This is a genomic window from Abyssibacter profundi, from assembly GCF_003151135.1.
Lineage (GTDB): Bacteria > Pseudomonadota > Gammaproteobacteria > Nevskiales > OUC007 > Abyssibacter > Abyssibacter profundi.
In genome coordinates this window covers 1-172476 of the sequence record NZ_QEQK01000010.1, presented here as the reverse complement: position 1 = coordinate 172476, position 172476 = coordinate 1, and the positions used below count along the sequence as shown (strand labels likewise).

Sequence of the window (172476 nt, the reverse complement as noted above, 5' to 3'; positions counted from 1 at the left end):
GTGTGAGCCAGGTCCGCCTGAACGACGTCGCGTGGCTGCTGAACACCCGGCCAAGAAAACGTTTTGACTTTCAGACCCCGCAGGAGCTTTTCGACCAAGCAACGGCGGATTATCTCAATCATGTTGCACTTGATTCTTGAATCCAAGCAGCATCCTTTGCCGCTGGCATCAGTACGCCATGCGTCGAGCCTTTTCTTCGATGTTTGAACCGCAGCTTCAGAAAAATGCTGCGGGTGACGCAACACGACCGCCTCAAAGGCGTGCTCATCCAGTCCGTTGGCCGCTAAGGCATCAAAGCCTATCGTGGGTCGTTCTCGAGTCACGATCGACTCCACCGCGGCAATGACTCCTCTGCGCTCGATCATTGGCCAGGTTCTGGACGCACGGGTGTTCCGGCCGTTCTTCTCGGTCAGAACACGTTCGTAGGCGTAGACGGCCTGAAGGCATTCCCGTTCCGCCTGCGTCTCGGCGCCATAGCGCTCTGCCTGCAGTTCCAAGGCTCGGTTTCGCGCTTCTTTTGCCAGGTCAGGTCTATCTAACTTGTTCGCGTTGCCCTCAAACCGGAGGCAGTCTTCTGGACTCTTTAGCTTGGCAACGCGCGAATCCATTAATCTCGCCCTGAAGCGATTCCCCAGACTTCCTGTAGGCGCGCCACTGTGTGGCGCCATTTAGGTGTCAGGGGCTTGCAGACGGTGTTTTGATTGCCGAAAAGGCCGACTTCGGCAAATGCTTTTGCGCGGTCGACGGTGTGGAGCCAGCGAACGGGGACGAGGTACTCGGCGGTTTCGTCGTCTGCGTCGGGATTCACGTGCGGAAACCCATGCTCTTGAGCGAGGTCACGAAATGGCCGGGGACCTTGGTCGGTTTGGATCTCATGCTGGTCTGCACGGACGCGCTCGCCGGCGACGATGCCGACGCCGACATAACCCGTACCGGGGATATTGACCCAGACGCGGTCGCCTTCGGTGAGCATAGACAGGGTATTGGAGTACCAGGCACCGCCACCGCCGGCGACGAAGCCGAACTGACGGGCCATCTCCCACGGGCGGTCGTCGCCGAAGGAGACGTAGAACTCGCCGTTCCAGGGCTCCTTCTTTGACTTGGTGACCGCGCGCTCCTGGCTTTCGCCAGGGTCGAACATCCAGGCACGGCTGAGGTACTGGTTGCCGCCGTCTTCGAAGGCCGAGAAGAACAGCGCATTGATGCCGATACTGGCGTGTTCGCTCAGGTATTCGATGATGCGTTCTGTGCTGGCATCGAGTTCGGTGGCGACGACAACCATCTGGTGGCTGTCGTTGACGGTCACTTCGCCGAGCCCGGTCTTGAATCTGGCCTCGAAGGCGGCGTCCAGCGTGGCGTGCTCGCGGCCGTAGCGCCTGGCGAAGTCGAGGTAGATGTCGGCGATCTGGTCGTCACCGAGATCGACCACCCAGGAGGCGTAGTCGAGGGTCTGGGCGACCACATCGCGCGGGGTCTTGTTGCGCTTGAGCTCGACGATAATGATCGAGCCGTTGGCGTCCATCGCCAGCAGGTCGATGAGCTTGTCGTAGCTGGTGCGGACCTGACGGCCGATCAGCAGCCAGTCGCGGTTCAGGATGGCAATGTCTTTCATCACCATCTCTTCGAGCAGGGCCTCGTCGGCCAGCGCGGCGGGCTTCAACTGCTGCGGGTGATCGCCGATTTTCCAGATGCCTTGTTCAATGGCCATAAGTAGCCCGTCCTTAATGCATTGAGCGGGAGAATATTGCGTTGGCCAATTTGCACTCCGAATCAGATGACATTCGGATATCGGATTTGAGGCGGTCGCACATGGCCATCAGCTCATCCACCCGCAGAACGATACGTCCGAGTTCTTCAGGCGGCGGTAGCGGCACAAGCAGGCTCTCTAAGACTTCAAGGTTAATGTTCTTCTGCGCTGTCGAGGGCGCGAATTCAGTCAGCTTTCGTTTCGCTGTCCGCAGAAAATACTCGACATACTCAGTTTTCAACTCGTCATGAAACGGCGTGAAGCCGACGACGCTGTCTGGAAAACAGGCATCGAATCCTAGTATTCCCGTGTCTCCAATGTTTGCCGCAATGGTGATGCATAGCGTGCCCCTGCGCCAAAGCTTGCTTTGCGCAACACCTTTCTCGTTGTATAGCGCCGTATGCGTCGTGATTGCCCTGTTTGCGCGCGCAACGTCGCCTGTTTGGACCATGGGAAATTTGCCGTGTTCGTACAGCGCAGGGTCATTACGCGGGCGATGCTTGGACTTGCCTCTTGCAAGCTCGCCTAACTCCGGGAGCCGGCACCAGGCCCATGATTCGGGAAGATTAAAAGGCACCTCCTCCAAAGCGGCCTCACTTCTAAGTTTCGACTTCTTGATTCGCCCAGCGGCTATAGCTTCATCTCGAAGCCGCCGGAGGTCATGAAGAAACTCTGCAGCCGATTTCCCCAATGAAGTTTGCCGCACCAACCGCCCCATCACCGCCAGCTGAAGGATGGTTTGCTTGAGGCGGTCGATGCTGTGTTCGGTGGTGAAGAGGGTGTCAAAGTGCACTTCTACGCGCGCCCAGTTTTCGGCCAGTTCGGTGGCGTTTTCGGCGCGGGTGAGGGTTTCGAGCAGGGTGTCGACCAGCCGCTCGTGGGCTTCGATCTGATCGCCGGTTTGCTGCTCCAGCCGGTCGCAGAGCGCCATGAGCTCGTCGACTTTCTGGACGATGCGGTGTTGTTCCTCTAGCGGTGGGAGCGGCACGCATACTCGCGCGACAGTAGCCCCCGAAACCTCCTTGAAGGTTGTGCCGCTGGCTTCGCTGTCGATTTGCCGAGCCGAACGCATTAGGAAGTAGTAGAGGTACTCGCTCATGCCGTCGATGAAAGGGACACAAGACTTAAACCCCTGATTCGTCGCCAACTCGGCGCTTGCAATCGCGACGTAACCGATCGGCGCACGACTCGAAAAGAGGACGGTGCCGACTGGGAGCACTACAGCCGATGAGGTATCTAGGCCCTTCTGGCTGATATCACGCCTCCCCGCGGATATGTACTTGCTCTTGTAGCCATACAAGTCGGCCGGCGTAAGCCACTTAACACCCTCATCAGCCCAGCATGACGGATCCTTCGATTTTGGCGTCCCACCTCCAACAATTCGCCCAACATCACTCAATCGGAGCCACGCCCACCCATTCGGCTCCGGGAACTCTTTTTCCGACTCCTCAACTGGCTTCAGTGGCTTCTGATTCTTTCCGCCGCCAGTCTTCATTGCCTGCTTTCTAGCTTCCGCCAATTCGATGCGCAGGTCCTCTCCTGATCGTCTATTAGCGCCCTGCGGAACCAACCGCCCCCGAACAGCCAATTCGAGGATCAACTCTCGAAGTCTCTTGACTCCGGTCAGTTCGAGCTTCCTGCTGCCACCACGACCCGCCGTTCTCGGCGTTATCGAATTCGCCCACACGTCCATGTGCTCGGTAATGAGCTTCTCCACACTCATGCCGATTCCGAATCCCGATTGCCGGCTAGCGCTTCGGCCAGAATGCTCTTGAGCTGATCGCGCAGCTTCTGAATCTCCTTTTGCTGCTCGGCGTACTGCTGCAGCAGCTCATCCGGATCGTGGCTGACTTGCTCGCCCTGGTGCGGGTTCTTGATGTCCAGGTTGTAGCTGCGGGCCTGAATGTCTTCGAGGCTTGCTTTCCAAGCGAATTCGCTCTCCTCGCGGCTGGCAAAGCCATCTGACTCGTTGCCCCACCAGGCAATCTCGGGCTCGAACTCCTCGAACCGCATGGGTTTCGTCTTGCTGTAACTCTTGTAGCCCTCGGGATATGGGTGCTCGTAGAACCAGACCTCTTTGGTGGGCTTGCCCTTGGTGAAGAACAGCAGGTTGGTCTTGATGCTGGTGTAGGGCGCGAACACACCGTTGGGCAGGCGCACGATGGTGTGAAGGTCGCACTCGGTGAGCAGCTTTTCCTTGAGGCGGGTCTTCATGCCCTCGCCAAACAGGAAGCCATCCGGCAGCACGACGGCGGCGCGGCCACCGTCCTTGAGCAAGTGGATGATCAGGGTGAGGAACAGGTCGGCCGTTTCCCGCGTGCGGAAGGCCTGCGGGAAGTTGGTCTCGATGCCGTCTTCTTCCATGCCGCCGAAGGGCGGGTTGGCGACGATCACGTCCACGCGATCCTTTGGCCCCCAACTGATCAGCGGGCGCGCGAGGGTGTTGTCGTGGCGGATCTGATTCGGCACCTCGATGCCGTGCAGGATCATGTTGGTGGTGGCCAGCAGGTGCGGCAGCGGCTTTTTTTCCACGCCGCGGATGCTGCGCTGGAGGATGGTGGCATCCTGCGGGGTCTTGGCGTAGTGCTTGCGCTTGTGCTCGATGGTGCAGGTGAGAAAGCCGCCGGTGCCGCAGGCCGGGTCCATGACGACCTCGTCGAGCTTCGGATCCACGCGATTGACCATGAATTCGGTGACGGCGCGCGGGGTGTAGAACTCGCCCGCGTTACCGGCGCTTTGCAGGTCCTTGAGGATCTGTTCGTAAGCATCGCCTAGCGCGTGGCGCTCCTGCATCTTGTTGAAGTCGATGCCTTCCTGCAGCTTGTTGATGACCTGACGCATCAACTGGCCGGACTTCATGTAGTTGTAGGCATCCTCGAACACGCTGCGAATGACCACGCCCCGGTAATCGTCGCCGTGGGATTCGAGGGCCTGCAGACCGGGGAACAGCTGATTGTCCACGAAGGCTTTGAGCTCGTCGCCGGTGATCCCTTCGGGGTCTGCCGCCCAGTTGCGCCAGCGCAGGGGCTCGGGGATGGGCGAGTGGTAGTCGTCGTCCATCAGTTCCCATTCCAACTCGCGATCGTCATAGATCTTCAGGAACAGCATCCAGACGAGCTGGCCGATGCGCTGGGCGTCGCCGTCCACGCCGGCGTCCTTGCGCATGATGTCCTGGATGGATTTGATGGTGGTGCTGATGGACATGAATCGAATCGCTATTAGGTTCTGTATCGATTAGTTGGCGCTGTGGTACAGCGCGGCTTCCAGGTGGCGAACGGCGTCGGTGTAGCTCTCCTTCCCACCAAAGGCCTGAATCAACTCAATCGGCGAGCCCATGGATCTGAACGGATCGAGACGCAGTACTTTCACATCTTCCACCGGCTCGATGCCGGCATCGGTGTATTTGGTGAGCAGACCATCAAGCACCTGGCGGGCTGGGCCGTCGTACTTGTCGAAGTAGCCGGTTTTGCGCAACTGGTCGGCGCGCTGTTTGCGTGTAAGCGGCGGCTGGTCGAAGACGATGTGGCAGATCACGTCGAAGGGATCCGGGTCGTCACCGAGCTTCTTGCGTACATCGGCAATGAGGTCATCCCAAAAAACACCGGCCTCGGCCAGCTCGTCGATGATGGCCTGCTTGCGGTCGGCGCCTGACCATCGACGCAGAAAGTCGTCCAGTGAGGCGAACTGCTCCCGTACGCGCTTCCGGGTGTAGTCCTTCAGGCTTTCGGTGATGAGGTCGCCTTGCGCATCGAGGTATTGCACGCGTTCCGCCACGACGGAGACTTCGACATTGTCGACGTAAAACTTCGTGATCTTGGCGTCGCCGGCGTCATCATCGGCACCGGTGTCGTCGTTGGTCCAAGTCTCCCCTTCGTCCGCGCCGTACTCGGCCGGGTCTTCCGCGATGCCGACGCCGCCTTCAACGCCTTGCTCATCTTCCGGAACGGGCGACGCCCCCTCTGCGGGGTTGTAGACCTGAACCGGGTCACCGTCGAAGTTGGGGTCCGCAAACAGCTCGGTTGCCTTCTTGAAGTCGAGAATGGTGAACCAATGCTTGTTGTAGTCGTCGTTGATGCGGGTTCCACGCCCGATGATCTGTTTGAACTCGGTCATGGACTGGATTCGTTGATCCAGCACGATGAGCTTGCAGGTTTGGGCATCGACGCCCGTGGTCATGAGCTTGCTGGTTGTGGCGATGACGGGATAGCGCTCTTCCGGATTGATGAAGTTGTCGAGCTCGGCCTTGCCCTCGTTTTCATCCCCCGTGATGCGCATGACGTACTTGTAGTTCTCGGCTATGCGTTTGGGGTTCAGATTGACCAGCGCTTGGCGCATGCGCTCGGCGTGATCGATGTTTTCGCAGAAGACGATGGTCTTTTGATACGGATCGGTGCGCTCCAGAAACTCAGTGATCTTGGCCGCGACGACGGGCGTGCGCTTTTCCAATACCAGGGTTCGATCAAAGTCTTTCTGGTTGTAGATCCGGTCTTCGATCTCGTTGCCGTGCTTATCGACCTGACCCTTGGTTGGGCGCCAGCCTTCGAGATCCCTGTCCAGATCGATACGCACAACTTTGTAGGGCGCGAGAAAGCCATCTTCGATGCCCTGCTTCAATGAGTAGGTGTAGACCGGCTCGCCGAAGTAGTCGGTATTGGAAACGTCATTCGTTTCCTTCGGCGTGGCAGTCAGGCCCAAGTGCGTGGCACCGGAGAAGTACTCCAAAATGGCCCGCCATGATGAATCTGCCGCTGCGCTGCCGCGATGGCATTCGTCGATCACCACCAGGTCAAAGAAGTCCGGCGAGAACTCCTTGTAGATGTTCTTCTCTTCTTCAACGCCTGTGACTGCCTGGTAAAGCGACAAGTAGATCTCGAAGGACTTGTCGATTGACCGGTTGGTGACCTTGGTCATGGCCTGACCAAATGGCTTGAAGTCGTTGTTCTTGGTTTGATCGACGAGGATGTTGCGATCGGCTAGGAAGAGGATTCGCCTTTTGTGCTTCGACTTCCACAGCCGCCAGATGATCTGAAAGGCTGTGAAGGTCTTACCGGTGCCGGTGGCCATCACCAGCAGGATGCGATCTTGACCGCGCGCTACCGCCTCAACAGCACGATTGATGGCCACCGTTTGGTAGTAGCGCGGGACCCGGCCGCTGCCATCGTCGTAGTAGGGCTGCTCAACCGTGGGGCGGGCCGTTTCGTCCAGCCCTTTGTATTGCCGATATCTAGCCCACAGCTCCTCGGGCGATGGGAACTCGTCTAAGCTCAGCTCACGCTCGACCGGGCCGCCAAGACCCGTGCTGTCGTGGAAGAGGAAACCATCACCGTTGCTGCTGATTCGAAACGGTGCATCGAGCGCCTCGCCATAAGCCAGCGCCTGCTGCATGCCGTCGCCCAGGCTGTGGTTGTTGTCCTTGGCCTCGATCACGGCGATCGGGAGGTTCTTCTTGTAGCTCAGCACATAGTCCGCGCGCCGTTTCTTGCCGCGGGCGTGCAGACGGCCACGGACGATGATGCGGCCCGCCGTAAACGTGACCTCTTCACGAATCTGGTCGTGCACGTTCCAACCGGCCTTGACCAATGCCGGCGTGATGAACTTCGTGCAGATGTCGCGTTCGCTGAGCGACTTCTTGTTCATTGGCTGACGCCCCCAATCGCTCCGTCAGAGCTTTCCCGACTCCAACGAGCCTTAACGTCAGCTTGCCACAATATTTTCTCGCTTGGTGTCTGAATTCAAGCTTGATAATCGGAGCGCTTCGATAAAGGAAGCCAACGTAGCGGCAATTTCGCAACTTTTAGCGTCACCCAGTCCCTCGCCAATACAGCCCCCACATTCGGCCAGCGACACGAGTCCCCAGGCCGCCACGACGGTCGCCCACAAGAGCCGGATAAGGAGACCGGCCTGCGGTGGTTTGGGCGCACCGCAGGCCGGTCGGCGTGTTACTCGCTGATGCGGAACTCGCTGAGATTGGGGTCGGCGGCGATTTGATCCGGGGTGAACCGCCACGGAATCCACTGCTTGTCCGAATAGGCCTGCGTCATGTCCTGGAAGTACGGTGACGCCGGGTCGGTGGACTGCGAGTAGGTCACAAAGCCTTCGGCGACCGGATCGCCATTGTCGTCCCAGGTGACGGTCTGGATATAGCTGTTACCGCGGATAACCGGATAGCCGCCGTCGACCAGATTGGCCCGGCCGGCAATGGTGAATGAGCCTTCGAAGCCCTCACCGCCGAAGATCGGGATCGGGTCGTGCACGTTCGAGGTCTGCAGGCTGCCCATGGTCGCATCCAGTGCCACGCCCTGATCGCCCAGCACTTCCACGGCATCAGCCAGCGCCGCAATGACCTCCGGGTTGGCGGTGTTGAGATCCCGTGGCGTGTTGACCGGGTCATCCACGCTGAACGGCGTCAGCCACAGCGGCAGGCTGGTGTCGTCGGCGCGGCGCCAGAACTCCCGCCAGATATGACCGCCCACCGCATCCAGGTTGTTGGAGCGGTCCCAGGTTTCCAGGACGGCGCAGGCGCCGGAAATATCGACAGGCGTGCCGCCACTGCTGATTGCGGTCCCGGTTGGGCAGATATCAGCGAGCACGTCATCCAGTGCAATGCGGGCGGTGTACACGGCGCTCGACAACACGATGTCCTGCAGCTCGGCCAGATCGGCAAAGCCCGTGCCGGGCCGGCCATCGCTGCCGTCCAGGCGTTCCTGCACGTGGCGAATGCAAAGCCGTGTGCGTAGTGAGCGGGCCGATTCCTCGTTGCCGATGATGGCCGCAAAGCCGGTGATCGGCTCTTCCGGATGGGTTAGCCAGTAGCTGTCATTGCAGTTATGCACCCAGTCGTCGCGGACCAGTGTGGGCAGGTTCGACGGCCCGAAGATGCCGGGTGCCGGAGCGTCCTCGTCGGTGTCCCAGTCGCAGCTGGCCTGGTTGCCGGAGAGCACGGGCAGTCCGGGAACCAGCTGGGCAAAGGCGGCTGACACCGTGCTTTGGCAGGCTTGGACCTTGCTGTCCGGCACGTTGGGCACCACGGTCACATCTCCGTAGTACGCCTGCCCACCGGGCCCGGTAGCGATGGTGTTGACCCAGGGTACGCCCAGCACGGAGGCGTGCAGCTCGATGAATTCTTCCAGCGAATCGGCGCGATTCCATTCGAAGAACTGGTTGATCAGCCGCGTGTTCTCGGCATTGGCATCGCGCAGCGTATAGGCCCGGTCCGTGCCCCAGGGCAGTACCGGAACCCCGGAGACCGTGAGCGTCAGCATGGGGCCGAAGCGGCTCTTGTATAGCGTACGGGTCTCTTCGGTGATGGAGCCGTCGGACTCCAGCACCTGCACGGTGTACTCGGTGGGCTCCATAGCCACGGTTTCGCCGTCGAACACGTAACTGGTCGGATCGCCAGGCGCCAGGGTCAGCTCGTAGAACGTGAAGCGGTAGGCCGTTGAAACCGTGTGACTCCAGGCCACGTTTTCGTTAAACCCGATCAGCGCGGCGGGTACGCCGTATAGCGCGGCGCCCATGATGTCGAGTTCACCCGGAATCGTCATATGCGCCTGGTACAGCCGCTCGGTGCCAATCCACGGAAAATGTGGATTGCCGAACAGCATGGATTGGCCCGACTGGGTGGCACCGGCCGATAGTGCATACATGTTGCTGCCGATATCCAGGCCATTGCTGAGCGGGAATTCGGCGCGGTCCACGCTGCTGGTGGTCTGCTGCTGGCCCCCAACCGGCGGTTGGGCCCCGGCAATCTCGCTGACAAACACCGAGCTACTGGCCAGGACCGACAGCCGGAAATAGCGGCGGTATATATCGGTGGCAGTGATCGGCGTGACCCACTCGGCATCGCGGCAACTGGCGTGGCGACCGGGATGCTCGCCCGCTTTCAGCTCGGCGACGTAGCGTGAGTAACCCGCCGCAAAGCCCGCCGTGGCGGCGGCAGCTTCCGGGCTGGCGTCAGCGGCCAGTGCGGCGACGCGCTCGGCGGTGGCGACATGGCGCCAGAAAAAGTCGGATTCGACGTTGTTGGAGGTATTGCCATTGGCCTGGAGCGTATACGTGCCGTCGCGGCCGAAGTAACGCGCGCGCTCACCCTGAATGGTGATCAGGTCCTCGGCCAGTACGCAGAGATTGTCTTCTGCGTGGACATATCCATAGCCGTAGCCGATATCCCCGTAATCATTCCCGGTGATATGGGGGACACCGAACGAGCCCCGCTTGATCTGGGCGTCATAGGTCAGGGTGCCGGTGACCGGATCGTCACCCCCGGCGTTGTCGCCGATCCGTTGGGAACTGCCGCAGCCGCTGGTCAACAGCAGTGCGGCGGCCAGCGTGCTGGCGCCTAGAATCGAGTGTCGCATTGTTGTCTCCTGCACCGCCCGGGCAGGTCTGCGCCGGGGGGATGTTGTAGTCGGCTGGGATCTTTGTCCCAAGCCCTCACATCTTAACGCAGCAGCCGTTGCTTTGAGCCCGGCGTCCAAGTTCGGACACAAAAAAATAGCGGACCGAGCTTTCGCTACAGTCCGCCAACTAGCGGTTGGTACCACCCCACTCGGCTCCCCAGCCGTCAGGATGGTTCCCACCCTGCACAACGCTTTGTCAACGCCGCGTCAAGTTTTGTCGAGGTGGTCTCAGTCGTGCCTTGAACGGCCGCCCTGGACCGACGAACGTGGGTGTCGGTCCTTGGAGTTGCCGGTCGCATGACCTGTCGAGGTGGAATCGACTACCGTATGCAGCCTTCTCACTTGACCGCATCAGTACAGGCAACCTATGGCACAGCAGCCCGAACTCCCCGATTTCAAGCTCGACGACAGCAGTCTTTACCGTGAAGAGGTGTACAGCGACCGCAAGACTGGCGGTATTCGCAAGCTGGTTCCGATTACCGTGGATGGCGAGGATGATGCGTCCCGGCCGGTGCTGTTCGAAGGTCAGGCCAGTGTGTACACGCCGGGTGGCGCCCTGCCGCTGAATTTTGAACTGCCGGGTCCGACGCTGGCCGAGGCAGTGGCGCAGTACGGTGATGCGGCGCGCGCCGCCCTCGAGCAGACCATCGAGGAGATTAATCAGATGCGGCGCGAGCAGCAGTCCTCCATCGTCGTGCCGGGTCAACAGCCCGCCGGTGGTGCGGGTCTGATCGACCCAACCGGTGGACGCGGCGGCCCGATCCGCTAGCGAACGACCGCCCAAAACAAAGCGCCCCATGGCGGATTGCCATGGGGCGCTGTTCATCTTGGCCTGAGCGAATTAGTAGCGGCTGCCACCAAACTGCAAGTCGAGGCCAACGGCGGCCAGGTCGACATCGGTGTCGTCCAGGGCGTAGCGCTCGTAACCGAGGTTGAGCGCAACGACTTCACCCAGCGGCAGGCTCGCGCCCACACCGTAGAAGACGTCTTCGCCGTCCGTGGTCGCGCGACCACCCAGCGGTCCCTCGGCTTCGGCATCCCAGAAGAGCTCACCCAGCTTGCCGTACACCGAAGCCCGCTCGCCCAGCGGGATGTGCAGCACGCCGGCCAGCGTCAGGCCGTCGGCCGTGTAGGTTGCAGCGCCCTCGTCATAGTCGCCAAAGTCGGTGTAACCACCTTCGATGCCGATCACGGGCGTCAGGCGACCGCCGACACGCAGACGATAGCTGGTGCGGTTGTCTTCGACATTGTCGTCATCGTCGGGGAATTCCTCGGATTCGACGCGGAAATAGCCGATGTCTGCACCGACGTAGCCGTAGGGGTCGAAGTCGGCCTGTTGGGCCAGCGCAGCGGGTGCGCAAAGCGTTGCGGCCAAACCTGAGGCGAGTAGTGTCTTGAACGTCATGTTCATGTTGTCACTCCATTGAAATGAAAGCAGGGGCCGCCGCGCCGGGCGCAGCGGCGATTCGTAAAGGGGTGGGCCGGAGACGCCCCGGCCCGACGACAGCGCAGTGGCTGCCAGGCGCTACGCTTAGGACGTGGCGTCTTCCACGGTGAGCTTGTCGATCACATCGTGTACGCCGTCCGTGTTGTAGGCGATTTGCTTGGCCAGCTCGGCCTCGGCATCGGACTCGACACGACCCGTCAAGGTCACGACCGAATCGTTGGTGTCGACATCGATGCTCAAACCACTGGTGGAGTCATTGGCCAGCAGGCGGGTCTTCACCGCAGCCGTCGTGCTGGCATCGTCCATGGTGTCGCCGAAGCCATCGTCCTGCCGGGCTTGGGTGTCCAGCTCGGGCTCAACGGCGATTTCGTCGTCCACGTCGAGTATGGCGTCCATGCCCGAGGCGATTTCGATGGCCAGATCACGCTGGACTTCGGTCTCGACCGTCCCGCCGATGGTGGCCTTTTGCTTGTGGACGTTCACGTCCAGATCGAACGGGTTCAGGCTCTGGTTGACCGTGTAAGCGGTGACCAGGCGACCCTCTAGAAACGCGTCATAGGCGGCGCCGGTGAAACTCCGTTCACTGCCGGATTCGACGTCATCACCGGCTGCGCTGAGCACCGGATGATGGGTGTCGTGATGGCCGATGGGTGCGGCGACCAGCGCCAGCGGGGAGACACTCAGGCCCACTACGACCAGCCCGCGTGTCAGGCGGCGGGCGGGTGTTTGGCTGTCTGTGTGCTTGCTGTTGTTCATCTGCCTCGTCCTTCGATTGGGATGAAAGGCCGATGCCTGTTCGCATCGACGCCACCGTGGGCGCAATCGCGATGCCAGATGATGTAAAACGTTGAATTGTAAGAATTAATTCAGGGATCGGGCGCGCCTCGCCCGATCGAGCGCCCCATGCGGGCTCAGAACTGTTGCCCGACGGCAACGCCGAGGCCGGGAAAGCGCCTAAGTGCTTGTTATAAAAGGAGTGGGTGCTGTCGTTACTCCGCGACAGCACCCTTTTTCTAGCGCTTGTCGAACACCACAACCGATTGGCGGCTGACCGCGGCCAGTTGGCCATCGGGTCTCCACAGGCGGGCATCGGCCTGGGCAAAGCCGTCCCGGGCGCCCTGGGTGTGGACGTCGTAGTACCACCAGTCATCCCCCGCGCCGGCGTCGCCGGGTGGGTTGAGCAGGTCGAAGGACCAGGTCATGGAACTGGCCGGTGCCGGCCGATTGAGCATGGGCAACACGCTGGGCGGCCAGACATCGAGCAGGCCGATGAGAACCGCGTCGCCCTGACCGACCGGGTCCCGGTAGCGGCACCATCCCGCGAAGTCGGGCTGCGGGGTGTTGGAGAACGGCACGCCCCCCTGCGTCCAGACCAGGTCATAGTGTTGGAGGAACACCGGGGTCATGCCCGGGATCTGCGGCAGTTGCAGGCCCTGGTCGGGTGGTGGGGCCTCGGGGCGGGCGGTGCCCGGGATCACGATGTCGGAATCCCGGCCGCCGCCGAAGCTGGCCGTGGCGGTGGCGCAGACCTGGTCATGCTGGATGATCCGGGCTTCCATCTGGGTGACGGACTTGCCCTGCCGCAACACGGTGCTGGTCACGGTGGCGGTCTCCGGTGCGACCGGGCCGACAAATGCCACCGTCATGGCACGCAGGTCGCGCTCGGCGGGTACCTGACCGCGCATGGCCTGGTACAGCACCGCGCCGACAAGCCCACCGTAAATGGCCCGGCCCTGGCTCCAGTCTTCGCTGAATGTCAGCGATTGTTCCGGGGCAGCCGTCATCCCGCCGATCAGGTCGGCAAATTTCGTCGTACTCATGATCGGGCCTAGCGAGCGCGCTTCAGCGCTGACTGGTCGAAATCGCGGTCGTCCAGGCCTTCCTGGAACGCGTAGTTCTCGAATTTCAGCGTGGTCGACTTGCCGGTCTGGTGATTGACCATTTCCATCCGACCCGGGCGCCAGTAGTCATCCAGATACTCCTGGTACTCGTGCAGCGTCAGCGTCTTGAGATGCGAATTCTTCCGGTCGTAAAACTCGATCTTGCGCGGGCGGTACTCGGCCTGGTCCATCCAGACGATTTGCTTGGTGTAGCCCGAGTTTTCGTCGGTGGGATAGCGCTCGATGACAAAGACCTGCTCGCCGTCCAGCGTTTCGTCGCGCAGGTACTTGTATGTGTACTTCTCGATTTCCTGCGAGGACAAATCCTCATAGGCGAACTCGCTGCCCATGAATGGGCCCGATTTGTTGCTGCTGGCGATGCGCTTGACCCGCTTGAGCGCCGGCAGATAAAGCCATTGATCGTCGTCACCCGTCTTATGCGAGTAGGTCAGCAGCGCCGTACCACGCACATCGCGCGGCTGGTCGAAGATGATCATGCTCTTGTCGCCATCGTCGGCCACTTCCAGCGCGCGAGAGCGCATTTCGCGAATCGACTCGTCACCGTTCTTGTTCCGCAGAATCATGGTCAGGTCGACGACCGAATCACCCCAGCCGGTGTCACGGGCATCGGCTTCGGTGGCGATCTCCAGACCGCGGGCCTCGGCATCCTGCGCCTGGGCGCCCAGCGGCAGGGCGGCTGCCAGCAGCAGGCTGATGCCGCCAAACCAAGGTGTTTTAGTGAGAGTAGGCATGGGAATCCTCCAAGGGGGTTTCAGAAGTGGTTTCGCGATCCCGGTCCAACAGCAACAGCAGGGTCGGGAGCAGGAAGAAATCGGCGATCAGCGCGCAGATGATGGCGATGGATGTCAGCTGCGCCATACCGCTATTGGGCAGAAAGGCGCTTTGCGCCAGTACGGCGAATCCGGCGACCAGGATCAGGCTGGTGGTCGTCAGCGCCGTGCCCACCGTGCGGAAGCTATAGACGATGGCTTGCTCCGGTGTTTGGTCCAACTCGCGCCGTGCGCGCAGATATTTGGATAGGAAGTGGATGGTGTCGTCCACGACGATACCCACGGTCATGCCCAGCACGATGGCCATGGTGAAGTTGATCTTGCCGTCGATGATGCCCCACAGGCCGAAGGCCAGTCCCAGCGGGACCAGGTTGGGGATGAGCGACAACAGGCCCATCTTCCAGCTGGCCAACGCGAGAATCAGCAGAAAGCTGATGCCGATCAGCGCCACGGGCATGCCGATGAACATGCTCTTGATGTTGCGATCGGCGATGTACGAGAACATCACGGCCGGGGAGACGCCAATGGTTTCCATGCCGGGCGCGTTCTCGGCGAGCCAGGCATGGGCTTCGTCCACCAACGCGCGTGTCTCGACGGCATCCAGATGCTCAAAGGCCACGAAAAACCGCGTCGCCGACTTGTCGATGTTGATCTGATTGCCCAGATCCAGGCCGAACGGCAGCGAAAACTCGTAGAGCAGCAGATACTGGGCGGCCAGCTCCGGGTTGTCGGGCACGCGGTAGTAGGCCGGATCATCCCCGTGCATGTTCTTGTTCAGGCGCTTGAAGATGTCCGACACGCTGGCGACATGCTTGACGCGTGGGTCGGCCAGCCACCATTGCTTGAAGGCGTCGAGTTGTTTGAGATACGCCGGATCGGTGACGCCGCCTGCGCCTCCGGGGGCCTCCAGGTCGAACTCCATGGTGTACAGCCCGGTGATGTTGTCGGCCACCCAGTCGGTGTCGGTGCGGAACTTCACGCTGGTATCGAAGTAATGCACAAAGGTTTCGTTGGCCTGATTCAGCGGCACCAGAGCGCAGAGCACAGCGGCCACGACGATGCTGACGATCAGCACGGGTCGCTTGCGGTGAACCACGAACTGGCCCAGCGACTCCATGCGCCGCGACAGGCCGCCCGATTGCTGCGGCACCTTGACGGGCAGCAGCATCATCAGCGCCGGCAGCAGGCTAACCGACAGCAGCCAGGCCACGATGACGCCCATCGCCACGATATTGCCGAGATCGCGCAGTGGCGGACTGTCGGCGAAGTTAATCGATAGGAATCCTAGCGCCGTGGTGACCGAGGTCAGGAAGATGGGCATGAAGTTCACGCGTAGCGACTCGATTAGCGCCGAGCGTTTGTCCTGACCCTCGCGCATGTTGGCGAACATCGACACCAGCACATGGATGGAGTCGGCTACGGCCAGCGTCGAGACGATGAGCGGTGCGGAAATCGACGGCGGCGTGAACTGGATGCCGGCGTAGGCCGTCAACCCCACCGAGGCCATCATCGAAGTGAAGATCACCCCCAGCGTGCCGACCGTGCCGGCAATCGAGCGCACCAGCACCCAGGTGATGACAATAATCACCAGGTACATCAGCGGGATGAGCGACGCGACATCCTGCTGGCTGGCCTCTGAAAACGACACCGACATGAAGTTGCTGCCGGTTAGGTAGATATTGTGGTCCGGATACTTGGCCAGCATGTCCTCGCGCAGGGCGCGGACTTCGGCCGCAACCTCCTCGACTTCCGAGTCGTCCAGTGCCGGCAGTTGATGCACGACATTGACGGCGATGGCATGGCCGGATTCCGAGGTCAGCCGACCGATGAGCAGGGGTTCATTGACCGCGATGTCGCGAATCCGCTGGATTTGTGCATCGCTGAGCTCGCGTGCGTCTTCGACCAGCGGGGCGACGAGCAGGTCGTCACCATCTGCCTCCGTATGCTGGTAGTTGGTGACCGAGTCCACGCGCAGCGAATAGATCAGCCCCCAGGCACGGTCGGTGAGTTCTTCGGCCAAGGCCAGCGTGTCGCGGTTGAACGCGGTGTCACTGGCCGTGGGTTCGATGACAATGAGCGAGTTGTCATTCTTGGTGTAGCGGTCCTGGACCTGATCGAAGGCCACCAACTGCGGGTTCCCCGGGCCGAAGTACACCCGGTAGTCCTTGCTCATCCCCAGTTTTGGCCCGGCGGTCCCAGCCACCGTGGCAACCAGCGGATAACTGCAGGCGGCGACCAGGGCCAGCGACAGCAATAGCGTGAGCCACACGTGGTCCACGACCCAGCGGCCGTAGGCGGCGACCAGACCGTCCAGGCGCGAGATCTGCCTTGAAGTGTTCATGGCGGTACTCCCCTCAACAATAGAATTCGGTGGTGTCCGCGCGGCCCGTTAGGCGCGCATGGATTCCAGGTAATGGACCAGGCCGCGATGGCTGGCTTCGAAGTGCTCACGGCATCGCGAGGCCTTGGCCATGGCCCAGATCCCTTCGATGGCGCAGATGATGAAGATGGCGACATCCTCGGGGTCGACATCACGCCGGCCTTCGCCGATCTCCTGCGACTTACGCACGCCGGCCATGATTCCGCGCTTCCATTCGAAAAAGATGGCGAATAACGGCTCGCGAAACACCGGGTCGCTGCCAGCCAGTTCCTGGGTCAGGTTGGCGAAGGGGCAGCCCAGCGCCAGCATGTCCTCGTCCACGGAGCGGGCGTGCTCGGCGACGTAGGCAATCGCGGCTTCCAGCGGCCGGTCGGCCTCCAGCATGGGACGCCACCGCGTCTCCACCCAGGGTCGGACGACCTCTTCGATCACGGCCAGGCCCAGGGCCTGCTTGTTGCGAAAGTGGTGGTACAGCGCGCCTTTGGTGACTTCGGTGGCGCGCAGGATCTGATCCAGGCTGGAGGCATGAAAGCCGTTACGGTGCATCTCCGCAAAGGCGGCCTCCAGCAGGCGCTGGCGCGTGGCGTCGGGCTGGCGGCGCATGTTCATGCCGCGCGCCCCTGCATTGGCCGGGCTGCTGCCGATGGTCGATACTGGGCATGGATCGCCCGCCCATCGAGGCCGGTGGTTTCAACGATCGACATCGCTAGCCGTGGAATCCGATGCATCAGCCGTCCAGAGTGCAAACAAGTGACATACCGACCAGTATGTACGTGGCGGGGGCCAGGTCAAGCCTCCGGCTGTGCTGGCCGGGGGGTGGCCGATGAGCGGTCTGGCCTTGTTGCTGTCGCCGCTGGAGTGGGTGCTTGTCGTTGTGGCTTTCGGTTCAGCCGTGCTGTCAGGCATTGCGGGGGCCGGTGGCGGCACGATCTTGATCGGCGCGATTTACGCCGCTGGGATGCCGCCCGTGGTCGCGGTACCACTGCATGCGGTGGTTCAGATGGCGTCCAACGCCAGCCGCGTTTTTGCCTACCTGCCCCATGTGCGCTGGCGGGCGGCCATCGTGTTCTGCCTGGGTGCGCTACCCGCGCCCTTTGTCGTGGCGCCGCTGGTGGCGCAGGTCAATCCGGACTATGTCCGCCTGGTCATGGCCGGTTTCATCCTCTGGACGCTGCTGCCCCGGGCCTCGCACGCATTGGGTCTGAGCGAACGGGCGGCCATGGGCACAGCCGGCGCGCTGAACGGGGGCGTGGGGGCAGTCGTGGGCGCCACAGGTTTGCTCATCGGCCCGTTTTTCCTCCGGCCGGATTGGGCCAAGGAATCGACCATCGGCACCTTGGCGCTGTGCCAGTCGCTGGGTCATGCCTTTAAGGTCGCGGCGTTTGCGACCGTCGGGTTTGCGATGCTGGATCAGTTACCCCTGCTGCTGGGCATGATTGCCGGCGTGGTGACCGGCACGGCCGTGGGCCGCTGGCTGCATCAGTTTGTGCAGGAAGCTGCTTTTCGTCCCTTGTTCCGCGGGATTCTTGCCGTGTTGGCCATCAAGCTCGTCTGGGACGCCGGTCAGCGGCTCTGGCTGGTCTGAGCAAGCGTTGGCCGGGCCGTGGCTCGTCATGCGTTGACCCGGCTGACGGCACCGCTGAACCGATCGACCCTTGCCAGAGACTGATACACGGCGTTTACTTGGTGCAGTGCCGCATTGGCCGCATGCCCCGGATGCGCGTCGTCGGCCTGCCCATTTCAGCCGCCAGCCCCTGGCCATGGTCTCCATGAAAAACCCCCCGCATCTCCTGCAACGCGATCTCGCCCACGCAACCGACTATGCGACCTGGCGGGAAATCGCACTGGAACTCGATCACCGGGAGGGGCACGACGTCTGGCGGGCCGAAGATGCCTGCGACGGCTACGACCATTGGCTGATCAAGGAGCGCCTGCTGGAGTTGCGGCGGATGCGCCGGGATAACGATGTCCGCCGCCTGGTGTTTCGTCTGCACGAGGGGCTGCACGGCAATCTCGGCAACATGGCCAACCCGGCGCTTTATGCCTATTGCCGGGTGGGGACCAAGCGCCTGATTACCGAGTATGTCGAGGAGGTCTCCAAGGCGCTGATCTGGATTTGCGACACCGAGTTCGACGACTTCGGCTACGAGGAAAAAATCCTCTTCTTCAAGCGTACGGGTGTGTCCTTCGGCCGTTCGGCGCTGATGCTGTCCGGTGGCGCGACCCTGGGCATGTTCCATTTTGGCGTGATCAAGGCCCTGCATGAGCAGGGTTTGCTGCCGCGTGTCATCTCGGGCTCGTCGGCGGGCTCGATCGTGGCGGGCGGGGTCGCGACGCGCACGGACGAGGAGATTGCACGGACCTACGATCTGGAAACCCTCAACCTGGATGCCTGGCAGAAGCTGGATTTCCGTACGGCCGTGAAGGGGCGTGCGCTGATGAATCCCGATGTGCTGGCCCGGTGTCTGGAATCCAATATCGGCGACAACACCTTCGAAGAGGCGTTCGAACACACCGGCCGCATTCTCGATATCACGGTGTCCCCGGCCGAGCGGCATCAGCATGGCCGGTTGCTGAACTATCTGACCTCACCCAACGTGTTGATCTTCAAGGCGTCTCAGGCCAGCTGCTCGGTCCCCGGGCTGTTCCCGCCGGTGACGCTCAAGGCCAGGGAATATGAGGGTGACGTGGTCGACTACATGCCAAGCAAACGCTGGGTCGATGGCTCGCTGTCCAGCGACCTGCCCATGCTGCGGCTGGCCCGCCTGCACAACGTGAACCACTACATCGTCAGCCAGACGAATCCGCATGTCGTGCCGTTTCTGGCCAAGGATACCGCTACCGGCCTGCTGCCCTTTGCGCGTGACTGGGTCATGAGCAGCGGCAAACAGACCATCGACCTGGCCCGCATGCATTTCCGCAACCGGGGATTCGGCCGGGTGGTTCGCCAACTCCACGCCTTGACCAATCAGCGCTACACCGGCGATGTCACGATTCTGCCCCGCTACACCCCAAAGAAAATGATGCGGGCACTGGCCAACCCGACAATGGAAGAGATGAAGCGCTACGTTGAGGACGGCGAGCGTGCCACCTGGCCGACCATCGAACGGGTTCGCATCCAGACCGAAATCAGCCGGACCTTTGAAGAGTGTCTGATCCGTCTGAAAGCGCAGCGATTTGGTCGTCGTCGCGATGATGCACCGATGCGGGTGTCGCGTAGCTAATCGTCAGGCGCAGACCCAGATTCGCGGCCGCATCGGTCGCCGGCTGCGCGCTGGCCAGCATTCATGGTGGACTGCCAGTCTAGACTGATCGGCGGGGTAGCCGCCGTCGGCACCAGCGCTCCATTTGATCCAGCCAGCCGGCCCAGCGGCGTGAAACCTGGGCGATCAGCCCCAGTCCGGCCACAAGCATCAGAATCCCCGGCCCTGGCGTGACGAGCATGATCACCCCCACCGGGATCAGCAGCATCGACAAGGTCATGTACAGCGGCTTGATCCAGCGATGGCGAATACGCTGGGCGCGCCAGTCGTGGTACGCCACGAAGCGGTGGCCGGGCTGCGCCTGGCCGAGCACCTGCAGATGTGCGCGTAGGCTGCCGCGATTCGTGCGCTTGGCCTGGCTCATGTCAGGCGTTTGGATTCACGCGCGACCAGGCGGTCGCGGCCAGAGGGCTGAATGCGCTTCACGTGACCGGGAATCAGCCGGGCCCAGGCCGGGAATCGTCTGAGGAAGTGAAAGACCAGCACCCGGACGATCTGCCGCCAGCCTCGCTGACGCGGCACTTCCTGCCGCTGCACGCGGTGGCAGGCGGTATCCATCAAAGCGACGAGTCGGTCGCGCAACAGTCCTGCGAACTCGGTATCCCGAATGAACAGGTTGGCCTCCAGGTTCAGCGCCAGACTGAAGGGGTCCAGGTTGCTGGACCCGACGGTGGCCCAATCATCGTCGATGATGGCCACCTTGCCGTGCAGCGGTCGGTCGATGTATTCGTGGATTTCGATGCCGGCATTGAGCAGATAGTCGTAAAGCGTGGATGCCGCCTGGCGCACATAAAACTTGTCCGGCTCGCCCTGCAGGATCAGGCAAACACGCACGCCCCGTTCGGCGGCCAAGCGCAGTGCACGCAGGAACCGATATCCGGGGAAGAAGTACGCATTGGCGATGATGATCTCGCGCCGCGCGTTAACAATGCCGTCGTAATACCACTGCTCAATCGCCTGGTCGTGGTCTGCATTGTCGCGCCACACCAAGGCTGCCTGGGCGTGCCGGGCCGGCTTGAGCGGGTTGGGTCGATACCAGCGCAGGCGGCGTAGCCAGCGCCGGCGCTCCGGTGTGTTGATGCGCCCGACCTGCTTGCGGCAGAACTGGTGCATCTCATCGACCACCGGACCGGTGACCCGAACCGCGTAATCCTGTTTCGATTTGGGGCCGTGCTCGCGGACGTGCTCCATCGAATAATTGATGCCGCCGATGTAGCCGACGGTGGCGTCGATGATTGCGAACTTGCGATGCAGGCGGCGGAACAAATTGGTCTGATAACCGAGCACCCGCCCTCTGGGGTCGTAGACGTGCAGGTTGATGCCGGCATCGGACAGTGACTGGACAAAGCTGGCCGGCAGGCTCCCCGAGCCGAACCCGTCGACGGTGATATCGACGCGCACGCCACGTTCGGCCGCCTGGATGACCGCCTTGTGCAGCTGGTAACCAATTTCGTCATCCCACCAGATGAAGGTCTCGATCAGGACCTCTTCGCGGGCCCGTTCGATATCTGCCAAGACCCGGGGGTAGAACATCTCCCCGTTCTCCAGCAGTTCAATGGTGTTATCCCGCGTCCAGCGCCCGTTGATCAAAACGTTAGCTCCACGCTCATCGGTGCGTGGTCAGATAAATGCGACCAGGGTGCGCCGGTATGTGCTTCGGGATGCGTGGCCTGTAGGTTGCGGATGTAGATGCGATCTAGCCGCAGCAGGGGGAGTTGGACCGGGAAGGTCCGTGCCGCCTGTCCGTAGGCCTGGATGAAAATCTCCCGCAGCCCGGCACGTTCCTGCAGCAGGCCATGAGCCTGTTGGCGCCAATCGTTGAAGTCACCGGCGACCACCAGCGGCGCGTCCTCCGGAATATCCCGGGCGACCAGGTCACACAGCAGGTTGAGCTGCTGCATTCGCTGACCGCCCGTCAGCCCGAGATGGGTGCAGATCACATGCAGTTCGCGATCCTGCTCGGGTTGCTGGACCACGCTGTGCAGCAGGCCGCGCCGTTCGTGCTGGCGGGTGGACACATCGTGGTTCTCGTAGCGCAGGATGGGCCACTTGGACAGCAGGGCATTTCCGTGATGCCCTGCGGGATAAACGGCGTTGCGGCCATAAGCGAAGTTCGACCAGATCGTGTCGGCCAGAAATTCGTACTGCGGTCCCTCAGGCCAGGTCTCATAACGCGTGGAGTGCTCCTGGTGGTCGCCCAGGACTTCCTGCAGGCAGACCAGGTCGGCGCCGCTGCCGCGTATCGCCTCACGCAGTTCATGCAGGATGAACTTGCGGTTGAACGACGAGAATCCCTTGTGCATGTTGAGCGTGAGTAGCTTCATGAGCCGTTGGTCTTGGTCAGGGTCGGGGGGGCTGTACAGCCCGGCGAAGCCGGCCCGGGCGGGCTAGCCTGCAAGCCGGTTTGTCCTGCGAGTCCCCGATGAACGTGATTCCTACGATGTATCGCCTGCTGGCCGCCGTGCCTGTTTGTCTGCTGCTGGGCGCCTGCAGCGTCATGCCGCCCGAGCAGTTTCCGCGCATGGACTCCGTCAATGTCGACCGTTATATGGGCGGATGGTTCGTGATTGCGCATATCCCGCCCGGGGTGGTCAGCGATTCGTACAACAACATCGAGCGCTACCAGCGCGGTGACGGCAACCGCATCAACACGGTGTACACGTATCGGGACGGCGGCTTTGACGGTGAAGCCAAACGAATGGAGCCCACGGGGTTTGTGCTGGACGAAGGCGATGGCGCGGTCTGGGCCATGCAGTTCATCTGGCCCATCAAGATGGAGTACACCATCGCGTATGTGGACGCCGCCTACGAGACCACCATCGTCGCTCGATCCAAGCGCGACTGGGTGTGGATCATGGCGCGTCGCCCGCAGATCGACGAGGCCACCTACCAGGGTCTGGTACAGCGCGTGGCAGCCCTGGGGTACGACGTCGGCCAACTGCGTAAGGTCCCCCAGCAGCCTTTGAACCGGCGTCAGGATGTGGATTTCGAACTGACCACCGATTAGCCCGCGGAGGCGAGCTTTCGACGCGCCAGACGTTGGATGAACCACAGTGCGGTCAGGCAAACCAGCGTGACCAGCACCAACAACGCAATGCGGGTCGGGTCGGGGTGCTCGATCAGCGCCCGCAGCTGATGTCCCACGGCCGTCATGGCCAGCACGCTGGGTAGCAGGCCGACGAAGGTGCCGATGCTGTAGACCACAACACCGATGCCGGCGGCTCCGAGCACCGCATTCACCACCGGATACGGTGCGACAGGCACCAGTCGTAGCACCGCCAGTCCGACCACGCCGCTGCGTCGTAGCAGCTCGATGGTTCGCTCCAGGCGGCGAATCTCCAGCTTCTCCAGCGGCTTGCGGCCGAACAGGCGACCTAGAGCGTACCCGGCCAGGCCGGCCGCCATGCTGCCGTACATGGCGTAGACAAACCCCCAGCCGGCGCCCAGCGTCAGAATCATCGTCATGTTGAGCACCAGCGTCGGAAACAGTACGGCATTGCCCAGCAGGTAAATCAGCAGGACCGTCAGCGGTGCCCAGGGGCTATCGACATAGGCCCCGAGCAACTCGGCCACCCGCTCGGGTCGTGCCAGCTCGGATAGCGGGGTGAATCGCCACAGTGCGGCCAACGCGGCAAGCACCACCACCAGCCCGATGGACACGATGGCCGCCTTACGACGCAGGGTTCGACCAGGGGATTGTTGCTGGGGGTCTGACATCAAGACAGGAGATGACGTGGGCGCACTACCCTAACATCGGCCCCGGCCGGCCCTGGGGTTCGGTCGCATCGGTCCAAGCGTTTAGCTAGGCTTGCTGCAGCGAAGGAGAGCACTGCAAGGCAAGGAGCACAGCGTGGAGATGAGCATTCATCCCATCGATATCGGGCTAATCGTCGGCTATTTCGCCATCGTGATTGGAATCGGCGTCTACGTGTCGCGCCAGACCAAAAGCGGTGATGATTTGTTCCTCGCCGGGCGTGCCTTGGGCTTCGGCGTCATCGGTTTTTCGCTGTTCGCGTCCAATATTTCCGCCCAGACGCTCATCGGTCTGGCGGGCGATGCCTATGCCACCGGGATTGCCGTCTCTGCCTACGAGTGGATGGCCGGGCTCATCCTCGTGTTCACGGCCATCTTCGTCTTGCCGTTCTACATCCGCACCCGGATCTCCACGGTTCCGGAGTTTCTGGCCAAACGCTACGACGACCGTGTGCGGCTTTATCTGTCCTGCATCACCATCTTCCTGTCGATTGTGGTCGATATGGCGGGCGGGCTTTACGCCGGGTCGCTGGTGCTCGACAAGCTGTTCTTTCCGGATAGCGGGGGGCAGCACCTGTTCTGGTTTTGCCTGGGACTGGGATTGTTTGCCGGGATCTACACCGCCGCCGGTGGGCTGAAGGCAGTGGTGCTGACGGATGTGCTGCAGGCCGTCATCCTGATTGTCGGATCGGCCGCCATGGGGCTCATTATTTTCGACCGCTTCGACTGGTCCTGGGCCAAGGCCACCGAGGCCGTCCCGCCCGAGCATTTGTCCATCATCCGGCCCGCCGATGACGATGTGCTGCCCTGGCCCGGCCTGTTGCTGGGCGTGCCGCTGATCGGCTTTTACTACTGGACCATGAACCAGTACATCATCCAGCGCGCACTGGGGGCTCGCGACCTGCAGGCTGCGCGCAGCGGCGCCATGCTCGGCGGGGCGCTGAAGCTATTGCCGTTGTTCATCATGATTCTGCCGGCGGCATTTGCGATTTCGCTATTCCCCGACATCGAGAACAAGGATCAGGTGTTTCCGACCATGGTGACCGAGCTGCTGCCGGTGGGGGCGGTGGGGCTGGTGATGGCCGGGTTGATTGCCGCCATCATGTCGTCGGTGGATTCCACGCTGAACTCAGCATCGACATTGGTGACACTGGACTTCATCAAACCCAGGCGACCCCATCTGACACCCGAGCAAACGGCCCGCATCGGACGCATCTGCACCTTCGTCTTCATGGCGATTGCCATTGCCTGGGCGCCGCAGATCAAGGACTTTCCGGGGCTTTGGAACTACATCCAGTCGGCATTTGCGTACATCACGACGCCATTGGTTGCGATCTTCCTGGTCGGCATTTTTTGGAAGGGTGCCCACCCCAAAGCCGGGTTCTGGGCACTGGCACTGGGCCATGGCAGCTCGGCCATCTTGTTCGTGCTAGGCCCGGTCAGCGGTGTTATCGATGTCCATTTCACGATCATGGCCATCGTGCTGACGGCCTGGACCGCGGTGTTGCTGGTGCTGGTGTCCTGGGCGATGGGGCGCGACTTCACGCTGCCACAGCACATCACCTGGCCGCCGGACGAGCGGTCCAAGCAGATGCGTCCGGGCGGGATACTCACGGATTATCGGTTGCAGGCCGGCGTGCTCGTGCTGCTGACGGTGCTGATGGTGCTCGCCTTCTGGTGACACCCGGGCGACGGGGCGACCGTCGGGCTCAATCCAATTAATACGCAATGACATCAAGATCGAGGGAGACAACATGAAGCTGATCGGTACCCCACAAACTGTGAGCACGGCTCGCGTGGATTACTTCCTGGCCGAGAAAGGGTTGGAGCTGGACAAAGAGATCGTCGACCTGCGTGCGGGCGTCCACAAGTCGCCGGAGTATCGCGCACGGGTCCCCAATGGTCGGACGCCAGCGCTGGAACTGGATAATGGCGTGATCATCTGCGAAACCATGGCGATCTGCCGCTATATCGAAGCGATTCACCCGGAGCCGAATTTGTTCGGACTGCGGCCGGAGCAACAAGGTTTGGTCGAGATGTGGAATCGGATGATGGAGTTCGAGGTGATGTTGCCCATGGCGATGTGCTTTCGGCATACACACCCGGGCATGAAGATGGCCGAGGATCAGGTGCCTGAATGGGGCGAAAAGCAGCGCGTTGTGGCAGAGAAGCGCCTGAAGCGGCTGGATAAGACCTTGGCAGATCAGGCTTTTGTTGCCGGTGACGCACTGACGGTGGCCGACATTACGGCGTACTGCGCCCTGCGTTTCTTTCAGCTCAGCGGATTTGCACCGGCCGACGACCAGCCAAATCTGCAGCGATGGTATGACGCCATGGCCAGTCGGCCGGCCGCCAAGGCAGCTTACGGCGACAAGACCCGCTAGGCCGGACCCCGGGTCGTCGGATCAGGCGACGGCCCGGTCTCCTCGCAGCCAGCGCCAGCTATCGAACAGGTCGAAGGCGACGGACGTGCCATTGACCGCGAGCAGCAGGGCGGCGTACACCCGTTCGCCGTCGCTGGCCTCTGTTGCTGTTAGCCGCAGGGCTGCGTAGGCGCAAAGCGGAATCCATACCAGCAGGTGGGGTATCGCCAATGCGCGGCTATATCCCTGCTGGATGAGGACCATCGGGAGGTTGATTGCGATGATCGCGGCCAGCGCCCAGCTGGCCCAGTAGCCCGTGGGCCAGTGCGTGAGCAGCAGCGCGGCTGCATTGACCAAGCCCAGGCCGCCCAGAATCCAGACGCGGACCCACAAGGGCAGTCGCATGAATGACTGGTTCGACGCGATAAAGCGTCGCCACAGCGCGCTCATGGCTCCAGTCGCTCGCGCTGCCAGTCGCCGTGCTCGCCACGCCGGTAGCAGATGCGGTCGTGCAGCCGATTGTTGCGCCCCTGCCAGAACTCAACGACCGCCGGGCGCAGCCAGTAGCCACCCCAGAAATCCGGAATCGGGATGTCCTCGTCCCCGAATTGTTCGGCGACGGCCTCCACACGGGCTTCCAGCGCCTCGCGGGAGTCGACCGGCCGGGACTGTTCGGATGCCCAGGCCCCGATACGGCTGCCCCGCGGTCGGCTCTGGAAATAGTGGTCGGCCTCGGATTGCGGCATGCGCTGCACCGGCCCGGCCAGCCGGACCTGGCGTTGCAGGCGATCCCACCAAAAGCACAGCGCAGCGCGTGGGTTGGCGGCGAGGTCTCGCCCCTTGTTGCTGTCGTGATTGGTGTAGAACGCGACGCCATCGTCGGCGAATTGCTTGACCAGAACAATGCGCGCCGCCGGCATGCCGGAGTCGTCCGCGGTTGCTAGCGTGGCGGCAACCGGTTCGATTTGCCCGGCCTCACGGGCGGCGGCGACCCAGTCCCGTACGCCTTCCAGCGGATTGCTCGGCAGATCGCCTAACTCCAGGCCGGTTTGCTCATGCAGGGTGTACTGGGCCATCAGCATTCGATTCAGCAAAGTGGGCAGGCATGATGCCTGGACTGCCCGGTCGCTGTCTGTTCGTCCAGGCGACTGCCTAGCGCCCGGCTCCGGTGGGCAGGGTGCGTAGTCCCGGGCGCTCGGACTTCTGGCGGTACATGCGTCGGTCTGCCGCGGCGACCAGCTCCTGTTCCGTCAGGCCATCCGCCGGCGCCTGTGCATAGCCGATGGAGCCGCGCACGATGATCGAGGTCCCGTTGAAGCTGACGGGGCGGTCGAACACGGTGCGAAAACGCGCCAGCACCGATTCCACCGACTGCGGTTCGTTGGCGCTCAGGTAGATGGCGAATTCATCACCGCCCCAGCGGGCCGGCAGGTCGGCTTCCCGACTGAGTGTGATCAGCCGATTAGCCACCTCGGCGAGAACGGCGTCGCCGGCGCGGTGGCCCATGCTGTCGTTGATCTGTTTGAAACCATCCAGGTCAACGAAAATCAGGATGAATCCCCGGCGGCCGTGGACTCGCAGCTGGTGCAGGCCCTGACGAATGCGCTCGTCCAGGCGCCGCCGGTTGGCCAAGCCGGTCAGCGTGTCCTCCTGCGACAGGCGGATCAAATCTTCGCGGTGTTGCAGGCCCATATAGAGGCTGAATGCCAGCGACAAGGCCAAAATCACGGCAAAGCCGCGCAGAACCCAGAGCGTGACCACCGTCCGGGGATCGCGCTGGGGTTCCGCGACGTAATTCCAGCCGAAGTCCGATACCAGCAGCGGATGGCCGGGGGCGTCGAAGAGGTCGGCAGCGCCCCACATGACGGCGCCCCCCGGGCCGTCATCACGCACGGCAACCGACAAATCCCGAAACGCCGGGTCGGCAAAGACGTCCAGCAGCAATCCGCGAATATCGATCACGGTGCTGAGCAGCCCCCAGTACTCGCCCTGCCGGAAGATGGGCGCGCGGTAGATCACGCCCTGCCCGCCCTGGGCCAGGTCCAGCAGTGGTGACAAGGTGGGTTGGCCGGAGTTAATGGCTTGTTGCACGGCTTCGTACTGGCGCGGCAGCTTGCGGTAATCCAGCCCCACGGCGGTTGAGTTGCCGGCTTCCGGATACACGTGTGCCAGCACATAGCCGATGGCCAGCCCGAAGTTGCGGACATGTTCGGTGTCGGCGTAGAGCAGCGCGAACAACTCGGTGACTTCACCGGCGTCCAGACGGTCTGCGTTCAAGGTGAAATACGCGCTGAGGCCGCTGCTTAGATACAGCAACGAGCCCAGCTCGCTCTCGACGCGGGCCTGTGCCTGTCCGAGTGCGACGGCCGCATCGGTGTGCGCTTCGGCCTGGGCAGATTGCTCGTAGAGCCGGATACAGGCCTCGCCGATGGCGAGTATGGCGGCGAAAAGCAGGGCCGCACAGACGCGCCAGCGCAGCTCCGGAGAGCACTGCGCCCAGATCATGGATAGTTTGATGCCTGTTGCGGAACTCAAACTCAAATGCCTGCTGGTCTGCCTCGAATCAACGACGGGCGCACGATTAATCTACGTGCTCGCGCGTTTATAGCCGACATGGTGTAAACCGGTGGTCATCACGCCGCTGACGACGCCTGAATTGGCCCACCGTTGTTCTGCTGACGCAATCCGCTAATCGGTTCGCGGGTCGGCGACGCGGCTGAAATTCACGGAGTCTTTACGATCCCTCTGGCCGAGTTGCCAACGGTGGGCGTGAGTTCCGGCGACGCCCCGTTACCATAGGCGCTCATTTGGCCCAGGCATTGCCCCATGGAACAGGGACGCGCTCTCCGCGTACATCGACAGGAACAGGGGACCGAGGCCCGGATCGAGGCCTGGTCGGCGCCGGATCCGGGGCCGGGCGAGTTGCGCATCCGGGCGCAGTGGTCCGGCCTGAACTACAAGGACGCGCTGGCGGTCACCGGCAAGGGCAAGATTCTCCGACAGTTTCCCCTGACCGCCGGGATCGACGTCTCAGGTGTGGTCGAGGCATCACGCGCCGAAGGGTTTTTCGAAGGCGATCCTGTGCTGGTGACGGGCTATGGCCTGTCGGAGACGCGGGATGGCGGTTTGGCCACATCGGTGACCCTGCCCGCTGATCGTGTCGTCCGGTTGCCTGAAGGCTTGTCACTACGGGAGGCCATGGCCTACGGCACCGCCGGCTTCACGGCCGGTCTGGCCATGTCACGGTTGCTCGACAACGGACAGGATCCCGAATTGGGGCCTGTGGCGGTCACCGGCGCGACCGGCGGGGTGGGTTCGTATGCCATCGCGATTCTCAGCCAGCTGGGCTACGACGTGCACGCCGTCTCGCGCAAGGCGTCCGCGGCAGATTATCTCCGTGGCCTGGGCGCCTCCGAGATCATCGCTCCCGATGATCTGGCCATTGGTGATCGACCGCTGGAATCCGGACGCTACGGTGGTGTCATCGACAATGTCGGGGGCGATTTGCTGTCCCGTCTGGTGCGCAGCGTTGTTGAATACGGCAATGTCGCGAGCATCGGTTTGGCCGGAGGCGTCAAGCTGGATTTGACGGTGCTGCCACTGATTCTGCGGGGTGTGTCGATGGTGGGTATCCACTCGGTGGAGTGCCCGATGTCGCGCCGGCTCGATGTCTGGGATCACCTGGCCAGCGACTGGAAGCCGGCAGTGATGAACACCATCGTGACGCGCGAGATCGGGTTGGATGAAGTGCCGGCTGCTTGCGCGGACATGATGGCTGGGTCACAGACCGGTCGCACGGTGGTCCGGTTGGGCGACTAGACCCTGGGGTCACGCCAACAAAAAAGGGGCGACCCGTTTGCACAGGTCGCCCCTCGCGTAGAGCCGCGCACAGCGCGGACTCACGCCTTTGCGGCACCGAATTATTCGGCGGTTTCGTCTTCCATCTCGGCGGAGCTAGACGCAATCGCAGAGAATTCGGCGCGGGTCAGCATGTCGTCATGGTTCTCATCCACTTCGTTAAAGCGTATGGACGCGGTGCTATCCGCTTCGGCCTCGGCCTGGCTGATCATGCCGTCGCCATTGGCGTCCAGCGTCGAGAACTCGGTGTCTGTCTGTCCAGACAGGTCGATGCCCACATCGGCGTTGACGTCAGCGCCCAGCGTGTTGCCGGCGAGTGCAGAGCCTGCGAACAGGGCGGCGGCGGTGGTGATGATGAATCGGGTCATGTCGTGACCTCCTGTCATGCGAATGAATAGCAAGTGATGCGCTATCCATCGCGCAATCGGCGTGCCACAAAAATCACACGATAAATCAGCAGCTTAGTGCCGAGTTCTGTCGCTTGTTAGAGACAGGGGCCTGTTGCGCGGCGGAGCGGTATCCCTCGCAAACCCTGGCGGATTCAGCGGCTTCGCCCCGTCGCGACAACCCGACAGCCCTCAGTGCGTGAACTGCGCGCCGTTCACCGGAATGTTCGCGCCATTGATGTAAGCCGTGGTCGGGCGGCATAGAAAGGCGACGACCTCCGCGATCTCCTCCGGCCGTCCGAAACGACCCGCCGGTATGCCGGCGAGAATGCGCTCGCGCACCGGCTCCGGCACCGCGCGAATCATCGGGGAATCGATATAGCCCGGCGACACGGTATTGACGGTGATGTTGTGTCGGGCCACTTCCTGAGCCAGTGCCATGGTGAAGCCGTGCATCCCGGCCTTGGCCGCAGAGTAATTGGTCTGGCCGAACTGGCCCTTTTGGCCGTTTACAGACGATATGTTCACGATGCGACCATTTTCAGCGGCGATCATGCCGGGAATGACCTGTCGACAGCTGTTGAACACGCTGTTGAGATTGGCATCCATGACCGCCTGCCAAGCCGCGACATCCATGCGTTTTAGCGGTGCGTCCCGCGTGATACCGGCGGCGTTGACCAGCGCCTCAACAGGCCCCATCTCCGCGGCAATGGCTGCCAGTGTGTCGCCGGCGGCCGCAAAGTCGGCCAACTCCGCCAGCCAGGCCTTGACGGGGAAGCCGGCCTGCTGAACCCACTGTTCGATGCGATCGGCTTCGCTGGGGTGTCCGATGGCGGCCACCGTCCAGCCGTCGGCGGCCAGGGCGCGGCAGATCTCCGTTCCGATGGTCCCGGTGCCTCCGGTGACGATGGCGATGCGCTGTTCCATTGTGTGCTCCTCTCGTTGCTAGCGTCCCCGGTATCGAGTCGCCGGGTTGTGATCTTGTGATGGGCCGCACCGGGCCCTGCCGGGTTCGTCGCAGTCTGATTGTGGTTGACAGCGGCCGAAGCGAGCTCTAGCGTACTGAAACCTGAATCACCTGTCAGGTTAGAGCGGCAAGACCCGTATCAAGCGGGCAAGACCGCCGGCATTCAAGCCACCGACAGGGCCCGTGTGCGAGACAAGCCGGCCGGATCACGGCCCGAGGACGAGACATGACGCGCAACGACAAAGTCGTGGCGATCAAGAAGCCTGCAACCAAACGCGGAGAGGCCACGCGCCGCCGTTTGCTGGCTGCGGCCGAAGCCGAGTTCGGCCAGAAGGGCTATCACGCCGCCTCGGTCTCCGGGATTACCAGCGAAGCGGGTGTCGGACAGGGGACTTACTACCTGTACTTCGACAGCAAGGAAGCGGCTTTTCGCGCACTGGTTGCTGACGTGTCCGTCGGCGTGCGGCGGGCCATGGCCGAAGCGGTCTCCGGTGCACCCGATCGCATGACCGCCGAACGCATGGGTCTCGAAGGCTTTGTCCGCTATGTGTTCGAGCATCCCCATCTGTACCGGATCATCCAGGAGTCGCAGTTCGTCGACGAGGCCCTGTTTAAGTGCTACTACCGAGACTTGGCCGCGGGGTACGCAGCCGTGCTGGCACAGGCGACCGACTGCGGGGAGCTCGCGCCCGGTGACGCCGAAACACGGGCCTGGGCCATCATGGGCATTGGCCATTTTCTGGGGCTGAGATTCGCGGTCTGGGACGGGATTGAAACCCCGGCTGCTGTCATGGACGCCGTCATGGACCTGCTGGCCAACGGGATGGCCCCCCGATGACCCACGTGGGCGTCACCGGGCTTGGCAGTTACCTGCCAGAGCGTCGCATGACCGCCGCGGACATCGCGGCCGCCGCGGATCTGCCGGAATGGGTGGTGACCGACAAGTTGGGCATTCGCGAGAAGCGACTCCCCGGGCCGGACGACCACACCAACACCATGGGTGTGAAAGCGGCCGAACGAGCGCTGACGGATGCCGGCGTTGCCGCGGACGAGGTCGACGTGGTCATCTCGATGAACGAGGAGCACAAGGACTACCCGGTCTGGACATCGGGTATCAAGCTGGCCCATGACTTGGGTGCCCACCGCGCTTGGGCCTACGACATCGGCCAGAAATGTGGGACCAGCGTGCTGGCCCTTAAGCAGGCGCGTGACCTGATTGTCGCCGACCCCCGCGTGAACACCGTGCTGATCGCGGGCGGCTATCGCAACTGCGACCTGATTGACTACCGCGACCCCAATGTTCGGTTCCTCTACAACCTGGCGGCCGGCGGCGCGGCGATGGTGGTACAGCGCGGTGAGCGGGGACATCGCATCCTCGACAGCGCCTTTCGTACAGACGGCGCGTTCTCTTTGGATGTCATTGTTCCGGTCGGTGGAACGCGGACGCCGCTTGCGGCCGACAATGTCGGCGACTATCGCCTGACGGTCCCCGACCCGGCCGGTATGAAGGCGCGCCTGGATGCAAAGTCGATGGCGAACTTCGTCGGTGTGGTCGAGGACGCCCTGGCCCGTTCTGGACGAACGCCGGGCGATGTCGATCACGTTGCGATGCTGCACATGAAACGCAGCGCGCACGACCATGTGCTGGACACCCTGGGCATTCCGCGGGAACGCTCCATTTACCTGGCTGATTACGGCCATATGGGGCAGGTCGATCAGGTGTTATCGCTCCAGCTGGCGGCTGCCGATGGGCGTTTGCCGGCAGGCGGCCTGGCCGTCCTGGTCGCCGCGGGCATCGGCTATGTCTGGAACGCGATCTGCCTGGAATGGTCGGGCGAATGAGCATGCACCCCCTCTTATCGGCGCTGCGGTCCGAACGACCTGCACTGCACTGGGCAGGTTGCTGGTACGACTACGCAGAACTGGCCGAGCGCGCGCTGCGCTGCGCCGCAGGATTGCAGGATCGCGGCGTGCAGCCGGGTGACGCCGTCGCCGTGCTCGCGCCCAATCACATCATTCATGTCGACCTGATGCTGGCCTGCATGCAGACGGGTGTCGTCTACGCTCCGCTGAATACGAGACTGGCCGCCCCGGAACAGCACCGCCTGATCCAGCGGATTCGACCGGCGCAGGTTTTCTGCGCCCCGGATTGGGAAGACCGGATCGGACAACCCACCTGCCCGATCGAATCTGTCGATCCAAGTGAGGCTTGGCTGGGCGCGTCGCCGCTTCTGGACCTGCCGCCGGCAGACCGAACAGCGACCGCGATGCTGTTGCAAACCGGCGGTAGCACCGGGTTGCCAAAAGCCGCGTGTATTCCCTTGCGGCAGATCCTCGCCAACGCGCGCAATACGGTGCTGGCTTGGGGCCTTAGCCGCGACGACTGTGTGCTGCAGGCCACGCCCGCGTTTCATGCGGCGGTGAATGTCTTGAGTACGCCCATCTGGTCGACAGGCGGACGGGTGGTGTGGCTTCCGCAGTTTGACCCGGGCGCCTATCTGGCTGACGTGCAGCAGCACCAGGCAACGGTCCTGTTCCTGGTGCCCACCATGTACCAAATGCTGGCCGAGCATCCGGCATTCGAAACCGCTGACCTGAGCAGCGTTCGATTTGCAATTTCGGGTGGAGCGCCTTGCCCGGCCCCGATCAGGGCGCGCTTTGCCGCCAAAGGCGTGCCGTTTCGACAGGGCTACGGCCTCACCGAGGCCGGCGTGAACTGCTTCACCATCGACCAGGCCGCCGCTGATCGCGCGCCCGATGCCGTGGGCTGCCCGATGCCGGACACGCAGGCCGTGTTGCGTGATCCCGATGGCCGGCCCGTTGAGCCTGGGGCCGTCGGGGAGCTGACGTTGGCCGGCGAGCACGTTTTCGACGGCTACCTGGGCCAGCCCGATGAGACCGAAGCCGCGCTACGCAACGGTTGGCTGTGGACGGGCGACCTTGCGCGTGTGGGTGAGGATGGCCTTTGGCGCATTGTCGGCCGGCGCAAGGAGCTGTTCATCTCCGGGGGCGAGAACGTCTACCCCGCAGAGGTGGAGCAGGCGGTCGTGACCCACACACCGGCGACACAATGCGCCGTTCTGCCTGTGCCGGACGCCCGCTGGGGTGAGGCCGGCGTGGCGGCCGTCGCAGGCTGCGACTGGCCCATCGAGCAGCTACGCGAGGCGCTCAAACCCCATCTGGCCGGATACAAAATCCCGCGCCATGTGCTGCATCTCACCGAGCTCCCGACCACGGGTGCCGGAAAAATCGATAAACCGGCGCTTAGACGCCGGGCGATGACCGTGCTGAATCTGGAGGAGACTCATGAACCGGCTGCATCTGGCTAGCCTGGCCCTGCTGCTTGCGTGCTCCGCGCAGGCGCAGGATGTACTTGAACCGGTGCCGCAAATGGGTCGGTACATGCCGTTGTACCCTGGGCAGTACGTCAACCTGGCGTACCTGCGCGACGCCCGGGACAGCAGCTTCGACGCCGATGGGCAGCGAAGGGAATCGGCGGTGCCCACGCTGGAAAACGCCAGCGACATGCCGCGGACGGACGCCGTTGCCACGTTCACCTGGCATTTTCCGCTGTTCGAGGACTACGCCTTTCCGTTTATCTCGTCGCGGACCTGGCTGGCGCGCGTCACCCTGCGCTACGGCGACATGGACACCCGCGGCGCGCTCGCTACCTTCATCAACGATGACAGCGACGATGCCGACACCGATGCGGATGACCTGCGCAACAACGGCGCCGGTGTCGGCGATCTGCTGCTTGAGTTCGGTGGGTTTCTGATCGGCTCGGAGGATTGGCGCAGCGGGGGCCCTCGGCCTTTTGCAGTGCTGCTGACCGGGGGGTTGAACGTGAATCTGGGCCAGTATGACCGCGATGCCCCGACCAGCTCGGGTACGAACACGCCGAGCCTGCGCTTTCATCTCGGTACCCACTGGGCGCCCACGGCATCCACCTTTATCGATGCGGGCGCAGGTCTACGGCTGTTCTACGAAAACCAGGACGCGGCCTTCGGTGCGCTGGCGCCCGACCTGCCGGGGGATGCGCTGGTCTGGGATCTCAGCATCAGCCAACGCCTGGGTCAGCGCGTGTTTGTCTCCGCCTTTGCCACCGGTTATGACGGCGACCCCAATCGCTATGACAACCCGCGCTTTGCCCCGAACCCGCCGGAGCCCGGCACGGGTGGCGACAACTACCCGACCCCGGGTCTTTACTACGATAACGGCGTCCAACGCCGCTCGGCCGGCTTGGGCCTGGAGTGGTTCGCCGGCCAGAACCTGAAGCTGGGCCTACATTGGGATCACCCGCTGTCAGGCGCCAGCGGGCAGTTCGACCTGCCGTATACCGACCGAAATCCGCCCGGTTGCACCCCGGGCTCGGTGGGCTGCACCACCACCGACGGGGAGACGGTCCGCGTCGACGGTTACGGCCACGCCCGGGTGTTCGCTTCCGACCGCTGGATGCTTTCGGCCACCTATCGCTTCGGCGAGGGCGATACGTTCACCTGCGTGGGGTGTGAGCAATGATCCGCGTCATCCTGCTTGCGCTGTGCTGCCTGCCGGGGCTGGCCCGAGCCGGCATCGTGTTCACGCCGCATCTGTCGGAATACGCCATCCAGGCGTCTGCGCCGTACTCGGAATTCACCTTCATCACGACCGAAATCGAGGCCATCTACGACAAGCATGGCAACGAGGTGGAGCTGGGCAGGCCCTTCGTGCCCGCAGGTGACTCAACCGATGCGGTGCTGGCCCTCTATAAATACCTGTGGGTCGGCAACATCTTCCGCGATACCCAGGTGCCGATCCTCAATACCCGCAAACAGTTTTGTCGCGGCATCATCGGATTGGGCTATCAGCAGAACACGGGCGCCATTGCCGAACGCACCCGTCTATTCGGCATCCGCCCCGGCTCCAATGGGCTGTCGGACTTCTACGGGCTTTGCGGGGTTTACGGGCACGAGCACCGCTGGGGACCGATGAAGTGGAATGGGCTGTTTGCCACCACGGTCAAGGCCCCGATCGGTAGCTACGACGAAGACGCGGCGCTCAACATTGGCACCGGATACTGGACGGTGATTCCGCAGCTGGCCTGGCATGCCGAACTGTTCGGCCGGCTCTACATCGATGGCACCTTCGCCTACCAGATCAATGGCGATAACCCGAATCCTTCGTTCGGCGGGCTGACACCAACTCGTCCGGCGGACGTCCGCAACTTCGAAATGAACTTCGCCTGGAAGTTCTCGGAGCACTGGTTTGCCGATATTGGCTACTCGTACCGGGAATCCGTGGGTCCCAATCGGTACGACAAGCTCACCGTTAACTTCAAGGATCAGCCGCTGGCCCCGGATACGGCCTGTGCCAACACCAATGCCGGCACCAGCGTGCTGGGCATGATCGGGATCGATCCGCTGATCACCCCGGAAATCTGCAACAGCCCGGCGCTGGATCAGTTTTATCTGGAACCCCGGCCCGGCCCTTATGAGGATCGCGGTATCCGAGGCCGGCTGGCCACGCTGGGCGTGTACTACATCTATCGCACGTCTTCGGTGTTGCAGGCGCGGGTGGCGATGCCTGTGGGCGGTCGGGGCGGCCAGTTCACCGCGACCTATGACGTCTGCACCCAGCCGGACTGCGGCCCGGGCAATTCGGTCTCCACGGTCGACACCGAACTCTTTGCCGTTCAGGAAGCCGGTGCGGTCTCGGCGTCGCCCTACTTCGAGTTCCGTTTCGTCCACCTGTTCTGGGCGCCATGAGGGGGCGGGTCATGAAGCTTGAACAACGACTGGTCGTGGCGGCGGCCGTGCTGTTACTGGCTGCCTGTGCGCCCCGGGAAGTGCTATTCCCTGCGCTGGGTCTGGACGCGCCGAAGCTGGACCTGTTGCCGGCCGACTTCGAATCGCCCCGTTCCTACGAGACGGAGCAGCCCATGCCGGGGTTCGGCGGTGGCGGCGGTGGGGTGCATCGGGTGCCGGTGATCTGGATTCACGGGAATACGGTGTCCGCCACCTTCTGGCTGCCGGCGCGACAATATTTTCTGGAGCAGGGCTATACCCAGGACGAGACCTGGGCTTTGTCGTACGGCTGGGACAACCCCCGGTATTTCGACTCGACCGACCTGTCGGTGCCCAGCGTGGACCGCATCGTCAACGCGGTGACCAACTATCTGACCCAACTAACCGGCGAGCCGGTGCAGCAGGTCGATGTCATTGGCCATTCGCTGGGGGTGACGCTGGTCCGCCAGTGGATGAAGCAGACCAATAGCTACCATCGCGTCCGCAACTTCATCGGTGTGGCCGGCGCCAACGACGGCGTTTGGACAGCCTGGAACGATACCCGGGGCCAGCAGCGGGGTGTGTCCTGGGAGCTGTTTCCGGATAGCCCCTGGCTCAAGCAGCTGAGTGCCGGGGGCGAAACCCCTGGCCCGACGCGGTACATGATGTTGTATGACGGATCGGGCTGGGGCGACGTGTTGTTCCCCACGCCGTTGGAGGACAGCGGGTCACTGGAGGGCGCGAACAATGTCGCCTTCAACCGTGAGGATGGGATGTATCTGGATCACCTGGAGCTGCCTCGGGCCCCCGAAACCATGGCGGTGATGCTGGACTGGGTGGCCAAGGCGCCCGTCCCGGACGACGGTGCCCGCCGGCCGGTGATGCGTCAGACCGGGCGCCTGTTAACAGCCAGCCAGCCCGGCGCGCTGATTCATTGCACCGACGACGGTTCCCAGCCGGACCGACAGACCCCGGGCACCGAGCGTCTGCTCATGACCGTGGGCCCGGTGTATAGCTGTTATCCACAGCACCCGGAGACGCAGCTGGCCGGGCCCATCGAGCGCTTCGCCTGGGCGGGGGAGCAGGCGCCGGCTCGTGAGGCACCGAGCCTGCAGATCGAACCGGCCGGAGGGGTCTTCGAGCACCCCGTTGAAGTCACGCTGAGCAGTGACGACCCGGATGCCTTCATCGTCTACAACACCAGCGGCACCCCGATCGAGACGGGTTCGCCGCTTTATCGCGAGCCGGTTTACGTGGCGGGCCCGGTCCGGTTCACGGCCATGGCGGTGGGCCCGGATGGGCAACGCTCCGACCCCGTGACCGTGGAGTTCGATATCAGCCTGGAACTGGTCGAGGCCCGGCACACGCTGCAGCGACAGTTCAATCCTGAGACGCCGGTGAACTATGCCGGTGATCGCAAGAAGGGGCGTTAGACACATGTCGGACAACACGCCGCTGGCGCTTGGGTTACTGGTCTCACTGGTGGCAGCGGGTATCAGCATGTGGCTGGGGCTTAGCTTGGTCTTCGCCTGGTCCTACAGCCTGGCCATGTTGCTGGTGATTGCCATGGGCGCCCGGCGCCGGGGGTCCCTGGGCCCGTTCCGGCCCTGGCTGGTGGCCGCGCTGGTGGTTTGGCTGCTGGCCTTCGCGCTGATGCATGCGGCCAGCTCGGCCAGCGCCCAGTTGCTGCTGGGTTTACCTCCGGCCACTGCCGCGGCGGTGTACCTGCTCTGGCCGGCGCCGCTACTGCTGGTCACCCTGCCCTATGCGCTGCATTTTGACCGGCATGTGCTGGACGATGCCGCGTGGGCGTCCATCCGCCCCTACCTCCGGGATCGCTCCGAATGAACGCCACCATCATTATTGTGGCGGCGATCTACTTTGTGGGGATGATCGCCATCGGCCTGTGGGCGGCGGCCCGCACCCGAACCTCGGCGGATTATTTTGTTGCCGGCAAGGGCGTGGGGATGTGGGCCATTGCCCTGGCCACCATGTCATCGGCCATGAGCGGATTCTTGTTCATCGGCGGGCCGGGTATTCATTACCAGTTTGGTTTCGGCACGCTGATGCTGACCTTTCCGGCTGCGGCCTCGTTTGCCATTGCGTGGTATCTGCTGGGCAAGCGGATGCGGCTGCTGGCTGCGGTGCGGCCGATGATGACCGTGCCCGATGCCATCCATGCACGGTACGACTCCAACCTGGCCCGCGGGCTGGCGGCTGTTGCCATCCTGCTGGGCGTGATTGGCTACCTGGCCACCCAGACGCTGGCCATGGGCGTGATCATGGCGCGGATCTTCGATCTGGCGGTCTGGCAGGGCGTGGTGCTGGGTGTGGCCATCGTGGCGGTGTACGCGACGGCGGGCGGCATGATTGCCGGCATCTACACCGACGTGGCCCAGGGCGGGATCATGTTGGTGGCGGCCCTGATCACATTCGTGCTGGCGCTGGAAACCGGCGGTGGCATGGGCAACATGATCCAGACCATCGGCGCCAACGACCCCGACTGGGTATCGCCCTGGGGCAACCTCGGACCGGGCATCGTCATCGGCTGGTACTTCGTCTTCGCGCTGGGCATTCTCGGCCAGCCCCAGGTCGCCCATAAGTTCTACATGATCCGCGAACCCAAGCGGATGAAATGGGGCGCGGTGGTGGCCGCGGCGGCGGCCATGGTGACCAGCCTGGTCTGGCTGTCGGTGGGTACCGTGACCCGTTATTTGTCCGAGACCGGGGAGCTGGTGCTGCCCATGGCCGACGATGCCGCGCCGCAGTTCATGTTGCAGTACGCACCGGCCTTGCTGGCGGGTGTGTTCTTCGCCGGCGTGGCGGCAGCGAGCATGAGCACCGCAGACAGCTTTCTCAATATCGGCGCCGCGGCCATTGTTCGCGATCTCCCGCTGGCCTTTGGTCGCGAGCCGGATGCCGAGGCCCAGCTGCGCTGGGGTCGCATTGTGACCGTCACGCTGGCGGTGGCAGCAGGTGGGGTTGCCATCGGCTCCGGTCAGCTGGTTGCCGTGCTGGGTATCTTCGGCTGGGGCACGTTTGCCGCTGCGCTGGCACCGGCCTTAGGACTGGGGCTGAACTGGTCCCGGGCGACTCCTGCAGCCGCCATCGCCAGCCTGACAGTCGGCGTGTTGCTGCAGGTGCTACTCGAACTCAACGCAGCCCTTGGTTGGGCTCCGGATCTGCTGCCCGGGCATGTGTATCGGGCGGCAGTGAGCTTTGTGCTCAGCTTCATCGTGTTCATCGCGGTGAGCCTGGTCACCAAGCCACGCACGCTGGCGGCGGATATGGAGGCTGTGATGCGGGCTTAAGTAGGTTCGCAGTCGCTCTCTCGTCCCGGTGTGTCCAGACGGGGACGGACACTCTGTCCGATCTCCCGCGACCAACGATCCGGAGGAGACAGAATGAAGACGTTGAAACAGATGGGCCTGCTGCTACTGCTGGCGCTGATGCCCGCCTGGGCACTGGCCTGCGAAGATGCCGTCGTGCTGGTTCACGGCAATGCGGGCTACCCGTCCGACTGGGATAACACGGTCTCGGAACTCTACGCACGGGGCTACAGCAGTTCGGACCTCTATCTGCCCAACTGGGGCTACAAGAGCTGCCCCGCCTGCAACAACCACTCGGGTTGGGAGGAGGATCCGGTCCGCGATGCCATCGAGGATGCGATCGCCGGTTCCTGCACGGGCAAGATCGATGTGATCGGCCATTCCATGGGCGTGACCCTGGCCGCCAAGCAAATCATTGATTTGGGTGCGCAGGCCGATGTCGATGCCTTTGTCGGCGTCGCGGGGGCGTATCGCGGGCTGTGGTCCTGCGGCGCGTATCCCTACAACGTGAACAACAGCACCTGCGGGTATTACGGCTTGTCCGTGTCCAGCCCGTTCCTCGATTGGCTATACGGACAATCCCTGGCCAGTCGGGTGTACTCGATCAAGTCCTACCAGGATCAGGTGGTCTGCTCGACCGGTACCTGCACGGTGGGCGGCGTACATTCCAGCCGGATTGCCGGTGAGGATGCGACCTACACCTATACGTATGGCCACTTCGGACTGCAGGCCTACACCTATGTGCTGCAGGCAAATTTGATCGACTAGCGGCTCCGCGGCGCCCCGGCCGGGCCGGGGCGCTGACCCGCCGGCTAGCGTCGGCGTAGATTACGTTCCAGGGCTAGGTACTCGTGGCGGGACAGCTCCCGGTTGCCATTGCCATCGGCGCGCACGAATAGCTGACTCACCACCCGATGGTCGGCAGCCTCATCCTGGGAAATGACCTGATCATTGTTGTCATCCACCGCAGCAAAGGCGGGTAGCCGGTGGGCCGGTGGTTGTGAGCGCTCGAACCCCGGTTGGTCGACCGTTGGCTTGGGCAGATCAGCTAGCTGGGCGCTGGCCTCGGTTGTCATGACGATTCCAGCGAGCGGGATCAACCTGTGAAGAAAGCGCTGATGAATCAGCCTACGCATGTCTGCTCCCTGGTCTGAAGGATTCAGGAGTTCCGACGGGGCTGTTCGCCAAAGGTTCCCTGTCGGTGTCGGCTTACTCCGGTGTGACACGCTGGCTGATCACGGCCTCGACGATTGGCAGGGCCACCTGTCCACTGACATTGGCGGCATTCCCGTTCCAGTTGGTCCGCGTTTCATTTTCGAACTGGTCGAACTGCCCGTAGACCAGCAGGCCGACCACATCGCCATCCTGCAGGCGTTCGCCGACACCGGCCAGCGGGATCGTCGCTGTGGCATCACCGCTGCGGACATCAGAGCTGCGGAGTGGTGTGACCTGCTGATCCACGAGAAAACGGCTGCCGTCGCGCTCGATACCCACGCCGATGAACACCACGCCTTCTTCCAGCCCGGCATCGGTTACCGTGAACTGTCCGTTGGGCTGACCAGCCAGCACGAGGTTGTCACCCACAATGGGATCGGTCAGGCCAACGAAAATCGCTTCGTCAGCCTCGCTGAAGCTGTTGTTGTGCTGGGTGGCGAGGATCGAAGTTTCAGGTAGCTCGACGGTGTAGGCAGCCTCGCCGCGAGAGATGGTTTCTACCAGCGCACCGCTGGTGTCATCCAGCGAGATGCAGATCTCGGGCAGCTCCAGCGCCGCGCCGCGCAGCTTGTGGTCCAGCCAGGCGTTCATAGCGTCGATGACATCGATGTCACCGCAGGTACCCGGGCCCAATGGGCCCTGAGAACCGGGGCCATTGCGGGTCTGGGTCAGCGAATGGCCGTTCTCATGGGAGATGAACCGCACTTCGCCGCCAGCGGCAGACCAAGCGTCATACAGGGCGATGGCCTGGGTCAGGTCGAAGAGAATGTCGCGGTTGCCCTGCAGCAGCAGGACATCGTGGGCCGGCAGTGGGGTGCCCGCTTCGACATAGGCATTCAGGCCGTGGGTCAGAAAGATCTGCTGGGAGGTCTCGGAGAGGTCCTCCTGCAGTTTACTGGTCTGATTGAACGCGCCTTCCTGGCAGGAGGCTTCGGTTTCCGAAGCCAGCTGCGCGCCGTCGGTCGTGGCCAGCAGGCACAGACCGGTGGCATAGCCCTTCTTGATGACGTTGTTCGGACCCAGGCTCTGGGCCAGGCTGAACCAGGTCGCGGTGGGTACCAGTGCGTCAAGCCGATCATCCACCGCCGCCGTCAGGTTTTGGTAGGCCCCGCCATAGCTGCCGCCGATAGCGCCAACACGCGGATCGCCCGGCCCGTCCATGATGAGCGATAAGTCCTCGTTGGCCGCAGCCCAGTCGATAATGGCCTGCACGTCGACAATCTCGAACATGGGGTCCATGACATGTGCACCGTCGCTGGTGCCGTCGTCGCCGTCATCGCCACGACCAAAGCCGCGCTGATCAAAGCTGATCACCGCGTAGCCGGCATTCCACAACGCCTCGACGTTGCGGTCGATGGCCGTGAAGATGTTCGGGCTATTGGACAGGTCCACGCCGGCAACCGGGTCGTTGGCGTCGACATCGCTTTGCGAGTACCGGTCGCCGCCCCAGCCGTGGCCATGCAGCACCAGCGGGTAGCGGTCGCCTGGCGCGTGCTCAGGGATGTAGAGCGTCGCCGTGACCAAGTTGGTGTCGGTCCCATCGGCGATGTTCGGTGCCGGAGACTCGATCATGACATCCATGCTGGAAGCCTCGACCCGCTCAGCCCCGCCCGAGTCGTTGCTGTCGGAGCAGGCGCCCAGTATCAAGGTGCCCAGAATCGCAAAGCCGGCCAAGGACTTCGTCATGACGGTGTCTCCAGTGTTGTTGCCGTGCGTGGCCCCCAGTGGCTCGCATCGACTTTATGACAGTAGTGTGACGGCTGCCGCCGGGGCGGGCAATGCAAACGCGTGATGGTTGTTCATGGGTTGAGCGACGCCTATCCTCGCGATGGAGACAAGGGCGGTTTCAGGCCACGGCGGAGCTGGAGCCGCTTCGCAGGCGCTACACAAAACAAGGGTCCACCACATGATCGATTCCGACGAGCCCGATACAGGCGATCAGGCGGGGCTGAATCCGCTTGATCGGCTACGCCGTCGATACGGCGTCATGCGGGTTAACGTGGTGACTGCGCTGGTCTGCTTCACGATCTTTGCGTCGGTGGGTGTGTGGCTGACGACGGTTTATCGGCTCGGCCCGCAGGCGCGGGCCATGGCGGCTGACCCGGCAGCGGCCGAGGCGTTCATCAACGGCTTGCTGGTTGCGCGACTGGCCTTGGTACTGGCGCTCGCCGTGTCGGTGTTTCTGGTCTTCTACTTCGGTTTTATTCGTCCGCTGGAGCAACAGCGCAGACGAATGAAGGCCGCATTGGACGAGGCATCCGATACCAACGAACTCGATTTGCTGTCGTACTGGTACGAGCGTCGCTCCAAGCAATTGAAGGTGGCGCTGGAAGACAACGCCAGTCTGCGCAAGGAGGCCGAGGCCCTGCGCGCGAGCGAGGAGACCGATCGACGGCTGCTGGATAGTGGCTTGGGGTTCTCTGCGGATGCGCTGGTGTTGGTCGACCGGGCCGGTGTGGTGCGTGGGGCCACGGCCGCTGCATTGCATCTGCTTGGCTACCACGACTATCAACTCGTTGGTAAATCGTTCCTCGATACGGTGGAACTCTACGACGCCAGCAAGGATCACCCGGAGGAATACCGGGTCCGCGAGTGGCTGGACGTGACACTGCAAAAGGCCTCATCCATCCCCGAGGTTGGCATGTTCAAGCTCAAGGATGGGCATGGGAAGGATCACGACCTGCTCGCAACCTGTTTGTGTGTGACCGACAGCTCGGGGCATGCCGTTGGTGGCTACATCCGGCTGGAACTGGCCGACGCCGGCCGGCGCGAGTTGCCCAAGGCCATGTCGGTGAGCTCTCGTAAGGATCCGATGACCGGCCTGCTCAGCAAGCAGGTGTTTGAAAGTCGTTGCGACGAGCTGGTGGACATCGCCCGCCGTCAGGATGACGAGCACCAGTTCGTGTTCATCGCGATTGATCGACTGCACGACATCACTGCCAAGTTCGGACATTGGGCGGGTGAAGAAACGCTTTGGCATGTTGCCCAGGCCGTCTCTCGCGAGGTCGGTGCGGTGGGCGACGGCTATCGCGTCTCCACGGACCGCTTTGGCGTGCTGGTGGCTTTTTCCAAGGTCGATCAGGTCATGGATATCTGTCATCGGCTGCGACTCGCGGTCGAAGCCCATGAATTCAGTTGGCAGGGCGAGCCCTTCGACACGACGATCTCGATTGCCGTCGTAAGCCTGCGTCCGGATGGCGAGGGCCGGCGTGGACTGCTGACCATTGCCAACGATCTGATCAAGCAGATTCAGGCCGATGGCGGCAACGATTGCCGGGTGTACGCGGCGTCCGAATCACTGTTCGAGCGCCGCCGTAACGATGCCGAGTGGAGCGACTGGCTATTCACACGTCTTGATGGCGGCTTTGGTCATCTGATCTCGCAGGGCATTCGTCCGGTACTGGACGATCACGCTGACTTGCGGCCCTGGGCAGAGGTTCTGCTGCGCGTGGAGGATGACGACGGCGTGTGGATCACGCCCGGTACCTACCTGCCGGCCATCGAACGTCGCGCCGAGACCACGCGCGTCGATCTCTGGGTGCTGGCGCGTGCGTTGGAGCTGGCCAAGACCACCGAAGGGTTTCTGAGCGACCATGCGGGCTTCACGATCAATCTATTCGGCGCATCGCTGGATTCGCCCGACTTCGCCAAGGACGTGAACCGGATCATCTCCGACAGCGGGGTTTCGCCGGAGCATGTCTGCTTCGAGATTGATGAGCGGTTTGCCAGCGCCCATGTTTCGACGGTGCGAGGCTTTGTCGAAGCCACCCGACCCACGGGCGGCAAGATTGCGCTGGATCGATGCAAGGCCTCGGCCGGACTGGGCGCCCTGCGGGCACTGCCCATCGATTACGTCAAGATCAGCGATGCGCTGGTGCGCCGGATGCTGGTCGACCCCATCGACCGTGCCCATCTGGACTGGATCAACGATGCGGCCCATCAGCTGGGCGTCAAGACCGTGGCCACCGGCGTCGAGCAGGAAGACTGGCTGCAGGAACTGCGGCGACTGGGCGTGGACTATGCCCAGGGCGTGCGCGTGAACAAGATCGGCCCGCTTATGGTCTAGGCCTGGGTCGCTGTCAGGCCGCCGCGCCGGGTCGATGCTGCCGGCCTTCGCTCTTGCCCTCGGCCTGCCGCACCAGTCGCTCCGATAAATCGTACTGTTCGGTCTCCAGATACGCTTCTGCCAGATAAAGTAGCCTGGCCACCTCGACCTGGTCGGCCGATCCCGCACGGCTGCGGAGCTTCATGATTCGACGGCGAATGGGCCGCGCGGCCTGATCATCGGCGCCGAGCAGCTTGCGATCGTCGATGGCCGCCTTGCGCGCTCGCCGGGCGATGACGTCGGCGGCCAGCTCGGGCGGTTCCTCATTCGCGGCATCCAGATCGCGTGTGCTGGTCGCGACGCGGGTCGATTCTGTGGGTCCACGAGGCTCCAGCGCATCGTCACGGACCCGCCTGGGGCGCATCAGCAAACCCAGTGCAACCGCTGCACAGAGGCCGTTGATCAATGCGTAGAACAACCAGTCCGGCCAGCTGCGCTGCTCGGCAACTTCGGAGGCCCCGGGGCGGGTTGCCACGGCGGGTTGGGTGGCGGCTGGTGCAGCCACCTCGTCAATCGCGGGTGCGCTGCCCACTACCGGAGGGGCGGCGGTGTCAGGCTCGGCGATTTCCTCTGCTTCGATCGAGGTGGGGGCCGCTTCGGTCAGGGTGGCCCGTGCCAGCTGGCTCAGGTCGATCGTCAGCCGCGTGCCCCGTGTCGCAGCTGGCTGAACTGCGGCCAGGAAGCGTGGATTGAGCTGCTCGCTGAGTTGAAAGCGATTGATATCGATGACCGGCTGCATCGTCGTCGCCATGCCCCTGGGGCTCGGTGCCGGCGCCTGACGCGCGTCGACCTGAGTCGGCGGATTGGCTGGCGGGGCGCTGCGAAAGCCGGCGGGCAGGCTGAGCATCTGACCTGCTCGCAGCTGCGCCGGATCCCCTCGCAAGTCTGGGTTTGCGTCCAACACGGCTTGGATGGCCTGCCGCAGCGGCATGGCGGGGCTGGGTCGTGTGCGCTGGGCGATCATGGAGACCGTGTCACCGGCCGCGACCGGGCCAAACTGGGTTGCGGCCAATGCAACGGGTGCGGCGGGTTCGCGCTCGGCCCGCGGGGGCGGTGACGCAGCCGAGGCGGGGTCGCCGGGCAGCCGCAGATGCAGCGTGGTTTCTCCGGCCCGTTCAACCAGCGGATGTTGCCGGAACAGGCTCGCCTGTGGCTGCACATCGGCCAACACGGCAATTTCCTTGGCGATGCGTTGGCTGCCCGAGCGGACCTCGATTTCGAAGGACAGAATCGGCTCCAGATGGGGCTTGCTGCCTGTCACGGTCAGCCGGAGCCGGTCGCCCGGCAGCGGGTCGACGCGCATGGTCAGTTCGGTCTGGCCGGGTGGGCGTTCCGCCGTGCTGACCGGGCGGACGTAAATGTCTTGCACGTTCGCGCCGGCGCGCTCGATATCCACGGAAAATGACAGCGGTTCGGCCAGATGCGACACGCTGTGGGGCTCACCGATACTGAGCGCACCGGCCGGCAGGCTGGTGCAGAGCAGGGCGGCGGAGCCCCAGGCCATGCCGCGCGGGCGCCAGGAGGGCGGTGACAGTCGGTGGCGGGGTTGCTGCATGCTCTACACCTTGCGGCTCGGGGCCGCTTCCGCAAATGTCGTCAGCATGGGCATCTGCAACTGTCGCCGAGGCGGTGACGGCCGGATGCGGACAGCCCGGGCTGTTCCCTTGCCCACGCATAACGGCCCGAGCGTACCAATGCTGCGGGCAAGCCGAGGTGAAGTTCGGCGCTGGGCGTATACTTGCGCGCCGCCCGATTGCCTGCTGCTGCGCATGTTGCCGAATCAACGGAGCCCCGCGTGACTGCCTACGCCAAGACCATTGCGCGCGGCGCCCTGCAAATGGATTGTCCGCTCGATGATCGCCAGGCGCAGCAGCTGTCTCGCCTGGTCGAGGAGCTGGCCCGCTGGAATCGCGCCTATAACCTGACGGCGGTCCGCGATCCGGCACAGATGGTGGTGACCCATATTCTGGATAGCCTGTCTGTGATGCCGCATCTGCGGGGCCCCGTGGCCGATATTGGCAGCGGCGCGGGCCTGCCGGGCCTGGTGGCCGCGATCCTGCGACCGGATTGGTCGGTGCTGTCGGTGGAATCGGTGGGCAAGAAGGCGCGGTTTCAGCGCCATGTTTGCCGCGAGCTGGGCCTGGAGCGTGTGACAGTGGCCGAGCAGCGCGTGGAGCACTTTCAAAGCGAGACCCGTTTCGCTACCGTCACCTGTCGGGCATTTACCCGTCTGGATCGATTCGTCGATCTGACCCGCCACCTGCTTGCGCCAGGTGGTCGCTGGGTGGCCATGAAGGGCCAGGTGCCCGACGAGGAACTGAAGGCCTTGGATAGTCGTGTGACCGTTGAAACCATCGTACCCCTGACCGTGCCCGGCCTGGCGGCCGAGCGCTGTGCTGTCATTCTTTCCGAGGCTGGCTAATGGCTCGAATACTTGCGATTGCAAATCAGAAAGGCGGCGTCGGCAAGACGACGACGGCCGTGAATCTGGCGGCCTCGCTGGCCGCCACCAAGAAGCGTGTGCTGCTGGTCGACATCGATGCCCAGGGCAATGCCACCATGGGTGTGGGCGTCGACAAGGACGACCTGGAGTTGACCGGCTGCGACGTCCTGCTGGGCGAGGCCACGATGGCCGATGCCATTGTCGCGCCGCGCACCCTGGGCTTTTCCCTGCTGCCGAGCAACACCGACATGACCGCGGCCGAAGTGGGTCTGCGTCAGCAAAAGGGCGGCGAAAAGGCCTTGGCCCAGGCCTTGGCCGGCGTCCAGGATGACTTCGACTACATTGTCATCGACTGCCCCCCTGCCTTGTCCATGCTGACGGTCAATGCGCTGGTTGCGGCCGATGGCGTCATGATTCCCATGCAATGCGAGTACTACGCGCTGGAAGGGCTGTCGGCCCTGCTCGATACGATCCGCAAGGTCCGCGCCGTGCTCAACCCGCGGCTGGAGATCGAAGGCGTGCTGCGCACCATGTTCGATCCACGCAACAATCTTGCAAACGAAGTCTCGGCCCAGCTGCTGGCGCATTTTCCGGATCAGGTCTATCGGACCATCGTGCCGCGCAACGTGCGCTTGGCTGAGGCGCCCAGTCATGGTCTGCCGGCCTTTGACTACGACAGTCAATCCAAGGGGGCGCAGGCCTACCTGGCGCTGGCTGGCGAAGTGCTGCGCGGTTCCGGCAGGAAGGCCGCCTGATGGCGGCGAAAAAGCGGGGCCTGGGCCGCGGGCTGGACGCGCTGCTGGCCGGCGGCGTCGAGGTCTCCCGCGAGCAGGCCGAAGCGGAAGGCAGCCTGGAAGATATCCCGGTCGAGGCGATCCGCCCCGGTCGCTTTCAGCCGCGACGCGAGTTCGACCCCGAGGCGCTGGAGGCCTTGGCCCAGTCGATCCGTGCGCAGGGTGTGATTCAGCCCATCGTGGTCCGACAGGCTGACGAGGGCTACGAACTCATCGCCGGCGAGCGTCGCTGGCGTGCGGTGCAAATCGTCGGCCTGCCAACCATTCCAGCCGTCATCCGGCCGCTGGAAGACCAGGCCGCGCTGGCGGTCGCGCTCATCGAGAATATCCAGCGCGAGTCGCTCAACCCCATTGAAGAGGCGCTGGCACTGCACCGGCTGATCGAAGAGTGTGGTCTCACGCATCAGGCCTGCGCGGAATCGGTGGGGCGTTCGCGGGCGGCTGTCAGCAATCTGCTCCGACTCCTCGAGCTAGACGATGAAATCCGAGCACTCGTGCAGTCGCGCTCGCTGGAAATGGGTCACGCCCGTGCCTTGCTGGGCGCCCCCGAAGCGGTCCGGCTGCGCCTGGCGCATGAAGTCGTGGCTCGCAAACTCAGCGTTCGCCAGACCGAAGCGCTGGTCAGGGATCTTGATGCGCCGGCCAAGCCCAAGCACACACCGGCACCGGTATCGGATCACCTGGTCAGCCTGGGTCGCAAGCTGGGCGGTCGTTTGAACGCCAAGGTGGAGCTGCAGCAAAAAGGGCGCGACAAGGGGCGAATCGTCATCAACTATGGCTCGATGGACGAGCTGGAAGACATCCTGCGCGAGTTGACCTAAGCGCCCGGCTCCGGTCGTAAACCGCCGTCGCCATGTGCTGTCAAAGGTTTGCGCACTTGCCCGGTTGGTGCGGCGCAACATTTCATTGACCTGTCATGGGGGCATGGCTATACTTCGCGCCCCCTCAGGCGGGTGACGCCGGTTTTGAGTGACGAAAACCCAGGGCGCAACAAGGCGTCATCGGGCTTCGCCACGGCACGCAGAATCTGTGCCTGGCAGCTTGCAATCGGTATCGCGGGTTCTTTGCTTTGGGGGCTGCATGGCGGAATGCATGCAGCGGTGGCTGGGTTATCCGGCGGCCTGATCGCAGTAATCAGCACGTTTTATTTCGCGTTGCGCGCGTTTGGCCACGGCCAGGACGCGACGCCTGAGCGGCTCCTCGGCAGCCTGTTGCGTGCCGAAGTGATGAAGTGGGGCGTAACCCTGGCCTTGTTCATGGTTGCGATTGTCCTCTTCCGGGATACATTCCCGCCGGTGATCAGCGTTTACGCGACCTGCCTGCTGGTCTACTGGTTCGCGCTGGGCTGGACAACCACAACATCTGAAACCGACACAGAGAAAGGCAACTGATGGCAAGCGGCGCAGAACAACATGGCGGTGGTGACAGCGCCAGCTATTACGTATCGCACCATCTGACCCATCTTCAGGTGGGTGAGGGTTTCTGGACCTGGAACATCGACACGCTGCTCGTGAGCACCGTGCTGGGCGTGATCATGTGCGCCGTGATGTACATGGGCGCCCGCAAGGCGACGGCCGGTACACCCGGTTTCCTCCAGAACATGGTCGAGTCGCTGGTCGACTTCATCGACGGGCTGGTTAAGGAGTCCTTCCCCGGCACGTCCAAGTTTGTACCGCCCTTCGCGCTGACGATCTTCGTCTGGACATTCCTCTGGAACTGCATGGACCTGATCCCGGTGGACTGGCTGCCAACCGCAGCGTCCATGGCGGGCCTGGAGTACATGCGTGTGGTGCCGTCGGCCGACATGAACGCGACCTTCGCGATCTCGATCTCGGTCTTCTTCCTGATCATCATTTACAGCATTGCCGGCAAGGGTTTTGGTGGCTATGCGAAAGAGTGGCTGTCCCACCCGTTTGGCTGGTACCTGCTGCCCTTCAACATCATCATTAATTTCGTTGAGCTCATGGCTAAGCCGGTGTCGCTGTCACTGCGACTGTTCGGCAACCTCTACGCCGGTGAGCTGATCTTTATCCTGATCGCGCTGCTCCCCTGGGGCGTGCAGTTCATCCCGGGATTCGCCTGGGCGGTGTTCCACATTCTTGTGGTGACCCTGCAGGCGTTCATCATCACCGTGCTTAGCGTTGTGTACCTGAGCATGGCGTATGAGTCGCACGACGATCACTGAGTCTGATCTTTTAAGAGCTACCTTTTCCAACACCTGACGGAAACGACTGGAGAACGACGATGGAAATCATCATTGGGAACACCGCGCTGGCCATTGGCCTGATCTTCGGCCTGGCTGCTCTGGGCACCGGCATCGGCTTCGGCCTGCTGGGCGGCAAGTTCCTGGAAGGCGCTGCTCGCCAGCCGGAAATGGCCGGCATGCTGCAGACCCGCATGTTCATCATCGCCGGCCTGCTGGACGCCGTGGCCATTATCGGTGTCGCCATGGCGCTGCTGCTGATGTTCGGCAACCCGCTTCTGGGTCAGCTGGGCTAACTACCACCTACGACGTTGCGTTCCATCCAACCGTAGGAGATAGCAGTGGGTATTAACGCCACCATCATCGGGCAGACGATCACGTTCGCGTTGTTCGTGCTGTTCACGATGAAGTTCGTCTGGCCGCCGATTAAGCAGGCCATGAACGAGCGTGCCAAGAAGATCGAGGACGGTCTGGCGGCGGCTGAGCGAGGCGAAGCTTCGCTGGCCGAAGCCAGCCGCGCCTCTGACGATGCGCTCAAGGACGCCCGTGCCCAGGCACAGGACATCCTCAATGGCGCTAATCGTCAGGCCAACGACATTGTCGAAAAGGCCAAGTCCGAGGCACGCACCGAAGCCGAGCGCATCATCAAGGCCGCGAACGAGGAAATCGAAGCCTCGATGCAGCGCGCCAAGGCTGAACTGCGTAAGGAAGTGTCTGCCATCGCATTGTCCGGTGCACAGAAAGTGCTGGGCCGCGAGGTTGACGCCTCCGCGCACGATGATCTGCTCAAGCAGCTCGCGACCGAGATCTGATCATGGCCGAGCTGTCCACACTGGCACGACCGTATGCGCGCGCTTTCTTCGAGCTGCAGCACGAAGCCGGCACATTGGCCGCGGGGCAATCCGCGGTTGATGCCATGGCTGCTGTGGTCTCCGAAGAGCAGGTGGCCCGTCTGATCGGCCATCCGGCCGTTAGCAAGGAAGAACTCGTGGCCCTGGTTCAGGGTGCCAGCGGGGACGCCTTATCGGACGACGGGCTCAAGCTGCTGAAGGTGTTGGCTGACAACAAGCGCGTGGCGCTGTTGCCGGCTATTGCCGAGCAGTACGGCCTGCTCAAGGACGAAGCCGAGCGCCGGATCGCTGTCGACATGACTGCCGCCAAGCCGGTGAGTGATGACGCCCAGGCCGCCTTGGTGGCCGCCCTGTCCAAGCGACTGGGTCGGGATGTCGAGTTGAGCGTGACCATTGATGACGCCCTGATCGGCGGTGCGGTGCTCCGCGCTGGCGATCTGGTCATCGACGGTTCGGTCGCCGGCCGTGTGGACCGCATCACTCAGGCGCTGACCGCGTAGACGAGGACAACCAGGAAGCGACGCAACACGCGTCGCGACACCAGGAAACACAACATGCAATTGAATCCGTCTGAAATCAGCGATCTCATCAAGGATCGCATCAAGAATTTCGAGGCCGTGACCGAAGCGCGGAACCAGGGCACAGTCGTGTCGCTGGCCGACGGCATCGTGCGCATCCATGGTCTCGAAGACGCGGTGCTGGGCGAAATGCTCGAGTTCCCGGGTGATGTCTTCGGTCTGGCCCTGAACCTGGAGCGTGACTCTGTCGGCGCCGTGGTCCTGGGTGACTACAGCACGCTGACCGAGGGCGACTGGGTCAAGACCACCGGTCGCATCCTCGAAGTGCCGGTCGGCCCCGCCATGTTGGGCCGCGTGGTTGACGCGCTGGGTCGTCCCATCGACGGCAAGGGCGACATCAACGCCGAAGGCACCTCTCCGATCGAGAAGGTCGCGCCGGGCGTGATCGCGCGTCAGTCGGTGGATCAGCCGGTGCAGACCGGTCTGAAGTCCATTGACGCCATGGTCCCGGTGGGTCGTGGTCAGCGTGAGCTGATCATTGGTGACCGCCAGACGGGTAAAACCGCGGTGGCCATCGACACGATCATTAACCAGAAGGGCACCGGCGTTAAGTGCATCTACGTCGCGATCGGGCAGAAGAACAGCTCCATCGCCAACGTGGTTGCCAAGCTGGAAGAGCACGGCGCAATGGATCACACCATTGTCGTGGCCGCTGCCGCCGCCGAATCGCCGGCCCTGCAGTTCATCGCACCGTATGCCGGTTGCGCCATGGGCGAGTACTTCCGCGATCGCGGTGAAGACGCGCTCATCGTCTACGATGATCTGTCCAAGCAGGCTGTCGCCTACCGCCAGATCTCGCTGCTGCTGAAGCGCCCGCCGGGTCGTGAAGCCTACCCGGGTGACATCTTCTACCTGCATTCACGCCTGCTGGAACGTGCAGCCCGCGTGAACGCCGACTACGTCGAGAAGTTCACCAACGGTGAAGTCAAGGGTCAGACCGGTTCGCTGACGGCACTGCCGATCATCGAAACCCAGGCCGGCGACGTGTCTGCCTTCGTGCCGACCAACGTGATTTCCATCACCGACGGTCAGATCTACCTGGAAACCGACCTGTTCAACAGCGGCATCCGCCCGGCCATCAACGCCGGTCTGTCCGTGTCGCGTGTGGGTGGTTCGGCCCAGACCAAGATCATCAAGAAGCTGGGCGGCGGTGTTCGTCTGGCCCTGGCGCAGTACCGCGAACTCGCGGCCTTCGCCCAGTTCGCATCCGACCTGGACGAAGCGACCCGCAAGCAGCTGGAGCGCGGTCAGCGCGTCACCGAGCTGATGAAGCAGCGTCAGTACTCGCCGCTGTCCGTGGCCGAGATGGCGTTCTCGCTGCTCGCCGCTGATGCCGGCTACCTCGACGATGTCCCGCAGGACAAGGTCGTGGAGTTCGACGAGGCACTGCACCAGTTCCTGAACGGCGAGTTCAAGGACCTGCTGGATCGCATCAACGAATCCGGCAAGTACGACGATGCGATCAAGGCGGACATGACCGCTGCCCTGGACGCGTTCAAGAAGCAGTCGGCCTTTTAAGCGGACTGTTATCGCGCGTCAGGCGTGAATGGCCAGGCCGGACCAAGTGGTCTTGCCCGGCCGGTTCACGAAGCAGTCACGAGGTTTTAAGCATTGAGCGCCCGAGCAACATCCGGGCGCCTCAGTAGGAGTCAAGATGGCCGTCGGCAAGGAAATTAAAGGCAAGATCCGAAGCGTCAAGAACACGCAGAAGATCACCAAGGCCATGGAAATGGTCGCTGCCAGCAAGATGCGCAAGGCGCAGGATCGCCAGGCCGCGGCCACGCCGTATGCCGAGCGAATTCGCCGCACCATCGGGCATCTGGCTGAAGCCAATCCGGACTACAAGCATCCGTTCCTGGTCGAGCGGCCGGTGAAGCGCGTGGGCATTATCGTCGTGTCCACCGACCGCGGCCTCTGTGGTGGCCTGAACATCAACCTGTTCCGGCAGGCGCTGGGCGAGTTCCGTGCGGCCAAGGACGCGGGCGCCGAAGTCGATCTGATGATCGTCGGCTCCAAGGGCATGGGCTTTTTCAAGCGCGTCGGCGGCAACATCGTCTCCGAGGTCACGGGTCTGGGCGACACGCCGCATCTGGACCAGCTCATCGGTCCGGTCAAGGTGCTGCTCGACAAGTACCGCGATGGCGAGCTCGACAAGGTGGTGCTAATCCACAACCGCTTCGTCAACACCATGACGCAGAAGCCGACCGTGGAGCAGTTGCTGCCCGTGCAGCCGGTCAAGGACGAAGGCCTGCTGGACAACTGGGACTACATCTACGAGCCCAGTGCTGAAGATCTGCTCGACGGCATTCTGATGCGTTACGTCGAGGCCCAGGTCTATGGCGCCGTGGCCGAAAACGTCGCCTGTGAAATGGCGGCACGGATGATCGCCATGAAGTCGGCCTCCGACAACGCGGGCCAGATCATCGACGACCTGCAGCTGGAGTACAACAAAGCTCGCCAGGCCGCGATTACGCAAGAACTTGCAGAAATTGTGGGCGGCGCTGCAGCCGTCTGATCGGACACTAGAGATTTGAATTCTGGCCGGAGTCGACGCTCCGGCGAAAAACAGGAAAGAGCTATGAGCGCAGGCAAGATTGTTCAGATTATCGGGGCCGTCGTTGACGTGGAGTTTCCGCGCGACTCGATCCCGAAGGTCTACGATGCTCTCACCGTGACCGACAACAACCTGACCCTGGAAGTCCAGCAGCAGCTCGGCGACGGTGTCGTGCGCTGTATTGCCATGGGTGTGTCGGAAGGTCTGAAGCGTGGCATGGCCACCGAGAGCACCGGCGCCCCGATCTCCGTGCCGGTGGGCAAGGGCACGCTGGGTCGCATCATGGACGTGCTGGGTGATCCGCAGGATGAGGTCGGTCCGGTCGACACCGAAGAGCGCTGGGCGATTCACCGCAAGCCGCCGAGCTACGAAGATCAGGCAGGTTCCACGGAGCTGCTGGAAACGGGCATCAAGGTCATCGACCTGCTCTGCCCCTTCGCCAAGGGCGGTAAGGTCGGCCTGTTCGGCGGCGCCGGCGTGGGCAAGACCGTGAACATGCTCGAGCTGATCAACAACATCGCAACCGAGCACTCGGGTCTGTCCGTGTTCGCCGGTGTCGGTGAGCGTACCCGTGAGGGCAACGACTTCTACTACGAAATGGCAGAAGCCGGGGTCATCAAGCTGGACAACCTGCCCGAGTCCAAGGTGGCGATGGTCTATGGCCAGATGAACGAGCCCCCGGGCAACCGTCTGCGCGTGGCGCTGACCGGCCTGACCATGGCCGAGTACTTCCGTGACGAAGGCCGTGACGTTCTGTTCTTCGTGGATAACATCTACCGCTACACCCTGGCCGGTACCGAAGTGTCGGCCCTGCTGGGTCGTATGCCGTCGGCCGTGGGCTACCAGCCGACGCTGGCCGAGGAAATGGGTGTGCTGCAGGAGCGCATCACCTCCACCAAAACCGGTTCGATCACCTCCATCCAGGCCGTGTACGTGCCTGCTGATGACTTGACCGACCCCTCGCCGGCCACGACCTTTGCTCACTTGGACGCCACCGTCGTGTTGTCGCGTCAGATCGCCGAGCTAGGCATCTACCCGGCTGTGGATCCGCTGGATTCCACGTCGCGTCAGCTGGACCCCAACGTCATCGGTGTTGAGCACTACGAGACGGCCCGCGCCGTACAGGGCGTGCTGCAGCGCTACAAGGAGCTCAAGGACATCATCGCGATTCTGGGCATGGATGAGCTGTCTGAAGAAGACAAGCAGATCGTGTCCCGCGCGCGTAAGATCCAGCGCTTCCTGTCGCAGCCGTTCCACGTGGCTGAAGTCTTCACCGGCTCGCCGGGCATCTACGTGTCGCTCAAGGACACGATTGCCGGGTTCAAGGCGATTGTCGACGGCGAATACGATCACCTGCCCGAGCAGGCGTTCTACATGGTCGGCTCCATCGACCAGGCCGCCGAGAAAGCCCAGAGCATGTAATTGACGGGGCCGCCGGGGTTGTCCGGCGGCCCGTTGTCTACGGAGTACCCAGATGGAATTGAATGTCGACATCGTCAGCGCCGAAGGCGAAATCTACTCCGGTGCCGCCGACATGGTGTTTGCATCGGCCGAGATGGGCGAAGTTGGCATCGCTCCGCGTCACGCCCCGCTGCTGACGCGCCTCAAGCCGGGCGAAGTCCGGGTCAAGAGCACCTCGGGTGAGCAGTCATTCTTCGTCTCCGGCGGTATTCTCGAAGTGCAGCCCTACCAGGTGACGGTCATGGCCGACACGGCCGCGCGTGCCGGCGATCTGGATGAAGCTGCAGCACTGGAAGCCAAGAAGCGCGCCGAAGAGGCCCTGGCAAACCAGAGTGCCGACGTCGACCTCGCCATGGCGCAGGCCGAACTGGCCGAAGCCGCTGCACGTCTGCATCTGCTGCAAAAGCTGAAGTCCAAGCGCTAGGCGTCACGGGCAGCGCATAGGCCGTGGCTTCGTGCGCCCCGGCTGCTTAACGCTCGAGTGATCCGCTATCGTGCCCGCCTCCGGCTTGCCCACCATGCCCGGGCACTGGCAGCCTGATGCGATGAATCATCCCAATCTTCATGTCGTGATCCTCGCCGCCGGGCGTGGCACACGTATGCGCTCTTCCCAGCCCAAGGTGCTGCAGCCACTCGGTGGTCGGCCCATGCTGGCGCATGTGTTGGAGACCGCCCAGGCGCTGTCACCGGCGGCCACCCACGTCGTGGTGGGCCATGGGGCGGATGTCGTGGAGTCCCGCTTCGCGTCGGCAGCAGTGCAGTGGGTTTTGCAGGCCGAGCAACGGGGTACCGGGCATGCGGTTCAACAGGCCATGCCGGCCATTCCCGATGATGCTCGGGTGCTCGTGCTGTACGGGGACGTGCCGCTGATCACGCGTCCCACTTTGGAGCGCTTGGTTGACGTCGACGGGCCGGCCTTGTTGTCCGTCGTTCTGCCCGACCCCAGCGGCTACGGGCGCATCGTGCGCGATGAAGACGGCGCGGTCAGCGCGATTGTCGAGCAGAAGGACGCGAATCCCGAACAGCGGGCGATCGACGAAACCAATACCGGCGTGCTGGCTGCATCCGCCATCCGGCTCAAACAGTGGTTGTCCCGCATTGACAGCAACAACGCACAGGGTGAGCTGTATCTCACGGATGTGGTGGAGCTTGCGGTGGCCGATGGTGTGTCGGTGCAAGCCATTCAGGCGGATAACGCAGATGAAGTCGCCGGAGTTAACGATCGTCGCCAGCTTGCGCAGGCCGAACGTGTGCTGCAGGCGCGCGCGGCAGATGCGCTGCTGCAGGCCGGGGTCACGCTGCTGGACCCCGCCCGCTTTGACCAACGCGGCCATGTCGCGGCGGGCGAAGATGTGGTGATCGACATCAACGTGGTGCTGGAAGGCGATGTCGAATTGGGTGACGGCGTCGAGATCGGCCCCAATTGCGTCATCCGCAACGCGCGCATCGGCGATGGCACCGTCATCCATGCCAATACCGTCATCGAGGATGCCGACATCGGCCCCAGCTGTCAGATCGGACCCTTTGCGCGTCTTCGGCCGGGTACCGTCTTGGTCGGGGACAACCGCATCGGCAACTTTGTCGAGACAAAAAAGGCCCGGCTGGATGCTGGCGCCAAGGCTGGCCATCTGGCCTATCTGGGCGATGCAACCATTGGCAAGCGTGTGAATGTTTCGGCCGGCGTTATTACCTGTAACTACGACGGCGCCAACAAGCACCAGACCATCGTGGGTGACGACGCGTTTCTCGGGACCGACAGTCAGCTGGTGGCGCCCGTGACCGTGGGTGATCGCGCCTACATCGCGGCCGGATCGACGATTACCCGCAATGCACCGGATGACGCCCTGACGATTTGTCGGGCCCGTGGTCAGAAATCCATTGCCGGCTGGCGTAAGCCTGCAAAGAACCCCTAACGCAGGGGTACACTGCCGTCTCCGGTCGGTGACCCGACTGGCCTCGTGCGAAGCAAGGAAATCCCATGTGCGGAATTGTCGGCGCCATTGCCGAACGTGATGTCACCCCGATCCTGATCGAAGGCCTGCGTCGCCTGGAGTACCGGGGTTACGACTCCGCTGGCGTGGCCCTGGTGGGCGATCAAGCCATCGACCGTGTGCGCTGTGTCGGCAAGGTGCAGGCACTGGTTGACCGCATGGGTGAGGCGCCGCCACGCGGCCCGCTGGGCATTGCCCACACGCGCTGGGCCACCCACGGCGTGCCCGCCGAGCACAATGCCCACCCGATGGTTTCGCAAGGGCGGTTGGCATTGGTGCATAACGGCATCATCGAAGACCATGAGGCGCTCAAGGCCGAGTTGGCTGCCGAGGGCTACCGTTTCGATTCAGAAACCGATACGGAAGTGCTCTCCCACGCCATCCATCGCGCGTTGCTCGCCAAGGGCGATCTCTTCGATGCTGTGGAGTCCGTGGTCCATGGGCTCGATGGCGCCTACGCCATTGCCGCCGTGGATCAGGCGCAACGCGACGCCCTAGTTGTGGCCAGGCGTGGCACGCCGCTGGTCATCGGAATCGGTATTGGCGAACATTTCGTAGCCAGTGATGTGGCCGCGCTTCTGGCCGTGACCCGCCGCTTCATCTTCCTCGAAGAGGGAGACGTGGCCCGAGTCACCCGTAGCGGCGTCGAGATCCGGGATCTACATGGTGAACCCGTAACCCGTTCGGTGACGGAATCGGCGCTGGACCCCGACGCCACCTCCAAGGCCGGGTACCGGCACTACATGCAAAAGGAGATCTTCGAGCAGCCCCGCGTGGTGACCGACACCTGGCATGGCCTGGTTTCCGAGTCGCGTGTTCTGACGGCCGCCATGGGGCCCGATGCCGAAGCCATCCTGCCGGGTGTTCGATCCGTCACTATCGTGGCCTGCGGCACCAGCTTTCATGCCGGGCTCGTCGCACGGTACTGGATTGAGGCCATTGCTGGCGTCCCCTGCAACGTGGAACTGGCCAGCGAATATCGCTATCGCAAGCCCGTTGTGGCCGACGACACCCTGTTCGTGACCATTTCTCAGTCGGGAGAAACTCTCGACACGCTGGCCGCCCTGCGGTTTGCCCGTCAGGCGGGCTATCTGGCCACCCTGGGTATCGTCAACGTGCCGGAATCATCCATGGTGCGCGAGACCGACCTGTCGCTCATGACGGCAGCCGGTCCCGAGATCGGTGTCGCTTCTACCAAGGCGTTCACAACCCAGCTTGTGGCCTTGCTGATCTTCACGCTCATGCTGGCCAAATCGCGGGGCCGACTGACTGAAGAGGCGGAATCCACGGCCGTACACCAGCTGCGCAGCCTGGCGGCGGCCATCGAAAACTGCCTGCTCATCGACGACACCCTGCTGGCCATCGCCGAACGCTTCGCCGACAAGCATCATGCCTTGTTCCTCGGTCGCGGGGTGATGTTCCCCATCGCCCTGGAAGGCGCGCTGAAACTCAAGGAAATCAGCTATATCCACGCCGAAGGCTACGCCGCAGGTGAGCTCAAACATGGCCCGCTGGCGCTGGTCGACGAAGACATGCCTGTCATCGCCGTTGCGCCCAATGACGAGCTACTGGGCAAACTCAAATCCAATTTGCAGGAAGTGCGTGCCCGCGGCGGCCAACTCATCGTGTTCGCTGACAAACAGGCCGGGTTTGAATCAGAAGACGGCGTGACCGTCGTCGATATGCCCCACGCCGATGACCTAATCGCGCCCATCGTCTACACCGTGCCATTGCAGCTGCTGTCGTACCACGTCGCGGTGTTGCGGGGCACCGACGTGGACCAGCCGCGTAACTTGGCGAAGTCTGTGACGGTGGAATAGACGCGACTTCGCTGGCCGATGTTTGTTGTTTGTTAATAAAGTCTTTCCAAAACTGGGAGGGATAGGAGCAACCTCGGCTGTGGCGTACCGGTGTCGTCACGCCAGCTCGTCAACCGGGGCGGGCACGCCAGAAGTTCTAGCCGCAGCGTGTCCGCTAGACGGGGGAGGCTACGCGGTGACCGAAGGCCGTGGTCCGTCCTAAGCGGACAGTCGGGAACGGAGTTGGGGAGTCCGCTATCGGCCACTAGCGGTCATCTGTCCGGCAGCCGACCGATGTCTGCATCCAGCCCTAAGCTGCCGGTCAGCTACGCGGCAGTCCAACCCGGTCTCGCCCCTGATCGGTCTTGATCGAGAAGTCGTTCCCAAGGTCATCTTCGGTCGCGTGCTCATGCAAGTACTCAATCGACTTTGCAACCCACGCCGGAGGAATGTGCGCGCTGTCGGGCAACTTGCTGACCGGGTTGATGCCCGATGACTTGATGCTTGCCTGCATGTCTGTGGCCACTGTTCCGGGGCTCAGGCCTAGCGCGCGGATGCCGTGCTGACGGTGCTCCTTGTCAGCGCATCGGGTCAGCATCTGTACGGCCGCTTTGGTCGTGCAGTAGTGGCTCCAGCCCTCCATTGGCGCATTGGCTGCGCCGGAACTGATAGTGATGATCGTGCCGCCACCCAGCGGTTTCATCACGCGGACTGCCTCACGTAGCACATAAAACGCCCCCTTGAGGTTCACATCGACCGCGGATGCCCAGGCTCCGGGGTCAGAATCCTCAATGCGCGCGATGGGGTCAATGGTGCCGGCGTTGTTGACGACCAATTCAACCGGGCCATGTTCGGCGGCGACGTGAAATAGTTGCTCGACCGCGCCAGCGTCGATGACATCGACCTCGACCGGTACGACGCACCTATCGCCGTCAGCCGACGCATCAACGTTTGCGGTGTTCCGCGCTGCTGCAATGACACACCAGCCGCGCTCGGCAAAGTGATGGCTGATTGCTGCGCCGATACCACGACTTGCGCCGGTAACAATGATGACGTTGTTATTTGATTTGGTTGTCATGTGGGTGTCCTAATGGTTAAACAGGGGAAAGTTGTCCCAATACGGCGGCGCTTCGCCAACAACGCCTTCGATAGCCGAAAATGATTTGACCCAGCGCGCCAGCGACGGGCCAAGTTGCTGCCGATACGGAGCCAGCACACGCGTACTGTTGTCACTGGTAGCCACGTCAAATCGGTCGATCGCCCGTTGCACCCATGCAATCGCTAGCAGCAACCAAGAATCGGCAGCTGTGGGGGCGGGCCCATTCGAGAAGGCTTGGTTTTCCAGTCGGCGTTCGAGCTCATCCAACCAACACCCATGTTTGAACGTAGCGGCATGGAACTCGTCGTCGAGAGTGCCATCCGCACCCTTGAGTAGCCGCGGTGCGAACGCGCCCGGTACGGGCCAAATATCCGAATCTAACTTCATCACTCTTGCCAAACAGTTGCTGTTTGAGCTGGCGTAGCCCCATACAGCGGTCGATCAGGGCGCGAGCGATCCAGGTAGGCAAGGATCGCAATGCTCTCTTGAACAACAACGTCGCCGTCAAGCAGTGTGGGGACCCGCCCAGTCGGATTGATGCCCAAATACGCGAGCTGTCGGATCTTGCGCCGGCTTACATCCAGTAGCGCGGAATCGAATTTCACGCGCTTCAGGGTCAAGCCCAGCATCACCTGCCAAGCGGGCGGGCTGCCAGAGATCCAGTACAGCGTCGGCTTCGAAGTGTCTGGCGTCATGACGATTCTCGATGGCTATGCATAGCGCATCACCCACTGGTCGATTTGCGCCTTCGCTGTCGTCGTGTTTGTCGCCACGGTCTGTTCGTCGGCGGTTGTCGCCTGCACTGCGGCAAAATCGATCGAATCTATACCCAGAAACTGCAGCAGGAACTGCATATAGGGCTGCAGAAAGTTGGCCGCCTCAAAGCCTTCGCCCGGCGCGTAGCCGGCGGCGCCGTAGGCACAAACCACGTAGGCCTGCCTAGCCTTGACCAAGCCAGTAAACGCGGTGCCGTTGTAGGAAAACGTATGGTTGATCCGCACAACCTGGTCAATCCATGCCTTGAGCGCGGCCGGGATCGAAAAGTTGTACATCGGCACGGTAAGCAACAAGGTATCGGCTGCTTGTAACTCATCGATCAGTTGATCGGAGAGCGCAGTCGCCTGTCGCATCGCCGACGTCATTTCATCACCGGGCGTGTAAAAGCCGACAATGGTGGTGTCTTGAATCAGCTCGGTGGGCTTCGTGGCAAGGTCGCGGACGGTGATGTCGAGATTCGGTACGGCATCACGCAAGGCTGCACAAAAGTGATCGCCCAAGTCACGCGAGTGCGAGCCGTCTAGTCGGGCGCTGGCATCAATTCTCAGTAGTTTCATCGTCGGTCTCGGGTTGACAATCGGCAGTAGATTGCAGCCCGCGGCTGGAGCAAAAAAACATGCCTTGATGGATAACTCTTGTGCGAATGACGCAAAATTGCTGGCATGGATCAAAAAGCACTCGAAACCTTCGTTGCGGTCGCGCAGGCAAAGAGCTTTTCGGTCGTTGCCCGAGCGCGCAACGTGGCACCGTCATCGATCAGCCGTGCTATCCATGCTTTGGAAGGCGAGCTCGGCGTGCGCTTGCTGCAACGCTCGACAAGGCGCTTGGCATTGACCGAAGCTGGGCAGCGCTATCTGGCGCAAATCGAAGGTGTGTTGGATGCCTTGGCCCAAGCCAATGCAGACGCCCGAGATGCTGCTGAAACTCCGCGCGGCCACCTTCGCTTGACGGCCTCATCTGCATTTACCGAGTCCTGCATCGTGCCGGTGCTAACAGAGTTTCGTAACCGCTATCCGCAGATCACGGTCGAAATCTTGGCGACCGAGGAGCGCATCGATCTGATCGAAAACAACCTGGACCTGGCGATCCGCTTGGGTCCACAAGCTGACTCGGGTTTGATCGCGCGGCGGCTGGCGCGGGTGCACTACCACGTTGTCGCCAGCCCACAGTGGCTGGAACAGCATGGCCGGCCCAGACAACCTGACGACCTATCAAGCGTTGATTGCTGCCGCTATACCTTCGGTGGCTTTCGGGATCATTGGCATTACGAATCTGAGTCCGGGCAGGCGCTACAAGTCAATGTTGCCGGGCAATTCCTGTGCAGCAACCCGCTGGCGCTCAAACGGGCAGCGCTGGAGTCCAACGGGCCAGCCCTGCTTGCTCGATGGCTGGTTCATCGAGAACTCGACAATGGCAGCTTGGTCAGCCTGTTTCCCGAAACAAAATTCTGGGTCAGTGACCGCGATCCTGCTGTGTGGTTGTTGATGCCCTCGCGGAAGTATCTGCCGAGCAAGCTACGCTGTTTCGTGGAATTCCTAAGCCGAAAAGTGGGGCAACCCGATCTGGCTGTATGAACCCTCAAGTGGTTTTGCGAGTTAGCGGCTTAGAGTCGAGAACAATGCGACACACCTCAAATCCTGAGCGTGTGAGCGTCCCCTTCTGCCACAAAGCAGCCTCCCAGCCAACCTGACTCGGACTACCGCCTCGGGTCGGTTGCGGACATAGGTCGGCCTTCAGGGGGAATGTCCGCATTTGCTGCTTTCCTGTCGATCAGCCGACGCCCGCTTGAGGGTCAGCGGCCGCCGATGGGTTGCCTACAAAGGCATTCGGCGGCAAGCGAAACGGTCGCCTTGACCGGGAATCTTACGGATGGACGCTAGTTCAGAAGCTTGAGTTTCTTCTTGAACGGGAGTCGATTTTTCTGTTCTGGAATACCGTCATATACGTGATGTTTCGTGCGGTTCTGGTCGTTCTTGCGGTGGTGCTCCACCGCTCGCTGCAGCCGCACGCGCCGCTCTTGACCTCGATAGCAACGCCGTTCGGCCTGATCTGGGTTGGTTCGGTTGTCGCAATCGGAGTCCATTTGATGCGCACCCGCGCCTTGTCTCCGGTCGGTTGAGGTAATCGGGCCCGAAGACGCGCATAGTTCGCCATGTCAGGAGGCGACACCCAGGCCATTGATGCAGCAAACGGGGCCAGCACAGCTATTCGTGTGGTCGGACGGTTTCGTCTGGACCAGTTGGCGTTATGCGGGTAACCGGACGCACCGCTATGCCGCCAATCTGGTCTTGTCTGCCGGCGACCAGCCGCTGCTGCTTGAACCCGAAGGGCAACCGGCGATGCACTGCAAGGCTGCGCTTTGCGCTGTGGGTGCAAAACGCCGTATCGATGCCACGGACATCCCCTTTCTGAGCCTGAATCTTGATCCGGATACGCCGGCCGCGCTGACCCTGCACCGTCTGCTCGGGCCGGGGGTAATCCGCACTCTCAGCGATGCCTTTGCCAGCGCTTTCGCCACGCCAACGCTGGAAGTCCTGGGCGGTCGCGCGGATGTGCAACAAGTGCGTAAGTTGGCCGGCACACTCATCCACGCCGTCGGACAGCAGCTGGGGGCCACTGAAGATGTGCAGCTGGATGATCGCATCCGCCGGGTGGCCAATCGGCTGCGCCAGCAGTCTGAACCGCAGGTCTGTTTGTCGGAGCTCGCCGAGCTGGCGGGCCTGTCGCCCTCGCACTTAATGCATTTGTTTCGTGAGCAGCTCGGCCTGTCCATGCGCAATTTCCTGTTATGGCAGAAGATGCGGCAGGCGCTTCGGCGGATCGTGCTGGGTGAACCGCTGACTCAGGTCGCGCATCAGTGTGGGTTTGCCGACTCGGCGCATCTCACACGTACCTTTCAGGCGTTCTATGCGATCCGGCCCTCTTTGCTTCGTGATCGCAACTACGTTCAAGCGGTTTATCTGGAGTGATCTAGTCTGGGTGTCAGGAGACACACAACAAGATTGCACCATGGGGATGCCAAACCATTGCCACGCGGGCGCCGCCGCGCTGGTGGCCGCGGGTCTGCTGCTGACGGCCTGCGGTCAAAGCAATTCTTCGGCCGGGCCGGATGCGCCAGCCCCGCCTGCCGAGCCGGTTGCCTGTCCGGAGCCCGGTGATCTGACGACCGCAGCTGAGGTCTTGGCGGATCGACTCCCGGACGAAGCCTTGCTGGAAATCTGGCAGCGTCGCATGGTCGAGCGCGGGCCCCGGTTCACGGGCAGCCCTGCGTTGGCGGCCTGGCACGATTTTCTGGCGGAGGAGCTGGCGTCGTATGGGCTGAGCGTCGAGCGTGATCCGATGTCGCTGGAGTGGTGGCATCACCACGACTACAGCTTGACCTTAATCGTCGACGGCGTTGAAACGCCGATCCCCGTCGCAAGCTTTTATCCCTACTCGGGTTATACGCCGGACGGCGGCGTGGTCGGGCGGCTGGCCGATGCCGGAGCCGGGCTGCCACAGGATTTTCTGCTGGGCGACTTTAGCAACACGGTTGTGATCTACGAAGAGGACCAGTTACCGCTGACCCTGGCCCTGCTGTACTCCACGACCAGCTATGTGCACGACCCCGACAACACCATGACGCCGGCCACGCCCTACCGGCGGGCTTCGGTGTCGTTCCTGACGCCCCAGGAACAGGTGTCAGTTGGGCTGGCACGTGATGCCGGGGCCGTGGCAGCCATCGTGTCCTACGACGCATCTGCCGAGAATGCAGCCGGGCAGTACACGCCGTTTCTGACCAACCCGGCCGACAGCCAGGGGCTGCCAACGCTTTATGTGGACCGCGCGACGGGCGACCAGCTCAAAGCCGCTATTGCCGACGGTGCAGAGGTGCGCCTGGAGCTGCTGGTCGAGCGCGACCCCGACGCCGAAACGGATATCGTCATCGCCACTTTGCCGGGCACGCGTCCTGACGAGGTCATGCTGTTCAACACCCACACGGACGGTACCAGCGCCTCGCAGGAGAACGGCACACTGGGGATACTCGCCCTGGCACGCTATTTCGCCTCGCTTCCCCAACAATGCCGCCAGCGCACGATGACCTTTGTGATGATGCCCGGCCATTTTCACAACGGATTCGGCGGCGATACCGCGGGCTTCATCAGCCGCTACCAGGAACTGATCGGCCGTTCTGTCGCATCCCTGACCATGGAACATCTCGGCCAGCCCGAATGGCTGGATGACGAGCAGGGCTTTCACCCTAGCGGCGAGTACGAGCCGGGGGTCTGGTACGGCACCGACAATGTGGTCCAGGCGTTGATGACTGCTGCAGTGCAGGCGGAAGACCTGCGGCGGGTCTTCGTCAATCGCCCCATCGGGGTGATCTACTTCGGTGTCGGCAGCCCGTTGAATGCGGCGGGTGTGCCGAATGCCTCTTACATCACCGGGCCGAACATGATGCTGTCCTTCGCGGAGAACCAGCATGTCGAGAAGGTCGACTATGCCCGCATGGCTGCCGAGATTCGCAGCGCAGCCCGCATCGCGACCGCCATGGATGCCACCTCCACCGAACTGCTTTGTGCCGGTGTGCGCTCGCAGTCACCGACCACGCCGTCGGGGTGCTTTCCGTGACGGCTGATTGATCCGCTGATGTGTCGGTCCAGGCGGCCGCACGCCGCCATCCGCATGATCCTCGGCAGTGACGTCATCTGTTTCGACCTGCGCGGATGGGGGATCAGTCCGACGTAGTCTCCTCGGTCCCCGGCACGTCTGGCTCATCCGGCTGTGGACGGTCGGGCGCATTCGGCAGCATCTTCGAAACAATCCACTCGGCCGTATGGCGACGCATGTAGCGCGGCACGGCGTAGGTCCAGCGGGCTTCGGCCCGGGCAGCCCGAGCAATGCGGGGGATGTCCTCTTCCTTCAACGCTTCCACGTGGTCCGGAATGCCGAATCGCTCATTCATCTCGCGGATACGGGCAATGAACAGGCTGGCGCGCTCATCTGCGCTCATGACCTCGTCACCAATGCCGGCCTCGCGTGCGAGCCGCGCCAGGCGTTTGGCACATTTGGATTTGGAGTAGTCGAGCACGTAAGGCATGACAATCGCGTTCGCTCGACCGTGGGGCACGTGATAAAGCGCGCCGAAGTTGTGGGCGATTGCATGCACGTAACCGACGCCCGCCTGTGTAAAGGCCTTGCCGGCGAGGTGTGATGCCCGTGCCATGGCCTGCCGGGCTTCAAGGTTGCTGCCATCTTCAAACGCCGTTTCCAGGTTGGCCATGATGAGCTTGACGGCTTCCAGGGCCAGCACATCGGTGCGGTCCATGGCATTGCCGCTGATAAAGGCTTCGACGGCATGGGTCAGGGCGTCCATGCCGGTGGCCGCGGTCACATGCTGGGGCACGCCGAGCATCAAGCTGCCGTCCAACGCGGCTAGGCGCGGCATCAGGCGCGGGTCGAGCATCGGCAACTTGCGCTGGCCTTTGGTATCGGTCACCACGGCGGCGATGGTGACTTCCGACCCGGTCCCGGCGGTGGTCGGCACCGCATACAGCGGCAACATGCCGCGCATGACACGGAACATACCGGTCATGTCCATGATGCTGCGTTTGGGGTTTTTGCCTCGGGCCGCGACCGCCTTAGCGGCATCGATCACGGAGCCGCCCCCGAGCGCGATTACGCCATCGCACTGGTTGGCGCGCAGCACATCGACGGTCGCCTCAATCTGTTCCACGGTCGGGTCAGGTTGCACGTTGTCGTAAACGGTCACCTTGATACCACCCGCTTCCAGCACGTCGACCATGGGTTGGATCAGGCCGGTCCGGACCGGCGTCTTGCTAGAGATGAACAGCACGGATTGATGCCAGCCTTTCTCCACGATGTAACGGCACATCTCGACCGACGGCGAATCCCCCTCAAAAGTCTTGGGCCACTTGAACGGCAGGACCGCTGTGGCCGCCTTAAGCCCTTTCATCGAAACCCCGTGGACGTAAGGCTCGGTTAAACGGGCAATGAAAGATCGTGGTGTCGCGCTCGCCATGATGGTGGTCTCTCCCCAGTTAATGAGCCGTGGGCTTTCGTCGGCGGTTTACCGCCTCTTTTTTACTCGGTATGTGGCGCCGCTGGTGCGCCGTTGTCGCTGACTAAGTTGGAACGACCCAGCGGCATTCACCCTGCCTGAGCGCGCGCGAAAACCGGCTCCGTCTTGGTGTGCGAACCCATCAGCGCTTCCTTCACCACGCCTGGGATGGGCTCGCCGCCAGAGCCGCCGGGTCTAGGCGGCAGCGTCTTTCTTGCGACTCTCTGGTCGGCTGCGGGTGGCTTGGCCTGGCGTCCAGTTTTTGCGCGCCTCGAGTGCCAGCCGCTTGACCTCGGCGATGTCCTCGTCAGTGAAGACGCCGTTGACACCCGAGATCGCCGCGAGCTTCATCCCGTGCTTGAGGCCCAATTTGTAGATTTCCTTGACCTTCTCCCATTCGGTGTCGCGGCCAATGGTGAAGACCTCGAAACGTCCTTCGAGTGCCAGCACGATGGTTTCCGCCAGGCAGGCGTAAATCACGTTGGGCGGCAGGCCGATGTCCTTCATCTTGACGTCGGTGGGTAGCTCGATTTCTCCGGATTCGATGACCAGCACGTCGGGTCGCTTGGCCACTTCTTCTGGCGGTAGATCAAGCGGGCGGGCGACGTCGGTGATGACGCAGCCGGGTTTGACCTTGGTGATATCCAGAATTTTCTTACCAGCCCCCGAAGTGGACGTGACGATCATGTCCATTTCGTGGAGGTGGTCTTCGTAGTTCGTGGTGGCCACGATCTTGGCCTGCGGCGTGTCCTTGAGCATGGAGGCCTTCAAGGCTTCTAGCTTTTTCATGTTGCGGCCGGCCAGGTACACCTCGTCCACGGCCATCGCGAGCAATCGGGCGCTGACGGAGCCGATGGAGCCGGTCGCGCCGACGACCATGGTCTTCCCGGCGATCTTCTGGTTCTTGTTGATCTTGACCAGGCCCATACGTCGGACCGCATCGGCGGCGGCCCAAAGCGCGCCTGATGCCGAGTAGCTGTTACCGGTTGTGACAGGAATCTCAGCCCTGCGAGCGACCGTGACGCCCGCATCGCCGACCACTTTGGTGAATGCACCCAGGCCGATGATCTGCGCGCCCATTTTCTGCGCCATGCTGGCCGCCATGAGCAGACGACGGTAGGTGAATTCGGGGCTGCGAGCGAGCATTTCCCGGGGTGTTCCACCCACCGTGATCAGCCAGCCTTCAGCCTCGGCTCCGGCCGGAGAGACGATGTTCGACATTTTCGAGTACACCATCGGCGGCATGTGCGCGGCGGCCTGCTCGACCTTGTCCATCACGACCTTTGGTGTCGCTTTGGGCAGCGGGAAGCCCTTGGTGATGTACTCCTGGCTGAGCGGATGAATCACAAAGGCAAAGCGGCGAATGTTGCGGAACTCGCCGGTCGGATGCAGCAGGCGCGGTTTAATCGCCAGTTCGCGAATAATGTCTTCAAGGTCGGCATCCGCCAGCTCTTCGCTGGACATATTCAATGCCGCGAGAATCATGGCTTGGATGGTGTTGGTGCCGACGACGTGGTCGAACAGCGTTGGTGAAACATCGACGACCAGGTTGGCTTCCCAGCGCTTGAAGGCGGCGAACCGTTCGTCGTCGACCGCCGAGGTGATGACCGTCTTGTCCTTGAGCGCGCCGTCCTCCATGAACTGTTTCAGATCATCGAAGGTACCAACCACCGTATGGGAGTCGCGGATCTGCTTACGCACGAGGCTGCTTTTCACCGCCGACAGCCCGGGCATGACCGTCGACAGGGTCCGAAGTGGGAGGACGGATTCGGCCAGCCGGGCACCTCGGGCAAAGACCTCAAGCTGATTCAGCGAGGTCAGCATTTTGGGTGCGCCGGTTTGGAGCACGGCGTCGGCAAAGCGCAGGTTGGGCGTGTAGTCCGCCATGGCGACGGCCATGTCGTAATTGACCACGCCCGACAGGAACAACACCTTGTTGTTGTTGAAAAAGTTGCCCAGTTGCTTCTGCACGTGGCGAACCGCTCGCACCTGGAGCAGGCGACGTAGGGCGGCTCCGGTGGTGGCCGGCACACGCGTGACCACGCCCAGCATGCGCTCGGTGTCGGCGTGCACGATGCGCCGGGTGCCGACATCGTGGTGGTCGCGAATCATACCGAGGCCGATGGCGTCGGCCTTGGCCTGATGACGACGCAGCAACTCCCAAGCCTGCGATTCATCTCCGTCTGCGCCGACCCGGCTGACAGTGAATGGCTGGCCAAGAAAATCGGTCTCGAACGTGAAATCGTTGGTGGACGATCCCATCGTGACGCTGACGACGTGTTTCATGTTGAGCGTTCTCCTCGCTAGTCGCTGAACTCAGCATCGCTGCAAGGCGAGCCGAGGGCACCGTTTAGAATGGGTCTTGAGTGCCCATCTGAAGAGGTGACCTTATACGCGGGGCAGGCCTCGGGCAACGCGTATAAGAACAAGCTTCATCGGAGTCTGGCTTGTACCGATTGATCGAAGTTGACGCTGCCTTGGAAGGCTTGATCAATGATCAGCAAGCCTCGTCGAAGAGAGGGCAGCCGGAGCGTTGCAGGGCCGCGTTTCAACGGTGAACTTCTACGCGAGTTGCGTCGTCATGGGTTGCTTGAGATTGCCTCGGGCGAAGGCCTGACCGGCTTGGGTCCGATGAATCCGGTAAGGCGAGTGAGATTGTTCGCCGTGTACTCGTCGTCCCAATGCCTCACCCAGCCGCCGATGGCCGCCACGGTGTTTTCCCTAATGGCTCATTGGTCCCGGGGCCTGTCCGTCCAGGCGGCCGGATGGTGCTGTCTACAGGCCCCGGCGCTCTGCTCATTCAGTTGCACCCGGCGTTGACTCGCGTGATCGATAAACCCCTGGCGCTTCACCAAACCAGCGTCGAAACGCCCGGGTGAAGCTGGAGGTGTCGCCGTAGCCCAGATGCACGGCGATTTCGTCGAGCGTCATCCGCGTGTTGCTCAGTAGCTGACAGGCTAGTTGCTGTCGTTCCTGTTCGAGGAGTTCGCGAAAGCCGGTGCCTTCGGCTTCAAGCCGGCGCCGGAGGCTGCGCGTCGACAGGTTCAGCGCTTGGGCGATGGTCTCGATGGACGTCGTGAAGCCTTGCGGGCCCAGCATCTGTTGGCGTGTGCGGGCAACCCACCCGCCGGGCTGGCGGCGTGCCAACTGCTGGCGGCACTGGTCTTCCAGCAGGCTAACGAGCTGCGCATCGTAAGTGGGTAGCGGCCGTTCGGCGTCGGCGCGGCTAAGCAGCAAGCTGTGGCGGGGGTAGTCAAATATCGGGCGAATGCCGGCCAGCGCCTCAAGCCGGTCTGCATACGCGGGCGCCTGGTGGGCAAAGGTCAAGGCCTGCAAGGGGATGCCGGCCAAGCCCATCTCGCGCAGCAGCTGGATCGCAGTGGCCATGTCGCGTTCCAACATGGTGGTGCGCAGTTGGCGCGGAATCCGGTCGGCTTGAAACGCCACGCCAATGGTGCCGGGCTCGCGAATCAGCTGAATTTGGCAGTAGGCCGTGCTGAGCGGTAGGAAGTTCAGCGTGCGTTTGATGGCCTCCTGCAGGTTGCGCGAGGTGCGCATCAGAAAGCCCCAGCTGCCAAAAGTGGCGATGCTGTACTGCAGGCCCAGCTCAAAACCCAGCGCCGGCACGTCCGGTAGCGCGAGCATGAGGTTTTCCATCAGCCGCATTTCCTGCTCGCGGGTGATCAACGCCTCGGCCGATGCCAGTGTCGATTCATCAATGCCGGTGCCGGCCAGGCAGGTTGCGGCGTCTGCTCCTTGCGCCACGGCAAAGTTGATCATGACCTGAGCAATGGCCACGGGGTGGAGGATCGGGTCGCTGGTCTGCGGGCGGTTCATACGCCTGCAGTCTAGACCGGCTGGCCGAAAATGCGGCAAGGCTGACCGGGTTCGCTCTGTCCTGGCGTATTGGCCGCCACTAGGCTGGCTGTGATTCGGCGCGAAAGGAGATGAGCATGAGCGAAGAATTATCTGCCCTGAACCGTCAGGCGATATCCGCAGCCAAACGCCACATGGGCCATTTCGCATGGCCGACCGTGTTGTTCACGGCGGCCACGCTGGTCGTGTTTGTTGGCAATTTGGTGTTATTCGCCGCCGGTGTCATGCCGCTTTGGGCGGCCATTGTGGTGTACGCGGTCGCGACCTACTTCTCATACACGCCGCTGCATGAGGCCGCGCACGGCAACATCCACGGGCAGCAGGCGGGTCTTAAGTGGGTCAACGACCTGTGCGGCTATGCCGTGGCACCGTTGATTATGGTGCCGTACTCCACGCACACGGTGGAACATTTCACCCACCACCGCTACACCAACCAGCCGGACAAAGACCCTGATTACGTGGTTCGCACCATGGGCGATGGCCTGGTTGCTCTGATCCGGACGGGGCTGCAGTTTCTCTGGGTACAGAACAGCTTCTTGTTTCGGGGGCACTGGAGCGGGCTGTCGCGCCGCGAGCAAGCCATCTACGTCGTCGAAACAACCGTGGCGCTGGGTTGGCGGCTCGGATTTCTACTGCTGGTCACCCGTCCTGGGGCAGGCTGGCTGCTGCTGATCGGCTATCTGGCTGGGGCATTCTTTACGGCGTACTGGTTCGCCTATCGTCCCCATGCGCCGTATCGGGAGCCGACACGTTGGCGAAACACCAACAGCCTGCTGATGCCGGCCTGGATGCGCCCCTTCGAGTGGTTCTGGCTGGGCCAGAACCTGCACTCCATCCACCATCTGTTTCCCCGCGTACCGTTTTATCGCTATCACGCCCTGCATCGTGAGATCGAGCCGATCATGCGTGCGCATGGCACGCCGATGATCGGTGCGTTCAGCCAGCAACCGGTTGCGCCGTCGCGGCGGCAGCGCGTGTGATCGAGAGGGCAACGATCATTGCCTTGCGCCGCCTGGGTCGACGGGCGCAGCATCAGATGGACGCGGGTTAGGCTGACCAGAATATGTGAATAAACTATCGAAAATCGAATAATAATTGATTGGATTAATTATTTGTTCGGCGGCAGCATGACCCTCCCTGGCGCCACGAGGGTGGCGCTCCCAAACCGCGATACGCGAGGGAGAGACGAATGGACAGCATTGAAACGCAGGCCGCGGGCGGGTGCCCGTTCGCACATGGCGGGATGACCAGCACCAAGACCACCGTTACCAGTTGGTGGCCCAACGCACTCAACCTGGACATCCTGCATCAGCACGATCAGAAGACGAACCCCATGGGGCCGGACTTCAACTACCGAGACGAATTGAAAAAGCTCGATGTCGAGGCGCTGAAGCAGGACCTGACGGCGCTGATGACGGACAGCCAGGACTGGTGGCCAGCCGATTGGGGCCACTATGGCGGGCTGATGATCCGCATGGCTTGGCATGCCGCAGGCTCCTACCGGCTGGCGGATGGTCGCGGTGGCGGAGGGACGGGCAACCAGCGCTTTGCGCCGCTGAACTCTTGGCCGGATAACGTCAATCTGGACAAGGCGCGGCGGCTGTTGTGGCCGATTAAGAAGAAGTACGGGAACAAGATTTCCTGGGCAGACCTGATCATTCTGGCCGGCAATATCGCCTATGAATCCATGGGCCTGAAGACGTTCGGATTTGCCTTTGGGCGAGAGGATATCTGGCACCCCGAGATGGACATCAACTGGGGAGCAGAGACCGAGTGGCTGGCCGATAGCGAGCAGCGCTTCGACGACCTTGACGACGCGACGAGCATGCATGCGCCGCTGGCGGCCACCCACATGGGGCTGATCTACGTGAACCCCGAAGGCGTCAACGGCAACCCGGATCCGCTGAAGACCGCGGCGCATGTCCGAGAAACCTTTGCCCGGATGGCGATGAACGACGAGGAAACCGTGGCGCTAACCGCCGGTGGCCACACGGTGGGTAAGACCCATGGCAACGGCGACGCCAGCCAGCTGGGTCAGGACCCCGAGGCCTGCACGGTGGAAGAACAGGGCTTCGGCTGGCGCAATCCTGCCGAGACCGGCCACGGTCGACACACCGTGACCAGCGGTCTTGAAGGCGCGTGGACCACCCACCCCACGCAATGGGATGACGGCTACTTCAAGCTGCTGCTCGGCTACGAGTGGGAGCTGAAGAAAAGCCCGGCGGGTGCCTGGCAGTGGGAGCCCATCGACATCCGCGAGGAAGACATGCCCGTGGACGTGGAAGACCCGTCCATCCGCTGCATGCCGATGATGACCGACGCCGATATGGCGATGAAGATGGATCCGGCCTACCGCAAGATTCTCGAACGCTACGCCCAGGACCAAGCCGCGTTCTCCGACGCCTTCGCCCGTGCGTGGTTCAAGCTGACGCATCGCGACATGGGCCCCAAGGCCCGCTATGTCGGCCCGGACGTCCCGGCAGAGGACCTGATCTGGCAGGACCCGATTCCAGCTGGCCCGCGTCTCTACGACGTGGGTGCGATCAAGTCGCAGATTGCCGAATCCGGTCTCAGCACGGCCGAGTTGGTGGCCACGGCCTGGGACAGTGCTCGCACCTTCCGAGGGTCAGACCTGCGTGGCGGTGCCAATGGTGCGCGGATTCGCCTCGCTCCCCAGCGGGATTGGCCGGGTAATGAACCCGAGCGTTTGAACAAGGTGTTGTCGGTACTGGAGCCGATCGCGGCGCAGTACGGTGCCAGTGTGGCCGATGTCATCGTGCTGGCCGGCAATGTGGGCGTGGAACGCGCGGCTCGCGCAGCCGGTGTGGACATCACCGTCCCGTTCGAACCGGGTCGGGGTGACGCCACCGACGCGATGACGGATGCAGACAGCTTCGAGGCGCTGGAGCCTCGGCACGATGGCTTCCGGAACTACCTCAAGCAGTCATTCAAGGTGGCACCGGAAGAACTGTTGCTCGACCGCAGCCAGCTCATGACGCTAACCGCACCCGAAATGGTCGTTCTGCTGGGTGGGCTGCGGGTGCTGGGCACCAACCACGGTGGTGTGGCGCATGGCGTATTCACCGACCGGGTTGGGACCCTGTCCACGGACTTCTTCGTCAACCTGACTGACATGGCCAACGAGTGGAAGCCGGCGGGAGACAATCTCTACGAGATTCGTGACCGCAAGTCCGGTGCGCAGAAGTGGACCGCCACGCGGGTGGATCTGGTGTTCGGCTCGAATTCCATACTGCGATCCTACGCCGAGGTCTATGCCCAGGATGATGCGAGCGAGAAGTTCGTGCATGACTTTGTGGCGGCCTGGACCAAGGTGATGAACTTGGACCGGTTTGATATCGGCGCCTAGCGGGTTGTGTCTGTGCGTTGGGACAGCGGCGGATCAGTGCTGGGGGGCACAACGCGATGCTCATGGCAGGGTGGCTGGTGGTAGATCGCTGGCCCGCCGACCGGCTTGACCGGACTGGCGTTAGCACGAATCTGAGGGTCAAGGCAGGGGCGGATGGGACATGCCACAATCCCGTCCGCCCGCGACGCTGCGTTCGGTGTCGGGAGGCGTAGACCCGATTCAGGAGCCGCTAGACGCATGAGCCAGATCACCTTGAACACGCCCTTCGAGCTGCCCAATGGCAGCCGCCTGCCAAACCGTATTGCCAAGTCGGCGATGAGCGAGGCGCTGGGGACGATGGATAACCGAGCCACGCCTGAACTGGTGGAGTTGTATCGTCGTTGGGGCCAAGGTGGGACGGGGCTCATTATCACCGGCAATGTGATGATTGATCGCAAGGCCTTGGGCGAGCCGGGCAATGTGGTCATCGAGGATGACCGAGATCTGGATACCCTGCGTGCCTGGGCCGAGGCCGGCAAGTCGGGTGGCGGTCAGATCTGGGTGCAGTTGAACCACCCGGGACGGCAGTGTCCCAAAGGCCTGAACCAGGAAACGGTCGCGCCCTCGGCCGTGCCGTTTAACAAGGCGATGCAGGCTTACTTCGAGACGCCGCGTGAGCTGACGGGTGATGAGATCAAGGACTTGATCGCCCGCTACGGCCGGGCCGCCGAGATCTGCTATCAGGCTGGCTTTTCCGGCGTGCAAATCCATGGGGCCCATGGCTATCTGGTCAGCCAGTTCCTGTCACCGAAAACCAACCAGCGCGCGGACGAATGGGGCGGCAGCCCGGAAAACCGCAGGCGCTTCGTATTGGAAGTCTTGGCCGCCATGCGAGCGGCCACCGCTCCGGATTTCCCCATCGGTATCAAGCTGAACTCGGCGGACTTCCAGCGCGGCGGTTTCACGGAAGAAGAATCCCTGGATGTCATGGCCGCGCTGGCCGACGCTGGGATCGCGCTGATCGAGATCTCCGGCGGTACCTACGAGGCGCCGGCGATGACCGGCGTGCGTGCATCCACCCGCGAACGCGAGGCCTATTTCCTCGATTTCGCCGATCAGGTGCGGGCCCGAATTCCGGACACGCCGTTGATGGTCACCGGCGGTTTCCGCACCCATGCTGGCATGAGCGCTGCGCTGGAATCGGGGTCGCTGGACCTCTGTGGCATCGCCCGGCTGCTGGCCATCGAGCCCGAGGTGTCCCGCCGCTTGCTGGCCGGTCAGGACCCGCTGCAGCGTGTGCGGCCGATCAAGACGGGCATCGGTCCGGTGGACCGTATGGCGATCATGGAAGTCACCTGGTACACCCGACAGCTAAGGCGCATTGGCCGCGGCAAGCAGCCCAAGCCCAATGAGTCCGGTCTCAAGGCGTTTCTGTGCAGTCTGGTAGGTACGGCGTCCGGTGTGCGACAGACCAAGCGATTACGCGCCAGCGGTTGATATTGGCGCTGGCCGGGGCGGGTTCTGCGATCTGCTGGACCTGTTCTGAGGCGGCCGACCAACGGTTACGGCCTTAAGCGGACAGAAATGATCATGGGGATCAATCGCATACAGCTCGATTCGTTGCAACTAAACGCACCAAACGAAAAGAATGCGCTGACCTCACATTTTCCTTACATGGGCGCTGGTTTAATGCTTCGCACGACACATCCTTCCCCGTGTGTCGTGCATTGAGCGTCGAGTTCAGTCTCCGCTCGAATTGCCCAGCACCCCAGTGGGCTCTCCTCTAAGCGGCCGCAAGGCCGCTTTTTTTATGGGCGTCACCGCGCCGCGAGTCATGATCTCGCAATGGACTCGCCCTAGCCTCCCGGCCCTTATTGCTGGTCAGAGCGTGTTGAGCCATGGTTTTGCGTCGTCTTTCCGTTGTCCTTGTCGCTGCGGCGTTGGCTTCGATGGGTGGTTGCGGAACGGGCGATCCCGGGAACACCGGGGCGCCTGTGCAGGGTGGCGATGATCAAGGGCCCGCGGCACCCGATGCGCCGGGCCATGATGAATCCGGCGGTGCGCCCGCGGGCGAGTTGGATCTGCCGCCTGTTGCCAGTCTGACCGCGGGCGAATGGCTGCGCGGAGATTTGCACATCCACTCGGATCACAGCGCGGATGCATCCAATAACCCGATCACCAAGATCACGGGCTTGGCCGAGTCCGTGGGCATGGACTTCCTGGGGTTGTCCGATCACGACAACCACGTGGAGGGTGCCGTGGCGGAGCACACCTGGTCTGATCCGGCCTTTGTCTCCAGCCCCTTGATCATGCTGTACGGAGCGGAATGGACCACACATCGGGGCCATGGCAATACATTCTCGGCCCAGCCCTATGACCACCAGCAACTGTATGACCTGCGGGACGACTTCGACGCCCGGATTGCCGCCTTTGTCAAAGAGGCCGGCATTCACTTATCAGCTAATCATCCAGGCAACGGCGACAGTTTCAGCTTCAGCTACGACATGGTTCATTCCATCGAGGTCTGGAACTCGGCCATCTGGGCCACGAACGAGGGCGCCGTTACCATCTGGGACGACCTGCTGAAGTCCGGGCGGGATCTCACCGGGCGTGGGGGCAGCGACTCCCACCATGGTTATCCGGAGCCAGGCGATACGCCGGTCCCGAACAGCATCCAGGCCGGTGGGAACAACGTCGGTACGCCGACGACCTGGGTATTCGCCACCGAGCGGAGCGCTGCTGCCGTGGTTGAGGCACTGACCAACGGGCGGGTGTCGATTAGCGCCAACCCCCATGCGCCCCGCGTCGAGTTCACCGCAGATGTGGACGGCGATGGTGAGGCCGACATGATGATGGGCGACAACATCGTGCCGACTGGCGACGCCGTGACATTTCATGTCGAACTGCTGGGCGGCTCCGCTGGCCTGCTTCCCTACACCGTTCAGGTGGTCCGTGATGGGGCAGACTTCACCAGCCTGACCATTGCACCGGGGCAGACAACCGTGACCTTCGTGGACAACCCGCCTGCCGGCCAACGCAGCTACTACCGGGTGGAAGTCACGGGTCTACCCGTGCCCTATCCCGAAGTCCCCGGCGCGTCCGCGCTCAGCGGGAACATGATCGCGTTGTCGAACCCGATCTACTTCAACTTTGATCCGGACTATTAAGGAAGCACTGATCTACTCGCGCCTCCCAGCGCAGTTCGGTGAGCACGGGCTTTTTCCTCCGGCTGGCGTGATCTGAGCCACCCCCGGCCCCGGTCAGATTGCTACACTTTGGCCGACTTGGGGCGGGATAACTCATGGCTGCCGATACCGTGCGCCGATCCATATTGCTGGTGCATTTTTCGCAGTCGGGGCAGACGCGCGCTGTAGCGGATGCCTTGACCGCACCGCTGCGCGACGCCGGCCATGCGATCGACGAGCTGGAGCTGGCCGCCCTGGAGCCAGCGCCCTGGCCCTGGCCTTTCTGGCAGTTCCTGGACAGTTTTCCGGAGACGGTGGCGCAGTCACCCGTCAACTTGCAGCCCTGGTCCTGTGCCACGTCCTATGACCTCGTCATCTTGGCCTACCCGGTGTGGTTCCTGTCGCCGGCGCCCGCGATTGCCAGCTGGTTGCGCAGCCCGCAGGCCCGGCAGTTGCTGGCGAAGACGCCGGTGGTCACGGTGACCACCTGCCGCAATATGTGGGTAGAGGCGCATCGAGATGTGCTGGAACTGCTGCGGGCGGCCGATGCCAGGCCCACTGACCACCTGGCGCTGACCGATCCGGGCCCGGCACTGGCCACATTCATCACCACGCCGCGCTGGGTGCTGACCGGGCGGCGGGAGGCGTTCTGGGGGCTGCCGCGCGCGGGGCTGACCGAAGAACAGATCCAGGGTGTATCGCGGTATGGTCTGCGCATCCGGCAGGCGCTGGAAGACACGCAATGGCAGGCGGGCCGGTCGATGCTGGAGGGGACAGACGCCTTGCGTGTCGATCCTGCGCTGGCCGGTAGCGAACGCATCGGCAAACGCAGTTTCCGCATCTGGGGCCGCTTGCTGCGTGCCTGCGGAGCACCGGGAACACCGCTGCGACGCGTGGTGCTGGTCGCCTATATGGCATTCCTATTGCTGATGATCATGACGGTCGTGCCGGTGTCGCTATTGCTGCGGCGATTGCTCGCCCGGCTGGCGCCACAACGGGTGCAGGCCGCTGCGGCCGAGCTTGAGCGCCAGCCGGGCGCGACCGCATCCTGACGGGGGAACTTTTGCAAGACGTTTTTATTCGCGGCACCAGTGCCGTGCTACCGAATGCGCCGGTATCTAACGACGACATGGAGTCCGTGCTGGGTCAGATCGGAGATCGGCCCGCACGCGAGCGGCGCATCGTGCTCAGCCGCAACGGGATCCGGCAGCGCTACTACGCGGTGGATCCGGCCACCCGCCAGCCCACGCATACCAATGCCCGGCTCACTGCCGAGGCCGTGAAAGGCCTGGTCGGCGCGGACTTCTCGTTGCCCGACCTGGATGTGTTGGCCTGCGGCACCTCCTCGCCAGATCAGATGGCGCCGGGCCACGGGGTCATGGTTCATGGTGAATTGCCTGAGGCGGCCAGCTGCGAGGCTGTCTCCCTAGCCGGAATTTGCTGCTCCGGGGTGGCGGCACTGCGCTACGCCGCCCTGACCGTGTCCGCCGGACAGGCCAGCACGGCGGTGGCCACGGGTTCGGAAACCGCCTCAACCTTCATGCGATCCGAGCAGTTCACGGCGCAGTACGAGGCGCAACTGTCAGCGATGGAGCGGCGGCCGGAGCTGGCATTCGATGGCGTGTTCCTGCGCTGGATGCTGTCTGATGGCGCCGGCGCACTGCTGCTGGGTCGGCAGCCTGCGGAACACGGACTGTCGTTCCGGCTGGACTGGATTGAGCTGCGCTCCTACGCTCATGAACAGGCGGCCTGCATGTATGCCGGTGCCCGCAAGCAGGCCGAGGGCGGCTTGCAGGGCTGGCGGGAGCTGCCCGCCGACGCCTGGTCGGCCTCCGGGGCGATGACCTTCCAGCAGGACGTGCGTCAGCTCAACGAGCACATCGTCGCGTTGACGATCGAGCGCGCGTTGCCAGAGGTGCTGGCACGTCGACCGCTGGCCGCCGATGCGATTGACTGGTTTCTGCCGCACTACTCTTCCGAATACTTCCGCCCGCGCATCCAGCAGGGCTTACGCCGAATCGGGTTCGAAATTCCTGAAGACCGCTGGTTCACCAATCTGCCGGAGGTCGGCAATGTCGGCTCGGCGTCGATCTATCTGATGCTGGATGCGCTGCAACGCGAAACCTCGCTGGCGCCGGGTCAGCGGGTGCTGTGCTTTGTGCCCGAGAGCGGGCGCTTCTCGGCCGCATACATGCTGCTGACGGTGGTGGAGGGGGCATGAAGCTTGAGGAGGTGCCGCAGGACGACAGTCCCGGCTATGCGAAAGAGCGGCGGGCAGTTTATGCCCAGGATGCCGACGGCGGGTATGTCGTGGCGGCGTCTTCTGGCTGGGCGGTGGAGGAGGCCGCGAACACGCTGGCGGTTGCCACGTTCGAAGCCCAGGCCCAGGCGGCCCGCGCGCGCTGCGCCGCCGGGCAGGGGTCGCCCCTGGAGGTGATCATGTACCTGCGCCGCATGGATATCCCCACGCTGGCGCAGGCCACCGGGCTGTGGGCCTGGCGGGTGAAGCGTCATCTTCGCGCGAAGGGTTATCGGCGTCTGAGTCCTGCGCTAAGGCAGCGATACGCGGATGCGCTGGGTTGTGATGTGGCGCAGTTGCTGCCCGAGGCGGAGCCACCCGTATGAATCTACAACCCATTACGCACCGTCATGCAGGCCACTGCGAAACCGGTGTTAGTTCGATTCTGCTGGAAGCTGCCGGCCTGACCCTGTCGGAAGCCGAGGTGCTCGGCCTGTCCAGCGGGCTGACCTTCGTGCATCTGCCGTTCGTGCGCATTAACGAACTGCCGCTGACCAGTTACCGCATGCCGCCCGGGCGGATTTACCGTGGCCTGGCGCGGCGCATCGGCGTGCGCTGGGCGCAGCAGCGATTTCGTCATCCCGCAGCCGGGATGGCGGCGCTGGACGCCGCCCTGGAACAGGGGCGCGCCGTGGGTATTCAGGCCTCTGTGTACTGGCTGCCCTATTTTCCGGACGCCATGCGTTTTCACTTCAACGCACACAATCTGATCGTGTACGGCCGTGACGGCGATGACTACCTGGTCAGTGATCCGGTCTTCGAGGCGCCACAGCGCTGCCCGCGCGAGGCGCTGCAGCGGGCGCGGTTCGTGCGGGGTGCCCTGGCACCCAAGGGGCTGATGTACTGGCCGGTCTCGGTGCCCGGAACGATCGACTGGTCCACGGCCTTCGCCCGCAGTGTGCGCAAGACGGCCAACATGATGCTGCGCGCGCCGTTGCCGTTTGTCGGTATCAGGGGCATTCGTCTGCTGGGGCGTCAGCTGGAACGCCTCCCCCGGCGTTCGGACGATGCGCGTCAGCGGCTCTACCTGGGCCAGATCGTCCGTATGCAGGAAGAGATTGGCACCGGAGGCGGCGGCTTCCGATTCATGTATGCCGCCTACCTGCATGAGATGGCGGATCGGTTGAATCGTGCCGATCTGGCCGAGGTCGGTCAGAGCCTGACGGCTTGCGGGGATGCCTGGCGGCAGTTTGCCGTGGCCTGCGCGCGACAAATCCGCAGTCGGCAGGCCGTGGAACTGGCAGGCCCGATCGAGGCGTTGGCGCGGGTCGCCACGCTGGAGGCGCAGGCCTTCCGCGATGTGCTGGCAGTTTCGCGTAAGCCTAGGCGGTCACTGGCTCACCTGGATTGATCGGCGCAGGTTCTGTCCGTTGCGGTGGCGGCGATCAAGTGGCGCCGGTCCTAAGCTTGGGCGGCGATGATCACCCAGTGCCCGCGGGGGCTGCGGTCCAGCCACCAGCCCGGGCCAGTGAGTTCGGCCAGCCAATGGATGACCGCGTGCGCATCCGGTAAGCCATTCTGTAGCTGGCTAGGGGCCGCGGATGGGCAGGGCGGTCGTTCGGGTAAGGCCTGACGCGCGTTGGCTGTCAGGGTCAGAGTGGTCTCGGGTGGGCACCGGCGCAGACGGGCGCGCATGGCCTGATCATCTGGGTGGCGCTCCAATGCCGTGATGCAGGGCCCGGGCCCCTCGCCTGTCTCGACCAGCAGCCAGTGGCTGCTGTCGCCTAGTGGTGCCTCGTCGGCAAGCCCGAGACGCTGCCGATGTTCCGCCAGCGGCCACAGATTCTCTTCGACGGCGCCCAGAAGCACGGGGGTACCGGGCGGCAGTGTCAGTTGCGCCGTTTCCAGCAAGCCAAACCAGGCATGCTCGCGTGACAGGATGACTTGATTGCTGCCTTGCACGCCCAGTTCGGCGGCCAGGTAGTAACTCACCATGTTGCTGGAAACGTTGACGAACTGAACGGGGGGCAGGGGCAGACCGGCTGCGCCTTGTTGCAACAGGGTCACGGTGTCCGCGACTGGACCGGTCCGGGTGGTCAGCAGCACCGCGCTGTCTGCCGGCAGCTGGCGGTTGCCCAGACACTGTCGTGCACCGAGCAGAGCCAGCCGCACGAGCCGGCTCACGCGACGGGGGCCGGGCCGGCCTGTCAGTTCACGCAGGGTTTCGGCGAGATTGGTCGGAGTCTCGGCTGCCGGCCATTCCATGGAATGGCTGGCCTGAATGCGCAGCGCGTTCATCGTGCAACGACCAGGCTGGTGGTGTTGCCACCGAAACCGAAGCTGTTGCAGAGCACAGCGCCTTCCGCTGGCAGCGGATGAGGCTGGGTGATCGGCGTCATTTGCTCGCCTGAACCCAGGGTCCGGAAACCGGGTGTCGCGGGCAGAAAACCCGCTGACCAGGCCTCGAGCAAACCGGCAAGCTCCACCAAACCGCAGGCGCCCAGGGTGTGGCCGAAATAGGGCTTGAGTGATGTGACCGGATGACGGTTGCCGAACAGGCGATCCAGGGCCGCACCTTCGGCAGCGTCATTGCTGGGCGTGCCGGTGCCATGCGCCTTAATAGCCAGCAAGTCGTCCGTGGTGAGACCGGCGTCATCGAGTGCCTGCTGCATGATCCTGACCAGAAACTCGGGGCTGGAGTTGGTCGGGCTGCTGGGGTCGCAGCCGGTGGCGCCACCCAGCAGGCGGCCAAGGTCGCCCCGGTCACGCGGCTGGCGCGACAACACCATGGCACCGACGGCCTCCCCGAGTATCAGGCCCTCGCGGTCAGCGTCGAACGGCCGGAATGTGTCCGGGCTGAGCAGCAGCAACGACGCGAAGCCGGAGAGGGTCAATCGGTTGTAGAACTCGGTGCCGATGACCAGGACATGCTCCGCCCGGCCGGCCACTAGCAGACGCCGGGCGTGGAGCAGGGCATTGGCCGCTGAGGAGCAAGCGGTCGACAGGGTGAACTGCGGGCCACCCAGCCCCAGCTCGGTGGCCAGCTGATCCAGTGTCCGGCCGCAGTGTGCGTTCATCAGGGCCGGGGCTTGGGGCTGGGAATGCAGCGCAGCCTCAAGGTCCGGCATGTCCAGGCAGGTACTCCCGAGCAGTACCGGCAGGGTTGCACGCGCGTGGTCCGACAGGTCAGCGGCATTGAGGGCGTCCTCCGCAACGGCGGCCATGTCGGCCCAAAACGATGCGGTGGTGTCCGGCCGACGACGCGACATGTAGGGCCAGCGTTGACCCGTTTGATCCGAGACCCCGATGGCCTGCGGGGGTAAGCCGCTGCGCAGAACCTCCAGGCGCTCGGGCGGTGTCGCGCCCGGAGCGGCCTGCATGGCCAGGCTACGGATAGATGTGGTCTGCACGTCAATCCGGCTGCAGGTGATCCGCCAGGGTGTTGATGCTCTGCATGACGCGCATCAGCTCCTTGGGGTCGGTGATCCGCACGCCGTAAGCCACCTGCAGGGCCATGGAGATCTGCAGGCCGTCGATCGAATCCAGCTCCAGGCGGGCATCCGGGCCGAATAACGGTTCGTCGTCAGTCAGGTCCTCGGCGGCGAGTTCCTGCTCTGTTTCCTCGATGATCAAGGTCTTGAGATCTAGCTTAAGTGCAGTGTCTTGCGAGCCTTTCATGAGAAATCTTGGCGCAGCCGCCAGGCGGCCATGGCATAGGTGGAAGCGCCGAGGGCCAGCAGGGCCAAGCACTCGGGTAGCGTGGATTGCACGGGGGTATGGCGCAGAATGATGTCCCAATAGCCATCCAATGCCCAGGACATCGGAGAGATCAGCCCGGCCAGCTGCAGCTCCTCCGGCATGACCAGGGTCGGGACCATGACGCCGCCCAGCGCACCGAGGACCAGATTGACCGCCCCGCCGATGGTCGTGGCCTGGGCAGAGGTCCGGGCCAGTACCGCGATGAGCAACGCCACGCCCAGCGCGGCGGCCCCGGTTGCGACGGTAATCGGGAGCAATGCCAGCCAGCGGCCCGAGAGCTGCAGCGCCTCCCCGCCCAGCAAGGGGACCACCCAAACGCCCATCGCGAGCATCAGACTGGCCTGCAGTACCGTGACGCCGAGGTACACCGGCACCTTGGCTGCGAGCACGCTTTGATGCGAGGCGTTGAGCAGCGCCAGACGTTGCAGGGTGCCCTCGCGCCGTTCGCCCAGAATGCTGGTCGACAGCGGGAACACCACGAAAAACATCGCAAACACGATCCAGGCCGGGACGCTTTGCTGGGTGGCATCCGGGAGCGTCTCGGAGCGTTCGGCTGCGCCCGGGTAGTTCACGGTGACCGGGACGGCGTCGGGGCGCGTGGCGCGTCGCACCAGTGCAGCCTCGTCTTCGGGCGCGCCGAAGAGGTCCTCGGTGATGTATTCGGCCCGCAGGCTGATCAGTGCACCTTTGAGCTCTGTTAGGAACAGGCTGGAGCCGGCGACGGGATAGGCGGGGTCCAGCGTGACTCGAACCAGCGGCTCCCGATTGTCGGGGTGCAGCCGATCAGCCAGACCGGGTGCGATTTCGAGACGGCCGAAATACGGCGGGGTCAGCGTCTCATCCGTTGGCCCGATGGTCTCGATGTGCAGGCGCTCACTCTGACCCAGGCGCTCACGCAACTCCAATGAAAAGTAACTCTGGTCTGCGTCGTGCCACTGCAGGCGCTGCTGTGTGCTCTGGTGGGCGCTCATGACATCGCGCAGCGCAAGCGACATCACCAGGATGAAAATCGTTGGCATCAGGAACAGTACGAGCAGGCCCTGTGGATCGCGCAGCAGGCCCCGCAGTTCCTTGTGCATGAGCGCGGTCAGTAGTGGCAGGCGGTTCGTCATGTCAGCTCCACCTCCGCGCGCATGTGGAAGTACGCGGCTTCCAGGCTGGAGGTGCCGTATTCGATGCTGCGGAGGGTCACGCCGTCCTGGGCGAGCTGTCCCAGCGCGTCGATGGGTTGGTCTGTCTCCAGCGTGAGGGTGTCGTGTTCGATATCGCCGTCGGGCCAGCGCGAACGCCAGCGGGCCAGCATGGCGGCCGGTGGTGGCGAACCCAGACGGACGACCAACAGCCGGGCAGCATGGGCCAGCGCTGCCTGCAACTGGCCTTCAAAGCGGACCTGGCCATGGTCGATCAGAGCGACGCGGTCGCAAAGCTGTTCGACCTCGGTCAGGTAGTGGCTGGTGTAGATCAGCGTCGTGCCTCGCTGGTTCTCTTGCCTGAGCACGTCCAGGATCAGGCGGCGGGATTCGGCATCAACGCCGGCGGTGGGCTCGTCCAGCAGCAGAATCGGGGGCTGGCCCAGCAGGGCCAGTGACACATTCAGGCGTTGACGCACACCGCCCGAGAGCTGGTCGGCGCGGCGATGGGCAAAGCGACCCAGTTCGGTGCTCTCGATGGCCGAGTCCACCGCCTGCTCCAGGGCCGCGGCCTGCAGCCCGGCCGCCGCGCCAAAGGTGCGTAGATTCTCGGCAACGGTCAGCAGCGGAAAAAACCCCGGGTCCTGCGGTGCCAGCCCGCAGATGCGTCGGGCTGCGGGTAAAGCGGTGGCGAGATCGTGATCGCCGATTCGCATGCGGCCGGCATCGGGTTTCAGCAGGCCCAGTAACAGGCGGATGAGCGTTGATTTGCCCGCTCCATTGGGCCCGATCAGTCCAAAGGCACAGCCCGCCGGGATGTGCAGGTCGATTCCCGCCAGGGCCGCTGTGTCAGAATGCGGATAGGTTTTCTTAACGCCTTGAATGGTCAGGGAATTGTTCATCAACAATCAACGGTGGAGCGCCGGTGGCGCGAAGGCCCTGTCCGTGGCGGGTGTTGTGGCGATGCTGGTGTCCGGCCTCGCCGGTGCCGAGTCGTCGCCGGATCGGCAGGCGCAGTTTCGGCAGGCGGATGTGGACGGCAGTCGTAGCCTGTCCCGCGAAGAAGTGCGCAACGGCTTGCCGAAGATTATCCACACTCGCTTCGATGAGATCGACCTCGATCAAGACGGGCAGCTGTCACCGGATGAATTGCGGGCGCTACAAGCGCGTCAGGCGGAACTGCGTGAGGCGCGACGCGCGCAACGCCTGCGTGATCTGAAGCGCCGCTAGCTGGGCCCGCCCCACGGCAGCCGCCGAGGCGATGCCGTGGAGCGGACGGGCGGTGTCGGTTAGTCCTGAATGCCGGTCACCTGACCGTTTTCGTCAAACGTCACCAGAAACCGATTGAAGCGATTGGACCAGTAAGTCCACTGATCCATGCGCTGCGGATCCGGTGTCACGTGCCGTGGCGGCAGGCCGATGGCGATGATCACGCCGCGTTTGCTCATGCCCTTGAGGGCCTTGCCGGTGCGGATGCCTTGCTGGTCGATTGCGGACAGACTGCCAATCTCGTCTTCGGGGCAGGAAAACCCGAAGAATCGCTTGATGTGGTCCGGAAACGGCTCGGCGGCTGCCTTGTGGTAGATGTAGGTGTACTCGCGGTTCGTCTCGTTGACCGTGAAGACCATGGCGTCACCGTCCACATCCTTGACGGTCACGGCGGTGCAGACCGGAATCAGCCCGGCCTGCTGATAGTTGACCGCGTAGAGGCGTCGTGCGGCCTCGTCCGGATGCAGGTTGGTCTTGGTGTAGAGGGTGGTGCCGACCATGTCGCGTTCACCGTCCTTGAGCTCAACCGACGCGCAGCCAGCAAGCAGTATCAGCGAGAGGGCGCCCAGGCCCAGTTGTTTCAGTGTCATGTGATCCCCTTGATGAAATGGATGGCCAGCGCCAGAAAGGCGTCTGCCGACAGCACCTGACAGCAATCCGTGACCCGGTTCCCAGGCAATGCCCCTGCGCGTTCGGCGGTGTTACGGTCGCCGCCGAGGCAGGTGCGTTGTGCGCAAGCAGCCGAACGTCTGATGATTCGGTCCGTTGCGCCCGCCGTCCCATGCATGCCGCCTAACTTACCGGCTACAGCCGGAATTTCCGAGCGTTCGATCACAGCCGTCGCTATTATGTGAGCAACGGGTCCGCTGCCGGTCAGCGCTGGGCCGCGACGCATGATCGGCGTCGATTACCCGCAGACCTGTTGCCCGAATTCGCCGTTGATCTTGCATGTCCGAATCCACTGCTCTTGCCATTACCGCCGCCACGGCCACCAGTAGTCTGGGGCGGGGGTTGGCGGCGCACGCCCAGGCCTTGCAGGCGGGGCGCAGCGGATTGCGGCCCGCGTGTGATCTGGCGCCCTACGCACATGCGCCCGGGTGGCTGGGGGCGGTCGACGGATTGGACACGGTCGCAATACCGTCGGCCCAGGCCGACTACGATTGCCGGAATAACCGGTTGGCCTGGCTGGGGTTGCAACAGGATGCGCTGCGCGAACGCATCGAGGCCTGCCGGTCACGCGTTGGGGCTGATCGTATCGGTGTGTTCCTGGGTACCAGCACCTCGGGCATTGCCCACACCGAGCAGGCCTACCGTCAGGCGGCGGATGACGCATTCGCCCGCCTGCCGGACTGGTATGCCTACCGTTACTCGCACAATGTGCATTCGGTGACCGCCTTCGTGTCGGCCGCGTTGGGGCTGACCGGGCTGAGCCAGACCATTTCCACCGCCTGTTCGTCCAGCGCCAAGGTCTTTGCCGCAGCCAGCCGGGCGATCCATGCCGGGTTGTGTGATGCGGCGCTGGTCGGAGGCGTCGACAGTCTCTGCGAGACCACACTGTTCGGATTTCATGCCTTGCAACTGGTGTCGCCGCAGGCTTGTCGGCCTGCGGACGCCCGCCGCGATGGCATTTCCATTGGTGAAGCCGCCGGCTTTGCGCTGCTGGAACGGCCCTCCGAACCCGCACCCTGGCGGTTACTTGGCTATGGGGAAAGCAGTGATGCGCACCACATGTCAACGCCCGACCCGCAGGGCGCCGGCGCTCGCTTGGCCATGGACGAAGCCCTGGAACGTGCAGGCCTGCAGCCGGGCGATATCGATTACGTGAATCTGCATGGCACCGGCACGCCGGCGAACGACCGGTCCGAAGCCTACGCCGTGCGAGGCCTGTTTGGCGATGCGGTGCCCGCCAGTTCCACCAAGGGCTGGACCGGACATTGCCTGGGGGCGGCCGGCGTGCTGGAAGCGGTGATCGGATTGCTGAGTATTCGGGATGGTTACGTCCCGCAGAGCCTGAATACCGAGCAGGTGGACCCGGAGATCGGCGTCGACATCCCGCTGACGCTGCGTCGGCAATCGGTGCGTCACGTGCTCAGCAATTCCTTCGGGTTTGGTGGCAGCAACGCCTGTCTCATTCTTGGCGGGACGGTATGAGCCGGCTGAGCATCGAGTTGGAGGCGGTCGGTTTGTTCGCACCCGGCTGGCCGGACTGGGCAACCGCTCTCGCTTGTCTGCGCGGGCAGGCGCCCGTGCCTGAGGTGACTGATGTCGAACGTTACCCGCCGCCAACGGGGCTGCCCAAAAATGAACGTCGGCGCTCGTCCAGAATCACCCGCATCGCCTTTGCGGCCTGCGAGGATGCACTGGCGGCGTCATCCCGTGACCGCTCGGCGCTGCGCACCGTGTTTGCGTCATGCAGTGGTGACATGGACATCGTCGATGACATCTGCCGGGCGCTGACCCGTGAGCCCGTCGCGCTGTCGCCCACCCAGTTCCACAACTCCGTGCACAACGCATCGGCGGGCTACTGGGGCATTGCGAACGCGGCGCGTGTGGCGTCGACCAGCTTGTCGGCCTATGACGCCAGCCTGGCGGCCGGTCTGGTGGAGGCGGCCCTGCAATTGCATGACCAGCCGGACACCCCCGTGCTGATGGTTTGCTTTGATGTCATGACCCAGCCTCCGCTGTCACGGGCACGGCCCGTGCCGATCCCCTTTGCCGTCGCATGGCTGCTGGGTCGCGACCCGGCATGCAGTCTGGGGCAGCTGACGCTGGATGCATTCGCCGAGCCGGGCGAGACGACATTGCAGGGACCGCTGGAATCGATGCGCCGGGCCAACCCGGCCGCGCGTGCACTGCCACTGCTCGAGCAGGTGGCGCGCCAGACCGCTGGCACGGTGACGCTGCCGATGCCCTCCGGCAGGTACGGGCTCGCGGTTGACTTCGGGCCCGCCGCGACATGAATACCTCGTCGGATGCGCTGCCGGACTGGGTGGCCCCGGTGGGCGCGGCGCTGAATCGTGTCTGGCGTATTGCGGGGACCGGCCTGTCGTTCCTGCTGTTCGGGATCGGGGGCATCCTGATGGGGTTGGTGGTGTTTCCGCTGGTCTGGCTGCTGACCTGGAATCGGGCGCGCGTGCATCACCGGATGCAGTTCGTCATTCACTGCGCGATGCGCGTGTTCGTGGAAATCATGCGCTGCCTTCGGGTGATGAGTTATTCGATTGAGGGCGCCGACAAGCTCCGCGAGCCCGGGCAATTGCTCATTGCGAATCACCCGACCCTGATCGATGTCGTGATGGTGATGTCGCAGGTTCCGCAGACCAGCTGCGTGGTCAAGAGCGCGCTGTTCCGAAACCCGTTCACGGCCGGCCCGGTGCGATCGGCTGGCTATGTGCCCAACGTGGATTCAGCCCGGCTGGTGGACCGCTGCGCCGAGGTGCTGGCTGCCAACCACAGCCTGATTATCTTTCCGGAAGGCACCCGGACCCGACCCGGCGAGCCGGTCCGGCTGCAGCGCGGGACGGCGAATATCGCGTTGCGTGCCGGCAAGCCGTTGCGGCCGATCATCATTGATTGCCAGCCCAGCACGCTGACCAAGGGCCTGCCCTGGTACTCGGTGCCCTCGCGTAAATTTCATATTTCGCTCCGGGTGGGTGAGCCGATCGATATTGCAGCCTTTCTGGACGCGGGCGTCAGCCGCGCGGTGGCAGCGCGTCGGCTCACCGCCCATTTAGAAGCGTTTCTTGAACAACACCGGCACGCTCATCGTGAAACCTGAGCGGCCCTGTCGAGCTTGGAGATTTGCATGACGCAGACCTGTGACGTCGCTGTGATCGGTGGCGGTCCGGCGGGTTCCACCACTGCCTACGCGTTGGCCGAGAAAGGCTGGAACGTGGTTTTGTTCGAAAAGGAGAAGCATCCACGCTTTCATATTGGCGAATCCCTGTTGCCGATGAATCAGCCGGTATTCGAGCGCATCGGGGTGCTGGACGAGGTCAAGCGTATCGGCGTCTACAAACCCGGTGCGGAGTTCTACGACGTCAATCCCGACAACCCGCCGCACCGGTTTTATTTCCGCGATGCCCTGGACAAGAATTTTCCCGACGCCTATCAGGTCCGTCGCGACCAGCTGGATGAGGTGCTGCTGCGGAATGCCGGGCGCCGCGGCGCCCAGATCTTCGAGCAGACCAAGGTGACAGGTGTGACCTTCGCCGATGAGGGCCAGGGCGCCGCGTTGACGGTCACGCCAGAGGGCGGCGAGCCCCAGTGCTGGCAGGCCCGCTACGTGGTGGATGCCTCCGGCCGCGACACCCTGCTGGCCGGGCAGTTCGGCATCAAGCGCAAGAACATGCGTCATGCCAGCGCGGCCATCTTCGGCCATTTTCGTCATGTGCCGCGCAACCCGGGCCCCGAGGCCGGTTTGATCAGTGTGTGCTGGTTCGAGCATGGCTGGATCTGGTTTATTCCTTTGCCGGACGGGCTGATGAGCGTCGGCGCGGTGTGCAGCCCGGCTTATCTCAAGACGCGCCGCGGCAGCACCGAGGCGTTTCTGGCCGACACCATCGCCCTGACCCCGCCGCATGTTCGTCAGCGCATGGCGCATGCCGAACTGGTTGGCGAGGTGCGGGCCGCCGGCAACTACTCCTACCAGTGTTCGCAGATGTGCTTTCCCGGCGCGATTCTTGTCGGTGATGCCTGGGCGTTCGTCGACCCGGTCTTTTCCAGCGGCGTGCTGCTGGGCATGCGCGGAGCGCTGCGCGGTGCGGCTTATGTCGATGCCGAACTCCGCGGGGCGCCCGAAGCCGCGGCCCTGCGGGACGAGTTCGAGCGGGTGCAAAAGCGAAGCGTCAAGGACTTCACCTGGATGATCGCCCGCTTCAACTCGCCGGGCATCCGCCATTTGTTCACGAATCCGGGCAACCCCTGGCGCGTGCAGGAAGCGGTGACATCCCTGCTGGCGGGTGACGTGGAGCGCGACAACGGCGTGCGGCCGCGGCTGATGTTCTTCCGTGGGCTTTACTACTTCTTCAGCTGCCTGAAGCCGGTGAGCGCCGTGCGTGAGTGGCTACGGCGACGCGCCCGTGTGCGCGCGGTGGTGAATTAGGGTCGCACGGATTTCTTCGCGCCGCCTGCTGTCGTCGGTTCGGTGCCCAGCGTCGCTGCGTAAGCCGTCATCTTCTCCGTTAGCGCGGTGGGCGAGGGGTAGATCATCTCACCCGTCTTGGCGTCCACCGCGACCTGTGTGGTCCAGGCCTTGGTGAGCAATTCGCCGGTATCGGCCTGCTCGATGCGGTAGAACAGCTTGAGTCGGAACTCGGTTTCCTCGACCTGGACCCGGATGCGCAGCCGGTCGCCAAAGGTGCAGCCGCGGGCGTAGCGCAGCTTGAGATCGACGACGGGCCAGGCAAAGCCCGAGGCGTACATGTCCAGGTAGGTGTAGCCCACCTGCTCCAGCAGCTCACAGCGGGCGATCTCCAGATAGCGCACATAGTGGCCATGCCAGGTGACGCCCATCATGTCGGCATCGTGAAAAGGCACTGTGAGCAAAGTCTCGTGTTCGATCATGAGAGGCGTGTCGCAGCGGCCAAACGGTCCACGGTAGAATGAAAGGCCTTCACCTTACCCAATTGTTCCTGCAATGCAGAGTTCCCTTTCCGAGTCCGAACTGGACATGGCCTCCCTGCTCGTCGACACGCTGAATCTGGAAGACGAAGCGCCGGAGGATATCGCGCCTGAGGCGCCCCTGTTCGGTGCTGACGAGGAGGGCCTGGGGCTCGATTCGATCGACGCGCTGGAGATCGCCCAGGCGATTGCGCAGAAGTACGGCGTGCACATCCGTGCCGACGATGCCCGCAACAAGGAAATTTTCCGGTCCTTGCGCTCATTGACGGATTTCGTCTCCGCAAACCGCGACGGCTGACGATGCGCCTGCTCTGGCTGGCGTATCCACTGCTGGTGCACGCGGCCATCGTGACCGAGGCCACGGCGCTTTATGCCGCGGCGTTGGTGCTGTTGCTGCTGATGAGTTTGCTGGGGCCGTTGCAACGGCGCCGCAGCTGGGCCATCGGTGTCGCGGTGTTGGGCAGTGCAGCGCTGGTCTGGGCCAGTGCGACGGGCCTGGCGATTTATTTCCTCTATCTGCCGCCAGTGCTGATGAACGGGTTTCTTTGCGTCTTTTTCATGCAAAGCCTGGCGCCAGGCCGCACACCGATTATTTCTTTTATGGCGGCCAAGATTCGCGGTGAGGCCCTGCCGCCCATACTGGTGCGCTATACCCGCCGCCTGACGGCGTTCTGGGCGGGTTTTTTTGCCTTGATGGGCCTGATCAGCGTGGTGTTGGCCATCGGGGCCAGCGATGAGGCTTGGTCGTTGTTCACCAACTTCATCAGCTACGGGATTGTGCTGGCTGTCTTTGCCGGCGAGTTCTTCCTGCGTCGACTCATCGTTCCCGAAGCCGAGCACACCTCTGTTCGTGATTACATCCGAGGGCTGGCCAACACGGATGTCCGGGACATTCGATGACCGTGGTCGCTGGCTGGCAAAGTCGTCGCGAATCGGTGGTGGAACCTGCGGTGCTGTGGGCGAGAGCGGCCGCGTTGGCAGGGGCCGATCCAGCCCGACCACTGCTCAATCTGTGCGTGGACCGCATGGATTTCGCCACCGTGTTGCTGGCTGCGGCGCGGCGTGGTCAGCCCTGTCTGCTGCCCAGCGCGGATTCTGCCGCGGCGATTGAGGCGGTGCTCGCGCGGTACCCGGACGCCCAGGCTTGTCGGGATGTGGATGCGCCGCTCCCCAGGACGGGCACCCGAGACGCCCAGGGCCTGGATAAGCTGCCCGATGCGCAGCTGGCCACCGTGGGCTTTACCTCGGGCAGCACCGGCGCCCCAAAGCCCGTGAGCAAGACTTGGGCAAACCTGCTGGGGGATGCGCGGTGTCTGGTCGCCGGTCTGGACCGGCATGGTCTGGCACAGCATGCTGCGTTGGTGGCCACCGTGCCGCCGCAGCACATGTACGGGCTTGAGCTGACGGTGCTGACGGTACTGGCTGGCCGATACCGTGTTCATGCGGGCCGACCATTTTTTCCGGCGGATGTTGCGTCTGCGCTGGAGGCCGTGGATGGGCCGCGAGTGCTGGTGAGCACGCCGGTGCATCTCCAGGCCGTGCTGAAGAGCCAGGTTGTGCTGCCACCCATCGATGTTGTGATCTCAGCGTCAGCGCCGCTGTCAGCCGAGCTCGCGCGGTCGCTCGAATCAACGCTGGGGTGTCGGGTGGTCGAGATTTACGGCAGCACCGAAACCGGGGCGATTGCCAGTCGTGAGCCCTGCCGCGACGCGATCTGGCAGTTGTTTCCCGGCATCCGGTTCGATGCGGTGGACGGCGGATTGGTCTGCGAGCATCTGCCGCAGCAGGCTCAGGTCCAGGACCAGATCGAGGTCGTGAATGCCACAGGGTTTCGGCTGCTTGGTCGGCCGGACGACATGATCAAGGTGGCCGGCAAGCGCTATTCCAGGCAGGCGCTGACGCGGCAGTTACTGGCCATCCCCGGCGTGGAAGATGCGGCTGTGGTGGGCCTGTCCGGCGCGGGACGGGTCGGCGCGGTGGTCGTCGGATCACCGTCGAGTTCGCAGATTCGTCGCTGGCTGGCCGAGCGCATCGACCCGGTGTTTATCCCCCGACCATTGCGTCGGGTGAGCGCGATTCCCAAGACAGCGACCGGCAAGCCGACGGCTGCGGCGATTCGCGTCTTGCTGGAGCAGGGAGAGGCTGACTAATGCCCTGGCGGCGTGTGATGCATGGGGCGCGGTTGCTCGGGGTGATCTGGGTACTTGGCAGCGCGGCGGGTGCGGCGCAGGCCGATGCGGCCGCGTCAGGCATCGCTGAGGTCGAGGCCCGGGTTCGCGCGGCCGAGGAGCTCACGGGGACGTTCACCCAGCGCCGCGAGATTGACTCCTTACCGTTCCCGCTGCTGTCCACCGGGCGGTTTGCCCTGTTGTCGGATGCCGGGCTGTACTGGCATGTGTTGTCGCCAGCGGAGTCCGCCTTGCGGGTACGGCAGGGTCGCGTGGACGAGCGGGTGGGCCAGGGAGCCTGGGCGCCTGTCGAGCTTGGGGCGACGGCGCAGCGCCTGACCGGGCAGTTGCTGACAGATTGGGTGGCGGGCCGGTTTCGACGCCTAGACGCCATGTTTGATGTGATGGTCCAACTCGACGATCAGGGCTGGACGGTGCAGCTGTCGCCGCGAGACGCGGCCGTGGCGTCCGTGATCCAGCAGGTTCGGTTGCGTGGGGATCAATTCGTGCGCGAGATCCGAATCAAGCACGTCAATGGCGAGGCGACCGAGATCGAACTGACACCGGCTCCGGATCGTCCACTCACCGAAAGCGAACGGGGCGTGCTGGTTGACTAGGCCTGCCGGCCAACGCGTTTGCCGTTGGGCCTGGGGGGTGCTCATGAGTGTGGCCGCGGGGCTGCTCGTCGTCGCGGGCCACCGTGGCCTAGCGCTCGAAACGGATATCCGTGCCGCCTTTGGCGGGTCGACTGCCGACTCCGAGTTGGATGCCTGGGTCGATGACATCGTCGAAGCATCGCTGGACCAGACGCTGTTGCTGATCGGTCACCCGCGGCGCGATGGGCTGCGTCAGGCCATTCAGGCTGCGGACCGCTGGCTTGCAAGCCAAGCCCTGCTCCAGCCCATGCAACCCCCTGCGGCGCTTTGGGCCGATCCGGCCTTGCGGCCACATGCCGGGCACTTGCTGACCACGGCCGACCTCGCGGACCTGCGGCAGCAGAGCGCGGATGCCTGGGCTGATCGGGCCTTGCGGCGTCTGCACGGGCCCACCGGTGGCTTGGGCGGCTACGGCGTGGCCGAAGACCTGTTCGGAACCCTCGGGCGTTTCGCTGCGAGTCGCTGGCCGGCTGGCGATGTTGATTGGATTGACGGGCTGCCCGTTGTTCGTGGTGATGGCCGCGATTGGGGCGTGCTGCGGTTACGCTCGTCTGCTGGTGGGTTTGGCCTGGCGGCCGCGGCCACCACGGTGGATGCGCTGGACGCGCTGAAAGCCACCCTCGCTGTCGCCGCCCCTGGCGTGCAACTGCTGGAGCTCAGTGTCAGCCGGCATGCCGACACGGCCGCCCAGCGTTCGCAGTCGGAGATGCGCCGGATTGGAACGGTGTCGCTGCTCGCGATCGGAGTCTTGCTTGGCTGGTTGTTCCTGCACCCGGCGCCGCTGCTGCTAACCGCGTTGAGCGTCGGCTCCGGCCTGTTGCTGGGGCTGGCCGCTGTGGTGACGGTCTTCGATACCTTGCACCTGATCGCGCTGGTATTCGGTGCCACCCTGATCGGGGTGGCCGTGGACTACGCGTTTCATTTGTTGCTGGCCCAGGGGGATGCGCGGGCGCGGGTGCGCGCCATTCGGCCGGGGGTCACGCTGGGCTGGGCGACCACATGCATCGCGTTTGCCGGGCTGTTGCTGGCGCCGTTTCAAAGTCTCCAGCAGGTCGCCGTTTTTTCAGTGGTCGGGCTGTCCGGTGCGTATGTCACGGTCTTCGCTCTGCTGGCCTACTGGCCACGGCTGGACCGGTGGCAGCCGCGGCCCGCGGCCATGCGACTCGCCGACTGGCTGCTGACAGGCCGGCGCTCCAAGCCGCGCTGGGGGCTGCTGCTGGGCACGCTCGCCGCTGCTGTGGCCATGACCGGACTGCTACGGCTGGCCCCCAATGATGACTTGCGCGCGATGTACTACAGCGCGCCCGCATTGCTGGCCGAAGCCGGGCGCGTGCAGGCGCTGGTCGGCGGGGTGGAGGCGTCGCAAATGTTGGTGCTGCGTGCCGACGACCAAGAGTCCCTGCTACGGGCGTTGGAGCAGGTGGGCCCGGCCCTGGATCGGTTGCGCGGCGATGGGGTGGTAACGACGGTGATACAGGCTGGCCGGTCGCTGCCCTCGCTCGGGCGGCAGCAGGCTTCCCACGCCGCGATGGCAGCAACGCTCTATGCGCCTGGCGCCGCCCTGGATCGCCTGGCGGCCCGGCTGCAAGCCCCATCACAGTGGGTGGATGCACGTCGCGCCGCGTTTCATGCGAGCCGGCCGCTGACATTCGAGCGCTGGCAGACCTTGACCGCAGCAACGCCGCACGCGGGACTGATTCGACCTCTGGATCAGGGTTGGGGCGCGCTCCTGCGCCTGGGGGGCGTCAGCGACCTGCCGAGGTTGCAGCAGATGGTGAACCGGCAGCGAAAGGCTGGTCTTGATCTGCAATGGTTGGACACGGTGGCGCAGGCCGAAGCCGGTCTGGCGGCGGCGCGCAGGGATGCGACGCGGGTGCTGCTGTTCGCGGCCGTGGTTGCCGGCCTGATCGTGGTGCTGCGGTACGGCCTGCTGCGGGCAGCGGTCGTCGCCGTGCCACCTGGCCTGGCGGTCGCGGTCACGCTTGGACTGTGTGGCTGGGCGCAGGCGGGATTCAGCGTGTTTCGTCTGTTCGCGCTGCTGCTGGTGCTGGGCCTGGCCATCGACTACGCCGTCTTTGCTGCGGAGACGGTGCGCGACCGCCAGCGCACGCTGGTCGCCATCGTGCTCTCCATGCTGACCACGTTGCTGGCATTCGGCCTGCTGGGTCTGAGCGCGACACCGGCCCTGGCCGAGTTCGGTGCCACGGTGGTGTGCGGTGTTGTGGTCGCCTTTGTCTCAACGCTTGGGTTGTGGCGGGCAGGTTGGTTGAGGGTGCGATGATGCAACGCTGGATGCTGCCGCTGCTGGTCGCCTGCGTGCTTCCGGCCTGTACGCGCTGGCTCGGGGTGCCCCCTTGCACGCCGATCTTGCCGCCTCAGCCGGTGGTGGGTTGGCCGGTCGCTAAGGACTGGGCCGAGCTCGTCCGACTGCAGCCGCAAGGTGGCGACGAGCGCCGTCTGGTGGCGGTGGTTAGCCGCGATCCGGAGCGGCTCCAGCTACGGGGTTTGAGCCCGCTGGGCCTCGACTGGTTTCGGCTGGAGTACGAGGCCGGCGAACCTGTGGTCGAGTGGATCGGTGGGCCGCCCGCTGATTTCGATGCCCGGGTGCTGGTCGGTGACTTTCAGCTGGTGCACTGGCCTGTCGAGCGACTCCAGGCACAACTGCCACGCGGCAGGTGGTCGCTGACGGAGCGCAACGGCCTGCGGACCTTGTCATGCGGGAATCAGCTCGTGGCCACGGTGGAATACCTTGCCGATGGCGGTTGGCGGTTGTTCAACCCGGGGCTCGGCTATACGCTTGTGGGTCAGCCACTAGGCGCGACCGGCACCAAGCCACCGTCCGGGCCATGACCGGGTTCCGCTGGTCCCGTACCGCCTTGCTACAGACCCCGCCGATGCGATTCCGCGCATGACGCAATCTGAATTCAGTCTGCCCTCGCTGCCCTGTGCCGCCGAGGCGTTCCTGCCGCATGACGCGCCGATGGCCCTGGTGGACCAAATCCTGACTGTGGAGCCAGGGCGATTGATGGCGCGTGTGGACATTCATCCGGACTGCCAGTTTGCTGATGCCGATGGCGTGCCGGTTTGGGTGGGCATCGAGTACATGGCGCAAACCATCGCGGCGTACGGCGGGGTGCTGGCGACCACGCAGGGGCAGCCGGTCAAGATCGGTTTTCTGGTGAGTGCCCGCAAGGTGCGGTGCGCCGTGGATGCCTTTGGTTTCGGCGATGTGTTGGATGTTGAGGCTCGTGAGATCAACATGCCAGACGACGGGCTGGCGACCTTCGATTGTCAGGTGCTGCGTGATGGCCAAAGCCTGATGAGCGCCCGCATCAATGTTTACCAGCCGGCCGATCCGCTCCGGTACCTCCAAGAGAACGCATGACTGAATCAGCTGAATCCATATTGATTACCGGGGCTAGCCGGGGCATTGGTCGGGCCGCTGCGGAGCGGCTGGCCGCCGATGGCTACACCGTGGTCATCAACTACCGCAGCCGTGATGACGAGGCGGCGGCCGTGCTGGATGCGATTGTCCAGGCCGGGGGGCAGGGGCGCCTGCTCAAGTTCGACGTGGGCAACCGCGAGCAGGCCCGGCAGGCCATTACTGCGGATATTGAGGCGAACGGCGCCTATTACGGGGTGGTGCTCAGCGCGGGCGTGTCCAGCGACGGTGCCTTTCCCGCGCTGGGTGAGGCCGACTGGGACCGCGTCATGACCACCAACCTCGACGGTTTCTACAACGTCTTGCATCCGCTGACCATGCCGATGATCCGGCGCCGAGCACCCGGGCGCATCGTGGCGCTGACGTCGGTCTCTGGCCTCATGGGCAATCGCGGTCAGGTGAACTACAGTGCATCGAAGGCCGGCATCATCGGCGCCGCCAAGGCCTTGGCAGTGGAGCTGGCCGGTCGCAAGATCACCGTCAACTGCGTGGCCCCTGGCCCGATTCGCACCGAGATGATCAGCGAGGCGCCCATGGAAGAAATGCTGAAGCTCATCCCTGCCAAGCGCATCGGCGAGCCGGAAGAGGTCGCGGCGCTCATCGCATTTCTGTGCTCCAAGGATGCCGGCTACATCACCCGACAGGTGATCTCCATTAACGGAGGCATGCTTGGCTAAGCCAGATCGCGTGGTCGTCACAGGGATGGCCGGGTTTTGTCCGCTAGGCGGCAGCTGGGACGATATTGCCGACCGTCTCGGTCAGCATGTCAGCGGTATCCGGTACATGCCGGACTGGGACCAGTACGAGGACATGCGGACCCGGCTGGCCGGTGTGATTCCACAGTTCGAGTTGCCGGCAAGCTATACCCGCAAGAAAACCCGGACCATGGGGCGGGTTTCAAAGCTGGCTGTCCGCGCCTCCGAACTGGCGCTGGAGCAGGCGGCGTTTCCATTGGAGACGGCGGATCTCACGGAAATCGGCGTCGCCTATGGGTCGTCGAGCGGCTGCACGGCGGCGACCATGGAACTCAGCAAGTTCCTGGGCGGTGACGGCCGGAGTGGCGTCAGCTCCACCAGCTACCTGCGCATGATGCCGCATACCACCGCGGCCAACGTCAGCATGCACTTCGGGCTCAAGGGGCGGATTATTCCGACTTCCAGCGCCTGCGTGTCTGGCAGCCAGGCGATTGGCTATGCCTATGAGGCGGTTCGCTTCGGTCGTATCGAGGCCATGGTCGCCGGGGGCTCCGAGGCGCTTTGCCCGTCGCAGGCCGTCGTCTTCGACATGCTGTATGCCACCAGTATCAAGAACGACACGCCCACCCAAACGCCTTCGCCGTACGACGCCGAACGCGATGGTCTCGTCATCGGCGAGGGCGGCTGCTCCTTCGTGCTTGAATCGCTGGAGTCGGCGCAGCGGCGGGGTGCGACCATTCTGGCCGAGGTCGTGGGGTATGGGGCCAGCTCCGATGGGGCGCATGCCACGCGGCCCAGCCAAGACATGATGGCCCACGCCATGCGGCAGTCGCTTAAGGATGCGGGCATCCCGGCCAGTGAGGTGGGTTTCGTCTGCGGGCATGGCACGGCCACGGATCATGGCGATGTGGCCGAGAGTCAGGCCACGGTCGAGGTCTTGGGTTTCAAGCCCATGGCCTCGTACAAGGGCCATATGGGGCATACCCTGGGCGCCTGCGGCGCTTTGGAGTCGTGGTTTGCGATCGAGATGATGAACCGGGGCCGTTTCGACCCCACCCTCAATCTCCGCACGCCTGACCCGGCCTGTGGCGAGCTTGACTACCTGATGGGCGAAAGTCGCGACATCGACACCGAATACGTCATGAACAACAACTTTGCTTTTGGGGGCGTCAACAGTTCGCTAATATTCAAGCGCTGGCAGGCCTGATGTCAGCGGTTTGCCGTCTCGGCGGCAGGCCCCATGCAAAACGGAGTTTGCACGCATGAAACAATGGATATTTGCCCTCTTGCTCGGCTTGGTGGCCGTGGCGCCAGCCCAGGCGCGGGATGATCACAAGACCTATCCGCTATCTGACTTTTTTGCACGCGAAGATGTGCAGAATCGGCTCGGCAATGATGTGAAGTTCTATTTTGGCGATCAGGCCCATCCGGCCATTGCCTCCCGGCTTGGCGAATACCAGTCGAACAAGAAGACCAACGCCTTTAACAAGACCGATCAGGAAGCCTGCGAATGGGCGCTGCTGTCGGCCATGTTGTCGCTGCGCGACCGTGCGGTGGGCCTCGGGGCCGATGCCGTGGTCAACATCACCAGTAACTACCGCAATACGCCGTTCTCGTCTCAGTCCGAGTACATGTGCGGGGCGGGGAACATCATTGCGGGTGTCACCATGAAGGGCGAAGCCGTTAAATTCGACTAACAGGCGGTCAGACCTCCGCGGCGCGTGATGCAGCCGCGCTGCGGTCAGCGGTGGTGTGGGCCGACAATGGCCAGACACCCTCGATTTCCAGCATCAGGTCGGTGCGGCAGATCTCGCCGACGAGCGGGATCACATCGAGATGCTCACCCCAGCGTGCGCGGATGCGCTCGACAACAGGCCCCAGTGGGACCTCGGGCCGCAGATAGGCGCGTAGTGCTCGGGGCGCGGCCTCCACACCGGCGTGGGCGGTCAGTGCTTCGAGATTGCGGTGGGTTTCGTCCAGCTGCCGTGCCCAATCGCCCGGATGCTGGGTCTCATGGCCGACAATGCTGGCCGTGCCGGAGACGATGAGTGACCCCGCATCGACCCTGGCTGCGCGCGCAAAGGACGGGCTGGCAGGTCCGTACCGGCGTGGATAGCGATAGGCGGACAGTTGTCGCGGGTTTTCGACCGGTTGGCACGGCTGTCCCCCTGCGATGAACATGAGATAAACCAAGGGCGCCTGGCATCCGATGGCCGTGGCAGGCGGCAAGGCGCGATCCGGCACGGCAGACTCCCGCAGCGCGCGCAGGCGGCCCACGCTGAACAGGCGATACCGTTCCTGGTCGCCATCACCGATGTTGATGTCGGCCAGGAAATTCCAGACCCGCCAGAGATGTTGATGGGGCTGGGCATCCAGCCATGTCAGCAGCTCTGTGTAGGCACGGTAGGCCAGGGTTTCGATGGCCTGCCCGGCGTCTTCGAGCACCAGCGTACCGATGGTTTCGGTGCCGCTGCGAACGAACTGGATGCGTCCGGTCTGGCCCGAAGTCACGGGGCCCGAGGACGTGGTCCAGACCTCGCGTAGATTGGCCTGACTGCCCAACGGGGTGACCATCTGGCGGGGATCCTCGGGGCGCGGCCCCGGGGTTTGTGCAAAATCCACGACCGCCATGACATCCGGGCTGTCCAGCAAGGTTGGCGTGTTGAGGTGGGACGTGTGGACGGTCAGCATGGTCAGCAGGACTGGCCGCGGCTCGGCAAGCCCCCTGTGGTCTCGGAAGCTTGCCCTGGCCAGCGGCGTGGGCGGGCAATTGAATTGAACAGTGGATAGTGCATCGCGTGAGCGAAGAATGGCGATCTTACCAAGAGCGGGGCAGTGGCTTCTGGATTCGCGTGGTTTTCTGGCTGGGCCGGTGTCTCGGTCGCCCGCTGACGCGACTGATGCTATGGCCCATCGTGAGTTATTTCGTGCTGACCGGGCGCGACGCGCGCCAGGCTTCGCGAGACTACCTGCGCCGTGTGCTGGACCGCCCGGTCCGGCGTGGGGATATCTGGCGTCATCTGCATGTCTTCGCGTCGACGATCCTGGATCGGCTGTATTTCTATACCGACGATCAGGGCGTTTTCGATGTCTGCGTGCAGGGCGCGGAACTCTTCGATTCGATCACCCGCTCCGGGCGGGGCGCCTTGTTGCTCAGCGCCCACCTGGGCAGCTTTGACGCCATGCGCGGGGCCGCACAGCAGCGTGAGGACAATTTGTCCCTGCGAGTGCTGATGGATCTGTCTCACGGCGCCGCGCTGAACGCCGCGCTGCGGAGCGTAAATCCCGCGTTGCTGGATCTGGTGATCGACTCATCCCAGGCATCCACGGAACTGGGTCTGGCGATCCGAGATGCCATTGAAGAGGGCTGCGTGGTGGGCCTGATGGCCGACCGCGTGAACAGTCCCCAGGAGAAGACCGTCACGGTCGAGTTCTTCGGTGAGTCGGTGCGTGTACCGGCCACGCCATGGCTGCTGGCGGCCGTGCTGCGCGTGCCGGTGCTGTTGGGTATTTGCACCTTCGAGGGTGGGCGCCGCTATCAGGTGAACTTCGAATGCCTGCACCCGGGCGGGCAGGCCATTGGCAGTCGCCAGCGCATGGCCTTCGCCCAGCAACAGGCCCAGGCCTATATGGCGCGGGTCGAGCACTACGCCCGGCGCAGCCCCTATAACTGGTTCAATTTTTACCGCTACTGGTCAGACGAGGCGCAGGTTTGATTCGCCGGCCCAGACCGAATCGGCGCCACAGCATTTTGAAGAACAGCCGGGCGTGCATCCCTGAAATACGAGCGTTGTCGCGCAACATACGGAAGTGCGAAACCCCGTCTTCGGGATAGCGAACGCGCGTCGGGACATTCACGACGGGTGCGCCATCCCAGTAGGCATGGACGAGAATATCCGTATCGAACTCCATGCGATGGCCGATGCGGTTGCGCTGCATTAACGCGGCCGTGAAGGTCACGGGATAAATGCGAAATCCGCACATCGAATCCTGGATTTGTAGGGACGCGGTGTTGATCCAGACCCAGACGTGGGTGAGATAGCGCCCATAGAGTCGAATTCGGGGCACGGATTCGTCATAAATTGGCACGCCGCTGATGATGGCATCCGGCCGGTCTTCTGCCGCGGCGAGCAGGCGGGGCAAGTCCTCCGGCGCATGCTGTCCATCGGCGTCGATCTGGATCACGTGACTGTGCCCGGCTTGCTGCGCGCAGCGCAGGCCGTGATGAAATGCCGCGCCCTTGCCCTGGTTGTGGGGCAGGCGCTCCAGCCGGATCCAATCCGGCTGCTCGGCCGCCAGGTGCTGCAGGGTGTTCGCACAATCGCGGTCGCTGCCGTCGTCGATGAGCCAACAGGGCAGGCCGTACGGCCGCAGGCGTTCGAGCACGCGGCCAATGGCCGCGCCATGGTTGAACACGGGAATGACAATGCAGGGGTTCAGGCCGGACACGGGCGTGGGCCTCAACGCCAGTTGATCCGGCCGCTGGCATAGGTGCGCTCACCCTGGGCATAGCGAAACCGGGTGCTGCCTGCCTCGGGGTTGTGTTGCAGCGTCAGCGTAACCTCGTCGTGCGGGGTCAGGACATGGTGAAATTTGAGATTGGCAATGCTGGCCACGTGGGGGGCTTGATCGAAGTGTTCGCAGCTCGTGCGAATGGCCCAATGCGTTAGCGCGACGCCCGGAACAATCGGCGTTTGGGTGAAATGGCCCCGGAAATACGCCAGATGCTCGGGAATTTGCCAGTGGCAAACCAATTCCAGGCCGTGTTCACTCCGGCGCTGCTCGATAGGCAGCGTTGTCCAGCGGACGGCGGTCATGAGTTGATCAGGCGCTGATCATTTCATCGACGGCATCGACGATGTCCTGCACCGTGCGGACGCTCTTGAACTGCTCGGGTTCGACTGACTTGCCGGTGATTTCCTTCAGTCGCACAACAAGATCGACCGCGTCGATACTGTCGATATCCAAGTCTTCATACAGCCGGGCGTCGGGGGTGACCTTTTGCGGCTCGATTTCGAACAGTTCCTCGAACAGGCCCTGGAGCGTGGAAAAGATGTCGGTTTGAGATTTCATGGCGATTCGCGGACGGTGGTTTGGCGGGATTCGCCCGGATGCGGGCGAATCGATCAGGGCGCTGCGCCTGATGGCGCCGCACGATGTTGCTTCCCTGGTGTCGACCAAAACAGCGTGCAAACTCCCTGCCGCCATTGTAACGATGAACGTCGCTTGTGGTCAGGCCATGATTGTGATCGATCAGTCAGTTGCTGCCTGCCGACCGGAAAAAATGGCGTGGAACACATGGCCCGCGGCAGGCGCCCACACTCGCCAGACGTGCCCGCCCCGCGGTTCGTAATAGTGAGAATCCGGGATGACTTCGGCGATTTGCTCGGCCGCAAGGTGAAACTTGTCCTTGTCTCCACAAATCAGCCACACGCGCCGGGCGCGTTCGGGGTCATCCGCAAATCCTTTGAGCATCCGCCAGATTTCATGCGGAACATCGTCGGGATGCACGACCGGTGGTGCTGGCCCGGGCTCCCACTGACGCAGCCCGCCGGCCTTGTCGATGGATTTGGCGAGATCTTTTCGCCCGGTGAACGGGGCCATGAGAACCAGGCCGCTCAAAAAGCCTGGGTGTTCCCGTTCGTACAGCAAGGTGCCAAAACCGCCCAGCGAAGCGCCGGCCATCCAGATATCGGTGAATCCCTCGGCCAGTGCGGGTTTGATGATCTCCGACTGCAGGCGCTCCAGCAGGCTGCGATCCATGTAGTACCCGAAACTTGCCGCGGCGAGGATGACGGTGGCGTCCGGGTTTGCCCGCTGGATCTGTTCGACCATGCCGGAGTCTTGCAAGCTGTCCATGTCGTCCTGGATGCCGGGAAGAACGATGACCAGCGGCCCCGCGGTCGCGCCGCTCGGTGCGGGGTACCGGGCCTGCGGGATGGGGCCATCCGGAAGCTGATGCGAGACCAGGCAGGCACCCAGCACGAGGCTGAGCAACAGCACGCTGATCAGGCTGGCGCGGATGGGGTGGCGTTTGATCATCTCGGGCATCCTGAGGGGCATTGGATCGAGCCTACGCGCGCCGGGTCATCGGGGCATTGTCCAATCTAGGCCGCCGCCTGCGGCGGAGTCCAGGTCTTGAGCAACTGCCACAGCTTGCGTTGCTGTAGCCCCAGCATGGCGCCGGTGGTCAGTACGCCGCCCATGAGCGCACCGCCGACACCCGCGGTCACGACATCCTGGCCGGTGAGGAACAGGCCTTTGACCGGGGTGATCGGGTGCAGCCAGCGCTGGCGGAACCGGTCGGGGTCGTGGTCCAGGCCGTAGATTTCGCCGCGATCGTAAAAATTGAACCACTCGGTGGACAGCGGCGTGGACAGTTCGTGGTAGTCCAGCGCATCGCGCAACTGCGGCATGTGCTGGAACAAGACCTCCAGCAGGCGCTCGGACAGTCCGGCCTTGAACGCCTCGTAGTCCTCGCCCCGCTGGTTCCAGGTGGAGTCGCGCCATTGCTCAAACCACTCGTAGGGGCCGAGGGAGATCACTTCGACGGTGCTCTTGTCCGGATATTGCTTCGGCCAGTCAGGGTCCTTTGCAGAGGGGAAGGATACGTAGACCAGGGGGAGCGGCGCGGACTGGTCGGCCTCGAAGCGTGCGAGGTTCTCCTCGTGCCTGGCGCTCGGATAGATCCACAGATTCGTCCGCGGCAGGCCCAGCGACTCAGCCGTGCCCTTGAAGCCGGCGTACAGACAGATATGTGAGGCCGACGGTCGCACCGTCTTGAGCTTGTCCGGGTAACCGTGACGCAGGCGCTCGGCTTCCGGCAGCAGCTTCTCAAAGGTGTTGCGTGCGCCCGCATTGCTGACAATGGCGTCGGCGCGAATCACCTTGCCGTCGGCCATGCGCACGCCCCGCGCGCGCCCTTGCTCGACGACAATGGACTCGACTTCGGCATAGGTGAACACCTCACCGCCACCGGCGCGAATCACCGGAACGATGGTGTCAGCCATTTTCCACGAGCCGCCAACCGGGTAGCAGCCCCCGTCAAAATAGTGCTTCGCCACCGAGGCGTGCATCAGGAACGTCGCCTCGGCCGGCGGCATGCCGTAGTCCCCCCATTGGCCGGTGAGTACGCCAATCAGTTCCTGATTGGCGGTGAGGCCTTCCAGCACCTGGCGGACGGTCATGGTGCACTCGGGTGGCACGCGCTGGTCGCGCACCAGGCGGTAAAGCCAATTCAGCCCGGGGGACAGCGCCTGACCGGTGAAGAATTTCCGCATGGAGCCGGCGACGCGGACGACCAGATCCACATAGGCATCGATGGCATCGGCTTCCTCCGGGAACTGCTGCTTGAGTCCGCGCTTGAAGGCCTCCCGTCCGGCGCAAAAATCATAGCGTTTGTCACCGATGATGATGCGGTCGTAGACGGCGTCCATTTGCGCCCATTCGAGCTGGCCGTCGGAGATTACGTCGAAGATGCGCCGAAGCGGGGAATAGGGTTTGTGCACTTCCCCGATGTAATGCACGCCCACGTCCCACTCGTAGCCATTGCGCTCGTAAGTGTGGGTGAAGCCACCGGCCGTATAGTGCTGTTCCAGCACGCAGACGCGGCGTCCCAGCCGGCTGAGCAATGCCGCATTGGCCAGACCGCCAATGCCTGAGCCAATGACGATGACATCGTAATGATCATCTGCGCGCTTGGCGCGATAACGCTTGCCGACTCGTTTCATGTCTGTTGATCCCGATCTTGTTAGTGTCTGCTCCAGCACACAGCATAGCCCCTGCGCTCGCCGGATCTGACGCTGAGCGCCCATCATGGAAGCCGTTCATGAACGAATCGCTGCAAACTGTTGCCGCGCTGGTCGGCGAACTGGCCCGGCTGCGTCGCGAGGCCGAGCGCGCCGGTGAAACCGACGTGGATACCGGGGTTCTGGCAACCGTCACAGCCGACGGTCGCCCGACGGCGCGCACGATTAATGTCCATTTCGCGCCTGACCATCAGATCGTGTTTTTTGTGAATCGTGGCTCGGAGAAGGGGGTGGCGCTGCAAGGCAACGCGGCGGTGGCGCTTTGTCTGTTCTGGAAGGCTTCCCGGGTTCAGGTCACGTTGGATGCCCAGGCGCGGGAGCTAGGTGCCCAGGCCGCCGACCAGATCTGGGCCAGTCGGGATCGCAATACGCAGCTGCTGGCGCTGGTGGCCGCCCGGTATCCCGGGGCCGATGCCCAGACACTGAAGCGTGAGTTCGAGTCGGCTCGGCGCAGCTTGAGTTTTGAGCGAGTGCCACGCCCGGAATCCTGGGCTGCGTATGTGCTTGATCTGGAGCGCGTCAGTGTCTGGCGGGCGAACTGGCCGCAATCTGGCCAGCGCCGTCTGTTTCAGGTCGATGGCGACCAGGTGTCGGCGATGGAGGCACCGCCCTACTGAGGCTGAACGACGGCGGCCCCGGAGCAGCCGCGTCGTGGACGCTGGCCGCTCCAGGGCGATGCCACCTACTGCAGGCGGGCCACGGCGGCCTCACCCACACCGACCAGGCGGCCGCTGAGAAAGACCAGTGGGGTGGTCTCGTCGCGGGTGGTGTCGCCATCCGACGTCGTGCGGTGGGTGCGGTAGCGCAGAATCCGGTACTCACCTTTGTCGCCAGCGAAGACCTCCGTGAAGTCCGGAACACCCAGGTGCGTCATCACCGCCGTGGACGGCGTGCCCAGCGATAGCGTGGCGATGTACTCCCGTGCGTTGCGTTCCTGCTTGCGGATTTCGCGGTGCGAACTCGAACTATCATGGCCGTCACCGGTGACACTCAGCACGCAGCCGCTGGTGAGTAACAGGCCAAACGCGGCCGTCGCGACAATAAGCGGTTTCATACGATTCCCCGAAGTTGGTTGAAGTCGCGACCTGTTCAGCACAGGGCGTGCCATTGTCTTATTGTCATATAAAACAACGAGTTACAGATTCTTCGCGTCGCGTTCTGCTGCTCGGATTGGCGAGTATGGCCGATATTCGGGGTATTTGGCCGGGTTGCGTCGTGGTGATGCTAAACGGCCCAGCCTTGATCTCGGCGGCCAAGCTTGTCTTGATCACGCCTGAATACGCGTTTGAGGCTCTGATGTCGTCACCTGCCGTCTTGTTTGTTTGTCTGGGCAATATCTGTCGTTCCCCACTGGCTGAGGCTGCGTTTCGCGTGGAGTGTGAGCGTCGCGATTTGGAGGTGGGTGTTGATTCGGCGGGGACGGGCGACTGGCATGTTGGTCAGCCCCCGGATGTTCGTGCCCAGGCCGTGGCGCGCCGCCACGGCGTGGACATCAGCCGCTATCGAGCGCGGCAGGTCTGTGAAGAGGACTTTATCCGGTTCACCCATGTGGTCGCGCTGGATACCGACAACCTGGCCGATCTGCAGGCGTTGGCGCCCCCTGACGCCACGGCCCAGTTGAGCTTGTTGCTGGATCATGTGCCGGGACGCGCCGGTGAACCGGTGGCCGACCCGTACTTCGGTGCGGCAGACGGTTTTGATGTCACCTGGGCCGATGTGACGGCAGGCGCTGCCGAGTTGGCGCGGCAATTGGGCGAAGATTGACCCACTGGATCGACCGCGCCGCGGTGCTGCTGGGTGAGCCTATTCGACAGCACCAAGCGATATCAGGGGGTGATGTGGCGGCGGTCGCCCGTCTTGAACTTGCCAGTGGCGCGGTTGTGGTGGCCAAGGCGTCACCCCAGGCCATAGAGGAAGCGACGATGCTGCGCCGCTTGGCGGCAGCCGGTGTGCCCACACCGGAGGTGCTCGCCCAAGACAGCGCACTGTTGGTCCTTTCGTTGATTCACCACGACGGCTGGGTCGAGACCAGCTGGCAGGACCTGGGCCGGGTGTTTGCACGGCTGCATCAGACCACCGGTCCGCACTACGGCTGGCATGCCGACTACGCCTTTAGAGATGTGCCGATTCTCAATACACCCTGCGGCCACTGGCCGACGTTCTGGGGACAGCAGCGCTTGCTGCCGCTGGTAGCAGACCTGCCGAGCGAGCTGGCACAGCGCACGGAGCGGCTGATTGCCAGCCTGCCGGAGCGGCTGCCGGCACGGCCCGCCGCCGCGCTGCTACATGGTGACGCCTGGACCGGCAATTTGCTGGTTCGCGACGGTCGCGTGGCCGCCTTCATCGACCCTGCCTGCTATTTCGGCCATGCCGAAGTCGACTTGGCCATGCTGCGCTTGTTCGCCCGGCCCGGCGGCGAATTCTTCGAAAGCTACGGATGCAGTTCGTCTGAGTCCGATGAACGGTTGCCGGTGTACCAACTGTGGCCTGCATCGGTCCATTACCGGCTGTTTGGCCCGTCATACCGGGGTTTGGTGGAGCGCCTGCTCGCTGACGCAGGTGTGATGTTTCGCGCGTGACGGCGCCGCCACCGGCGATTGTTCAATTCATTTCGAACGCAACTAACCTATGTTCTGGTGCCGCCAGAAGGCCCTGCGCAAGGTGATCCGAGGTTTTTAACTGGAGGCTGCGATGCTTGATGTCAATGTCCTCATGCGTGCGGTGCAGGACTCGGCGGACAGCGTCGTCATCACCCAGGTCGGTGATGGGGGCGATCACCCGATCGTCTTTATCAATCATGCATTTGCTCGCATGACCGGATACGCCGAGGCCGAGGTGCTCGGCCGTGATTGTCGATTCTTGAACGAGGGGCTTGATCGTCAACCCGAGCTGGACCGGCTGCGCGATGCGCTGGCGTCCGGGCTGCATTGTCGTGTTGTGGTGGAAAACCTACGTAAGGATGGGTCGCGCTTCTGGAACGAGTTGAGCATCTCTCCCGTGCGTAACCCAGATGGACGGTTGACCCATTTTCTGGGGATTCAGCACGACGTGACGGAACAGTTGCAGCAGCAGCGGGCGCTGGAAACCCAGGCGGTCACGGCAGGCTTTCAACTCGATGAGCTGGCATCCAAGGTCTACCACGACCATCTAACCGAGCTGGTCAATCGTCGCGGTTTCGATGAGGCGTTGGCACGGCTCTGGGCGTCGGACTCGCCGCGAGACCGCCCATTTGCATTGCTGCGTATTGATGTCGATTTTTTCGAATCCTTCAATGATGCCCACGGCCAGACCGACGGCGATCACTGCCTACAGGATGTCGCCAGAGCGATTCAAAACACGGTCTCGGATGAGCGGGCCACCGTCGCGCGCTATGTCAATGACGAATTCGCCGTGCTGGTCCCCGGGTACGACACGCAGCAAGTCGAGGCCTTGGGCGAAAAGATCCGCAGCGCCGTGGAGTTGCTGAACATCGAGCGAGCCGATGTGCCGAGCCGACGCGTTACCGTGAGTGTGGGCGGGACAGTCGTTGAGGCGCACGACGTACCGGCCGTGACCATCGACCAGGTGCAACGGTTTGTTGATGCCGCCCTGTTCGTGGCCCGCGGTGGCCGCGATATTTTCCTCGGAACGGGCAACTCCGTGGATATTCGCCCTATCGCTTCGCGGCGGCAGCCGCCCACAAAGCCGCAAACCGGTTCGGTGGCACCCAACCGGCATCCTGGGAACTTGGCCTGACCGATTTGGTCTCGTCTGGGGCTGAGCGGACAGGGCGGTGGCTCACAGCATCTGGTGATTGTCCGTTCCGGCGCGTAGATTGCCCCTGGTAGACATCAGCCGGCACGAACGGGTTTTGCCGCTGGTGCTGCTGCGGGATACACATTGGTTTGATGCCCGGGAATCCAATGGCCGACAGTTGCCTTGTTCAGTCGTATGATCGGCTGGTGTCTCTGTCCGAGGCAGATCGGATGTTTTTGCGTGCTTTGGAAGAGCATCCGCAAGACGTCTCCGCTGGGGCCGTGGTTGCCGAGCAGGGTAGTGCTTGTAACGACTTGTTCGTGGTCTCCAGCGGTTGGTGTGCCAGCGAGATCACGGACGATGCGGGCCATTGCCAGATCGTCGATATTCATCTGCCGGGCGACATTATCGGCACCCGCGAAGTCGCGTTTGCGCGTCGGTTGTCGACCTTGCGTGCAGTGACGGATACCACCGTATGTCCGTTTCCCCGAAGTCGATTGAACACCATGTTCCAGCAAGCACCGCGACTGTCTGGCGTTTTCGTCCTGATTGCCATGCGTCGTGAGGCCATTCTGTCGGAACGAATTTTCGACTTGGGTCGCCGTGACGCACTGTCGCGGGTTTGTCATTTTCTGCTGGAGATCAAACAGCGCCTGGAAGACAGCTGCACGCTGCGTGAAGACCGATTCGAGATGCCGCTGACCCAGCAGCAACTGGCAGACGCCCTGGGGCTGACGTCAGTGCATATTTCACGGGTGGTTCGCCGCCTGCGCGAAACGGGCGTCGTCGACATGCGCCGAGGCCAGGTTCGTATTCTCGATGCGCGGCGGCTCAAGCAGCTCGCCCGAATGAACGAGGAATATCTGGACTTGGACACAAGCTGGATTGAGGGCGCCTCTCCGCTGGCGGTCGATCCCTCCATGCTGGACGGTCAGCCAGAGAGCGCTCTGCCCGAGCTGGACGGCGTGGCCTTGCCCCAAACTGTTGTGGAAGACCGGGATGACCCGGCAGGCCCCGGCAGCGCCGATGAACCGGCGCGTCCGACTCGGGAGCCATCGGCGCGGTAGCCAGATCTGCTGACTGACAGGCCGGAGCGACGCCGCCTCGGGGTGTCGGCCGCAGTCATCCCAGCCTCCGACGTGACCCGGCCGAAGGCTGGCGTCCACCAAGCGTCCCCGCAGCCCAGCCACTCGGGTTGATCGGCATGACCGACGCTCGCTCTGTCGCAGATCGGCTACCCGACAACGGCCGGCCGGCCCTACGGATATCGCGCGATGGTTGGATGGCGCGAGCCATTCCGGCGCGGGAGACGATGGCCCGCGGGTCTGATCATTCAATCACCGCTAAACGGATGTCTTTCTTCAGAGACAGTCAACACTCACTTTAAAAACAACCACATAGTGTTGGCCGGGGTTTCGGCTGTTGGTCATTGGCGACAGAAAAGCCGCATTTGCCGCTGGTCACGATCCGCGCTTCCGCAGTGCAGCACCGCAAGTGGTTGATACGTAAAGCTGAATCCAATTTGGCACTGAGGTTGCCACTTGTCTGGCAAGCCGGCGCTTTCGTCGGTGCGGGAACGTGGCAATCGACTCTCGATTGGGGGAAGGGACATGGATTGGTTTTGCCTTCTTAGGAGAGTGACGTGCGTATCAGCATCTTTGGAATGGGTTATGTCGGGGCCGTTTGCTCCGCGTGTTTCGCGGAGGATGGTCACGAAGTCGTGGGTGTCGATGTCTCGGACAGCAAGGTTGACCAGATCAACCGGGGCGAATCGCCCATTGTTGAGCCGGGGCTGGCCGAGCTGATCAGTCGCCAGGTCAAAGCCGGACGGCTGCGCGCAACGACGGATGCCGAAGCGGCAGTGCGCGACACGGACTTGTCCATGATCTGTGTCGGCACTCCCAGCCAGCGCAATGGTGACCTGGACATGCGCTACGTGCGTTCCGTGTCCGAACACATTGGGCGTGCACTCAAGCACAAGCAGGCCGCGCACACCGTGGTCGTGCGCAGCACGGTGCTGCCGGGTACGACACGTCAAATCGTCATCCCCACCATCGAGTCCGAGAGTGGCAAGCGCGCCGGCGAAGATTTCGGCGTGGGCGTCAACCCCGAGTTCCTGCGTGAGAGCACGGCGATCAAGGATTATCGCGAGCCGCCCATGACCGTGATCGGCGAGCTGGACAACTGGTCGGGCGATCAGCTTTACCGTCTCTATCAAGCATTGCCAGCCCCGATCATCCGCAAGCCCATCGAGGTGGCGGAGATGGTCAAGTACACCTGCAACACCTGGCACGCCGCCAAGGTCACTTTCGCCAATGAGATCGGCAACATTGCCAAGAGCATGGGCATCGATGGTCGCGACGTCATGGAAGTCGTCTGCCAGGACCGCAAGCTCAATATCTCGGACTACTACATGAAGCCGGGCTTCGCCTTTGGCGGGTCTTGCCTGCCCAAGGATGTCCGGGCGCTGACGCACCGGGCCGGCCGACTTGATGTCGAGCATCCGATGATCGCCGGCATCATGCGTAGCAACCAGCAGCAGGTGGACCGCGCGCTGCAAATCATCGAATCCTTTGGTGAGCGCCGCGTTGGCATGCTGGGGTTGAGCTTTAAGTCCGATACGGACGATCTGCGCGAGTCGCCGATGGTCACGCTGGCCGAGTCGCTCATCGGCAAGGGTTTCGAGTTGTCGATCTTTGATCGCAACGTCGATTACGCCCGCGTACATGGCGCCAATCGCGACTACATCAATACCAAGATTCCGCACATCTCATCGCTGCTGCGTTCGGATATCGATGAGGTGATCGGGGACTCGAAGCTCATGGTGCTGGGCAACCGCGATCGCATGATCGTCGAGGCCTACGAGCATCTGCCACAGGACAAGATGGCGGTGGACTTGGTGGGGCTGATGAACCACCGGTCCAACCACTCCCGCCAGGGCATCTGCTGGTAGCGACGGGCTGTCGGCGATCCGGGCGACAGCCCGGGTCGCCAGCCCGACGGTCAGGGAGTTGATATGAGTCTTCGAGACATCCTTGGGTGGTCGACCTATATCGCGGCACTGCTGCTCATCGCCGCCCTGCTGCCCCACACCCATTTCGACCCGGCGCATTCCGAGTTCATTCTGATTCTCGGTGCGGTGGGCCTGTGGCGTTACTCGCTGGGCATCTACCACTTTCTCCGGGCTATGTGGTTCACCCATGTCGCCTACCCCGCTGCCCGCCGCAAGGTGCAGGCCATGGGCGAGGCGGCCATGCCCAGTCACGTGTATCTCCTGGTCACCAGTTTTCGGATCGAACCACGGACCACGGCCCGCGTGTACATGGCCGCGTTTCAAGAGGCGCTGACCTGTGGCTTGCCTGCCACTGTCGTGGCCTCGATTGTCGAGTATGGCGACGAAGGTCTGATCCGCGCCCTGCACCAGAAGGTAGACCCCGAGGGCCGGATCGAGCTGCGCATCGTGCGTATCGCCGGTACCGGTAAACGGGACGGCTTGGCCCACGGTTTTCGCGCCATTTCGCGCTCGGCGCCGCCGCCGGACGCGATTGCCGCCGTGATCGACGGTGACACCGTAATCGAGCCCGGCATCGTCCGCAGAACCGCGCCTTATTTCGCGTTGTTCCCTAAGGTGGGTGCGCTCACCACCAATGAGTTCTGCAGCGTTGAGGGCTCGCGGCTCATGCGTGAATGGCATCGCCTGCGCTTTGCCCAGCGGCACATGTACATGTGCTCCATGGCCCTGTCCAAGCGCGTGCTGACGCTGACCGGGCGCATGTCGGTGTTCAGGGCTTCGATCATCACCTCCCCCGAGTTCATCGAGGATGTGCAGTCCGATTCGCTGGACCACTGGCGACTGGGTCGCTTCGCGTTCCTGACCGGAGACGACAAGTCCAGCTGGTTCAGTCTTGTTCGCCAGGGCTTTGACACCTACTACACGCCCGATGCGGCCATCCATACCGTGGAGCACCCGCCGGACAAATCCTTCTGGCGAGCCAGCCGCAAATTGATGTTCCGCTGGTACGGCAACTCGCTGCGTCAGAACTCCCGTGCGACCAAGCTGGGTCCTGGCCGGTTGGGCTGGTTCACCTGGTACGTGCTGTGGGATCAGCGCATCTCCATGTGGACGAGCCTGTTCGGGCTGGCCGTGTCCATTGTCGGGGCCCTGTACTACGGCTGGGCGATCTTCGTTGGCTACGTGCTGTGGATCGGCCTGACCCGGCTGGCCATCACTCTTGTGTTGCGGTGTACCGGGCACCCGGTGGGGCCGATGTTCCCGGTGCTTTTGTACTACTCCCAGATCGTCGGTTCGCTGGTGAAGATCTATGTCTTCAACCGGTTGGACCAACAGTCCTGGACTCGCCAGGACACCAAGCTTGTCCGCGAGCTCGGGCGCTTTCAGGCGGCCTTCAACCGCTGGTCTTCACGGGCCATGACGGCATCGGCCGCCAGCATCTTCATGGCTTTTGTCTTTTTCGTCGTCTAGCGGCGTTTCATCCAGGGAATCAGGATCATGACTCAACGTAATCAACCCGATGTCGTCCACGAATCCGAGACGCAACGACAGTATGTCCGGGTTCGGCTACCCGCTGCGCTGCGCATCCGCAGGGACGACGGATCGGTTCAAAAACACGACATTCGCGACCTCTCGGTTGGCGGGCTGTCATTCGCACCGGAATCCGGCCGCTTCGAGATGGGCCAGCGCCTGCAGGGCACGGTGTCGGTCAGCCTCGAAGGCATCGGAATCACCATCCCGATCCAGTTCGTGGTCGTCCGGGAAGAGGACGGCTACATCTGTGCCGCGTTCGATAATCTCGACCGCACGGCCATCGTCTCGCTACGCCAGCTGATCACCGCCTACCTCAGCGGTGAGGTGGTCGACGCGGGTGATGTGCTGCATTCGATGAACCGTGAGAACTTTGTCGCCCCGCGTCAGGCTAAGACCGCCCGCGGCGAACCGCGTAGCCGCACCCGCGCCTGGCTCGGTACCGCGGCCAGCTTTGTGATCGGCGTGATGGCGCTGGGGTACGTGGCATCCGAGCTCTACGGCCTGATGTTCGTCACCAGCTCATCGGTGGCCACGGTCGAGGGCGCCAGCTTTCCGGTCACCATGCCGCGGGAGGGCACGTTCCGCAGCTTGGTCGAGGAGGGCAGCCGCGTGGAAAAGGGGGCGCCGCTAGGCACGTTTGAAACCCCCATGCTCGAGATCGTCCGCAGTGAAGCCATGGCGGCGAACCTCAGCAGCCAGCGATTGAATGATCTGCTCGAAGACACGATCAAGGGCACGGTGACCAGCCCCTGCAACTGCCGCGTGCAGCGCATGCTCGTCGGCAATGGTCAGTTTGTCGGCAAGGGCCAGCAAGTGTTCCAGCTGGTGGACATGGACCGCGAGCCGTTGGTCGTGGCGCGCTTTGGCTATAAGCGACTGGGAGACCTGAAACCCGGCCGCGAGGTCCGAGTCTCGCTGGCCGGAACCGACGGGTCCATTCCCGGTGAGATCGTCCGGGTGGCGCATGCCAGCGGTGTGTCCACCGACGCCGTGCTGGAAGTCATCGTCAAGCCCAAGAACGCCTTGCCCACCGACTTCATCAACCGGCCGGCCGAGGTGTCGATGATGACGCCTGCGTTCATGCCCCGATTGGGCGACTTCACGACGGACGCGCTGCCGTCAGCAGTCGCCAGCGAGAGCTGAGCCCATGCGTCACCTAGTCACATTGCTGCTGCTATGCACGCCGCTGGTGACGCAAGCGGTGTTGTTGCCCGATTTGGAGCGTGGCATCCGGGCGCTGGAGGCCGGCGAGGTCGAACGGGCCGAAGCCAATCTGCGCCCGCTGGCCAAGGCCGGTTACGTTGAAGCCCAGCACTACCTCGCGCGGCTTTACAAGCAGGCCAACACGCCCAAGTCGCGACTGGAGGCCATTCGATGGTACGAGGCGTCGGTGTCGGCCTACCCGCTCGATATCGAACCGCTGGCTCGTCTGCGGTTTCTTGAAACCGGTGACCCGCAGCATCTGCTGAACGCCGAACAGGCGCTGGTCCGGCTCAAGAAGCAGGGCCATCCGGACGCCCTGCGTCGGATCATTCGCCTCTATCGGGATTTCCCCGGCTTGGTGGACGATGCGCGAATCGGCCGGTTGCTCGGGGAAGCGCTGGAAACCGATGACCCGGACAACATCGCCACCGTCATCGATTGGTACCGCAAGAACGATGGTGTACGCGAGAACTTCATCCAGCTGATTCAGCTGTGTTCCAGACATTACCGCCGGGTGGACGATTGTCTGCCGGACCTGGTGCTCAATGCGCGCATGGGCCAGAACGATGAGCGGATGGATGCGTTGATCGATCAGGCCCTGTCCCGGTATCCCAGCCGTGACGTGGATGCCGACCTGCTCTACGCGATGGCCTCGGCGCTGCTGACCAACGACGTGCCACAGCCGCCGGAGCAGTTGCGTGCAGCCGAGCTGCTGGAGATTGCCGCCAAGCGTCGCGTCAAGGCACTGGCCCGGCTGGGCGACCTGCTCGTTGACCGGCCTGACCTGATCGAGGATGCCGATCCCATCGGCATGCTGGAACGGGCCCACGAAGCCGGTTCCGCCGAGGCGGCGCTGACGCTGGGCCGTGCCTACATGAATGGCACCCTGGTGGAGATCGATCCGGACCGCGCGGAGGACTATCTCAAGCAGGCGGCCGAGGCCCTGCCGGCGGGCAAGTTCTCCCTGGCGCGCTACTACATGCGGGGGTTCGCCGGTGACGCCCAGTACACCCGGGCGGCCCCGCTACTGCTGGATGCCGCACGGGCCGGGTATCGCCGGGCCGACCTCGACCTGGCGCGCTTCTACTCCGAGAACCGGGTGGTCAAGGCCAATCCCGCCTATGCCTATGCCTTCGCACGGATCGCCGAAACCAACGAAGTGGACGGCGCCGAGGCCTTTATCGCCCAGCTTCAGCCACAGCTGGATGACGCCATGCGTGCCGAAGGCAATGCCGTGGCGGAGAAGGAGTACGACGCGCGCGTTCAGCGCCGAGAACCTTTTCTCAAGTTCGCCATGACCGGTGGGCGCGACAGCGGGACCGAAACGGGGTCCGCCAGCGCGACGACCGCATCTCACTAAGGAGCAGACCTGTGAAACAGACGACAACATGGATGTTGTTCGGCGTCGCTGCGCTGGTCGCGCAGCCGGCCGGCGCCCAGATGAGCAACGAGACGGAGATCAAGCTGCGTGCAGGTGGTTTTGCCGAAGGCGCGCGTGACCTGGGCCTGGGCAGCGATGAGGAGTCCAGCGAATTCTTCACCGAGGTGCATGGCTCATTGTTCACCCGCTATGCGCCGGGCTTTTCGACCAAGCTGCGGGTACAGGCGTTTTATTCCACGGGCGAGGTGTTTCTGAACACGGATGAAACACCCCAACCCTCGGATGAATACATCGCCCTGCGCGAGGCCTGGATCGATATCGGCGCGCTCACCTCCTTCCCGGGCGAGGTCATGCGGCTGGGCCGGCAGCGGCTGCGTGAGGATGACGGGATCTGGTTCGATGACGATGCCCTGGCGGTGCGCTGGGCCTTCGAAACCACGCTACTGCAATGGTCGCTGGGTGCCGGTCAGCAAGTGGAAGGATTCCGTACCGATGACGCCGGTGTCGATAAAGATCAGGAAGATCGCTTCTATCTGTTCGGCGACATCGGCACGCAGTACCGTCCGGGTCACTATCTGGCCCTGCGGGCCGCCAACGCGCGTGACGATGTGGACCTGCCACGCGAACAACGCCGTGACGAGCCAGAGCGGTTTCGCGAGCGTGAGTTCACCTGGGTCAGCCTGTCCTTGCACAGCGATTACTACGACCCGGATGCGCGCGAGCGCCTGGCCTACTGGGTCGAGGCCTTTGGTATGACCGGCGAGGAAACCTTCGCCACCCGGCCCGATCCGGTGGTCGGCGGCCCGGTGACCTACACCGAGCGGGACAACGAGGGCGTCGGCGGTTCGGTGGCCCTGCGCTTCCGGCCTTCGTTGCAGCTACCGGCACAGTTCGGGCTGATGTATGCCCTGGGTTCTGGTGGCACCGATGCCAGCGGTCACTCCGAGACCTTCGAGCAGACGGGCTTGGAGAGCAATCGCGCCCGGTTCACCGGCACCCGTAGTCAGATTCACCGCTTCAGCGAGGCCGCGCAGTTCGAGCTGAGCAACCTGCACGTCACGACCGCGTTCCTGTCGTTTCCGGCCGAGCGTTTCGACATCAGCCTGATCGCACACCAATTCCAGCGTGATGCCGAGGATGCGCCGGTGGTATCGCGTGGCCTGCGTGTGGATCCACAGCCTGGCGACGACGAGCTGGGCCAGTCCTATGACGTGGTGATCTCCCGCTATTTCGAGGATTTCGATCGCGTCATCCTGCGTGAATCTGGCCCCAGCGGCGTCGTCCGACTCCGGGCCTCGATGTTCGAACCCGGCGCGGCCTACGGGGCCGGAGCGGAATCGACTTATCGCGCGATTCTGGAGATGAGCTGGAAACTGTGATGCTGACCCGAACCCTCCTCAGCCTGCTGGGCCTGGTGCTTATGCTGGCGCCGGTAAAGCTCTTGGCAGCGGACTACATCGTGCGCTCCGAGGATCCCCAGGTGTTGTACCGGGCCAAGCCCGAGCTGCCGTCGCTGCAGCCGTACACCCGCCAGGCTGTTCTGAACAAGATTGGCTCGCGGACCCCTGGCAGCATTTCTACCGTCCGCATGGTGCACCTGGACCCGATGAACGAGTTCGTCGGAGGCGATGGTCGCCTGGCCGTTTGGGCCGCGCGCCAGCGGCGCAACCCCCATGCCATCGTCCTGCGGAGCGGCTATGTCACCCCGCAGGATATCGCGGCTGCACTGGGGCCCGAGGCCATTGAGGAGACCTCGCCCGGGGTGTTCGTGGTGCGCCTGCCGATTCTGGTGTCGCGTGATGCGACTTTCCACATTGACGGTCAGGTCAAGGCGTTGCGCCTCTCCGAAGACGCTGGTGCGTTTCTGGTCAACGACGGCCGACTGTTCATGACCGACACGGCGGTGTTGGGCTGGCGAGAGTCGGCCGGTACGCCCGCCCGCTATCGCTACGAAAAGGGGTTTCGTCCCTTCATTCTGTCCTGGGGCGGCACGGAGCTGTACGCGGCGAATACGCGCTTCGAGAGCCTCGGCTACGACGAGAGCAAGTCCTACGGTTTCTCGATCTCCCAGTACACGCCGGCCCAGGACAAGATTCTCCAGCGCTCGCATCCGACGGGCTGGATTATCGACTCCGAGTTCGAGGACATGTGGTTCGGCTTCTACTGTTACGAGGCCGATGATGTCGTCATCGCGCGCAATACCTACACCAACAGCATCGTCTACGGCATCGACCCGCATGACCGGTCAAATCGGCTGATCATTGCCGAGAACCATGTGTCCGGCACGCGTAAGAAACACGGGATCATCATCTCCCGCGAGGTCAACAACAGCTGGCTGTTCAGCAATGTCAGTACCGGCAATGCCTTGTCCGGCATGGTGCTGGACCGGCAGTCCAGCGGAAATGTGGTTGCCGACAACGAGTTCATCGACAACGGCTCCGATGGCCTGACCCTTTATGAAAGCCCCGACAACATCATCTGGGGGAACAAGAGCGTCAGCAACGGTTCGCATGGCTACCGCGTGCGTAACAGCACGAATATCAAGCTCTACGACAACATCGCCATCAACAACGCCTATACCGGTATCAACGGGCACGCCAAGGTGTTGCCGCCGGGTTCGCGTGATCTGGAGCTAGACCCCTACGACGACGAATTTTCGATGGTCATCGTCGGCGGGCGGCTGGTGCATAACGGCGGCGGCCCCGTCGCCATCGAGCAGCCCTTGAGTATCGAAATGGCCGGCGTGGAGATGCTGGCGCCCACCAGCGAAACCGGGTTCGCGCTTGATGGTGTGCTGGGCGAGTACCTGCATGAGGTGTTCGACGTCATGGTCCGGCAGAAGAAAGCCGTGGTCATCGAACTGGATAACGTCCGGCGCAAGGTCGAGGGCTAAGCCATGAATGGGCTTGCATCAATGGGCCGGGCCGCCACGGCCTTGTCGATCGCGGTCAGTCTGTTGGGCGCTGCGCCCGCGCTGGGGGCTCAGCAGGCCAGCGGCTATGTCGTGCGGTCGGTCGAACCTTCAAACCTGGCCATGTCGCCGCCTGAGCTGCCGGATATCAGTGGCTATACCCGCGAAGCCGCACTGAACAAGATCGTCCGGCGCTCGCCTGGTGAGGTCCGGCTGCAGCGCATGGTGGAGCGGGTCGAGTTCGACGAGTTTGTGGGCAGTGACGGGCGGCTGGCAACCTGGGCGCAGCGCCAGCGCCAAAACCCCATTGCCATCGTGCTCAGCGGCGGGTTGTTCCGCCTATCCGATGTGCAGCGCGCGGTAGACGCGTACCAGCTGGAAGTGAGCGGTCAAGGCATTTACACGCTGCGGCTGCCTCTGCTGATTGCAGCGTCGGCCACCTTGCTCATCGACGGTTCGGTGCGGTCGCTGCGGTTGTCCCAGCAGGCCGGCGCATTTTTGGTCAACGACGGGCGCCTCTTCGTCGCCGATTCCGAAATTGTGGCCTGGAATGAGACGGCGGGCGCGCCGGCTGCCTATGTCGACAAGCGTCACTTCCGGCCCTTCATGGTGTCCTGGGGGGGCTCGGAAACCTTTCTGCTCAATAGCCGGTTCGTCCACCTGGGCTACGGCGGGACCAAGTCCTACGGCATTAGTTTTTCCCAGTACAGCAAGAGCGTTGATCGTCACCGGCACAGGCAGCGGCCCACCGGCTGGATTCTGGACTCCACCTTCGACGGCTTGTTGTATGGCTTCTACTGCTATGAGGCCGACGATGTTGTCATCGTCAACAACACCTACAAGAACAGCGTGGTCTATGGCATCGACCCGCATGATCGCTCCAACCGGCTGATCATTGCCCGGAACACCGCCTTCGGCACCCGGCAGCGACACGGCATCATCGTGTCGCGCGAGGTCAACAACAGCTGGATCTTCCGGAACGAGTCTTACGACAACACCGGGTCGGGGATCATGGTCGACCGGCAGAGCACCGGCAACATCGTGGCCTATAACAAGGTGCACGGTAACGGCTCGGATGGCATCACCATCTATGAGTCACCGGACAATTTGCTGTACGCCAACCAGAGCATCGGCAATGAGGCGCATGGCTACCGGGTGCGTAACAGCGTGGGCATCAAGCTCTACGAAAACCGGGCCATCGCCAACGCGTATACCGGTATCAACGGGCATATCCGCAGGCTGAACGACCCCACTCGCGACCTGTCACTGGACCCCTACGACACGCGGATATCGATGGTCGTGGTCGGCGGCCGTCTCATCCACAACGGCGGTGGGCCGATTTCCATCGATCAGCCGGTGAGCGTGGAACTCTACGACGTCGACATGTTCGCGCCGGCCAATACCACCGGCGTGCAGATGTCCGGCGTGCTGGGACAGCACCTGCCCGAGGTGCTGGACGTCATGATCCGTCAGCGCCAGGCCGTGGTGATCGAGCCCGACAATGCCCGACGCAAGGTGGACGGCTGAGATGGTGTTCTCGTCGAACATCTTTCTGTTCGTGTTTCTGCCGGCGTTTCTGGGCGTTTACTGTCTGAGTCCAGCACGCTGGCGCAACGCCTGGATCGTGGTTGGCAGCTACGCGTTCTACGCCTGGTGGCGGCTGGATTTTCTGGCGTTGTTCGTGTTGGTCACGGTGGTCAATTACGCGGTCGGCCGCCGCATTCACGCGGCCCACGTCGACCAAGCGCCCAGACGGGCGCGCAACTGGATGCTGGCCGGGGTGATCGCGGACCTGTCGGTACTGGGCTACTTCAAGTACGCCAACTTCGGCGTGGACAGCTTCAACCTGATGCTGACCTCCGCAGGCGTCGCACCCTTTCATTTGGCGGACGTTGTTCTGCCCATCGGGATCTCCTTTTATACCTTCCAGGCGGTTAGCTACGTCATCGATGTGTATCGCCGCGATACTCCCCCCGCGGATAACCCCATCGATTTTGCGGCCTTTATCGCCCTGTTCCCGCAGCTCATCGCAGGCCCGGTGCTGCGCTACAAGGACTTGGCGCCGCAGCTACGGCATCGCCCGCTTAGCGGCGATCTCTTTGGTGAAGGCGTTGCCCGCTTCATGCAGGGGTTCATCAAGAAGGTGCTGATCGCCGACTCGGTCGCGCCGCTGGCCGATGCCGGCTTCGCCCTGCAAGACCCCAGCATGGCCGATGCCTGGCTGACCACGCTGGCCTACACCGTCCAGCTGTATTTCGACTTCTCCGGCTACACCGATATGGCGATCGGGCTGGGGCTGATGATGGGCTTTCGGTTCATCGAAAATTTTCGTCAGCCCTATGTGGCGCAGTCGATTACCGAGTTCTGGCGGCGCTGGCATATCAGCCTGTCGACCTGGCTGAAGGACTATCTGTACATCTCCCTGGGCGGGAATCGCCGTGGCCGGCTGCGGACCTACGTCAACCTGCTGCTGACCATGGTGCTGGGTGGTCTGTGGCATGGAGCCAACTGGACGTTCGTGGCATGGGGCGCATGGCATGGCGCGATTCTCGCCGTGGAGCGGGCCCTGGGCGTGGATGGCCGACCAGCCGGTTTCCGGCCCCTACGCTGGGCATTGACCCTGCTCTTCGTGATGTTGGGTTGGGTGGCCTTTCGAGCCGAGTCGCTGGCAGACGCTGGACGCATCTATGCCGCCTTGTTCGGGCTGGGCCCGACCGGACTCTCGCCGGCCTATGTCGCCGCCATCAGCCAATTCAACCTGGCGCTGCTGGGTCTTGGCGTGGCGGTACTGGTGATCGGTGGTGCGGGTGACCGACTGGCTGCCCAGGCTGCCGCTCCCGTTCGACACCGCAGGCTGATGCGCTGGAGCGCTGCGCTGGCACTGCCGGTGTTTGTCGCCGCGGTGCTGAAGCTGTCGGCCGACGCGTATTCGCCGTTTCTCTACTTCCAGTTCTAGGGGATGCGTATGCAAACACCCAATGCCTGGATTGCTGTTGCCATTGTGGCGCCGCTGATCTTAGCACTCGGACTTTGGTCCGTGGTGCAGGCGGCGTCCTATCAATGGCCAGAGGATGTTCGCTGGGCCGACGGGGAGGCCGCCGGTGCCTTTGAGGCTCATTTCAACGAGCACTTCCCGCTCAGGACACTGGGCCAGAACCTGTGGGGCGCACTGCGGTTTCGCCTGTTGGCCGAGGGGCGAGACGGGTTGATCGTGGGCGAGCAGGGTTGGTTCTTTACCGAGCAGGAGTTTCGACCCTATCCGCAGGCCCAGGCGCATTTGCACCAGCATGTGCAATGGATACGTGCCGTCGATCGCCATCTGGCGGAGCGTGGCATCGACCTGGCCATCGCGTTGGTGCCGTCCAAGGCGCGTATCTACGCGGAATACCGCGGCAGCCGAGACCCGAGCCCGGTCCATCAGAACCTGTACCGCCAGGCCCGACGTCAGCTGCGCAGCGCCGGTTTGCTGGTGCCTGACCTGCTGGCTGCGATGGAACGCTGCAAGGGCGGGCGGCAGGTGTTTCTCAAGACAGACACCCACTGGACGCCTGCCGGCGCGGATTGTGTGGCCGAGTCGCTGGCGGCGGATCGCCGGATGCAGCTGAGCCTCGACGGTGCCGAATCCGGACGTTTTGAAGCACGTCTGGTCGAGACCGTGCAGCACCGCGGCGACCTGATGAACTACCTGCCTCTGGCCCCGGTCTTCGAATCCTTACTACCACCGCCTGAGCCCGTACCACGCATCGAGACAGCAGCGCTGCAGTCCGCATCGGCGCAGGCGCTGTTCGGCGAGCCGGCATCCGTGCCTGTGGCGCTGGTCGGCACAAGCTACAGCGCCGATCCGCTCTGGCATTTCACGGGCGCGCTGCAGCAGGCCCTGGCGCGTGATGTCGTCAATCTCGCCGAAGCCGGTCATGGACCGTTCAGACCCATGGCCCGCTTTCTTGCCAGCGATGCCTTGCAGTCCACCCGGCCCCGGCTGGTGATTTGGGAGATCCCCGAGCGCTATCTGGTGCAGCCGGACACGGAAACCGAACTGCCGCCGCTGCGCACCACCCACGCACGACGCCACATGGAGATTCGCGTATGACCACCGTGCACATATTCCGTCAGCACTGCTGGGCCTGGCTGGTCCTGCTGGCCGGACTGTTCACCCCGCTGGCTCAGGCGGACGACGCCGCCCTTTACGGGCCCGAAGCCCCGCCGGGTTCGGCGTTTGTGCGCATGTTCAATGCCACGCCTACCAGCCTGACCAACGCTTCGATTGGCGGCGAGCCGGTTGAGACGCTGGATCAGTTCGAGGCCAGCGATTATGTCTTTGTGCCCGCGGGCACCCACAGGATCTCGACCGGCAGTGAGGCGCGCAGCGAATCACTGGAGGCGGATCGCTACTACACGGTCACGGTGGACGCCGGTGGCCTGCAGGTCCACAGCCTGCGTCCGCCGGAGGACGGCCTGAAAGCCCTGGTGGTGTTCTACAACCTGACCGCTGACGAAGCGCTGCAACTGAAGACCGAGGACGGCGCGACATCCATTGCCGAAGCAGGCGCCGGCGCATTCGCCACTCGCGAGGTCAACCCGCTGCGCATCACGCTGGGGGTGTTCTCCGGCGATCGGAAGCTGGCGACGACCGAGCCGGTCAATCTGGCGCGTGGCCGCGCCTTCAGCCTGTTTGTGACCCCGGGTCGGGGCCAGCCCCGGCTGACCTGGGTCATCGACTGAATCCCATTCGAACCTGTGCAAGGACTGCACTCATGATCATTTCGACGACAACGCATCCGCTGCGGCGGGCGGGCCAGTGGATGGCCGGTCTGTGGCTGCTGGGCGTGACCGCGAGCGCCGGCGCCCAGTCATCGCCGCCGGCCTTTCCACCGCTGCCCAAGTACGAGCTCCAGGCCTGCTGCAATCTCTGTCCGGCAGCCTCGGACCCGGCGACGTATCAGGGCTACCTCGACGGTTTTCGGATGATCGTCCAGGGCGATGACGGCTGGTTATTCCGCACCGAGGACGATTTGCTCGACCGGTTTGCGCTACAGCCTGACACCTACGAAGCCATCGGGTTACTACAGCGCCGCTTGGCCGAGCATGGCGTCTCGCTGGTCATGCTGCCGATCCCTCCGCGTGGGGTGATGGCCTGGGAGCACCTGCCCGATCACATCGCTCAGGGCTTTGCACGTGACATGGCGCGCGTGGGTTATCAGGTGCTTCTCGAAGACCTGCGGCAGCAAGGGGTGATCGTGCCGAAGCTGGGCCAGCTGGCGTATGGCCCGGTGGAGGCGCCGTTTTATTTCAAGCGGGATCACCACTGGACCCCGCATGGCGCCAAGTTGACTGCCCAGCAAGTGGCCGAGACGCTGCGGGCGGCCGAAGGCTTTGCCCAGATTCCCCGCAAGTCGTTCACCACCCGACAGCAGGGCGTCGTGCGCAAGGAGGGCACCTATGCCGGGGCGGTCCAGCGGATGTGTGGGTTCGGTTATCCGGAGCAGGTCATGCCCCGGTTTACGACCTCTACAGAGGGCAGCGGAGCCGACTTGCTGGGTGAGTCGCAACGTCCACAGGTGGTGCTGGCCGGCACCAGCAACAGCGATGCCGCCTACAACTTCGCCGGGTTCCTGTCCGAGGCGCTTGGCGTGGATGTGCTCAATGTCTCGGTAACCGGCGGCGGCATTGACGGCGCCTTGCTGCAGTACCTGATGAGCGAGGACTTCCGGACGGACCCACCCCGGTTTCTGATCTGGGAAATGCCTGTCTACAGCAACTTCGATGACGAGGATTTGTTCCGGCAGATCCTGCCTGCCGTGGACAACGGCTGTGCCAATCGAGCCTCCGTGCTCGAGGTCACCCGACCGCTGAAGACGCACAGCCTGACCGAGACGCTGTTCAACGGCGGCGGCACGGTACAAACCCTGCGCGGCAGGGACCACCTGCTCGATGTGCAACTCAGTCGTCCTGATATCGACAAGCTGCATTTCTCGATCTGGTACACCAACGGCAAGAACGACAACTTCACCATCGAGCGCTCGCGGCATATCGATACCCAAGGCCGCTTCATGATCAATCTGCGCGAGGGCGAAGATTTCTCTGACGCGGTCTTCCTTGGCGTGGATGTGGGCCCCGACCCCGACCGGGGCGAGCCGCCGCTGCCCGATGGTGTCGAAGCCACGGTCAAGCTCTGCGAGCGCCGAGTCTGACGGAGGACACCATGACCCGAACACCAGACCTTTTCCGAAACCAGATTCTGGTTGCGCCTGTGGCCGGCCTGCTACTCCTGGCCGGTTGTGCCACACCGTCCGGCCCCAACGGCAACACAGCGCAGGTGCAGGCCACCATCGACGACCAACCGGCACAACGACTGCAGGCGCCTGCCGGGTTCTATGCCGCTGCAGCCAGCAAGGCGCGCTTTGAGGGCTGCCCCGAGATGAGCACGCCACATACCGGGCCACTCGACTTTCCTAGCAAGTACCAGGGATCCGATTCCGCCCGCGACGATCTGAACAAGCAGGCCGAGGCCAGGTACCGGGAGCAGGTCGATGGCATTCGCGACCTGGAGCGTGGAATCAGCCGCCTGGTCGAGGCGTATCTCGACACGGGGGATCCCCAGGCCGTGGGTTGTGCGCTGGACTGGATGCTGGAATGGGCCCGCCTGGGTGGGCTGACCGGCGAGGTGACGACTCACACCGGCAAGTCGGTCCGCAAATGGGCGCTGGGCAGTGTCGCGGCGGCCTACCTGCGCCTGAAGCTGTCCGTCAGTGATCCGCTCAAGCCCTACCCGGACCAGGCAGCAGAAATTGAGGACTGGCTGGCCGAACTGGCCACGCTGGTCATCGCCGACTGGAGCAATGTGCCGCAACGCAAGTTCAACAATCACGAGTATTGGGCGGCGTGGTCGGTCATGGCTGTTGCGGTGGTCCGTGATGACCGATCGCTGTTCGACTGGGCGGTGGCACAGTACGACCGTGCGGCCCAGCAGATTACGGACGAGGGCTATCTGAACAACGAACTGCGTCGCAAGACGCGCGCGCTGTTCTATCACAACTACGCGCTGCCACCGTTGGCGATGATGGCGGCATTCGGACAGGCCAATGGCCTGGACCTGGAATCCCGAGGCAACCACGCGCTGACCCGACTGGCCAATCGTGTCATGGCGGGTCTGGGCAACCCCGAGCGCTTTGCCCGTAAGGCGGGTGCCGATCAGCAACTCAAGGATTTCAAGCCGTCGAAGTTCACCTGGCTGGAGCCGTATTGCGCCCTGGAAGCTTGCACCGGGGAGATGCGTAAGCGTCTCGAGGCGTACCGGCCGTTGAACAACTACCGCGTCGGCGGTGATCTGACCGCTTTGTTCGGCCCGCCTCAGGCGACCTGACGGTTCGAACGCTTTGTCTCACCTTTCAGGAGAGCACGATCATGGAAGACCCCTATACCTCTGAGCACCCCGCTCGCACACCGGGACGCATTGTGGTTCCGGTTATTCTCGCAGGCGGTTCCGGAACCCGGCTCTGGCCCTTGTCCCGTCGCCAGAAGCCCAAGCAGTTTCTGGCGCTGGGCGGGCAGCGCCGCTCCTTGTTTCAGCAAACGGTGCTGCGTTCGGCAGCCATTGCCCGCGTCGCCCCGCCTATGATTGTGGGCAGTGCATCACATCGATTCCTAATCGACGAGCAGCTGGCCGAAATCGATCATGAGCCGGACTGCATCGTGCTGGAGCCAGCGGGCCGAGATACCGCGCCCGCGGTGGCGATCGCCGCCCAGCAGGTTGCCAACCGCTACGGACCTGATGCCATGGCGTTGGTCATGCCGGCGGATCATGCCATCGACGATACCGAGGCCTTCGTTGCCGCCGTGAACGCGGCGGCCGACGTGGCCGAGGCTGGCGAACTGGTGACCTTTGGCATTCAGCCAACCCGACCGGAAACTGGCTACGGCTACGTGCGCTGCCTGCCGGCCAATGGTCGGGCCGTCCGCACCGTGGACGCTTTTGTCGAGAAGCCGGATGCCGAGATCGCCGAAAACTACGTGGCTGACCAGGACACGTTTTGGAATGCCGGCATGTTCCTGTTCCGCGCCGATCGCATGTTGGAAGATTTGGAGGCGCTGGAGCCCGACCTGATGCAGAACGCACGTCATGCCCTGATCGGCGCCGAGGTCGACGGTCGCATGCTGTGCCTGGATACGGTGGCGTTTCGTGGCTGCCGGTCGATCTCTATCGACTATGCGGTGCTGGAGCGCACGGATCGGATCGCGTTAATGCCCATGGACGCGGGCTGGGATGACGTAGGGTCGTGGACGTATCTGGATCGGCTTCCGGCCGCTGACGATGCCGGGAATCGGACGCAAGGCGATGTGCTGTTGCAGAACGCGCAGGACAACATCGTGCATTCCAGCAAGCGACTGGTAGCCTTGTCGGGCGTCAGTGATCTCATCGTCGTCGAAACCGCCGATGCGATTCTGGTCGCGCACAAGCAGGATGCCCAATCGGTCAAGACGCTGGTCAAGCAGCTGGAATCGCTCGGTCGGGAAGAGGCCGAGCACCTACAGCGCGTCTATCGTCCGTGGGGCTTCTACGAGTCGATAGCCTACGGCAGTCGCTTCCAGACCAAGCGCATCTCGGTGAAGCCCGGCGCCAAGCTCAGCCTGCAAATGCACCACCACCGGGCCGAACATTGGGTCATTGTCCAGGGGACCGCTGTGGTTGAACGCGGCGGCGAACGCTTCATGCTGTCGGAGAACGAATCCACCTTTATTCCCATCGGCACGACGCACCGTCTGGAGAACCCCGGGAACATCCCGCTGGATCTGATTGAGGTGCAGTCCGGCGCCTATCTGGGCGAGGACGATATCGTTCGATTCGACGACGTCTACGGGCGCTCGGAGACTTCCGAGCCCGAGGCGGCGGCATCAGGCCCGGCATCGCCATCGCAGACGCCCGCGGCGGCGACGGTCTAACCGCTTTGCCGGTGTCCGCCCGGCGGGTGCTTCAACCGCATCCGCCGGCCGGCACTGGCCGGACCGGGCGCAGGTGATATTCTTGTGAAATCGACTGGGGAAGGTCGTTCATCGACCGGGTGCAGGATGTTGCAACGAATCACCTTGAAGCTCGTATTGGCGCTGGGTCTGCTGGCCGGGGCATCTGCACCCGCGCAGGCACAGGTGTTTCCGCATGAACAGGCGCTGGTCGATGCGGCCTTGCTGCTGGCCGATGTGCTGGACACGGCCGGTTACCCGCAATCTGCCAGCGAGATACGCAAGAACTGCACGGACCCCAAAAAGTGGTTGCAGTGCGTTGAGGTCACCGCGCTGCACGCTGCCAGCTTCATGCTGTTCCGTGAGCACGAAGTGGTCGGGACGGTTTACACCACCTTGGGTGAAGATGAGGCCGCACGCGATTATGCGAACTGCGAGCGTGATCCCAGCCTGACCGGTGTGCCCAATGAGTTCGGCAGCTATCACTGTGCCGAACATCTGGTGAATGATCCGTTCTGGATTGCACTGCGCACGAGCATGCATACGTTGGCCGACGGAGCCGAACTGGCGGGTTATCCCAATGAAGCCGCCATCATGCGGCGGGCCTGTCAGTACCAGGGCGATGTGAATTTCGAATTCATGGGCTGCGCCCTGTCGACCGTTGAACTGCTGCTGGCTATTACCGAAGCGCCGCGCGCGGCCGGCGTGCCTGTTCCGCGCTGTACGGCTACCGGACTGGTCCCTGCCTGCACCGTCCTGCGTCCGCAGCCCGCTGCGCTGTCCGACCTGGACGCCTTTGATCAAACCGGAGACGCCCGCTTTTCGGTGACGGACCTGACCCTGCTCGCGGGTTCGGGTAGCGTGTTGGATCAGCTGTTGGATGACCGCTCAGAGGCGGCGTCGCAGCGCTGGGTGCAGCAGATGCTGAATGTCTTGGCAGCCGGTCCGGTCGTTGCTGATGGCACGCCGTTGGCCGACGACTACATGGTGCTACTGCGCGCGTTGGCTGCCGCCGAGACCGCGCCGGCATTGGTGGCGTCGCGGCGTCGCGCTGGGCGTCTGACGCCCTAGGGACACGCGGATTGAATCACGGCCACCGAGACGGCGGCGTACTTCCCCGTTCCTCTGGAATGATCAAAGCCTGCTCCGCACGCCGGGGCCGGCTGCAGTGCGGGCAACCGCCCGCCGGGGCGTATCCGTCGCTACCTTCGTGCTGTCGATGATGCGACTCCGGTGCCAGCAAGCGTTGCGTCCGTGACCGAGCCCGCCGCACCTGTCCAGCCATTGGGCCCGACGCCACCCAGGCCGCTGGTTGTCGACATCGATCACTCGCTGCTGCGCAGCGATCTCTTCGACGAGACGCTCATCGAGGGCCTGCGACGGCAGCCGCTGCAAACGCTGCTCGCGTTTCGCAGGCTGCGTCAGGGTCAGGCCGCGCTCAAGGCGCAGCTGGCTCAGGCCAGTCGACTGGACGTGCGTGTGCTGCCCTACAATCGCGACGTGCAGGCCTGCATGGCAGATGCCCGTGAGCAGGGCCGGTCGGTGCATCTGGTGTCGGCTGCCGACGCCTCACTGGTGGCGGCGATCGCGGACCATTTGGGGGGCGTGGCGGATCATCATGGCTCGACGCCCGACATCAACCTGAAAGGCGAGCACAAGGCGCAGTGGCTGGCGCAGCGCTTTGGCGAGCGCGGGTTCGACTATGTCGGCGATTCGCGGTCGGATCTGCGGGTCTGGGCGCTGGCCGGTCACATTCACACCGTCGGTCTGGGCGGGTTGCTGCGTCGCGCGGTCCGACGCCTGGCCGGGCAGCAGGGAGTCTCCGCACTCCATTTGTCTGCGCCGCCGGCCGGGTTCGCGCGATGGCGCCCCTGGCGGCGTCTGCTGCGCCCACGGCAGTGGGTGGCGGAACTCATCCTCATCGCAAGCGTCTGGGCATTCAGCGGTTTTGTCGCGGGTGGACTGTCGGCGAGCCAGTGGTTGGCTGTGGCCGCCTACTGGTCACTGGGCCTGGCTGGCCGTGTGGTCGCGGGACTCTGGTACGCACAACCTCACCGAGAGCTGCGAGCGAACACCGGCCGGTACGCCAACCCCTTGGCGACGGGGGCCCTGCGCTTGCGAACCGCCGCGCTGGTGGGGAGCGGTTTGGCCGTACTGGGCCTGGTCGGGACAACGGCGTTTGGCGGTTGGTCGTTGTTGCCTTTGGCGCTGGTGCATTGCAGCGCCTGCGCCTGGTCGGTGGCGCTGGGGCCGCGGTCGCCCTGGTTGCAGCGTCTGGCGGGATTGGCCCGTTGGGCCGTCGCGGCGCTGTCGGGTCTGGCCCTGGTCTAATAACTGCGGCCGGCTATCTTAATCGAGCGGCGCGCCGCGATCTGCGCCGTATCCCTGGACGAAGTCCACCCCCATCGCGAACAAGGCGTCGACATGGGCCGTGGTGGCTGCATGTTCGGCAATGAGCGGCAGGTCGAGTGCTTTGCCCAGCCGGATGACGGTGTCGAGGATGGCGCGATCCTGCGGATCGTCCAGCACATTTCGCACCAGGGAGCCATCGATCTTCAGATAATCGAGTGGCAATAATTTGAGTTGTGACAGCGAGCTGTAGCCGGCGCCGAAATCATCCAGGGCGACGCGGCAGCCGAGTTCGCGGATCTGTTGCAGCAGCATCGCGCTTTCGGCGGGGTTTCGCATGGCGAATGTTTCGGTGACTTCGACGGTGATCTGCTGGGCTAGGCGAACGTGTTCGATGAGCAGGCTCATCCAATCGCGAAAGTGCTCAGATGCGATCAGGGTCTGCGACGACAGGTTGATGTGCATGCGAGGCAGCGTCTGTCGATTGTCGACGCGCTGGCGCATCCAGCGCAGCAGGCTGGACAGGTTGCGGATGTCAATCTGTGCGATAAGACCAAAGCGTTCCGCTGTTTGCAGGAAATGTCTTGGCAGGCTGAGATCGCCCTGGTCGTCACGCAGGCGGGTCAGGATTTCCAGTGCGGCGATGCCGCCGCCTTCGCGGACAATCGGCTCGGCAAACAGGCAGATTCGGTCCTCGTCCAGCGCGCGGATGATGTCGTTGACGCGGCCACCGTGCAGATGGGGCGGGCTGGCCGCACCGAGCTCGATGGGGACCGACCGGTTGCGACCGTCGGCCTTGGCGTCCTCCACCGCATGGGTGAGATGTGCCAGCAGTTCGTCAGCGCTGCTGACGGCGCCGGCTCCCAACCAGCTGGCGCCTACGCTGGCCGTGAGCTGATACCCCACGTGGGCAGGTGTCAGCTCGAGCGAGCGCAGGGCAAAAATGATTTGATTGGCTTCGCGCTGGACCTGACCGAGGTCCGCCGCTGCCGTGATGAGTACGAATTCGTCGGCGCAGAGTCGGCCTACCGCAATCGTTTGGTCGCGTTGCATTAGGAGCCTGGCGACCCGGCGCAGCACGCCATCGGCCCCGGCCCGGCCCATGACGCTGTTGGTCAGGCCAAAGCGGTCGAGGTTGAGCAACAGCACGCCAAAGCCGCTGCCGTCCTGCCCCTCCAGTTCGCCAAGCATCGCATCGATGGTTTCACAGATGCTGGCACCGTTCTGCGCGCCGGTCTTATGGTCATGCAGGGAGCGATAGCGCACCCGTCGCAGCAGTTCATCGTATTCGGTGGCATCGTGAAATGCGGTGATTGCCCCCACCTGCTGCTCGCCGTCGTACAGCGGCGTGGCGCGGCCACGGAGTAGGCGGGACTCACTGCCGTTGCCCGGTCGCAGCAGCAGCTCGTAGTTGACGACTTCTTCGCCCGCCATGGCCCGAGCCAGTGGCAGTTCATCGGGGGCGTAAAGCGTGACGCCGTCGAGGTGATAAACGCCGTAGAGCTCCGCCCAGTGTTCCGGGGATGTGATGACCGGGCCGCGGCCAAGCAGCCGCTCAGCCACCGTGTTCCACAGCAGGACCTTGCCGCTGGTGTCGACCATGACGACGCCATCGCGGATGTTGTCCAGCGCCAGATTGACCGCCTGGCGCAGACGCTCGGGCGGCATGTTGTCTCGAAGCGCTTCCACCGTTGTAGGCAGGGCGACGATGCCGGGTGGCTGGGCCGAATCTGGTGTCCGCATGGTCAGGTCTCGCGCACAGGGGGCGACCGTCCACCGTGGGCGGCGGAGGATGTGTTGAACATCGTAGAAATTACGAGCAAGAGGGTCTCAAGCCACCCGGGATGCGGCCGTTAAACAGACGTCTCTCTGACCCGACGGCAGCATTCGTGATCGAAACCATCACCCAGGAATCCGTGATTCGGCTTGCCACGCAGCAGTCGTTGCCGGCGCCCCCGCAGGTGGTGATGCGCCTGCTCAAGGTGATTCAGTCGGAGGATTTCTCCCTGGCTGACATTGTCGATGTCGTCGAGTCCGACGTATCGGCAGCCGCTACGGTGATGGCGGCTGCCAACACCGCAGCGACGCGCGGCGTCAACGAGGTGACTTCGGTACGGGATGCGGTGACCCGGCTGGGCGCGCAGGCGACACGGGATCGCGTCATGCACCAGGCGATGCAGGCGGCTTTTCAGCCTCGACACCCGGCGCTGGCAGGCCTGCTCAGCAAGGAGTGGGCGTTGGCCGCCCAGGTGGCCACGCTGCTACGGCAAGTCAGTTGCGCAGAAATTGGTCTGGAGGATGCCGACACGGCATTCACGATCGGCCTGTTTCACAACGTGGGGATGGTGCCGTTGCTCAGTGCGGCGCCAGCGCTGGTGAATATCGGGTCGGCCTCCGACTACTACGTGGCGGCGCGGCATCACGCCAGCGCGTTAGGCGGCGTGCTGGCCAAGCGCTGGCATCTCGGCACGGCCGTCTACGAAACGGCGCTGAATTGCCTGCGGCCCGCAACGGCGGGGTGGGGAGCATGGGGGCTGGTGCGGATTGCGCGTCAGGTCTGCGCCCAGCGAATCGGGCACGGAGCGGCGGTGGATGAGCAAACGCTGAGCGCAGCCACGCTGGCGGCCCAGGAAGCTCTGCAGATGACGGACATCGTGGCCTGGATGCAGGAACATGGGGCAGAGGCTCTGAGCGCAGCCTGACGAGACAGCCCTGCCGCCTACGGCCGTTTCGAGGATAATCCGCCGCTCATCTTGCGGGGGCTCCCCTATGTTTCGGGTCGGCGCGTGGCTGCGATCGGTCTTGCTGATGGTGATCGCACTGGCCTTTGCGGCGCCGGTCGCGCTCTTGGCGGTCGCTGCCTTGCAGCCGCCCGGATCGGCCCCCGTGCCTGGGGCACTGTGGCCCGAATCACCCTCGCTGGCGGCCTACGCGGCCGTGTTCGAGCTGGTGCCCATGGCGCGCGGCCTGCTCAATTCCCTGCTCGTGTTGCTGGTCTTCCTTCCCCTGGCTGTGGCCACGGCCAGTCTGGCCGGGCTGGGGTTACGGCTGATGACACCCCGCGGCCAGCTGCTGGCCTTGGCGCTGCTTGTGGGCGCAGCGTCCATCCCCTACGCCGCCATCTGGTTACCGCGATTTCTGCTGTTTCAATGGTTGGGCCTGGGGGGGAGTTGGGCGCCGCTGTGGGCGCCAGCGCTCATGGGGGGGCACCCGTTGTTGGTCTTGTTGTGTTTTGCGGCCGCCCGGTCCGTGCCCCTGTCGCAGCTTGAAGCGGCGCGACTGGAAGGCGCCGGCTGGTGGCGAATCTGGTGGCGGGTGGTCGTGCCGCAGACGCGGCCGGCGCTGACAGCCACCGCCTTGCTCGCAACCGCCTGGTGCTGGGCCAGCTTCACCGACCCGCTGCTGTACCTGCATCGCGAACAGTCCCAAACCGCCCCGCTCATGCTCTATGCCCTGGAATTGCTGGGTGCGAGTAACTGGTCCGTGCTGATGGCGGCATCGATGTTGCTCACCCTGCCTGTCGTTCTGGTGCTGCTTTTTGCGCCGCGTGCCCTGAATCGCACCCTGGGAGATTGAATGTCGATTGCTTCGCTGTTTGCGCGTGCCCTGCTGTGCCTGGCCCTCGGCCTGCTGACGGCCTGTGGGGCCCAGACCGAATCTGACCGAACCCAGCTTCGGCTGCAGGCGGTGGCCGACCCGGTGGAGGCGCGTGCCTACCGCAGCCTGATCGAGGCCTTCGAGGCCCAGCGGCCCGACGTGCAGGTCGAGTTTGTACCGGTCGGGCGTCACCCCGAGCACGTCACCCGTTTGACCACGGCCTTTGCCGCGGGCAATGCCCCCGACCTGTTCCTGATTAACTTTCGACGTTGGGGGCAGTTTATTGCCAGCGATGTACTGGAACCGGTTGGTCCGTTGCTGGAGGCCGCAGGATTGTTCGACCGCGAGGCGTTCTACGCGCCGCCGCTGGAGGGGTTCACGTACCAGGGCCAGCTGATGTGCATGCCCCAGAACGTGTCGTCGCTGGTGGTCTATTGGAATCGAGCGTTGTTCGCCGAGTACGGCGTGGAGCCGCCCCGCCCGGACTGGCGTTGGAGCGATTTTCACGACGCGGCCAAGGCGCTGACCCGCGATTTGGATGGCGATCGCCGGCCGGAGATCTACGGCTTGGATGTCGATCCGTCCATCGTGCGGCTGGCGCCTTTCGTGTGGCAAACCGGCGGTCGGCTGGTCAACGATGTGGACAAGCCCACGCGTTTCGATTTGCGCACACCCAAGGCCGTCACCGGCTTGTTGTTCCTCAAGCGACTGAAGAACGAGGTGGGCGTGATACCGCCCTTGATCGAGCGACGCGCTGAGCAGCCGGACGCGCGTTTCATCCGGGGTGGTGCCGCGATGACGTTGAACAGCCGACGCTTCTCGGCCGCCTTGCGTGCAGTCGACGGCCTGGACTGGGATGTGGCGCCGCTGCCGCGCTATCGGGAAGCCGCATCGGTGCTCCATGCCGATGCCTACTGCCTGGGCCGGGGGAGTTCGAACAAGGCCGCGGCCCGCGACTTTATTGCGTTTGCGACAGGCGAGCAGGGTCAGGCCTTGCTATCCGCCTCGGGCCGTATCGTGCCGGTTCGCAAGTCGGTGGCCGAAAGCGACGCATTCCTCGATCCCGATCAGCCGCCCGCATCGGCCCGCGTGTTCCTGGACACCATTCCCCAGCTGCGTCGCACGCCGAATATTCCCGCCTGGTACGAAATCGAAACGCGCATCAACCCGGTGATCGAAGAGTGGATGTTTGAGTCGGCGGCGCAAATGGCCGGGGAGCAGTCATTCGGCCTACGCGACGGTTACCTGCTGGTGTCACGGATCGAGGCGGCCGCCGGAGATCTGCTCAAGCCACAGCCAGCCGGGGAGCAGCTATGAGTGCGGCAGCCGGATTGAGTCTTCGGGGGCTGCATGTCGAACTCGGCGGGCGCCCGGTCCTGCGCAATATTGATCTCGAGGCAGAGGCTGGCGAGTTCGTCGTACTGGCGGGCCCGTCGGGCAGCGGTAAATCGACGCTGCTCCGTGCGATCGCCGGTCTGGTGCCTACGGCGGGTGGCCAGATCGAGGCCGGTGGGGCGGTGCTGGACGGCCTCTCGCCGGGCAAGCGCGAAGTGGCGCTGGTGTTCCAAGACCACGCGCTGCTCCCGCATCTGAGTGTTGCCGACAACCTGGCCTTCGGGCTCCGGGCGCGGGGCATCTCGCGCCGTGACGGCCGCCAACAGGCGGCAGAAGTGGCCGGGCGGCTGGGGCTGGAGGCGTTGCTGGACCGTCCGGCCGCGCAACTGTCAGGCGGCGAGCGCCAGCGTGTGGCGCTGGGCCGGGCCATGTTGCGGAACGCCCGGCTGGTGTTAATGGACGAGCCGCTGTCTAGCCTTGATGCACCGCTGCGTGCCCGCATGCGGCAGGAAATTCTCGAACTGCATCGCCGACAGGGCTGGACGACGGTGTATGTCACGCACGACCAGGCTGAGGCCTTATCCATGGCGGATCGCTTGGGCGTGCTGGTCGACGGGCAGCTCCAGCAGTTCGATGCGCCCCGTGCGCTGTACTCACGCCCTGCCTTGGTCAGTGTGGCGGCGTTTTTGGGCAACCCGGCCATGCAGTTGCTCCCCGCTGAATCTGCGGACGATCAGACCCGGCTGCTGGGGGCGGTCTGTCCAAGCGCGCCCCGGCAAGAGGGGCTGTTGGCCGGCGTTCGGGCCGAACAGCTCCATGTCAGCGGATCACGCTGGGCGCCCGCGCGGGCCGATGACTGGCGGGTGCCTGCCCAGGTTCTGCGTCTGGAGCATCTGGGTGATGTGCAATGGCTGCACCTGCAGGCCGGGGCGCAAACCGTCGTGGTCCGGGTGGAACCGGAGGCCGCGTTCGAGCTGGGGGCGACGGTCGAACTCGGATTATCGCCCGAGGCGATTCGCTGGTTTGACGCCAAGACGGGGCAGGCGTTGTGAAATCCGGAGCCTGGATGGCCGCCGCCGCGCTGATCGCAACCGGGCTGTTGATCTGGTTGCCCCTGCTGGCGACGCTGGGTCTCGGGTTTTTTCGCTATGACGCGCTGAACCCGCCTCAGTGGGTCGGCTGGGCGCATCTGGCCCGCTTGCTCGACGACCCCCTGTTTCTGACCGCGGCGAAGAACTCGGCCTGGCTGGTGCTGTTCGCCGTTCCGCTTCGGCTGGCGCTGGCGGTGGTCTTGGGCCTGGCGCTGGCCGGTCGCAGCCGGCTATCGAGCGCGGCGCTGGTGCCGGTGTTCACGCCTGTTGTGGTCCCGGAACTGGTCTGGGCGATGGCTTGGTTATGGATACTCAACCCGTTCTTCGGGCCGGCCGCCTGGCTGCTCAATAGCCTGGAATATGGCGGCGCGCAGTGGTTGCTCACGGTAGGTGGTGCCAGGACTGCGTTGGTGATTGTGCTGGCGTTTCTGATCGGCGAGCTGGTGCTGGTTCTCATGGCCACCCGCCGCCATGTGCCTGCGCAGCGCTACGAGTTATGTGCGGTAGAGGGGGGCGGCCGTTGGTTCGCTTTTTCCCGGGTGACCTGGCCTGCGTTGTGGCCGGTGGTGCTGCTGCTGGCCGCCCGCGACATCGTGCTGGTGCTGCAGCTGGCTTTTGTGCCGGCCTTGGTGGTGACCAAGACCGGGCCGCAATTCGCGACGCTGCTGTTGCCGCATTACATTTACCAGAACGCCTTTGAGTATCTGCGGTTCGGCTATGCCGCGGCCATGAGTGGTGTCCTGGTACTCACGGTGCTGGGCTTGCTGGCGGCCCAGTTCTGGCTGCTGAGGCGCTGGTTGCGGGCCGCGGCCTGAGGTGTCGGGCCAGCTGTGGTTTGCCGCTGCCGCCGGATTGCACTAGCGTCCCGACTCCATTTGCTGAGAGCCGTCCGGGGCGAGATGAAAACAAGAATTACCGAAATGTGCGGAATCCGGCACCCAATTATTCAGGGTGGCATGCACTTCGTCGGCTTTGCCGAGCTGGCCGCCGCGGTGTCCAACGCCGGCGGGCTGGGAATCATCACCGGGCTGACGCAGCGGACGCCGGCCGATCTCGCCAATGAGATCGCGCGTTGTCGCGATATGACCGACAAGCCGTTCGGCGTCAATCTGACCTTTCTGCCCATCGTCAACGCGCCCGACTACCCCGGGTACGTGCAGGCCATCATCGACGGTGGCGTGAAGGTCGTCGAGACTGCTGGGAACAACCCGGCCAAGTGGCTGCCCCTGCTGAAAGAGCACGACATCAAGGTCATCCACAAATGCACGACCGTGCGCCATGCGCTCAAGGCGCAGTCGATTGGCTGCGACGCCGTGTCGGTGGATGGTTTCGAGTGCGGCGGTCACCCGGGGGAGGACGACATCCCCAACATGATTCTGCTGCCGCGTGCGGCCGAGGAATTGGAGATTCCCTTTGTGGCGTCCGGCGGCATGGCCGATGCACGTTCGTTGGTGGCCTCGCTGGCTATGGGTGCCGAGGGTATGAACATGGGCACGCGGTTCATCGCCACCCAGGAGGCGCCGGTGCACGAGAACGTGAAGCAGGCGATTCTTGCGGCCACCGAGCTCGATACGCGGCTGGTCATGCGCCCGCTGCGTAACACCGAGCGAGTGCTCACCAATGCGGCCGTCGAGCGGTTGTTGGCCAAGGAGCGGGAGCTTGGTTCCGAGATCAGCTTTGATGACATCAAGGACGAAGTCGCGGGCGTCTACCCCAAGGTCATGCTCGACGGCGATATGGATGCTGGCGCTTGGTCCTGCGGCATGGTGGCGGGGCTGATCCACGACATCCCCACCGTGCAGGAACTGGTTGATCGCATCATGCGCGATGCCGAGACGCTGATTCGCCAACGGCTGACCGGACTGCTGGACAGCTAAGGCCTCAATCCGCGCTGCTCTGAGCGTTCAGGCCATTCGCGGCCAGTTGGCCAAGCGCCGCTGGCTGCGACCGGCCTCACCGTCACTGCCCCGCGCCCGGGCCAAGGCCCGGGCCAGCTCGCGGCGCGTGTCCCGCGGGTCGATCACGCGGTCGATCAGGTTGCGCTCGGCTGCGGGCCAAGGGGCATTGGCCCGGCTCATGTCCTCGATCATCTGTGCACGCAGTGCCTGTCCTTCCTCGTCGGGGAGGGCTGCGAGGCGTCGTCCGTGGGCCACGTTGACGGCAACCGCCGGGGCCATGAATGAGATGTCGGCACCGGGCCAGGCCAGCATGAGGTCATTGCCCATGTTGCCGCCGGACATATTGCAGTGGGCCATGCCGTAGGACTTGCGCACCACCAGGCTGACCCGGGGCACGCGGCTGTGATGCAGGGCCTCGATGAAGTTCATGATCTTGAGCGGCATCTGCCGTTCTTCGGCACGGCGCCCAACGAAGAAGCCCGGTGTGTCATGTAGGAACACCAGCGGGATGTGGAACGAATCGCAGAGACAGATGAAGCTGGTGGCTTTCTCACAGGCTCCTGGGCCCATGGCGCCGGCGGTCACCTTGGGATTGTTGGCCAGCAATCCGACGACATGGCCGTCGATGCGCGCCAACGCGGTGATCAGACTGCCGTCGTAGCTGGGTTTGAGTTCCAGCAGAGAACCCGTGTCGACCACCTGCTCCAGCAGCCGATGCATATCGTAGGGCTGGCGCGGGTCGGTGGGCACGATGTCCAGCAGCTCGGGTAGCGGCGTGTCCACCGGCTGGGAGGTCGGGGCCACGGGGGGCAGGTCGCGGGCGCTGGAGGGGAAATAACTCAGACAGTGTCGGGCCAGTTGCAGCGCGTGTTCATCGCTGTCGGCGAATAAATCGACCAGCCCGGTGGTGTGCGCGTGCAGCGCCGGGCCGCCCAGGGCCTCGGCCGTGGCCTGTTCGCCGGTCGCGATCTCGAGGATAGATGGGCCGCCGACGCACATGGCCGTGCCTTTGACCTGAATGACGATGTCGGACACAGACGCTGTCCAGGTCGGGCCGCCGTAGCACTCACCCATGATGAGTGTCAGCAAGGGGATGCTCCGGTCGCGCGGCGGCTGGTCGATGCGATAAACCATGCTCATCATGCCGTCCGAGCCCATGATGTCGGGGACACGGGCGCCGCCGGCGTCACCCAGGTGAATCATCGGATAGCCCTTGCGCTGCGCGTAGGCCATGAGCGCCATCTGCTTGCCCACCCCGATGCGACCGCCCGCGCCGGCCAGGACCGTCACGTCATCGGCGCTCACCGCCACGGTACGGTCGCCGATCTGGCCGTAGCCGCAGATCTTACCGTCGGCAGGGGTGCGGTCCCGGGCCTCGGGCAGGTCGCTGCGGGCCAGCAGGCCCAGTTCGTCGAAACTGTCGGGTTCCAGCAGGGTGGCGATGCGCTCGCGGGCCGTCAGGCGGCCCTTTGCATGCTGGCGCGCGATCCGGTCGGGGCCACCCATGGCCAGCGCATCGGCCTGCCGTGTTTCGAGTGCGTCCAGGCCATGCGAATCGGGAGGGGTCATCTGAATCCGGGTACGGAGGGGCTGATCGCATCAGCCTGCCTCGTGTACTGCGGTGTTTTCAACCAGTTGCCGGAATTCTCCGGTCGGCATGGGCTTGGCGAGTAGATAGCCTTGGATGTCGTCGCAGCCGAGCCCGACCAGCGTCTGAAACTGGGCCTCGGTCTCCACACCCTCGGCCACCGTGGTCAGGCCCAGGCTGCGGGCCAGTGCCACAATCGCACTACAAATCGACTGTTCCTGCCCGGCCTGGTCGACGCCTTGCACGAACTCGCGGTCGATTTTGACCGTGTCGATGGCAAACGATTTGAGGTGGGTCAGCGACGAGTAGCCTGTGCCGAAGTCATCCAGGGCGATGGAAAAACCCGCCTCTTTGAGCTCGCGCAGGGTGTCCCGTGTCTGCTCCACATCCGATAGCAGCGCCGATTCGGTCAGCTCCACTTCAATGCGCGCTGGGTCGATGCCTGCCGAAGCCGTGGCCTGCACCAGCGCCCGGACGGTATGCGCCTGATTGAGGTTGGCCGCAGACAGGTTGATTGCAATGCGCAGGGTCAGGAGTTTCGGGCTGTCCCAGGCTTTGAGCAGCGCGCAGGTCTTATGGATGACCCAGGCGTCCAGGTCCTGGATCAGGTCGGACTCCTCGGCCAGCGGTACAAACGTGGACGGCGGAATCCACCCGAGTTCACGGCTATTCCATCGCAGCAGGGCTTCGGCGCCGACGATTTGACGCGCCCGCGTGAATTTCGGCTGTAAATACAGTTCGAGTTCATCCTGGGTGATGGCCTGGCGCAGTCGCGTCTCCAGCAGCAGGCGGGATTCCAGGCGCGAGGTCATCTCGTCGTCGTAAATCGCCACCTGCCCGGGCTGCGGGCTGGAGTGTGCAGTGGCGGCCGTCACCGCGTAGTGCACCAGCGTGCCGATGTCCCGGGCGTGTTCCGGCGCACGTGCCACACCGATGGCTGCGGCAACCGAAACACGATGTTCGCCCACCACCAGTCCTTCGGACCAGCCCGCCTTGAGGCGTTCCGTCAATGCAGCGAGATCATCCTGCTCAGGTGCGATTCGCATGAAGATGACGAATTGGTCGGCGTCCAGGCGGGCGACATCTCCACGGCCAACGGCGTGCTCATGACTGTGGATGGCCCGGACCAACTGAGCGGCCAGGCTGCTCCACATATCGTTCGCCATGTCGTGTGGCAGGGACTGGCCGATTTGCTTGGGAATCGCGAACCGGATGCACAGGACCACCAGGTGATCGGTGCTTCCCTCGATTCGCCGCAATGCCTCGGCCCCGCGCTGCTCGAACAAATCCCGGTTGGGCAGGCCCGTAATACGGTCGTAATAGGCGAGTTGGTTGAGGCGGGCATCGCGCTCCTGAGCCCGAAAGCGCAGGCGCAGAAACAGCCAAAGCAACGAACCGGCCATGGCCACATACGCCAGCCACGCCCACCACGTGGCCCAGGGTGGGTGCCGGATCTCAATGGCGAGTTCATAGGGTGCTGACGCCCAGACCCGGTCGCTATTGGCCGCGCGAATTTTCAGTGTGTAACGCCCGGGGTCCAGGTTGGTGTACGTCGCCCGGTTGCGGGTGCTGGGCGTACTCCACTCCCGATCGAAACCCTCCAGTTTGACCGAGTAAATATTGCGCTCCGGGGCGGTGTAATCAGTCGCGGCGAACTCGAAGGCGAGGACGTCCTGGTCGTGATCGAGTTCGATGGCGCGGGTGAGGTAAGCCGGGCGGTCATTGGGCAGGGACTCGCCGAAAAGCAAAATATCGGTCAGCAGCACAGAGGGCGGGCGTCGATTCATCTGCAGGGCGGCGGGGTCAATCTTGTTGAATCCGCCGGGCCCACCGAAGTAGAGCGTGCCGTCTTCAGCACGGTGGTGTGCACCGAAGTTGAACTCATCGCTGAACGTGCCGTGACCCTGGTGAAAGATCCGCACATCTCGGGTCGCCGGGTGATAGCGCATGAGCCCATTACTGCTGCTCAGCCACAGATGCCCGTCGCTGTCGGGTTCAATCCCAAAGATCACATTGCTGGACAGGCCGTCAGCGGTGGTGATGAGATCGAAGCGGGGCGCTGCATCCTCAATGGAACGCCGTGACAGTCGGGCAAGCCCGCGCGCGGCTGTTCCCACCCAGACGTCCCCCTGCGTGTCGACGTGCAGGCTGTAGATTGAATCGGAGGGCAGTTGATGCGCCACATCGGGCCGCGCCCGATATCGGGTGACCTGGCCGGTGACGAGGTCCAGTGCTGTGAGTCCGTTGGCCTCGGTGCCAATCCAAAGTTCGCTGTCTTGCGCAACGGCCAAAGCCGTGGCCCGCACGTGTTCCATGCCGGCGAGTTCACCTTCAAAGCCGAGGCGTTCGATCGCCAGTGTTTGACTATCGATGCGGGCGACACCGCCGTTGAACGTGCCCGCCCACAATGTGCCCGCAGGCCCCTCGGCGAGTGACATGATGCCGGGGGCGCCGATGGCATCACGCTGCCAAGGCTCCGATGGTTTGCGTTTGGGTGCGACAGGGAGCGCGGTTAATGTCTTGTGGGACGGGTCGTAGCGCAGCAGCCCGGCCGACAGCGTGCCAATCCAGACGGTGCCGCTGGCATCCCGCTGCAGCGACATGACGCTGTCCTGCAACTGCGCGCGTTGCCCAGGCGGCAGGGCCGGACCGATCTCGCCCGATGCCGTGAGTTCCAGCAGGCCGGCGCCGATGGTGCCAATCCAGGTAGAGCCGTTCTCCCATTCAAGGAAGCTGTTGACATGCACGCCTGACAGTTCTTCAGGCGTGCGTGGTCCCATGGACCAGCTTCGCGGATTCCAGACGCCGACCCCGCCTCCGCGGGTACCGATCCAGATCAGACCCGAGGCATCCTGCATCAGGCTCATGACCAGATCATTTGGCAGGCTGAACGGATTGGCCGGCTCGTGGCGAATCTGTTGTGCGGTGCCATCGTTGCGAAGCAGCGTCACGCCGTTGTCGGTGCCCAGCCAGATACGCGAATCGGCGTCCTGCATCATCGCCCGCACGCGGTTGCCTGCCAGCTGGGGTTGGCTTGAGTCGGCGCTCGTCAGGTGTGTGAAACGGCCTGTGTTGGGGTCCAGCCGCGAGATGCCAGATTCGAAAGTCGCGACCCAGATCCGGCCCTGCAGGTCTTGCATCAGGGTGGAAATATTGTTGTCGATAGGCGCCTGTTCCGGCCTTGATTGCGGGCTCAGGACATAGCTGTTGAGTGTCGAGCGGTCGGCGCTGATCTGATGGACACCCTGCTCAGTGCCAATCCAGACGGACCCGTCGCGTGATCGCAATAACGAGGAAACTCGCCGCAGCCGCTCGCCGAGCGGTGAGGGCTGGTCATGCAGGTACTGGGCAAGGGTTTCTCCCTGCGTGCTGATGACGAGAACACCGGCCGTTCGGGTCGCAATCCAGACTTCGTCCTCTCCGGTCACGAGTAGGTCACTGACCCGCGTTCCGGTCAGCACCTTCCCGTTGAGTCCGCGCAGTGTGATGGGCTCGAACACATCGCGCTGGCGGTTCCATCGGATAAGGCCTGCGTCGTCGGTGCCGAGCCAGAGGTTCCCGTCTGCGTCTTCTTCAATGGCCCAGATGTAGTCGCTGCCGAGGCCGCCTTCGTCGCCGGGTGTGCGGTAGTACGTCTTGATGGTTCGCCCGTCGTAGCGGTTTAAACCATTCTCCGTGGCCAGCCAGACAAACCCGAAACCGTCCTGATGCATGTCCAGCACGGTGCTTTGGCTCAGGCCATCTGACAGGCTAACCCGATCAAATGCCAGTGGGTTGACCGGCGCCCCATAGGCGAGTGGAGATGCCAGACCGGCACATGCGGCCAGCAGTGCGCAGCCCAGTCGGTGAAGTCGGCCAAGTCGTGTGGGTCGAGCCATGGGGAAAGTATGCCGCGTTCGGTGTGAGGAAACTGCAATCCACCGTTGGTCGCCTGATCAGCCCCGTTCCGGGAGGCGGAGGGGTGAAAGATCGTATCTCTTACGATTGTGCAGGCTATGTTGTGAACGTACGATTTTGACTGAAAGCAATAAGGTTCGCCCAAGGCAGGCGCGGACCATCATATTTTCTGGGGCTCAAGGATTGGCCGCCTCACACAGGCCAAATCATCATGAAATTTTTCATTTGGATAACAGGTGCCGCGCTTGCGGCGTCAATGGGATTCATGTCCCTCTCGCAAGAGCGGGCGGACCGTACCGTGGAGGGGGCGCAGGTGGAGCCCGCTGCTCAGTACATCGTGCAGGCGAGTAGTGCAGAGGTTGCCCAGGCACTGATTTTGCGGGTGGGCGGCGAGCTCATAAGCGAATTGGCCGCGATTCGTGCAGTGAGTGCGCGACTCACGGACGGGCAGTTAAAAGGTGTACGCCGGCACGAGGGTGTCCGGGTTTACGCCGATCAGCCGGTTAAGGTCAGCGGCCGGACGCCCGAGACATTTTTTGGTGAGTGGGTGGGTGCCGATGTGCTCCACGCCAGTGGCATCGACGGTCGTGGTGTCGGCGTTGCGGTCATTGATACCGGCTTATGGCAGAAGGTGGCCAAAGAAATCGACGTCTCCGAGGGCGTGAGCACTGAGGGTCTGTACACCGGCGGAGAACCGATCAGCTTTGACGGAGAGCAGGTGGCCGATGACAGCGGTCACGGTACCCATGTGACATCCGTGATCGCCGGCCGGGAGCTTAGCCCGTCTGGCGCTTACGAAGGTGTGGCGCCCGGTGCGGACGTGTATGTCGTCAAGGCATTCGATAGCAACGGCGAAGCGTCGTACATCGATGTGCTGGAGGGCATTCAATGGGTGCTGGACCAGCGCGAACGCCTGAACATTCGCGTTCTGAATCTTTCATTCAGCGCCGAAGCACTGTCGGCGTACTGGGATGACCCGCTGAACCAGGCCGTGATGCGGGCCTGGCAGGACGGATTGGTGGTCGTCACTTCGGCTGGCAACACCGGGCCGGAGCCGTTTTCGGTGGGCGTCCCTGGGAACGTCCCCTACGTGGTGACGGTGGGGTCGGTAGACGACAACTACACGCCGGAAGACCACACGGACGACTTCGTCTCGTCGTTTTCTGCGAGCGGTCCCACCTACGAGGGATTCGTCAAGCCGGAGATGGTCGCACCGGGCGGGCATATCACCGCCCATATGAATCCGAATGGTGAGCTGGCGAAGAACTATTCCGAGTATATGGACCGCCAGGGTCTGTATTTCACCATGTCGGGCACGTCGCAGTCGGCCGCTGTGGTCTCGGGTGTGGCCGCTTTGCTGCTTCAAGCCGAACCCGGACTGACTCCGGATGAAGTGAAGTGCCGACTGATTAACGCATCCAAGCCGGTCGTCACAGAGACTGGCGAACTGCTTTATTCCTTCTTCCAGCAGGGCGCCGGGGTGATCTACGCGCCGCATGCGGTCTACAGCGCGATGTCTGGTTGCGCGAACAGAGGTCTGAATATCGCCCGAGACCTGGCGGGTGAAGAGCACTATCTGGGGCCGGCCGCCCAGGACGAGGACGGCGAATTCTTCCTGCGTGACCCCCAGACCGGTGAGGCTGTCGACCAGGATGGGTCGCGCTGGGACGGCCTGTACTCGTTGGTGGGTGGGTACACCTGGGGTGGAGCCGGTAGTGGCGGTACCACGGCGGATGGTTACACCTGGGGCGGCGCCGGCAGCGGTGGCACGACGGCGGATGGCTATACCTGGGGTGGCGCTGGCAGCGGTGGCACGACGGCGGATGGCTACACCTGGGGTGGAGCCGGCAGCGGTGGCACAACGGCAGATGGCTACACCTGGGGTGGCGCTGGCAGCGGTGGCACAACGGCAGATGGCTACACCTGGGGTGGCGCCGGCAGTGGCGGCACCACGGCGGATGGTTACACCTGGGGCGGCGCCGGCAGCGGCGGTACCACGGTCGATGGCTATACCTGGGGCGGTGCCGGCAGTGGCGGCACGACGCTGGACAGCCTGCTGCCCGAGTTGGACACCATCGACTTGCAGGTGAACCGGTGGGTTTACCCGGACCCTCCGCAGGTGAATGGCAAAGGGGGAAAGCCCGAGTAGTGCCATCCCGACAGTTTGACTAGACGTTCACGCCCGAACTCGTAGTGTCGAGTTCGGGCGTTTTCGTTTCTGCGGCCGGGTCACGGTCGCAGGTCGCTGATCAGCGCTGGAAGGGGGTACTGGGGATGGTCGACGGGCATCAGTGGATTGCCTCGATGTACGCCAGGGTGGCGGATACGCCGCCGGGGCGTTTGGCAAGCGGGCTGGCCGATGCGCTGAATCAGCGCTGGGGCGTTCGTGCCTTGCAGTGGGTTTGTCTGGAACCGAATGCGCAAGCAGACCGCCGCCAGATTCTGGTGGATCAGCTGCCGGCCGAACTACCGGCTGAAGGCGTGATCAAGCGGGTGGTCGAGGCCCCGGCAGATCGTGATCTGCACGAGTTCTGTTTGCTCCAGGAAGCAGCAGGCGCTGCCCGGGCGGATGAGTTGGACGCCGCCTTGCTGCACGCCGCCAATGCCTGGTCGATCTGCAATCGCTATGCGCGTCGAGGCGTCGGGGCACCGTCGTCCGTTGTGGAGGCGGCGCCAGACACCGGTCGGGCTACGGTGGATGGCGAGGGCCGTATCCTGTGGGCGAACCCGCGTTTCACAGCCCTGATCACGGACCGGCTGGATGCGGGGCACGCGCTGGAGTCGCTGCCGTTTCAGCTCCGCTGGTCCCCCCGGGTGGCCGCCGGCGGCATCATCTGGCGTGGGCTGCATTTCCAGGTGCGGCGGAACCACGACGACTTTGATTTGACCGTGCGAGAGGCCCGTCAGGATATGCCGGCGATCACCGAACGCGAGTGGGCGGTGGTTCGTGAGCTGTGCGCCGGAAAGACCTACCGCCAGATCGGCGAGACGCTGCATATGGCGCCGACAACGGCGTCCTCTCACACCTATAAATTAATGGACAAGCTCGGTCTGCGGCGTAAGCACGAGCTAATCCAGTGGTGCCAACGTCAGGCGGTCCGCGTGCGCTAATTCAGTTGTCAGCGATCGCTCAGCTGGCCGGTTCATGCTGGTCGCTCCTGAGAGACTGGAGAGCGCAGATGGACCCACTCAAGCTGATCGTTCTGGTGGTGATGGCCGTTGCCGCCCTTTCTTCAACCGCCGAGGCGCAGGCCCCCCGCGAGCAGGCCTTGCTGGATGCGGTGGATCGAGCCGATGCCAAGCGCGGTCGCCACGCCGAAGAATCGAAGCATGGGCGTGGCCGCGACCACGCGCCGCCGGGGTACCACCGGCGCGGCCGACCCGATCACCGCAGAGGCCACCGTCCGAGGCGGCATGACCCGTGGTATGGGCGTCACCATCGACACCCTCGTGACCGGCGTTGGATTAGCGAGTACGAGGCCCGACGCCTGGCGGCGCAGCACTACGCGCTGGGCATTCGCAGCGCGCACTTCCACGACGGCCTGTGGACGCTGATCGGTCATCGCCACGGTCATGGATCGATTCGGGTTGTGCTGGACGCATTCTCGGGGCAGGTTGTTGGCTACTTTCCGCTGCATCCCCACCGAGGCTGGCGTTGGTAGCGAACAAATCGATTCGTTGGTTGTTATGCGCCGGGTTGCTGGCAGCGTCTGTGGGGCCGGCCATGGCACGGCCGATAGGCGACCCCTTACAACACCGGGTGCGCGATGGCTGGAGCACCCAGGCGGTTTCGCGGGCTATGTCCGAGATACAGGCGCGGCATGGCGGGTCCATGCTGCGCCAGCAACCCAGCGGCGACACTTTGCTGGTGCAATGGAAGACCCGGGCCGGTGTGCAGGTCTTTGTGATCGAACCCGACAGCGGTCGGTGGTACCCCGCAAGGCGGCGTGATGCGCGTTCTGGTCGTTGACGATGATCCGGCCTTGCGGTCCGGGTTATGCGAACAGCTGCAGGCGGCGGGGCTGGATGCGGAATCGGCGGCACGGGCCGACGAGGCGGACACCTGGGTGCGTACGACCCGGTTTGCCGCTGTGGTACTGGATCTCGGGTTACCGGATGGCGATGGGCTGGATCTGATTCGCCAGTGGCGCCACCGGGGGATCGACACGCCCGTGCTCGTGCTGTCGGCTCGTGGAACACCCGATGAGCGGGCGGACGGACTGGAAGCCGGAGCAAATGACTATCTCGGCAAGCCATTTCATGGCCGTGAACTGCTGGCGCGTCTGCGACGACTGATGCAGGGCAACGCATCGCTGCGCGAACCCTTACGCCTGGGCCCTGATGGCTCGGTGCGATTCGACCTGGTTGACGAGTCGGTCGAGCGCGAAGGTGAGCAACTGGCCTTGTCGCCGACCCTGCGCAGGGTGCTCGGTGTGCTGGTTGCCGCGCGGGGGCGCGCCGTGAGCAAGGCCCATTTGATGGACCAGGTCCGTGATCTGGAAGCGGTGGCGTCGGACAACGCCGTGGAGCAATGGATTCGTCGTCTGCGTCAGCGACTGGGAGCGGCGCTGATTGTGACGGTGCCCGGCCAGGGTTACGCGGTGACGCTGTTCCGTCGGTCGCCATGATGCAGTCGCTACGATGGCGGCTGGGTGGCGCCGTGGCGGTGGCCGTGGGCGTGGTGCTGTTACTCGCCGGGTTCTGGCTGGCCGGGCAGCTGCGCGCTGCCATGGAACAGGCCGCCAGGACCCGGTTGCAAGCCACAGCAGAGCACCTGTCTGCGTTCCTGCCTTTTGAGTCTCCAGAGCAGTGGTCACAGGGCGAGTATGCCCAGCCTTACTCCGGTCATTACTGGGTGTTGGTTGCCTGGCCGGCCGGGCAGGTGCCTGCGCAGTACGCGCGCTCTGCATCCTTGACCGACTTCCCGCTGCTGGATGGCGCTGTTAAGGCATTTGAGCACGGCGGACAACCGCAGTTGTGGCGTCAGCAGGGCCCGCTGGATCAGGACCTGATCTCCGTCCTGGTACCGCTGCCTGTCGGGCCGGAGCCGGGTCGATTCATGATGTTGATTGCCGCACCCGCTGAGCCGCTGGATACGCAAACCCGCCATGTCATCGGGGCGCTCTGGCGCGGCGGCGTCATCATCTGGTTGCTCAGTATCGTGACGGCCGGGCTGGCGATTGCCGCCGCGGCCCGGCCCATCCATTTGCTGCAGCGGCAATTGGAGGATCTGGATCAGGCGCGCCGGCAACGGCTGGATGCGGCGGTGCCTCTGGAATTTCAGGGTCTCGTACGAGGCTTTAACAGCGTGCTGGATCAGCATGCTCGAACGGTGGCGCGGCACCGCGATGCGGTCGCCCGGTTGGCTCACGAACTCAAGACTCCGCTGGCCGCACTGCAGCAGGATGCCGAGGCCGCCGACACCGTGCCTGCCCGCACCGTACTAGCCCGTGTGCGTCGCATGCTGCCGCCCATAGAGCAGGAGGTGGCCAAGGCGCGCATCCATGGCCCGACCCCCGGGCTGGAGCCTGTGTTGCTGGCTGAGCAGATCCGGCGAGCGGTACAGGTGTGCTGCGTGGATCACGCCATCACGCCGGCAGACATCGAGCTGCGCGTACCCGACAGGTTACGCGTGCCGATCGAGGCGAGGGACCTGTACGCGGTGGTCTGGAACCTGATTGACAACGCCTTGCGCCACGGCGGGTTGCCTGTGCGCGTGCAAGCGGAGGCCGCGGGTTTCGAGGTGCATGATGCGGGCACCGCAAGCCAGCCGGCGTCCTCCAGCGGCCTGGGCCTTGGACTGGTCGAGACCGTGCTGGAGACCTATGGCTGGCACTATGAGATCCGCAGTAGCGAGCTGGGCGGACGCTGTGTCCGGGTGAGTCCCCGGAGCCAGAATGCCCCGACCGCCTGAGGCGGCCGGGGCGGGTCATTACACCAGGTGATGCTGTGGCCGGCGGCGACGCCAGAGGCCGCCAGCGAGCATCATCAGCAACCCAAGCGGCAGGACTGCGCCGCCCGCGCCAGTCCCCGTGCCCGGGGTGGACGGGCCGGGCGTGACCGGTGGTGTCGTCGCGTTGTCGAAGTTGAACAGCTGCACGCCGCGGCCGAAGGTGGCGGCGAAGAGCTTGCTGTCATCACCGGGCTGCAACACCAGCTGGTTGATGGGCACGTTCGGCAGGTCGCCCAGCGGTGCCCACTCCGTTCCATCCAGGTCGCTGGAGATGAACACGCCGATGTCGGTGCCCACGATCAGCTGTTCGCCCCGCTTGATGATGGCGGTGGTCACCACATCCGGAAGGTTGCCGGAAATGTCGACGAAGCTCTCGCCGGCATCCGTGGACTTGAACACATGGCCGGCACCGATGTTGGTGTTCTCGTCCAGGTAGCCGCCTTCACCGAGCCATCGGGCCGTGGAGTAGCCGCCCAGCGCCGCGTAGACCGTTTGCGGGTCTTCGGGGTCGATCTCCAGGCCATAGATGAAGCGGTTGGGCAGGCCCGCTGCCGTGGCGTGGTGCCAGCCATCTGACGTGCCGGCCTGTGGCGGCAGGTCGCCGCCCACATTGGTGGCAATGCCCGAATCGAACTGCGCGTTGCCGTCTAGCACCGAGCAGCTGCCGCAGTAGGCGACGTAGGCGGCATCGCCCTCCAGATCCAACGAACGATGGCGAGACTGGTAGGGCAGGCCTGTGACCGGGCTGACGCCCAGATCGAACACGTTGACCCAGTTGGTTTCGGTCGTGGCGTCCGTGGTTTCCGCCACCATGGTGCCTGCGGCAATCATGTGGTCCGCATTCTGCGGATCCATGAAGAAGGGCCCCAGGAAGTGCGCCGTGCCCACTTCGGCTTCACCCGGATCGGCAAAGCTGAAGGTTTCGCCGCCGTCATTGGTGCGGTTGATGGACAAGCCAGGCGTTTGCACGAACGCCGTTTGCGAGTCATCCGGGTCCACCGCGGTCCACATGCCGTCGCCGATGTAAATGCGGACCTGTCGGCGGGTGTCGGGCTCGATCTTGCCGGAGGCGTTGTCCTGCAGGCCGTAGTAGACCGTGCCGTCCTTGGCCACGCTGATGCCGTAGTTCATCAGTGTGTAAAAGCCTTCGTTGGCGCCATCTTCCCAGCGGGCATTGCTGAACGGCTGAGTGATCGGATCAGCCGAGTACTGCTTGTAGACGCCGCCGTCGCCACCGGCGAACAGCCACACGCCACCGTTGACCTCATCCGGGATGTAAAAGCCGACATGCTGATCGGGGTGGGTGGTGGTGCCGTTAATAATGCCGTCGTACGTCGGGCAGATCGGCGTGCCGACACCCCCCACATTGCCAATGAGGAACAGGCAGGTGTTGCCGGCGAAGTAGGTGCCGACCACGCCGAAGTCCAGCGGGTTGAGCTGCTGCGTGATGCCATTGATGGGGACGATGCCCGATGACTCGGTCTGCCAGATTTCTTCCAGCCCGAAGGTCAGGCGGGTGGGCGCACCCGTCAGCGGGTCGGTTGCGGTCGGGTCCGGTGCAATCCACAGGTCATACCAGGCCTGGATGCCCGGGCCGACGCCCAGTGCTGCGGCCGCAGCCAGCGATGAACCACCGACCAACCCGCTGGTGAGAATCTCCAGTTCATCGGCCAGCTGCGTCCAGCTTTCGCCAAAGTCGGTGGACACATAAATGCCGTTGAGCGCCGTGCTGCTCAGCGCGCCGGTGTCCTCGACCAGCTCGCAGACGAACTGCGGGTCGCCGGCTGGCAGCTGTTCGCAGGGCAGATCGGGCACTTCGATGCCGCCGCCGATCAGCGAGTCGATATAGGCCACGCCCCCGTTGAGCAGCGCGGCATCCTGGACGATGGCGTAGACGATGTTGTGGTCTTGGTCTTCGCCGCTGGCGATCCCGAACTCCACGCGCCCGATCTTCTCGAACGGCGCAAAGCCGGCCGGGGCCCCGCTGCCGTCATCGATGCGGGCAAAGCTGCCGGCCTCGCCTGTTTGCGATAGGTACAGCCCGTTGCCTGGCGACTGGGGCGTGCCGTCGGCATAGGGCAGGTTGCCCGAGCGATAGCCCACGGCGGCCAGTACCGGGCAGCCGGCCGGGTCACAGGTTTCCTCGGTGGCACCGCCGGGGATCTTCACGACCACATCGGTCACAACATTCGCGAGCTGGCAGGGGCCGGTGAAGTCTTCATTGCCCGCGCATTCGGGGGACACTGGGAGTGCAACATTGGTGAACGTTGCGCCCGCGTCATCGGAGCGGAACAAGCCACCATGGGTGCCGGCGTAGATGATGTTCGGGTTCGACGGGTCGACCGTGATGCGGGACCCCCCGACGCCATCGGGCAGGCCAACGGATTGCTGCCAGGTCTCACCCAAGTCATCGGTGTACAGCGCGCCCAGGCCGACATAGGTATTGCCGCCCTGTACATGCTCACCGGTGAGCACGATCAGCCGGCCGCCCTGAGCGGTCGTCCAGGTCAGCGAGCTGTTGACCAGCGTCGGCAGGTTGTCGCCAATGGGGTACCAAGCATCGCCCAGCGTGCCGACATCGCCGTCAACAGCATCCGAAGCCCAGACACCGCCGGTGCCAACGGAGGCGAACAGGCGCATGGCCTCGGGGTCGTAGGCGAAATCGTCGACACGCCCCGCCACGACGGGTATGCCGTCGTTCGAGCCGTCGGGGAATTGCTCATCAGAGACCTGCGGTCCGATGCCGTACTCCTCCCACTCGCCCTGCGCGTTAGGTACCGCCTTTTGCTGCGTGAGCAGGGCGGCTTTTTGCTCGACGGCCTTGCGGAAGGCCTGGCCGGGATGGCCGGAGGCCTGCAGCTTGGCCTGGCTCCACTGGTCGATCTCGGTCAGAGATTCCGGCAGCCGGCGGTTGGCACAGGTCTGCTCGCCAAACCGGTCATGCAGCCGCTGGGCTGCGGCGTCGCTCAGTCCGGGGTTGAACTCCCGTGCAAATGCCACGGGATCGACCCAGTCATAGCCCGGCGGGCAGGCGTCGGCGGCCAAGGCGGCATCGCCGGATTCAAAAGGATGGATGACAGCCACTGAAACGACTGCCGCAATGGCTGCTGTGCAGCCCAGGCCAAGATAGGAAGCTCGCATAATTAGTCTGGCGGTTGATCGGCACGTTGCGTGCCGAGAAATCAGGATGCGTCAAACGCCCCACGCGTTTAACGCAAACTTTACGCGCAAGCTCCGGGCCTGAACGGCTGTCTCATCGGGAAAATCGTGGTCGCTTCGTCCCAGGTGGGAAAGCGAATCCATAGTTGACTAGGTTGTAGCCGAAATGCCGTCGCTGAGGTCAATCAACTTGCCCAGCTCAGCGAGGTAGAGCCCGAGTCGGGCTTGGTCTCGCCCTCGAAGCTGCGCCAGCAGTCGGCCGTATTGTTGGAGCTGGCCGGTGTACTGAGCGATGGCGTGCGCCTGGTATTGCTTGCGGGCTGTCGGGTCGACAATCGGATGGCGCGTGGTCTTGTAGTCGATGACCCAGAGCTCCCCGGTCGCGGTCTCGAAACAGCGGTCAATCACCGCCGAGACCCACTGCCCGTCGACCCAGCCGGAGATGGCGTACTCGCTGGCATGCCATGGGTGCTCACCCAGCATCCAGGCCGCACAGTCGGTCGCTAGGGTGCGCTCGATCAGGTCGCTGACTCGCGTTGTTGCGATGTCGATTTGATCTTCGGGCATGCCCATGCGCCGAAAGCCCGCGCGCATGGGCGTCTGGCGTGTCCGTCCAGCATCGGACCATTGTTCGATACCGTCGACGATGACGCGTTCCATGGCCTCGTGAAACATGTTGCCGATGAGCGTGGCCTGCAGGTCACCAACGCCGGTGATGGCATCTGGCTCCAGGACCTGCTCGCTGGGCTTGAGCGTCCGGCGTTCAGCCGGTGACCACAGCGGTGGCGGTAAGGGCGCCGACCAGTCGCTGGGCAGTCTGGCCAAGGTCGGGAGCGTGCCGGCCGAGTCCGTGGCGGTGTCCGGCGTCTCGGCGGGCTCTTCCGGCTCCAGTGGTTCGAATGTGGGGGCGAGCACCGGCCATAGCCGGGCCGCAATCGATCGGGCGCGTGGTTTGAACTGGCCACGCGAATCCGTCCCGACCCCTGCGACCAGGTGGAGCGACTCCTGCGCCCGGGTGACCGCAACGTAGAGCAGGCGCATGGCCTCTGCTTCACCGGCATCGCTGGAGAGGCTGTGGAGAAAATCGTACTGGGCGTGGCCCGGCAGCTGCTCATCTTCGGGGCGCGGAATCAGCAGAACGCCATCATCCACGCTGCGGAGGTGTAGCAGCGGGCGGTCTGACCCGCGCGGTGGCCGCCCGCAGCCCACCAGCACGACATGTTCGTATTGCAGTCCCTTGGATTTGTGGATGGTTAGTGCCTCGATCCGGCCCCGGCCGGCGCCTCGGTATAACTGCGCGAGTTGACGCTCGAAGCCCGCCCAGTCATCAAGCTCTCCCCCTCGACAGCATTGTCGGAGCAGCCGGAACAGCCGACGAATGGCATCGAAGTCCTCGCCGGAGACACAGGCCGGGCCCGACAGGGCCGTCCACAAGGCATCGGCCGCGTCGGCAAGATCCGCACGGCGAGATTCGGCCAGTGTCAGCGCGAGCCGCAGGCGCTCCAGGCGTCGCCGGGCGTCTTCGGACAAGGCCTCGGGGAGCGGCGCTCTGAGGCGATCCGGCCAGCTTGCCCCGACCCGGCCGCGTGATAGGACGACCAGGTCTGCCCACTGGAGTCCCACGAATGGTGCTCGCAGCAGCGCGGTCCAGGCCAGGCGGTCTTCTGGGTGACGGAGCGCTCGGATGAGCTGTACGACATCGCGCACGTCGGGTCGATCAGCCAGGGGATCGATGTCCACGGCCTGGACGGGTTCGTCCAGGCGTGCTCGCAGGGCATCCAATACCGGTGTGAGTTGCGGGCGGGTGGCCGCGAGGATGGCAATGCGCTCATTGTTCGGTGTGCTGTGGGCCAGCGCGACGATGGTGTCAACAGCGGCGTTGACCTCGTCGTCGCGCGCAGCACTGGGCACGGCAATGATTTGAACACCGGTTGCGCTGCCGTTTGTCCGGCCAGGTGTGCAGGGCGCATAGGTGACGGTGCCGATGGTGCGGTCTGACCGGTCGGGAAAGAGTCGGCCGAGCTGGCCGTTGAACCAATCGATGAGCGCCGGGGTGCTGCGGAAATTGGCGCTGAGTTGCTCGACGTGCAGCGTCAGCGCGCCGAGCTGGCCTGTCTCGATCAAGCCGACGAACAGCCGGACATCCGCCTTGCGAAAGGCGTAAATCGATTGTTGCGGATCCCCGACCAGGAACAACGAACGGCCATCACCGGGCTGCCAGTTGGCGGTGAGCTCGCGGAGCAGGCGAATCTGCGATTCGCTGGTGTCCTGCATTTCGTCGACCAACAGGTGACGGATCTGGGCGTCGGTGCGGGCGATGGCTTCGCTACCACCTTCGCCGCTGGCCGCGGTAATGGCAGCCAGTGCCACCTCGGTGAAGTCGGCCTCGCTGCGGCTGGCAAACTGCAGTCGTAACTGCGCGTAGGCCAAGCGCAGCACACGCCCGAGGGCCGCCCGTAATGTTCGGCTGTCTTCGGGCAGTGACGGCTCGGGGAGCCGGCGCACGCGATCCAGCAGGCCGCGCAAGGCGTCGCTGTGGGCGCTGGACGCCAAGACCTGCAGCGTGTCGACAAAGGCATCCTTGGCGGCGCGATCCGAGGTCGGGAAGCCCAGCGTTCGGTTGGCGGTGCGGCGCCATTCGCCCTGCCCCGTTAGCAGCAGGTGCGCGACAAATCGCCAAGCCGGTAGCTGGTCGGGGTCTTCGGCCGGCCAGGCGCCGAGATCCAGCTCCGCATGTTGGTCCGGGTCGGGCCAGTGCGTTCGGGCGTGTGCGGCTGCATCGGCAATAGCAACCTGCGCGCCTGGAGGCAAGGCGGCGGCGGTCCGGCGCAGATGATGGCGCACCAAGCTGTGCAGGAGCTGGCGATCAGCGGTGCCCTCCGCGTCCAGCAGCGCATCCAGATGCTCGATCCACTGGTCGCGCTGGGCGAGCAACCCGGTGAGTGCCGGCAGCAGCTGGTCGAGCCGATTATCGGCCCAGGCCAGAACCCGTTGAATGGCCTGTCGGTCTGCCGCCTCTGTGGCGCCGTGGGCCTCGTCCTCGAAGACCGCCAGGACGGCGTCGGTATAAAGCGCCTGTGGGTCCTGGGTGATGGCCATGGGGCCACCGAAGCCGGAGAGGATGGGCAGTCTGACCGCCAGCGTTTGATTGAACGCATCAATGGTCATGGCCTGCAGGCGGTCCGGGTGGCGGCGCAGGGCCCAGCCCTTGGCCCGGTCCTGATCGAGAACGGCCCCGGCATCGGCGTAGAGGCCTTGCAGAAAGGGCTTGTCCGGCACGGGGCCCTCGGCCAACTCCAGCGCCTCGACGATCCGCAGCCGGATCTCGGCGGCGGCCTTGTTGGTAAAGGTGATGCAAACCACCGCTTCCGGAGTGTCGACGCTGGCCAGGGCGCGCAGCGCACGGCGGACGAGCAGGCCGGTTTTGCCGGATCCCGCGGGGGCGATGGTGATGACGTGGCGGTCCAGGCGCAGTGCACGGTCACGGGCCTGCTGATCAGCCGGCGTACTCATGAGGAGGCATCCGTCTCGTCGTGTATTGCCTCGTCCCGGACCAGGACGGCCAACGGGGAGTCCTTGAGGCTGCCGGGCGTGTAGTCAGCTTGCCCGGACAGAAAGGCCTGGGTCAGCCAGCGCAGGCGCGCATGGGTCTGGGTGAGCAGCTCGTCAAAATCGGACTGGCCACGTGGTGTGGGGTCGCCGTCGATCAGGCGGGCGGCCCAGTTGGTCGCCGATGCCAATCTGCGCCGGTAGGCATGCACATGGGCAAAGGCAATCCCGTCGGCGCGGTCGATATGCAGTGCGGCCAGCGCTTCCGGTGTTGCATAAAGCGGGAGCTGGGGTTCGTTCAGGCGGTCGGCTTGCCAGCCACCGGGTTTGACGTCCTTGCCGGTCTTGTAGTCGATGATGAGCAGGCGTTCGCCGTCACGGCTGAGTACGCGGTCCAGCCGATCCACCCGCAGGCTCAACGGCAGGCCTTCGAAGACCAGCTCGGCGCTGCGCTCATGTGCCAGGACCGTGAACGGTTCGCTGCGTCGTTGTTCGTGCAGCATCCAGGCGATCACCAGCCGACCGATGCGTGCACGCTCCGCCTCGATGACGAACCGGGGAAATCGCGACTGCGGCATGGTGTCCGGCAGATGCGAATCCAGAGCACTGGCGACCCGCTCGCGAATCGCCGCCTCGTCCAAGGCCTGGAGCCGTTGCGAATCGCCCAGCTGCTCCCAGACGGCGGCGAGCACGGCATGAATGAGCTGCCCTTGGAGCAGGGGGCTGAGTCCGTGGCCCGGCTCGTCGAGTGGTTCGGCCCCGATACGGTACTGCGCCATGGCTGCGAACAGCGATTGTGCGCAGGCCTTGAGCAGGCCTGTGCCGCCACGGATGCCCTCGGCCAGCGGATCTTCGACGGCGGGAAGTGCGGGTTCCGGCTGCATGTCCAGCGGTGCCGATGCAGTATGTGCTTGCTGCGAGGCCGTGGCCGCTGTCCACTCGACTGGCGGGTCGATGAGCTGCGTCGGACGTCGTTCGGCGCCCGTATCATCAAGGTCGGCAACGCTGAGGGTGAGCGACTGTGTGTCCTCTCCCCAGGCGCGGGTGAGGGCTGTGGCCGCCGCCAGCTGAGTCGTGGGCGTGGCGCCTGGGACCTGGGCCTCACCCAGCAACTCACGGGCGATAAAGGGCTGATTGAGTCGCCGTCCGAGCACGCCCGCCTCGTCGGCGCCAAGGATCCAGCGGTGATCCGCAGGTAGCTCAGCAGCCGCGGCGAAATCGCAGATTACGATGGGCTGCAAGGCCTCGACGCGCGGCGCGAACCGCCGGGCGCGGAGACATTCCCGCAGCCAGCTGACCGCCGCAGTCTGGCTAATCGCGCCCAGTGCGCGATCGAGCACGGCCAGCTGTTGCAGCGCCTCGCGCACCGCTTCTGCACTCTGCCAGGCTGCAGATGCCTGATCGGGCGCCGCGCCCCAGCCGAGGGCCTCCAGACGACGCTGGAAGTGCCGGACCCATTCGCCCGGCGATGCCTGTCGCGGCTCGTCCGCCACTACGCCCCTGAGTTGTTGCCAGCAGGCGGGGGCATCCGGACCGGACTGGGTGACCAGGTCTTGCAGGTGAATGCGTGGCGCACAGCGTTCACGCAGGCGGCGCTCCAGGCGGGCGCAGTCAAGGCGCCTCTCCGCCGACCACAGCGCGCCCGAGAGCAGCAGCCGCGACAGCTGACTCAAGCTGTTATCCCATAGGCGCAGCGAGAGAATGTCGAGCGCTGCCGCCGCCCAGGGATTGTCGGCCAGCTGCGGTGGCTGATCGGTTCGCCAGGCCGGGGGAACGCGGTGTGCGGCGGTGATGCCCAACGTCGTTTGCAGTGCATCGTTGAGCGCCACGCGCTCGGTATCCGGATTCGCGACCGCGATGACCAATCGGGGCGGCGTTGCGGCGGCATCCAGATCTCGCAGCTGTGCCGCCATGGCCTGCGCACAGGCGATGCGTTCCTGCTGGGCATCGGCAAAGCGACGGGCCTCGGGTGGCGGACAAGCGCCCCCCGTTGGTGCGGACTCGATGTGTGTGCCGGCCTGGGCCAGGGCATCGAGGGCCTGTTGCTGGGCCGGCGAAAGTCGGTAGGCGCTGGACAGGTCTAATCGCAGCGTGGCGGGTGCCTGGATCGCGCCGGCCTGCAAGCGTTGAACAAAGGCCTGAGGCAGCGCCGCCTGTGTGAGTTCGCCACGTGCTTGCCGTTCGCTGGCTAGCGCGCGGTGCCAGCGCTGAAAGGCGGCCTGCTCCGGGGTCCAGGCCGGTGCCTGGTCGAGGTTGAGGTGGTAGCTGGCGACCAGACGATCCGCCGCGCGCAGCTGGCGCGCGATACTGCGCGAGGACAGCAGTTGCTCGCCCAGCGGGTCGGCTTCAACACAGGCCATCCACTGCGCCAGCTCTTGCACCGGATGCAAGACCTGCTCGTCCGGCCAGCTGGCCGCCCAGGTATCCGAGAGCCAGCGATCCAGCGACAAAATCTGCGGGGATTCCCAGACCGACTGCCCGGCATCGCGTGCGGCGAGCGCCGCCTGTGTCCGACGAATGCGGGCGCGGGATTCAGTAGACGTAAGCGTTAGCACGCGGAAGACTCGACACGCATGTGGCGCAGTGTACGTCAGCGGAAGCGGGAGCCGGTGTTCTGGGGGCTGCCCCAAAAAAGATGGCCCGGTGCAAGCACCGGGCCGAGTACGAAGGCAATGAACGTGAGGGACGACTGGGGAACCATCACTTCACGTCGGCATCCAGCCAGCGGCTCTTGGCCAACCGCTCAAACCAGGCGTTCCTTGCCCGGCGACCTTCGAAATTGGAACCTTGCTAGGTTCGAAATCACCATCCTTGCTCGCGCCCGTTCTAACCATCCCTGGACTCCGTGTCCCTGAACAGGCCCGGCCTATTATGCGCGCTTCACAAAACATTTCCATGTCAGTCCGTCGGACTGCCCGAATGTCAGATAACTCCTACAGATGAAAGCATTGCTGCAGCGCGTCAACAACGCCTCCGTGACCGTGGATGGGGTCGTTGTCGGCGCAATCAAGAGCGGAACCCTGGCCCTGGTCGGCGTGGAGCCCGATGACAATGTTGCTCGCGCCGAGCGGCTTGCGCAGCGCATGCTGTCCTACCGCATGTTTCCGGATGACCAGGGACGCATGAACTGTTCTCTGGCGGATGTCGGGGGCGGCCTGTTACTGGTGTCGCAGTTCACGCTGGTGGCCGACACGCGCAAGGGCAACCGACCGGGATTCTCCACCGCCGCACCGCCCGCGGTCGCCCAGCCCCTATTCGAGCATCTGGTGCAGTGTTGCAGGCACGGATTGCCGATGGTCGAAACCGGCCGCTTCGGCGCCGATATGCAGGTCGCATTGGTGAACGATGGGCCTGTCACCTTCTGGCTATCGGCGTAGTTGGGGCGATCGGCCGCGTCGGGAAAGGCCATGCCCGTTTGCCAGTGAGGTACATCGGAGTATCCTTCGCCCGACACCTGCCCCGATGCTCGCATGAACCCGCGGATTGCGGATGTCGCGCGCGATACGCAAGAAACGCAGATCGCAGCGCGCATCAACCTTGATGGCACCGGCCAGACCGATCTGGCGACCGGTATTCCGTTCTTTGATCACATGCTCGATCAGATCGGGCGACATGGTCTGATCGACTTGTCGGTGAAGGCCACCGGTGACCTGGATGTCGATGATCATCACACCGTTGAGGACACCGGTATCGTGCTGGGCCAGGCGGTGGCCAAAGCCGTGGGCGACAAGCGGGGGATCACCCGTTATGCCCATGCCTACGTGCCGCTGGATGAAGCGCTGTCTCGGGTGGTGATCGACTTCTCTGGCCGGCCGGGGCTGCACTACTTCGTGGACTACCCACGGGCCCGGATCGGGGCGTTTGACGTTGACCTGATCTCCGAGTTCTTCCAGGGATTCGTGAACCACGCCCAGGTCACCCTGCACATCGATAACCTGCGTGGCGTGAACGCGCATCATGTTGCCGAAACCGTGTTCAAGGCGTTTGGCCGTGTGCTGCGGGCCGCCACCACGCTGGATCCGCGGGCTGCGGGTCAGATGCCTTCCACCAAGGGCACGCTCTAGCGAGCGAGCCTCACTGCTCTTGCACTACGAGTCTGGACTTGCCGTGAACCGTTTGTTGCTTAGCGTCTGTGCCCCAAAGCCCTTCGGGTCGGAGACCGTCTGATGGCGTCGATTGGGATCATCGATTACGGCATGGGAAATCTACATTCCCTGTCCAAGGCGATTTCTCGCGTCTCGGCTGAAGACCGCGTCGAGGTCACCTACGACCCTGACAAGTTGGTTCGGGCCGAGCATCTGGTGCTGCCGGGTGTCGGTGGTGCCAAGCATTGCATGCAGGAGCTGCAGCGCCTGGAGCTCGATGCCTTCGTACGGGAAGCCGCCGGCCGCGTGCCGATTCTCGGCGTCTGCCTGGGCATGCAGATCATGCTCGAGCATTCGGATGAGAACGGCGGCGCCGACACGCTGGGCCTGTTCGAGGGGACTGTCGAAGCGTTTCCTGAACCGGGTCCACAGGACGAGGGCGCCGATCGGTTCAAGGTGCCGCACATGGGCTGGAACCAGGTGCGCCACACGCGCGCGCATCCGTTGTTGGAAGGTGTGTCTGAGGATGCATGGTTCTACTTCGTGCATAGCTACCGTGCACGCCCAGTGCACGATGCCGATGTCCTGGGCGTGACCCGTCACGGCCTCGATTTCGCCTCCGTGCTGATCAAGCCCAATATCTTCGCTGTTCAATTTCATCCAGAGAAAAGCCAGGGAGCCGGAATGACGCTTCTCGCCAACTTCGTGCACTGGGACGGGCAGGCCTGACATGTTGTTAATCCCCGCAATTGACCTCAAGGATGGCCAGTGCGTGCGTTTACGCCAGGGCCGCATGGACGACGTGACGGTGTTCTCCGATGACCCGGTGGACGTCGCGCGCAAGTGGATCAAGGCCGGTGCGCGCCGCTTGCATCTGGTCGATCTGGATGGCGCCATCGCCGGCGAGCCGAAGAACCTGGCGGCCATTCAGGCGATTACCGAAGCCGCCAATGCGATGGGCGATATTCCTGTCCAGGTGGGTGGCGGCATTCGTGACGAGGATGCTGTTGTGGCCTGTCTTGAGGCCGGGGTGCAGTACGTCATCCTCGGCACCAAGGTGATCAACGAGCCGCACCTGCTGGCGGACCTGTGCATCGAGTTTCCCCGCCACATTCTTGTGGGCCTGGACGTGCGCGACGGCAAGGTCGCGGTGGATGGCTGGAGCAAGCTGTCCCAGCATGATTTGCTCGATCTGGCGCAGCACTTCGAGCGCGACGGCGCCGAGGCCTTTATCTACACCGACATTCACCGCGACGGGATGATGCAGGGTGTGAATGTCGAAGGGACCCGCGAGCTGGCCGAGGCCGTGGCGGTGCCGGTGTTCGCCTCTGGCGGGATTTCGGACATCGAGGATATTCGCAAGCTGGCCAAGATCCAGGATTCAGGCGTCGCCGGCGCGGTGATTGGTCGGGCGCTCTACGAGGGCAAGCTGGATCTCGGTGAAGCCCAGGCGCTGGTGGACGAGGCCCAAGCCCCGTCATGACCAGCGGTCTGGCCAAGCGCATCGTGCCCTGCCTGGATGTGGACAAGGGGCGGGTGGTCAAGGGCGTCAAGTTTGTCGATATCAAAGACGCTGGCGATCCGGTCGAGGTGGCCCGCCGCTACGATCAGCAAGGCGCTGACGAGCTGGTCATTCTGGACATCACCGCCAGCTCCGATAATCGCGAGACGCTGATTCACGTGGTTGAAGCCGCTGCGGCGCAGATTTATATCCCGCTGACCGTGGGTGGCGGCGTGCGCACCAATGCGGATGTTCGTGCCCTGCTCAATGCCGGGGCAGACAAGGTGTCGATTAACACGGCAGCGGTGGATCGGCCTGAGTTCGTCTCGGAGGCCGCCGAGCGTTACGGCTCGCAGTGCATTGTCGGTGCCATCGATGCCCGCCGCCCCAAGAAGAAGCGCAAGCAGGATGCGGCGCCCACGGGTTGGCATGTCTACACCCATGGCGGGCGGAAATCGACCGGCATGGATGCCGTGGAGTGGGCGCAGCGTCTGGTTGAATTGGGTGCGGGCGAAATCCTGCTGACCAGCATGGACCGCGACGGCACCAAAGAAGGTTTCGATGTCGACCTGACCCGCGCCGTGGCCGATGCGGTGCCGGTGCCGGTCATCGCCTCCGGCGGGGTTGGTGCGCTGGATGATTTGTACGATGGGCTGATGGCCGGGCATGCGGATGCGGTGCTGGCTGCCAGCATTTTCCATTTTGGCCAGCACACCGTGGGCGAAGCCAAGGACTACCTGGCCGGGCGGGGCGTGCCCGTGCGGCGCTAGCGATACTCAGGGCGGTGCGAGCCACCTGGGCCTTGCCGATGCCCGGCTCCCGCTTCAAGGTTTTCACGATTCTGCAATCTGCAGAAGGTGCAATATGTCTTCTTCCGACATCCTCGCCGAACTTGACACGCTGTTAGCTGAGCGGCGTCAGGCGTCTCCTGAACAATCGTATGTCGCCCGTCTGCATGCAGGTGGACCGGCGGCGATTGGCAAGAAAGTGGGCGAAGAGGCGGCGGAAGTGATCATCGCCGGCATGTCACCGTCGGCCGAGGGGTTGGTCCACGAGGTTGCGGATTTGTGGTTCCACTCGATGGTCCTACTCAATCACCACGCGCTGGATGCCTCGATGGTGCTCGCCGAGTTGCAGCGCCGTTTCGGTGTGTCCGGTCTTGAAGAAAAGGCAGCGAGAGCTGCGGAGGGCAAGTAGTCATGGGTCTAGGCGGAATCAGTATGTGGCAGCTGTTGATCATTCTTGCGATTGTGCTGCTGGTGTTCGGCACCAAACGCGTGCGCAATCTGGGCGGTGATCTCGGCGGCGCCATCAAGGGCTTCAAGTCGGCGATGAAGGACGGCGAGGAAGAGCAGGCCAAGCAGGACGGCCAGTCTGACGAGCCCGCGCAGCCAGCGTCGCTGTCGGCTGCACAGTCGGAGTCGGCCGAGTCATCGGACACCAAAACCGGCGAGCGACAGTCCTCCTGACGCCTGGTTTTAGCTAAGCCATGTTCGATATCGGATTCTGGGAGCTGCTGCTGATCTTCAGCATTGCGCTCATCGTGCTGGGGCCTGAGCGCCTGCCAACCGCCGCACGCACGGTGGGGCGGTGGACCGGCCGGGCCCGGGCGTTTGTCCGGAATCTGACAACCGAGCTGGAGCGCGAAACGCGCAAGTCGGAAGCGGCCAAATCCTTTGCCGAAGCGCAGCGGGTCATGAAGCAGTCGGTCGCCGACATCAACGTGAAGAGCGACGATGGGAAGACCGAGACATCTGCGCAAAAAGACACCCCCAAACAGGCTCAATCGGGTGAGTAACAGCCTGGGCGGCGACGCGCCTTTGTTGTCGCATTTACTGGAGCTGCGGACGCGGCTGATCCGGGCCATGTTGGGCGTCATCGTGGTGTTCCTGCCGCTGGCTTTCTTCGCCCAGCCCATCTTTTCGTATCTGGCAGGGCCGCTGCTGGCGCAGATGCCTGCTGGCACCAGCATGATTGCCACCGAAGTGGCGGCGCCATTCCTGACACCTTTCAAACTGGCGATGCTCCTGGCCGTGGTCATCGCCATGCCCTGGGTGCTTTACCAAATTTGGGCCTTCGTCGCGCCTGGGCTCTACAAGTCGGAACAACGTCTGGCGGTGCCGCTGCTGCTGTCCAGTTCGCTGTTGTTCTACCTGGGCATTGCCTTCGCCTACTTCGTCGTGTTTCCGCTGATATTCGGTTTTCTGGTGTCGGTGGCACCGGAGGGCGTGGCGGTGATGACGGACATCAGTCGCTATCTCGACTTTGTCATCAAGCTGTTTCTGGCCTTCGGGGCCGCCTTCGAAACACCGGTGGCCATCGTGCTGATGGTCTGGGCGGGTTTCACCACGCCCGGTGCACTCAAGCAGAAACGCCCCTACGTGCTGGTTGCCGTGTTCACGCTCGGCATGCTGCTCACCCCGCCAGACATCGTGTCGCAGACGCTACTGGCGCTGCCGGCGTACATCCTGTTCGAGATCGGGATTATCGCGGCGCAGATTCTGGTGCCGGGGTCGCGGGAGGTCGACGCGCAGCGTCAGGCCGAAAAGAAGCAGCGGGATTCCGGTTGAGGTCACCGCCGGCTAGTTGGCGTCAAATGGGGGGGCAGTGTCGGCGCGCGGAGGACGGGAGTAGCGATTGACGAGCGTGCGACCGTATCAACAGATGGCTATTCATTGTGCATCCCATCGACGGCATACAGAGCCAGGTGATCTGCTTTCATGCCACCTTCACGAAGGGTGTGGATCGCCGTATTGAAGTCGTTTAGCAATTGGGTGCCTGAATCACCAGTCAGAATGCGGTGTTTCATGCGGATTGCTTCGACCATCACATCCCAAAGCACAGTGTCCGGGGCTCCTTTCTCAAGTAGGTCCGGGTGGAGTGTGTCCAAGAGTGCACCAGATTCTTGCGTTTCTTCGATTTGCAGTAGGGCGACGGCGAGGTAATAGCTGAGGACATTCGATGCCGGCGCCTGATCACCCACGAGTTGAACGAACACGTTACGCACCTCCCGCAATCCTGCGATCGCATCCGATGCATTGCCGAGCAAGGTATTGAGCCAGTTGGCATTGGCTTTGGCGCCCAGACAATGCATTTGGTGATCTCCGTGCTGCGCGCAGAATGCACGTTCGGCCAGCGCGGTCTGCGCGTATGCCTCCTGTGACAGGCCTTGCGAGGCGTAGCTGCTGCCCAAAACCATCCGAACCTCAGCGATGATGGAATGATCAGGGGCGTAGAACTCGCTCAGGTCAGTGATGAGCTGCAATAGCATGGGCTCAGCTTCTTCAGCACGTCCCGCGTACACCAACGCCCGGGCGTAGATATCGCGTGCCCGCGTGGCGATCCAAGGAGAGAGTGACGCCTCATTCACAAGTGCGCCATCCTCGAAAAGCGCGTCCAGTAGCGCGACTGCCTTGTCCTGTTGCCCTGAGAAGGAGTAACACTGGGAGAGGTCCATCTGAAGCATGAGTCCACTGGTGTGGTCGTTCGGCGTAAAAGCGCCGTGTAGTTCAATCGCGCGCTCGAACCATGGGATGGCAGCTGCCGCGTCGTTTTGATGGAGGTGCAGCTGACCGTGGATGTTGTTGGCCTGGACAACAACAGCACCTGCGACCTCTGGGTCCAGGCCTCCGTTCGAATCCGCTTTGGCGAGAACTGCGCGCGCTTGGTCGAAATCACTTTGGGCAAATAGCGCCTGTGCCAATTCGTACTGCATCCTCAAGGTCTCGGGCGCAGATTCGCCTTCCTGCGTTTCGAGGTGCTCCACAATCTCTGACAATAGTTTTGCTGAGGCTTCGTGATCTTTGAGGCCATCGTAGATTTGTGAAAGCGACTGCATGATGGCGATCCGAACATCTGGGTCCTCATGAAACCGCTGATCCAGCAATCCGGCCGCGTTTTCAAGCGCATCGTGAATGCTGGTGTCCGGACGCACGCCAGGTGTGCGTGGGTCGGCATTGATCAACACATCGCGTAAGAAATCTGTAGACGCCTGCGCTTGCCGCGCGCGTGTCGCAGCTTCGTCGCGCGCAGCGGCGACATGCCGAGATTGGACCAAGCTCAACGTCAGCGCCACGGCTAGCAAGGCAATGGATGCCAGTATCCAAGGGCGGCGAGCTCGGGTGCGCTCCAGTTCTTGCGCTGCCCGTTGTGCTTCGCGCTCCGACGCTTCCAATCGTTCGGCTTCTTTGCGACGCGCAGCCAAATTGAGCAGTCGCTCGGTTAGATCGGACACACTGGCCAGTCGCCGCACCGGATGGCCATCTGTAGCGCGAGCGATATCTTCCCGAAGCAACGCATCGTCTATGTCGTATTCCCATCCCGGTGCCATGGGGCGCGATAAATCGCCGACGAGTATCTGATAGAGCATGGTGCCCAATGCATAGACGTCGCTTTGCACGGTAGGCGCGTGTCCTGCGACCAGTTCGGGTGCCAGATAAAGTGGCGTGCCGCTGCTGGAGTCTCCGCCAATTCCTTGAGTCAGCGTCAGGCCCAGGCTGGTGATTCCGAGTTCGTCTAGTCGACCGGGTTCCAACAGGCGGCTACTACCGAAATCGGTTAATCGAGTGCGCCATGAACCGTCTTCATCAGCAACCAGCACGTTGCCGGGTTTTAAATCCTTGTGAAGAACTCCCACGCTGTGCGCCGCCGAAACGGTGTCGCAAATCTGGACGAAGAACGCCAAGCGTTCATCCCGTGACATGTTGTCCAGCGCGTGATGGGTTTGCGCCCAATCCGAAAGGTTTTGTCCGCCGAATTCGCACTCCAGAAAGAATGGTGCGGTTTCGAAATTCCAGTCGATGATGCGGACAAAATCGTTACGTTCCCCCAGGCTCTCACGCAAAACGCGGAACAATGTCGCCTCCCGTTTAAGGGATGACAGGCGGCTGCCGTCTGGGCTGAACTTGTAAACGCGTCGCTCACCTGTCTTGTTGTGCTGTGCCAACCAGACTTCACTGCTGCCGGACGGACTCAGCTGCTGGACCAGCTGAAAGTGATCACGGCCAGGCACTTTTGCGCCAGGCGTCAGATCCATTTGGCTCGCGTGGGCACGTCCGACGGCTACGCGCTCAACCGGAACGGCCAATCGGTACCCCACTCTGGGAACAGTCACGATGATTTTCGTGCCCTCGTCTCCGAAGACCTTGCGTAACTTTCCGATGGCGGTGGCTAGAACATGATCGACCGTCACCCGCCCCTGCCACACCGACTCGAACAGTTCTTCTTTGGTGACGACTTCACCTGCGTGTCGTAGCAACTGAGCGAGGACTTGCAGTGGTTTTTGTTCGACATCGACTGCGAGTCCCGATACGCGCAGCTCCAGTCTCGCCTCATCGAACTGCATGTCGCCAAACCGCCAGCGATACAGGTGGCTGCTTTCGCTCATTTCATCATTCCCCAAGCGTGATTCGGAAAACGCCGAAACCCTTTTATTTGTCCAGCCCGGTGTGCCGAGCGTTTTTAACCATATCGCGTATCTGTGGTCCTCGGAAAGGGTGGCTTGAAGGTTTCTTGAAACCAGCTTGAGGACTCTCGGGTATCAATACCGGCAGTCTTTTCATCAGCACTCGAGGTCGATCGGCTTTGGCTCGGTTCAGGGGTTTACTTCAATCGCAGCCAAGCCAGCCGGACTCTCGTGAATCAGCCTTTCATGACCAAGAGGGATGCACGATGAAATCTAAAAGAGCAGTCGTACAGGAGCGGATGATATCCGTGCTGATGTTCAGTCTGGTGCTGGCGGGCTGCGTCGCAGCAGGTGGGTCCGCACAGATCAAGCCAGACGATGTCGCAACCCTGAAGGAAGGCGTCACCACATTGTCCGAAGTCAGGGCAATGTTTGGTGACCCGATTCAGACGGGCCTGACATCTGATGGTCATCGAGAGTTCTACTATCAACATTCGAAGACCGTCGTGAACCCCGCAACCTACATCCCCTTCGTTGGTTCGTTTCTCGGAAATAGTGATACCGATTTCCAGAAACTCACGATCATTTTCGACGAGAACGATGTCGTCGAACACTTCCTGTACGACGAGACGAGTCAGGAAACGAAGACGCCGTTGGGTTTTTAGCGGATTTCAGTTGGTCGTGTGCCGCTGGAATTAATCAACTGAAGGGTGTGGCAATGCCAATTCTGTTCGAAACCGAATGGTTTGTCTGGAAGGTCGAGAACGACCATTCATCCCGGGGAAGCGATAACAGAAAATTCGACAAGGGAATCTGGGACCGCAACGACTGGACGATCAATGAGCAGTCGATGGAGCGAGGCCTAGCGCTGCTCGCTCGGAAATGCATGGCGGATAACTTGGAAATCAAGTCCGTGCTTCCACTCAACGGGGCCCGCTCATATGACTACTCGCGCTCAAGTACCCATTCCTGGGGCACAGGAACTGGTGGAGGTGGTTGGGGCTGGGGGCTCGGGTATGGCTGGGGCGTCACTTTGTGCAAGGGCTTTGTCGCGCTGCTGCAACGGCGGGTTGAGGTTCGTACAGAGGATTACGAGGCTCGGCTTCGAGAAAACAGATTGAAGGCATCCATCGCTGAGAAGCTGCGTTTGATCGAGGAGCTGTCCGCGCGTGCGCAAGCCGCGCCGGAAGTACAGAAAAAGACAGAGAAGCAAGGCCTGATCGGTAAAAAGGAAACCTGGCTTGTCGGGGACCAAGCGTTCAAGTCAGAAGCGGACGCGACCGCGTTCGCACAGTCCCTGGCGAAAAAGCAGCTCGTTGATATTCAGCAACCCATCGCCGAAGCCAACGCTGAGATCGAGGCCTTGCAAGCCGAACTCGCCGCGCTGGACGGAAAGGCATCCAAAGGCACCAGTTGATCGGGTGTCCGCTACCTCACTACATGTACGGGAGATTGAAATGCTCGGAGTCTTACGCATTGGAAGGCGGCTGCTAGCGCTCATCATCGCGCCGCTGCTCATCATCACGGTTGCTGGTTGCGGCTCCGGTCTGAACGGCACGTATACGGATGAAATGGGCATCGTTGAGTACCAGTTCAAACCGAACGGGACTGCACGGATGAACACCATGGGAACCGTCATGGAGCTCGAGTACACGATCGACGGCAATGAACTCCACCTCGAAATGATGGGCGGTGTCAGCCAGATCTTCCGCATCGAGGGCGATGCGGAAGCGCTCGTCGGCCCCATGGGCGTGACGCTGAGTCGTCAGTCGGACTGATCGTCACTACGTTTTGGCGAGCAGGATTCGCCACCTCTATACCAGCAGGAGAGTAACAATGAGAAAAATTCTGTTTTTCGATTCGATGGTTACGCCGCGGATCATTACCATGGTGTATTGGCTGCTTCTATTTTTTGTTGCTTGGAGTGGCGTTGGATTCATGTTTATTGGATTCGGAGGATTTTCATTCGGTAAATTCTTGCTTGGTCTTTGTATTATGGGCGGCGGGGCGATAGGCGTCCGTATCTGGTGCGAACTACTAATTGTGCTGTTCAAAATGAACGAGTCTTTGCAGGATATCCGTAATCGGGCGCAATCAGCAATCTGAGAATTTCATTACAGATCAGGAAGAATGCTCGTTTCCACTGTACGGCGCGTTTTTCAAATGTCTAAACGACAGAGGGTAGCATCCATGATAATGGGGAAGTGTTTCAGAAAATTGCCTGCAATTTGCATTTTAACTGCTCTGGTCGGGTGTGGTGCAAGCGATCCAGAAGAAAATGGCGCCGACGCTATGGGCCAAGCTGAGTCCGCCAATATCCATGACACCGCCGCTCAATGCCCGCCGCGACTAGCGGCATCAGACAAAGTGAATAGCTACCCAACGCACGATATCGTTGGCATTGAATTGGGTATGAGGGTCGACGATGTTCAGAAACTCCTCGCTTGCCGCGACCCAAAGCCTGAAATTATTTTTGGCGAATCTCCGTATTTACGGACCAATACGCACGATATAGAGCTACGCTCGTCCATCAACACCTTCGTTGGGCCGAAGGACGCGGAGTGCGTTCGCAATGCGTCTCGCTATCTATTTGACTCTGGAACTGGCGGCAGGCCCCGTTGCGAGCACGGATACCGGAACCCCAACCCTGACAGAATGCACATCGTCTTTACCGGACTCCCTGGGAAGGAGCGTGTTCGCGCGATCTGGCGAAACCGCTATTTCGAAGAGGGTACTCCGTAGGCTCAGGAAACAAGTGCAACACTATCCAAAAAGAGTGTTGCCATGTCATCCAGCTACCATCACCTGAGCCCAGAAGAGCGTGCGACCATCATGATTCAGCACGGCCAGGGCGCCACGCTTAGTTCCATCGCACGCCTGTTGGG

Annotated in this window: 156 protein-coding genes and 1 pseudogene; 105 read left to right on the top strand and 52 right to left on the bottom strand. The window is 63.4% G+C overall.

Annotated elements, in window-relative coordinates:
* The 6 genes from DEH80_RS12380 to DEH80_RS12355 all read right to left on the bottom strand — a co-directional run.
* Positions 1-497, bottom strand: a 497-nt coding sequence (locus tag DEH80_RS12380; RefSeq protein WP_207774585.1) for a hypothetical protein, incomplete at its 3' end; no start/stop codon positions are given.
* A gap of 110 nt (positions 498-607) precedes the next feature.
* Entirely contained in the window at positions 608-1708 is a 1101-nt protein-coding gene (locus tag DEH80_RS12375) for an endonuclease NucS domain-containing protein (protein ID WP_109720814.1), read from the bottom strand.
* Between the two features lie 13 nt (positions 1709-1721).
* Positions 1722-3470 (bottom strand): restriction endonuclease subunit S, encoded by a 1749-nt coding sequence (locus DEH80_RS12370; protein WP_109720813.1) that lies wholly within the window; start codon positions 3468-3470, stop codon positions 1722-1724.
* Positions 3467-4951: a type I restriction-modification system subunit M gene (locus tag DEH80_RS12365; RefSeq protein ID WP_109720812.1), complete on the bottom strand. Its 1485-nt coding sequence runs from the start codon at positions 4949-4951 to the stop codon at positions 3467-3469. Before DEH80_RS12365 ends, DEH80_RS12370 begins: the two co-directional genes overlap by 4 nt.
* Positions 4952-4981: 30 nt before the next feature.
* Positions 4982-7384, bottom strand: a complete 2403-nt coding sequence (gene hsdR, locus DEH80_RS12360; RefSeq protein WP_109720811.1) for an EcoAI/FtnUII family type I restriction enzme subunit R — start codon at positions 7382-7384, stop codon at positions 4982-4984.
* A 302-nt stretch (positions 7385-7686) separates the two neighbouring features.
* Positions 7687-10104 carry a penicillin acylase family protein gene (locus tag DEH80_RS12355; protein WP_109720810.1) on the bottom strand — a complete coding sequence of 806 codons (2418 nt, stop codon included), beginning with the start codon at positions 10102-10104 and terminating at the stop codon, positions 7687-7689.
* Positions 10105-10513: 409 nt separating this feature from the next.
* On the opposite strand from DEH80_RS12355, the gene DEH80_RS12350 reads away from it, so the two are divergent.
* Positions 10514-10915, top strand: coding sequence for a hypothetical protein (locus DEH80_RS12350; protein WP_109720809.1), 402 nt, complete (start codon positions 10514-10516; stop codon positions 10913-10915).
* Between the two features lie 72 nt (positions 10916-10987).
* Here DEH80_RS12350 and DEH80_RS12345 read toward each other — a convergent pair whose 3' ends face one another.
* The 6 genes from DEH80_RS12345 to DEH80_RS12320 form a co-directional block, all read right to left on the bottom strand.
* Positions 10988-11557, bottom strand: a complete 570-nt coding sequence (locus DEH80_RS12345; protein WP_109720808.1) for a porin family protein — start codon at positions 11555-11557, stop codon at positions 10988-10990.
* 120 nt (positions 11558-11677) lie between these two features.
* A complete protein-coding gene (locus tag DEH80_RS12340) occupies positions 11678-12349 on the bottom strand; it encodes a BON domain-containing protein (RefSeq protein ID WP_109720807.1) in 672 nt (223 codons plus the stop codon).
* Positions 12350-12606: 257 nt separating this feature from the next.
* On the bottom strand, positions 12607-13413 hold the full coding sequence (locus DEH80_RS12335; RefSeq protein WP_109720806.1) for an acyl-CoA thioesterase: 807 nt from the start codon (positions 13411-13413) through the stop codon (positions 12607-12609).
* 8 nt (positions 13414-13421) lie between these two features.
* Positions 13422-14225 carry an outer membrane lipoprotein-sorting protein gene (locus DEH80_RS12330; RefSeq protein WP_109720805.1) on the bottom strand — a complete coding sequence of 268 codons (804 nt, stop codon included), beginning with the start codon at positions 14223-14225 and terminating at the stop codon, positions 13422-13424.
* Entirely contained in the window at positions 14209-16605 is a 2397-nt protein-coding gene (locus DEH80_RS12325; protein WP_109720804.1) for an efflux RND transporter permease subunit, read from the bottom strand. Before DEH80_RS12325 ends, DEH80_RS12330 begins: the two co-directional genes overlap by 17 nt.
* A gap of 48 nt (positions 16606-16653) precedes the next feature.
* Complete coding sequence (locus DEH80_RS12320; RefSeq protein WP_109720803.1) at positions 16654-17253, bottom strand: TetR/AcrR family transcriptional regulator; 600 nt, start codon at positions 17251-17253, stop codon at positions 16654-16656.
* Between the two features lie 214 nt (positions 17254-17467).
* Between DEH80_RS12320 and DEH80_RS12315 the strand changes: the two genes are divergently transcribed.
* On the top strand, positions 17468-18229 hold the full coding sequence (locus DEH80_RS12315) for a sulfite exporter TauE/SafE family protein (protein ID WP_109720802.1): 762 nt from the start codon (positions 17468-17470) through the stop codon (positions 18227-18229).
* Between the two features lie 184 nt (positions 18230-18413).
* Positions 18414-19868: a DUF3336 domain-containing protein gene (locus tag DEH80_RS12310; protein WP_109720824.1), complete on the top strand. Its 1455-nt coding sequence runs from the start codon at positions 18414-18416 to the stop codon at positions 19866-19868.
* A gap of 79 nt (positions 19869-19947) precedes the next feature.
* Here DEH80_RS12310 and DEH80_RS12305 read toward each other — a convergent pair whose 3' ends face one another.
* The 3 genes from DEH80_RS12305 to DEH80_RS12295 are packed head-to-tail and all read right to left on the bottom strand — an operon-like array spanning position 19948 to position 22231.
* Complete coding sequence (locus DEH80_RS12305) at positions 19948-20271, bottom strand: PGPGW domain-containing protein (protein ID WP_109720801.1); 324 nt, start codon at positions 20269-20271, stop codon at positions 19948-19950.
* A complete protein-coding gene (clsB, locus tag DEH80_RS12300) occupies positions 20268-21497 on the bottom strand; it encodes a cardiolipin synthase ClsB (RefSeq protein ID WP_165831457.1) in 1230 nt (409 codons plus the stop codon). Before clsB ends, DEH80_RS12305 begins: the two co-directional genes overlap by 4 nt.
* On the bottom strand, positions 21494-22231 hold the full coding sequence (locus tag DEH80_RS12295; protein WP_109720800.1) for an endonuclease/exonuclease/phosphatase family protein: 738 nt from the start codon (positions 22229-22231) through the stop codon (positions 21494-21496). Before DEH80_RS12295 ends, clsB begins: the two co-directional genes overlap by 4 nt.
* A gap of 98 nt (positions 22232-22329) precedes the next feature.
* Here DEH80_RS12295 and DEH80_RS12290 point away from each other — a divergent pair, with 98 nt between their 5' ends.
* Entirely contained in the window at positions 22330-22914 is a 585-nt protein-coding gene (locus DEH80_RS12290; protein ID WP_243412804.1) for a lipocalin family protein, read from the top strand.
* On the opposite strand, the gene DEH80_RS12285 is transcribed toward DEH80_RS12290, so the two are convergent.
* Positions 22911-23624, bottom strand: a complete 714-nt coding sequence (locus tag DEH80_RS12285) for a TVP38/TMEM64 family protein (RefSeq protein ID WP_109720798.1) — start codon at positions 23622-23624, stop codon at positions 22911-22913. The genes DEH80_RS12290 and DEH80_RS12285 overlap by 4 nt on opposite strands.
* A gap of 139 nt (positions 23625-23763) precedes the next feature.
* On the opposite strand from DEH80_RS12285, the gene DEH80_RS12280 reads away from it, so the two are divergent.
* Both DEH80_RS12280 and DEH80_RS12275 read left to right on the top strand, forming a co-directional pair.
* Positions 23764-25341, top strand: a complete 1578-nt coding sequence (locus tag DEH80_RS12280; RefSeq protein WP_109720797.1) for a sodium:solute symporter — start codon at positions 23764-23766, stop codon at positions 25339-25341.
* 73 nt (positions 25342-25414) lie between these two features.
* Entirely contained in the window at positions 25415-26044 is a 630-nt protein-coding gene (locus tag DEH80_RS12275) for a glutathione S-transferase family protein (RefSeq protein WP_109720796.1), read from the top strand.
* A 21-nt stretch (positions 26045-26065) separates the two neighbouring features.
* Here the strand turns inward: DEH80_RS12275 and DEH80_RS12270 are convergent, their stop codons facing one another.
* Genes DEH80_RS12270 through DEH80_RS12260 form a run of 3 tightly spaced genes read right to left on the bottom strand, consistent with a single transcriptional unit; the run spans position 26066 to position 28528 of the window.
* Positions 26066-26473, bottom strand: coding sequence for a hypothetical protein (locus DEH80_RS12270; protein WP_109720795.1), 408 nt, complete (start codon positions 26471-26473; stop codon positions 26066-26068).
* Positions 26470-27126 carry a pyridoxamine 5'-phosphate oxidase gene (gene pdxH / locus DEH80_RS12265; RefSeq protein WP_438938292.1) on the bottom strand — a complete coding sequence of 219 codons (657 nt, stop codon included), beginning with the start codon at positions 27124-27126 and terminating at the stop codon, positions 26470-26472. Before pdxH ends, DEH80_RS12270 begins: the two co-directional genes overlap by 4 nt.
* 49 nt (positions 27127-27175) lie before the next feature.
* Positions 27176-28528: a GGDEF domain-containing protein gene (locus DEH80_RS12260; RefSeq protein WP_109720794.1), complete on the bottom strand. Its 1353-nt coding sequence runs from the start codon at positions 28526-28528 to the stop codon at positions 27176-27178.
* 321 nt (positions 28529-28849) lie between these two features.
* Between DEH80_RS12260 and DEH80_RS12255 the strand changes: the two genes are divergently transcribed.
* Positions 28850-29842: a YhdH/YhfP family quinone oxidoreductase gene (locus DEH80_RS12255; protein WP_109720793.1), complete on the top strand. Its 993-nt coding sequence runs from the start codon at positions 28850-28852 to the stop codon at positions 29840-29842.
* Between the two features lie 101 nt (positions 29843-29943).
* Here DEH80_RS12255 and DEH80_RS12250 read toward each other — a convergent pair whose 3' ends face one another.
* Positions 29944-30249: an EF-hand domain-containing protein gene (locus tag DEH80_RS12250; RefSeq protein WP_109720792.1), complete on the bottom strand. Its 306-nt coding sequence runs from the start codon at positions 30247-30249 to the stop codon at positions 29944-29946.
* Between the two features lie 210 nt (positions 30250-30459).
* A complete protein-coding gene (gene phbB, locus DEH80_RS12245) occupies positions 30460-31194 on the bottom strand; it encodes an acetoacetyl-CoA reductase (RefSeq protein ID WP_109720791.1) in 735 nt (244 codons plus the stop codon).
* A gap of 266 nt (positions 31195-31460) precedes the next feature.
* Here phbB and DEH80_RS12240 point away from each other — a divergent pair, with 266 nt between their 5' ends.
* The 9 genes from DEH80_RS12240 (at position 31461) to DEH80_RS12200 (ending at position 41093) form a co-directional block, all read left to right on the top strand.
* The gene (locus DEH80_RS12240; RefSeq protein WP_109720790.1) at positions 31461-32072 is read left to right on the top strand and encodes a TetR/AcrR family transcriptional regulator; all 612 of its coding nucleotides are present in this window, start codon (positions 31461-31463) and stop codon (positions 32070-32072) included.
* A complete protein-coding gene (locus DEH80_RS12235; protein WP_109720789.1) occupies positions 32069-33076 on the top strand; it encodes a 3-oxoacyl-ACP synthase in 1008 nt (335 codons plus the stop codon). Before DEH80_RS12240 ends, DEH80_RS12235 begins: the two co-directional genes overlap by 4 nt.
* A gap of 2 nt (positions 33077-33078) precedes the next feature.
* Positions 33079-34563 carry a class I adenylate-forming enzyme family protein gene (locus DEH80_RS12230; protein ID WP_207774583.1) on the top strand — a complete coding sequence of 495 codons (1485 nt, stop codon included), beginning with the start codon at positions 33079-33081 and terminating at the stop codon, positions 34561-34563.
* Entirely contained in the window at positions 34541-35752 is a 1212-nt protein-coding gene (locus tag DEH80_RS12225; protein ID WP_109720787.1) for a transporter, read from the top strand. The genes DEH80_RS12230 and DEH80_RS12225 overlap by 23 nt, the downstream gene beginning before the upstream one ends.
* Complete coding sequence (locus DEH80_RS12220; RefSeq protein ID WP_109720786.1) at positions 35749-36978, top strand: transporter; 1230 nt, start codon at positions 35749-35751, stop codon at positions 36976-36978. Before DEH80_RS12225 ends, DEH80_RS12220 begins: the two co-directional genes overlap by 4 nt.
* Before the next feature lie 11 nt (positions 36979-36989).
* A complete protein-coding gene (locus DEH80_RS12215; RefSeq protein WP_165831456.1) occupies positions 36990-38429 on the top strand; it encodes a chitobiase/beta-hexosaminidase C-terminal domain-containing protein in 1440 nt (479 codons plus the stop codon).
* A gap of 4 nt (positions 38430-38433) precedes the next feature.
* Positions 38434-38844: a hypothetical protein gene (locus DEH80_RS12210; RefSeq protein ID WP_109720784.1), complete on the top strand. Its 411-nt coding sequence runs from the start codon at positions 38434-38436 to the stop codon at positions 38842-38844.
* A complete protein-coding gene (locus DEH80_RS12205) occupies positions 38841-40307 on the top strand; it encodes a sodium:solute symporter family transporter (RefSeq protein WP_109720783.1) in 1467 nt (488 codons plus the stop codon). Before DEH80_RS12210 ends, DEH80_RS12205 begins: the two co-directional genes overlap by 4 nt.
* 93 nt (positions 40308-40400) lie before the next feature.
* Complete coding sequence (locus DEH80_RS12200) at positions 40401-41093, top strand: alpha/beta fold hydrolase (RefSeq protein WP_109720782.1); 693 nt, start codon at positions 40401-40403, stop codon at positions 41091-41093.
* A 44-nt stretch (positions 41094-41137) separates the two neighbouring features.
* Here the strand turns inward: DEH80_RS12200 and DEH80_RS12195 are convergent, their stop codons facing one another.
* Both DEH80_RS12195 and DEH80_RS12190 read right to left on the bottom strand, forming a co-directional pair.
* The gene (locus DEH80_RS12195) at positions 41138-41401 is read right to left on the bottom strand and encodes an EF-hand domain-containing protein (RefSeq protein WP_109720781.1); all 264 of its coding nucleotides are present in this window, start codon (positions 41399-41401) and stop codon (positions 41138-41140) included.
* Positions 41402-41534: 133 nt separating this feature from the next.
* Positions 41535-43226, bottom strand: coding sequence for an alpha/beta hydrolase family protein (locus DEH80_RS12190; protein WP_109720780.1), 1692 nt, complete (start codon positions 43224-43226; stop codon positions 41535-41537).
* Positions 43227-43446: 220 nt separating this feature from the next.
* Between DEH80_RS12190 and DEH80_RS12185 the strand changes: the two genes are divergently transcribed.
* Positions 43447-45606 carry an EAL domain-containing protein gene (locus tag DEH80_RS12185; protein ID WP_165831455.1) on the top strand — a complete coding sequence of 720 codons (2160 nt, stop codon included), beginning with the start codon at positions 43447-43449 and terminating at the stop codon, positions 45604-45606.
* Between the two features lie 13 nt (positions 45607-45619).
* Here DEH80_RS12185 and DEH80_RS12180 read toward each other — a convergent pair whose 3' ends face one another.
* Positions 45620-47200 carry a type IV pilus assembly protein FimV gene (locus DEH80_RS12180; protein WP_109720778.1) on the bottom strand — a complete coding sequence of 527 codons (1581 nt, stop codon included), beginning with the start codon at positions 47198-47200 and terminating at the stop codon, positions 45620-45622.
* Positions 47201-47440: 240 nt separating this feature from the next.
* Here DEH80_RS12180 and rsmG point away from each other — a divergent pair, with 240 nt between their 5' ends.
* The 14 genes from rsmG to glmS all read left to right on the top strand — a co-directional run bounded on the left by rsmG (position 47441) and on the right by glmS (position 60340).
* Positions 47441-48067 carry a 16S rRNA (guanine(527)-N(7))-methyltransferase RsmG gene (gene rsmG, locus DEH80_RS12175; protein ID WP_109720777.1) on the top strand — a complete coding sequence of 209 codons (627 nt, stop codon included), beginning with the start codon at positions 47441-47443 and terminating at the stop codon, positions 48065-48067.
* The gene (locus DEH80_RS12170; protein WP_109720776.1) at positions 48067-48843 is read left to right on the top strand and encodes a ParA family protein; all 777 of its coding nucleotides are present in this window, start codon (positions 48067-48069) and stop codon (positions 48841-48843) included. The genes rsmG and DEH80_RS12170 overlap by 1 nt, the downstream gene beginning before the upstream one ends.
* Positions 48843-49703, top strand: a complete 861-nt coding sequence (locus DEH80_RS12165) for a ParB/RepB/Spo0J family partition protein (RefSeq protein WP_109720775.1) — start codon at positions 48843-48845, stop codon at positions 49701-49703. The genes DEH80_RS12170 and DEH80_RS12165 overlap by 1 nt, the downstream gene beginning before the upstream one ends.
* A 132-nt stretch (positions 49704-49835) precedes the next feature.
* Positions 49836-50273 (top strand): ATP synthase subunit I, encoded by a 438-nt coding sequence (locus DEH80_RS12160; protein ID WP_165831454.1) that lies wholly within the window; start codon positions 49836-49838, stop codon positions 50271-50273.
* Complete coding sequence (atpB, locus tag DEH80_RS12155; protein WP_109720773.1) at positions 50273-51067, top strand: F0F1 ATP synthase subunit A; 795 nt, start codon at positions 50273-50275, stop codon at positions 51065-51067. The genes DEH80_RS12160 and atpB overlap by 1 nt, the downstream gene beginning before the upstream one ends.
* A 59-nt stretch (positions 51068-51126) precedes the next feature.
* Complete coding sequence (gene atpE / locus DEH80_RS12150; protein WP_109720772.1) at positions 51127-51381, top strand: F0F1 ATP synthase subunit C; 255 nt, start codon at positions 51127-51129, stop codon at positions 51379-51381.
* 45 nt (positions 51382-51426) lie between these two features.
* Entirely contained in the window at positions 51427-51897 is a 471-nt protein-coding gene (locus DEH80_RS12145; RefSeq protein WP_109720771.1) for a F0F1 ATP synthase subunit B, read from the top strand.
* Between the two features lie 2 nt (positions 51898-51899).
* The gene (locus DEH80_RS12140) at positions 51900-52436 is read left to right on the top strand and encodes a F0F1 ATP synthase subunit delta (protein WP_109720770.1); all 537 of its coding nucleotides are present in this window, start codon (positions 51900-51902) and stop codon (positions 52434-52436) included.
* Between the two features lie 54 nt (positions 52437-52490).
* A complete protein-coding gene (gene atpA, locus DEH80_RS12135; protein WP_109720769.1) occupies positions 52491-54032 on the top strand; it encodes a F0F1 ATP synthase subunit alpha in 1542 nt (513 codons plus the stop codon).
* Positions 54033-54168: 136 nt separating this feature from the next.
* Positions 54169-55029, top strand: a complete 861-nt coding sequence (gene atpG / locus DEH80_RS12130; RefSeq protein ID WP_109720768.1) for a F0F1 ATP synthase subunit gamma — start codon at positions 54169-54171, stop codon at positions 55027-55029.
* 63 nt (positions 55030-55092) lie between these two features.
* On the top strand, positions 55093-56490 hold the full coding sequence (atpD, locus tag DEH80_RS12125; protein ID WP_109720767.1) for a F0F1 ATP synthase subunit beta: 1398 nt from the start codon (positions 55093-55095) through the stop codon (positions 56488-56490).
* Positions 56491-56542: 52 nt separating this feature from the next.
* On the top strand, positions 56543-56953 hold the full coding sequence (locus DEH80_RS12120) for a F0F1 ATP synthase subunit epsilon (protein WP_109720766.1): 411 nt from the start codon (positions 56543-56545) through the stop codon (positions 56951-56953).
* 121 nt (positions 56954-57074) lie between these two features.
* Entirely contained in the window at positions 57075-58442 is a 1368-nt protein-coding gene (gene glmU / locus DEH80_RS12115; protein WP_109720821.1) for a bifunctional UDP-N-acetylglucosamine diphosphorylase/glucosamine-1-phosphate N-acetyltransferase GlmU, read from the top strand.
* Positions 58443-58507: 65 nt separating this feature from the next.
* Positions 58508-60340, top strand: coding sequence for a glutamine--fructose-6-phosphate transaminase (isomerizing) (gene glmS / locus DEH80_RS12110; RefSeq protein WP_109720765.1), 1833 nt, complete (start codon positions 58508-58510; stop codon positions 60338-60340).
* A gap of 301 nt (positions 60341-60641) precedes the next feature.
* Here the strand turns inward: glmS and DEH80_RS12105 are convergent, their stop codons facing one another.
* From DEH80_RS12105 to DEH80_RS12090, 4 genes are read right to left on the bottom strand one after another with little or no spacing between them, the layout of a single operon-like run.
* Positions 60642-61397: an SDR family oxidoreductase gene (locus tag DEH80_RS12105; RefSeq protein ID WP_109720764.1), complete on the bottom strand. Its 756-nt coding sequence runs from the start codon at positions 61395-61397 to the stop codon at positions 60642-60644.
* A gap of 9 nt (positions 61398-61406) precedes the next feature.
* On the bottom strand, positions 61407-61805 hold the full coding sequence (locus DEH80_RS12100; protein WP_109720763.1) for a hypothetical protein: 399 nt from the start codon (positions 61803-61805) through the stop codon (positions 61407-61409).
* On the bottom strand, positions 61805-62113 hold the full coding sequence (locus DEH80_RS12095) for a glutathione S-transferase family protein (RefSeq protein WP_109720762.1): 309 nt from the start codon (positions 62111-62113) through the stop codon (positions 61805-61807). The genes DEH80_RS12100 and DEH80_RS12095 overlap by 1 nt, the downstream gene beginning before the upstream one ends.
* A 15-nt stretch (positions 62114-62128) precedes the next feature.
* Positions 62129-62866 (bottom strand): FMN-dependent NADH-azoreductase, encoded by a 738-nt coding sequence (locus tag DEH80_RS12090; protein WP_109720761.1) that lies wholly within the window; start codon positions 62864-62866, stop codon positions 62129-62131.
* Here DEH80_RS12090 and DEH80_RS12085 point away from each other — a divergent pair.
* From DEH80_RS12085 to DEH80_RS12070, 4 genes are all read left to right on the top strand, one after another.
* On the top strand, positions 62858-63769 hold the full coding sequence (locus DEH80_RS12085) for a LysR family transcriptional regulator (protein ID WP_109720760.1): 912 nt from the start codon (positions 62858-62860) through the stop codon (positions 63767-63769). The genes DEH80_RS12090 and DEH80_RS12085 overlap by 9 nt on opposite strands.
* Positions 63770-64005: 236 nt before the next feature.
* Entirely contained in the window at positions 64006-64314 is a 309-nt protein-coding gene (locus DEH80_RS17195; RefSeq protein WP_133249230.1) for a hypothetical protein, read from the top strand.
* A 61-nt stretch (positions 64315-64375) separates the two neighbouring features.
* The gene (locus tag DEH80_RS12075) at positions 64376-65164 is read left to right on the top strand and encodes a helix-turn-helix transcriptional regulator (RefSeq protein ID WP_109720758.1); all 789 of its coding nucleotides are present in this window, start codon (positions 64376-64378) and stop codon (positions 65162-65164) included.
* A gap of 40 nt (positions 65165-65204) precedes the next feature.
* Positions 65205-66806 carry a M28 family metallopeptidase gene (locus DEH80_RS12070; RefSeq protein ID WP_133249229.1) on the top strand — a complete coding sequence of 534 codons (1602 nt, stop codon included), beginning with the start codon at positions 65205-65207 and terminating at the stop codon, positions 66804-66806.
* Positions 66807-66909: 103 nt separating this feature from the next.
* Here DEH80_RS12070 and DEH80_RS12065 read toward each other — a convergent pair whose 3' ends face one another.
* The 3 genes from DEH80_RS12065 to DEH80_RS12055 all read right to left on the bottom strand — a co-directional run bounded on the left by DEH80_RS12065 (position 66910) and on the right by DEH80_RS12055 (position 72093).
* Positions 66910-68151: an iron-containing alcohol dehydrogenase gene (locus DEH80_RS12065; RefSeq protein WP_207774582.1), complete on the bottom strand. Its 1242-nt coding sequence runs from the start codon at positions 68149-68151 to the stop codon at positions 66910-66912.
* 300 nt (positions 68152-68451) lie between these two features.
* Positions 68452-70542, bottom strand: a complete 2091-nt coding sequence (locus tag DEH80_RS12060; RefSeq protein WP_109720756.1) for a DUF8754 domain-containing protein — start codon at positions 70540-70542, stop codon at positions 68452-68454.
* 510 nt (positions 70543-71052) lie between these two features.
* Positions 71053-72093: an AraC family transcriptional regulator gene (locus DEH80_RS12055; RefSeq protein WP_109720755.1), complete on the bottom strand. Its 1041-nt coding sequence runs from the start codon at positions 72091-72093 to the stop codon at positions 71053-71055.
* Positions 72094-72209: 116 nt separating this feature from the next.
* Here DEH80_RS12055 and DEH80_RS12050 point away from each other — a divergent pair, with 116 nt between their 5' ends.
* From DEH80_RS12050 to darH, 8 genes are all read left to right on the top strand, one after another.
* Positions 72210-73112, top strand: a complete 903-nt coding sequence (locus tag DEH80_RS12050; protein ID WP_109720754.1) for a fatty acid desaturase family protein — start codon at positions 72210-72212, stop codon at positions 73110-73112.
* Positions 73113-73321: 209 nt separating this feature from the next.
* The gene (katG, locus tag DEH80_RS12045) at positions 73322-75499 is read left to right on the top strand and encodes a catalase/peroxidase HPI (protein WP_109720753.1); all 2178 of its coding nucleotides are present in this window, start codon (positions 73322-73324) and stop codon (positions 75497-75499) included.
* A gap of 237 nt (positions 75500-75736) precedes the next feature.
* Complete coding sequence (locus tag DEH80_RS12040) at positions 75737-76975, top strand: NADH:flavin oxidoreductase/NADH oxidase family protein (RefSeq protein ID WP_109720752.1); 1239 nt, start codon at positions 75737-75739, stop codon at positions 76973-76975.
* Positions 76976-77427: 452 nt separating this feature from the next.
* A complete protein-coding gene (locus DEH80_RS12035) occupies positions 77428-78645 on the top strand; it encodes a CehA/McbA family metallohydrolase (protein WP_109720751.1) in 1218 nt (405 codons plus the stop codon).
* A 134-nt stretch (positions 78646-78779) separates the two neighbouring features.
* A complete protein-coding gene (locus DEH80_RS12030) occupies positions 78780-79715 on the top strand; it encodes an NADPH-dependent FMN reductase family protein (RefSeq protein ID WP_109720750.1) in 936 nt (311 codons plus the stop codon).
* 11 nt (positions 79716-79726) lie between these two features.
* Positions 79727-80884 carry a beta-ketoacyl-ACP synthase III gene (locus DEH80_RS12025; protein WP_109720749.1) on the top strand — a complete coding sequence of 386 codons (1158 nt, stop codon included), beginning with the start codon at positions 79727-79729 and terminating at the stop codon, positions 80882-80884.
* Positions 80881-81288 (top strand): helix-turn-helix domain-containing protein, encoded by a 408-nt coding sequence (locus DEH80_RS12020; protein WP_109720748.1) that lies wholly within the window; start codon positions 80881-80883, stop codon positions 81286-81288. Before DEH80_RS12025 ends, DEH80_RS12020 begins: the two co-directional genes overlap by 4 nt.
* Positions 81285-82313: a BtrH-related acyltransferase DarH gene (gene darH, locus DEH80_RS12015; RefSeq protein WP_109720747.1), complete on the top strand. Its 1029-nt coding sequence runs from the start codon at positions 81285-81287 to the stop codon at positions 82311-82313. Before DEH80_RS12020 ends, darH begins: the two co-directional genes overlap by 4 nt.
* A 50-nt stretch (positions 82314-82363) precedes the next feature.
* Here the strand turns inward: darH and DEH80_RS12010 are convergent, their stop codons facing one another.
* From DEH80_RS12010 to DEH80_RS11990, 5 genes are read right to left on the bottom strand one after another with little or no spacing between them, the layout of a single operon-like run.
* Complete coding sequence (locus tag DEH80_RS12010; RefSeq protein ID WP_109720746.1) at positions 82364-83200, bottom strand: hypothetical protein; 837 nt, start codon at positions 83198-83200, stop codon at positions 82364-82366.
* Positions 83197-84312 (bottom strand): beta-ketoacyl synthase N-terminal-like domain-containing protein, encoded by a 1116-nt coding sequence (locus DEH80_RS12005; protein ID WP_109720745.1) that lies wholly within the window; start codon positions 84310-84312, stop codon positions 83197-83199. The genes DEH80_RS12010 and DEH80_RS12005 overlap by 4 nt, the downstream gene beginning before the upstream one ends.
* A gap of 1 nt (position 84313) precedes the next feature.
* Positions 84314-84580 carry a phosphopantetheine-binding protein gene (locus tag DEH80_RS12000; RefSeq protein WP_109720744.1) on the bottom strand — a complete coding sequence of 89 codons (267 nt, stop codon included), beginning with the start codon at positions 84578-84580 and terminating at the stop codon, positions 84314-84316.
* Positions 84577-85773: an ABC transporter permease gene (locus tag DEH80_RS11995; protein WP_109720743.1), complete on the bottom strand. Its 1197-nt coding sequence runs from the start codon at positions 85771-85773 to the stop codon at positions 84577-84579. Before DEH80_RS11995 ends, DEH80_RS12000 begins: the two co-directional genes overlap by 4 nt.
* Entirely contained in the window at positions 85770-86693 is a 924-nt protein-coding gene (locus DEH80_RS11990; protein WP_109720742.1) for an ABC transporter ATP-binding protein, read from the bottom strand. Before DEH80_RS11990 ends, DEH80_RS11995 begins: the two co-directional genes overlap by 4 nt.
* Between DEH80_RS11990 and DEH80_RS11985 the strand changes: the two genes are divergently transcribed.
* Complete coding sequence (locus DEH80_RS11985; protein ID WP_165831453.1) at positions 86686-87021, top strand: EF-hand domain-containing protein; 336 nt, start codon at positions 86686-86688, stop codon at positions 87019-87021. The two genes, DEH80_RS11990 and DEH80_RS11985, sit on opposite strands and share 8 nt — an antisense overlap.
* A 59-nt stretch (positions 87022-87080) precedes the next feature.
* On the opposite strand, the gene DEH80_RS11980 is transcribed toward DEH80_RS11985, so the two are convergent.
* The gene (locus DEH80_RS11980) at positions 87081-87650 is read right to left on the bottom strand and encodes a hypothetical protein (protein ID WP_109720741.1); all 570 of its coding nucleotides are present in this window, start codon (positions 87648-87650) and stop codon (positions 87081-87083) included.
* A 358-nt stretch (positions 87651-88008) separates the two neighbouring features.
* Between DEH80_RS11980 and DEH80_RS11970 the strand changes: the two genes are divergently transcribed.
* From DEH80_RS11970 to DEH80_RS11955, 4 genes are read left to right on the top strand one after another with little or no spacing between them, the layout of a single operon-like run.
* A complete protein-coding gene (locus tag DEH80_RS11970; RefSeq protein WP_109720739.1) occupies positions 88009-89211 on the top strand; it encodes a beta-ketoacyl-[acyl-carrier-protein] synthase family protein in 1203 nt (400 codons plus the stop codon).
* On the top strand, positions 89208-90020 hold the full coding sequence (locus DEH80_RS11965; protein WP_109720738.1) for a beta-ketoacyl synthase chain length factor: 813 nt from the start codon (positions 89208-89210) through the stop codon (positions 90018-90020). The genes DEH80_RS11970 and DEH80_RS11965 overlap by 4 nt, the downstream gene beginning before the upstream one ends.
* Entirely contained in the window at positions 90017-90838 is an 822-nt protein-coding gene (locus DEH80_RS11960; protein WP_109720737.1) for a lysophospholipid acyltransferase family protein, read from the top strand. Before DEH80_RS11965 ends, DEH80_RS11960 begins: the two co-directional genes overlap by 4 nt.
* A 27-nt stretch (positions 90839-90865) precedes the next feature.
* Complete coding sequence (locus tag DEH80_RS11955; RefSeq protein WP_109720736.1) at positions 90866-92164, top strand: NAD(P)/FAD-dependent oxidoreductase; 1299 nt, start codon at positions 90866-90868, stop codon at positions 92162-92164.
* Here the strand turns inward: DEH80_RS11955 and DEH80_RS11950 are convergent.
* Complete coding sequence (locus DEH80_RS11950) at positions 92161-92625, bottom strand: acyl-CoA thioesterase (protein WP_109720735.1); 465 nt, start codon at positions 92623-92625, stop codon at positions 92161-92163. The genes DEH80_RS11955 and DEH80_RS11950 overlap by 4 nt on opposite strands.
* Positions 92626-92698: 73 nt before the next feature.
* On the opposite strand from DEH80_RS11950, the gene DEH80_RS11945 reads away from it, so the two are divergent.
* The 10 genes from DEH80_RS11945 to DEH80_RS11905 are packed head-to-tail and all read left to right on the top strand — an operon-like array spanning position 92699 to position 101340.
* On the top strand, positions 92699-92980 hold the full coding sequence (locus tag DEH80_RS11945; protein ID WP_109720734.1) for a phosphopantetheine-binding protein: 282 nt from the start codon (positions 92699-92701) through the stop codon (positions 92978-92980).
* Positions 92981-92982: 2 nt separating this feature from the next.
* Positions 92983-93582 (top strand): COG4648 family protein, encoded by a 600-nt coding sequence (locus DEH80_RS11940; RefSeq protein WP_109720733.1) that lies wholly within the window; start codon positions 92983-92985, stop codon positions 93580-93582.
* Positions 93579-94832, top strand: a complete 1254-nt coding sequence (locus tag DEH80_RS11935; RefSeq protein WP_109720732.1) for an AMP-binding protein — start codon at positions 93579-93581, stop codon at positions 94830-94832. Before DEH80_RS11940 ends, DEH80_RS11935 begins: the two co-directional genes overlap by 4 nt.
* Complete coding sequence (locus tag DEH80_RS11930) at positions 94832-95467, top strand: outer membrane lipoprotein carrier protein LolA (protein WP_109720731.1); 636 nt, start codon at positions 94832-94834, stop codon at positions 95465-95467. Before DEH80_RS11935 ends, DEH80_RS11930 begins: the two co-directional genes overlap by 1 nt.
* A 43-nt stretch (positions 95468-95510) precedes the next feature.
* Complete coding sequence (locus tag DEH80_RS17350; RefSeq protein WP_165831452.1) at positions 95511-97787, top strand: MMPL family transporter; 2277 nt, start codon at positions 95511-95513, stop codon at positions 97785-97787.
* The gene (locus tag DEH80_RS17345; protein WP_165831451.1) at positions 97784-98356 is read left to right on the top strand and encodes a DUF3261 domain-containing protein; all 573 of its coding nucleotides are present in this window, start codon (positions 97784-97786) and stop codon (positions 98354-98356) included. Before DEH80_RS17350 ends, DEH80_RS17345 begins: the two co-directional genes overlap by 4 nt.
* Positions 98357-98414: 58 nt before the next feature.
* Entirely contained in the window at positions 98415-98891 is a 477-nt protein-coding gene (locus DEH80_RS11920) for a hotdog family protein (RefSeq protein WP_109720730.1), read from the top strand.
* Positions 98888-99625, top strand: coding sequence for a 3-oxoacyl-ACP reductase FabG (gene fabG / locus DEH80_RS11915; RefSeq protein ID WP_109720729.1), 738 nt, complete (start codon positions 98888-98890; stop codon positions 99623-99625). The genes DEH80_RS11920 and fabG overlap by 4 nt, the downstream gene beginning before the upstream one ends.
* Positions 99618-100850: a beta-ketoacyl-ACP synthase gene (locus DEH80_RS11910; RefSeq protein WP_243412803.1), complete on the top strand. Its 1233-nt coding sequence runs from the start codon at positions 99618-99620 to the stop codon at positions 100848-100850. The genes fabG and DEH80_RS11910 overlap by 8 nt, the downstream gene beginning before the upstream one ends.
* Positions 100851-100905: 55 nt before the next feature.
* On the top strand, positions 100906-101340 hold the full coding sequence (locus DEH80_RS11905) for an excinuclease (protein WP_109720727.1): 435 nt from the start codon (positions 100906-100908) through the stop codon (positions 101338-101340).
* A 7-nt stretch (positions 101341-101347) separates the two neighbouring features.
* On the opposite strand, the gene DEH80_RS11900 is transcribed toward DEH80_RS11905, so the two are convergent.
* Entirely contained in the window at positions 101348-102334 is a 987-nt protein-coding gene (locus DEH80_RS11900) for a chorismate transformation FkbO/Hyg5 family protein (RefSeq protein WP_109720726.1), read from the bottom strand.
* 107 nt (positions 102335-102441) lie between these two features.
* Between DEH80_RS11900 and DEH80_RS11895 the strand changes: the two genes are divergently transcribed.
* Entirely contained in the window at positions 102442-103359 is a 918-nt protein-coding gene (locus tag DEH80_RS11895; RefSeq protein ID WP_133249227.1) for a lysophospholipid acyltransferase family protein, read from the top strand.
* On the opposite strand, the gene DEH80_RS11890 is transcribed toward DEH80_RS11895, so the two are convergent.
* The 5 genes from DEH80_RS11890 to DEH80_RS11870 all read right to left on the bottom strand — a co-directional run bounded on the left by DEH80_RS11890 (position 103319) and on the right by DEH80_RS11870 (position 107373).
* Positions 103319-104107, bottom strand: coding sequence for a glycosyltransferase family 2 protein (locus DEH80_RS11890; protein ID WP_207774581.1), 789 nt, complete (start codon positions 104105-104107; stop codon positions 103319-103321). The genes DEH80_RS11895 and DEH80_RS11890 overlap by 41 nt on opposite strands.
* The gene (locus tag DEH80_RS11885) at positions 104104-104460 is read right to left on the bottom strand and encodes an ApeI family dehydratase (RefSeq protein WP_109720724.1); all 357 of its coding nucleotides are present in this window, start codon (positions 104458-104460) and stop codon (positions 104104-104106) included. The genes DEH80_RS11890 and DEH80_RS11885 overlap by 4 nt, the downstream gene beginning before the upstream one ends.
* A 7-nt stretch (positions 104461-104467) precedes the next feature.
* A complete protein-coding gene (locus DEH80_RS11880; protein ID WP_109720723.1) occupies positions 104468-104716 on the bottom strand; it encodes an acyl carrier protein in 249 nt (82 codons plus the stop codon).
* A gap of 180 nt (positions 104717-104896) precedes the next feature.
* Positions 104897-105685, bottom strand: coding sequence for a hypothetical protein (locus DEH80_RS11875; RefSeq protein ID WP_133249226.1), 789 nt, complete (start codon positions 105683-105685; stop codon positions 104897-104899).
* A gap of 65 nt (positions 105686-105750) precedes the next feature.
* The gene (locus DEH80_RS11870) at positions 105751-107373 is read right to left on the bottom strand and encodes a phytoene desaturase family protein (RefSeq protein ID WP_109720721.1); all 1623 of its coding nucleotides are present in this window, start codon (positions 107371-107373) and stop codon (positions 105751-105753) included.
* Between the two features lie 98 nt (positions 107374-107471).
* Here DEH80_RS11870 and DEH80_RS11865 point away from each other — a divergent pair, with 98 nt between their 5' ends.
* Positions 107472-108068 carry a pyridoxamine 5'-phosphate oxidase family protein gene (locus DEH80_RS11865; protein ID WP_109720720.1) on the top strand — a complete coding sequence of 199 codons (597 nt, stop codon included), beginning with the start codon at positions 107472-107474 and terminating at the stop codon, positions 108066-108068.
* 65 nt (positions 108069-108133) lie between these two features.
* Here the strand turns inward: DEH80_RS11865 and DEH80_RS11860 are convergent, their stop codons facing one another.
* The gene (locus tag DEH80_RS11860; protein WP_165831450.1) at positions 108134-108505 is read right to left on the bottom strand and encodes a DUF3192 domain-containing protein; all 372 of its coding nucleotides are present in this window, start codon (positions 108503-108505) and stop codon (positions 108134-108136) included.
* Positions 108506-108747: 242 nt separating this feature from the next.
* Here DEH80_RS11860 and DEH80_RS11855 point away from each other — a divergent pair, with 242 nt between their 5' ends.
* The 19 genes from DEH80_RS11855 (at position 108748) to DEH80_RS11765 (ending at position 132516) form a co-directional block, all read left to right on the top strand.
* Positions 108748-109215 carry a low molecular weight protein-tyrosine-phosphatase gene (locus DEH80_RS11855; protein WP_207774580.1) on the top strand — a complete coding sequence of 156 codons (468 nt, stop codon included), beginning with the start codon at positions 108748-108750 and terminating at the stop codon, positions 109213-109215.
* Positions 109212-110030: a fructosamine kinase family protein gene (locus DEH80_RS11850; RefSeq protein WP_109720718.1), complete on the top strand. Its 819-nt coding sequence runs from the start codon at positions 109212-109214 to the stop codon at positions 110028-110030. The genes DEH80_RS11855 and DEH80_RS11850 overlap by 4 nt, the downstream gene beginning before the upstream one ends.
* Before the next feature lie 112 nt (positions 110031-110142).
* Entirely contained in the window at positions 110143-111186 is a 1044-nt protein-coding gene (locus tag DEH80_RS11845) for a GGDEF domain-containing protein (RefSeq protein WP_109720717.1), read from the top strand.
* Positions 111187-111416: 230 nt separating this feature from the next.
* Positions 111417-112253 carry a helix-turn-helix domain-containing protein gene (locus DEH80_RS11840; protein ID WP_165831449.1) on the top strand — a complete coding sequence of 279 codons (837 nt, stop codon included), beginning with the start codon at positions 111417-111419 and terminating at the stop codon, positions 112251-112253.
* 575 nt (positions 112254-112828) lie between these two features.
* A complete protein-coding gene (locus tag DEH80_RS11835) occupies positions 112829-114139 on the top strand; it encodes a nucleotide sugar dehydrogenase (RefSeq protein WP_109720715.1) in 1311 nt (436 codons plus the stop codon).
* Between the two features lie 63 nt (positions 114140-114202).
* A complete protein-coding gene (locus tag DEH80_RS11830) occupies positions 114203-115669 on the top strand; it encodes a glycosyltransferase family 2 protein (protein WP_109720714.1) in 1467 nt (488 codons plus the stop codon).
* 27 nt (positions 115670-115696) lie between these two features.
* Entirely contained in the window at positions 115697-116875 is a 1179-nt protein-coding gene (locus DEH80_RS11825; protein ID WP_109720713.1) for a PilZ domain-containing protein, read from the top strand.
* A 4-nt stretch (positions 116876-116879) separates the two neighbouring features.
* The gene (locus DEH80_RS11820) at positions 116880-118295 is read left to right on the top strand and encodes a tetratricopeptide repeat protein (protein ID WP_133249225.1); all 1416 of its coding nucleotides are present in this window, start codon (positions 116880-116882) and stop codon (positions 118293-118295) included.
* An 11-nt stretch (positions 118296-118306) separates the two neighbouring features.
* The gene (locus DEH80_RS11815; protein WP_133249224.1) at positions 118307-119695 is read left to right on the top strand and encodes an alginate export family protein; all 1389 of its coding nucleotides are present in this window, start codon (positions 118307-118309) and stop codon (positions 119693-119695) included.
* The gene (locus DEH80_RS11810) at positions 119695-121209 is read left to right on the top strand and encodes a right-handed parallel beta-helix repeat-containing protein (RefSeq protein ID WP_109720815.1); all 1515 of its coding nucleotides are present in this window, start codon (positions 119695-119697) and stop codon (positions 121207-121209) included. The genes DEH80_RS11815 and DEH80_RS11810 overlap by 1 nt, the downstream gene beginning before the upstream one ends.
* A gap of 3 nt (positions 121210-121212) precedes the next feature.
* Complete coding sequence (locus tag DEH80_RS11805; protein WP_109720710.1) at positions 121213-122754, top strand: right-handed parallel beta-helix repeat-containing protein; 1542 nt, start codon at positions 121213-121215, stop codon at positions 122752-122754.
* Positions 122729-124183: an MBOAT family O-acyltransferase gene (locus tag DEH80_RS11800; RefSeq protein ID WP_243412802.1), complete on the top strand. Its 1455-nt coding sequence runs from the start codon at positions 122729-122731 to the stop codon at positions 124181-124183. The genes DEH80_RS11805 and DEH80_RS11800 overlap by 26 nt, the downstream gene beginning before the upstream one ends.
* Before the next feature lie 3 nt (positions 124184-124186).
* The gene (locus tag DEH80_RS11795) at positions 124187-125317 is read left to right on the top strand and encodes an alginate O-acetyltransferase AlgX-related protein (protein ID WP_109720708.1); all 1131 of its coding nucleotides are present in this window, start codon (positions 124187-124189) and stop codon (positions 125315-125317) included.
* A complete protein-coding gene (locus DEH80_RS11790; protein WP_109720707.1) occupies positions 125314-125949 on the top strand; it encodes an alginate O-acetyltransferase AlgF in 636 nt (211 codons plus the stop codon). Before DEH80_RS11795 ends, DEH80_RS11790 begins: the two co-directional genes overlap by 4 nt.
* 32 nt (positions 125950-125981) lie before the next feature.
* Entirely contained in the window at positions 125982-127418 is a 1437-nt protein-coding gene (locus DEH80_RS11785) for an alginate O-acetyltransferase AlgX-related protein (protein WP_109720706.1), read from the top strand.
* Between the two features lie 11 nt (positions 127419-127429).
* Complete coding sequence (locus tag DEH80_RS11780; RefSeq protein WP_109720705.1) at positions 127430-128590, top strand: mannuronate-specific alginate lyase; 1161 nt, start codon at positions 127430-127432, stop codon at positions 128588-128590.
* A 41-nt stretch (positions 128591-128631) separates the two neighbouring features.
* Positions 128632-130167 carry a mannose-1-phosphate guanylyltransferase/mannose-6-phosphate isomerase gene (locus DEH80_RS11775; RefSeq protein ID WP_109720704.1) on the top strand — a complete coding sequence of 512 codons (1536 nt, stop codon included), beginning with the start codon at positions 128632-128634 and terminating at the stop codon, positions 130165-130167.
* Between the two features lie 126 nt (positions 130168-130293).
* Entirely contained in the window at positions 130294-131256 is a 963-nt protein-coding gene (locus DEH80_RS11770; RefSeq protein ID WP_109720703.1) for a hypothetical protein, read from the top strand.
* Between the two features lie 183 nt (positions 131257-131439).
* Positions 131440-132516 carry a hypothetical protein gene (locus DEH80_RS11765; protein ID WP_109720702.1) on the top strand — a complete coding sequence of 359 codons (1077 nt, stop codon included), beginning with the start codon at positions 131440-131442 and terminating at the stop codon, positions 132514-132516.
* 18 nt (positions 132517-132534) lie between these two features.
* Here DEH80_RS11765 and DEH80_RS11760 read toward each other — a convergent pair whose 3' ends face one another.
* Positions 132535-134277: a GGDEF domain-containing phosphodiesterase gene (locus tag DEH80_RS11760; RefSeq protein WP_109720701.1), complete on the bottom strand. Its 1743-nt coding sequence runs from the start codon at positions 134275-134277 to the stop codon at positions 132535-132537.
* A gap of 146 nt (positions 134278-134423) precedes the next feature.
* Here DEH80_RS11760 and DEH80_RS11755 point away from each other — a divergent pair, with 146 nt between their 5' ends.
* The 6 genes from DEH80_RS11755 to DEH80_RS11730 all read left to right on the top strand — a co-directional run bounded on the left by DEH80_RS11755 (position 134424) and on the right by DEH80_RS11730 (position 140434).
* A complete protein-coding gene (locus DEH80_RS11755) occupies positions 134424-135236 on the top strand; it encodes an HDOD domain-containing protein (protein WP_165831448.1) in 813 nt (270 codons plus the stop codon).
* Between the two features lie 67 nt (positions 135237-135303).
* Positions 135304-136110: an ABC transporter permease subunit gene (locus tag DEH80_RS11750; RefSeq protein WP_109720699.1), complete on the top strand. Its 807-nt coding sequence runs from the start codon at positions 135304-135306 to the stop codon at positions 136108-136110.
* On the top strand, positions 136111-137448 hold the full coding sequence (locus tag DEH80_RS11745) for an ABC transporter substrate-binding protein (RefSeq protein WP_109720698.1): 1338 nt from the start codon (positions 136111-136113) through the stop codon (positions 137446-137448). It abuts the gene before it with no gap.
* Complete coding sequence (locus DEH80_RS11740) at positions 137445-138518, top strand: ABC transporter ATP-binding protein (protein WP_109720697.1); 1074 nt, start codon at positions 137445-137447, stop codon at positions 138516-138518. Before DEH80_RS11745 ends, DEH80_RS11740 begins: the two co-directional genes overlap by 4 nt.
* Entirely contained in the window at positions 138515-139372 is an 858-nt protein-coding gene (locus DEH80_RS11735; RefSeq protein ID WP_109720696.1) for a carbohydrate ABC transporter permease, read from the top strand. The genes DEH80_RS11740 and DEH80_RS11735 overlap by 4 nt, the downstream gene beginning before the upstream one ends.
* An 84-nt stretch (positions 139373-139456) precedes the next feature.
* A complete protein-coding gene (locus tag DEH80_RS11730; protein WP_109720695.1) occupies positions 139457-140434 on the top strand; it encodes an NAD(P)H-dependent flavin oxidoreductase in 978 nt (325 codons plus the stop codon).
* Positions 140435-140461: 27 nt separating this feature from the next.
* On the opposite strand, the gene DEH80_RS11725 is transcribed toward DEH80_RS11730, so the two are convergent.
* Together DEH80_RS11725 and DEH80_RS11720 are read right to left on the bottom strand one after the other, a co-directional pair.
* On the bottom strand, positions 140462-142024 hold the full coding sequence (locus DEH80_RS11725; RefSeq protein WP_109720694.1) for an acyl-CoA carboxylase subunit beta: 1563 nt from the start codon (positions 142022-142024) through the stop codon (positions 140462-140464).
* Positions 142025-142054: 30 nt separating this feature from the next.
* On the bottom strand, positions 142055-145921 hold the full coding sequence (locus tag DEH80_RS11720) for an EAL domain-containing protein (RefSeq protein ID WP_109720693.1): 3867 nt from the start codon (positions 145919-145921) through the stop codon (positions 142055-142057).
* A 284-nt stretch (positions 145922-146205) separates the two neighbouring features.
* Here DEH80_RS11720 and DEH80_RS11715 point away from each other — a divergent pair, with 284 nt between their 5' ends.
* From DEH80_RS11715 to DEH80_RS11695, 6 genes are all read left to right on the top strand, one after another.
* Complete coding sequence (locus DEH80_RS11715) at positions 146206-148089, top strand: S8 family peptidase (protein WP_165831447.1); 1884 nt, start codon at positions 146206-146208, stop codon at positions 148087-148089.
* 125 nt (positions 148090-148214) lie between these two features.
* Positions 148215-149051: a helix-turn-helix transcriptional regulator gene (locus DEH80_RS11710; protein ID WP_109720691.1), complete on the top strand. Its 837-nt coding sequence runs from the start codon at positions 148215-148217 to the stop codon at positions 149049-149051.
* A gap of 68 nt (positions 149052-149119) precedes the next feature.
* On the top strand, positions 149120-149602 hold the full coding sequence (locus DEH80_RS11705; protein ID WP_109720690.1) for a hypothetical protein: 483 nt from the start codon (positions 149120-149122) through the stop codon (positions 149600-149602).
* Positions 149603-149664: 62 nt separating this feature from the next.
* Positions 149665-149910 (top strand): hypothetical protein, encoded by a 246-nt coding sequence (locus DEH80_RS17190; protein ID WP_133249223.1) that lies wholly within the window; start codon positions 149665-149667, stop codon positions 149908-149910.
* Positions 149891-150568 (top strand): response regulator transcription factor, encoded by a 678-nt coding sequence (locus DEH80_RS11700; protein WP_109720689.1) that lies wholly within the window; start codon positions 149891-149893, stop codon positions 150566-150568. The genes DEH80_RS17190 and DEH80_RS11700 overlap by 20 nt, the downstream gene beginning before the upstream one ends.
* Complete coding sequence (locus tag DEH80_RS11695) at positions 150565-151854, top strand: sensor histidine kinase (protein ID WP_109720688.1); 1290 nt, start codon at positions 150565-150567, stop codon at positions 151852-151854. Before DEH80_RS11700 ends, DEH80_RS11695 begins: the two co-directional genes overlap by 4 nt.
* A gap of 18 nt (positions 151855-151872) precedes the next feature.
* On the opposite strand, the gene DEH80_RS11690 is transcribed toward DEH80_RS11695, so the two are convergent.
* The 3 genes from DEH80_RS11690 to DEH80_RS11680 form a co-directional block, all read right to left on the bottom strand.
* Positions 151873-154977 carry a beta propeller repeat protein gene (locus tag DEH80_RS11690; RefSeq protein WP_133249222.1) on the bottom strand — a complete coding sequence of 1035 codons (3105 nt, stop codon included), beginning with the start codon at positions 154975-154977 and terminating at the stop codon, positions 151873-151875.
* 225 nt (positions 154978-155202) lie between these two features.
* Positions 155203-158565, bottom strand: a complete 3363-nt coding sequence (locus DEH80_RS11685) for a UvrD-helicase domain-containing protein (RefSeq protein ID WP_109720686.1) — start codon at positions 158563-158565, stop codon at positions 155203-155205.
* The gene (locus DEH80_RS11680) at positions 158562-161156 is read right to left on the bottom strand and encodes a PD-(D/E)XK nuclease family protein (RefSeq protein ID WP_165831446.1); all 2595 of its coding nucleotides are present in this window, start codon (positions 161154-161156) and stop codon (positions 158562-158564) included. Before DEH80_RS11680 ends, DEH80_RS11685 begins: the two co-directional genes overlap by 4 nt.
* A gap of 384 nt (positions 161157-161540) precedes the next feature.
* Here DEH80_RS11680 and dtd point away from each other — a divergent pair, with 384 nt between their 5' ends.
* The 9 genes and pseudogenes from dtd to tatC form a co-directional block, all read left to right on the top strand.
* Complete coding sequence (gene dtd / locus DEH80_RS11675) at positions 161541-161978, top strand: D-aminoacyl-tRNA deacylase (protein ID WP_109720684.1); 438 nt, start codon at positions 161541-161543, stop codon at positions 161976-161978.
* A 93-nt stretch (positions 161979-162071) separates the two neighbouring features.
* Positions 162072-162665 (top strand): imidazoleglycerol-phosphate dehydratase HisB, encoded by a 594-nt coding sequence (hisB, locus tag DEH80_RS11670; RefSeq protein ID WP_109720683.1) that lies wholly within the window; start codon positions 162072-162074, stop codon positions 162663-162665.
* Positions 162666-162767: 102 nt separating this feature from the next.
* Complete coding sequence (gene hisH, locus DEH80_RS11665) at positions 162768-163415, top strand: imidazole glycerol phosphate synthase subunit HisH (RefSeq protein WP_109720682.1); 648 nt, start codon at positions 162768-162770, stop codon at positions 163413-163415.
* Position 163416: 1 nt separating this feature from the next.
* Positions 163417-164169, top strand: coding sequence for a 1-(5-phosphoribosyl)-5-[(5-phosphoribosylamino)methylideneamino]imidazole-4-carboxamide isomerase (gene hisA / locus DEH80_RS11660; RefSeq protein ID WP_109720681.1), 753 nt, complete (start codon positions 163417-163419; stop codon positions 164167-164169).
* Complete coding sequence (gene hisF, locus DEH80_RS11655) at positions 164166-164957, top strand: imidazole glycerol phosphate synthase subunit HisF (protein ID WP_109720680.1); 792 nt, start codon at positions 164166-164168, stop codon at positions 164955-164957. Before hisA ends, hisF begins: the two co-directional genes overlap by 4 nt.
* 94 nt (positions 164958-165051) lie before the next feature.
* Positions 165052-165384 (top strand): phosphoribosyl-ATP diphosphatase, encoded by a 333-nt coding sequence (locus tag DEH80_RS11650; RefSeq protein WP_109720679.1) that lies wholly within the window; start codon positions 165052-165054, stop codon positions 165382-165384.
* A gap of 2 nt (positions 165385-165386) precedes the next feature.
* Complete coding sequence (tatA, locus tag DEH80_RS11645; RefSeq protein WP_109720678.1) at positions 165387-165656, top strand: Sec-independent protein translocase subunit TatA; 270 nt, start codon at positions 165387-165389, stop codon at positions 165654-165656.
* A gap of 20 nt (positions 165657-165676) precedes the next feature.
* A complete protein-coding gene (gene tatB / locus DEH80_RS11640; protein ID WP_109720677.1) occupies positions 165677-165985 on the top strand; it encodes a Sec-independent protein translocase protein TatB in 309 nt (102 codons plus the stop codon).
* Positions 165924-166754: pseudogene (gene tatC, locus DEH80_RS11635) on the top strand (twin-arginine translocase subunit TatC); the annotation flags it as partial. The gene tatB and the pseudogene tatC, both read left to right, overlap by 62 nt.
* 101 nt (positions 166755-166855) lie before the next feature.
* Here tatC and DEH80_RS11630 read toward each other — a convergent pair.
* Positions 166856-169573 (bottom strand): protein kinase domain-containing protein, encoded by a 2718-nt coding sequence (locus tag DEH80_RS11630; RefSeq protein WP_109720675.1) that lies wholly within the window; start codon positions 169571-169573, stop codon positions 166856-166858.
* Positions 169574-169857: 284 nt separating this feature from the next.
* Between DEH80_RS11630 and DEH80_RS11625 the strand changes: the two genes are divergently transcribed.
* The 5 genes from DEH80_RS11625 to DEH80_RS17815 form a co-directional block, all read left to right on the top strand.
* Positions 169858-170256, top strand: coding sequence for an outer membrane protein assembly factor BamE (locus DEH80_RS11625; protein ID WP_133249221.1), 399 nt, complete (start codon positions 169858-169860; stop codon positions 170254-170256).
* 53 nt (positions 170257-170309) lie between these two features.
* The gene (locus tag DEH80_RS11620) at positions 170310-171008 is read left to right on the top strand and encodes a hypothetical protein (protein WP_109720673.1); all 699 of its coding nucleotides are present in this window, start codon (positions 170310-170312) and stop codon (positions 171006-171008) included.
* Positions 171009-171048: 40 nt separating this feature from the next.
* Positions 171049-171369, top strand: coding sequence for a hypothetical protein (locus DEH80_RS11615; RefSeq protein ID WP_109720672.1), 321 nt, complete (start codon positions 171049-171051; stop codon positions 171367-171369).
* A 58-nt stretch (positions 171370-171427) separates the two neighbouring features.
* Entirely contained in the window at positions 171428-171697 is a 270-nt protein-coding gene (locus DEH80_RS11610; RefSeq protein WP_109720671.1) for a DUF4282 domain-containing protein, read from the top strand.
* Positions 171698-172375: 678 nt separating this feature from the next.
* Positions 172376-172476 (top strand): helix-turn-helix domain-containing protein (locus DEH80_RS17815; RefSeq protein WP_133249220.1); only part of this gene is annotated, 101 nt, incomplete at its 3' end.

Bases quoted from the DNA above. Each gene is read 5' to 3' on its own strand.
- DEH80_RS12375 (WP_109720814.1), bottom strand. From the start codon at position 1,708: ATGGCCATTGAACAAGGCATCTGGAAAATCGGCGATCACCCGCAGCAG.
- DEH80_RS12370 (WP_109720813.1), bottom strand. From the start codon at position 3,470: ATGAGTGTGGAGAAGCTCATTACCGAGCACATGGACGTGTGGGCGAAT.
- DEH80_RS12365 (WP_109720812.1), bottom strand. From the start codon at position 4,951: ATGTCCATCAGCACCACCATCAAATCCATCCAGGACATCATGCGCAAG.
- hsdR (WP_109720811.1), bottom strand. From the start codon at position 7,384: ATGAACAAGAAGTCGCTCAGCGAACGCGACATCTGCACGAAGTTCATC.
- DEH80_RS12355 (WP_109720810.1), bottom strand. From the start codon at position 10,104: ATGCGACACTCGATTCTAGGCGCCAGCACGCTGGCCGCCGCACTGCTG.
- DEH80_RS12350 (WP_109720809.1), top strand. From the start codon at position 10,514: ATGGCACAGCAGCCCGAACTCCCCGATTTCAAGCTCGACGACAGCAGT.
- DEH80_RS12345 (WP_109720808.1), bottom strand. From the start codon at position 11,557: ATGAACATGACGTTCAAGACACTACTCGCCTCAGGTTTGGCCGCAACG.
- DEH80_RS12340 (WP_109720807.1), bottom strand. From the start codon at position 12,349: ATGAACAACAGCAAGCACACAGACAGCCAAACACCCGCCCGCCGCCTG.
- DEH80_RS12335 (WP_109720806.1), bottom strand. From the start codon at position 13,413: ATGAGTACGACGAAATTTGCCGACCTGATCGGCGGGATGACGGCTGCC.
- DEH80_RS12330 (WP_109720805.1), bottom strand. From the start codon at position 14,225: ATGCCTACTCTCACTAAAACACCTTGGTTTGGCGGCATCAGCCTGCTG.
- DEH80_RS12325 (WP_109720804.1), bottom strand. From the start codon at position 16,605: ATGAACACTTCAAGGCAGATCTCGCGCCTGGACGGTCTGGTCGCCGCC.
- DEH80_RS12320 (WP_109720803.1), bottom strand. From the start codon at position 17,253: ATGAACATGCGCCGCCAGCCCGACGCCACGCGCCAGCGCCTGCTGGAG.
- DEH80_RS12315 (WP_109720802.1), top strand. From the start codon at position 17,468: ATGAGCGGTCTGGCCTTGTTGCTGTCGCCGCTGGAGTGGGTGCTTGTC.
- DEH80_RS12310 (WP_109720824.1), top strand. From the start codon at position 18,414: ATGAAAAACCCCCCGCATCTCCTGCAACGCGATCTCGCCCACGCAACC.
- DEH80_RS12305 (WP_109720801.1), bottom strand. From the start codon at position 20,271: ATGAGCCAGGCCAAGCGCACGAATCGCGGCAGCCTACGCGCACATCTG.
- DEH80_RS12295 (WP_109720800.1), bottom strand. From the start codon at position 22,231: ATGAAGCTACTCACGCTCAACATGCACAAGGGATTCTCGTCGTTCAAC.
- DEH80_RS12290 (WP_243412804.1), top strand. From the start codon at position 22,330: ATGAACGTGATTCCTACGATGTATCGCCTGCTGGCCGCCGTGCCTGTT.
- DEH80_RS12285 (WP_109720798.1), bottom strand. From the start codon at position 23,624: ATGTCAGACCCCCAGCAACAATCCCCTGGTCGAACCCTGCGTCGTAAG.
- DEH80_RS12280 (WP_109720797.1), top strand. From the start codon at position 23,764: ATGAGCATTCATCCCATCGATATCGGGCTAATCGTCGGCTATTTCGCC.
- DEH80_RS12275 (WP_109720796.1), top strand. From the start codon at position 25,415: ATGAAGCTGATCGGTACCCCACAAACTGTGAGCACGGCTCGCGTGGAT.
- DEH80_RS12270 (WP_109720795.1), bottom strand. From the start codon at position 26,473: ATGAGCGCGCTGTGGCGACGCTTTATCGCGTCGAACCAGTCATTCATG.
- DEH80_RS12260 (WP_109720794.1), bottom strand. From the start codon at position 28,528: ATGATCTGGGCGCAGTGCTCTCCGGAGCTGCGCTGGCGCGTCTGTGCG.
- DEH80_RS12255 (WP_109720793.1), top strand. From the start codon at position 28,850: ATGGAACAGGGACGCGCTCTCCGCGTACATCGACAGGAACAGGGGACC.
- DEH80_RS12250 (WP_109720792.1), bottom strand. From the start codon at position 30,249: ATGACCCGATTCATCATCACCACCGCCGCCGCCCTGTTCGCAGGCTCT.
- phbB (WP_109720791.1), bottom strand. From the start codon at position 31,194: ATGGAACAGCGCATCGCCATCGTCACCGGAGGCACCGGGACCATCGGA.
- DEH80_RS12240 (WP_109720790.1), top strand. From the start codon at position 31,461: ATGACGCGCAACGACAAAGTCGTGGCGATCAAGAAGCCTGCAACCAAA.
- DEH80_RS12235 (WP_109720789.1), top strand. From the start codon at position 32,069: ATGACCCACGTGGGCGTCACCGGGCTTGGCAGTTACCTGCCAGAGCGT.
- DEH80_RS12230 (WP_207774583.1), top strand. From the start codon at position 33,079: ATGCACCCCCTCTTATCGGCGCTGCGGTCCGAACGACCTGCACTGCAC.
- DEH80_RS12225 (WP_109720787.1), top strand. From the start codon at position 34,541: ATGAACCGGCTGCATCTGGCTAGCCTGGCCCTGCTGCTTGCGTGCTCC.
- DEH80_RS12220 (WP_109720786.1), top strand. From the start codon at position 35,749: ATGATCCGCGTCATCCTGCTTGCGCTGTGCTGCCTGCCGGGGCTGGCC.
- DEH80_RS12215 (WP_165831456.1), top strand. From the start codon at position 36,990: ATGAAGCTTGAACAACGACTGGTCGTGGCGGCGGCCGTGCTGTTACTG.
- DEH80_RS12210 (WP_109720784.1), top strand. From the start codon at position 38,434: ATGTCGGACAACACGCCGCTGGCGCTTGGGTTACTGGTCTCACTGGTG.
- DEH80_RS12205 (WP_109720783.1), top strand. From the start codon at position 38,841: ATGAACGCCACCATCATTATTGTGGCGGCGATCTACTTTGTGGGGATG.
- DEH80_RS12200 (WP_109720782.1), top strand. From the start codon at position 40,401: ATGAAGACGTTGAAACAGATGGGCCTGCTGCTACTGCTGGCGCTGATG.
- DEH80_RS12195 (WP_109720781.1), bottom strand. From the start codon at position 41,401: ATGACAACCGAGGCCAGCGCCCAGCTAGCTGATCTGCCCAAGCCAACG.
- DEH80_RS12190 (WP_109720780.1), bottom strand. From the start codon at position 43,226: ATGACGAAGTCCTTGGCCGGCTTTGCGATTCTGGGCACCTTGATACTG.
- DEH80_RS12185 (WP_165831455.1), top strand. From the start codon at position 43,447: ATGATCGATTCCGACGAGCCCGATACAGGCGATCAGGCGGGGCTGAAT.
- DEH80_RS12180 (WP_109720778.1), bottom strand. From the start codon at position 47,200: ATGCAGCAACCCCGCCACCGACTGTCACCGCCCTCCTGGCGCCCGCGC.
- DEH80_RS12170 (WP_109720776.1), top strand. From the start codon at position 48,067: ATGGCTCGAATACTTGCGATTGCAAATCAGAAAGGCGGCGTCGGCAAG.
- DEH80_RS12165 (WP_109720775.1), top strand. From the start codon at position 48,843: ATGGCGGCGAAAAAGCGGGGCCTGGGCCGCGGGCTGGACGCGCTGCTG.
- atpB (WP_109720773.1), top strand. From the start codon at position 50,273: ATGGCAAGCGGCGCAGAACAACATGGCGGTGGTGACAGCGCCAGCTAT.
- atpE (WP_109720772.1), top strand. From the start codon at position 51,127: ATGGAAATCATCATTGGGAACACCGCGCTGGCCATTGGCCTGATCTTC.
- DEH80_RS12140 (WP_109720770.1), top strand. From the start codon at position 51,900: ATGGCCGAGCTGTCCACACTGGCACGACCGTATGCGCGCGCTTTCTTC.
- atpA (WP_109720769.1), top strand. From the start codon at position 52,491: ATGCAATTGAATCCGTCTGAAATCAGCGATCTCATCAAGGATCGCATC.
- atpG (WP_109720768.1), top strand. From the start codon at position 54,169: ATGGCCGTCGGCAAGGAAATTAAAGGCAAGATCCGAAGCGTCAAGAAC.
- atpD (WP_109720767.1), top strand. From the start codon at position 55,093: ATGAGCGCAGGCAAGATTGTTCAGATTATCGGGGCCGTCGTTGACGTG.
- DEH80_RS12120 (WP_109720766.1), top strand. From the start codon at position 56,543: ATGGAATTGAATGTCGACATCGTCAGCGCCGAAGGCGAAATCTACTCC.
- glmU (WP_109720821.1), top strand. From the start codon at position 57,075: ATGAATCATCCCAATCTTCATGTCGTGATCCTCGCCGCCGGGCGTGGC.
- glmS (WP_109720765.1), top strand. From the start codon at position 58,508: ATGTGCGGAATTGTCGGCGCCATTGCCGAACGTGATGTCACCCCGATC.
- DEH80_RS12105 (WP_109720764.1), bottom strand. From the start codon at position 61,397: ATGACAACCAAATCAAATAACAACGTCATCATTGTTACCGGCGCAAGT.
- DEH80_RS12100 (WP_109720763.1), bottom strand. From the start codon at position 61,805: ATGAAGTTAGATTCGGATATTTGGCCCGTACCGGGCGCGTTCGCACCG.
- DEH80_RS12095 (WP_109720762.1), bottom strand. From the start codon at position 62,113: ATGACGCCAGACACTTCGAAGCCGACGCTGTACTGGATCTCTGGCAGC.
- DEH80_RS12085 (WP_109720760.1), top strand. From the start codon at position 62,858: ATGGATCAAAAAGCACTCGAAACCTTCGTTGCGGTCGCGCAGGCAAAG.
- DEH80_RS12075 (WP_109720758.1), top strand. From the start codon at position 64,376: ATGCAGCAAACGGGGCCAGCACAGCTATTCGTGTGGTCGGACGGTTTC.
- DEH80_RS12070 (WP_133249229.1), top strand. From the start codon at position 65,205: ATGGGGATGCCAAACCATTGCCACGCGGGCGCCGCCGCGCTGGTGGCC.
- DEH80_RS12065 (WP_207774582.1), bottom strand. From the start codon at position 68,151: ATGAAAGGGCTTAAGGCGGCCACAGCGGTCCTGCCGTTCAAGTGGCCC.
- DEH80_RS12060 (WP_109720756.1), bottom strand. From the start codon at position 70,542: ATGAAACACGTCGTCAGCGTCACGATGGGATCGTCCACCAACGATTTC.
- DEH80_RS12055 (WP_109720755.1), bottom strand. From the start codon at position 72,093: ATGAACCGCCCGCAGACCAGCGACCCGATCCTCCACCCCGTGGCCATT.
- DEH80_RS12050 (WP_109720754.1), top strand. From the start codon at position 72,210: ATGAGCGAAGAATTATCTGCCCTGAACCGTCAGGCGATATCCGCAGCC.
- katG (WP_109720753.1), top strand. From the start codon at position 73,322: ATGGACAGCATTGAAACGCAGGCCGCGGGCGGGTGCCCGTTCGCACAT.
- DEH80_RS12040 (WP_109720752.1), top strand. From the start codon at position 75,737: ATGAGCCAGATCACCTTGAACACGCCCTTCGAGCTGCCCAATGGCAGC.
- DEH80_RS12035 (WP_109720751.1), top strand. From the start codon at position 77,428: ATGGGTGGTTGCGGAACGGGCGATCCCGGGAACACCGGGGCGCCTGTG.
- DEH80_RS12030 (WP_109720750.1), top strand. From the start codon at position 78,780: ATGGCTGCCGATACCGTGCGCCGATCCATATTGCTGGTGCATTTTTCG.
- DEH80_RS12020 (WP_109720748.1), top strand. From the start codon at position 80,881: ATGAAGCTTGAGGAGGTGCCGCAGGACGACAGTCCCGGCTATGCGAAA.
- darH (WP_109720747.1), top strand. From the start codon at position 81,285: ATGAATCTACAACCCATTACGCACCGTCATGCAGGCCACTGCGAAACC.
- DEH80_RS12010 (WP_109720746.1), bottom strand. From the start codon at position 83,200: ATGAACGCGCTGCGCATTCAGGCCAGCCATTCCATGGAATGGCCGGCA.
- DEH80_RS12000 (WP_109720744.1), bottom strand. From the start codon at position 84,580: ATGAAAGGCTCGCAAGACACTGCACTTAAGCTAGATCTCAAGACCTTG.
- DEH80_RS11995 (WP_109720743.1), bottom strand. From the start codon at position 85,773: ATGACGAACCGCCTGCCACTACTGACCGCGCTCATGCACAAGGAACTG.
- DEH80_RS11990 (WP_109720742.1), bottom strand. From the start codon at position 86,693: ATGAACAATTCCCTGACCATTCAAGGCGTTAAGAAAACCTATCCGCAT.
- DEH80_RS11980 (WP_109720741.1), bottom strand. From the start codon at position 87,650: ATGACACTGAAACAACTGGGCCTGGGCGCCCTCTCGCTGATACTGCTT.
- DEH80_RS11970 (WP_109720739.1), top strand. From the start codon at position 88,009: ATGTCCGAATCCACTGCTCTTGCCATTACCGCCGCCACGGCCACCAGT.
- DEH80_RS11965 (WP_109720738.1), top strand. From the start codon at position 89,208: ATGAGCCGGCTGAGCATCGAGTTGGAGGCGGTCGGTTTGTTCGCACCC.
- DEH80_RS11960 (WP_109720737.1), top strand. From the start codon at position 90,017: ATGAATACCTCGTCGGATGCGCTGCCGGACTGGGTGGCCCCGGTGGGC.
- DEH80_RS11955 (WP_109720736.1), top strand. From the start codon at position 90,866: ATGACGCAGACCTGTGACGTCGCTGTGATCGGTGGCGGTCCGGCGGGT.
- DEH80_RS11950 (WP_109720735.1), bottom strand. From the start codon at position 92,625: ATGATCGAACACGAGACTTTGCTCACAGTGCCTTTTCACGATGCCGAC.
- DEH80_RS11945 (WP_109720734.1), top strand. From the start codon at position 92,699: ATGCAGAGTTCCCTTTCCGAGTCCGAACTGGACATGGCCTCCCTGCTC.
- DEH80_RS11940 (WP_109720733.1), top strand. From the start codon at position 92,983: ATGCGCCTGCTCTGGCTGGCGTATCCACTGCTGGTGCACGCGGCCATC.
- DEH80_RS11935 (WP_109720732.1), top strand. From the start codon at position 93,579: ATGACCGTGGTCGCTGGCTGGCAAAGTCGTCGCGAATCGGTGGTGGAA.
- DEH80_RS11930 (WP_109720731.1), top strand. From the start codon at position 94,832: ATGCCCTGGCGGCGTGTGATGCATGGGGCGCGGTTGCTCGGGGTGATC.
- DEH80_RS17350 (WP_165831452.1), top strand. From the start codon at position 95,511: ATGAGTGTGGCCGCGGGGCTGCTCGTCGTCGCGGGCCACCGTGGCCTA.
- DEH80_RS17345 (WP_165831451.1), top strand. From the start codon at position 97,784: ATGATGCAACGCTGGATGCTGCCGCTGCTGGTCGCCTGCGTGCTTCCG.
- DEH80_RS11920 (WP_109720730.1), top strand. From the start codon at position 98,415: ATGACGCAATCTGAATTCAGTCTGCCCTCGCTGCCCTGTGCCGCCGAG.
- fabG (WP_109720729.1), top strand. From the start codon at position 98,888: ATGACTGAATCAGCTGAATCCATATTGATTACCGGGGCTAGCCGGGGC.
- DEH80_RS11905 (WP_109720727.1), top strand. From the start codon at position 100,906: ATGAAACAATGGATATTTGCCCTCTTGCTCGGCTTGGTGGCCGTGGCG.
- DEH80_RS11900 (WP_109720726.1), bottom strand. From the start codon at position 102,334: ATGCTGACCGTCCACACGTCCCACCTCAACACGCCAACCTTGCTGGAC.
- DEH80_RS11885 (WP_109720724.1), bottom strand. From the start codon at position 104,460: ATGACCGCCGTCCGCTGGACAACGCTGCCTATCGAGCAGCGCCGGAGT.
- DEH80_RS11880 (WP_109720723.1), bottom strand. From the start codon at position 104,716: ATGAAATCTCAAACCGACATCTTTTCCACGCTCCAGGGCCTGTTCGAG.
- DEH80_RS11875 (WP_133249226.1), bottom strand. From the start codon at position 105,685: ATGATCAAACGCCACCCCATCCGCGCCAGCCTGATCAGCGTGCTGTTG.
- DEH80_RS11870 (WP_109720721.1), bottom strand. From the start codon at position 107,373: ATGAAACGAGTCGGCAAGCGTTATCGCGCCAAGCGCGCAGATGATCAT.
- DEH80_RS11865 (WP_109720720.1), top strand. From the start codon at position 107,472: ATGAACGAATCGCTGCAAACTGTTGCCGCGCTGGTCGGCGAACTGGCC.
- DEH80_RS11860 (WP_165831450.1), bottom strand. From the start codon at position 108,505: ATGAAACCGCTTATTGTCGCGACGGCCGCGTTTGGCCTGTTACTCACC.
- DEH80_RS11855 (WP_207774580.1), top strand. From the start codon at position 108,748: ATGTCGTCACCTGCCGTCTTGTTTGTTTGTCTGGGCAATATCTGTCGT.
- DEH80_RS11845 (WP_109720717.1), top strand. From the start codon at position 110,143: ATGCTTGATGTCAATGTCCTCATGCGTGCGGTGCAGGACTCGGCGGAC.
- DEH80_RS11840 (WP_165831449.1), top strand. From the start codon at position 111,417: ATGTTTTTGCGTGCTTTGGAAGAGCATCCGCAAGACGTCTCCGCTGGG.
- DEH80_RS11830 (WP_109720714.1), top strand. From the start codon at position 114,203: ATGAGTCTTCGAGACATCCTTGGGTGGTCGACCTATATCGCGGCACTG.
- DEH80_RS11825 (WP_109720713.1), top strand. From the start codon at position 115,697: ATGACTCAACGTAATCAACCCGATGTCGTCCACGAATCCGAGACGCAA.
- DEH80_RS11820 (WP_133249225.1), top strand. From the start codon at position 116,880: ATGCGTCACCTAGTCACATTGCTGCTGCTATGCACGCCGCTGGTGACG.
- DEH80_RS11810 (WP_109720815.1), top strand. From the start codon at position 119,695: ATGCTGACCCGAACCCTCCTCAGCCTGCTGGGCCTGGTGCTTATGCTG.
- DEH80_RS11805 (WP_109720710.1), top strand. From the start codon at position 121,213: ATGAATGGGCTTGCATCAATGGGCCGGGCCGCCACGGCCTTGTCGATC.
- DEH80_RS11800 (WP_243412802.1), top strand. From the start codon at position 122,729: ATGCCCGACGCAAGGTGGACGGCTGAGATGGTGTTCTCGTCGAACATC.
- DEH80_RS11795 (WP_109720708.1), top strand. From the start codon at position 124,187: ATGCGTATGCAAACACCCAATGCCTGGATTGCTGTTGCCATTGTGGCG.
- DEH80_RS11790 (WP_109720707.1), top strand. From the start codon at position 125,314: ATGACCACCGTGCACATATTCCGTCAGCACTGCTGGGCCTGGCTGGTC.
- DEH80_RS11785 (WP_109720706.1), top strand. From the start codon at position 125,982: ATGATCATTTCGACGACAACGCATCCGCTGCGGCGGGCGGGCCAGTGG.
- DEH80_RS11780 (WP_109720705.1), top strand. From the start codon at position 127,430: ATGACCCGAACACCAGACCTTTTCCGAAACCAGATTCTGGTTGCGCCT.
- DEH80_RS11775 (WP_109720704.1), top strand. From the start codon at position 128,632: ATGGAAGACCCCTATACCTCTGAGCACCCCGCTCGCACACCGGGACGC.
- DEH80_RS11770 (WP_109720703.1), top strand. From the start codon at position 130,294: ATGTTGCAACGAATCACCTTGAAGCTCGTATTGGCGCTGGGTCTGCTG.
- DEH80_RS11760 (WP_109720701.1), bottom strand. From the start codon at position 134,277: ATGCGGACACCAGATTCGGCCCAGCCACCCGGCATCGTCGCCCTGCCT.
- DEH80_RS11750 (WP_109720699.1), top strand. From the start codon at position 135,304: ATGTTTCGGGTCGGCGCGTGGCTGCGATCGGTCTTGCTGATGGTGATC.
- DEH80_RS11745 (WP_109720698.1), top strand. From the start codon at position 136,111: ATGTCGATTGCTTCGCTGTTTGCGCGTGCCCTGCTGTGCCTGGCCCTC.
- DEH80_RS11740 (WP_109720697.1), top strand. From the start codon at position 137,445: ATGAGTGCGGCAGCCGGATTGAGTCTTCGGGGGCTGCATGTCGAACTC.
- DEH80_RS11730 (WP_109720695.1), top strand. From the start codon at position 139,457: ATGAAAACAAGAATTACCGAAATGTGCGGAATCCGGCACCCAATTATT.
- DEH80_RS11725 (WP_109720694.1), bottom strand. From the start codon at position 142,024: ATGACCCCTCCCGATTCGCATGGCCTGGACGCACTCGAAACACGGCAG.
- DEH80_RS11720 (WP_109720693.1), bottom strand. From the start codon at position 145,921: ATGGCTCGACCCACACGACTTGGCCGACTTCACCGACTGGGCTGCGCA.
- DEH80_RS11715 (WP_165831447.1), top strand. From the start codon at position 146,206: ATGTCCCTCTCGCAAGAGCGGGCGGACCGTACCGTGGAGGGGGCGCAG.
- DEH80_RS11710 (WP_109720691.1), top strand. From the start codon at position 148,215: ATGGTCGACGGGCATCAGTGGATTGCCTCGATGTACGCCAGGGTGGCG.
- DEH80_RS11705 (WP_109720690.1), top strand. From the start codon at position 149,120: ATGGACCCACTCAAGCTGATCGTTCTGGTGGTGATGGCCGTTGCCGCC.
- DEH80_RS17190 (WP_133249223.1), top strand. From the start codon at position 149,665: ATGGCACGGCCGATAGGCGACCCCTTACAACACCGGGTGCGCGATGGC.
- DEH80_RS11700 (WP_109720689.1), top strand. From the start codon at position 149,891: ATGCGCGTTCTGGTCGTTGACGATGATCCGGCCTTGCGGTCCGGGTTA.
- DEH80_RS11695 (WP_109720688.1), top strand. From the start codon at position 150,565: ATGATGCAGTCGCTACGATGGCGGCTGGGTGGCGCCGTGGCGGTGGCC.
- DEH80_RS11685 (WP_109720686.1), bottom strand. From the start codon at position 158,565: ATGAGTACGCCGGCTGATCAGCAGGCCCGTGACCGTGCACTGCGCCTG.
- dtd (WP_109720684.1), top strand. From the start codon at position 161,541: ATGAAAGCATTGCTGCAGCGCGTCAACAACGCCTCCGTGACCGTGGAT.
- hisB (WP_109720683.1), top strand. From the start codon at position 162,072: ATGAACCCGCGGATTGCGGATGTCGCGCGCGATACGCAAGAAACGCAG.
- hisH (WP_109720682.1), top strand. From the start codon at position 162,768: ATGGCGTCGATTGGGATCATCGATTACGGCATGGGAAATCTACATTCC.
- hisA (WP_109720681.1), top strand. From the start codon at position 163,417: ATGTTGTTAATCCCCGCAATTGACCTCAAGGATGGCCAGTGCGTGCGT.
- hisF (WP_109720680.1), top strand. From the start codon at position 164,166: ATGACCAGCGGTCTGGCCAAGCGCATCGTGCCCTGCCTGGATGTGGAC.
- DEH80_RS11650 (WP_109720679.1), top strand. From the start codon at position 165,052: ATGTCTTCTTCCGACATCCTCGCCGAACTTGACACGCTGTTAGCTGAG.
- tatA (WP_109720678.1), top strand. From the start codon at position 165,387: ATGGGTCTAGGCGGAATCAGTATGTGGCAGCTGTTGATCATTCTTGCG.
- tatB (WP_109720677.1), top strand. From the start codon at position 165,677: ATGTTCGATATCGGATTCTGGGAGCTGCTGCTGATCTTCAGCATTGCG.
- DEH80_RS11630 (WP_109720675.1), bottom strand. From the start codon at position 169,573: ATGAGCGAAAGCAGCCACCTGTATCGCTGGCGGTTTGGCGACATGCAG.
- DEH80_RS11625 (WP_133249221.1), top strand. From the start codon at position 169,858: ATGAAATCTAAAAGAGCAGTCGTACAGGAGCGGATGATATCCGTGCTG.
- DEH80_RS11620 (WP_109720673.1), top strand. From the start codon at position 170,310: ATGCCAATTCTGTTCGAAACCGAATGGTTTGTCTGGAAGGTCGAGAAC.
- DEH80_RS11615 (WP_109720672.1), top strand. From the start codon at position 171,049: ATGCTCGGAGTCTTACGCATTGGAAGGCGGCTGCTAGCGCTCATCATC.
- DEH80_RS11610 (WP_109720671.1), top strand. From the start codon at position 171,428: ATGAGAAAAATTCTGTTTTTCGATTCGATGGTTACGCCGCGGATCATT.